Source organism: Arthrobacter sp. TJ-58 (genome assembly GCF_058269295.1).
Map to the genome: position 1 here is coordinate 626,464 of NZ_JBZCNM010000001.1, position 230,686 is coordinate 857,149.

The 230,686-nt window shown below is 65.0% G+C and carries 192 protein-coding genes, 1 tRNA gene and 5 pseudogenes (2 of these 198 running past the window's edge); 77 read left to right on the plus strand and 121 right to left on the minus strand.

Going from position 1 to position 230,686, the window contains the following annotated elements:
- On the minus strand, positions 1 to 395 hold the 5' end (the start) of the coding sequence (gene aztB / locus AC4D2W_RS02920; RefSeq protein ID WP_490925411.1) for a zinc ABC transporter permease AztB. It extends 547 nt beyond the left edge of the window; 395 of the gene's 942 nt are visible here — the first part of the coding sequence; the start codon lies at positions 393 to 395; the stop codon falls past the left edge of the window.
- Positions 396 to 468: 73 nt separating this feature from the next.
- Here aztB and aztA point away from each other — a divergent pair, with 73 nt between their 5' ends.
- The 3 genes from aztA (at position 469) to AC4D2W_RS02935 (ending at position 3,414) form a co-directional block, all read left to right on the plus strand.
- Complete coding sequence (gene aztA / locus AC4D2W_RS02925) at positions 469 to 1,161, plus strand: zinc ABC transporter ATP-binding protein AztA (RefSeq protein ID WP_490925412.1); 693 nt, start codon at positions 469 to 471, stop codon at positions 1,159 to 1,161.
- 70 nt (positions 1,162 to 1,231) lie between these two features.
- Complete coding sequence (gene nhaA, locus AC4D2W_RS02930; protein ID WP_490925413.1) at positions 1,232 to 2,587, plus strand: Na+/H+ antiporter NhaA; 1,356 nt, start codon at positions 1,232 to 1,234, stop codon at positions 2,585 to 2,587.
- A 68-nt stretch (positions 2,588 to 2,655) separates the two neighbouring features.
- The gene (locus AC4D2W_RS02935; protein WP_490925414.1) at positions 2,656 to 3,414 is read left to right on the plus strand and encodes a glycosyltransferase family 2 protein; all 759 of its coding nucleotides are present in this window, start codon (positions 2,656 to 2,658) and stop codon (positions 3,412 to 3,414) included.
- Here AC4D2W_RS02935 and AC4D2W_RS02940 read toward each other — a convergent pair.
- Positions 3,374 to 4,318 carry an alpha/beta fold hydrolase gene (locus tag AC4D2W_RS02940; protein ID WP_490925415.1) on the minus strand — a complete coding sequence of 315 codons (945 nt, stop codon included), beginning with the start codon at positions 4,316 to 4,318 and terminating at the stop codon, positions 3,374 to 3,376. The two genes, AC4D2W_RS02935 and AC4D2W_RS02940, sit on opposite strands and share 41 nt — an antisense overlap.
- 139 nt (positions 4,319 to 4,457) lie before the next feature.
- Here AC4D2W_RS02940 and AC4D2W_RS02945 point away from each other — a divergent pair, with 139 nt between their 5' ends.
- A complete protein-coding gene (locus AC4D2W_RS02945) occupies positions 4,458 to 5,273 on the plus strand; it encodes a lysophospholipid acyltransferase family protein (RefSeq protein ID WP_490925416.1) in 816 nt (271 codons plus the stop codon).
- Positions 5,274 to 5,279: 6 nt separating this feature from the next.
- Here the strand turns inward: AC4D2W_RS02945 and AC4D2W_RS02950 are convergent, their stop codons facing one another.
- A complete protein-coding gene (locus AC4D2W_RS02950) occupies positions 5,280 to 6,122 on the minus strand; it encodes an alpha/beta fold hydrolase (RefSeq protein WP_490925417.1) in 843 nt (280 codons plus the stop codon).
- A gap of 193 nt (positions 6,123 to 6,315) precedes the next feature.
- Between AC4D2W_RS02950 and AC4D2W_RS02955 the strand changes: the two genes are divergently transcribed.
- Positions 6,316 to 6,909, plus strand: a complete 594-nt coding sequence (locus AC4D2W_RS02955; RefSeq protein WP_490925418.1) for an ATPase — start codon at positions 6,316 to 6,318, stop codon at positions 6,907 to 6,909.
- On the opposite strand, the gene AC4D2W_RS02960 is transcribed toward AC4D2W_RS02955, so the two are convergent.
- Entirely contained in the window at positions 6,863 to 8,491 is a 1,629-nt protein-coding gene (locus AC4D2W_RS02960; protein ID WP_490925419.1) for an SLC13 family permease, read from the minus strand. The genes AC4D2W_RS02955 and AC4D2W_RS02960 overlap by 47 nt on opposite strands.
- 179 nt (positions 8,492 to 8,670) lie before the next feature.
- Here AC4D2W_RS02960 and AC4D2W_RS02965 point away from each other — a divergent pair, with 179 nt between their 5' ends.
- Positions 8,671 to 9,630, plus strand: coding sequence for a LysR family transcriptional regulator (locus AC4D2W_RS02965; protein WP_490925420.1), 960 nt, complete (start codon positions 8,671 to 8,673; stop codon positions 9,628 to 9,630).
- 98 nt (positions 9,631 to 9,728) lie between these two features.
- Positions 9,729 to 10,838: a tartrate dehydrogenase gene (locus AC4D2W_RS02970; RefSeq protein ID WP_490925421.1), complete on the plus strand. Its 1,110-nt coding sequence runs from the start codon at positions 9,729 to 9,731 to the stop codon at positions 10,836 to 10,838.
- On the opposite strand, the gene AC4D2W_RS02975 is transcribed toward AC4D2W_RS02970, so the two are convergent.
- From AC4D2W_RS02975 to AC4D2W_RS02985, 3 genes are all read right to left on the minus strand, one after another.
- Complete coding sequence (locus AC4D2W_RS02975) at positions 10,792 to 11,505, minus strand: SDR family NAD(P)-dependent oxidoreductase (protein ID WP_490925422.1); 714 nt, start codon at positions 11,503 to 11,505, stop codon at positions 10,792 to 10,794. The genes AC4D2W_RS02970 and AC4D2W_RS02975 overlap by 47 nt on opposite strands.
- A gap of 74 nt (positions 11,506 to 11,579) precedes the next feature.
- Complete coding sequence (locus AC4D2W_RS02980) at positions 11,580 to 12,644, minus strand: tartrate dehydrogenase (RefSeq protein ID WP_490925423.1); 1,065 nt, start codon at positions 12,642 to 12,644, stop codon at positions 11,580 to 11,582.
- Positions 12,645 to 12,738: 94 nt separating this feature from the next.
- A complete protein-coding gene (locus tag AC4D2W_RS02985) occupies positions 12,739 to 13,533 on the minus strand; it encodes an SDR family oxidoreductase (protein WP_490925424.1) in 795 nt (264 codons plus the stop codon).
- Positions 13,534 to 13,635: 102 nt separating this feature from the next.
- Between AC4D2W_RS02985 and AC4D2W_RS02990 the strand changes: the two genes are divergently transcribed.
- Positions 13,636 to 14,499 (plus strand): helix-turn-helix transcriptional regulator, encoded by an 864-nt coding sequence (locus AC4D2W_RS02990; protein WP_490925425.1) that lies wholly within the window; start codon positions 13,636 to 13,638, stop codon positions 14,497 to 14,499.
- Here AC4D2W_RS02990 and AC4D2W_RS02995 read toward each other — a convergent pair.
- From AC4D2W_RS02995 to AC4D2W_RS03005, 3 genes are all read right to left on the minus strand, one after another.
- Complete coding sequence (locus AC4D2W_RS02995; RefSeq protein ID WP_490925426.1) at positions 14,441 to 15,172, minus strand: AAA family ATPase; 732 nt, start codon at positions 15,170 to 15,172, stop codon at positions 14,441 to 14,443. The two genes, AC4D2W_RS02990 and AC4D2W_RS02995, sit on opposite strands and share 59 nt — an antisense overlap.
- Positions 15,173 to 15,241: 69 nt before the next feature.
- Complete coding sequence (locus AC4D2W_RS03000; RefSeq protein WP_490925427.1) at positions 15,242 to 15,829, minus strand: hypothetical protein; 588 nt, start codon at positions 15,827 to 15,829, stop codon at positions 15,242 to 15,244.
- 13 nt (positions 15,830 to 15,842) lie between these two features.
- The gene (locus AC4D2W_RS03005; RefSeq protein WP_490925428.1) at positions 15,843 to 16,991 is read right to left on the minus strand and encodes a zinc-dependent alcohol dehydrogenase; all 1,149 of its coding nucleotides are present in this window, start codon (positions 16,989 to 16,991) and stop codon (positions 15,843 to 15,845) included.
- 198 nt (positions 16,992 to 17,189) lie between these two features.
- Between AC4D2W_RS03005 and AC4D2W_RS03010 the strand changes: the two genes are divergently transcribed.
- On the plus strand, positions 17,190 to 17,744 hold the full coding sequence (locus tag AC4D2W_RS03010) for a cysteine hydrolase family protein (RefSeq protein ID WP_490925429.1): 555 nt from the start codon (positions 17,190 to 17,192) through the stop codon (positions 17,742 to 17,744).
- A 140-nt stretch (positions 17,745 to 17,884) separates the two neighbouring features.
- On the opposite strand, the gene arfA is transcribed toward AC4D2W_RS03010, so the two are convergent.
- The 5 genes from arfA to AC4D2W_RS03035 all read right to left on the minus strand — a co-directional run bounded on the left by arfA (position 17,885) and on the right by AC4D2W_RS03035 (position 23,922).
- Entirely contained in the window at positions 17,885 to 19,423 is a 1,539-nt protein-coding gene (gene arfA / locus AC4D2W_RS03015) for an arabinosylfuranosidase ArfA (RefSeq protein WP_490925430.1), read from the minus strand.
- Between the two features lie 67 nt (positions 19,424 to 19,490).
- A complete protein-coding gene (locus tag AC4D2W_RS03020; protein WP_490925431.1) occupies positions 19,491 to 20,330 on the minus strand; it encodes a carbohydrate ABC transporter permease in 840 nt (279 codons plus the stop codon).
- 55 nt (positions 20,331 to 20,385) lie between these two features.
- A complete protein-coding gene (locus AC4D2W_RS03025; protein ID WP_490925432.1) occupies positions 20,386 to 21,330 on the minus strand; it encodes a carbohydrate ABC transporter permease in 945 nt (314 codons plus the stop codon).
- A gap of 48 nt (positions 21,331 to 21,378) precedes the next feature.
- Positions 21,379 to 22,713: an extracellular solute-binding protein gene (locus AC4D2W_RS03030; protein ID WP_490925433.1), complete on the minus strand. Its 1,335-nt coding sequence runs from the start codon at positions 22,711 to 22,713 to the stop codon at positions 21,379 to 21,381.
- A gap of 129 nt (positions 22,714 to 22,842) precedes the next feature.
- Positions 22,843 to 23,922 carry a LacI family DNA-binding transcriptional regulator gene (locus AC4D2W_RS03035; RefSeq protein WP_490925434.1) on the minus strand — a complete coding sequence of 360 codons (1,080 nt, stop codon included), beginning with the start codon at positions 23,920 to 23,922 and terminating at the stop codon, positions 22,843 to 22,845.
- A 228-nt stretch (positions 23,923 to 24,150) separates the two neighbouring features.
- Here AC4D2W_RS03035 and AC4D2W_RS03040 point away from each other — a divergent pair, with 228 nt between their 5' ends.
- Genes AC4D2W_RS03040 through AC4D2W_RS03070 form a run of 7 tightly spaced genes read left to right on the plus strand, consistent with a single transcriptional unit; the run spans position 24,151 to position 31,428 of the window.
- Positions 24,151 to 25,476: an ABC transporter substrate-binding protein gene (locus AC4D2W_RS03040; protein WP_490925435.1), complete on the plus strand. Its 1,326-nt coding sequence runs from the start codon at positions 24,151 to 24,153 to the stop codon at positions 25,474 to 25,476.
- Positions 25,473 to 26,420, plus strand: a complete 948-nt coding sequence (locus AC4D2W_RS03045; protein ID WP_490925436.1) for a carbohydrate ABC transporter permease — start codon at positions 25,473 to 25,475, stop codon at positions 26,418 to 26,420. Before AC4D2W_RS03040 ends, AC4D2W_RS03045 begins: the two co-directional genes overlap by 4 nt.
- Position 26,421: 1 nt before the next feature.
- The gene (locus AC4D2W_RS03050) at positions 26,422 to 27,315 is read left to right on the plus strand and encodes a carbohydrate ABC transporter permease (RefSeq protein ID WP_490925437.1); all 894 of its coding nucleotides are present in this window, start codon (positions 26,422 to 26,424) and stop codon (positions 27,313 to 27,315) included.
- 29 nt (positions 27,316 to 27,344) lie between these two features.
- On the plus strand, positions 27,345 to 28,589 hold the full coding sequence (locus AC4D2W_RS03055; protein WP_490925438.1) for a Gfo/Idh/MocA family protein: 1,245 nt from the start codon (positions 27,345 to 27,347) through the stop codon (positions 28,587 to 28,589).
- Positions 28,586 to 29,590: a sugar phosphate isomerase/epimerase family protein gene (locus tag AC4D2W_RS03060; protein WP_490925439.1), complete on the plus strand. Its 1,005-nt coding sequence runs from the start codon at positions 28,586 to 28,588 to the stop codon at positions 29,588 to 29,590. Before AC4D2W_RS03055 ends, AC4D2W_RS03060 begins: the two co-directional genes overlap by 4 nt.
- Before the next feature lie 12 nt (positions 29,591 to 29,602).
- Complete coding sequence (locus AC4D2W_RS03065; protein ID WP_490925440.1) at positions 29,603 to 30,301, plus strand: ThuA domain-containing protein; 699 nt, start codon at positions 29,603 to 29,605, stop codon at positions 30,299 to 30,301.
- Positions 30,302 to 30,339: 38 nt separating this feature from the next.
- Positions 30,340 to 31,428, plus strand: coding sequence for a Gfo/Idh/MocA family protein (locus AC4D2W_RS03070; RefSeq protein WP_490926004.1), 1,089 nt, complete (start codon positions 30,340 to 30,342; stop codon positions 31,426 to 31,428).
- Between the two features lie 144 nt (positions 31,429 to 31,572).
- On the opposite strand, the gene AC4D2W_RS03075 is transcribed toward AC4D2W_RS03070, so the two are convergent.
- From AC4D2W_RS03075 to AC4D2W_RS03095, 5 genes are all read right to left on the minus strand, one after another.
- Entirely contained in the window at positions 31,573 to 32,433 is an 861-nt protein-coding gene (locus AC4D2W_RS03075; RefSeq protein WP_490925441.1) for a DUF3626 domain-containing protein, read from the minus strand.
- A gap of 85 nt (positions 32,434 to 32,518) precedes the next feature.
- A complete protein-coding gene (locus tag AC4D2W_RS03080) occupies positions 32,519 to 34,558 on the minus strand; it encodes a beta-galactosidase (RefSeq protein WP_490925442.1) in 2,040 nt (679 codons plus the stop codon).
- Between the two features lie 141 nt (positions 34,559 to 34,699).
- Positions 34,700 to 36,049, minus strand: coding sequence for an ABC transporter substrate-binding protein (locus tag AC4D2W_RS03085; protein WP_490925443.1), 1,350 nt, complete (start codon positions 36,047 to 36,049; stop codon positions 34,700 to 34,702).
- A 36-nt stretch (positions 36,050 to 36,085) separates the two neighbouring features.
- On the minus strand, positions 36,086 to 37,018 hold the full coding sequence (locus AC4D2W_RS03090) for a carbohydrate ABC transporter permease (RefSeq protein ID WP_490925444.1): 933 nt from the start codon (positions 37,016 to 37,018) through the stop codon (positions 36,086 to 36,088).
- A 2-nt stretch (positions 37,019 to 37,020) separates the two neighbouring features.
- Complete coding sequence (locus AC4D2W_RS03095) at positions 37,021 to 37,947, minus strand: carbohydrate ABC transporter permease (protein WP_490925445.1); 927 nt, start codon at positions 37,945 to 37,947, stop codon at positions 37,021 to 37,023.
- A 145-nt stretch (positions 37,948 to 38,092) separates the two neighbouring features.
- Here AC4D2W_RS03095 and AC4D2W_RS03100 point away from each other — a divergent pair, with 145 nt between their 5' ends.
- Positions 38,093 to 39,148, plus strand: a complete 1,056-nt coding sequence (locus tag AC4D2W_RS03100; protein ID WP_490926005.1) for a LacI family DNA-binding transcriptional regulator — start codon at positions 38,093 to 38,095, stop codon at positions 39,146 to 39,148.
- Positions 39,149 to 39,215: 67 nt separating this feature from the next.
- Here the strand turns inward: AC4D2W_RS03100 and AC4D2W_RS03105 are convergent.
- Positions 39,216 to 40,234: pseudogene (locus AC4D2W_RS03105) on the minus strand (DNA glycosylase AlkZ-like family protein).
- A 78-nt stretch (positions 40,235 to 40,312) separates the two neighbouring features.
- Positions 40,313 to 41,410: a DUF8462 domain-containing protein gene (locus tag AC4D2W_RS03110; RefSeq protein WP_490925446.1), complete on the minus strand. Its 1,098-nt coding sequence runs from the start codon at positions 41,408 to 41,410 to the stop codon at positions 40,313 to 40,315.
- Positions 41,411 to 42,739: 1,329 nt separating this feature from the next.
- Between AC4D2W_RS03110 and AC4D2W_RS03115 the strand changes: the two genes are divergently transcribed.
- The gene (locus tag AC4D2W_RS03115) at positions 42,740 to 43,045 is read left to right on the plus strand and encodes a DUF4193 domain-containing protein (RefSeq protein ID WP_400929285.1); all 306 of its coding nucleotides are present in this window, start codon (positions 42,740 to 42,742) and stop codon (positions 43,043 to 43,045) included.
- A 79-nt stretch (positions 43,046 to 43,124) separates the two neighbouring features.
- Here AC4D2W_RS03115 and AC4D2W_RS03120 read toward each other — a convergent pair whose 3' ends face one another.
- Positions 43,125 to 43,688, minus strand: a complete 564-nt coding sequence (locus AC4D2W_RS03120; protein ID WP_490925447.1) for an SOUL family heme-binding protein — start codon at positions 43,686 to 43,688, stop codon at positions 43,125 to 43,127.
- A 117-nt stretch (positions 43,689 to 43,805) separates the two neighbouring features.
- On the opposite strand from AC4D2W_RS03120, the gene AC4D2W_RS03125 reads away from it, so the two are divergent.
- On the plus strand, positions 43,806 to 44,372 hold the full coding sequence (locus tag AC4D2W_RS03125) for a peptide deformylase (RefSeq protein ID WP_490926006.1): 567 nt from the start codon (positions 43,806 to 43,808) through the stop codon (positions 44,370 to 44,372).
- Here the strand turns inward: AC4D2W_RS03125 and AC4D2W_RS03130 are convergent.
- Positions 44,369 to 46,492: a S9 family peptidase gene (locus AC4D2W_RS03130; RefSeq protein WP_490925448.1), complete on the minus strand. Its 2,124-nt coding sequence runs from the start codon at positions 46,490 to 46,492 to the stop codon at positions 44,369 to 44,371. The two genes, AC4D2W_RS03125 and AC4D2W_RS03130, sit on opposite strands and share 4 nt — an antisense overlap.
- A gap of 62 nt (positions 46,493 to 46,554) precedes the next feature.
- Between AC4D2W_RS03130 and AC4D2W_RS03135 the strand changes: the two genes are divergently transcribed.
- From AC4D2W_RS03135 to AC4D2W_RS03150, 4 genes are all read left to right on the plus strand, one after another.
- A complete protein-coding gene (locus tag AC4D2W_RS03135) occupies positions 46,555 to 47,430 on the plus strand; it encodes a methyltransferase domain-containing protein (protein ID WP_490925449.1) in 876 nt (291 codons plus the stop codon).
- A 168-nt stretch (positions 47,431 to 47,598) separates the two neighbouring features.
- Positions 47,599 to 48,123 carry an NfeD family protein gene (locus AC4D2W_RS03140; RefSeq protein ID WP_490925450.1) on the plus strand — a complete coding sequence of 175 codons (525 nt, stop codon included), beginning with the start codon at positions 47,599 to 47,601 and terminating at the stop codon, positions 48,121 to 48,123.
- 121 nt (positions 48,124 to 48,244) lie between these two features.
- The gene (locus AC4D2W_RS03145; RefSeq protein ID WP_490925451.1) at positions 48,245 to 49,276 is read left to right on the plus strand and encodes an SPFH domain-containing protein; all 1,032 of its coding nucleotides are present in this window, start codon (positions 48,245 to 48,247) and stop codon (positions 49,274 to 49,276) included.
- 311 nt (positions 49,277 to 49,587) lie between these two features.
- On the plus strand, positions 49,588 to 49,941 hold the full coding sequence (locus AC4D2W_RS03150) for an RNA polymerase-binding protein RbpA (RefSeq protein ID WP_104054264.1): 354 nt from the start codon (positions 49,588 to 49,590) through the stop codon (positions 49,939 to 49,941).
- 123 nt (positions 49,942 to 50,064) lie between these two features.
- On the opposite strand, the gene AC4D2W_RS03155 is transcribed toward AC4D2W_RS03150, so the two are convergent.
- The 18 genes and pseudogenes from AC4D2W_RS03155 to AC4D2W_RS03240 form a co-directional block, all read right to left on the minus strand.
- On the minus strand, positions 50,065 to 50,793 hold the full coding sequence (locus AC4D2W_RS03155; RefSeq protein ID WP_490925452.1) for a polyprenol monophosphomannose synthase: 729 nt from the start codon (positions 50,791 to 50,793) through the stop codon (positions 50,065 to 50,067).
- A 418-nt stretch (positions 50,794 to 51,211) separates the two neighbouring features.
- Positions 51,212 to 52,855 (minus strand): amidohydrolase, encoded by a 1,644-nt coding sequence (locus tag AC4D2W_RS03160; RefSeq protein WP_490925453.1) that lies wholly within the window; start codon positions 52,853 to 52,855, stop codon positions 51,212 to 51,214.
- Positions 52,856 to 52,986: 131 nt separating this feature from the next.
- Positions 52,987 to 55,839, minus strand: coding sequence for a DEAD/DEAH box helicase (locus AC4D2W_RS03165; protein WP_490925454.1), 2,853 nt, complete (start codon positions 55,837 to 55,839; stop codon positions 52,987 to 52,989).
- 84 nt (positions 55,840 to 55,923) lie between these two features.
- Positions 55,924 to 56,751 carry a twin-arginine translocase subunit TatC gene (gene tatC, locus AC4D2W_RS03170; RefSeq protein ID WP_490925456.1) on the minus strand — a complete coding sequence of 276 codons (828 nt, stop codon included), beginning with the start codon at positions 56,749 to 56,751 and terminating at the stop codon, positions 55,924 to 55,926.
- 155 nt (positions 56,752 to 56,906) lie between these two features.
- Positions 56,907 to 57,101, minus strand: a pseudogene (tatA, locus tag AC4D2W_RS03175) (Sec-independent protein translocase subunit TatA); the annotation flags it as partial.
- A 32-nt stretch (positions 57,102 to 57,133) separates the two neighbouring features.
- Positions 57,134 to 57,472 carry a hypothetical protein gene (locus tag AC4D2W_RS03180; protein ID WP_490925457.1) on the minus strand — a complete coding sequence of 113 codons (339 nt, stop codon included), beginning with the start codon at positions 57,470 to 57,472 and terminating at the stop codon, positions 57,134 to 57,136.
- Between the two features lie 79 nt (positions 57,473 to 57,551).
- Positions 57,552 to 59,588, minus strand: a complete 2,037-nt coding sequence (locus AC4D2W_RS03185) for a helix-turn-helix transcriptional regulator (RefSeq protein WP_490925458.1) — start codon at positions 59,586 to 59,588, stop codon at positions 57,552 to 57,554.
- A gap of 156 nt (positions 59,589 to 59,744) precedes the next feature.
- The gene (locus AC4D2W_RS03190; RefSeq protein WP_400929249.1) at positions 59,745 to 60,140 is read right to left on the minus strand and encodes an FKBP-type peptidyl-prolyl cis-trans isomerase; all 396 of its coding nucleotides are present in this window, start codon (positions 60,138 to 60,140) and stop codon (positions 59,745 to 59,747) included.
- Positions 60,141 to 60,172: 32 nt separating this feature from the next.
- Positions 60,173 to 61,063, minus strand: coding sequence for an FKBP-type peptidyl-prolyl cis-trans isomerase (locus AC4D2W_RS03195; RefSeq protein ID WP_490925459.1), 891 nt, complete (start codon positions 61,061 to 61,063; stop codon positions 60,173 to 60,175).
- Positions 61,064 to 61,225: 162 nt separating this feature from the next.
- Positions 61,226 to 62,587, minus strand: a complete 1,362-nt coding sequence (gene pafA, locus AC4D2W_RS03200; RefSeq protein WP_490925460.1) for a Pup--protein ligase — start codon at positions 62,585 to 62,587, stop codon at positions 61,226 to 61,228.
- Positions 62,587 to 63,372, minus strand: a complete 786-nt coding sequence (prcA, locus tag AC4D2W_RS03205; protein WP_490925461.1) for a proteasome subunit alpha — start codon at positions 63,370 to 63,372, stop codon at positions 62,587 to 62,589. The genes pafA and prcA overlap by 1 nt, the downstream gene beginning before the upstream one ends.
- Before the next feature lie 2 nt (positions 63,373 to 63,374).
- Complete coding sequence (gene prcB / locus AC4D2W_RS03210; protein ID WP_490925462.1) at positions 63,375 to 64,199, minus strand: proteasome subunit beta; 825 nt, start codon at positions 64,197 to 64,199, stop codon at positions 63,375 to 63,377.
- Between the two features lie 3 nt (positions 64,200 to 64,202).
- Positions 64,203 to 64,406 (minus strand): ubiquitin-like protein Pup, encoded by a 204-nt coding sequence (locus AC4D2W_RS03215; protein ID WP_490925463.1) that lies wholly within the window; start codon positions 64,404 to 64,406, stop codon positions 64,203 to 64,205.
- A gap of 73 nt (positions 64,407 to 64,479) precedes the next feature.
- Positions 64,480 to 66,072 (minus strand): depupylase/deamidase Dop, encoded by a 1,593-nt coding sequence (dop, locus tag AC4D2W_RS03220; protein ID WP_490926007.1) that lies wholly within the window; start codon positions 66,070 to 66,072, stop codon positions 64,480 to 64,482.
- Between the two features lie 14 nt (positions 66,073 to 66,086).
- A pseudogene (gene arc / locus AC4D2W_RS03225) lies at positions 66,087 to 67,760 on the minus strand (proteasome ATPase); the annotation flags it as partial.
- A gap of 216 nt (positions 67,761 to 67,976) precedes the next feature.
- The gene (locus tag AC4D2W_RS03230) at positions 67,977 to 69,044 is read right to left on the minus strand and encodes a tRNA (adenine-N1)-methyltransferase (protein WP_490925464.1); all 1,068 of its coding nucleotides are present in this window, start codon (positions 69,042 to 69,044) and stop codon (positions 67,977 to 67,979) included.
- Positions 69,045 to 69,151: 107 nt separating this feature from the next.
- Positions 69,152 to 70,321 carry a site-2 protease family protein gene (locus AC4D2W_RS03235; RefSeq protein WP_490925465.1) on the minus strand — a complete coding sequence of 390 codons (1,170 nt, stop codon included), beginning with the start codon at positions 70,319 to 70,321 and terminating at the stop codon, positions 69,152 to 69,154.
- The gene (locus tag AC4D2W_RS03240) at positions 70,318 to 71,046 is read right to left on the minus strand and encodes an HAD family hydrolase (RefSeq protein WP_490925466.1); all 729 of its coding nucleotides are present in this window, start codon (positions 71,044 to 71,046) and stop codon (positions 70,318 to 70,320) included. The genes AC4D2W_RS03235 and AC4D2W_RS03240 overlap by 4 nt, the downstream gene beginning before the upstream one ends.
- A gap of 102 nt (positions 71,047 to 71,148) precedes the next feature.
- On the opposite strand from AC4D2W_RS03240, the gene AC4D2W_RS03245 reads away from it, so the two are divergent.
- On the plus strand, positions 71,149 to 72,027 hold the full coding sequence (locus AC4D2W_RS03245; protein WP_490925467.1) for a PAC2 family protein: 879 nt from the start codon (positions 71,149 to 71,151) through the stop codon (positions 72,025 to 72,027).
- On the opposite strand, the gene mshC is transcribed toward AC4D2W_RS03245, so the two are convergent.
- From mshC to AC4D2W_RS03260, 3 genes are all read right to left on the minus strand, one after another.
- Positions 72,024 to 73,301 carry a cysteine--1-D-myo-inosityl 2-amino-2-deoxy-alpha-D-glucopyranoside ligase gene (mshC, locus tag AC4D2W_RS03250; protein WP_490925468.1) on the minus strand — a complete coding sequence of 426 codons (1,278 nt, stop codon included), beginning with the start codon at positions 73,299 to 73,301 and terminating at the stop codon, positions 72,024 to 72,026. The two genes, AC4D2W_RS03245 and mshC, sit on opposite strands and share 4 nt — an antisense overlap.
- A 23-nt stretch (positions 73,302 to 73,324) precedes the next feature.
- Entirely contained in the window at positions 73,325 to 74,149 is an 825-nt protein-coding gene (locus AC4D2W_RS03255) for an undecaprenyl-diphosphate phosphatase (RefSeq protein ID WP_490925469.1), read from the minus strand.
- Between the two features lie 78 nt (positions 74,150 to 74,227).
- Positions 74,228 to 74,512, minus strand: coding sequence for a hypothetical protein (locus tag AC4D2W_RS03260; protein WP_490925470.1), 285 nt, complete (start codon positions 74,510 to 74,512; stop codon positions 74,228 to 74,230).
- Positions 74,513 to 74,553: 41 nt separating this feature from the next.
- On the opposite strand from AC4D2W_RS03260, the gene AC4D2W_RS03265 reads away from it, so the two are divergent.
- Complete coding sequence (locus tag AC4D2W_RS03265) at positions 74,554 to 74,787, plus strand: DUF5703 family protein (RefSeq protein ID WP_490925471.1); 234 nt, start codon at positions 74,554 to 74,556, stop codon at positions 74,785 to 74,787.
- Between the two features lie 54 nt (positions 74,788 to 74,841).
- On the opposite strand, the gene AC4D2W_RS03270 is transcribed toward AC4D2W_RS03265, so the two are convergent.
- Complete coding sequence (locus AC4D2W_RS03270; protein ID WP_490925472.1) at positions 74,842 to 76,002, minus strand: acyl-CoA dehydrogenase family protein; 1,161 nt, start codon at positions 76,000 to 76,002, stop codon at positions 74,842 to 74,844.
- Positions 76,003 to 76,037: 35 nt separating this feature from the next.
- Positions 76,038 to 77,357, minus strand: coding sequence for a M20/M25/M40 family metallo-hydrolase (locus AC4D2W_RS03275; protein WP_490925473.1), 1,320 nt, complete (start codon positions 77,355 to 77,357; stop codon positions 76,038 to 76,040).
- A 146-nt stretch (positions 77,358 to 77,503) separates the two neighbouring features.
- Between AC4D2W_RS03275 and AC4D2W_RS03280 the strand changes: the two genes are divergently transcribed.
- The 4 genes from AC4D2W_RS03280 to AC4D2W_RS03295 all read left to right on the plus strand — a co-directional run bounded on the left by AC4D2W_RS03280 (position 77,504) and on the right by AC4D2W_RS03295 (position 81,102).
- Positions 77,504 to 77,586, plus strand: a tRNA-Leu gene (locus AC4D2W_RS03280).
- 166 nt (positions 77,587 to 77,752) lie between these two features.
- Positions 77,753 to 79,084: a hemolysin family protein gene (locus AC4D2W_RS03285; RefSeq protein WP_490925474.1), complete on the plus strand. Its 1,332-nt coding sequence runs from the start codon at positions 77,753 to 77,755 to the stop codon at positions 79,082 to 79,084.
- A 167-nt stretch (positions 79,085 to 79,251) separates the two neighbouring features.
- Positions 79,252 to 80,658 carry an APC family permease gene (locus AC4D2W_RS03290; RefSeq protein ID WP_490925475.1) on the plus strand — a complete coding sequence of 469 codons (1,407 nt, stop codon included), beginning with the start codon at positions 79,252 to 79,254 and terminating at the stop codon, positions 80,656 to 80,658.
- A 39-nt stretch (positions 80,659 to 80,697) separates the two neighbouring features.
- Positions 80,698 to 81,102 carry a universal stress protein gene (locus AC4D2W_RS03295; protein ID WP_490925476.1) on the plus strand — a complete coding sequence of 135 codons (405 nt, stop codon included), beginning with the start codon at positions 80,698 to 80,700 and terminating at the stop codon, positions 81,100 to 81,102.
- 106 nt (positions 81,103 to 81,208) lie between these two features.
- Here AC4D2W_RS03295 and mmsB read toward each other — a convergent pair whose 3' ends face one another.
- The 7 genes from mmsB to AC4D2W_RS03330 form a co-directional block, all read right to left on the minus strand.
- Complete coding sequence (gene mmsB, locus AC4D2W_RS03300) at positions 81,209 to 82,390, minus strand: multiple monosaccharide ABC transporter permease (RefSeq protein ID WP_490926008.1); 1,182 nt, start codon at positions 82,388 to 82,390, stop codon at positions 81,209 to 81,211.
- 59 nt (positions 82,391 to 82,449) lie between these two features.
- On the minus strand, positions 82,450 to 83,991 hold the full coding sequence (mmsA, locus tag AC4D2W_RS03305; RefSeq protein ID WP_490926009.1) for a multiple monosaccharide ABC transporter ATP-binding protein: 1,542 nt from the start codon (positions 83,989 to 83,991) through the stop codon (positions 82,450 to 82,452).
- Between the two features lie 94 nt (positions 83,992 to 84,085).
- Positions 84,086 to 85,213: a multiple monosaccharide ABC transporter substrate-binding protein gene (chvE, locus tag AC4D2W_RS03310; protein WP_490925477.1), complete on the minus strand. Its 1,128-nt coding sequence runs from the start codon at positions 85,211 to 85,213 to the stop codon at positions 84,086 to 84,088.
- Positions 85,214 to 85,398: 185 nt separating this feature from the next.
- Positions 85,399 to 86,619 (minus strand): kynureninase, encoded by a 1,221-nt coding sequence (locus tag AC4D2W_RS03315; protein WP_490925478.1) that lies wholly within the window; start codon positions 86,617 to 86,619, stop codon positions 85,399 to 85,401.
- Between the two features lie 9 nt (positions 86,620 to 86,628).
- The gene (locus AC4D2W_RS03320; protein ID WP_490925479.1) at positions 86,629 to 87,534 is read right to left on the minus strand and encodes a MaoC/PaaZ C-terminal domain-containing protein; all 906 of its coding nucleotides are present in this window, start codon (positions 87,532 to 87,534) and stop codon (positions 86,629 to 86,631) included.
- On the minus strand, positions 87,531 to 88,871 hold the full coding sequence (locus AC4D2W_RS03325; protein ID WP_490925480.1) for a 3-oxoacyl-ACP reductase: 1,341 nt from the start codon (positions 88,869 to 88,871) through the stop codon (positions 87,531 to 87,533). The genes AC4D2W_RS03320 and AC4D2W_RS03325 overlap by 4 nt, the downstream gene beginning before the upstream one ends.
- A 2-nt stretch (positions 88,872 to 88,873) precedes the next feature.
- Positions 88,874 to 90,211, minus strand: coding sequence for an acetyl-CoA C-acetyltransferase (locus tag AC4D2W_RS03330; protein WP_490925481.1), 1,338 nt, complete (start codon positions 90,209 to 90,211; stop codon positions 88,874 to 88,876).
- A gap of 76 nt (positions 90,212 to 90,287) precedes the next feature.
- Between AC4D2W_RS03330 and AC4D2W_RS03335 the strand changes: the two genes are divergently transcribed.
- Positions 90,288 to 90,974, plus strand: a complete 687-nt coding sequence (locus tag AC4D2W_RS03335; protein ID WP_490925482.1) for a TetR/AcrR family transcriptional regulator — start codon at positions 90,288 to 90,290, stop codon at positions 90,972 to 90,974.
- A 103-nt stretch (positions 90,975 to 91,077) separates the two neighbouring features.
- Positions 91,078 to 93,171 carry an acyl-CoA dehydrogenase family protein gene (locus AC4D2W_RS03340; protein WP_490925483.1) on the plus strand — a complete coding sequence of 698 codons (2,094 nt, stop codon included), beginning with the start codon at positions 91,078 to 91,080 and terminating at the stop codon, positions 93,169 to 93,171.
- 109 nt (positions 93,172 to 93,280) lie between these two features.
- On the opposite strand, the gene glgA is transcribed toward AC4D2W_RS03340, so the two are convergent.
- Positions 93,281 to 94,486 (minus strand): glycogen synthase, encoded by a 1,206-nt coding sequence (gene glgA / locus AC4D2W_RS03345; RefSeq protein ID WP_490925484.1) that lies wholly within the window; start codon positions 94,484 to 94,486, stop codon positions 93,281 to 93,283.
- Between the two features lie 137 nt (positions 94,487 to 94,623).
- Here glgA and glgC point away from each other — a divergent pair.
- Together glgC and AC4D2W_RS03355 are read left to right on the plus strand one after the other, a co-directional pair.
- A pseudogene (gene glgC, locus AC4D2W_RS03350) lies at positions 94,624 to 95,880 on the plus strand (glucose-1-phosphate adenylyltransferase); the annotation flags it as partial.
- A gap of 178 nt (positions 95,881 to 96,058) precedes the next feature.
- Positions 96,059 to 97,498, plus strand: a complete 1,440-nt coding sequence (locus AC4D2W_RS03355) for an SDR family NAD(P)-dependent oxidoreductase (RefSeq protein WP_490925485.1) — start codon at positions 96,059 to 96,061, stop codon at positions 97,496 to 97,498.
- Positions 97,499 to 97,505: 7 nt separating this feature from the next.
- On the opposite strand, the gene AC4D2W_RS03360 is transcribed toward AC4D2W_RS03355, so the two are convergent.
- Positions 97,506 to 100,259, minus strand: coding sequence for a cation-translocating P-type ATPase (locus tag AC4D2W_RS03360; RefSeq protein WP_490925486.1), 2,754 nt, complete (start codon positions 100,257 to 100,259; stop codon positions 97,506 to 97,508).
- Between the two features lie 131 nt (positions 100,260 to 100,390).
- On the opposite strand from AC4D2W_RS03360, the gene AC4D2W_RS03365 reads away from it, so the two are divergent.
- Together AC4D2W_RS03365 and pepN are read left to right on the plus strand one after the other, a co-directional pair.
- Positions 100,391 to 101,434, plus strand: a complete 1,044-nt coding sequence (locus tag AC4D2W_RS03365) for a YeiH family protein (protein ID WP_490925487.1) — start codon at positions 100,391 to 100,393, stop codon at positions 101,432 to 101,434.
- A 34-nt stretch (positions 101,435 to 101,468) separates the two neighbouring features.
- Positions 101,469 to 104,075 (plus strand): aminopeptidase N, encoded by a 2,607-nt coding sequence (gene pepN, locus AC4D2W_RS03370; RefSeq protein WP_490925488.1) that lies wholly within the window; start codon positions 101,469 to 101,471, stop codon positions 104,073 to 104,075.
- Positions 104,076 to 104,167: 92 nt separating this feature from the next.
- On the opposite strand, the gene AC4D2W_RS03375 is transcribed toward pepN, so the two are convergent.
- The 10 genes from AC4D2W_RS03375 to AC4D2W_RS03420 form a co-directional block, all read right to left on the minus strand.
- Entirely contained in the window at positions 104,168 to 104,506 is a 339-nt protein-coding gene (locus tag AC4D2W_RS03375; protein ID WP_490925489.1) for a cupin domain-containing protein, read from the minus strand.
- A 33-nt stretch (positions 104,507 to 104,539) separates the two neighbouring features.
- Positions 104,540 to 105,610, minus strand: a complete 1,071-nt coding sequence (gene lplAB / locus AC4D2W_RS03380; RefSeq protein WP_490925490.1) for a lipoate-protein ligase LplAB — start codon at positions 105,608 to 105,610, stop codon at positions 104,540 to 104,542.
- A gap of 101 nt (positions 105,611 to 105,711) precedes the next feature.
- On the minus strand, positions 105,712 to 105,969 hold the full coding sequence (locus AC4D2W_RS03385) for a type B 50S ribosomal protein L31 (RefSeq protein ID WP_400929160.1): 258 nt from the start codon (positions 105,967 to 105,969) through the stop codon (positions 105,712 to 105,714).
- Positions 105,970 to 106,124: 155 nt separating this feature from the next.
- On the minus strand, positions 106,125 to 107,045 hold the full coding sequence (locus tag AC4D2W_RS03390) for a hypothetical protein (protein WP_490925491.1): 921 nt from the start codon (positions 107,043 to 107,045) through the stop codon (positions 106,125 to 106,127).
- Between the two features lie 105 nt (positions 107,046 to 107,150).
- Complete coding sequence (locus tag AC4D2W_RS03395) at positions 107,151 to 108,032, minus strand: hypothetical protein (protein ID WP_490925492.1); 882 nt, start codon at positions 108,030 to 108,032, stop codon at positions 107,151 to 107,153.
- Positions 108,029 to 108,652, minus strand: coding sequence for a S24/S26 family peptidase (locus tag AC4D2W_RS03400; protein WP_490925493.1), 624 nt, complete (start codon positions 108,650 to 108,652; stop codon positions 108,029 to 108,031). The genes AC4D2W_RS03395 and AC4D2W_RS03400 overlap by 4 nt, the downstream gene beginning before the upstream one ends.
- Positions 108,636 to 109,061 (minus strand): hypothetical protein, encoded by a 426-nt coding sequence (locus tag AC4D2W_RS03405; RefSeq protein WP_490925494.1) that lies wholly within the window; start codon positions 109,059 to 109,061, stop codon positions 108,636 to 108,638. The genes AC4D2W_RS03400 and AC4D2W_RS03405 overlap by 17 nt, the downstream gene beginning before the upstream one ends.
- Positions 109,062 to 109,283: 222 nt before the next feature.
- Positions 109,284 to 110,084, minus strand: coding sequence for a TrmH family RNA methyltransferase (locus AC4D2W_RS03410; RefSeq protein ID WP_490925495.1), 801 nt, complete (start codon positions 110,082 to 110,084; stop codon positions 109,284 to 109,286).
- Positions 110,085 to 110,927, minus strand: a complete 843-nt coding sequence (locus AC4D2W_RS03415) for a sulfite exporter TauE/SafE family protein (RefSeq protein ID WP_490925496.1) — start codon at positions 110,925 to 110,927, stop codon at positions 110,085 to 110,087.
- Positions 110,928 to 110,954: 27 nt separating this feature from the next.
- A complete protein-coding gene (locus AC4D2W_RS03420) occupies positions 110,955 to 111,740 on the minus strand; it encodes an ABC transporter ATP-binding protein (RefSeq protein ID WP_490925497.1) in 786 nt (261 codons plus the stop codon).
- Between the two features lie 74 nt (positions 111,741 to 111,814).
- On the opposite strand from AC4D2W_RS03420, the gene serB reads away from it, so the two are divergent.
- Positions 111,815 to 112,780 carry a phosphoserine phosphatase SerB gene (serB, locus tag AC4D2W_RS03425; protein WP_490925498.1) on the plus strand — a complete coding sequence of 322 codons (966 nt, stop codon included), beginning with the start codon at positions 111,815 to 111,817 and terminating at the stop codon, positions 112,778 to 112,780.
- A 16-nt stretch (positions 112,781 to 112,796) separates the two neighbouring features.
- Here serB and AC4D2W_RS03430 read toward each other — a convergent pair whose 3' ends face one another.
- Positions 112,797 to 113,564 (minus strand): SDR family oxidoreductase, encoded by a 768-nt coding sequence (locus tag AC4D2W_RS03430; protein WP_490925499.1) that lies wholly within the window; start codon positions 113,562 to 113,564, stop codon positions 112,797 to 112,799.
- A 165-nt stretch (positions 113,565 to 113,729) separates the two neighbouring features.
- Positions 113,730 to 114,458: a beta-ketoacyl-ACP reductase gene (locus AC4D2W_RS03435; RefSeq protein ID WP_490925500.1), complete on the minus strand. Its 729-nt coding sequence runs from the start codon at positions 114,456 to 114,458 to the stop codon at positions 113,730 to 113,732.
- Positions 114,459 to 114,570: 112 nt separating this feature from the next.
- Between AC4D2W_RS03435 and AC4D2W_RS03440 the strand changes: the two genes are divergently transcribed.
- From AC4D2W_RS03440 to AC4D2W_RS03450, 3 genes are read left to right on the plus strand one after another with little or no spacing between them, the layout of a single operon-like run.
- On the plus strand, positions 114,571 to 114,987 hold the full coding sequence (locus AC4D2W_RS03440) for a DUF3099 domain-containing protein (RefSeq protein ID WP_490925501.1): 417 nt from the start codon (positions 114,571 to 114,573) through the stop codon (positions 114,985 to 114,987).
- Positions 114,984 to 115,286, plus strand: a complete 303-nt coding sequence (locus tag AC4D2W_RS03445; protein ID WP_490925502.1) for a hypothetical protein — start codon at positions 114,984 to 114,986, stop codon at positions 115,284 to 115,286. Before AC4D2W_RS03440 ends, AC4D2W_RS03445 begins: the two co-directional genes overlap by 4 nt.
- The gene (locus AC4D2W_RS03450) at positions 115,287 to 116,168 is read left to right on the plus strand and encodes an SURF1 family cytochrome oxidase biogenesis protein (protein WP_490925503.1); all 882 of its coding nucleotides are present in this window, start codon (positions 115,287 to 115,289) and stop codon (positions 116,166 to 116,168) included.
- A gap of 69 nt (positions 116,169 to 116,237) precedes the next feature.
- On the opposite strand, the gene AC4D2W_RS03455 is transcribed toward AC4D2W_RS03450, so the two are convergent.
- The 4 genes from AC4D2W_RS03455 to AC4D2W_RS03470 form a co-directional block, all read right to left on the minus strand.
- Positions 116,238 to 117,860: a hypothetical protein gene (locus AC4D2W_RS03455; protein WP_490925504.1), complete on the minus strand. Its 1,623-nt coding sequence runs from the start codon at positions 117,858 to 117,860 to the stop codon at positions 116,238 to 116,240.
- Between the two features lie 245 nt (positions 117,861 to 118,105).
- A complete protein-coding gene (locus AC4D2W_RS03460; protein WP_490925505.1) occupies positions 118,106 to 118,855 on the minus strand; it encodes a YqjF family protein in 750 nt (249 codons plus the stop codon).
- Positions 118,856 to 118,909: 54 nt separating this feature from the next.
- Positions 118,910 to 120,079, minus strand: coding sequence for an ATP-binding protein (locus tag AC4D2W_RS03465; RefSeq protein WP_490925506.1), 1,170 nt, complete (start codon positions 120,077 to 120,079; stop codon positions 118,910 to 118,912).
- Positions 120,080 to 120,897: 818 nt separating this feature from the next.
- Positions 120,898 to 122,496: an ABC-F family ATP-binding cassette domain-containing protein gene (locus tag AC4D2W_RS03470; protein ID WP_490925507.1), complete on the minus strand. Its 1,599-nt coding sequence runs from the start codon at positions 122,494 to 122,496 to the stop codon at positions 120,898 to 120,900.
- Positions 122,497 to 122,726: 230 nt separating this feature from the next.
- On the opposite strand from AC4D2W_RS03470, the gene AC4D2W_RS03475 reads away from it, so the two are divergent.
- From AC4D2W_RS03475 to AC4D2W_RS03495, 5 genes are read left to right on the plus strand one after another with little or no spacing between them, the layout of a single operon-like run.
- Positions 122,727 to 123,347 (plus strand): biotin transporter BioY, encoded by a 621-nt coding sequence (locus AC4D2W_RS03475; protein WP_490925508.1) that lies wholly within the window; start codon positions 122,727 to 122,729, stop codon positions 123,345 to 123,347.
- Positions 123,347 to 124,123, plus strand: coding sequence for an energy-coupling factor ABC transporter ATP-binding protein (locus AC4D2W_RS03480; protein ID WP_490925509.1), 777 nt, complete (start codon positions 123,347 to 123,349; stop codon positions 124,121 to 124,123). Before AC4D2W_RS03475 ends, AC4D2W_RS03480 begins: the two co-directional genes overlap by 1 nt.
- 25 nt (positions 124,124 to 124,148) lie before the next feature.
- Positions 124,149 to 124,811 (plus strand): energy-coupling factor transporter transmembrane component T family protein, encoded by a 663-nt coding sequence (locus tag AC4D2W_RS03485; RefSeq protein ID WP_490925510.1) that lies wholly within the window; start codon positions 124,149 to 124,151, stop codon positions 124,809 to 124,811.
- A gap of 7 nt (positions 124,812 to 124,818) precedes the next feature.
- Positions 124,819 to 125,721 carry a KPN_02809 family neutral zinc metallopeptidase gene (gene ypfJ / locus AC4D2W_RS03490; RefSeq protein WP_490925511.1) on the plus strand — a complete coding sequence of 301 codons (903 nt, stop codon included), beginning with the start codon at positions 124,819 to 124,821 and terminating at the stop codon, positions 125,719 to 125,721.
- 42 nt (positions 125,722 to 125,763) lie between these two features.
- Positions 125,764 to 126,162: an ACT domain-containing protein gene (locus AC4D2W_RS03495; RefSeq protein WP_490925512.1), complete on the plus strand. Its 399-nt coding sequence runs from the start codon at positions 125,764 to 125,766 to the stop codon at positions 126,160 to 126,162.
- Here the strand turns inward: AC4D2W_RS03495 and AC4D2W_RS03500 are convergent, their stop codons facing one another.
- The 7 genes from AC4D2W_RS03500 to AC4D2W_RS03530 all read right to left on the minus strand — a co-directional run bounded on the left by AC4D2W_RS03500 (position 126,163) and on the right by AC4D2W_RS03530 (position 132,149).
- A complete protein-coding gene (locus AC4D2W_RS03500; RefSeq protein WP_490925513.1) occupies positions 126,163 to 126,771 on the minus strand; it encodes an HAD family hydrolase in 609 nt (202 codons plus the stop codon).
- Positions 126,768 to 127,169, minus strand: coding sequence for a nuclear transport factor 2 family protein (locus AC4D2W_RS03505; protein ID WP_490925514.1), 402 nt, complete (start codon positions 127,167 to 127,169; stop codon positions 126,768 to 126,770). Before AC4D2W_RS03505 ends, AC4D2W_RS03500 begins: the two co-directional genes overlap by 4 nt.
- Positions 127,170 to 127,286: 117 nt before the next feature.
- Positions 127,287 to 127,616, minus strand: a complete 330-nt coding sequence (locus tag AC4D2W_RS03510) for a metal-sulfur cluster assembly factor (RefSeq protein WP_400929099.1) — start codon at positions 127,614 to 127,616, stop codon at positions 127,287 to 127,289.
- 38 nt (positions 127,617 to 127,654) lie between these two features.
- Positions 127,655 to 128,452 (minus strand): Fe-S cluster assembly ATPase SufC, encoded by a 798-nt coding sequence (gene sufC, locus AC4D2W_RS03515; protein ID WP_227889847.1) that lies wholly within the window; start codon positions 128,450 to 128,452, stop codon positions 127,655 to 127,657.
- Positions 128,453 to 128,560: 108 nt separating this feature from the next.
- On the minus strand, positions 128,561 to 129,892 hold the full coding sequence (sufD, locus tag AC4D2W_RS03520) for a Fe-S cluster assembly protein SufD (protein ID WP_490925515.1): 1,332 nt from the start codon (positions 129,890 to 129,892) through the stop codon (positions 128,561 to 128,563).
- On the minus strand, positions 129,892 to 131,367 hold the full coding sequence (gene sufB / locus AC4D2W_RS03525) for a Fe-S cluster assembly protein SufB (RefSeq protein WP_104054204.1): 1,476 nt from the start codon (positions 131,365 to 131,367) through the stop codon (positions 129,892 to 129,894). The genes sufD and sufB overlap by 1 nt, the downstream gene beginning before the upstream one ends.
- Positions 131,367 to 132,149 carry a helix-turn-helix transcriptional regulator gene (locus tag AC4D2W_RS03530; protein WP_490925516.1) on the minus strand — a complete coding sequence of 261 codons (783 nt, stop codon included), beginning with the start codon at positions 132,147 to 132,149 and terminating at the stop codon, positions 131,367 to 131,369. Before AC4D2W_RS03530 ends, sufB begins: the two co-directional genes overlap by 1 nt.
- 116 nt (positions 132,150 to 132,265) lie before the next feature.
- Here AC4D2W_RS03530 and AC4D2W_RS03535 point away from each other — a divergent pair, with 116 nt between their 5' ends.
- The 3 genes from AC4D2W_RS03535 (at position 132,266) to AC4D2W_RS03545 (ending at position 134,963) form a co-directional block, all read left to right on the plus strand.
- Positions 132,266 to 133,225, plus strand: a complete 960-nt coding sequence (locus AC4D2W_RS03535) for an ABC transporter ATP-binding protein (protein WP_490925517.1) — start codon at positions 132,266 to 132,268, stop codon at positions 133,223 to 133,225.
- Positions 133,222 to 133,965 (plus strand): ABC transporter permease, encoded by a 744-nt coding sequence (locus tag AC4D2W_RS03540; RefSeq protein WP_490925518.1) that lies wholly within the window; start codon positions 133,222 to 133,224, stop codon positions 133,963 to 133,965. The genes AC4D2W_RS03535 and AC4D2W_RS03540 overlap by 4 nt, the downstream gene beginning before the upstream one ends.
- A gap of 71 nt (positions 133,966 to 134,036) precedes the next feature.
- Complete coding sequence (locus AC4D2W_RS03545; protein WP_490926010.1) at positions 134,037 to 134,963, plus strand: COX15/CtaA family protein; 927 nt, start codon at positions 134,037 to 134,039, stop codon at positions 134,961 to 134,963.
- Between the two features lie 559 nt (positions 134,964 to 135,522).
- On the opposite strand, the gene AC4D2W_RS03550 is transcribed toward AC4D2W_RS03545, so the two are convergent.
- Complete coding sequence (locus AC4D2W_RS03550; protein WP_490926011.1) at positions 135,523 to 136,419, minus strand: heme o synthase; 897 nt, start codon at positions 136,417 to 136,419, stop codon at positions 135,523 to 135,525.
- Positions 136,420 to 136,881: 462 nt separating this feature from the next.
- Here AC4D2W_RS03550 and tkt point away from each other — a divergent pair, with 462 nt between their 5' ends.
- From tkt to pgl, 6 genes are read left to right on the plus strand one after another with little or no spacing between them, the layout of a single operon-like run.
- Entirely contained in the window at positions 136,882 to 139,071 is a 2,190-nt protein-coding gene (tkt, locus tag AC4D2W_RS03555; RefSeq protein ID WP_490925519.1) for a transketolase, read from the plus strand.
- A 23-nt stretch (positions 139,072 to 139,094) separates the two neighbouring features.
- Positions 139,095 to 140,210, plus strand: coding sequence for a transaldolase (gene tal, locus AC4D2W_RS03560; RefSeq protein WP_490925520.1), 1,116 nt, complete (start codon positions 139,095 to 139,097; stop codon positions 140,208 to 140,210).
- A 4-nt stretch (positions 140,211 to 140,214) separates the two neighbouring features.
- Entirely contained in the window at positions 140,215 to 141,840 is a 1,626-nt protein-coding gene (locus tag AC4D2W_RS03565) for a phosphoglucose isomerase-related protein (RefSeq protein ID WP_490925521.1), read from the plus strand.
- Positions 141,841 to 143,385, plus strand: coding sequence for a glucose-6-phosphate dehydrogenase (gene zwf, locus AC4D2W_RS03570; RefSeq protein ID WP_490925522.1), 1,545 nt, complete (start codon positions 141,841 to 141,843; stop codon positions 143,383 to 143,385).
- Positions 143,382 to 144,317 carry a glucose-6-phosphate dehydrogenase assembly protein OpcA gene (locus AC4D2W_RS03575; RefSeq protein ID WP_490925523.1) on the plus strand — a complete coding sequence of 312 codons (936 nt, stop codon included), beginning with the start codon at positions 143,382 to 143,384 and terminating at the stop codon, positions 144,315 to 144,317. Before zwf ends, AC4D2W_RS03575 begins: the two co-directional genes overlap by 4 nt.
- Positions 144,314 to 145,135, plus strand: coding sequence for a 6-phosphogluconolactonase (gene pgl, locus AC4D2W_RS03580; RefSeq protein WP_490925524.1), 822 nt, complete (start codon positions 144,314 to 144,316; stop codon positions 145,133 to 145,135). The genes AC4D2W_RS03575 and pgl overlap by 4 nt, the downstream gene beginning before the upstream one ends.
- Positions 145,136 to 145,249: 114 nt before the next feature.
- Here the strand turns inward: pgl and secG are convergent, their stop codons facing one another.
- The 15 genes from secG to AC4D2W_RS03655 form a co-directional block, all read right to left on the minus strand.
- Positions 145,250 to 145,501, minus strand: a complete 252-nt coding sequence (secG, locus tag AC4D2W_RS03585) for a preprotein translocase subunit SecG (RefSeq protein ID WP_490925525.1) — start codon at positions 145,499 to 145,501, stop codon at positions 145,250 to 145,252.
- A 63-nt stretch (positions 145,502 to 145,564) separates the two neighbouring features.
- Positions 145,565 to 146,380 carry a triose-phosphate isomerase gene (gene tpiA / locus AC4D2W_RS03590; protein ID WP_490925526.1) on the minus strand — a complete coding sequence of 272 codons (816 nt, stop codon included), beginning with the start codon at positions 146,378 to 146,380 and terminating at the stop codon, positions 145,565 to 145,567.
- 116 nt (positions 146,381 to 146,496) lie between these two features.
- Positions 146,497 to 147,723 carry a phosphoglycerate kinase gene (locus AC4D2W_RS03595; protein ID WP_490925527.1) on the minus strand — a complete coding sequence of 409 codons (1,227 nt, stop codon included), beginning with the start codon at positions 147,721 to 147,723 and terminating at the stop codon, positions 146,497 to 146,499.
- 75 nt (positions 147,724 to 147,798) lie between these two features.
- Positions 147,799 to 148,803 carry a type I glyceraldehyde-3-phosphate dehydrogenase gene (gap, locus tag AC4D2W_RS03600; protein WP_490925528.1) on the minus strand — a complete coding sequence of 335 codons (1,005 nt, stop codon included), beginning with the start codon at positions 148,801 to 148,803 and terminating at the stop codon, positions 147,799 to 147,801.
- Between the two features lie 210 nt (positions 148,804 to 149,013).
- On the minus strand, positions 149,014 to 149,640 hold the full coding sequence (locus AC4D2W_RS03605; protein WP_490925529.1) for a superoxide dismutase: 627 nt from the start codon (positions 149,638 to 149,640) through the stop codon (positions 149,014 to 149,016).
- 106 nt (positions 149,641 to 149,746) lie between these two features.
- Positions 149,747 to 150,727 carry a DNA-binding protein WhiA gene (gene whiA, locus AC4D2W_RS03610; protein WP_400929052.1) on the minus strand — a complete coding sequence of 327 codons (981 nt, stop codon included), beginning with the start codon at positions 150,725 to 150,727 and terminating at the stop codon, positions 149,747 to 149,749.
- 10 nt (positions 150,728 to 150,737) lie between these two features.
- Positions 150,738 to 151,766, minus strand: coding sequence for a gluconeogenesis factor YvcK family protein (locus AC4D2W_RS03615; RefSeq protein WP_490925530.1), 1,029 nt, complete (start codon positions 151,764 to 151,766; stop codon positions 150,738 to 150,740).
- Complete coding sequence (rapZ, locus tag AC4D2W_RS03620; RefSeq protein ID WP_490925531.1) at positions 151,767 to 152,666, minus strand: RNase adapter RapZ; 900 nt, start codon at positions 152,664 to 152,666, stop codon at positions 151,767 to 151,769. It lies immediately after the preceding gene.
- 68 nt (positions 152,667 to 152,734) lie between these two features.
- Positions 152,735 to 154,741: an excinuclease ABC subunit UvrC gene (gene uvrC, locus AC4D2W_RS03625; protein WP_490925532.1), complete on the minus strand. Its 2,007-nt coding sequence runs from the start codon at positions 154,739 to 154,741 to the stop codon at positions 152,735 to 152,737.
- A gap of 84 nt (positions 154,742 to 154,825) precedes the next feature.
- Positions 154,826 to 155,494: a lysophospholipid acyltransferase family protein gene (locus AC4D2W_RS03630; protein ID WP_490925533.1), complete on the minus strand. Its 669-nt coding sequence runs from the start codon at positions 155,492 to 155,494 to the stop codon at positions 154,826 to 154,828.
- On the minus strand, positions 155,481 to 156,185 hold the full coding sequence (locus AC4D2W_RS03635) for an HAD hydrolase-like protein (RefSeq protein WP_490925534.1): 705 nt from the start codon (positions 156,183 to 156,185) through the stop codon (positions 155,481 to 155,483). Before AC4D2W_RS03635 ends, AC4D2W_RS03630 begins: the two co-directional genes overlap by 14 nt.
- Positions 156,186 to 156,275: 90 nt before the next feature.
- Entirely contained in the window at positions 156,276 to 159,173 is a 2,898-nt protein-coding gene (gene uvrA / locus AC4D2W_RS03640) for an excinuclease ABC subunit UvrA (RefSeq protein ID WP_490926012.1), read from the minus strand.
- Between the two features lie 75 nt (positions 159,174 to 159,248).
- A complete protein-coding gene (locus tag AC4D2W_RS03645) occupies positions 159,249 to 159,626 on the minus strand; it encodes a GntR family transcriptional regulator (protein WP_490925535.1) in 378 nt (125 codons plus the stop codon).
- A gap of 84 nt (positions 159,627 to 159,710) precedes the next feature.
- Positions 159,711 to 161,684 carry an ABC transporter ATP-binding protein gene (locus AC4D2W_RS03650; protein WP_490926013.1) on the minus strand — a complete coding sequence of 658 codons (1,974 nt, stop codon included), beginning with the start codon at positions 161,682 to 161,684 and terminating at the stop codon, positions 159,711 to 159,713.
- Positions 161,685 to 161,689: 5 nt separating this feature from the next.
- On the minus strand, positions 161,690 to 163,423 hold the full coding sequence (locus AC4D2W_RS03655; RefSeq protein ID WP_490925536.1) for an ABC transporter ATP-binding protein: 1,734 nt from the start codon (positions 163,421 to 163,423) through the stop codon (positions 161,690 to 161,692).
- 123 nt (positions 163,424 to 163,546) lie between these two features.
- On the opposite strand from AC4D2W_RS03655, the gene AC4D2W_RS03660 reads away from it, so the two are divergent.
- Together AC4D2W_RS03660 and AC4D2W_RS03665 are read left to right on the plus strand one after the other, a co-directional pair.
- On the plus strand, positions 163,547 to 164,185 hold the full coding sequence (locus tag AC4D2W_RS03660; protein WP_490925537.1) for an MBL fold metallo-hydrolase: 639 nt from the start codon (positions 163,547 to 163,549) through the stop codon (positions 164,183 to 164,185).
- A 91-nt stretch (positions 164,186 to 164,276) separates the two neighbouring features.
- Positions 164,277 to 165,662, plus strand: coding sequence for an APC family permease (locus AC4D2W_RS03665; RefSeq protein WP_490925538.1), 1,386 nt, complete (start codon positions 164,277 to 164,279; stop codon positions 165,660 to 165,662).
- On the opposite strand, the gene AC4D2W_RS03670 is transcribed toward AC4D2W_RS03665, so the two are convergent.
- Complete coding sequence (locus AC4D2W_RS03670) at positions 165,659 to 166,438, minus strand: trans-aconitate 2-methyltransferase (RefSeq protein ID WP_490925539.1); 780 nt, start codon at positions 166,436 to 166,438, stop codon at positions 165,659 to 165,661. The two genes, AC4D2W_RS03665 and AC4D2W_RS03670, sit on opposite strands and share 4 nt — an antisense overlap.
- A 60-nt stretch (positions 166,439 to 166,498) precedes the next feature.
- Between AC4D2W_RS03670 and AC4D2W_RS03675 the strand changes: the two genes are divergently transcribed.
- From AC4D2W_RS03675 to AC4D2W_RS03685, 3 genes are read left to right on the plus strand one after another with little or no spacing between them, the layout of a single operon-like run.
- Positions 166,499 to 169,039 carry a DEAD/DEAH box helicase gene (locus tag AC4D2W_RS03675; RefSeq protein ID WP_490925540.1) on the plus strand — a complete coding sequence of 847 codons (2,541 nt, stop codon included), beginning with the start codon at positions 166,499 to 166,501 and terminating at the stop codon, positions 169,037 to 169,039.
- 10 nt (positions 169,040 to 169,049) lie between these two features.
- A complete protein-coding gene (locus AC4D2W_RS03680; RefSeq protein WP_490925541.1) occupies positions 169,050 to 169,529 on the plus strand; it encodes a GNAT family N-acetyltransferase in 480 nt (159 codons plus the stop codon).
- Positions 169,526 to 170,851: an alpha/beta fold hydrolase gene (locus tag AC4D2W_RS03685; protein WP_490925542.1), complete on the plus strand. Its 1,326-nt coding sequence runs from the start codon at positions 169,526 to 169,528 to the stop codon at positions 170,849 to 170,851. The genes AC4D2W_RS03680 and AC4D2W_RS03685 overlap by 4 nt, the downstream gene beginning before the upstream one ends.
- Positions 170,852 to 171,188: 337 nt before the next feature.
- Here the strand turns inward: AC4D2W_RS03685 and AC4D2W_RS03690 are convergent.
- From AC4D2W_RS03690 to coaE, 3 genes and pseudogenes are all read right to left on the minus strand, one after another.
- Positions 171,189 to 172,184 (minus strand): annotated as a pseudogene (locus tag AC4D2W_RS03690) (TerC family protein); the annotation flags it as partial.
- A gap of 175 nt (positions 172,185 to 172,359) precedes the next feature.
- Positions 172,360 to 174,450 carry an excinuclease ABC subunit UvrB gene (gene uvrB, locus AC4D2W_RS03695; RefSeq protein WP_490925543.1) on the minus strand — a complete coding sequence of 697 codons (2,091 nt, stop codon included), beginning with the start codon at positions 174,448 to 174,450 and terminating at the stop codon, positions 172,360 to 172,362.
- Between the two features lie 51 nt (positions 174,451 to 174,501).
- Positions 174,502 to 175,116, minus strand: a complete 615-nt coding sequence (coaE, locus tag AC4D2W_RS03700) for a dephospho-CoA kinase (RefSeq protein WP_490925544.1) — start codon at positions 175,114 to 175,116, stop codon at positions 174,502 to 174,504.
- 69 nt (positions 175,117 to 175,185) lie between these two features.
- On the opposite strand from coaE, the gene AC4D2W_RS03705 reads away from it, so the two are divergent.
- Entirely contained in the window at positions 175,186 to 175,860 is a 675-nt protein-coding gene (locus AC4D2W_RS03705; RefSeq protein WP_490925545.1) for an IMPACT family protein, read from the plus strand.
- The gene (locus tag AC4D2W_RS03710; RefSeq protein ID WP_490925546.1) at positions 175,845 to 177,026 is read left to right on the plus strand and encodes a class I SAM-dependent methyltransferase; all 1,182 of its coding nucleotides are present in this window, start codon (positions 175,845 to 175,847) and stop codon (positions 177,024 to 177,026) included. Before AC4D2W_RS03705 ends, AC4D2W_RS03710 begins: the two co-directional genes overlap by 16 nt.
- Here the strand turns inward: AC4D2W_RS03710 and pulA are convergent.
- Entirely contained in the window at positions 177,023 to 183,262 is a 6,240-nt protein-coding gene (gene pulA, locus AC4D2W_RS03715) for a pullulanase-type alpha-1,6-glucosidase (RefSeq protein WP_490925547.1), read from the minus strand. The two genes, AC4D2W_RS03710 and pulA, sit on opposite strands and share 4 nt — an antisense overlap.
- 477 nt (positions 183,263 to 183,739) lie before the next feature.
- Between pulA and AC4D2W_RS03720 the strand changes: the two genes are divergently transcribed.
- The 6 genes from AC4D2W_RS03720 to AC4D2W_RS03745 all read left to right on the plus strand — a co-directional run bounded on the left by AC4D2W_RS03720 (position 183,740) and on the right by AC4D2W_RS03745 (position 190,618).
- Positions 183,740 to 184,999, plus strand: coding sequence for an ABC transporter substrate-binding protein (locus tag AC4D2W_RS03720; RefSeq protein ID WP_490926014.1), 1,260 nt, complete (start codon positions 183,740 to 183,742; stop codon positions 184,997 to 184,999).
- 63 nt (positions 185,000 to 185,062) lie between these two features.
- A complete protein-coding gene (locus tag AC4D2W_RS03725) occupies positions 185,063 to 186,046 on the plus strand; it encodes a carbohydrate ABC transporter permease (RefSeq protein ID WP_490925548.1) in 984 nt (327 codons plus the stop codon).
- Positions 186,043 to 186,960, plus strand: a complete 918-nt coding sequence (locus AC4D2W_RS03730; protein WP_490925549.1) for a carbohydrate ABC transporter permease — start codon at positions 186,043 to 186,045, stop codon at positions 186,958 to 186,960. Before AC4D2W_RS03725 ends, AC4D2W_RS03730 begins: the two co-directional genes overlap by 4 nt.
- Complete coding sequence (locus AC4D2W_RS03735) at positions 186,960 to 188,417, plus strand: GH1 family beta-glucosidase (protein WP_490925550.1); 1,458 nt, start codon at positions 186,960 to 186,962, stop codon at positions 188,415 to 188,417. The genes AC4D2W_RS03730 and AC4D2W_RS03735 overlap by 1 nt, the downstream gene beginning before the upstream one ends.
- A 123-nt stretch (positions 188,418 to 188,540) precedes the next feature.
- Positions 188,541 to 189,515: a LacI family DNA-binding transcriptional regulator gene (locus tag AC4D2W_RS03740; protein WP_490926015.1), complete on the plus strand. Its 975-nt coding sequence runs from the start codon at positions 188,541 to 188,543 to the stop codon at positions 189,513 to 189,515.
- A 14-nt stretch (positions 189,516 to 189,529) separates the two neighbouring features.
- On the plus strand, positions 189,530 to 190,618 hold the full coding sequence (locus AC4D2W_RS03745) for a Gfo/Idh/MocA family protein (protein WP_490925551.1): 1,089 nt from the start codon (positions 189,530 to 189,532) through the stop codon (positions 190,616 to 190,618).
- Positions 190,619 to 190,745: 127 nt separating this feature from the next.
- Here the strand turns inward: AC4D2W_RS03745 and rpsA are convergent, their stop codons facing one another.
- From rpsA to polA, 3 genes are all read right to left on the minus strand, one after another.
- On the minus strand, positions 190,746 to 192,218 hold the full coding sequence (gene rpsA, locus AC4D2W_RS03750) for a 30S ribosomal protein S1 (RefSeq protein WP_400928981.1): 1,473 nt from the start codon (positions 192,216 to 192,218) through the stop codon (positions 190,746 to 190,748).
- 219 nt (positions 192,219 to 192,437) lie between these two features.
- Positions 192,438 to 193,724, minus strand: a complete 1,287-nt coding sequence (locus AC4D2W_RS03755) for a GNAT family N-acetyltransferase (RefSeq protein WP_490925552.1) — start codon at positions 193,722 to 193,724, stop codon at positions 192,438 to 192,440.
- Positions 193,725 to 193,753: 29 nt separating this feature from the next.
- The gene (polA, locus tag AC4D2W_RS03760) at positions 193,754 to 196,387 is read right to left on the minus strand and encodes a DNA polymerase I (protein ID WP_490926016.1); all 2,634 of its coding nucleotides are present in this window, start codon (positions 196,385 to 196,387) and stop codon (positions 193,754 to 193,756) included.
- A 178-nt stretch (positions 196,388 to 196,565) separates the two neighbouring features.
- Between polA and AC4D2W_RS03765 the strand changes: the two genes are divergently transcribed.
- The gene (locus tag AC4D2W_RS03765; protein ID WP_490925553.1) at positions 196,566 to 197,054 is read left to right on the plus strand and encodes a PaaI family thioesterase; all 489 of its coding nucleotides are present in this window, start codon (positions 196,566 to 196,568) and stop codon (positions 197,052 to 197,054) included.
- A gap of 124 nt (positions 197,055 to 197,178) precedes the next feature.
- Here AC4D2W_RS03765 and AC4D2W_RS03770 read toward each other — a convergent pair whose 3' ends face one another.
- Complete coding sequence (locus tag AC4D2W_RS03770; protein ID WP_490925554.1) at positions 197,179 to 198,348, minus strand: HNH endonuclease; 1,170 nt, start codon at positions 198,346 to 198,348, stop codon at positions 197,179 to 197,181.
- Positions 198,349 to 199,030: 682 nt separating this feature from the next.
- Complete coding sequence (locus AC4D2W_RS03775; protein WP_490925555.1) at positions 199,031 to 199,561, minus strand: dihydrofolate reductase family protein; 531 nt, start codon at positions 199,559 to 199,561, stop codon at positions 199,031 to 199,033.
- 132 nt (positions 199,562 to 199,693) lie between these two features.
- Between AC4D2W_RS03775 and AC4D2W_RS03780 the strand changes: the two genes are divergently transcribed.
- On the plus strand, positions 199,694 to 200,782 hold the full coding sequence (locus AC4D2W_RS03780) for an alkene reductase (protein ID WP_490925556.1): 1,089 nt from the start codon (positions 199,694 to 199,696) through the stop codon (positions 200,780 to 200,782).
- A 94-nt stretch (positions 200,783 to 200,876) separates the two neighbouring features.
- Here AC4D2W_RS03780 and AC4D2W_RS03785 read toward each other — a convergent pair whose 3' ends face one another.
- The 4 genes from AC4D2W_RS03785 to AC4D2W_RS03800 form a co-directional block, all read right to left on the minus strand.
- Positions 200,877 to 201,119 carry a hypothetical protein gene (locus tag AC4D2W_RS03785; RefSeq protein ID WP_400928958.1) on the minus strand — a complete coding sequence of 81 codons (243 nt, stop codon included), beginning with the start codon at positions 201,117 to 201,119 and terminating at the stop codon, positions 200,877 to 200,879.
- Positions 201,116 to 202,339, minus strand: coding sequence for an inorganic phosphate transporter (locus tag AC4D2W_RS03790; protein WP_490926017.1), 1,224 nt, complete (start codon positions 202,337 to 202,339; stop codon positions 201,116 to 201,118). Before AC4D2W_RS03790 ends, AC4D2W_RS03785 begins: the two co-directional genes overlap by 4 nt.
- A 248-nt stretch (positions 202,340 to 202,587) precedes the next feature.
- Complete coding sequence (locus AC4D2W_RS03795; RefSeq protein ID WP_490925557.1) at positions 202,588 to 204,603, minus strand: MFS transporter; 2,016 nt, start codon at positions 204,601 to 204,603, stop codon at positions 202,588 to 202,590.
- 51 nt (positions 204,604 to 204,654) lie between these two features.
- Positions 204,655 to 205,065 carry an Hsp20/alpha crystallin family protein gene (locus AC4D2W_RS03800; protein ID WP_490925558.1) on the minus strand — a complete coding sequence of 137 codons (411 nt, stop codon included), beginning with the start codon at positions 205,063 to 205,065 and terminating at the stop codon, positions 204,655 to 204,657.
- Positions 205,066 to 205,373: 308 nt separating this feature from the next.
- Between AC4D2W_RS03800 and gad the strand changes: the two genes are divergently transcribed.
- Genes gad through glsA form a run of 3 tightly spaced genes read left to right on the plus strand, consistent with a single transcriptional unit; the run spans position 205,374 to position 209,488 of the window.
- Positions 205,374 to 206,756 carry a glutamate decarboxylase gene (gene gad, locus AC4D2W_RS03805; protein WP_490925559.1) on the plus strand — a complete coding sequence of 461 codons (1,383 nt, stop codon included), beginning with the start codon at positions 205,374 to 205,376 and terminating at the stop codon, positions 206,754 to 206,756.
- Positions 206,757 to 206,774: 18 nt separating this feature from the next.
- Positions 206,775 to 208,541 carry a glutamine/gamma-aminobutyrate antiporter GadC gene (gadC, locus tag AC4D2W_RS03810; protein ID WP_490925560.1) on the plus strand — a complete coding sequence of 589 codons (1,767 nt, stop codon included), beginning with the start codon at positions 206,775 to 206,777 and terminating at the stop codon, positions 208,539 to 208,541.
- Positions 208,538 to 209,488 carry a glutaminase A gene (gene glsA / locus AC4D2W_RS03815; protein WP_490925561.1) on the plus strand — a complete coding sequence of 317 codons (951 nt, stop codon included), beginning with the start codon at positions 208,538 to 208,540 and terminating at the stop codon, positions 209,486 to 209,488. Before gadC ends, glsA begins: the two co-directional genes overlap by 4 nt.
- A gap of 93 nt (positions 209,489 to 209,581) precedes the next feature.
- On the opposite strand, the gene AC4D2W_RS03820 is transcribed toward glsA, so the two are convergent.
- Positions 209,582 to 211,240: an ABC1 kinase family protein gene (locus AC4D2W_RS03820; protein WP_490925562.1), complete on the minus strand. Its 1,659-nt coding sequence runs from the start codon at positions 211,238 to 211,240 to the stop codon at positions 209,582 to 209,584.
- A 150-nt stretch (positions 211,241 to 211,390) separates the two neighbouring features.
- Here AC4D2W_RS03820 and AC4D2W_RS03825 point away from each other — a divergent pair, with 150 nt between their 5' ends.
- On the plus strand, positions 211,391 to 213,781 hold the full coding sequence (locus AC4D2W_RS03825; protein WP_490925563.1) for a glycoside hydrolase family 3 C-terminal domain-containing protein: 2,391 nt from the start codon (positions 211,391 to 211,393) through the stop codon (positions 213,779 to 213,781).
- Between the two features lie 13 nt (positions 213,782 to 213,794).
- Here AC4D2W_RS03825 and AC4D2W_RS03830 read toward each other — a convergent pair whose 3' ends face one another.
- Entirely contained in the window at positions 213,795 to 214,844 is a 1,050-nt protein-coding gene (locus AC4D2W_RS03830; protein ID WP_490925564.1) for an SDR family NAD(P)-dependent oxidoreductase, read from the minus strand.
- A gap of 212 nt (positions 214,845 to 215,056) precedes the next feature.
- Positions 215,057 to 215,491: an acyl-CoA thioesterase gene (locus tag AC4D2W_RS03835; protein ID WP_490925565.1), complete on the minus strand. Its 435-nt coding sequence runs from the start codon at positions 215,489 to 215,491 to the stop codon at positions 215,057 to 215,059.
- A 284-nt stretch (positions 215,492 to 215,775) separates the two neighbouring features.
- On the opposite strand from AC4D2W_RS03835, the gene AC4D2W_RS03840 reads away from it, so the two are divergent.
- Complete coding sequence (locus AC4D2W_RS03840; RefSeq protein ID WP_490925566.1) at positions 215,776 to 216,135, plus strand: VOC family protein; 360 nt, start codon at positions 215,776 to 215,778, stop codon at positions 216,133 to 216,135.
- Here AC4D2W_RS03840 and AC4D2W_RS03845 read toward each other — a convergent pair.
- From AC4D2W_RS03845 to AC4D2W_RS03865, 5 genes are all read right to left on the minus strand, one after another.
- A complete protein-coding gene (locus AC4D2W_RS03845; protein WP_490925567.1) occupies positions 216,132 to 217,934 on the minus strand; it encodes a DUF4389 domain-containing protein in 1,803 nt (600 codons plus the stop codon). The two genes, AC4D2W_RS03840 and AC4D2W_RS03845, sit on opposite strands and share 4 nt — an antisense overlap.
- A gap of 88 nt (positions 217,935 to 218,022) precedes the next feature.
- Positions 218,023 to 219,423, minus strand: coding sequence for a dihydrolipoyl dehydrogenase (gene lpdA / locus AC4D2W_RS03850; protein ID WP_490925568.1), 1,401 nt, complete (start codon positions 219,421 to 219,423; stop codon positions 218,023 to 218,025).
- 98 nt (positions 219,424 to 219,521) lie between these two features.
- Complete coding sequence (locus AC4D2W_RS03855; protein ID WP_490925569.1) at positions 219,522 to 221,039, minus strand: carboxylesterase/lipase family protein; 1,518 nt, start codon at positions 221,037 to 221,039, stop codon at positions 219,522 to 219,524.
- A 130-nt stretch (positions 221,040 to 221,169) separates the two neighbouring features.
- Entirely contained in the window at positions 221,170 to 221,391 is a 222-nt protein-coding gene (locus AC4D2W_RS03860; protein ID WP_490925570.1) for a hypothetical protein, read from the minus strand.
- A 202-nt stretch (positions 221,392 to 221,593) separates the two neighbouring features.
- On the minus strand, positions 221,594 to 223,231 hold the full coding sequence (locus tag AC4D2W_RS03865) for an ABC-F family ATP-binding cassette domain-containing protein (protein ID WP_490925571.1): 1,638 nt from the start codon (positions 223,229 to 223,231) through the stop codon (positions 221,594 to 221,596).
- A 104-nt stretch (positions 223,232 to 223,335) separates the two neighbouring features.
- Here AC4D2W_RS03865 and AC4D2W_RS03870 point away from each other — a divergent pair, with 104 nt between their 5' ends.
- From AC4D2W_RS03870 to AC4D2W_RS03880, 3 genes are all read left to right on the plus strand, one after another.
- The gene (locus AC4D2W_RS03870; RefSeq protein ID WP_490925572.1) at positions 223,336 to 224,229 is read left to right on the plus strand and encodes an arginase family protein; all 894 of its coding nucleotides are present in this window, start codon (positions 223,336 to 223,338) and stop codon (positions 224,227 to 224,229) included.
- 156 nt (positions 224,230 to 224,385) lie between these two features.
- Positions 224,386 to 225,051, plus strand: coding sequence for an SDR family oxidoreductase (locus AC4D2W_RS03875; RefSeq protein WP_490925573.1), 666 nt, complete (start codon positions 224,386 to 224,388; stop codon positions 225,049 to 225,051).
- The gene (locus AC4D2W_RS03880; RefSeq protein ID WP_490925574.1) at positions 225,048 to 225,359 is read left to right on the plus strand and encodes a putative quinol monooxygenase; all 312 of its coding nucleotides are present in this window, start codon (positions 225,048 to 225,050) and stop codon (positions 225,357 to 225,359) included. Before AC4D2W_RS03875 ends, AC4D2W_RS03880 begins: the two co-directional genes overlap by 4 nt.
- Before the next feature lie 152 nt (positions 225,360 to 225,511).
- Here the strand turns inward: AC4D2W_RS03880 and AC4D2W_RS03885 are convergent, their stop codons facing one another.
- Positions 225,512 to 226,243, minus strand: a complete 732-nt coding sequence (locus AC4D2W_RS03885) for a class I SAM-dependent methyltransferase (RefSeq protein WP_490925576.1) — start codon at positions 226,241 to 226,243, stop codon at positions 225,512 to 225,514.
- Positions 226,244 to 226,427: 184 nt separating this feature from the next.
- Here AC4D2W_RS03885 and AC4D2W_RS03890 point away from each other — a divergent pair, with 184 nt between their 5' ends.
- The gene (locus tag AC4D2W_RS03890) at positions 226,428 to 226,982 is read left to right on the plus strand and encodes a hypothetical protein (RefSeq protein ID WP_490925577.1); all 555 of its coding nucleotides are present in this window, start codon (positions 226,428 to 226,430) and stop codon (positions 226,980 to 226,982) included.
- A 45-nt stretch (positions 226,983 to 227,027) separates the two neighbouring features.
- Here AC4D2W_RS03890 and AC4D2W_RS03895 read toward each other — a convergent pair whose 3' ends face one another.
- The 3 genes from AC4D2W_RS03895 to AC4D2W_RS03905 form a co-directional block, all read right to left on the minus strand.
- On the minus strand, positions 227,028 to 228,446 hold the full coding sequence (locus tag AC4D2W_RS03895; RefSeq protein WP_490925578.1) for a cryptochrome/photolyase family protein: 1,419 nt from the start codon (positions 228,444 to 228,446) through the stop codon (positions 227,028 to 227,030).
- 62 nt (positions 228,447 to 228,508) lie between these two features.
- Positions 228,509 to 229,048, minus strand: coding sequence for a MarR family winged helix-turn-helix transcriptional regulator (locus AC4D2W_RS03900; protein ID WP_490925579.1), 540 nt, complete (start codon positions 229,046 to 229,048; stop codon positions 228,509 to 228,511).
- A protein-coding gene (locus AC4D2W_RS03905; RefSeq protein ID WP_490925580.1) for an AMP-binding protein crosses the window boundary here: on the minus strand, positions 229,045 to 230,686 show its 3' portion. The gene runs 86 nt beyond the window's last position; only the last 1,642 of its 1,728 coding nucleotides appear in the window; its start codon lies beyond the right edge, outside the window; it ends in the stop codon at positions 229,045 to 229,047. The genes AC4D2W_RS03900 and AC4D2W_RS03905 overlap by 4 nt, the downstream gene beginning before the upstream one ends.

Here is a 230,686-nt window from a genome sequence, read left to right on the forward strand (position 1 = left end):
GGCCGGACGGCGAGGATGTCGCCAAAGAGGATGCCGGTCAGATCCACTGCAAAGGATCCCGAGCGGGAAATGATGATGACCCCCAAGGCGAGCATGCCGGCAAAGAGCATCCCGATGGCCGTGTCCTGGGACATGCGTCCGCTGCGGGCAGCCGCACTCATGCCGGCAGCCATCAGCGCGGCGCTGGCTGCCGCTCCGAGCAGCGGATTGACCCCCAGAAGCGTTGCCGCAGCAACACCCGGCAGCATCCCGTGCGACATGGCATCACCCAGGAATGCCATCCCCCGCAGCACAATCCAGGTGCCTGCCACGGCACAAAGCACCGCCGCCAGCACACCGGCAAGCAGCGCCCGTTGGACAAAAACCACCGCAAACGGTTCAAGCAACCAAGTCATCACGAGAGAAACCCTACAATAGATAATGAGAATCAATCGCAATAAGACTTTTTACGCAAACCTGAGGAGATGCATGCGGGCCTTCACCGTTCAATCAGTGGCCTTCGGATACCGGGGCCGGGCAGTGTTCACGGATCTGTCCCTGGCTGTTCCCCGAGGCGCACTGACCGCCCTGGTCGGCGGCAACGGGACCGGCAAATCGACTCTGCTGTCCCTGTTGGCGGGAGTACACAAGCCCCATGCCGGCCGGGTGCAGGCACATATCCCCGGCCGGGCGGCGCTCGTGGTGCAACGCTCGGCGGTGCCCGATGCCTTTCCCATCACCGTGCACGGCGCCGTGGGCATGGGGCGGTGGGCACACTCCGGACTCCTCGGCAGAACGACGGCGAAGGATCGGCGGGCAGTGGAGGAGGCCATGGAACGAATGGGCATCCGGGAGTTGGCGGATCGTCCGCTCGGGGAACTCTCCGGCGGCCAGCGTCAGCGTGCGCTGGTGGCACAGGGCCTGGCGCAGGACTCCGCGGTGCTGCTGCTCGACGAACCTGATGCCGGGCTGGACCAGTCGGCGCTGCGGCTGATTGACGAGGTGCTGCGGGCTGAAGTGCGCAGGGGAGTCACGGTCCTGCAGTCCACTCACGACGTCGCCCGGGCTTCCACGGCCGACTGCTGCATCCGTCTGGCCGGCGGGAGGGCCGCCGTCGAAACGGCTGATATTGCAGTTCCCGGCAGCCGCAGCGGATTGGAGCACACTCCCCATTTCCCGTAGGGTGGAACGAAGGTGCGCCGGGAAGTCTGGTCGGCAATAACATTGTCGACCGCATTTTCAGGAGATTCCCGTGCAGCCCAATAATTCCCCGAAGGCGGCAGCTGAAGGCGGACGCCTGTTCAGCCGCGGCAGCTACAGCGAAAAACTTCGCATCAGCGAAATCCTGCGCAAGGAAACCGTTGGCGGCATGCTGCTGGTGGCGGCAGCGCTCCTCGCCATCATCTGGGCCAACTCGCCGCTTTCGGACAGCTACTTCGCGCTGCGGGACTTCGAAATCGGCTACGAACCCTGGCACCTGCAGCTGAGCCTGGGGGCGTGGGCTGCGGACGGACTCCTCGCCGTGTTCTTCTTCCTGGTGGGACTGGAGCTTAAACGCGAATTCGTCGCAGGGGACCTGCGCAACATCAGCAAGGCGATCGTGCCGGTGGCTGCCGCCGTCGGCGGTGTGGCGGTTCCGGCCGCCATCTACGCGGTCATCAATCTCGGCAGTCCCGAAAGCCTCACCGGCTGGGCGGTCCCCACAGCCACGGACATCGCCTTCGCCGTAGCCGTCCTGGCCATTATCGGCTCTCACCTGCCTTCGGCGCTGCGGATATTCCTGCTGACCCTGGCTGTGGTGGATGACCTGCTGGCCATCACCATCATCGCTGTCTTCTACACCGATGAACTCAAGATCACCCCGCTGCTCCTGGCCGTTGCCGGCCTTGCCCTCTACACCTTCCTGGCACAGAAGTACCGCCGCTTCTTCGGACTGAAAGCAACCGCCGCCTGGTTCATCCTGCTGCCCATCGGCGTCGTCGTTTGGGCCCTGGTGCATTCCTCCGGCATCCACGCGACCGTTGCCGGCGTTCTGCTGGGCTTCGCCGTTCCCGTCATCCGCAGCCAGGCCAGCGGCGGACCCGAAGCCGGTCCCGGCCTTTCTGAAATCTTCGAGCACCGGTTCCGCCCCATCTCGGCCGGATTCGCGGTACCGGTCTTTGCGTTCTTCTCCGCCGGAGTGGCCGTGGGCGGCTGGGACGGCTTTATGTCCTCGCTGACGGACCCCATCTCCCTGGGCATCATTGCCGGCCTGGTGCTGGGCAAGCCGATCGGCATCCTGGGCACCACCTGGCTGCTGACAAAACTGACCAAGGCCCGGCTGGACACGTCCTTCAAGTGGATTGATCTGCTCGGCGTGGCAGTGCTCGCCGGCATCGGCTTCACCGTGTCCCTGCTGGTGGCGGACCTCAGCTTCGGCTCCGGCACCATTGCCAATGACCACGCCAAGGTGGGGATCCTCACCGCCTCCGTTGTGGCCGCACTACTGGCCTCCCTGGTCCTGATGCCGCGCAACCGCCATTACCGCGCCGTCGAAGCCGAAGAGAACACCGACGACGACGGCGACGGCATCCCCGATGTCTATCAGCAGGGCCACGGGACTAAATAGGGCGGGACCGCAGCCGCGGCGGCACGGAGCATTTCCGCCGCGGCCGCAGGCCGCTACAGTCTGACACCATGCCTACAATCTCGGTGGTTATCCCGTCCCGGAACGATGCACCGATGCTGTCGGCCTGTTTGGCTGCCGTTCAACGGCAGACCCGGCAGCCGGAGGAGATTGTGGTGGTGGACAACGGCAGCACGGACGGGACGGACGCCGTCTGCGCCGCGGCGGGGGTGCGGCGGGTGCCCCTGGACGTCCCGGGAATCGCCGGGGCGACGGCTGCCGGGTTCGACGCCGCCGCCGGGGACATCCTGGCCAGGCTGGATGCAGACTCGGTTCCGCCGCCGGACTGGCTGGAACGGGTGGAAAAGATCCTCGCAGCGCAGGGGCCCATGACTGCGGTTACCGGCCCCGGGGATTTTTACGGCGGCAACCGCCTCACGAGGTGGATTGGGCGAACCATTTACATTGGCGGCTACATCCGCGTCGTCGGCCTGCTCCTGGGCCACCCGCCCCTGTTTGGATCCAACTTTGCCCTGTCCGCGCCCATGTGGAAGCAGCTTCGCGAGCGCGTCCACCGCGACCTGCCCCAGGTCCATGATGATCTGGATTTGAGTTACCAGATTCGCCCCTGGATGTCCGTGCTGTATGACCCGACCCTGCGCGTGGGGGTCTCCGCCCGGCCGTTTGATGACTGGAGCGGGCTGCGCCGCCGGCTGGTCATGGCCTGGCAGACCTTCGACCTGGATTTTCGGGCGGAGCCGCCGCTGGCCCGCCGTCGTGCCCGCGCCTCTAGCGGGCCGACTCGTAGAGCGCCAGGAGATCACGGCTGAGCTGGTGCGGCGCGTCCTCGCACGGCCCGTGTCCGGTTCCGTAGACGGCAAAACCGGCACCGATGGCCTGGGCAAAGGCATAGTGCTGATACAGCGGCCACACATCCGCCCGGCCCACGGCCACCAGCTTCGGCTGCGGAGCGGCAGCCAGGGTTTGCCGCAGATCCGGTGAGCGCTTCATCAGCGACACGATGTCCTGAAGTGAATCCTTGCGGGTGTAGTCGAAGCGGTGGCGGATGAACTCCATGCGTGCGGCCGGCACCCCCACAAAGTTCCGTCGAATGCCCCACACAATGAGCCCGGCATGCATCTTGTCATTGACCAGCGGACTGAACCTGCCCACCCGGCTTACGGTGCGGAAACTCTGGCCGGGAACCGGGGGACAGCTGAGCAGGCACAGCGAACGGAAGAGGTCGGGGCGGCACTGCAGGGCAATCTGCGCCACAATCCCGGCAAAGGAGTAGCCCAGGACATGCGCTGCGCCGGAAAGGGACTCGAGGACAGCCAGGAGGTCTTTCACGAACAGGTCGTAGCTGTAATGACTCTGCGGCGGGCTCAGATGCTCCGGCCCGGCGGAGGACGACTCATACTGCCCGGCCAGGTCATAGCTGAGGACGTAATACCCCGCGTCCGCCAGCAACGGCATCATCAGCGCAAAGTCCTCCTTAGACCCCATCGCCCCGGGGACCAAAAGAACGGGCGGATCGGTCTCAGCCCCCATGGTCCGCATGGCCAGTGAGCCGCTGGGCGCCTGGAACGAGCGGGAAACCGAGCCAGCCGGAGGAGTAGCCCAATCGACCTCTCCCAGCCGGGCATCGAGGCGCTGGGCTTCGTCGAGGAAAACCGGGTACGCGCGCAGAGGGTTCCGTCCTCCGCGCACGCGTGTCAGGTTTCGCCAGGCCATACGCCACGATAACCGTGCGTGCCGCCCGGATGGCAGACACGGGCCGCCGAAAGGCAGCCGTCACCTGCTATCCACCGGTTCCACGGAGCGGACACCGACCGGATAGAATCATTGTCCTGTCCGGATTACCGACGAGGAGATGACGTTGAAGTTTTCCCCCAACAAGTACGTCTACCGCAGCATTGTCCTGACCGGAGTCCTGTCCTTCAAAGCCCTGCGGATTCCCGTTATTCCCTCTGGTCTGGAGAATCTTCCCACCGATGAAGAAATCCGCGGCCTGACGCGCACCGCCGTGCCCGGCAAAGGAGCGGTCGTGGCCATCACCCACTTCGGCTATCTGGACTTTGCCTTCGCCGAGTACCTGGTGTGGAGGAAGCTCAGGGCGCACATGCGCTTTCTGGTCACCAAGAAGGCAGCCCGCAAGCCGTTCGTCAAGGCTGTCTGCGAGATGTGCGAGCACATCGTCGTTGACCGGTCCGACGGCGCCGCCGCGTACGCCGAGTCCGTGGAAGCCCTGCGCCGCGGCGAATACCTGGCGGTGCTGCCCGAAGCCGGTGTCAGCCGCAGCTTCAGCGTCCGCAAACTCAAGACCGGTGCCGTTCGCATGGCAGCCGAAGCGGGAGTGCCGATCATTCCGGTCTCCGTGTGGGGCAGCCACCGCATGCTCACCCGCGGGGGCCACGGCCTGAGCCTGAAGTCCGTGTGGAAGAACCCGGTCCGTATCCATGTCAGCCCCATGATGCGCGTTGCCCCGGACGCCTCGGTGACCGAGGAAACCGAGATGCTGCAGAAAACCCTGCAGGCCGGCATGGACCACTGCATCGACACTTATCCGGTGAAGCCCGAACCCGGGGCCTGGTGGATGCCCGTCAGCCGCGGCGGGAGCGCCATGACGATTGAAGAGCAGGTCATCCTGGACGAACAGGACCGCGAAAAGTACAAGATCACCGGATAACAGGGCTCAGCTGTTCAGGAAGTCCAGCAGTGCGGCGTTGACGTCATCGGCGTGCGTCCACAGCAAACCGTGCGGGGCGCCCTCCACCTCAAGGTAGCGGGCGTCCGGCAACGCCGCGGAGAACGGCCGGCCGGTCGCATCGATGGGCAGGATATTGTCCTCCGTACCGTGCAGGATCATTACCGGAAGCCCTGATTCCCGGACCTTGGCGACGTCGTCGCGGAAATCGGTGAGCCAGGACGGCACGACGGCGTAGGCGGCCCGCGGAGCACTTCCCGCGGCCACGTTCCAGCTGCCCCGGACAGCCTCCTCGCTGATGCGGGTACCCAGGTTCTCCGAAAGGTTGTAGAAGTCCGAGAAGAAATTGTCGAACCAGGCAAAGCGGTCGTCCTGTGCAGCCGTGGCGATGCCTTCAAAGACCTCCGCCGGCACCCCGGTCGGATTGTCATCGGTCTGCAGCAGGAACGGTTCCAGCGAGGACAGAAAGGCCAGGCCGCTGATCCGGTCGGTTCCGTGCCGGCCAACATAGCGGGCGAGCTCACCCGTTCCCATGGAAAAGCCCACGAGCACCACGTCCTGCAGGTCCAGTTCGTTGATGATGGCGGCAAGATCATCGGCAAAAGTGTCATAGTCGTAGCCGGTGTTCGGCTGGCTTGACCGCCCGAAGCCGCGGCGGTCGTAAGTGATCACCCGGTAGCCGCCGCCCAGCAGGGCCCGGGTCTGCCGTTCCCAGGAATCGCCGTCCAGCGGGTATCCGTGGATCAGCAGCACGGGCTGGCCGGACCCCTGGTCCTGGTAGTACAGGTTGATGTCGCCGGTGTTTTCGGTCCCTACAGTGACATGGGGCATGACGGTTCCTTTCAAGGCTGACGTGTGAAAAAAGTCTTTCTCGCTGAACCGCTCCTCCGCAAGAGAAATGCCGGGCACCGTCGCCCGGAAACGCAGAACAGGAGTACCGGGATGCCTGCGGACAAAGTGAGTTCCTCTGCTGCGGCAGCTGCCCGGCAAACGGTCTGCCGCTGCTGCTGATAGCTTGGACGCCATGTCCCTGCAGACGGAATCCGAGGTCCTTTTCATTGGCGGACGGTCGGGCGTGGGCAAGAGTGCCGCCGCCCTGGAACTGCATGCGCTGCTCACCCGCCACGAGATCCGGCACGCCGTCATTGAAGGGGACAACCTCGACCTGGCGTATCCGGCGCCCTGGAAAGAGCCCTCCCCGTGGCCGCAGGGACTGGCCGCCGTGAACCTGGCCGCCATGTGGCGCAATTACCGGGCCCTCGGCTACCGGCGCCTGATTTACACCAACACCGTGGCCGTGCGCGAAACGGCTGAACTCTCAGCGGCCATGGGGGACAGCCCCCGTATTCACGCGGTACTCCTGCGCGCCTCCGACGGGTGCACAGACGAACGGCTGGGCTCCCGCGAATCCGGCAGCACGCTGCAGGACCACGTGTCGAGAAGCAGGGACGCTGCAGCGGCCCTGGACCGGGACACACCCGGCTGGGTGCACCGGATCGACACCGACAACTCAAGTGCCGCCGTCGTCGCGGCCCGCCTGCTGGACCTCACCGGCTGGGCGGAACAGGGAGCTAACCGCCGATCCCGACGACGGCGATCATCACCGGCACGATCGTGACGATCAGGACGGCTCCCAGAATGTCGAAGAACAGCCCGGTCCGGATCATCCGGGTGATGGGCACGGCTCCCGTTCCGTAAACGATGGCGTTCTGCGGTGTGGAGACCGGCAGCATGAACCCGAAGGACGCGGCAAAGGTGGCGGCCAGCGCCGGAACAAAGGGATCGACGCCGATGGCTTGGCACAGGGGGATGACAATGGGCACGATCACCGCGGCGGAGGCGGTGTTGGACGTGGTTTCGGAGATCAGGATGGCCAGGATCGCGGAGAAGGCCGTAATGGCCACAATGTTGGTGATGTTCAGGTTCTCCGAGGCCCCCTGGCCGATGGTTTCGGCCAGGCCGGTTTCGGCAAGCAGTGCACCGAAGATGATTCCGGTGCCGAAGAGCAGAATGGTTCCCCAGTCGATCTTCGCTGCATCTGCCCAGGTCAGCGTGGCCTGCCGCTGCTTCCAGTCCACCGGCAGGATGAACAGCAGCGACGCGCCGATCACGGCAACGATTCCCTCATCCAGACGGTCGTCCAGAAAAATGTACGCTTCTGACTCGGTGCCTCCGATCAGGCTTGCGACGGCGGGGGCCAGCCACAGGGTCACCGTCACGCCGAAGGCGATCAGCGTGTTGACCTCCGCCCGGGACATCTTTCCCTGCGCCGCGCGCTGTTCGCGCACATACTCCTCCACGCCCTCCAGCCGGCGGATCTCGGGCCGGTTCAGCAGCAGCATGACCAGTGCCAGCACCACGAACATGGCCAGGCAGACGGGCGCAGCGATGGCCATCCACTGGGCAAAGGAAATCCGCACCCCGGTGGCCTCTTCAATGAGCCCCCGCCCGATCAGGTTCGGCGGCGAGCCAACCGGAGTGAGCAGCCCGCCTACGCTGGCTCCGTAGGCGAGCATCAGCAGCAGGGCTGCACCGATGCGCAGCCGCAGCGGATCGAAGTCCGCTTTCACCGTGCCGCGGGTCTGCATCAGCTGGGCAATCACCACCAGTACGCCCAGGGCGGTGGGCATCAGCATGGCCACCGTGGCGGTGTTGGAGACAAAGGCGGAGAGCAGGCAGGTGATCACGCCGAAGGCAATCACCACCCGGTACGTGGACTTGCCGACGCCGGGAGCGGACAGCACGGCAAAGGCCAGGCGCTGGGCGATCCCATGTTTGAGCATGGCCTGCGCCAGGATGAAAGCGCCAATAAACGTGAAGATGGTGGTGGATCCGAAGGGTGCCAGGACTGCACTGGCCGGAGCCACTCCCAGCACCACAACCGCCGCGACTCCAATCAGCCCGCCAATGGGGATGGGCACCGGTTCGCAGATCCACAGGACAATGACGCCCAGCAGAACCGCGGCCAGCAAATGCTGCTGCGATTCCAAATTCAGCGGCAGCAGGGCAAAAACAACGGCGACGACGGGGGCGAGGAACAGTCCGATGGTTTGCCTGGTGCGTTCAAACTTCTCCTCCCGCGGAGAGAGTGTCTGTTCGCTCAGGCTGCGGAAGGTGGTCCCGCCCAGGAGCGCTGCACGCACATCCGTGCGCTGCGGAGCCCCGGAATCTTCGGTTGGAGCCGGCTGCTGTGTGTACACGTCGGAGTCCTTCCTCGTTGAATTGCGTTCACTATGGCCCAGTCCCTTGTGCTTCGTCCAAAACCTGTTGTCTACTTCCCCATAGGCGAAACCAATGGGACGGGGCCAATGCACGGAGCCAGTGCATTGCGGCGGCATCCGCGCCCGGGATCCGTTCACCCGAATGCAAGGGAGCTTTCGTGGACGTCAGGCACCTGAAGTACTTCCTGGCCGTAGTGGACCATCAGGGGTTCACACGGGCAGCAGAGCGGCTGCTCATCGCCCAGCCTTCCCTGTCGCAGACCATCAAAAGCCTGGAACGGGATTTGGGGGTTCCGCTCTTTCACCGGGTGGGGCGCAACGTCGTGCTCAGCGAGGCAGGCCGCGAACTGGTGGGCCCGGCGCGCGTCGTCGTCCGCGACCTCGACGCCGCCCGCTCGGCCATCGACGAGCTTAAGGGCATGCGCCGGGGACGACTGGACGTCATCGCCATGCCCTCGCCCGGGATTGAACCGCTGACCTCGATCATTGCGGCTTATGCACGCACCCATCCCACGGTCACCGTCAACGTTGAGGCGGCCTTCACCCGCGATGACGTAGTAGCGGCGGTCCGCGACGGAAGTTCCGAGATTGGGCTGCTCGGTTCGGACCGGCCCTTCCGGGCGGCGGACATCGATGTGCTGCCGCTGGACCGGCAGCCGCTGATTCTGGTGCTCAATCCGCATGCCGTCCTCCCCAAAGGCAAAAGCGCAGCGTTGGGCAAGAACAAGGACGACGACGGCGACGGCGACGACTGCAACGGCAGACCGGTGCTGGCGTGGGAGGACCTCTCCGGTCAGCGGATGGTGGTCTCACAACGCGGATCCCTGATGCGGTGCGCGGTCGATGAGGCGGTGGTGAACGGCGTTGACCTGGAAATCGCCGTTGAAGTGGCGCACCGGACCTCGGTCCTCCCGCTGGTCCTGGCCGGTCTGGGGCACGCCGTCCTGCCGTCGTCGTGGGCTCCGCTGGCCCGGCAGGCGGGACTGCGGACAGCCGCCCTTGAACCGGCCGTGTACCTGTACGTCTCCGCCCTCAGCCGCACATCCGACCTGACCCCGGCCGCTCGGGCCTTCCTCGCCGTCGCCGCGGGGCCCGAGGCCGCTGCCGTCCCCGGATAGAGAACACCTATTGATCGGATGCGGATTCGGTCTTTGACGCCGCTGCCCCGGGCCGCTCTAGTGGAGGGGACAATCGACCCTGAAGGCGGGAGCAGGAGATGGCCGGGCAAAGGATCTACCGGATTGCGGCTATTCCGGCCGACGGCGTGGGGAAGGAAGTGATTGCCGCCGGCAGGCGCGTGCTGGACGCGCTCGCCGAGCAGTCCGCAGCAGGAAGGGACGAGCCGCACTTCGGGTTTGAGTGGACAGACTTCCCCTGGGGATCCGAATACTATGCGCAGCACGGAGTCATGATGGACCCGGACGGGCTCCAGCGGCTGCGGAACTTCGACGCGATCTACTTCGGGGCCGTGGGCTGGGAGAACGTTCCGGACCATGTGAGCCTGTGGGGGCTCCGGCTGAACATCACGCAGAACTTCGACCAATGGGCCAACGTGCGCCCGGTGACGTTCCTGCCCGGCATCGAGTCGCCGCTGCGCAAGGCGGACCGGATGCCGCTGAACTGGGTGGTGGTCCGGGAGAACAGCGAAGGCGAGTACGCCGGGCTGGGGGGACGCAATCTCTCCGGTCGGGGCCCGGGCAATGAAGTGGCGGTGCAGACGGCACTGTTTACGGAGAAGGGCTGCGAGCGCATCATCAGTTTCGCCTTTGACCTGGCCCGTACCCGAACGGTGCGCAGGGTCTCCAGTGTGACCAAGTCCAATGCCCAGCAGTACGGCTCAGTACTCTGGGACGACGTGTTTCACCGGGTGGCCGCGGAATATCCGGACGTTCAGTCGGAGAGCGTCCTGGTGGATGCCATGAGCGCCAAGTTTGTCCTGCATCCGGAGGACTTGTCCGTGGTGGTGGCATCGAACCTGTTTGCTGACATCCTCTCCGACCTGGGCTCGGCGCTCGCGGGCAGCTTGGGTCTGGCGGCAAGCGCGAACCTCAATCCGGAGCGGCGCTTTCCCTCCATGTTCGAACCGGTCCACGGCTCCGCCCCGGACATCGCCGGCCGCGGCATCTGCAACCCGGTTGGCGCCATTCTGAGCGGAGCGCTGATGCTGGAACATCTGGGCCTGCCCGCTGCCGCGCGCCGGCTGGCGAGCGCGGTGGAAGCCGTCACGGCGGCCGGCTGCACCACGGCGGACGTGGGCGGAACGGCAGATACGGAAGAGGTCACTGCCGCCGTCGTTGAGGCGCTGAAGTTCTTTCCCGGGCAGTGATGTTTTCCAGGACAGTGAGCGGGCCGGACGAGTCCCGGCGGGCAGCAGCCCACAGGGCGTCGGCCACATCGGCCGGCTCATGGGCCGCTCCGCTGCCGATCGGACCCACCACGGCCAGCTGCGCGACCCGGATGCCGGCGGGCTTCAGCGCTTCGTGAAGGAGGGCAACATAGGTCGTCTCAGCCGTTGTCCCCACTGCGCTGGCCGCACGGTCGGGGTGCGGGCGGAGGGCTCCGCTGCCCGTGGTGAACAACAGGCTTCCCGTTCCGCGGGCGATCATCCCCGGCGCCAGCTCGGCGACCGCCGCTGCCGCGCCGCCCACACTGAGTGACAGGGAGGACATCAGGTCCCCGGGGCCGGTTTCAAGCACCGGCCTGATCAGCCCCACCGCCGGCAGGGGACTGTAGCAGAGCACATCGGCAGGACCGAGGCGGCTGACCAGCTCGCGAACGGCGGTCCTGAGCTCGTCAGGCTGCTGTGCATCGGCTGCCATCCAGTCCGAGGACACACCTTCGGAGCGGAGCGTGGAGGATAGTTCTGCCAGATGCTGTGCTGACCGGGATATCAGCCCCACGCGGGCCCCGTCCCGTGAAAAACGGCGGGCTACGGCGAGTCCCACACCGCTGCCTGCGCCCACAATAATGATTGATCCCGGTGATTTGCTCATGGCTCCACCCTGACGTGCAGGCGGGCTGTGTGAAAAGTGCCGCGCCGGGCTTCAGACCCAATAAGCCTGCGGGACTAGCCGATCCGGCTGAGGATTTCCCGGGTGAATTCCTCGGTTCCGGCAGTGCCGCCCAGGTCCCGGGTCCGTACCGGGGATTCAGCAAGCACACCGAAGACTGCTTCGAGCACCTCAGCTCCGGCCTCCGCGTGGCCCAGGTGATCCAGCATCATGGACGCGGACCAGATGGCACCCAGGGGATTGGCCACCCCCTGGCCGTAGATGTCCGGGGCTGAGCCGTGGACAGGCTCAAACATGGAGGGGTACTCCCGCTCCGGGTTGAGGTTGGCCGAGGGAGCAATGCCGATGCTGCCGGCAATGGCTGCGGCCAGGTCGCTGAGAATGTCCCCGAAGAGGTTCGATCCCACGATGACATCGAAGCGGGAGGGGTTCAGCACCGCCTTTGCGGCCAGGGCGTCGATGTGTTCCTGGTTCCACTGCACCCCGGGATAATCCGCCGCCCGTTCCTGCAGCAGCTCGTCCCAGAAGGGCATGGTGTGGATGATGCCGTTGGATTTGGTGGCTGAAGTCAGGATGCCCCTGCGCTGTCCGGCCAGGTCAAAGGCATAGTCCAAAATCCGGGTGACACCGCGGCGGGTGAAGATTGATTCCTGAATGGCCATTTCGGAGGGCAGTCCGCGGTTCATGCGCCCGCCGATCTCCGAATACTCGCCCTCACTGTTTTCGCGCACCACAACAAAGTCCACACCCGGTTCGGTCAGCTCCGCGCGCAGGGGGCTGGGAACACCGTCCAGGACCCGGATGGGGCGCAGATTTACGTACTGCCGGAACTCCCTGCGGATGGGAATCAGCAGCCCCCACAGACTCACATGGTCCGGCACTCCGGGCCAGCCGACCGCGCCGAGCAGGATGGAATCGTGTCCGCGGATCTGGTCCAGCCCGTCCTCGGGCATCATGGCGCCCTTCTCCAGATACCGCTGGCAGGACCAGTCAAATTCGTCATAGGTCAGTTCAATGCCGTGCCGGGGCGCGACGGCGTCGAGCACGGCACGGGCGGGCGGCAGCACCTCGTGGCCAATGCCGTCGCCGGGGATGAGGGCTATGCGGTAGCGGTCAGTCATGGGCCCCATCACATCGGGAACGCGCCTGTGTTGTCAAAAGTGGCCGCTGTTGTCGCAAGTGGTCGGACGACGACGGCGCGTTCCCGGTGCGGTGTCAGCGCTGGGCAGCGGGGCGGATGATGATTTCGTTGACGTCTACGTTTGGCGGCTGGGTGACGGCAAAGAAAACCGCGCTGGCAACAGCGTCCGGAGAGATCTGCGCCGCCCGGTAACCGATCATCAGATCCGCGGCGTACGGATCGGTGATGTGCTCCGCGAGCTCGGATTCCACAACGCCGGGGGAAACGGTGGTCACCCGGATCGAGGGGTCCGACTCCAGCCGGAGACCCTCGGTCAGTGCCCGGGCGGCGTACTTGGTCGCTGAATAGACAGCGGAGGTGGGAGAAACTTCGTGTGCTCCGACTGACGCAATCGTGACGACGTGGCCCGATCCCTGTTCGCGGAAGTGCGGCAGCACAGCGGCGATCCCGTTGTAGAGCCCGCGCACGTTGACATCGAACATCCGGTCCCATTCATCGACCAGCAGCGAGTCCAGACGCGAGAGCAGCATGACGCCGGCGTTCCCAACGAGGATATCAAGACGCCCGTGCCGGGCGGTGATGTCGGCGGCCAGCGCCGCGAACGCCTGCCTGTCCGTAACATCCAGCGGCAGGGCCTCGGCGGAGAGGCCATCTTCGGTGAGTTCGGCGGCGATGGCCTCCAAACGGTCCTTGCGACGTCCGGTAAGGATGACGGTGTGCCCTTCGGCGGCGAGGCGCCGTGCAATAGCCTCGCCGATCCCGCTGCTCGCCCCGGTGACGAGGGTTATTTTCCGCGTCCCCCGATCATCGGAGCCCGCTGAGGCCTTGGTCTTCTGACGGTTTGCGCTGTTCTCGTAATTAGCAGTCATGACCGCCACTCTCCCCGGTACCGCCGGGACACGTGAAGGACGCACTGACCCTAGGAGCAGCGCACCCTGCCTGGCCGGACCGGAGGCACCTATAGTGAACGCGTGTCAAACTATCCGCTCGGTGAGTTTCTCAGGGCCCGCCGTGCCCTGCTGCGCCCGGAGGCGCTTGGCTTCGCCTCCTCCGGCCGACGCCGGGTGCCCGGGCTGCGGCGCGAAGAGGTTGCCACGATGGCGGCCCTGAGCATCGATTACTACACCCGGCTGGAACAGGGACGTGAACGTCACCCGTCCGTCCAGGTCCTTGAGACGCTCGGCACCGCCCTCCGGCTGGACGACGACGCACGCCGGCACCTCTACCGGCTTGCCGGCCTGATCCCCGGACCGGCATACGGCGCCACGGAAAGGGTGAACCCGGAACTGCTGAGCCTGATGGACATGTGGCCCAACAACCCTGCGGTCGTCCTGGGCAAAGCCTACGACGTACTTGCCGGCAACCGGCTTGCCTACGCTCTTTTCGACGGGTTCCAGCACGGCCCCAACCTGATACTGAAACTCTTCCTCGATCCCGGTTCACGCACGTTCTATCCGGCCTGGCAGCAGGTAGCCGCCAACACCGTTGCCGGTTTCCGCATCCTCCACGGCACGGCACCGGATGATCCGCGCGTCACCGAGGTACTGGAGACGCTCCTGAACGGCAGTGATGAGTTCACCGCCCTCTGGGAACGCCATGATGCCCGGGAAAAGCGATTGGAAAGCAAACGGTTCCGGCACCCCGAGGTTGGGGAGCTCACCCTCCACATGCATGCTTTCGAGGTGAAGGCGGCACCCGGCCAGGAGCTCATCGTCTACCGTGCGGAAGCCGGTTCCAGCAGCGCCGATGCCCTGGCCCTGCTCGGCGCCCTCGCTGCTAGTCCAGAAGGTGCCGCAGATAGCGGCGGGGCTCGTTCAGGTAGGACTTCCAGTTAGTGACCAGATCCAGTTCGTCCCATTCCCGGCGCGAAATTCCGTGCTCGCCGGTTTCATAAATGGCGGCACCGGGCAGGGAGGCCAGTACTGGGGAGTGCGTGGCGCACAGGATCTGGGAGCCGTTGGCCACCAGATCGTTGAGCACTCCCATCATCGCCAGAGTCGAACTGAAAGACAGTGCCGCCTCGGGTTCGTCCAGGCAGTAAAAGCCCGGACTCTGCAGGTAGGTTTCGGCAACAGCCAGAAAGGACTCCCCGTGGCTCATGGTGTGGAAGTCGTGGCCGCCGGCAAGCTGGTCCTGAAAGGTGTAGAAACCGTGCATGGTTTCCGCCCGCAGGAAGAACCCCCATTTGGGGGCGCCGGGCTGGCGCACCAGCGTAAGCCAGTTGCTCAGCGGGGATTCGGTTTTCTGCGTGGAGTGCGCCGAATGGACACTCCCGCCCTCCGGACCCAGCCCGTAGGCTGCCGCGACCGCCTCCACCAGGGTGGATTTTCCGCTGCCGTTCTCGCCGACCAGGAAGGTCACGCCCGGAGGAAGGACCAGTCCCCGGGTCAGGACGGCGGCGACGGCAGGGATGGTGGCCGGCCAGCGGTCGGCCGCAATGTCCGCACCCTCTTGCGCCTGGATTTCCCGGATCAGCCGGGAATCGTTTAGGCCGCGCGTTTCATGCATGCTCTCCATTGTGGCAGGGCGTACCACCCGGGCCGCCCTGCTCCCTGCCCGGCGTGCCGAGGTGCAGGATCAGTGTTTGGCCGCCCGGACCAGCGCCCGCACACCGACGACGGCGGCCGCACCGCCCAGGATCCACGGGCCGGCCGCGGTAAGCGGGGCCAGCGCCTGCTCCTTGAGGTCGGCCCTGTTCCTGCCGAACCGGGAGGACAGTCCGTGCCGGGTGAACTCACTGAGCACGCCTGACTCGGTCACCGGATTGTCCGGGCGAAGAGTCAAGAAAGAGCGCAGATGGCTCCCGCCTGCATCCACCCGGTCGGCGGCAATCAGGATGAGCCAGTGCGCCGCGCGGGCTTCGCCGTACCGGTAGGCATACCGGCGGATAGCTCCGGAGACGCCCTTCAGCGGAGCGGAGGTTCCGAAAACGGGAGTGAGGAACTCGTGCTCAATCGAGCGTTCCCTCGGCTGCTTCTCGGGTTGGCGTTCCGGAAAGTTCCAGCGGGCGCCGGTTTCCAGGTCCGTGCGTTCCTTGGGCACCGAGGGGCGGTTCCGGGGATCCATATCCGCGCCCCAGCCCGGAATGCGCGCCCGCAGCTCCTCATTGGAGAATTTCCGTTTGGATGCGGCGGCAACGTAGGGCGTGCTTGGTGTTTCCGTCATGGTTTCCTCGCCTTCAAGACGCGCTGGGAATGATGAGCGGCTTGATGCAGTCATCAAGCTTCGCCGAGAACATGTGGTAGCCCTCCGCAATGTGCTCCAGCGGGATGCGGTGGGTGATGATGTCACTGGGTTTGAGGTAACCGTTGCGGATGTGTTCGAACAGCCGCGGCCACTGCCGCTTGGCCGGGCACTGGTTCATGCGCAGTGTCAGCCCCTTGTTGAGGGCATCGCCAAATTTCACGGCGCTGAAGATGGGACCGTAGGCTCCAACCACGGACACGGTGCCGGCCTTCCGGACCGAATCAATAGCCCAGTTCAGGGCCACCGGAGATCCGCCCTGCAGCTTCAGCTGGGAGGCACTGACGTTCTGGAGGAAGCTGCCGTCCGCCTCCGCTCCCGCAGCGTCAATCACCACATCCGCGCCGAGGTAATCGGTGGTTTTTTTCATCTCCACCACAATGTCCCCGTACTCGGAGAAGTTGAAGGTCTCGGCGTGGGCAAAGGTGCGGGCCTTTTCGAGCCGGTAGTCCAGGTGGTCGATGACGATGACCCGGCCGGCGCCCATCAGCCAGGAGGAAGCGGCCGCGAAGAGTCCCACCGGTCCGGCGCCGAACACGATGACGGTGTCCCCTTCCGTGATGTCTCCCAGCTGCGCGCCGAAGTAACCCGTGGCGAGGGCGTCAGTGAGCAGCACGGCGTCCTCCTCATCCAGCCAGTCTGGAATGATGCTGGGCCCGACGTCGGCGAACGGGACGCGGACAAACTCCGCCTGGCCGCCGTCGTACCCGCCGCAGGTGTGGGAGTAGCCGTAGATGCCGCCCACCGCCGTCGCATTGGGGTTGACGTTGTGACAGTTGGAGTAGAGCCCGCGGGCGCAGAAGTAGCAGGAACCGCAGTAGATGTTGAAGGGGACCATGACCCGGTCTCCCGCCTTGAGGTTCTGCACGGAGGGCCCCACCTCGTGGACCACGCCCACAAATTCGTGGCCGAAGGTGGTGCCCACCCGGGTGTCGGGCATCATTCCGTGGTAAAGGTGCAGGTCAGATCCGCAAATAGCTGCGGCGGTCACCCGAACGATTGCGTCGTTGGGGTGCTCAATGACCGGGATGTCTTTTTCCTCAACACGGACCTTGTACGGCCCGCGGTATGTCATGGACCGCATCCGTCACTCCTTTTAGCAAGCATGCTGATGGATTACTTACCCTGCCTCCTGCCTTTGGCGCCGTCAAGAGTGAAAGTGCGGGCAGGGTGCGGGCAGGGGACCGTCCGGATACGGTTCGAACGGACGTTCCCCTATCGGATCCGGCACGGGCGGGCAGTACGCTGTGGGCACGGCCATCCAAACCTCAGGAGAGCAACCATGAGCACACTGCCTGATCGGCCCCGCACTGCCTTGATGATTATTGACATGCAAAAGGGGGTGGTGGCGGAGGCACACGAACGGGATGCGGTGATAGCCAACATCAGCGCCCTGCTGGACGGCGCGAGGTCTGCAGCGGTCCCCGTGGTGTGGATCCAGCATCACGACGACGACCTCCCGGAGGGCAGCAGAGAGTGGGAGTACATCCCCGAGCTCGCGCGTCTGGACCCGGAGCCACTGGTGCACAAGGCGTACGGTGATGCCTTTGAGGGGACCGACCTGGAAAGCGTCCTGGCCGATGCGGGAATCGGGCGGCTTGTTGTTGCCGGTGCGCAAACAGATGCATGCATCCGCTCGACCATCCACGGGGCTTTTGCCCGCGGATATGACGTCACCCTGGTGGGGGACGCCCACACGACGGATGACATGACCCAGTGGGGTGCACCTGCTCCGGAGGCGGTTATTGCCCACACAAACCTGTACTGGCAGTTCCAGACGGCCCCCGGGCGCACGGCAAGCGTCGTGGAAACGTCGGCGGTTGATTTCTCCGTTTAGGGCTCCTTAAGTGCCTCAGCAGTTATCCGCCGGTTCGGCTTCCCTGGCGGTCCTGCCGCTGTTCCGGAGCGCCGGCGCTCGCCGTCCCGTGGGTTGAGGGCCCGTATCCCGGAACGGGCCCCCAACCGCAGCGAAGGCTCCTAGCCCTTGCTGACCTCCACCTCAATCACGGCCCAGGACAGCGCAGGCAGTGACAGGCGGAGCTCGCTGCCAGCAGCCTTAACGTCCTGGAGCGGGGTCAGGCCCACCTGCTCGCCGTCGGCCTGGGAATTGATGGCAAACCGGTCCTTGCCGGCAGGAACCTGCAGGACCTCGGCGCGGAGGATGCGTCCGGCCTCGAAGCCTCCCAGCCCAATCTCCACATCCGCGGACTCTTCCAGGCCGCGGTTGGCGAGGAAGAGCGCCACTTTGCCGTTCTCCTCATCCCAGGTGGCGCTGACGTCCACCAGGTCGGCGCCGCCGAAGCGGGTGGTTTCATACTTGTCTGAATCCACCGCCGTGCGCAGGATCTGGCCCCGGGCCAGGGCGGCCATGCGTGCAAACGGGTGGAAAATGGTCTGCCGCCAGGCCGGACCGTTTTCTTCGGCCATGATCGGCGCAATCACGTTCACAAGCTGCGCCTGGTTGGCGATGGTGACGCGGTCACCGTGCCGCAGCAGCGAGTTCAGCAGCGTACCGACGACGACGGCGTCCGTCACGTTGTACTTGTCCTCGATGACGCGGGGGTGCTCGCGCCAGCCCGCCCGGGCCACCGCTTCGGGCTGGTCCTCGGTGGTCAGGCCCCGCTGGTACCAGACGTTCCATTCGTCGAAGGAAAGGTTGATGAACTTCTTGTGCTTGCCCCGCGCCCGCACGGCGTCGGCCGTGGCAACCACTGACTCAATGAAGTAGTCCATGTCCACGGCGCTGGCGAGGAAACTCTCGGCGTCGCCTTCTTCTTCCTGGTAGTAGGCGTGCAGGGAGACGTAGTCCACCTCGTCATAGGCGTGGCCCAGAACGGTCTGCTCCCAGGCTCCGAAGGTGGGCATGCCGGAACCGGAGCTGCCGCAGGCCACCAGTTCCAGGTCCGGATCCACGTAGCGCATGGCCCGGCCGGCTTCCTGGGCCAGCCTGCCGTATTCATCCGCCGTCTTGTGGCCGGTTTGCCACGGCCCGTCCAGCTCGTTGCCCAGGCACCAGAGCTTGATGTTGAACGGATCCTTGTGTCCGTTTTTGGCCCGCAGGTCGGAAAGGTAGGTGCCGCCGGGGTGGTTGGCGTATTCCACCAGTTCACGGGCGGCATCGACTCCGCGGGTGCCCAGGTTGATGGCCTCCATGATTTCGACGCCGGCCTTGCGGGACCAGTCAACAAATTCATGCAGGCCAAAGGCGTTGGTCTCCACCGTGTGCCAGGCTCCGTCCAGGCGGACAGGGCGCTGGTCCACCGGACCCACGCCGTCTTCCCAGTTGTAGCCGGAAACAAAGTTGCCCCCGGGGTAGCGGACCACGGTGGCGCCGAGTTCCTGGACCAGTTTCAGGACATCACGGCGGTATCCCTGCTCGTCGGCTTCCGGATGGCCCGGTTCGTAAATGCCGGTGTAGACGCATCGGCCCATGTGCTCCACGAAGGAGCCGAACAGGCGGCGGGGTACCTCGCCTATGGTGAAGTTGCGGTCAATGCTGATCCTGGCGCGGGACATATGTTTTCTGCTCCTTGATTGTTGGTGCTGTGGAGATCCGGGTGTTGGGTAAATCGGGGTGGGACGGTCAGGTGCCGGCAAGGCCGGTGGTGGAAATGCCTTTGATGATCTGCCGCTGGAAGAAGAGGAACACGATGATCAGCGGCAGGGCAGCGAGCAGGGCCGAGGCCATGTTTTGCGCATATTGGATGCCGTAGGCACTCTTGATGGTCTGCAGCCCCACGGGAAGGGTCAGCAGCGAGGATTCATTCGTGGCGATGAAAGGCCACAGGAAGTTGTTCCAGGCTCCGATGAACACGAAAATGGCCACGGCGGCCAGAATGGGCCGCGACAGGGGAAGCACTATCTGCAGGAAAACCCGCATGCGTCCGGCGCCGTCCATGATGGCTGCTTCCTCCAGTTCCCGCGGAATCTGGTCAAAGAACTTCTTGAGGACAAAAACCATGGCCGGAGCTATGACCTGGGGAAGAATGACGGCCCAGTAGGTGTCAATCAAATGCATGGAGAGCATCTGGTAAAACAGCGGAATGATCAGCACCGGCGGTGGAACCACAATGGAGGCGATGATGACCGCCATGAGAATTTGCTTGCCCTTGAAATCGATCCGGGAGAGGGCGTAGGCGCACAGTGCGGAGATCACCAGGGTAATGACGGTGATGACGGTGGAGGTGAAGAGCGAATTCCACGTCCAGAGCGGAATATTGCCGGCGCTGAGCACTTTGGAGAATGCATCGAGGGTAAAACCCGTGTGGGGAAACCAGGTCAGCGGAGTGGCGGCGGCCTCCGTCTCGGACTTGAATGCGGTGACCGCAGCCCACGCGTAGGGGATCAGCCAGATGACTGCCAGGACCGAAACGATGACGGTGGCGATAATCCGTGCCGGCGTAGTCCGCTTGCGGTTCTGCATGGGAGCAGGCTTTTTTGGTGCGGACGGAGCTCGGGTGAGTGCCGGTGCTGCCATGTCAGACGCTCCTTCGGCGGGTGATGAAGAACTGTCCAAATGACACCAGGACAATGAGGGCAAAGAACACATAGGAGATTGCTGCGGAGTAGCCGAGCCGGTAACCCGTGAATCCGGATTCGAAAATGTACTGCACGATCGTTCTGGTGGTCCCGGCCGGGCCGCCGGCGGTCATCTGGTAAACCTGGTCGAAAATCTTCAGTGAGGCCAGTATCTGCAGGATGACAATGAGCACCGTGGTGGGACCAAGCTGGGGCAGGGTAATGGAAAAGAACTGACGCCATCCGCCGGCGCCGTCCAAGGCTGCCGCCTCATAGTGCTGCTGCGGAATATTCTGCATGGCGGCCAGATAGAGCAGGAAGTTGAATCCCACTGTCCACCACACGGTGGCAATAACGATTGCCCACATGGCGATGTTGGGGTCATTCAGCCAGGCAACCGGCGGAATTCCCACCTTGGAAAGAATGTCATTGATCAGGCCCAGCTGCGGGTTGTACATCCACGAGAAGAAGAGGGAAACAACGGTGGAGGCCAGCAGATAGGGGGAGAAGAAGGAAAGCCGCCACAGCCACTGTGCAGGCAGGCCCATGTTGACCAGTGCTGCCAGTGCCAGGGCGATAATCACCAGCGGCACGGTGCTGATGACGGTGAAGTACAGGGTGTTTCCGAGCGAATGCCACATGTCGGGATCACCGAACGCTTCGGTGTAGTTGGCCAGGCCCAGCAGTTCGTCATTCGCGCCGGTCAGCGATTTACCGGTAAAGCTCATGTAGAACCCGTAAACGAGGGGCCCGATCAGGAATGCCAGGAAGAACACCAGGAAGGGTGCGCTGAACGCCCAGCCGGCAAGGTTGTTGCTCCGTGTGCGGCGCAGCGGATTGGCAGGTGGGGGCGAGGATGCCGGCGCGCGTCTGTCGGCACCCTCGGGAGCGGTTGTGATACTCATGAAGGACTCCTTTGTCGCTTTCACTGCAGTGCGGATTGCCGGTCAGGCTCAGACGGGGTTGGGCTTGGCCAGGAGGATATTCAGCCGTTCCACAAAGGAGTCCCAGCCCGCTGCCGGCTGGTCACGGCCAAGGAAAACGTTCTGGACGCTGTTCGCGAAGAACGTCTGGAAGTCCGACCCCGAACCGGAGAAATAGGCCCGGGGGTCGTAGTTGATGATTTCGGCTGCAGCAGCGTAGTTGGCCTGGGGAGCCAGGGCGGCGTATTCCGGGGAGGCGACCACGGGCTGGTAGGACGGAATGTGCCCCGCCTCCGCCCAGGCCAGGGACCCCTTGAGGATGTCGGCCACAAATTTGTAGGAGTCCCGGCGGAGTGCGTCGTCAAGGTTCGCCTGGTGCGGCAGGACGAAGGCGTGCGAGTCCGCATATGCCGCCGGAGTGCCGAACAGAGTGGGAATGGGGGCGGCCCCCAGCGGTACTTTCGCCGTCTTCATGGTGGGCAGCTCCCAGACTCCGCTGAAGAGCATGCCGGATTCGCCGCTGGCAAATTCGGCAATGGCCGTTCCAATATCCCCGCTGCTGGTGGTGATGGTGTCATCCAGCAGGGACCGGATGAACTCGAGGCTGGAGATGGCCACATCCCGGTCCACCACGGCTGTCTCGCCCTGGTTCAGGATCATCTCCGCCCCGTGCTGGCGGTAGAAGGTGTAAAACAGGCGCCACATCTGGGCCCCGTCGCCGAGGAAGCCGTAGGACAAGCCGTGCTTGCCCGTGACCTTCTGCATTTCCAGGGCAACGTCGCGGAACTGGTCCGGCGAGTTAATCGGGATCAGGAGCTCATCCGCCCCCAGAACCCCCGCTTTGGAGGCGACGTCGGTGTTGTACATCATGATGAAGGGGTGGGAATCGAGGGCGATGCTGTAGAGCTTCCCGTCTATCCGGCTGTTCTCCCAGATGCGGGGCGCGAAGTCGGCTTCGGTGACGCCGTTTTCTGCCAGCAGGTCCAGATCCCATTCATCCAGAAGACCGCCGGGAGCATAGCCCACAACCCGGCTGGCGTGCATGATGGCCAGTTCCGGCGGCCTGCCGCCGGCCGAGGCCATGGCGAGCTTGGTGTAGTAGGGCGCTCCCCATGCCAGCACGGTGGGGGTGGCATGGAAATTCGTGTTCTTGGCATTTGCGGCGTCGATCATGCCCTGCATCTTGATGCCGTCGCCGCCGGACAGCAGGTGCCAGAAGCGCAGAGTTTGCGCCGCCGAGGCGGCCGGTCCTTCACAGCCGGCCAGGGAGCCGGCGGTCAGCAGGCCTCCCATTACTGCCCCCGCACCCAGAAGGACCTGGCGCCGGTCAAAAACCGGACCGCCCGATTGCTGTGTTGTTTTCACTCGCCACTCCCTTGTGAACGGTGGTTGCTGCTGCAGTCATCGGGCCCGCTGCAGATGCAGCCGGCCCGATCTGCCCCGAGCCTAGAACCCGGAGGGCCTCAGGGCAAGGAAAACTGTTAGCGCTAACGTTTATTTCTTTCCGGCCTTCTCTGTTGACGTCGGCGCCGGATCGGCATCAGGCAGCGGGGGAGCGGTGGAATTCCGGACCACCAGCGTGGTGGCAAGTTCCACGTGCAGAGACTCCAGTTCCTCTCCGTTGGCCAGGCGGAGGACACTGCGCAGGGCCGTACGGCCCATTTCGTGCAGCGGCTGGCTGACCGAGGTCAACCGCGGCACGGATTGCTCCGTAAGTTCAGTTCCGTCAAAGCCCACGACGCTCAGGTCTTCCGGAACACGTATGCCGCGGCGGCGGGCTTCATCCAGAACTCCCAGCGCGGTGAGGTCACTCGCGGCAAAGATGGCGGTGGGCGGGTTGTCGAGCGACAGCAGCGCGGCCGCACCGCGTACTCCGGATTCGCGGTTGAAATTGCCGCTGACAATGTAGCCGTCCGGGACATCAATCCCATGCGCCCGCAGCGCTGCGAGATACCCGTGAAGCCGAGCCATGCTGCACTCTGCGGCGTCGGGCCCGCCCACAAAGGCGATCCGACGGTGTCCCAGTTCAACCAGGTGCTCGACGGCGGCCTTGCCCCCGGCCCAGTTGGTGGCCCCGATACTGATGAAACCGGACGGCGGGGGATTCAGCGGATCGATCACCACCACCGGAATATTACGCCGGGCAAAGGCCTCCAGCTGCTCGCTCGTGATCTCGGAGGTTACCAGGATGAGTCCCGTGCGCCCCGAATCGGCCAGCCGGGAAGACCATTCCAGATGGTTGGTGCTCTTGAGCTTTCCCGGAGTGACCGTACTGAGCACCACTTCAACGTTTTCGGCGGCCGCAAGCGTGGTGATCCCCATCAGGATGGCAAGGGAATAGGACGTGTTGAGCCCGTCGAAGACCAGGTCCACCATGGCCGGGGCGCTGCTGCGGATCCGCCGCTGGACGGGTGATTCGTAGTCCAGCCGGGTCAATGCCGCCCGTACGCGTTTCCGGGTCGGCTCAGCAACGTCATCGCGCCCGTTGATGACCTTGGAAACAGTAGGAACGGACACCCCGGCCAGCTCTGCGACGCTGGCAAGCGTCGTCTTGGCAGTTTGAGCCCGGTTCAAGGCAACGCTCCTTTGCGAAAGTTTTCGGTCGTTGAAGTCTGGCGGATACCCGCATCTGCGTCAACACGCGCCACACGGGCGGCGAAAAATGTTCTTGACGAGTGATGCATATCACAGTAGCTTTCATGGCAGTACAGCAGGTGTTGCGAAAAGTTTCGATACTCCCGGCCCGGGCTGGGACAACAATCCGCCGCCGCAGCGACGCGGCTCTTTTCAATGGAGATAAGAATGGAACAGAAGCTCACGTCACGCAGGTCTTTCCTGTCGCTGGCCGCCCTGGTGCCCATCGCCGCCTACGGCCTGACGGCCTGCGGCTCTTCGGGGCCCGGCGGCACCTCCGCCGGGGGAGCCAGCATCTGGGCCCTTAGCGGGCAGCCCAATGAGGGCATCCGGCAAAAGACAATTGACGTGTTCAACAGCGCCAATCCGGACGAGAAAATCAACGTCACGTTCTTCCAGAACGACGCTTACAAGACCAAGATCAAGACAGCCATCGGCGCCGGCCAGGCACCCACCATCATCGCGGGCTGGGGCGGTGGAACGATGCGCGCGTACGCCGACGCCGGGCAGATCGAGGACCTTACCCCCTGGTTCGAGGAGAATCCGGACGTCAAGGACCGCCTGCTGGACTCCACGTTCGGCGCGGCCACGGTTGACGGCAAGATCTATGCCCTTCCCACCCAGACCGTTACGCCGATTATCTTCTACTACAACAAGGAACTGTTCGAGCAGGCCGGAGCAGAACCGCCCCAGACCTGGGACGATCTCATGGCCCTGACCAAAACGTTCAACGACATGGGCGTTGCTCCGCTGTCCCTGGGCGGACAGTCGCGCTGGACCTCCATGATGTGGCTCGAGTACCTCTACGACCGAGTGGGAGGTCCGGAAGTCTTCACCGCTATCTACAACGGTGAGGCGGACGCTTGGTCGGACCCCGCAGCTATCAAGGCCAACACCATGATCCAGGACCTGGTCAAGGCCAACGGGTTCATCAAGGGCTTCACCTCCATCACCGCTGACAGCAATGCCGACCAGGCACTGCTGTACACCAACAAGGCTGCCATGATGCTGCACGGCGGCTGGACCTACGGAGGCATGAAGAACGACGGCGCGGGCTTCGTTGAGGGCGGCAAGCTCGGCTGGGTCAACTTCCCCTCTGTCGCGGGAGGTGCCGGTGATCCGGCCAATACCGTGGGTAACCCCGGCGGCTACGAGTACATCTCCTCCAAGGCCAGCGACGCCGAAAAGGAAACGGCCAAGAAGTACTTCAAGGATGGACTGCTGACCGACGAAGAGGTCGATGCCTACATCAAGTCCGGATCGGTGCCGGTCGTCAAGGGCATCGAAGACAAGCTGCAGGAGTCCGAGGACAGGGAATTCCTAAGCTTCGTCTACGAGCTGACGAAGAATGCCCCGAACTTCCAGCAGTCCTGGGACCAGGCCCTGAGTCCCACCGCCGCCGAAGCGCTCCTGAGCAACATTGACCAGCTGTTCCTGCTGTCCATCACTCCCGAAGAGTTCGCGAACAACATGAATGCGACGCTGGGCAAATGATCGCCGCTGTACCGCCCGCGGCGCTGCCCGCCGCGGGCCGCACGGACAAGGGACCGGGGGAAGGGCCCAGCCGCGGAAAGACCGGCAGCCTGTGGTGGCTGGTCGTTCCGGCATTGTTTTTCTTTCTGGTCTTCGCCGTCGTTCCGCTGATCGGTGTTTTTGTGCTCAGCTTTGCGAACTGGGACGGGATTGGCGGCATCACCCTGGCCGGGGTCGGGAACTGGCTGTCCGTCCTGGGCGACCCCGTGATGCACAATGCCCTCCGGCTGACCTTCCTCATCATGATCGTCTCCTGGCTGGTGCAGACACCGATCAGCCTCCTGCTGGGAGTTTTCACCGCCGGAAGCCAGCGCTACCGGGCACTCCTGGCAGTCCTGTACTTCCTGCCGCTGCTGCTCTCCTCAGCTGCCATAGCCATTGCCTTCAAGGCGCTGCTGGATCCGAACTTCGGCCTGGCCGAAGGCCTGAACATGCCGGCCCTCGCCCAGGACTGGCTCGGCCATCCGCAGCTGGTCCTCCTGGTGGTCATCTTCGTGATTGCATGGCAGTTTGTTCCGTTCCACACGCTGATCTACCAAGGCGGCGTGCGCCAGATCCCCAAGTCCCTCTACGAGGCCGCGGAAATCGACGGGGCGGGCAAAGTAAAGCAGTTCTTCCACATCACCCTTCCGCAGCTGAAATACACCATCATCACGTCCTCCACCCTGATGGTGGTGGGATCCCTGACCTACTTTGACCTCATTTTCGTGCTGACGGCGGGAGGCCCCGGCAATTCAACCCGAATCCTGGCACTGGATATGTACCTCACGGGTTTCCGTGCCAACCTCATGGGACCGGCCAGCGTCCTTGCCGTGATCCTGGTGGTTATCGGGCTGGGTCTGGCGCTTGCCCTGCAGCGGCTGGGCGGCAAGGGCTCCAGCGGCAGCCAACTGGAAGGTCTCTGACATGACGGCAACAGCCACCAAACGGCCGAAATCTCCCGCACCTCCGGCTGCGTCCTCATCTGCACGCCGCGGGCTGCGCTGGAGCAAGCTGAACTACGCCGGCGGTCTCTCCGGCTGGATCTGGCTGGCGATCATCATCATTCCCGTGTACTACGTGGTGATTACCAGCCTGAAGACATCAGCCGGCTACTACTCGCAGAACCCGCTTGCCGTACCCTCCTCTCCAACCCTGGAGAACTACCGGATGGTGCTGGAGGCGGACTTCGCCAAGTACTTCCTGAACAGCACAATTATCACGCTGGGCACCGTTATTCCGGCAGTGGCCATCTCCTTCATGGCGTCCTTCGCCATCGTGCGCGGCAACAGCAGGTTCCTCAGATTCTCGAACGGATTGTTCCTGCTGGGCCTGGCCATTCCACTGCAGGCAACCATCATTCCGGTCTATCTGATGATTATCCGGCTCCAGCTGTATGACACCCTTTTGGCCCTGATTCTGCCCTCCATCGCTTTTTCCATTCCGTTGACGGTGCTGATCCTTTCGAACTTCATTCGGGACGTGCCAAATGAACTGTTTGAGTCAATGCGCCTTGACGGCTGCAGCGAGTGGCAGACCATGTGGCGGCTGGCCCTGCCGCTGACCAAACCGGCCATTGTGACGGTGGGTATCTACAACGCACTGGGAGTCTGGAACGGATTCCTGCTGCCGCTCATCCTGACGCAGAGTCCTGACCTGCGTGTCCTTCCGCTGGCCCTCTGGAGCTTCCAGGGGGAATACAGCGTGAATATTCCGGCGGTCCTGGCCTCCGTGGTCCTGACCACGCTGCCGATCCTGGTGCTGTACATCGTGGGCCGTCGCCAGCTGCTGAGCGGCTTGACCGCGGGCTTCAGCAAATAGCGTTAGCACTTGAAATGAAAGGGAACTACATGCCTCAGGCAGAAACTGCTCCGCTTCGAATCGGAATGGTGGGCTACGCCTTTATGGGCGCTGCGCATTCGCATGCGTGGCGCAGCGCCCCCCGTTTTTTTGACCTTCCCCTCAGGCCCGAGCTCACCGCCGTTGCCGGCCGGAATGCTTCGGCCGTTGAGGCAGCAGCCGGGCAAATGGGCTGGTCCTCGACGGAAACGGACTGGAAAGCGCTGGTGGAACGGGAAGACATCGATCTGATCGACATTTGCTCACCCGGAAATACCCACGCCGAGATTGCCATTGCAGCACTGCGCGCCGGCAAACATGTCCTGTGTGAAAAGCCCCTGGCCAACTCGGTGGAGGAAGCAGAGGAAATGGCGGCCGCGGCCTCCGAAGCTGCACGCCGCGGAGTCTTTGCCATGTGCGGTTATTCGTACCGCCGCACGCCTGCTTTGGCGCTGGCCAAGCGAATGGTCGACGACGGCAGGCTGGGGAAGATCCGTCAGGTCCGGGCCCAGTACCTGCAGGACTGGCTGTCGGACGAAAATGCACCCCTGACCTGGCGGCTGGACCGGACACTGTCAGGCTCCGGCGCCCTGGGCGACATCGGCGCCCACATTATTGATGCCGCCCAGTTTGTCACCGGCCAGCAGATCACCGGTGTTTCGGCGCTGCTGGAGACCTTTACCAGCCGACGCCCTGTGGGGGGGGATTTCGTGGGACTCGGCGGCCACGGCGCCGCCGGGGAAGACCAGCCCATGGGTGACGTCACGGTGGATGATGCCGCAATCTTTACCGCGCGGTTCGACGGCGGACCGATCGGCGTCTTTGAAGCCACCCGGGCCGCCCTCGGCCGCAAGAATGCCATGCGCCTCGAAGTGAACGGGTCCCTGGGCTCGCTGTCCTTCGACTTTGAGGACATGAATTTCCTGCAGTTCTACGATTCCACCGACCGCAGCGGTGAGCAGGGCTTCCACCGCATCATGGTCACGGAACCGGAGCACCCCTATGTGGGGAACTGGTGGCCTACCGGCCACGGACTGGGCTACGAGCACGGTTTCACGCATCAGGTGGTGGACCTGGTGACGTCCCTCGCCGCCGGAACCCAGCCCACGCCGTCGTTCGCCGACGCCCTGCAGGTACAGCGCGTGCTCGCGGCCGTCGAGGAAAGCGCGGCTGACGAAAGCCGCTGGACGGCGGTGGATGCCCAGCCGCAGCCCGCCGCTGCCGCCCCGAAAACTACAGCAGAGGAAATCCGATGACCCGCCCCATCACACTGTTCACCGGCCAGTGGGCCGATCTTCCGTTCGAGGAGGTGGCCCGGCTCGCAGGAGAGTGGGGCTTTGACGGCCTTGAAATCGCCTGCTGGGGCGATCACCTGGACGTTTGGCGGGCTGTGGAGGATGACGAGTACCTCCAGGACCGGCTGGACATCCTCAAGCGGAACAACCTGTCGGTTTATGCCATTTCCAACCATCTCAACGGACAGGCTGTCTGCGACGACCCCATCGACGAGCGCCACCAGGGCATTGTTTCCGCGCGCGTCTGGGGCGACGGCGATCCTGAGGGCGTGCGCACCCGCGCGGCCGAAGAACTGAAGATGACCGCCCGGGCTGCGGCCCGGCTGGGGGTGAAGACGGTGACCGGGTTCACCGGCTCTTCCATCTGGAAGACCGTGGCCATGTTTCCGCCCGTTCCCGATTCCATGATCGAGCGGGGCTACCAGGACTTCGCAGACCGGTGGAATCCCATCATCGACGTCTTCGATGAAGTGGGCGTCCGGTTCGCACTGGAGGTCCATCCGTCTGAAATTGCCTACGACTACTGGACCGCACACCGGACCCTGGAAGCGATCGGTCACCGCGAGGGCTTCGGCCTGAATTTCGACCCTTCCCACTTCATCTGGCAGGACCTCGATCCCGCGGCCTTCCTCTACGATTTCCGCGAGCGCATCTACCACGTGCACGTCAAGGAATCGGTCAAGCAGCTGGATGGCCGCAATGGCCGGCTCGGCTCACACCTGCAGTGGGGCGATCCGCGCCGCGGCTGGGACTTTGTGACCGCCGGCCACGGAGATGTGCCGTGGGAGCGCATCTTCCGGATGCTGAACGCCATCGGCTATAACGGACCCACCAGCGTGGAATGGGAAGACGCCGGAATGGACCGTATGGTCGGCGGGCCGGGTGCCCTGGCGCTGGTGAAATCCCTGGCCCAGATCACCCCGCCCGCAGCCGCCTTCGACTCAGCTTTTGCTACCAAGTAAAGGAACTACCCTATGAGCACCACACGTCAGGCCCTCGTTGTCCGGGGCGGCTGGGACGGGCATCAGCCGGTCGAAGCCACAGACCTCTTCCTACCCCACTTGAGGGACAACGGGTTCGAGATCCGGGTGGAGGAATCGCCGAAGATCTATGCCGACGCCGAGTACATGGCCACCGTTGACCTGATCGTCCAGTGCAACACCATGAACACCATTGAAAAAGAGGAGTTCGAGGGGCTGCGGGCGGCCATTGACGCCGGTACCGGAATGGCCGGCTGGCACGGCGGAATCGCCGACTCCTACCGGAACAACTCCGACTACCTGCACCTGATCGGCGGCCAGTTCGCCTGCCACCCGGGCAAGCACCCGGATGAGAGGGTGGGGGACGCCTCCGACAACTTCATCGACTACACGGTTCAGATGCTGCCGGCAGCGGCAGACCATCCCATTACTGCCGGGCTGGCGGACTTTGATTTGCGCACCGAACAGTACTGGGTCCTCACCGACGACTACATCGATGTGCTGGCCACCACCACGCTTCCGGCGCGGGAATGGGATTCCTGGCACCGCCCCGTCACCTGCCCGGCTGTCTGGACGCGGCAGTGGGGTGCGGGCAAGATCTTTGTGGCCACGCCCGGCCACTCGGTTCAGATCCTGCAGGACCAGAACGTAAAGACTCTCATTGAAAGGGGCATGCTGTGGGCGAGCCGCTGAATTCAGAATCGGGCGGTGCCGCCCCACTGCGGATCGGCATGGTGGGCTGCGGCAACATTAGCGCGGCCTATCTCGAAACATTTCCGCGGCTCGACGCCGTGGCCCTCACCGCAGTGTCGGACTTGGATATGGACCGGGCCCGTGCCGTTGCCGCCGAGTACCCCGGGGTCCGTGCCCTGACCGTGGATGAACTGCTGTCCGACGACGCCGTGGACCTGGTCCTGAACCTCACCATCCCCGCCGCCCATGCAGAGGTTGCCCTGAAGGCGATTGCTGCCGGCAAGCACGTGTACGGCGAGAAGCCGCTGGCTGCCAGCACCGCTGAAGGACAGTCGATGCTGGAAGCGGCCGCGGCTGCCGGCGTCATCCTGGGCTCGGCGCCGGATACCGTGCTCGGCACCGGCACGCAGACGGCACGAAAGGCAATTGATGACGGGCTGATCGGAAAGCCCATCTCCGCCACGGCCACCATGGTCACGCCGGGCCATGAGCGGTGGCATCCGAACCCCGATTTCTACTACGTCCCGGGTGGCGGCCCCCTGCTGGATATGGGCCCCTACTATGTTTCCGCCCTGGTCACACTGCTGGGACCCGTTGCCTCTGTTATCGGTGCGGCCAGCAGCACCCGGGATACCCGGATCATCGGGTCGGGCCTGCGCGCGGGGGAAGAAATTCCGGTCAGTACTCCCACTCACGTCACCGGGGTCCTGGTCCACGCTTCCGGTGTCCTCTCCACCCTGGTGATGAGCTTTGATGCCGTGGCCACACGGTCGTCCAACATCGAAATTCATGGGGAGACGGGTTCGCTGGCAGTTCCCGACCCCAACCGCTTTGACGGGGAGGTTCATGTGCGGCGCCTCGACGCCGATGACTGGGAGCTTCTGCCGGTATCAGCGGGGTACCAGGGCGCCTCACGGGGGATAGGCCTGCAGGATTTGGCCCTCACTCCGGCAGGGGAACTGCCGCGGGCCAGCGGCGAACTGGGGTTCCACGTGCTGGAAGTCATGCAGGCGGTGCTGGCCTCCGCGGAGTCCGGCGGCGCGGTGCCGATTCGCAGTACGTGTGAACGTCCGGCCGCGGTTGCCCTGTCCCGGCCTCAGGGCGCAGAGGCAGGCAGCCTGATCTAGATTCAGGTCTAAATCGAACGTGTGTTCGAATAGATATTTCCCTTGAAGATCCCCCGGGCGCTGCTACCCGGGGGATCTTCTTGTAAGGGGATCTTCAGGCCCGGGGGCGTCTGTTCACAAGAGCCCCAACCGCAGGGGTCAGCGTCAGGCTCCTGTGCCGCTCCAGTCGTAGCCAAACCGTGCCACACAGTGCCAGAGCTGCTTGAGTGTTTGCCGGTCATACCGCTGTTCCTGCACGGCGATGCCGATAACCCGGGGGTCCAGCCGCCCATCTTCAGCAATATCCTGCCCTGCCGCCACAACGCCGGGGCTCCGATAATCGGGGTACCGGGCCAGGTCCGCCGCAGTGAGGCGGAATCCGGGGTGCCACTCCAGGGGGCACGGGAGGGCACGGGCAGCCGTTTCGACGTCGGTGCCGCGGTAGGAAGGGTCAAGGACCAGCGCTGCAATGTCGCTTTCGATCCTTAGGGGGCCGTGAATGTGCGCTTCCACATGGTCATCCAGTATGTCCAGACCGGCAGCGGGTGCGTGTTTCAGCGCCAGGTCCACCAGGGGCATGTGCTCGGCCGTGCCAAAGTGCTCCGGCTCCGTGCTGCTGTCCGGATAGCAGAACGTCACGCGGGGAAGCTCCGTGCGGCGAAGCCGGAAGTGGGAGGAGCCAAACCGCACGGAACCGCCGACGGGGAGACGGCGGTAGTTCAGCGAACCGTACTTGGGGCGCTCAGCTGCCGGGGCGCCGTCGTACACCCCGCCGAACATCCGCTGCTCCCAGCGCCAGCGCTCGCCGCCCGGCCAGGCCGTGAGGCCCCCGTTGCCGGTTCCGGTTTCAAACTGCGAGCGGTAGACGGAATCCGTGACCAGATGCGCCAGCAGTGTGGTGCCGGAGACGGGGGAGTCGGGATGGAAGTGCACCGTGACGTCAAGGGACGGATCCAGGGGCGGACCCGCTGTCCCGGTGCTGACGTAGTCGACCGCCTGAGCCCACAGGGGAGCACTGTCATCCATAGCGCACACCCTACTTACTCGGTGCCGATGCCGGGGAGGCTTACTCCCCGGCATCGGCAGGGCGCTCGCGGATGGGAGGGAGTTCCTAGGCGGCGCTGCGTACCTTTCTCGTGAGCACTGATACCGACCGCGGAGCCAGCTTGGATTCCCAGCCCGGCAGGGGATCGCCGTCGACGCCGGTAACGTCCACCGCCGCGTCGGTGCGGTTGATGAGGAAAACGTAGTCGGCGTCCCCGTTGGTTCGCACTACCAGTTCGACGGCGCCGCGCAGCTCCGCAGGCAGCTCACTGACCACCCCGGCGCTCGCCGCGAGAACAGCGAGGATCGGTTCGAGCCCGGCCGCACCGAGGCGTGCGCCCACATAGGCTGCGCTTCCGGTGCCGACGGTGCGGCGCGTGACTGCGGCATCGCCGGAGTGCTCCCCGCTGGTGTATCGGGCGAGGATTTCGATGTCGCCGGCGGACGGATGCACGCGGTCGGCCCAGAGCGCGGCTGTGGTCCCGTTGTCCAGCTGAACCGTCTCGCCGTCCTGCAGCGGGCCAAACTCATCGATCCGCACGCCCAGCAGATCTGCAAGGGCTCCGGGATAGCCGCCGAGCCAGATGTGGTCATTCTCGTCCGTGATGCCGCTGAAGTACCCGGTGACGAGGTGCCCCCCGCCGTGGACATATTCCTCGAGGCGGGCTTTCAGGCCCGCCGGAACAGCGTGCAGGACGGGTGCAACAACGAGCCCGTACCCGTCCAGTTCAGCGGCGGAGGGAACCACGTCAACCCGGAGGCCCAGGGCCAGGAACGCCGAGTACCAGTCAAGGGCCTCCTGCTTGTAGCGCAGACGGTCCGAGGGATGGGAATCCTGTTCTGAGGCCCACCACGAGTTCCAGTCGAAGAGGATGGCTGCCGGTGCCTGGCCGCGGCGCGAACCCACAACGCCGGACAGGGACTCCAGCTCCCGGCCCAGGCTGACCACGCTGCGGAAGATGGGGCTGTCCTCGCCGGCGTGCGGAACCATGGCCGAATGGAATTTCTCGGCGCCGGCCTTGGACTGCCGCCATTGGAAGAAGCAGACGGCGTCCGCCCCGTGGGCAACATGGGTGAGTGAGTCGCGGCGCAGCGCTCCGGGCTTTTTGGGGGTGTTGATCGGCTGCCAGTTCACGGCGCTGGTGGAGTGCTCCATCAGGAACCAGGGTTTGCCGCCGGCGATGTTGCCGGTGAGATTCGCCGAGAAGGACAGCTCGTCCACCGCCTGCGGACCGGGAACGAAGTAGTGGTCATTGGCGATGAAGTCCACCTCCGGAGCCCAGTCCGCGTAGTCCATTCCCTTGGTTTCACCCATCACCATGAAGTTCGTGGTGACGGGAATGTCGGGAGTGATGACGTTGAGGATGTCGCGCTCTTCCCGCAGGTACTGCTTGAGCGCATCCGAGGAGAACCGCTTGAAATCCAGCTGCTGGGTGGGGTTCGGATGTGAAGCGGCCTGTCGGGGAGGCAGGATCTGTTCAAAGTCCGTGTAACGCTGGGACCAGAAGTCCGTGCCCCAGGCGTCGTTGAGGACATCGATGCTGCCGTAGCGGTCCGTGAGCCAGACGCGGAACGCGCGGGCGGCGTCGTCGGAATAGTCGTAGATGTTGTGGCAGCCAAGTTCATTGGATATGTGCCAGGCACAGACTGCCGGGTGGTCCTTGTAGCGCTCGGCCATGGCGGTCACGAGTTTCAGCGCGTGCTCCCGGAAGACCGGGCTGGTGGGACGCCAGTGCTGCCGGGCGCCGGGTGACAGGATCCCGCCGTCGGCGGTGACGGGCAGGATTTCCGGGTGCTCGGTGGCCAGCCACGGCGGCGGGGAGGCGGTGGCGGTGGCCAGGTCCACGGCAATGCCGTTTTCGTGAAGGAGGTTGATGACTTCGTCCAGCCAGGCAAAGTCCCAGGTATCTCTGGCGGGCTGCAGCCGGGCCCAGGAGAAGATCGCCAGTGACACCACGTTGACGCCGGCCTCGCGCATGAGCCGCACGTCCTCGTCCCAGGTCTCCCGCGGCCACTGTTCCGGGTTGTAGTCGGCGCCGTACGCCATGCGCCGGCGGTGGGGATCGGTGGGCCAGCGCAGCCAGCGGTGGGTGGTGGGTGTTGGCACGGTAGAGCTCCTTGGGATGTTGGGGATGCGGGGTGTGGGGGTGTGCTTGCGTCCAATGGCAGACGCCGGGATGCAGGTCCGGGCCGGCCGGGGACACGAAGCCCCGGCCGGCCCGGATCCGGTGATGCGTTGGTTCGTGGCTTACTCCGAGACGGTGAAGCCCTGCTCGTTGCCGTACTTGATGCTGGCGTCCTGCCAGTCCTTCAGTCCGTCCTTGAGCGTGGTGTCGGAGACGTAGGCCTGTCCGGCGGTGTCGTTGTAAATGCCGTTGGCGTAGGCCTGGAAGGGCAGGTAGGACCAGCCTTCCGGGACGTTCTTGGCAGATTCCGCAAAGACTTCATTGGCCTTCTGGCCGCCGAAGTACTCGAACTCGTCGGACAGGAACTCCTCTGATTCCAGGGTGGCTGCAGTGGCCGGGAACGCACCGTTGTCCACACGGGTCTGGACGCCGTCGCCCACGTTGGCGTACTCGAGGAAGGCGTACGCCAGGGCGCCCTTCTCACTGGCTGACGTGATGCTCAGGGCGCTGCCGCCGTTTTCGGCGCTTGCTGTTTCTCCCTCTTCCCACTGGGGCAGGGGAGCAACCCGCCATTTGCCGGCTGTGGCCGCAACACCGGAGGAGAAGGTTGCCGGCATCCAGGCGCCGGTCGCAAGGGTGGCGATGGTGCCGTTTCCGAGTCCCTGGTACCACTCGTCACCCCAGGAGGTGATGGGTGCCAGGAGATCTTCGTCCAGGAGCTGCTGCCAGGTTTCGGTGAACTTGGTGGAGCCCTCGTCGGAGAAATTGACGGTGACGTCTGTCCCGTCGACCTTGTAGGGCTGGCCGCCCGCCTGCCAGATGAGGCTGGTGGCAAGACCCGCGTCTCCGGTGTCATTGGCGATGTACACACTGGGATCTGCCTTGTGCAGGGCCCGGGCGGCGTCGACGTACTCATCCCAGGTGGTGGGAACCTCCACACCGTACTTGTCGAAGATTTCCTTGTTGTAGTACAGGGCCATGGGCCCGGAGTCCATGGGAAGGCCGTAGATGCCTCCGTTGGCCTGGACCGAGTTCCAGGGGCCCGGGTTGTAGGTGTCCTGCAGGTCTGCGGCACCGTAGCCGCTGAGGTCCCTGACGGAATCTGCCAGTGCAAACTGGGGGAGGGAGAAGTACTCCAGCTGCGCGATGTCAGGAACTCCCGAACCGGCCGCGATGGCGTTCTGCAGTGCCACGTAATGGTCATTGCCGGTGCCGGCGTTCACGAGATTCACGTTGACGTTCGGGTGTTCCGCTTCGAAGCCCTCGACAACCTCGTCGAGGGTGGGTTCCCAGGACCAGATGGTGATGTCTCCGCCCTCCTCGAGGGCAGCCTGGACGTCGTCGGCGCTGACCTCTTCAGCTGCAGTGCCGGTGTTGCCGCTGTCTCCGCCGCCGCAGGCTGTGAGGGCGAGGGCAGCGGTAAGGGCAACTGCGGAGCCGCGCAGCACTGCCAGGGAGATTTTGCTCTTCATGGTTTTCCTTTTCACGTCATTGTTTCCGGAAGGGTTTTATTCTTTGACGGCGCCGGCGCTGAGGCCGGACTGCCAGTAGCGCTGCAGCAGCAGGAACGCTGCTATCAGCGGAAGGATGGTGAGGAGCGAACCGGTGATGACGAGGTTGAAGATCGCCTCGCCGCCGGCTGTGGAGGCCTGGCCGTTCCAGGCATTCAGGCCCAGGGTCAGCGGATACCAGTCGGGGTTCTTGAGCATGATCAGCGGCAGGAAGTAGTTGTTCCAGGTGGCCACCATGGTGAACAGCAGCACCGTGACGATGCCCGGCCCCAGCAGCGGCAGGCAGATCTGGAAGAAGGTGCGGAACTCTCCTGCCCCGTCCATGCGCGCCGATTCCAGCAGTTCGGTGGGGATGGCCTCGGTGGCGAATGTCCACATCAGGTACAGGCCGAAGGGCGAGATGAGCGACGGGATGATGACTGCCCACGGGGTGTTGGTGAGGCCGATCTCGCTGAACATCAGGAAGGTCGGGACGGCCAGGGCGGTGCCGGGTACGGCGACGGCGCCGATAATGACGGCGAAGACGGCCTTCTTTCCGGGGAAGTTGAACTTCGCGAGGGCATATCCGCCTAGGACGGCGAGGAAGGTGGCCCCGCCCGCGCCCAGGACCACGTAAAGCACGGTGTTGAGCAGCCAGCGGACGAAGATGCCGTCGTCGTAGGTGAGGGTGTCGGCAACGTTGCTGAACAGGGCAAAATCACCGCTGAACCACAGGCCGAATGAGCTGAAGAGATCGGCCTGGGTCTTGGAGGAGTTGATGACCAGCCAAAGCAGCGGGACAAGGCTGTAAATAAGGACAATGCCGGTGAGGACGGTCAGCAGCACATTCCGCTTGGGATTGTCCACGCCGCGGCGCTTGCTCTTCATGCGGATATTGGCGCTCCGGGATTTCTGGTTCCGGGCTCGGGCGGGGTCGACGGCGACGCTCATGGTCAGCTTTCCTTCCGCATTCCGCGCAGCTGTACTGCGTAGGCGATGACCATGGTGATGACGCCCATGATGATGGCCACGGTGGCGGAGTAGTTGTACTGCTGGCCGGAGAAGCTCAGCGAGTAGGCGTAGAGGTTCGGAGTGAAATAGGTGGAGATTGAGTTAGGTGCCAGGCTCTGCAGGATGCTTGGCTCGTTGAAGAGCTGGAAGCTTCCGATGACCGAGAAGATGGTGGCCACCACCAGTGCTCCGCGGATGGCGGGAACTTTGATGGCGGTGATGAGCCGGAACTGGCTGGCGCCGTCGATTTCCGCGGCCTCATAGATCGATTTCGGAATCACGCTGAGGGCGGAGTAAAAGATCAGCATGTTGTAACCGATGAATTCCCACGTGACGATGTTCCCGATGGAGGCAAGGATGAGGTCGGGGGAGAGTGGGTTCGGCAGGTTGATGCCCAGGGCACTGTTGATATTGCCGACCAGCCCGAACCGGGTGCCGTACATGAAGCCCCACATCAGGCTGGCGACCACGGCGGGAACTGCGTACGGCAGGAAAATGGAGATCCGGAAGAAGGACTTGCCGTAGAGCCTGCCGCTGTCCAGCGCCAAAGCCACCAGGAGTGCGATGAGCAGCATGACCGGCACCTGCACGGCCAGGAACAGCGTCACCCGCAGCAGCGCAGACCAGAACTGTGAATCCTGCAGGGCCTGGCTGTAGTTGGCCAGGCCGACAAACCTGTTGCCGCCCACGAGCTGGTTGCGGAAGAAACTGAGCCAGATCGAGTAGGCGATCGGCGCCATGAAGACAATCGCGAAGACAGCCATGAAGGGCCCGATGAAAAGCCAGCCGGACCAGGACCGCTTCCGGGTGCGTCTGGCGGGCATCGGCTGCGTGCCGAGCAAGGCGGGTGGAGGTGACGCCGTCGTCATGGTGGTTCCTCTGTGAACTGATACCGGCCTAAGCCGCACGGGTAAGTAGTCATGCAAATGTTTACGTAAACATTTTGATTGTTAGGATAATCACATGCCTCCTCCCTCCAGTCAACACGTCGCCCGAGAGAGTCGGCCTGTGTCCATGCGGGACGTTGCCCGACTGGCTGGGGTATCGGCGCAGACGGTGTCCCGCGTGTCGAACGGCAGTCCCGGTGTGGTGGAAGCTACCCGCGAGCAGGTGATCGCCGCCATGCGCGAGCTGGGTTACCGGCCCAACAGCGCCGCGCGCGCTCTGAAGCGGGGGAGTTTCCGGACCATCGGAGTCATCCTTTTTACGCTGGCCACCACCGGCAACGTCCGTACCCTCGAAGCCATCGCGGCCCGGGCTGCGGAAGAGGACTATGCCATCACGCTGATCCCCGTAGCTGCACCAACCCAGGCCGGAGTGCAGGGGGCTTTCTCACGGTTGAATGAGCTGGCGGTGGATGCGGTCATCGTCATCATGGAAGTCCACCTGCTCGATTACTCAACCGTTGCCCTGCCGGCGGGAACACACGCCGTCGTGGTCGATTCCGAGGCCAGCGAGGGTTACAGCGTGATCGACACGGATCAGGCCGACGGCACCCGGAAGGCCGTGGAGCATCTGCTGGATCTGGGGCACTCCACGGTGTGGCACGTCGCCGGACCCTCTGTTTCCTTCGCTTCCGAGCGGCGCGTGAGCGCCTGGCGCACAACATTGGCCGCGCGGGGCTGCGAGGAACCTCCGCTGCTGCGGGGGGACTGGTCCGCGGACTCAGGATATGAGGCCGGGCTGTCCCTTGCTTCGTCCGGCTGCACCGCGGTGTTTGTCGCCAACGACCAGATGGCGCTGGGCGTGCTGCGGGCATTTCAGGAAAAGGGAATCCGGGTGCCGCAGGACGTGAGCATTGTGGGGTTCGACGATATTCCGGACAGCAGTTCCTTCAGCCCGCCTCTCACCACCGTGCACCAGGACTTTGCGGAACTGGGGCGGCGGTGCGTCGACAAGGTGCTGAAGCAGATGAGGGAAAACTCTACGCAGCCCGGCTGCGACCTGGTGCCCACACGGCTGGTGGTGCGCAGCAGCACCGCCGAAGCTCCAAAGCAGCGTGCGCTAAAAGCACCTGCCGGCCACCGTCATCAGGCAGGACAAGGCGAGTACCGCCGCCCGTCGGAATAGGCGGATGAATCCGGGCAGGGCGTTTTTGTCCCCTGCGGAAAGAGAAGAATTCATGTGGGCGAGATTTTCATAATTCCAGCAAGGAGCAAGAGTAATTCGCCGCTCCCGTAACTGCCGCGGCACGGGCGCACTCCTCGAACAATTCGGCGTCGTCCATGACGGGTCTGTCCGGAAACAACGTCACCGTAAGCTTCCTGCTCTTTACGGCCCAGGTGCCGGCTACCTCACCGCGGGCCAGGACCGGATTCGCGCCTCGAGACAGCAGTGCCCGCCGGCCCGGCGGAACAATCAGCGGATCGGCTGTTCCGGAACCGAGGATCCACGGGTCGGCCGCCGAGACGAGCCGGATGCCCGGCGTCGTTTCAACTTTTGTGAGTGCATGAAGACTGTCGACCTCACCGGCAAGCATCCACATGTCCCGGCCGTCAACCGAGACAGCGCACATCTTGTCCCCGAGATCCCCAAGCCAGCGATCGAGGGCACGCCGGCCGGCGCTCAGTCCGGCCGCCACGTGGTAGTGAACGAGGTCCGCCGTGGTTGGTCCGTAGCTGCCCCGAAGCACACGTCACCTTGCCACATCAGCGGTTTTAGCAGCGTGTCCGTCTTGTCCACCAGAGCTGCTGCGGCCTGACGGTATCGAGGTTCACGGCCGGCCACCTCACTGAGCTCATGCCTGGTCAGAGGCTGGTCAGCCACGGCGTCGCGCACGAGCTGCCGGAACGCGGGCCAATCCCCTGGAGCGAGCCCATATGCCGCCTGCCAGCTTCGCCGCTCCCATTGCCTGCTCGACGCGCGCAGCGTCAGGTACAGGGATGCGCTGTCCGGTGTCATGAGGTGCACGGCTCCGCGAAACGCATAGGCCTTTACTAACCGGCCGTCTTTGACTGCACCTTCCAGCGCTCCCTTATGGACCGGACTACATCGCGCCGCGACTGCCAGCTCCGGTGCGGTCACCGGCCACGCCGATACGGCACCTTCCCGGCCAACCACATCCTCAATCGGGGCAGTCACACGTGCATCAAGCCAGTGCCGGCCCAGCCGCCACCTCCGCGCCTGCTGAGCAGTGATGTTCACGCGACCCATCATGACAGTACGTCCCGTCGAGCCAATTCCACCCGGCACGGTTACCGGGTGAACCACCGATCTTTTGCAGCCTTACCGGGTTCAGCGTCCGGGGCGGGTGCGAAGGTATTGCCGCAGGCCGGGGATCGCGAAGTCAACTTTGCCGTGGCCGGCGGACTGTATGAGCCCAGCCGCCAGGAGCCTGGAACGGTAATTAGCGACGAGATTTGTACGGGCCCCGATGCGCCGGCCTATTTCGCCGGCCACGGAGGGGCCGTCGTCTTCGGCCATGGCAGAAAGGAAATCCAGATCTTTGGGGGAGGCGGCGGCAAGCGCCGCTTCGATGACGGTACGCGCATTGCGGCGGTGTGCCGCCTCGATGGCTCGGTCAACGGCTTCCGGGCCGAGTTCGCCCTGGCTGTTTTCGGCCTCACGCCAGAGGAAGTAGCCCACCAGCTGAATGAGGAAGGGATATCCGCCGGTGGCTTCGGCTGCCCGGTGCACGAGGCCGGGGGAGACCCGGAAGCCTGCAGCGGAAAAGGTGGCCGCAAAGGACTCATCCACTTCCCGGATGGCGGCCGCGTGGAGATCAATTTTGTCCGCCCGTCGGAGGAAGGTGGCTACTCCCTCGTTCAGCAGGTCGGAAACCGCCGCGGGCAATCCTGCGAAGACCAACCCGATGGGAAGGCGGTCCTGGATGAAGTGCTGAACGCTGGCGGCCAGCTGGGCGAGTTCACTGCGGTCCGCGGCATGGATCTCATCCACTGTAATGATGAGCCCGTTGCCTCGTTCATCCAGGAGCCTGAGCAGTTCCTCGCCCAGTGTCCGCCATGCCACTTGGCGTTCCGGCGGCAGCTGCGTGGTGATGCTGAAGCCGGCGGCAGCGATGGCCGTGATGCGGCGGTTGACCGGACCTGACCCCAGCTCCTCGGCGATGCCTCGCATGGATTCTCCGATACGGCCCATGAAGCCTGCCGTGGCGGTTTCGGAAATGACCGCCCAGCCCTTTTCCCGGGCTATGTCGTGGGCGGCACCGAGCATGACCGTTTTGCCGATTCCGCGTGCCCCGGTGAAGATGGTCAGCAATCCGGGAGCTCCGGATCCGAGGCGAAGCCCGTACTCGAACTCATCGAGCACGCCTGCCCGGCCCAGGATTTGCGGGGGAGTTGCACCGGCTGACGGGCGGAAGGGGTTCTCCATCACGGGCTCCTGTGAGTGCTTGTGTATCTTGTGAGTTTCCAGCTCCGGTCTCGTGTGAGTCTATGTGAGTTTGGTGAGTTTGCCTATCAACGTCATGGTGCAGGGGAGAACCCACCGTTCCGGCGGAGAATGCTGCCCGACGCAGCAATAACCCTCATGCCCGCGCATTCCCGGCCACCCCTGTCGCGGCGGCAAACTCCGCCTGAGCCTCGGTCGATCATCCGGCACTGGCCGGCGGCTCGCCGCAGCCCGTAAGCCCGCAGCCGGTGGCCAGCAGCTGGGACCGCCGCAGCAATGCGTGCAACTCAAGGCAGTCCACGCCCACGGGTCCAACAACATCAGCGGAACGCATAGGAGCATATGCTTCCCGGCCAACTCCTTCTCCCTGATGAAGCCGCCGCTCACCTGGATGCCGGGAACGGATGGACGACGAGGGCGACAACGCTGCGGTGACGAAGTTGCGGTGACGACATGGCGGTGACGACGTAGCCTCCGGACCTGGCTGACAGGGTCCTGAACGGCGCGGGGGACCCCTTCCTCAAGGCTAGTTGACATAATGTAGATTATCGGCGTTTACATAGAGGCGCCCGAGAGGGGTTCACAGGCTAAATCCCACCAGTTGCCAATGTGCGTCAATCCCCTGTTTTTCAGCCGTCACCAAGCTCCTGCACCCAACCTTCCGGCAAAGTCCCGCCCGGTGATCTTCGGGCAACCCGGGCCCGGCAGCTGATGCCCCGCTCCAAATGCTCACCTAGGTCACCGAATTCCGGGGAGATCCCCTTCTCCGTCCCGTGTCAAGATGAGTTGACATAACGTCCCCCAGTGCGTGCGCGGGCGAATCTCGACAACCACCCTGTGTTGACATAATGTGCTGCCCCGTATTCCACGCCCCCGGCGAATCCAGCCAGCTTGTCATAACGCCCGGCCCCGAAGTACTCGACCACGGCAGCTTGTCATAACGCCCGGCCCCGAAGAACTCGACCACGGCAGCTTGTCATAACGCCCGGCCCCGAAGAACTCGACCACGGCAGCTTGTCATAACGCCCGGGCACCGCCGGCCGGGCTCGGCCAGCTTGTCATAACGCTCACCGGCAGTGAACCGCAGCCACAGCCGCCTGACATAACTGGCGCGTACCGGTCCCCTGACGATCCTCCACTGCTCCCCAGACCAAAAAGCCGAAAACGACTAAAAAATAGGACGTCGATCACTTCCCCCAGAGCTGATCAGGGCCTAAGATTTGCACTTGCGCCTCCAGTTGGGAAAAAAGGGGTCCCCGGCTATATGATCTACGCTCAACCCCCCAAAATTTCAGGAGATAAGCACTTCACATGGCTACTGATTATGATGCTCCCCGCGTCAAGGAAGAAGACCGCCCCAGCGACTCCCTCGAGGGCCTGAAGGCCCAGCAGCGCGGCGGCGCAATGACGGCTGTTCGGGACGTCGCTGACGAAACGGACGCCATTGACGGTTTCGAACTTCCCGGTGCCGATCTGTCCGGCGAAGAGCTGCTCATCAAGGTTGTGCCGGCTCAGGCTGACGAGTTCACCTGCATGTCCTGCTTCCTGGTGCGCCACCGTTCGCAGATCGCCAAGGAAAAGAACGGCGACAAGTACTGCATGGACTGCGAGGGCTAATTCCCCCGCTCTCCCCCGGTTTTGGGTGTCCACGGCATGTCCGTGGCACCCAAACCGGTTATTTTTTTGCCCTTTTCAGCTATTCCACCGTCTGGATGACCTCATTGCGGCGCAGAAACCACGGCGTGTAAGGCGGATCAAACCGAGCGAACCGGGGCAGGCCCAGTACCGTGAAACCGGCGGCCTCCGCCGCCTCGCCCAGCGCCCCGGCGTGATCCAGATAGTTCTTCGCCGTCCAGCGCCCTGAAAAAGAAGCCGCAGCCGCCCTGCTTTCCGGCACCGCCACAATGGAGACGGCGGGATCCTGGGGATCCGGTGCCGTCTCGGCGGAAAATGCTTCAGGGAGCACAAAGGCTACGGTGAAGACGTCTGCGGAACCCTCAGGCTGCAGCAGCACCGGCGCCGTCATGGGGATCTGCTGTGAAAACCGGACCTCCGCCTGATCGGCTGACACGTCCTGGAGAGCCGGCCCGCCCCGCCTGTTGTTGCCGCTGATGTAGCCGAACAGGTAGCGGAAGGCAGTATTTCCCGCCGACTCGAAATCCGAATGGACAGTCACCTGGGCCACCACGTGGGCAGGATAGTTCCGCAGCTCAAATCCGGGAAGAACTGCCAGCACCTCGTACGGCTGTTGCTCTGTCATGACGGCAGAGCCTAACGCCCCGACGCGGGCAGGAGAAGCAGTGGCAACTATGATGGGGCCGTGCCTTCAGAAACTGCTTACATCCGTGATCTGGTCCTTCCACTGCTGGAAGCGGACATGCCGCCGATCGTTCAATTGGGCCACCCCGCCCTTCGACAGCCCGCGCTCCCCTACAACGGGCAGCTGGACGACGGCGAACTGGCTGCCTTCATTGCACTGATGCGCCGGGTCATGCATGCAGCCCCGGGTGTTGGCCTGGCAGCTCCGCAGCTGGGCGTTCCGCTGCGGCTCGCCGTACTGGAGGACCATTTCGAAGATCCCGACCTGACGGACATTCGGGAACGCTATCCACTGCAGTTCTTCGCCGCCATCAACCCCGAGTACCGGCCCGCCGGCCCCGAGATGGTGGAGTTCTTCGAGGGCTGCCTTTCCTTCAACGGATACCAGGGTGTGGTCCCGCGGTTCCGTTCCGTGACGCTGCAGTACACCGACGCCGATGGAGCCTCACAGCAGCGCGACTTCGAAGGCTGGCAGGCAAGAATCGTGCAGCACGAAACGGACCACCTCAACGGCACCGTCTATGTGGATAAGGTCCTCACCCGGTCCCTGTGCAGCAACAGCGAATACCTGCGCCGCTGGGCCTCGCCGTCCATCGACGAGGCCCAGCGGGGCCTGGGCTTCTAGGCGCCTGCCGCGGCCTCACGCTCTCCCGGGTTGGCCGGCGTGGGCAGCCATGTGGCCCACCACTGCAGGATGTGCTCGAAGCGCTGGCGCCGGTGCCAGGGCGTTCCGGCCCGGGACAGCTCATGGTTTTCGCCCGGGAACAGCAGCATTTCAGTGGAAACCCCGCGCTGCTTCAACGCCGTGTAGTAGCGCTGTGCCTGTTCCACCGGGCAGCGCAGGTCCTCTTCGGAATGCACCACCAGGGTGGGGGTTCGCACGTCGCCCACCCGTGCCATGGGACTCTGCGCCAGCACCTTGTCCGGGTCCTGCCCGGTGTACGCGGCACTGAAGAACCAGCCGATGTCCGCTGATCCAATGAAGGACAGGGGATCAAGGAAGCCGCGCTCCACGATGGCGGCTGTAAACCTGTGATCGTTGGCGATGGTCCACGCGCTCAGGTAGCCGCCGTAGGAACCGCCCATCACGCCCAGGCGTTCGCCGTCGAGTTCCGGATGAGTGCTCAGCACCCCTTCGAGGAAGGACAGGACGTCGTCAAGGTCCTTGGTTCCCATGGCCTCCTTGATGGCGCGGCCGTGCTCCTGGCCGTATCCCGCCGAACCCCGGGGATTGCACTGCACCACGGCATAGCCGGCTGCAGTGTAGGCCTGCGCCTCATCGAAGTAGGCACAGTCGAACTGCGCAAAAGGTCCGCCGTGGATATTGAGCAGCACGGGATGCGGACCGGGCCCCTCAGGCAGGAACACCCATCCGTGCACGGGGTAGCCGTCACGCGACGGATGGATCTCCTCGGTGCCCGGTGTGGGCGCCGCCTGACGCCGAAGTGCCGCCGAAAAGTCCGTCAGCGCACGCATCCCGCCGGCCTCTACCAGCGCCGCGTCACCCATGGTTCCGGCGTCCGCATAGCTGACGACGACGGCGCCCGCGGCCGCCGCTGCAGCCTGCACCACGCGCGGCCCGGAGACCAGGACCTCACTGTCGCCCGCCGCATCGATCTTCAGCAGTTCGACTGTGCCGCGGGTACGGTTGAACACCAGAACCGTGGAGTTTCCGGCCGGAACAATGCCGCCCTCCGCCAAATCAATAGTGTCCGGATCGGTCAGCCGCCGGGGCGGCGCCGAAGCATCCGAGGGCAGAACGTACAGCGAGGTGCTGCGGGCCACGAAATCGGTACCTGACCCGGAAAGTTCAGATGCCAGGAAAAACAGCCATTCGCCGTCGTCACTGGGAGTCGGCAGATCGGCGCCCAGCAGCGAGCCGGTCAGGGGCTCCATGTTCGTCAGGCGCTCGGGTTCTCCTCCGGAAAGGTCCAGGGAGTAGAGATCGGAGACGAGGTCCTCATCCGCCCGCTCATGAAGGGAAGCGGTGAACAGAATGCGCTTTCCGTCGGCTGAAAACACGGGGGCGGAGGCATCGGCGTCGGCGGAGGTGAGCTGCCGGGCCGGGGGAAAGGCGCCGGCCCCGGTTTCGGCTGCGCTGCCTGCGGTTTCGCCGGCATTCTGATCCGCGGCACTGCTCAGGGCTTCCTTGGCCCGGCCCACCGGCTCAATCCACGGTTCAGCATCAAGGGCAGGCAGATCCAGCAGGAAGGCCTGCACCCGCTTGTCTGCGGTGTAGCCGGCACCGTTGGCGCGGTATTTGTAGCTGCTGATGAGGCGGGGGTCCTCGGCGCCGGCACCAACGCCGTCGACGGTTCCGTACCGTCCCGGCGCGGGAACGCGGGAGGTGAACACTATCTGGGCGGAGTTCGGGGAGAAACGGAACCAGCCAACCCCCATTGTGGAGTCGGTGAGCTGGGCCGGTTCGCCGCCCGCGGCGGGAACCGCGAAGAGCTGCGGTTTCTGGCCGGGCAGGGACCGCACAAAGGCGAGGACTTCGCCGTCGGGCGAGAATCGCGGCCGGGTGTCGGAGAATCCCCGCGTGATCCGCCGCGGGCCGCCGCTGCCGGCGGAACCGTTGCCGGAGGGGTCGCTGCTTCCGGACAGCGGGATGGACCAGAGCTGGCCAACGTAGGCATCGGCCGCGAAATCGGGCCGCGTCACGGACACCACCGCACGGGTGCCGTCCGGATGGATAGTAGGTTCAGAAACGGAATTCAGGAGATCCAAGTCACATGGTTTCACCCGCCCGAGCCTACTACTGCTGTGGTTCCCGCCCGTCTCAGCGGCGCGCCTAAGATGGAATGATGCCCTCCGTTCCCCTGTCCCTGCTGCTGTGCCCTGTCTGCCGCGAGCCGTTCTCGGCTCCCGGAATCCCGCCGGGAACCCCCACCGGCGAAGCTGCCCCGACGGCCAGCCTCGTTTGCCCGCGGGGGCACCGGTTCGACGCCGCGCGCCAGGGCTACTTCAACCTGCTCACGGGCAGCGGCACCAAATTTGCTGCCGACACCGCTGAAATGGTGCAGGCCCGCGTGGACTTCCTCGCCGCCGGGCATTACCGCCGCATGGCCGATGACCTGGCCGGTCTGGTGGCGTCGGCGGTTCCCGACGCGCGGATGATGCTCGACGCCGGAGCCGGGACCGGCTACTACCTTGGCGTGGTCAGCAACGCGCTGCCCGCCGCGGATGCGGTGGCCCTGGATATCTCCAAGTTTGCCCTGCGGCGTGCCGCCCGGGCGCTGCCTGCAGCGCACTGCCTGGTGTGGGATGTTTGGCGTCCGCTCCCGGTGGCCGACGGCGCCGTCGATGCAGTGCTCAATGTCTTCGCCCCGCGCAACGTCCCGGAATTCCGCCGCGTACTGCGCCCCGGCGGAGTCCTGGCCGTAGTAACGCCGCAGCCCGGACACCTGCAGGAAATCCGGGGGCTGGCCGGCATGCTGGACATCGGCGCTGAAAAGGAAAACCGCGTAGCCGTCGCGGTCCAGGCGCATTTCCGGCCGGCAGAAACCCGGCACTGCGAATACGTCATGGACCTGCGCTCCGCCGACATCCGCAACGTGGCGCTGATGGGTCCGTCCGCACGGCATCTGGACCGCAACTTGCTTCAGGAGAACCTGGCCGGGCTGCCGGATACCATCCCGGTGACCGCCTCCTTCACTCTTCAGCTTTTTCGCGCCGCCTGAGCGCCGCAGGCGCGGACACTATGACACCGGACACGGAAAGCGGCACCCAAACGTTATAGCTATCACCGGTGTCGCCGGACTAAACCGGACCCGTTTGAGGCAGAATGGGCAGCACCGCCCGTACACCAACCGCCGCGGACCAGCCCCGGCGGAGCTGAAGGGAGCGACATGCAGGAAGTAAACCAATGGCTGCTTGACTACGGCTGGGCCGTTTGGCTGGTGCTTTTCCTGGCGCTGGCCGCCATCGAAACACTGACGCTGGACCTTTTCTTTGCCATGCTGTCCGTCGGTGCCCTGGGCGCCATGCTGGCGGCAATCCTGGGAGCACCGGTATTCCTCCAGGTGGTGGTTTTCTGCATCGTGTCGCTGCTGATGATCTTCCTGGTCCGTCCGGTTGCCATGAAGCATCTGGAACGCGGACCGCGGGACCAGCGCTCCAACATTGACCGGCTGATCGGCGCATCCGCCGTGGCCATGGAAGCCGTTTCCGGTTCCGCCGGAACCGTCAAGATCGGCGGCGACATTTGGACAGCGCGGACAGCGGACGGCTCCAGCCTCACGGCCGGCGCACCCGTGCTGGTGACGCGGATTGACGGGGCCACCGCCGTCGTCCTGCCCGCTCCCGCCGGCGCCCACTCCGCGGAGGCCGGCGCAGAAGGGGAATCTTCCGAAGAACCCGGCTCTCAGCGGTAGGGTGCGGCGGGCACTGAACTTTACCGGCGCGGCGGATTCCCGCAGCGCCGCCCGGCGGCAGATGCCACCGGACACAGAAAGGCAGGCCCGGAACGGGCCGGCCAAACCTTGAAGGGGGAATATGAGTTCCGGAACAACGGGCCTCGTCATCATTCTGGCTGTCCTGATAATTTTTGTCCTGGTCATCCTGGTGAAATCGGTCAAGATCATTCCGCAGGCACGCGCGGGCGTCGTCGAACGCCTGGGCAAGTACCAGCGGACCCTGAACCCGGGCCTGACCATCCTGATTCCGTTTGTGGACCGGCTGCTGCCGCTGCTGGATCTCCGCGAGCAGGTAGTTTCCTTCCCGCCGCAGCAGGTTATTACCGAGGACAGCCTGGTGGTCTCGATCGATACGGTCGTGTACTTCCAGGTCACCGATCCGCGCGCCGCCACCTATGAAATCGCCAACTACATCCACGCGGTTGAGCAGTTGACCACCACAACGCTGCGCAACGTCGTCGGCGGACTGAACCTCGAAGAAGCACTCACCTCGCGTGACCGCATCAACGGCCAGCTGCGCGGTGTGCTCGATGATGCCACCGGCCGCTGGGGCATCCGTGTTTCCCGCGTTGAGCTCAAGGCCATCGAGCCGCCCCTGTCCATCCAGGATTCCATGGAAAAGCAGATGCGTGCCGAACGTGAGCGCCGCGCCACCATCCTCACCGCTGAAGGTACCAAGCAGGCGCAGATCCTGAACGCCGAAGGCCGCCGGCAGGCAGCCATCCTGGCAGCCGAGGGTGATGCCAAAGCTGACATCCTCCGGGCCGACGGCGAATCCCAGGCCATTGCCAAGGTGTTCGAGGCCATCCACAAGGGCAACCCCGACCAGAAGCTGCTGGCCTACCAGTATCTGCAGACCCTGCCCAAGCTGGCTGAGGGCACCTCGAACAAGCTCTGGATCATTCCGAGCGAGCTTGGCGAAGCACTCAAGGGTGTGGGCAGTGCACTGGGGAACTTTGTTCCCGATGCCCTCTCCCCCAACGGCACTGCCAACGGTACCTCCCCTGCCGCGTCGGGCAAGGCGTCGGTGCCCGCTGCGGACGGTGCTGCGGCAGCGGCTTCGGCACCTGCCTCCCCGACCCTCGCAGGCTCCCCCGACGCAGCCCTCTAAGGGCCCGCTTCGGGTCATGGTAACCGCGGCTCCGGGCCGCGGTTACCATGACCGGCTGCCGCCCGGTATAATTGGTTGTTTGCCGGGGTCTGTCCCCAGGCGCCCGCCTGCTGAACGCAGCTCCGTGCCGGAACATTCGGCGCCGACGCCGCGTTGAAGACTGTGGGGCGCTTGCCGGACGGAACCGTTAATCGGATGCGGACTGCGTGTCCGGTCGGGTGGCACAAACTTTAGGGTACCGGGGCCGAACGGTACCAACCAGCACTACAGACGGGTCCTCCGGGATCCTTCGGACTGAAGAGGGAGAAAAGATGAGCGATCGCAGCCTGCGGGGTATGCGCCTTGGCGCGCAGAGCATGGAGACTGAGTCCGGCGTTGAGCCGGCTCCCCGCCAGCGGGTGGAATACCGCTGCGAGGACGGCGAACGGGTATTCGTGACGTTCGCTGCCGAGGCCGATGTTCCTCCGGTATGGGTATCCAAGACCGGCAAGGAAGCGCTCCTGGTCGACGGCGAGAAGCCGGACACCAGCAACGACAAGCCGGTCCGTACCCACTGGGACATGCTGCTGGAGCGACGCAGCATCGAGGAACTGGAGACGATCCTCCAGGATCGCCTGACCATCCTGCGTGAGCGCCGCGGAGAGCGCACTTCAGCCTCGAAGTAGCAGGATCGGAAAACAGCAGTCCGGGTCTTCGCGCCCGAACAGCACATTAAAGGGAGGGCGGCTGCCGTACGGCAGCCGCCCTCCCTTTGGTGTATCCGGGCCCAAGGTGTCCGGGCCGGGTCTTTAGCTCCGGTGGGTCAGCTTGTTCCAGCGGGCGCCCAGGCCCCACTTCGTCACGTTGGCGATGGCTTCGAAGACAATGTTCCCGCTCATCTTGGAAGCACCAAATTCCCGCTCAACAAAGGTGATCGGCACCTCCTGGATGCGCAGGCCCATACGGGCAACGCGGAACGTCATGTCCACCTGGAATCCGTAGCCCACCGATTCAACGGCGCTGAGGTCCAGCGCTTCCAGGGTGCTGCGCCGGAAAGCCCGGAACCCTGCGGTGATGTCACGGACTCCGATGCCCAGCATGAGGCGCGAGTAGGTGCTTCCTCCGCGGGAGAGGATCTTGCGGTGCAGGGGCCAGTTGACCACGGAGCCGCCCGTGACCCAGCGGGAGCCGATGACCAGATCGGCACCCTTCTCCGCAGCTTCCAGCAGCAGCGGCAGCTGCTCGGGCTTATGGGATCCGTCTGCGTCCATTTCCACGAGGATGTCGTAGCCGCGTTCCAGGCCCCAGCGGAAACCGGCAATGTAGGCCGCTCCGAGTCCTTCTTTTCCCCTGCGGTGCAGCACATGAACTTGGGGGTCCTTGGCGGCGATCTCGTCTGCATAGGCACCGGTGCCGTCCGGGCTGTTATCGTCCGCGATCAGCACGTCCGAATCCGGTACCGCCAGCCGCAGCCGCTGGAGCGTTTTGGGGAGGGATTCGATTTCGTTGTAAGTCGGGATGATGGTCAGGACGCGCACGCAGGTTGCCTTTCATTGGGGACAGGCTGCGTGGAACGCAGCCAGTGGGGGTGTTACCCCAACACGACTTCCCAGTATATGGGAGCCGGCTGCCGCCCCGTGCAGCGCCCGATGCCATGCCGGTCACACCCCGGTCACATCCCCGGGCGCTTCCGGGCACACATCGGGGCGGGTCCCTTCGCCTTCGGGCCAGAACCGGCTTCCGCCGGAACTGTTTTCTACTGACGATGGGACCCGCCCCTAGTGTGCACATGTCAAGCAGTGCGGGATTTATCCGGCCGCGGAAAGCCCGGATTTTGACGGGCTGCTCCGCGATTCCCCTAGCCTACGTGCTGTCTCTGCTGTGTCAACAAGCCTCTGACTAGGACGTTTGTGCGTCAGTGCAGGTCAGGCGGGGCTGAAGACCGGCATAGCGCCGTTAAAAACCTACTGATCGGTAGAGTTCGGTTCCGTTGTGGACCGTCAGCAGGCAGCGCGGCTGATGGGCGGTGTCCAGCGCGGGGAGCAGCGGAGTGCCGGCCCGCGGATCGGTGCTCCAGGCCGCACCCTTGGCATCCGGCGTCTGCACCATGAGTTCCTCGACTTCCCACACCGCATACGACGCCGGCGCCCCGGGTGCCAGCTGGCCCAGCATGAAGTTCCCCGAGCCGGCGGCCCGCCATCCCGCCCGGGTGTGGCCAATGAAGGCCGCACGGGCGGAAATGCGCTCCTCGGGGTTGGAGAGCGAGACCGCGGCCCGCACGGCGGACCAGGGATCCAGCGGCAGAACGGGAGAATCGGACCCCATGGCCACCATGACTCCGGCGGAAAGCAGGGATGCCAGACGGTTCATCGAGCGGCTCCGTTCACCCAGCCGCTGCTCGTAGAGTTCACCGGTTCCGCCCCAGGCGGCATCGAACCCCGGCTGCATGCTGGCGATCGCGCCGTAACGCACCAGCTCGGCGATCGCGGCGTCGTCGGCCATCTCGACATGTTCCAGCCGGTGGTGGGAGGCACGGATTCGGTCCTCGCCCACGGCTTCGGCGGCGAGCCGGAGGCCCGCCAGGACGGTATCCAGGCCGCCGTCGCCGATCACGTGGAAACCGCCCTGAAGTCCGGCGCGGGTGGCCAGCTCCAGATGCCGTCCGGCCTGCTCGGCGGTCAGGTACAGGGTTCCGGACGTTTCCGGGGCATCCGCGTAGGGTGCCCTGAGGGCGGCCGTCCGGGCACCGATGGACCCGTCCATGTTCAGGTCTCCGGCCAGCCCGCGCAGGCGGCCCTCAAACGGCGCCGTGATTTCTTCCAGTTCGGCCTCCGTCTGGGCGAGCTGCCCCCAGTAGGGAAGCACCTCCGGCAGCGGGTCCGAGCCCAGGGAGCCTTCCAAGCCCATCAGCTGGCGAAGATCCTCGACCGGGGAGATGTGTGGCGCGGCCATTTCGGTTACCGCGATGATGCCCTGCCCGGCTGCGTGCTTCAGGGCGGCCTGCTGGTAGCGGGAGCGCTGGGCCAGGTCCAGGGACCGGGATGCCGTCCGCGCAACGGTGTGCGCGGCCCGGACCACAAAGCCGTTGTCCCAGCCGTCGTATTCTGCCAGCTTCAGCCCGGCGGCTAGGGTTCCGGAGACGACGGCGCAGTGCACGTCGGTCCGTGCCAGGTAGACCGGACGGGATCCCGACGCCGCATCCAGCTCGGCAGCCGTCGGCACCCTGCGCTCCGGCCAGGAGGACTCGTCCCATCCGTAACCGGCAATCAGGCCTTCTGTGCCCGCTGCGGCCTTGGCCACCAGGTCCAGAAGTTCGGCGAGGGAGGATGCACCGGTCAGATCCAGGGAGGACAGTGCAGCGCCGGTTTCCGTAATATGGGCATGCGAGTCCACAAACCCGGGCGTGATGAGCGCGCCCTGCAGGTCAACGACGGTCATCCGGTTATCCTGCAGCGACGTGGCTGCATGTTCGGAGCCAACCCACGCGATGGTGTCCCCGTCCACCAGCATTGCCGTGGCAAACGGATCAGCCGCGCTGTACACGGATCCGTTGCGGTAAAGCGTCAGCTTGGAGCTGCTCGGAGCGGGGTTGGCGTTCAAGGACTCACCTGTTTTCTGTAGTGCTGTTGGGTCGTGCTGTTCAATGGTGCAGGCCGGCGGGAAGCACGGGCATGCGGGGTTTGCCGGCCGCGCAGGCCCGCGGGTCAAGGGTGTTCGGGGTGCCGCGGTTACTAGCCGACGGCGGAATAGGCAACGACGCCGCGGCGGATCAGGCCGATGGCCTCGATGCACCGCCGGCGCAGACCCCCGGGCAGGTCGGGAACCTTGGCCAGCTGGTCCAGGAGGTCGATGACCTGCTTGGTCCAGCGGACAAAGTCCCCGGCCGCCAATTCGGTGCCGTTCAGCGCCAGTTGAAGGTGCTTGCCCTTCGCCCACTTGTACATGGGCCAGACCAGGCCCAGCTCGGGCTCGCCGGTCTGCGGGAGCCGTTCAGACTCTTCAAGGTCGGTGAGCTCGGACCACTGCCGGATGATGATGTCCATGGCCACTTCAAGGGACACGCTGGGCAGCTTTGGCCGCACGCCGCGCTCTTCGCGTTTGGCCTGGTACACCAGGGCGGTGGCCAGCGCTGCCAGTTCAGCGGCGTCGACGTCGTTAAAGGCTCCCTTTTGCAGCGACAGGGCGGTCAGGAGGTCCTTTTCACCGTAAATGCGGCGCAGCTTCTGACCCGTTGGAGTTACCACCACCCGGCCGTCCTCGTCCGGCGCCACATAACCGTAGCGGCCCAGAACGTCGCACACCCGGTCGAAGGTCTTGGCAATGGTGTTGGTGCGGCCGCGGATCTGCGCCGCCAGATTATCCGTCTCCCGGCGCAGTTTCCACCAGCGCTCGGCCCAGCGTGCATGGTTTTCGCGGTCACTGCAGCCGTGGCAGGGATGGGCCCGCATCTTCCGGCGCAGCTCCGCAATCGCCTGTTCCTGGCGGTTGCTGCCGCCCACGTGCAGGTCCCCGCCGCGGGCCGCGGACTTGCGCGGAGGGCGGTGGTCATGCAGGGCGTTCCGGACGGAGGAGGCCAGATCACGCCGGTCCTTCGCCGCCCGGGAATTAAAGGACTTGGGAACGCGGATATGCGAGACCATCTCCACCGGGCCGTCCAGTTCAGCGGCGGTGATGCGGCGGATCTGCTTGTCTTCGGTCAGCACCGTGGTGCGGGCCTCCCGGCCTGGCTGGGCTTCCTGCGGCAGCACCACGGCGTAGCCGGAATTCCGCCCCCCGGGGATAAGGATCACGTCTCCCTGCACCAGTCCGTCCAGAGAGGAGGCGACGGCGGAGCGGCGGTCCCGTGCGTGGGTCTTGGAGGCCTGTGCTTCCAGGTCCGACAGCTGGCGCCGCAGCGCGGCATACTCGGTGAAGTCGCCCAGATGGCAGGTCATGGCCTTTTCATACCCGGCCAAGGACTCCTCCCTGGACCGGACCTGCTTCGCCAGTCCCACCACCGAGCGGTCCGCCTGGAACTGGGCAAAGGACGACTCCAGGATTTCGCGCGACCGCTCGCGGCCAAACTGGGCCATCAGGTTGATGCTCATGTTGTACGTGGGACGGAAGCTGGAGTTCAGCGGATAGGTCCGGCGGGAGGCCAGGCCGGCAACGGCGGCGGGGTCTGTGCCGGGCTGCCAGAGGACCACTGCATGGCCTTCGACGTCGATGCCGCGGCGTCCGGCACGGCCGGTGAGCTGGGTGTACTCCCCCGCGGTGATGTCCACGTGGGCTTCTCCGTTGAACTTGTCCAGCTTTTCCAGCACCACGGTGCGGGCCGGCATGTTGATGCCAAGGGCCAGGGTTTCGGTGGCGAAGACGGCCCGGACCAGGCCGGCGGTGAACAGCCGTTCCACCACTTCCTTGAAGGTGGGCAGCATGCCGGCATGGTGGGCGGCAAACCCGCGGATCAGCCCCTCGCGCCAGGTCCAGAAGCCAAGCACTTCCAGGTCATCTTCGGGAATGTCCTGGCTGGCTTCGTCCACAATGCGGGCAATGGCCGTGCGTTCGGACTCGCTGGTGAGCCACAGCCCCGAGTCCACGCACTGGCGCACGGCTCCCTCGCAGCCGTTACGGGAGAAGATGAAGGTGATGGCCGGCAGCAGGCCGCGCTTGTCCAGCTGGGCAATGACGGCCGGACGCGATGCCTTGGGGATCCGGCTGATGGGCGGTCCCGAGGGCCCGCGGCGCGAAGTGTCGCGCCGGCTGCTGTGCGAGGATCCGCGGGAGCCGCCCCAATGACCGCCGTGGCCGCGCTGGTTGATCCGGGATTCGGCCCGGGCGAGCTCGAGCAGTTCGGGATTCACCCGGTAGCGTTCCTGGACGCCGGCCGGCTGCGCCGGTTCCGCCGCTTCGTCGAAGGACACGTCGGACTCGAAAAGGTCCATGATGTCGCGGCCCACCATGACGTGCTGCCAAAGCGGCACGGGCCGGTGTTCGGACACTACGACGTCGGTGTCGCCGCGCACCGTATCCAGCCAGGCTCCGAACTCCTCCGCGTTGGAAACGGTGGCACTGAGGGAGACCAGCTGCACGTCGGAGCGCAGGTGGATGATGACTTCTTCCCAGACGGCTCCGCGGAACCGGTCGGCCAGGTAGTGCACCTCGTCCATCACCACGTACCCCAGGTCATCCAGGGTGGAGGAGTTGGAGTACAGCATGTTGCGCAGGACTTCGGTGGTCATGACGACGACGTCCGCGTCCGGGTTGATGCTCGTGTCACCGGTGAGCAGCCCCACCCGGTCCGAGCCGTAGGAGGCCGAAAGCTCAAGGTACTTCTGGTTGCTCAGCGCTTTGATGGGGGTGGTGTAGAACGCCTTGAGGCCGCGTTCCAGGGCCATGTAGACGGCGAACTCCCCCACCACCGTCTTGCCGGCACCGGTGGGGGCAGCCACGAGGACGCCTCTGCCGGCCTCAACCGAACGGCAGGCCTCGGATTGGAAGGGATCAAGGTCAAAGCCCAGTTGCTGCTCAAAGACGGCCAGATGGGTCTTGGAGTGCTCGGCACGTTCTTTCGCGGCCAGGTACCGCTCCGACGGGGAAGTCATATTCCCAGCCTAGACTCTGCGGGGCCCCGGACGCGCCTTTGAAGGTGCTGCTCCGCCTTGGGCTGAACCGGGGCCCCGGAAGTGTTACAGGTTTTCCAGCGGTGTGGCCGTATTGGCACTCTCGTCGATTTCGGCTTCGCGCTCAGCCCGCCGGCGGGCGCGGCGCTTGTCATTGAGGAGACAGATCCCCACGGCTACGCCGAACAGCAGCAGCAGCGGGGCGGCCATGTAGAACATGCTCAGGGCGTCACCGCCGGGGGCGGCCATGGCAGCGAAAACGCAGATCAGGAAGAGCGTGATCCGCCAGTACTTGACGATGAGCTTGCCCGGAAGGATCCCTGTCATGTTCAGGCCCACCAGAACCACCGGGATCAGGAAGGCAATGCCAAAGGCGAGCATGAGACGAAGCACAAAGGCCAGGTAGACGCTGGCGGTGATGACGTTGGCGCTGCCCTCGGGCGTGAAGCCCGTGAGGACCTTAATGGCGCTGGGCAGCAGGATCCAGGCCAGCGCGACGCCGCCCAGGAACAGTGGTACGGAGGCCGCCAGGAAACCCAGGGCGATGCGGCGTTCCTTCGTCTTCAGTCCGGGGGTAATGAAGGCCCACAGCTGGTAAAGCCATACCGGGCAGGACACCAGGAGCCCAATGAAGATGGAGACTTGGATCATTTGGTCGAAGGGTGTTGCCACACCTTCGAAGTTGATGGTGGCCAGCCGGCCGTCCTCGTTGCCGACATCGGTAACCGGGCGGGTCAGCGCGGCAAAAACAGGCGTGTACAGAAAGAAGCCCGCCACGGTGCCAAGCAGCATGGCGATGCCGGCCTTGAAGAGGCGGTTGCGCGCTTCTTTCAGGTGTTCCTTAAGGGCCATCCGCCCTTCAGGGTTGGATTTGCGCCCTTGGGTCAGCGCCACGGCCGTTACAGGCTGGTGGGCGGGTTACCCGCGGGGCGCTGATCCGTGCCGGGAGCGGCTGCATGGCCGGGTGCTGCCGGCGGAACCGGAACGGTGGGCGGAACGGAGGCGGTGGGGGGAACCGGGGCGGACGGAGTGCCGGCTGCGGGCGGAGTGTTGACGATTCGTCCTTCCACCGGCTCTTCGGCAGAAGCTGCCGGCTTGTTCTCGTCCTGCATCTGGCGGACCTCGGACTTGAAGATGCGCAGCGACTGTCCCACGCTGCGGGCCAGCCCGGGTAGCTTGGGTGCGCCAAAGAGCAGGAGGGCCAGAATGACCAGAATTGCGATTTGCCAGCCTTGAATATTCATGCCGGTGTCCTTTCGTTTGCAGACATTGTATGTCAGAGATCTGGGAAGTCCCGCAGGGCGCGGGGCTGGTTATTCGACAGGCGCCGGCTCACCCGGCGCTCTCTGCGCCGGAGCTTTCGGGCTTCTTTGCCTTCTTCGTAGCGGGCCCTCACGAGGATGGGGTCCTCGAAAATCCCCAGCTCCCGGTCCGGCGTGGCCGCGAGCGGTGCCGCCGCTACCGGCACGGAAACAGCCAGCGCCGATACAGCGCTCTCAGCTTCACGCAGTGTACTCATGAACTTGCGGAAAATCCGCCAGCCAATCAGGGCGTAGAACGCCGCGGCGGCGACAACAAGCGCCGCCCATATCAAAATCCAGGACCACCAAGGCATAGTTCAAGCATAGTGCCGGGGACGCCTTGGACCGGCATCGCAGCGCCCGCGGGCGGAGCAGGCACCCCCTCGCCGGAAATCAGCGGTCGGTCTGCCCGGCAGGATAGTTTGCCAGGGCCTCCCGCAGCCACGTCTGCGTTTCGCGCCGCAGCTCCTGCGGCTCGGCGACGGCCGCGCCGCCGCCCTGCCGCGCAATGAAGCCGGGAATCCAGCGCGTATTTCCCACGCGCAGTTCCACGGCGCTGCGTCCGCGCGGCAGATCAGCGCGGCGGACGGCGTCGTATGCTCCTTCCACCCAGCTGGCAGAGGGCTCAAGGATGAGCGTAACCAGGAGATCTTCATCTCCGGGGCGGAACAGGCCGGAAGGGAAGGCGGCATCGGGATCGGGGCCCTGCCACGAAGCGGGTCCGGAATCTGTGACGCCGTGGATCCGGTCCACCCGGAAGTTGCGCACCCCCTCGGAACGATGGCACCAGGCTTCCAGGTACCAGAGGTCGTTCACGGAAAAGATCCGGCGCGGATCCACCGTGCGGTCCGTTATTTCGTCGCGGCTCGGCACGAGGTACCGGAGGCTCAGCTGGCGGCGGCCGGCGATGGCACGCTGCAGCGTGTCCAGGACGCCGGCGGCGGCCGTGGGTTCCGCCAGTCTGGCGGCGACGGCGGTGCCCACCCGCCCCGCCTCCCCTGCCGCTTCGCTGAGCTTCTCCAGGGCGCTGGCCAGTGCCGGAGCAGTGCCCACGCCGGGGAGGGATGACAGGGTTTCCAGTCCCACAATCAGAGCCGCTGCCTCATCCATGCCCAGCCGCACCGGTTCGGAGAGGTCCTCGGCGTTATCGATGAAGATTTGGCCGTTTTCAAAATTCACGTCCATCAGGCCGTTGGGGTAGTGCCGCGGACCGCTCACGAAGAGCAGGTTCAGGTCATCGGCCAGCTGGGCGGGAGTCACCCCGAAGCGGCGGGCCGTCTGTTCAAGATCTGCTCCCTGGTTCCCCAGCACATACGGCACCAGGTCCAGCAGGCGGGTCAGGTGGCTCTGGGCAGCGGTGGAGCTGGCGGCAGGGGCGGGTCCGCGCGGAACGAGGGTGAATGCGGGCACCGGTTTGTCCTGTGCCGCCAGGGCCAGCCGGAGCAGGTCGGCGACGGCGGCGCGGAATTCGGGCGGGTGAACGGCCTCGGCACGGGAGCCCATTGCGGCTGTGTCCGCAGCAAGCGCGTCCAGATCCGGAACCGTGAGCGTTAATTCCTCCCAGCCAGGCTGCCCGGACGGTACCGGCGCTGCGTCGGCGCGCAGCCGCAGTTCCGCTGCCGCGCCTTCCCGCACGCGGACCACGGCCGTTACCGGGGCGAAGACCCGGTCCAGGGAGGCGAGGGAGGCATCAATGGTGAAGCCGGCGGGCACGTCGTAGCTGCCCTCGTCCAGGCTGACGGGTGTGGTCATGCGGGAGAGCCGGAAGAACCTCTCCGCGCCGCGGTCCGCATCCCATCCGACGACATACCAGTGGCCAAACCTGCTGCCCATCCCCCAAGGCTGCAGATGGCGCACCGTACTGCGCCGCCGTCGGGCCGGTTTTCCCGGGCCTGTTTCTTTAGCCGTTGAACGGCCTGCCGGACGGTAGCCAAAAGAGATGGGCGTACGGGTGGTGGTGGCTTTCCAGACCGTCTCAAAGTTGGGGTCATTGGTCCGGATCCGCGGCTGCAGCGCACTGGAGGCGGCGTCTTCGGCAGCCACGCCGCGTGCCTGCAGTTTGCGCAGAGCCCGCGCAGCGGCGGATCCGAGGGAGGCCTGCTCCCACATGCTGGCGGCCAGCGCCAGGACGGCGGACTCCTCCGGCGTAAACCGGACACCCGGCAGCCGGTACTGATCCGCCCGGATCCGGTAACGGCGGACCGTATTGTCCTGGTCGTAGAGGGTTTCCTCGCTGTAGGACTCCACCGGAATGCCCTGTTCCCGCAGGAAGGCCTTGTCCCGGTCAAAGAGCTTTTCCCGGGCAGCGGTCGACGGCGCCTCGCCGTAGAGCTCAATTTCTTCAAAGAGTTCGTGCTTCGTGAAACCCCTGCGGGTGGACAGCAGCGCGATCACGAGATTCAGGAGGCGTTCGGTTCTGTTGGCGGGCACGGAAGCCAATCTACCGCGCCTCGGAGGTACAAAACGGCCGAGGCGGAAGCCCTTTCTTTCCCGGAACACTAAAACGGGGCGCCGGAAGAAGCACAAAAAGGCGGGCCGTTCAGCTGCTGTGCAGCTGAACGGCCCGCCTTCTGCCGCGGATCCGGGTTAGCGGACGCCCAGCAGATCAACTACGAAGATGAGGGACTCACCGGGGGCAACAGCGGAACCTGCACCGCGGTCGCCGTATGCCATGTGAGCGGGGATCTCCAGCCGGCGGCGGCCGCCGACCTTCATGCCCAGCAGGCCCTGGTCCCAGCCCTGGATGACCTGGCCCACTCCGACTTTGAAGTCCAGCGGGGTGCCGCGGTTCCAGGATGCGTCAAACTCTTCACCCGTGGAGAAGGCAACTCCGACGTAGTGCGTGGAAACGGTGTCCCCGGCCTTGGCCTCGCGTCCGTCACCCACCACGATGTCTTCAATCAGGAGATCAGTGGGGGCCTCGTGATCCGGAAAGTCGATCTCCGGCTTCTGGCGGTCATATTCGCGCTTACCAAATGACATGGTTCTCCTAAATCAGTGGACTTTGTGCAATCTTACTTTGCGTCAAGAATGTCGACGACAAATACGAGCGTCTCGTTCTGCAGCTCATGTCCTTCAGTGGTGCCGTAAGCGGTTGCCGGCGGGGCAACAATCAGCACCTGGGAACCGACGGTCTTGCCCGCCAGTCCGTCAGTCCACGCAGGGATGACCTGGTCCAGTCCGAAGGAAGCGGCGGTGCCGCGGCTCCAGCTGGAGTCGAAGGTGGTTCCGTCAGACCACTTAACGCCCTCATACTGCACCGTGACGCTGTCATCGGCCTCGACGACCTTTCCGTCGCCCTTCTTGAGGTCCTGAACCACCAGTTCAGTGGGGGCCTCCGTCTTCGGAACGGTGATGGTCGGCTTGCCGTCGTCATCCAGCGTCACCGAGGGGGAACCTTCAACGGGGGCAACGTCGGAGCCCCAAGCGCGGGTGGGAACGTCCCGCACATCCGTGACGGTGAAGACAATGAACTGTCCGGCAGTGCCGGCTTCTTCATTGGCGGGAACGTAGAAGGCGAAGTCGGACCCTACGGGTGCACCCAGCAGGGCGCTGTACATCTGTTCGTTGCTCTGCTTGAGGGTGTCATCAACAACGAGGTCTTCGCCCTGCTCGGCGGTGTACGTCTCCTGGACGGTGTCGCCCTTTTCCGGGTCCACTGCAGCGAGGCGGATGGAGGCGGTCTGGCCCTCGGCCACTTCTTCGCCGTCGCCGTCGTTGATTCGCTCCAGGGTGGGCTCATCCGCTGTCAGCGGCTTGTCGAACTCAATGGTGGGGGCAGTTCCTTCCTCACCGCGTTCGATCTTGACCGAGGACAAAGGTCCGTTGTTGTCGTTGTCGGCGTCGCTGGAGCAGGCCGACAGGAAGACCAGGGCGGACAAACTTATGGCTAGTACTTTTCGCACACTACTTCTTTCAGTGGTGGACAGTCGGGTCCGCGCTATCCACCGGCGGAGCCGTCTAGGGCGCGGACGTTCCATACCAGCGTAGCGTTTCTGCCTGTGTGCCGCCTTAGCGCAGTTCAGGGCGCAGAAAGCCCGGGAACCGCCGGACCGCCGGCCATACCGCTAAAGGGTTGCCAAAAGGGCTTCGACCCGCTCATCCACTGCAGCAAAGGGATCCTTGCACAGGACCGTCTGCTGGGCGCGGTCATTGAGTTTCAGGTGCACCCAGTCCACAGTGAAGTCGCGGTTGGCGGCCTTGGCGCGGCGGACAAAATCTCCCCTGAGCTTGGCCCGTGTGCTCTGCGGCGGAACATCCACGGCCTCTTTGATGTCACTGTCCTCCACCAGCCGGGCCGTTTCTCCGCGGGACTGAAGCAGATAGAACAGTCCCCGGCGGCGGGAAATGTCGTGATAGGTCAAATCCAGCTGCGCCAGGCGCGGAGACGCCATGGCCAGTGAGTTCCTCTCCGCGTAGCGGTCCACCAGTTTCTTCTTGATGGCCCAGTCAATCTCGGTGTCGATGCCCGAGGTGTCTTGGGACTCAATCGCGGTGAGTGTGCGCTCCCAAAGGTCCAGCACCCGCGGAACGTGGCGGTTGTGGGCCCCGTTCGCGGAGACAAAGGCCTTGACCCGGTCCAGGTACACGCCCTGCAGCTCAAGTGCGGTCATGGTGGAGCCGTTGGCCAGCTTCAGCGGCATGGATCCGGTGAGGTCGTGGGAGATCTCACGGATGCTCCGGATGGGATTCTCCAGCCGCAGATCCCTGAGGATGGCTCCCGCTTCAATGACGCGGAGCATCAGGTCCACGGAGCCGACCTTGAGCATGGTGGTGGTCTCGGACATGTTGGAGTCACCGGCGATGACGTGCAGCCGGCGGTAGTGTTCGGCGTCGGCATGCGGCTCGTCGCGGGTGTTGATGATGGGACGCGAACGCGTGGTGGCGGAGGAGACGCCTTCCCAGATGTGGTCCGCGCGCTGGGAGAAGGCGTACAGGGATCCGGACTGGGTCTTCAGCACCTTGCCCGCGCCAACCAGCAGCTGCCGGGTCACGAGGAACGGAATGAGGATGTCCGCCAGGCGGGAGAATTCCAGTCGACGCGGAATGAGGTAGTTTTCGTGGCTCCCGTAGGAGTTGCCTGCCGAGTCGGTGTTGTTCTTGAACAGGTAGACGCTGCCGTTGAAGCCCTCCGCCCGCAGCCGGTCCTCCGCCTCGTCGATGAGGTCGTCCAGGATCAGTTCGCCGGCCCGGTCATGGGCCACCAGCTGGGCCAGGTCGTCGCATTCCGCCGTGGCGTACTCCGGATGGGAACCGACGTCGAGGTAGAGACGTGAACCGTTGGTCAGGAAAACGTTGGAAGAGCGCCCCCAGCTGACAACCTTGCGGAACAGGTAACGGGCCACTTCCTCGGGCGAAAGCGGCCGTGAATCGGGACCGGAGTAGGCAATTCCAAATTCTGTCTCGATACCGAAGATCCTGCGGTCCATCAGTCTCCCTCCGGGCTGGACAGCAAACGGTCCAGCTCCACCGTGTTGATTCGTCGGAACGCGCGCACCGTGCCGCGGGAAGACAGCGGGCTGCGGTCCAGGACTGCCACTTCAAGCAGTCCGGCTCCCAGCCGCTCCGGTTCCTCCCGGACGGTATCGCCGGCATTGCCGTAACCGTTGGAACCGCTGGAGCCGTTGGCACCTGCAGGGGTGCTGCGGGTGGCGGAGAGTGCGGCAACCGCCGTGCGGATGGCGTCGGGGAATCCGGTGTCCTGGTTCCAGGTCCGGGCCAGGGCTTCGTTGACCACGTCGGCTTGGCCTCCCATCACAACGTAATTGCTTTCATCGGCGATTGAACCGTCAAAAGTGAGCCGGTACAGGTGGTCGCCGTAGGGTTCTGCACCCACCTCGGCCACTGCCAGTTCCACCTCAAAGGGTTTTCCTTCGGTGGTAAACACCGAACCGAGGCTCTGCGCATAGACGCTGGCCAGTCCCCGGGCCGAGACGTCTTCGCGCGAGTATGAATATCCGCGGACATCGGCGTACCGGACTCCGGCCTGGCGCAGGCTCTCGAATTCGTTGTACTTCCCCACCGCCGCGAAGCCAATCCGGTCATAGATCTCGCCGAGCTTGTGCAGCGACGGCGAGGGGTTTTCCGCTACCAGCGCGATTCCCTCACGGCAGGTGAGCACCACCACGGAACGTCCGCGCGCTATGCCTTTCCGGGCGAAGTCCGCCCGGTCCTTCATGAGCTGTTCGGGAGATACGTAGAACTGCTGCGTCATAATCAGCCCTCCAGTCCGGCAGCGGAACGGCGGCTAACCAGTTCCTGGGCGAAGGTCTGCAGTTCTCGTTCCGGGATTTCGCGGTTGCCGGCACTGTTGACCACGTAGACCACCGGCCACAGCTGCCGCACCATGTCCGGTCCCCCGGTGGCGGAGTCGTCGTCGGCTGCGTCATAGAGCGCCTCCACGGCGACGGCCACTGCCTGTTCCTCGTCCAGGCCCGGCGTCCAGAGCTTCTTGAGCGCTCCGCGGGCAAATACGGATCCGGACCCGACGCTGTGGTGTTCGTATTCCTCGTAGCGGCCTCCGGTCACGTCATAGGAGAAAAGACGGCCGATGTGGCGTTCGGTGTCATACCCGGCAAAGAGCGGCACCACGGCCAGTCCCTGCAGGGCGAGCGGCAGGTTGGAACGCACCATTGCTGCAAGCCGGTTGGACTTGCCGTCCAGGCTCATGGGCGTTCCCTCGATCTTGTCGTAATGCTCCAGCTCCACCTGGAACAGCCGGATCATGTCCAGGGCCAGTCCGGCGGTGCCGGCGATGCCCACCACGGAATACCTGTCCGCCGGGAACACCTTCTTGATATGGCGGCTGGCAATCATGTTGCCCATGGTTGCCCGCCTGTCTCCGGCCATGAGGACGCCGCCCGCGTAGGTGAGGGCAACAATGGTGGTGGCCTGCGGGGCCGCGGCGGAGGCGGATCCCGCCGGAGCGGTCCCCAAGTGCCGGGCTGAGGGGAGAAGGCCGGGGTGGTAGCGGGCAAGATGATCGCTGAAGGACGGCGGAGCCGCCCCGTTAACCGCTGATGCGGGATCCCAATGGACCATCCGTTACTGTCCGCCCTTTTGGATGAATCCCCGGACAAATTCTTCGGCGTTGTTTTCCAGGACGCCGTCAATTTCATCCAGGAGGTCGTCCACGCCCTCCGTCTGGGCAGAGGCGCCGGCACCGGCATCGCTTTCGGGCGGAGGCGTCTGCTCCAGCTCCTCTTCTTCCTTGCGGGCTCCGGTATTGCTGCGGTCCTGGGTTGCCATGATGTCTGCCTTCCTTGGCCGGCGTTCGGCCCTGTGACGGGTCCTGACAGGTTGTGATCCGAACTGGTAGTGCCTATGGTGCCACGCTATGTTCGGGACCGGACAGGAGTCGAGTGACAAAGTCTTCTGCATCTTCGGATACAGCGAATAACTCTTCGGTCAGTGCCCGGGTTCCCTTCAGCGGCTCACGGGTGGGAATCCGCTGCAGGCGGCGGCGTGAGGGCAGTTCAAAGATGATCGAATCCCAGCTCGCCCCCACCACCTGGTGGGGGAAGCGGCTGACGCACTTGCCGCGGAAGTAGGCGCGGGTGTCGTCCGGAGGTTCGGTGACGGCCCGTGCTATCTGGGCGTCAGTCAAAATCCGCTCCATTTGGCCCCGTGCCGCCAGCCGGTAATAAAGCCCCTTCTCGGGGCGCATATCCGAATACTGCAGGTCCACCAGGTGAAGCCGGGCGTCGGACCAGGACAGGGAATCACGCTCCCGGTACGCCTGCATCAGCTTCAGCTTGGCAACCCAGTCCACGGAGGCGGCCGCTTCCAGCGGGTCGCGTTTGAGGGTCCCCACCAGGGAGGTCCAGCGGGTGAGGATGTCCTCTGTTTCCGCATCCGATCCCCGGCTCCGGCAGTGTTTCGCGGCGGCTTCCAGATAGATTTCCTGCAGGTCCAGCCCGGAGACCCTGCGGCCGTCCTTCAGTTCCACCAGCTGCTGCAGGCTCGGGTCGTGGCTGATGGCCTGCAGCGAACCCACGGGATCCCGCAGTTCCACCTCGGGGGCCGTCCCCTCCTCGATCATGGACAGCACAATGGAGGTGGTGCCCATCTTCAGCAGGGCCGACACCTCGCTGAGGTTTGCGTCCCCGATGATGACGTGCAGCCTGCGGTATTTTTCCGCCACTGCGTGGGGCTCGTCGCGCGTGTTGACGATGGGACGGCGGATGGTTGTCTCCAGCCCCACCTCAGCTTCAAAGAAGTCGGCACGCTGGCTCAGCTGGTAGCCCTGGCGCTGATTGTTGGTTCCGATCCCCACCCGCCCGGAGCCCACAATGACCTGCCGGCTGACGAAAAACGGAACCAGGCCCCGGACCAGGTCAGTGAACGGGACGCTGCGGGGCACCAGGTAATTCTCGTGGGATCCGTAGGAGGAACCCTTGCTGTCGGTGTTGTTCTTGTAGAGGTTTACCGGGGAAAAGCCCGGTGCCGCAGCAATGTGCCGGATGGCTGCCAGTACGACGGCGTCCCCGGCTTTGTCCCACAGCACGGCATCGCGCGGCGTGGTGACTTCCGGGGATGAGTACTCGGGATGGGCGTGGTCCACGTAGAGCCGGGCGCCGTTGGCAAGCACCATGTTCATCAGCACCGGATTGTCCGTGGTCTCTTCGCCGTAGAGGGCAGCAGGTCCTCCCCCCTCCATGGCGATCTGTTCCGCATCCAGCACCGGCGGCGCGTCCGTCAGCTGGGTCGGATCGGCTGCCGTGCGCGGCACGGCGAAGCCCCGGGCGTCATTCAGCGGGGCTTCGTCCGTGTAATCCCACCGGGTGCCGCCGAAGTTGCCCAGGCCGCTTCTCCTCGAGGCGGCATAGGCATTGACGATTTGGCTGGACAGGACGGTTGCGTTGGCTGCGGGCAGGCCGGGCGCGAGGACTCCGTATTCGGTCTCCGTGCCCATGACACGGCGCACGCTCACAGATACTGCCCGGGGTTGGCGGCTGTTTCGATGGTGCGTCCGGGTTCCTGTCCGGCTTTGCCCTGGACGATGGTGCGGATGTAGGTGATGCGCTCGCCTTTCTTGCCGGAAATGCGTGCCCAGTCATCCGGGTTGGTGGTGTTGGGCATGTCCTCGTGCTCGCGGAATTCATCCACCACCGCACGCATCAGGTGGTCAATGCGCAGGCCCCGCTGCTGCAGGGTGAGCAAATCCTTGATGGCGTACTTTTTGGCCCGGTCCACCACGTTCTGGATGACGGCGCCGGAGTTGAAGTCCTTGAAATAGAGCATCTCCGTGTCACCGTTGGCGTAGGTGACCTCCAGATACTCGTTGGACTTGTCCTCGGCGTACATCTTCTCGACCGTCCGGCGGATCATTTCCCGCACCGTCGTGTGCGGGTCGTAGCCGTTTTCGGCGAGGTCGTCCCGGTGCAGGGGCAGGTCGGGGGTGAGGTACTTGGCGAAGATCTCCGCCGCGCCCTCGGCATCCGGGCGCAGGATCTTGATTTTCACGTCCAGCCTGCCCGGGCGCAGGATTGCCGGGTCAATCATGTCCTCACGGTTGGAAGCACCGATGACAATGACGTTTTCCAGCTTTTCGACGCCGTCGATCTCGGAAAGCAGCTGCGGAACAATCGTGGTTTCCACGTCGGAGGAGATGCCCGTGCCGCGGGTGCGGAAGAGGGAATCCATCTCGTCGAAGAACACCACCACGGGGCTGCCGCCCGATGCCTTCTCCCGGGCGCGGGCGAAGATCAGACGGATGTGCCGCTCCGTCTCCCCCACATACTTGTCCAGCAGCTCGGGGCCTTTGATGTTCAGGAAGTAGCTGCGCGTGCCGAGGGAACCGGTCTGCTCCATGACGCGGGCCGCCAGCGAGTGGGCCACGGCCTTGGCGATGAGCGTCTTGCCGCAGCCGGGAGGGCCGTACAGCAGGATTCCCTTGGGCGCCTTGAGCCCGTGTTCCCGGTACAGGTCCGGGTGCAGGAAGGGCAGTTCCACAGCGTCCCGGATCTGCTCGATCTGGGGGCCGAGGCCGCCGATGTCGGAGTATGCGATGTCCGGAACTTCCTCGAGGACGAGGTTTTCCACTTCGCTGCGCGGAATCTTTTCCAGCGCGTAGCCAATGCGCGTGTCCACGGTGAGCGCGTCGCCCACCCGGACCTTCTCCGATTCCAGCGGACCGTTGAGCCGGACCACGCGCTCGTCGTCGGCCCGTCCGATGACCAGGCAGCGGTCGCTGCCCAGGAGCTCCTTGACAGTGAACAGTTCGCCGCTGCGCTCGAAACCGAGTGAGGCAACGGCCACCAGCGACTCGTTCAGGAGCACTTCCTGGCCCGCGACAATCTCCTGCATGTCCAGCAGCGGGCTGACGGAAACCCGCAGCTTCCGGCCGGACTGGATAATGTCCAGGCTGTCCTGGACCGCTGCCGTTGTTGTCCTGCCCCGGCTGGCCGGAACCCGGTGGTTCACGGAGATCACGGTGGCGAAGCTGAACGGCGTGGCGCCCTCTTTGTCGAGGGCGTCTTTCAGGCGGATGATCTCCGCCTTCGCCGTCTCCAGCATCGCCACCAGCCGGGCGTTGTTGTGGGTCAGTGCCGCCAGCTGCCGGTCCACGTTCCGCAGCTTGTCACGCAGCACGCTTACCTGGGGGGAATCCGCCCCCGGGGCAGTGGAGTCACGGAAGTATCCGCGCGTCTCCTCGGCCCCGGAATTGGAGGTGTTCTCTGCTTCAGACATGGTTGCGACCACCTTCACGTTGCGCAGGGTCTCTAGGTTTGACGATAACCCAGTGACACAGGCAACACACCGGTTGCAACCTCTTGTCTTTACCGGGCCGGCAAAGATTCACCAACCCGATTGCGGCTAGGGGTTTTCCGGCGTAACGTCCCGGTCCGCGTTGTACTTTTCAGCGTTTTCCAATGCCCCGCGCTGAACCTTGGAACTGGCGTCGCGGGCGGCCCGGCGGAGCTTGTGGGCGGACACTTCGCGCTCCCCCACAGCTGCCGGCGTCCAGGCGTTGAGGTCCTCTTCGCTGAAGTTTGTCTTGGATGCGCGGCGCTTGGGAACCAGTCCGGTGGCGCCTTCGGCCAGGCGCCGAGCGGTCAGGAGGAATCCAGTGTGGGCCACCATGCGGTGGTCCGGGCGCACGGCCAGGCCCTCGAGGTGCCAGCCGCGGACCATGGATTCCCAGCCGTCCGGCTCCGTAAAGCGGCCGTCGGCACGGATGGCTTCAGCAGTACGGGAGAGCTGGGTGACGGTGGCTACGTAGGAAATCCACACGCCTCCCGGTGCCAGAACAGTGGCGACGGCGTCGGTGCACTCCCAGGGGGCGAGCATGTCCAGGACCACCCGGTCCACGCTGCCGGGCTCTTCGGTGCGGACCACTTCTTCCTGGAAGTCTCCGATGCTGATGTTCCAAGCGGGGTGCGGACCGCCAAAGAAAGTCTCTACGTTGCCGCGGGCAATGTCAGCGAATTCTTCGCGGCGCTCAAAGGAATGCAGGGAGCCCTGATCTCCGACGGCACGCAGCAGCGAGATGCTCAGCGCGCCCGAGCCGACGCCGGCTTCGACCACGCGGGCGCCGGGGTAGATGTCCGCCATAGTGACAATCTGGCCGGCGTCCTTCGGGTAGACGACGGCCGCACCGCGGGGCATGGACAGCACAAAATCGGACAGCAGGGGACGGAGCACCTGATACTGCTGGCCCGTGGTGTTGGAGACGATCGTGCCCTCGGGCATGCCGATAATCGTGTCATGGGGCAGGAATCCGCGGTGGGTGTGGAAGGCGCCCCCCTCGGTCAGGGTGATGGTGCTGTGCCGGCCCTTTTCGTCGGTGAGCTGAACGCGCTCCCCCGGGCGCAGCGGCCCTCGGCGGTGTTCGGCTCCGTGGGGGGCGGGAGCTGCAGTCTGGCCCGGAGTCTCCGAGTTCATGGGTATTCCTTTGGATCGTGTGGTGCTGGTCTGAGTGGATGAAGCCGGCGCCCCGGACTGCGGTGTCTGCGGCGCGTGGGGAAAATCAGGGGAAAATCAGGGGCGGGTCACGGAGCGGCCGGCCGGCGCCGGGCCGGCTTGGCGGAGATGGCGTTCAGGACAGCATCCCGGGTCAGGATCCCCACCACGGCGCCGTTGCGGTCAATCACGGCGTACTCACTGCCCTGAAGTTTAGCGAGATACTCCACCAATTCTGAACCTGCAGCTTCGGCCGGGACGTAGGCTCCGGGCGCCAGCGCACGGGCGGCGGCGTCCACTGCGGTGGTATCGGCAAGGTGGTCCGGAACCAGCGCCAGGGCGCCCGAGTCCGCTATTGCCCACGGCTGGCCCGTGGGTGCGGTGATGACGAGGGCTGCGTCCGCATGCGTCCCCACCTGCTCCCGGGCGCGGGACACCGGTGAGCCGGAGGGGACGGAGACTGCCGGCCGCATGAGGGTACCGGCCTTGACCTCCGGGAGCCGGAGGCGGACGCGGGCGTTTTGGATGCTCGCCCCGGCCCCCATCCACAGGAATCCGGAGATCACAGCGGTGAGCAGCACCGTCTGCAGGTCAGGGGAACCTCCCCTGAGGTACGGGGGCACCAGGACGGCCGCTGCGAGGCCGACGGCGATGATGCGTCCGGCGTATCCGGCGGCTACGGTGCCCCGGTCCTGGGAGCCGGTGGCTTTCCAGACGGCGGATTCCACGATCCTGCCGCCGTCAAGCGGCAGCCCGGGCAGGATGTTGAAGATTGCCACCAACAGGTTGGCCCAGACGAAAATTTCCGCCAGCAGTGTTGCCACCGGGCTCAGCGGCAGCGCGGTCAGGAAGAGCCAGCCCGCTCCGGCGAGCACGAAGTTTGCCGCCGGTCCGGCCAGGGCCACCAGCAGGGAACGGCCCGGAGTGGATTGGACGTTGCCGAACTGCGTGTGTCCGCCCCAGAGCGTCAGCACGATTTTTGCCGTGGGCCAGCGGTACGCCCTGGCCAGCAGGGCGTGGGCCAGTTCGTGGACCAGAACGGAGACCAGGAGCAGGAGAGCGTAGCCCAGGGCGACGCCGTAGGCACCTGCACCGAGGTAAGGAAAGCTGCGGCGTACCAGCGGCCCGAAAACCACAATAATGAAGGCCGCAATGATGAACCATGAGTACGCCAGGTAGATGGGTACTCCGGCGATCCGTCCCAGGGGAATCCCGTCACGGGCCGGTGCCGGTGCCCCGGCGCCCGGGCCACCACTCAACGGGAGGCTCCGGCCGTCGCGCCGGAAACCAGGGACGCCAGATCTGCCGCGGTCCGTCCGCCCAGGGTGTCCCACTCATGCCGGCCGTCATCCGGAGGCAGCGGGAGGAAGTGCGGAACGCCGAGGGTAACCAGCCCGGCGGCCCGGGCCGACGTGACTCCGGGCAGGGAGTCCTCAATGGCAACCACACGGTCCTTCGACAGATCCGGAACCAGCCCGGAGAGCCGGTCGAAGGCCAGCTCGTAGGGTTCGGGGTGGGGCTTGCCCCGGCTGACCATGTCCCCGGTCACAACAAAGGAGAACGTTCCGGCGGGAAGCTGGCTGCAGACTTCGTTCGCGAGGATCGGTTCGGACATGGTGACCATGACGCAGGGAATGCCCTGTGCCTTGAGTTCGGACAGCAGTTCGCGGGCACCGGGCCGCCAGGGAACCTGTTTCCTGACCTTCACTGTTACTTCCCCGATGAGGCGGTCAATAATTTCCCGCACAGTCAGGGGTACGCCTGCATTCTGCAGCAGGCCGGCACCAAAGGTCAGCGCCTGGCCCACCATGGCCTCTGCATCCGAATCGGTCCAGGAACCCCCGTAGCTGTGGACCAGGTCCTTCTCCGCCTGGATCCAATAGGGTTCCGTGTCAACGATGGTTCCGTCCATATCCCACAGGACGGCTTGGAGCGGGCCGGATGCGGAAGAGAGCTGCAGGGCATTGGGGACAGAAGAAGACATGCCTCTCAGTCTACTGGGCGGCGGCGGCCGGGTTTGTTTTGCTCTTGGCGTAGGTCTCGGCGCAGTCCTGACAACGCCGCGTGCTGGACATAGGGTGAGGAGGTGAGCAATACCGACGAAACCCCGCCCGTGGGCCTCCAGGATTATTTTGGCGGCTCAACAGAGCGCACGACTGTCATGCTGGCGGCCTTTGAAGGCTGGAACGACGCCGGTGAGGCTGCCAGCGATGCCGTTAAATTCCTGGATATGTTTTGGGAAAGCGAAAAAATCGCCAGCCTCAACGCCGACGAGTATTACGATTTCCAGTTCACCCGACCCGTCATTGAGCGGCTGGCCACCGGTGAAAAAAGGATCAAGTGGCCCACCACCCGGATCTCCCGGGCGGAGGTCCCCAACAGTAATCTGGACGTGATCTTCGTGTCCGGAGTGGAACCGTCCTATAAGTGGCGTGCCTACACCGCGGAGCTGATTGCGCTGGCCAAGGAGCTGGACGTGGACTGCATAGTCCTGGCCGGCGCCCTGCTTGCGGATGTTCCGCACACCCGTCCCATTCCCGTGACGGTTACCTGCGAGGACAGTGACCTGCGCGAGGAACTCAGGGTGGAGTCCTCAACCTATGAGGGGCCGATCGGGATTGTGGGTGTGCTCGCCGAAATGGCCAGCCTGGCCGATATTCCTTCGGTCTCCCTGTGGGCAGCCGTGCCGCACTACGTGGGGCACTCCCCTTCACCCAAAGCACAGCTTTCCCTGCTCCACCGGATTGAGGAGCTGCTGCAGGCTCCGCTGGACACCGCGCTGCTCACCGAGGAAGCCGATGCATGGGAGCGCGGCGTGGATGAGCTGGCCACTGAAGATCCGGAGATCGCCGCTTACGTGCGCCAGCTTGAAGAGGCCAAGGACACAGCGGAACTGCCCGAGGCCAGCGGCGAATCAATTGCCCGTGAGTTTGAGCGTTATTTGAAACGCCGCCGGCGCGACTAAAGCCTGATGCCCAGCAGGGCGTCCACTGCGGCCGCAGCCAGGTCGCCGCCGTCGGCATCCTTGCCCGGCTGTTCGGTCGCCGAGAGTGCCCAGGCATCAGCGGCGGCCAGGGCGGCCGGTGCGTCGAGGTCATCGGCCAGCGCGGTCCGAACGGCAGCGAGCAGCTGCTCGGCCTGTGCCCGGCCCGTCAGGGGAAGTGCCCGGCGCCAGCGCGCGAGGCGCTCCTCGGCGGCGGTGAGCTGCTCGGCAGTCCAGAACCAGTCGGTGCGGTAGTGGTGGCTGAGCAGGGCGGCTCGGATTGCTGCGGGATCGGTGCCGCGGCTGCGCAGTTCCGACACGAGGACAAGGTTGCCCAGGGACTTGCTCATCTTCTCCCCGTCCAGGCCCACCATGCCGGCGTGGGCATAGTGCCGGGCCAGCGGGCTTCCGGAGCAGGCGTAGGCGTGCCCGGCGCTCATTTCGTGGTGGGGGAAGACGAGGTCGGAACCACCGGCCTGCACGGTGAAGGGTGCGGGCAGGAAGCGCTGGGCAATCACCGAACATTCGATATGCCATCCCGGCCGGCCTGCCCCCAGCGAAGCGCCGTCCCAGAAAGGCTCGCCGGTGCGCTGCACGCGCCACAGCAGCGGGTCCAGGGCGTTGCGCTTGCCCGGGCGCCGGGGGTCGCCGCCGCGTTCGGCGAAGACGGGAAGCATCTGGTCGGCGGTCAGGCCGGAGACGCTGCCCAGCCGCCATGCGCGGGGGTCCTCCGGGTCCAGCCGGGAGGCGGCATCCACGGAGAAGTAGACGTCGCCGTCGGGTTCTGTGCCCTGGCCGGGGACGCGGTACGCGAGCCCGCGGCGCAGCAGATCCTCCACCACGGGAACGATCCACTCGATGGCTTCCACGGCGCCGACGTAGTGGTCCGGAGCGAGAACGTTGAGGGCTTCCATGTCATCGCGGAAAAGCTGGGTCTGCTCCAGAGCCAGTTCCCGCCAGTCCAGTCCCCGGGCATTGGCACGTTCGAGCAGCGGATCATCGATGTCCGTCACGTTCTGTACATAGCGGACGGTGTTGCTGGAATCCCGCCACTGACGGTTCAGCAGGTCAAAGGCCACGTAGGTGGACGCATGGCCCATGTGCGTGGCGTCGTACGGGGTGATGCCGCAGACATAAAGGCTCGCCTCACCGCCGGGACGAACCGGAACGGTGCTCTGCAGCGCCGTGTCGAAGAGGACCAATTCCGGAGATTCTCCGGGCAGGACGGGCAGGGGGGAGTTTTTCCACGCAATCACAGGTTCAACTCTACTTTCCGTTCCTAGGCTTCCAGCACGCCCATGCCCAGCAGCACGTAAATCACGACGCCGAGAAGAATGCGGTACCAGACAAACAGGCTGTAGCTGCGGCTGGAGACGTACCGCAGGAACCATCCGATGATGATGAATCCCACAATGAAGGCAACCAGGGTGGCCCCGGCAGTCTCCAGGCCGCCGTAAACCATCGGCTCGTCCAATGACTTCACCAGCTGGAACAAGCCGCTGCCGAAGACGGCGGGGATGGCCAGCAGGAAGGCGTAGCGGGCCGCGGCCTCACGGGTGTACCCCATGAACAGGCCGGCGGTGATCGTTCCGCCGGAGCGGCTGACACCGGGGATCAGCGCCAGGGCCTGGGCGAAGCCGTACAGGATGCCGTGCTTGTAGGTGAGCTGGTCCAAGCTGCGCTGCTGCTTGCCGACCCTGTCCGCGACAGCGAGGATGATGCCGAAGACGATCAGCATGGTCGCCACGATCCAGAGGCTGCGCAGCGTGCTCTCAATCTGGTCCTGGAAGAGCAGGCCGAGAATGACGATCGGCAGGGTGCCGATTATGATCAGCCAGCCCATGCGGGCATCCGGATCATTGCGCGGAATCCGTCCGGCCAGGGACGCAAACCACGCCTTGACGATTCGGACTATGTCCTTCCAGAAATAGACGGCCACGGCCGTTTCGGTGCCGAGCTGCGTTATGGCGGTAAAGGCCGCTCCCGGGTCCTGGGCACCGGGCAGCAGCTCACCGACAATACGCAGATGGGCGCTGGAGGAGATAGGGAGAAATTCGGTCAGGCCCTGAATAAGGCCGAGGAAAAGTGCTTCAAACCAATTCACAAGGAAATACTCTAGGCCACGGGCCGGGACTCACCGTGCACCGCCGCAGGGGCGGAGGCAGGGAATCAGCGTCTGCAGTTACTGCCCGGGCTGCACTTCGGAGGAGCGCTCCCCTGCGCCCTGTGCCGGTTCCTCGAACCCGTCGTCAAACTCGTCGTCGTCGTCTTCGTAGATCTCCAGCGGCGTGACCTCGCCGTAGGCGTCGTACAGGACCTCTTCATAGACCTCAAAGGCATCCGCGACGGCCAGATAGGCCGCTTCCACCACCGGATCCTTGTCCCCGCGGCGTTGCGCCGCCGCCGTCAGGTGCTCTTCGAGTGCGGCCATCAGGGATTGGAGCGCCACGTGCGGATCTATGCTCATGCCCTAGACGTTAGCGGTAAAGTGAGCAAAATTGGAGGGACATGCGCGAACAAATTCTTCGGCCGGGGATACGCCGGCCAGACGAAAACACCCGGGACTACGAGTACCTGGTGGTGTCCGTGAACCCCGGAGATCCGGTCTCCGAGGCCCGCAGGATCATCAGGGAACATGCTGAATACGGAAAATGGGAGCTGCACCGCAGCCGTCTCTACCGCGGCGGCGCCCGCCGCTTCTGGCTGCGCAGGCGGATCATGCGGGTACACCGCACCGTCTAGCCAGCCGGGCGGACCCGGCCGGCCCGAGCCGGCTGGCCTAGCCGTCCTGCTCTGTCAGCCGTCCTGCTCTGTCAGCGGCCCCAGCCACGCATTGGCCACCGAAGCGTGCACCGAGTCTTCGCTGGACGGATGGAACATTCCGGCGAGGACATCGCGGTACAGGCGCTCCAGCTCCGCCCCCTTTGAGTAGCTTCTGCCCCCTGCCACGCGGACCGCGGTTTCCACCACTGAACGCGCGGTTTCGGTGGTCCGGTACTTCAGCGAGGACAGCCGGGGGAACCACAGGTTTCCGTGGTCAGCACCCTCTTCCAGGTCACGCGCCATCGCTTCGAGCTGGGGATGGATCCCGTCCATCCGGATAGCCGCATCCGCCACCTTCCACCGGATGTTGGGATCCTGGGCTCCGCCGCTGCCGGCCGCCGTCGTGCGCTGCTGCGCCGCCTCCACCGCGAGTTCGACGGCGCGGTCCCCTATTCCGGTGTACACGGCCGAGAGCAGGGTTTCGAAGAGTGCGAAGATGCCGAACACAAAGGCGTCGCTGTGCGGCCCCACCGGAGTGCTGCGGACCAGTTGGGCGGGCTCAAGGACCGCATGGTCCAGGACCGTGGTGCAGGACTGGCTGGCCCGCATGCCCATGGTGTTCCAGTCATCCCTGACGGTGATGCCTGCGGTTCCGCGCGGGGCGAAGCCGAAGACCAGGCGCGGCTCGTCCGGCACGGAGTCGTCGCGGCCGAAGATCCCCAGCCGGGTCCACGCCGGCGAGAGGCTCGTGAAGATCTTGGTTCCCGTGAAGGCGTAGGAGCCGTTCCCCTGCGGCTGCGCCGCGGTGTGGGAATCAAAGAGGACGGCGGGATTGCCCGGCTCTGAAATTCCGAAGGCATACAGCTCGCCGCCGGCTGCATCGTTGAGGATGAAGTCCAGGCTGTGATCCCCGCGCAGTGCCAGCAGGTGGGCCACCCCGCACCACACCTGGTGCATGTTGATGGCCAGTGCGGTGGCGGGGGCGGCGGTTGCCAGCAGGCGCTGGCTTTGGACCACCTGCGGGATGGTGAAGCCGGCACCGCCGGCATCCGCCGGGGTGAACAGCGCCAGATAGCCGGCGCTGCGCAGGTCCTCAAGATCTTCGGCAAAGAACCTGTTGTCCCGGTCGTAGCCGGCCGCCCGGCTGCGCAGGCGCTCCAGCAGGTCGGGGGTGAGGACATCGGAAACATTCATGCGCAGTGCCTTTCCGGACTGGGGATGTTGGTGGCTCAGTAACCGGTCAGCAGTCTGGAGAGGACCCGGGTTCCGAACTTCAGGGAATCCACCGGCACACGCTCATCCACGCCGTGGAACATGCCGGTGAAGTCCAGGTCCTCGGGAAGCCGCAGCGGTGCAAAGCCGTATCCGGTGATGCCCAGGCGGCTCAGGGACTTGTTGTCGGTGCCGCCGGAGAGCGTGTACGGCAGGACCGGGGCACCGGGGTCCTCGGCCTGCAGTGCACCGATCATGGAATCCACGAGGTTGCCCTTGAAGGGAACCTCCAGGGACACGTCCTTGTGCTCGTAGCTGACGTCGATGCCCGGCCCGGCCAGGTTCTTAATGATGGCCAGGACCTGCTCTTCCTGCCCCGGAAGAGTCCGGACGTCAATCAGCGCCTCGGCGGTGCCGGGGATGACGTTGTGCTTGTAGCCGGCCTTGAGCACCGAGGGATTGGAGGTGTTCTGCAGGGTGGCGCCCACAAAACGGGCCACCGTGCCCAGTTCCGCCAGCAGCCGCTCGGGGTTCTGCGGATCAAACTCCACGCCGGTGAGCTCCGTGACGCCGTCCAGGAACGCACGGGTGGTGTCGGTGAGTTCAATGGGCCACGGGTATTCGCCGATGGTGGCGACTGCGCGGGCCAGCCGGGTGACGGCGTTGTCGGTGTTGATCTGTGAGCCGTGGCCGGCGCGGCCGTGGGCCGCGAGGCGCAGCCAGGAGATGCCCTTTTCAGCGGTCTGCAGCAGGTATGTGCGTTTTCCGCCGATGGTGGCGGAGAATCCGCCCACCTCCGAGATGGCCTCCGCGGCGCCGTCGAACAGGTCACGGCGGTTCTCCACCGCCCAGCTTGCACCATAATCGCCGCCGGCCTCCTCATCGGCAAAGAAAGCAAAGATGAGGTCCCGGCGGGGTTTGGTGCCCGAGCGGGCCATGTCCCGCATGACCGACAGGATCATGGCGTCCATGTCCTTCATGTCCACGGCGCCGCGCCCCCAAATCAGGCCGTCGCGTTCTTCGCCGCTGAACGGATCAACGGACCAGTCCTGCTTCTGGGCAGGGACCACGTCCAGATGGCCGTGGACCACGAGGGCGGGCAGGGAGGAATCGCTGCCTTCCATCCGTGTTACCACCGACGCACGGCCCGGGGCGGACTCGAAGAGGTCCGCCTGCAGGCCGGCTTCCTCGATCAGTCCTGCCGTGTACTCCGCAGCTGCCCGCTCCCCCGGGCCGGAGCCGTCCCCGAAGTTGGAGGTGTCAAAGCGGATGAGCTCCTGGCAGATCCGGGTGACTTCATCTTCGGCAGTTACCGCGCGGGCAGTGGAATCCGACATGTTTCTCCTTCGAAGTTATTGCTGACAGCCTAGCCACCGGAGGCCTGACCAGCGCCGATTTACGGTTGCGGCCAAAACCGTGTTAGAGTTTTTCCCGTTGCTTCCGCAGCTTTTGAACGACTGAAGAGCTTGCGGGAAACACCCAAGCGCGGGTGGCGGAATGGCAGACGCGCTAGCTTGAGGTGCTAGTCCTCTAACGAGGGTGGGGGTTCAAGTCCCCCTCCGCGCACAATGAAACCCCGGAATCCATTGGATTCCGGGGTTTTTTGTTGTCCCGGCCGCCGGCGCGGAAGGCAATCGCTATATGTGACTTTTATTACAGCAAATCCTGCCGCCTCCTTCTCCCTGCCTCCCCGTCTCTGTCAGAGCAGACGCTGCGCCGGTACCCTCGGCCTATGGACGGCGGAACGCTCTTCAATGTGTTGCTCGTAGTGTTCTTTGTTTTGCTGGGCGGAGTGTTCGCCGGGACGGAAATGGCCCTGGTTTCACTGCGGGAGAGTCAGATCAGTTCCATTGAGGCGTCCGGCACCGGCGGAGCCAAGATTGCGGCCCTGGCCCGAAACCCCAACCTTTTCCTTTCATCCATTCAAATAGGGGTGACGCTTTCGGGGTTTTTTTCCGCCGCGTACGGCGCCTCCGCACTGGCGCCCGCAGCGGCTCCCCTGCTGCGCGGCCTTGGCCTGTCCGCAGCCGCCGCTGATGCGACGGCGTTTATCCTCCTGACCCTTGCTGTGGCCTACCTTTCCCTTGTTTTGGGCGAGCTGGTGCCCAAGCGGCTGGCCATGCAGAACGCCGAACGCTTCACCCGCCTCCTCGCGCCTCCGCTGAACGCCTTCGCCGTCGTCATGCGACCGGTGATCAAGCTGCTGTCCGTCTCCACGGATGCGGTAGTGCGGCTGCTGGGCGGAGACCCGTCGGTCAAAACGCCGCCGGTGACTTCACAGGAGCTCTGGGACATGGTCGCGGCAAGTCCGGTCCTGGCCGAAGACAGCCGCCGGATCCTTTCCGATGTCTTCGGCGCGGGCAGCCGCCTGCTGCAGGAGGTGATGCGCCCCCGTCCGGAGGTACAGTTCCTCGCTGCGGACCTGACCGTGGAACAGGCCCGGGCAGCCGTGCACCTGCTGCCGTACTCCCGGTATCCGGTGATCGGAGACTCCCCCGACGACGTCGTCGGCTTCGTCCATGTCCGGGACCTGCTGCGGGAGCGGGATGACGACGGCGGCCGCGGCGGCCGGGCGCGCACGCTCGGCGACATTGCCCGCCCCATCCTCTTTCTTCCGGGCACGGCTGCGGTGGTTCCCTCGCTGTCCCGCATGCGCAGGGACGGCAGCCACATTGCGGTGGTTGCCGATGAATACGGCGGAACGGACGGCATAGTCACTTTGGAGGACCTGGTGGAGGAACTTGTCGGAGAGATTTACGACGAGTACGACATCTCCAGGGACCCCGAAGACCGGCACCGCCGGGTGAGCGGAGATCTGGTCATTGACGGGGCACTGATCCTGCAGGAGTTTGCGCGGTTGACCGGCATTGACCTTCCGGAAGGACAATACGAAACTGTGGGCGGCTACATTATGGAAAGGCTGGGCCGGATTGCCCGGCCCGGGGATATTGTCCAGGCTCCGGGATGCCGGCTGGAGGTACTCACCCTTCAGCGCCGCCGCATTGTTTCGGTACGGGTAATACGCGGAACCGAAGAACCGCATGGAACCGAGGAACAGCACTGAGCCGGCCGAGGACGTTGGCGGCGCCCGCAGGACCGTCAAACCCGCAGATCCCGTAACATTGATTTGCCGTTGGGCAGAGAAGACAATACCGGGCACGGAGCGGAACCATTGTTCAGGGAACCCGGACCATGCCGCCTTTGTGGATACCAGAAAGCAGGAAAGCCGCCATGAGCGAGACGAAGACCAGCTCGGAAGAGCCAGAACTCAAGCGGGTGATGGGGACCAAGCTCCTGTTGCTTTTCATTGTCGGCGACATTCTGGGAACCGGCGTCTATGCGCTGACCGGTCAGGTGGCCGGCGAGATAGGCGGCGCCGCCTGGGCACCCATCCTCCTGGCGTTCGTCGTCGCCACCATCACTGCCCTGTCCTACTTGGAATTGGTCACGAAGTTTCCGCAGGCGGCCGGCGCCGCGCTTTATGCCCATAAGGCGTTTGGAATCCACTTCGTCACCTTCCTTGTGACCTTTGCCGTGCTGTGTTCGGGCATTACGTCCGCGTCAACGGCTGCCAAGTTCCTCGCCGAGAACTTCATTGTCGGGTTCGACCTGGAGTGGGGCCAGACCGGAGTTACCTGGGTGGCTGTGATCTTCATGCTCATCCTCGCCCTGATCAATCTTCGCGGCGTGGGGGAAAGCATCAAGTTCAATGTGGTGCTGACGATTATCGAGCTCACCGGTCTTTTGATCGTTATCCTGATCGGTTTCTGGGCCATGGGCCAGGGGAACGTTGATTTCTCCCGCGTGATGGTCTTTGAGACGGAGGGCAGCAAGAGTATCTTCCTGGCGCTGACCGCAACCACGTCCCTGGCATTCTTTTCCATGGTTGGATTCGAAGATTCCGTCAATATGGCGGAGGAGACACGGGATCCGGCAAAGATTTTCCCCAAGGTCATGCTGACGGGGCTGAGCATCACACTGGTCGTGTACCTGCTGGTCTCAATCGCCGCCGTAGCCATTGTCCCGGTGGGCCAGCTGTCCGAAAGTGCCACACCGCTGCTGGAGGTTGTCCGCGCCGGTGCGCCCAACCTCCCTGTGGATGTCATCTATCCGTTCCTCTCGATCTTTGCCGTGGCCAACACGGCGCTCATCAACATGCTGATGGCCAGCCGCCTTCTCTATGGCATGGCAAAGCAGGATGTGCTCCCCCGCTCCCTGTCCAAGGTGCTTCCCGGCCGCCGCACGCCGTGGGCCTCCATTCTGTTCACCACCGTGATTGCACTGGGACTGATTACTCTCGTCACCAACTTCATGGGCAAGGAAACCGTCACGGCGCTTGGCGGCACCACTGCCCTGCTGCTGCTGGCCGTGTTTACCGTGGTGAACATTGCCTGCCTGGTCCTCCGCCGCACTCCGCACGAGGGCAAGTACTTCCGGTCGCCCGGATTCCTTCCCTATGTTGGCGTGTTCAGCTGTGCTTTCCTCCTGGGACCCTGGGCGCAGGACCCGATCGAATACCAGATTGCCGGCCTGCTCCTGGTCCTCGGCCTGCTGCTGTGGGCCCTCACCTGGTTCTGGAACCGCGCCGTCCGTGCCAAGCGGACCCGGTTCTCGGATGCTGAAGAACTCCGGGGCTAGTCCCTTCCTCCCGTTTCCCTTTCCCATGTCAGGAGCATCATGAGCATCGTCGTCGGTTTTCTGCCCACCCCGGAGGGCAGCGCCGCCCTGTCGGCCGCACGCCGGGAGGCAGCAGTACTGTCCACTTCACTTGTAATCGTCAATGTGGCCGCCACGCACCACGGGCTGCACCACCAGGAGCAGGAGGAGGCAAACAACGCCGCCCTGCAGGCCCTTGAACTGGAGCTGCAGGCATCCGGAACGGATTACCGGCTGGTCCACCCCGAGGGTGACTACGATCCCGCTGAGGAGATCCTCACCGCCTCGCAGGACCCGCAGGTCCAGCTGATTGTCCTCGGACTGCGCCGCCGCACCCCCGTGGGCAAAATGCTCCTGGGCAGCACCGCGCAGCGGGTGCTGCTGCAGGCAGACTGCCCGGTCCTGGCAGTGAAGGCCAACTCCTAGCTTTCGCCTCACCGCGCGGACTTTGTGCCGCCGGCACAGTAAATGCCTGTGGCCGGCACCCGAATCATCGGGTGCCGGCCACAGGCATGTCAGGGGCGAGCCGCGCTTACGTAATGGAAGTGGATCCGCGGCGCTTGTTGAAGACGTCGAAGGCGACGGCCGCCAGAAGCACCATGCCCTTGATGAGCTGCTGGTACTCGGTACCAACACCCATGATCGACATGCCGTTGTTCAGGATGCCGATGATCAGACCGCCGATAATGGCACCGGTGACTCGGCCGATACCGCCGGTGACAGCCGCACCGCCGATGAAGACGGCGGCGATGGCATCCAGTTCAAACCCGTCGCCGGCCTTGGGGCTGGCAAGGTTCAGCTGCGCGGTGAAGACCAGGCCGGCCAGTGCGGCGAGCACACCCATGTTGATGAAGACGGTGAACGTGGTCCGCTTGGTGTTGATGCCGGAGAGCTCAGCGGCGTGCAGGTTACCGCCCATGGCGTAGATGTGCCGGCCCCATACGCTGCGGTTCATGACCGCAGAGTAGCCGACCGTCAGCAGGCCCAGGATGACAAGCACAATGGGCATTCCGCGGTAGCTGGCCAGCAGGTAGGTGATGTACAGGACCAGTGCGGCGGTGAGGACCAGCTTGGCTGCGAACCAGGGCATCGGCTCATCGACCAGCTGGTGGCGCCGGCGGATCATCCGCTGGCGGATGCCCGAGCCCACCAATGCGGCGGCCGAGAGGACGCCGATGATGACGGTCAGCGGTTCCAGGAAGCTTGTTCCGCCGCCCAGGTCGGGCAGGAATCCACTGCCCAGGTCACGGAACTGGTCGGGGAAGGGCGAGATCTGCTTGTTCTGCAGGACTATCTGCGTCAGTCCGCGGAAGGTCAGCATGCCGGCCAGCGTCACAATAAACGCCGGAATGCCGAAATACGCGACCCAGAAGCCCTGCCAGGCACCCACGACGGCTCCGAGAACCAGGCACAGGACCGCTGCCAGCCACCAGGGCAGGCCCCACTGGGTAATCATGACGCCGGCGGCGGCACCGGTGAAAGCGACCACCGAGCCGACGGAGAGATCAATGTGCCCGGCAATAATGACGAGCACCATGCCCACCGCGAGGATCAGGATGTAGCTGTTCTGGATGATCAGGTTGGATACGTTGATCGGGGCCAGGGTGATCCCGTTGGTGGTGATCTGGAAGAAGATGATGATCGCGATGAGCGCGATGAACAGCCCCACCTGGCGAAGCTGCCCGGTCAGGTAGTTCAGGGCCGAGCCCAGCATCCCTTGCGGGCGGTTCGAGGGGGGCGCGCCCGTGGACGATCCCTGATCAGTGAGAGTGCTCATTGGCTTTCCTTGTCTGTCGCGGAGGCAGGAGTCCTGGCGTCGCGGGTCATGTACTGCATGAGGTATTCGGCGCTCGCCTTTTCGCGCGGGACATCGGCAGTGATGCGTCCCTCGGCGAGGGTGTAGATGCGATCGCAGATTCCCAGCAGTTCCGGCAGTTCCGAGGAAATGACGATGACGGCCTTACCCTGGTCTGCCAGCTCGTTGATGATGGTGTAAATCTCGTACTTGGCGCCTACGTCAATGCCGCGCGTGGGTTCATCGAGGATCAGGACATCCGGATTGGTGTGGATCCATTTGGACAGCACCACCTTTTGCTGGTTTCCGCCGGAGAGCTTCCCGGTCAGCGCGGCCACTGAAGGTGCCTTGATGTTCATGCTGCTGCGGTACTTCTCCGCTGTCAGATGCTCCCGGTAGGGGTCCACCCAGCCGCGGACGGACAGCTTGCCGAGTCCGGACATTGAAATGTTGCGCTTGATGTCCTCAATGAGGTTCAGCCCGTACCGCTTGCGGTCCTCCGTGGCATAGGCCAATCCGTGCTGGATGGCCTGGCCCACGTTGTTCATGGTGACTTCGCGGCCGTTCTTGTACACCCGTCCGCTGATGTTGTGGCCGTAGCTGTGGCCAAAGACGCTCATGGCCAGCTCGGTGCGGCCGGCGCCCATCAGCCCTGCGATGCCAACGATCTCCCCGGCCCGGACATAGAGATTGGCCTCTGAGACGACCCGGCGGGAACGGTCCAGCGGGTGGTGCACGGTCCAGTCCTCAATGCGAAGGACTTCCTCGCCTACGACGGAGGTGTGCTCGGGGTACCTGCTGTCCAGGTCCCGGCCCACCATGCCGCGGATGATGCGCTCTTCGGACACGTCGTCAGCGTGCATGTCGAGCGTTTCAATCGTGCGGCCGTCCCGGATGATGGTGACGGCGTCGGCGATGGCTTTGATCTCGTTGAGCTTGTGGCTGATGATGATGCAGGTGATGCCGTCCCGGCGCAGGTCCTTGATCAGGCCCAGCAGGTGCTCGGAATCCTCGTCATTCAGCGCGGCGGTGGGCTCATCCAGAATCAGGAGCTTAACCCGCTTGGAGAGGGCCTTGGCGATCTCCACCAGCTGCTGCTTGCCCACTCCGATGTCCTGGATCCGGGTGGCGGGGTTCTCGGAAAGACCCACCCGTTCCAGGAGCTTGGCGGCTTCCAGGTTGGTGCGGTGCCAGTCGATGAAACCGCCCCTGGACTGCTCGTTGCCCAGGTAGATGTTCTCCGCGATGGATAGGAAAGGGCTCAGCGCCAGTTCCTGGTGAATGATCACCACGCCGGCCGCTTCGGAGTCCTTGATGTCCCGGTATTCCTGCAGCTCACCCTCCAGCAGGATTTCGCCCTCGTAGGTCCCTGCGGGGTAGACCCCGGAGAGCACCTTCATCAGCGTTGATTTGCCGGCTCCGTTTTCACCGCAGATGGCATGTACATGCCCCTGCCGCACGTCCAGCGAGACATCCTGAAGCGCCTTGACCCCGGGGAATGTCTTGGTGATTCCCCGCATGGAAAGAATATTTTCGTTCACGTTCGTGTCCTTGCCGGCGGGGTTCCGGGGCAGCAGCACTGGCTGCCGCCCCGGAACACCGCGGTGGTCGGAATTACTTCAGGTCTGAGGCTTCGTAGTAGCCGCTTTCGACGAGGACTTCCTCGTAGTTGTCCTTGGTGACGACTACCGGATCCAGCAGGTAGGTCGGAACAATCTTGACCTTGTTGTCATAGGTTTCCGTGTCGTTGACCTCGGGATCTTTGTCATTGAGGATGTCATCGACCATGGCAACGGCCTGCTCGCCGAGCTTGCGGGTGTCCTTGAAGATGGTGGAGTACTGCTGGCTGTCCATGATCGACTTCACCGAGGCTGCTTCGGCATCCTGGCCGGTGATGACGGGCAGGGCATCCGCCGCGTAGCCGGATCCGGTCAGGGCCGAAATGATGCCCAGCGAGATGCCGTCGTACGGGGACAGCACGCCGTCAACTTTTTCGCCGCCGGAGTAGGTGCTGGCAATGAGGTTCTGCATGCGCTTCTGGGCGGTGGCAGGATCCCAGCGCAGGGTCGCAATCTGGGTGAATTCGGTCTGGCCGCTCTTGACCACCAGGGTGCCCTTGTCGATGTAGGGCTTCAGGGTGTCCATGGCGCCGTCGTAGAAGAAGTTGGCGTTGTTGTCATCGGGGCTGCCGGCGAACAGTTCAATGTTCTTCGGCTCCGCTGCGCCGTTGTCCTTGCCCTCGGCGTCGAGGATTCCCAGGCCGGTCAGCAGCGAGGTGGCCTGCTGGACGCCCACGGTGTAGTTGTCGAACGTGGTGTAGTAGTCCACGTTTTCGTTGCCCGTGATCAGGCGGTCGTAGGCGATGACCTTGATGCCTGCGGCAGCTGCGTTGTCGAGCTGGTCGCTGAGTGCGGTGCCGTCGATGGCAGCAACCACCAGGACCTTGGCGCCCTTGGTGATCATGTTGGAGACCTGCTGCACCTGGGTGGGGATGTCGTCGTCGGCGTATTCCAGCGTCGTTTCATAGCCGAGGTCTTCGAGCGAAGCCTTGATGGCGTCGCCGTCCTTGATCCAGCGTTCGGAAGTCTTGGTGGGCATGGCGATGCCCACGAGGGATCCGGCGTTGTCGCCGGATTCGTCGGAGCCGGCATCAGCGCCGCCACGGCCGGAACCGCCGCAGCCTGCTACTGAGACGGCGAGGATTCCTGCCGTCAGGCTGAGGAGGAGTTTACGGATTTTCACGAGGGAGCCCTTTCGATGGACGTCTCTGTCTAACGGGGAGTTGCCGGATCTTCGAAGCGGCAATAGCTTCTCTCTGCGGACCCATCTGGCCGAATGAGAAGTGGATCACAAATGTGTGTGAGCGCTAACATTATGGCTCCCGGCGGGGCACCATTGTCAATTTGGGCCCCCGGGGGGCGGAAAACCTAGCTCCGGAGCTGCACCAGTATGGCGTCGATCCCCTTGAACGTTTCTTCAAACGACGTGGACAGCGGAGAAAGACCCAGCCGGATTCCCGAGGGATTGCGGTAATCGGGAATGATGCCCTGCTCCCACAGGGCCGCCGTGACCGCCCTGAAGGACGGGTGGTCAATGGTGATGTGGCTGCCGCGCCGGGCCGGGTCCCTCGGAGAGGCAACGACGACGCCGTACGGCGCCAGCAGGGCGTCCACGGCAGTGAGCGCGTACTCCGTCAGAGCCACCGATTTTGCCCGCACGGCATCGATTCCCGCCTCGGCGATCAGGGTAATCATGTCCTGCATGGGCAGCATGCCCAGCACCGGAGGGGTGCCGGAGACCACCCGGCGGATGCCGGCGGCCGGAGTATAGCCCTGTGCCATGCCAAACGGGTCCGCACTGCCGAGCCAGCCCTGAATGGGCTGGGCGAACTCCTGTTGGTGCCGGGATGCCACATAGGCCCACGCCGGAGCGCCCGGACCGCCATTGAGGTATTTGTAGCTGCAGCCCACGGCGTAGTCCACGTTCCAGGCATCCAGCTGCGCGGGGACCGCCCCCGCCGAATGGCACAGGTCCCACAGGACCAGCCCGCCGGCGGCGTGGACCACCCTTGTCACGGCTTCCGCGTCCGCAAGATACCCGGAACGGTAAGCGACGTGGCTGAAGACCGCCAAGGCCGTCTGGGGCCCCACGGCGTCGGCTACCACCTCAGCCGTGACACCGCCGTCGTACTCCGTAGGAACCCAGCGCAGGGTGAGCCCGCACTCCTGCGCTATGCCTTCCATGACATACCGGTCCGTGGGGAAGTTGTCCGCGTCCAGGACAATCTCCGTCCGCCCCGGCCGTGCGGCAACGGCGGCGCGGGCGAGCTTGTAGAGCAGGACAGTGGTGGAGTCGGCCACGGTGCACTGGCCCGCCGCGGCGCCCAGTGCTGCAGCACCCAGTGCATCGCCGATGCGCTGGGGCAGGTCCAGCCAGGATTCGTCCCAGCCGCGGATGAGGCGGCTGCCCCACTGCTCCCGGACAAATCCCTGAAGGTGTTCCGCAGTGGCCCGCAGCGGCCGCCCCAGCGAGTTGCCGTCCAGGTAGGACAACACGCCGTCGGCTTCCAGGAAAAGGTCCTGGAAGGCGGCCAGTGGATCCGCTGCATCCAGGTCCTTGGCGGCAACGAGCAGCTCCGGTTCAGTCATGAGGGCACACTAGCAGGCCAGAGGCTGCACCGTACCGGCAAAGTGCCGGCGGCGGGAACGGCCGTTCCACCCCACGAAGGTGGAGCCGGCATACCCGTCCGGCGTCTCCGTATCCGAAATCGACAGGGAGACCGTTGCCGGGAGGAACACCGGGGAGTCAAAGTCGATGGTCCACTCGTACGGCTCCGGGCGGCTCGCCACAATGTCCCCCACCACCCGCGAGGCCAGATACATGCCGTGGGCCAGCGACTTCTTCATTCCCAACGCCTTTGCCGAAAGGCGGCTGAGGTGGATCGGGTTGAAATCACCGGAGACAGCCGCATAGCTGCGTCCGGCGTCCGCACCGAGCCGCCATTGGGCCGTGGGCTGGGGCGGAACAAAGTCCGGCCGGGCCGCGTTCGTATTCGGACGGTCGAACCGGGGCAGGAACACGCCCTTGGCCAGGTAGGTGGACCGGCCGTGCCACACGACTTCCCCGGAGGTCGCGGACTCGACCTCGGCGATCAGGTCCACCTGTGTCCCGGTGCGGTGTCCCCTCAGGTTTTCCGCCCAGGCGGTGACCGTGAGCGGCTCGGTGTAATGGATCGGCCGCAGGTGCCGGACGCTGTTGCTGAGATGGACCATGCCCAGCAGCGGCAGCGGGAAGTCCTCCCGGGCCATCAGGCTCATGGCCACCGGGAACGCGAAGGTGTGCACATAGCCTGACGGCAGGTAGTCGGAGGCGCTGTGCAGAACCAGGCGCTGGAAGTCCGCGAGCCGCTCCAGCTCCACGCGTGCACTCCGGACGGTGTGCCGGTCGTCGGGAAGCGTCTGCGGAGCGGCGGACGAGGACAGCCGCGCCCTGGCAGCGGAGCCCACCGCGCCGACGTAGAGCTTTCCCAGGGCCGGGATCTCGCTGAGCTCGGTGTCGGTCATGCGCCCACCATGTTCTGGCCGCAGACCCGGACAACCTGGCCGTTGACTCCGGCAGCGGCATCCGATGCCAGGAAGGCAATGGTTTCCGCCACGTCGATCGGCAGGCCGCCCTGCTGCAGGCTGCTCAGGCGGCGGGCTACCTGCCGGGTAAGGACCGGGATGGCCGCGGTCATGTCCGTCTCGATGAAACCGGGCGCGACGGCGTTGATGGATCCTCCGCGGGGGGCCAGCAGCGGCGCCGTAGCCCGCACCATGCCGATCACGCCGCCCTTGGAGGCGGCGTAATTGGTCTGGCCGCGGTTGCCGGCAATGCCGCTGGTGGACGCCAGCGACACAATGCGGCCGGCCTGGCTGAAGGTGTCCGAAGCCAGCAGGGTGCGGTTCATCTTCAGCTGTGAGGCAATGTTCACGGCAATGACCGACTGCCAGCGGGATTCATCCATGTTGGCCAGCAGCTTGTCGCGCGTGATGCCGGCGTTGTGGATGACAATGTCCAGGCGTCCGTAGCGCTCGGCGGCGTGGGCCAGAATGCGCTCGCCGGCGTCGTCGCGGGTGATGTCCACCTGCAGTGCGGTGCCGGAGATGTCGTTGGCAACCTTGGCCAGCTGCTCCCCGGCGGCCGGGACGTCCACCACAATGACCCTGGCACCGTCGCGGTGCAGGGTGCGGGCAATTGCCGCACCGATGCCGCGCGCTGCGCCGGTTACGACGGCGACCTTGCCGGCCAGCGGGGCATTCCAATCCGCGGGCAGCGTGCCGGCGTCTGAACCGACGGTGATGAACTGGCCGCTGACGTAGGCGCTGCGGCCGGACAGCAGGAACCGCAGGGCTGCTGCGGTGCCGGGGGCCGAGGCGGGCACCCCGTTGGCCAGCACGATGCCGTTGGCGGTGGCACCGCCGCGCAGCTCATGGGCAATGGAGCGCAGCAGTCCGTCAACGCCCTGGCGGGCGGCGGCGGCCTCGGGCTCCTGGGCCTCGGAGGCGGGACGGGACACGGTGACCACGCGTCCGCCGGCGGCCAGGTCGCGCAGTGCCGCGCCGGCAGCCAGGGTTGCGTCGCCCAGGTCTTCGGGGGCAGCTGCGGTGTCCAGCACCAGCAGGATTGCTCCCAGCTTTTCCTTGGGCGTGGCATGGCGGCGCACGTCCAGGTTCCAGCCCAGCACCAGCTGCGCGAGCTCATCGGCTGCCTCGCCCTTGCCCAGGACCAGAACCGGTCCGGGGACCAGCGGCTTGCTGGGGTCGAAGCGGCGCAGGACGCTCGGGCGGGGAAGCCCCAGCTTTTTGGCCAGTTCCTTGGTGATGCCGTTGTTAACGAGGTTCAAGTAGGTATCAGTCATGATCAGCGTGCCTCCAGGATCGCTACGAGGCCCTGGCCGCCGGCGGCACAAATGGAAATCAGGCCGCGTCCGGAGCCCTTCTCATGCAGCATCTTGGCCAGCGAGGCGACAATGCGTCCGCCGGTGGCTGCGAACGGGTGGCCGGCCGCCAGCGAAGAACCGTTGACGTTGAGCTTGCTGCGGTCCACCGTTCCCAGCGGTCCTTCCAGGCCCAGCCGCGTGCGGCAGAACTCGTCGTCCTCCCAGGCAGCCAGGGTGGAGAGCACGGTGCCGGCGAAGGCTTCGTGGATCTCAAAGAAGTCAAAGTCGTCAAGGGTGAGGCCGTTGCGGGCCAGCAGGCGGGGCACCGCGAAGGCCGGGGCCATCAGCAGGCCGTCCTTACCGTGCACAAAGTCCACGGCGCCGGCCTCGGCGTCAACAATGTTGGCCAGCATGGGCAGGTCGTGCTCCCGGGCGAAGTCCTCGGAACCCAGCAGGACCACGGACGCGCCGTCGGTCAGCGGGGTGGAGTTTCCGGCGGTCATGGTGGCTTCATCGCCCAGGCTGCGTCCGAAGGCGGGCTTCAGCTTGGCCAGCTTCTCCATGGACGTGTCCGGACGCAGGTTGGCGTCCTTGGCCAGGCCGCGGTACGGCGTCACGAGGTCATCGAAGAACCCCCGGTCATAGGCGGCGGCCATGTTGCGGTGGCTGTTGAAAGCCAGCTCATCCTGGGCTTCGCGGGTGATCTTCCACTGAGCGGTGGTCAGGGCCTGGTGCTCGCCCATGGACAATCCGGTGCGCGGTTCGCCGGTGGACGGCGCATCCGGGGACAGGTCCTTGGGGCGGATCTTGGCCACAGCGGCCAGCTTCTGCTTGGCGGTCTTGGCGCGGGACAGATCCAGCAGGGCGCGGCGCAGGCCCTCACTGACGGCGATGGGCGCATCGGAGGCGGAGTCCGCTCCCCCGGCAATCGCGGAGTCCAGCTGGCCCAGCTTGATCTTGTTGGCCAGGCTGATGACCGTTTCCAGGCCGGTGGCGCAGGCCTGCTGAACGTCGTAGGCGGGGGTTTCCGGCGACAGCGCCGAACCCAGCACCGCTTCGCGGGTCAGATTGAAGTCACGGGAGTGCTTCAGGACAGCGCCGCCGGCCACTTCGCCGATGCGTTCGCCCTGCAGGCCGAACCGGGCCACAAGTCCGTCAAGGGCTGCGGTGAGCATGTCCTGGTTGGAGCTGTAGGTGTACTTGCCGCCGGAACGGGCAAAGGGAATGCGGTTGCCGCCAATGACGACTGCTTTGCGGACTGCGGGTGTTGCGGTGTTGCCGCCGGTGGCGGCGGGCTCGGCCTTGGGCTGGACAGCCATGGTGTTGTCTCCTAGGAAGATGCTGCAAGTGTGAGGGGAGTTACTGCAACCCAGCGTACCTGATACGCTGAGTATCGTGAACACTGCCGTAGAGGATCCTTCCGCCCCCGCGCCGTCCGACGGGCGTTCCCTGAGATGGGAGACGCACCGGGCCGAGCGCCGTCGCGCCTTGATCAAAGCCGCACGGCGGGCGGTCCATTCCCTGGGCGCCGGAGCCTCCATGGAGGAAATTGCGGCAGCGTCGGGGACGTCTAAGTCCGTCTACTACCGTTACTTCGGCGATAAGGCCGGCCTGCAGCAGGCAATGGGCGAAGTGGTCCTGTCCCAGATGCAGGACAAGATCCTGGCCGCCGGCCGCACTGCGGAATCACCCCGGGCAGGCCTGCAGGCCATGGTGTCCGCGTATCTCCAGATGGCCCAGACATCCCCCAACGTGTACGGCTTTGTCACCGGCCTGCCCGCCGGGGAGGCGCCGGGGACCACGGAACCGGGGTTCGCCAAGAGCCTCTCCTCGTTCTTCGAATCCATCGCGGCCATGATGGAGCGCGCCCTGCGCGCCTATCTGGACAGCGGTTCAGCCGCACCCAAGTTCGGCGTCGCAGCAGGATTCTGGCCGACGGCGGCACTGGGCATGGTCCGCGCCGCCGGAGAGCGCTGGCTGGCCACAGAACCGGGACCGGACAAACCCACTGAGGAGGAGATGACCAGGCAGCTCACCGCCTGGCTCTTTGACGGCATCGGTTACGAGCAGGAGCCTGCGTGAACCGGCTGCCGCTCCCACCACAGCTTTCCTTCCGCCCTCCAGGGGCACCGGGCGCCATCGCCCTTAGCATTCACAGGCACAACAACAACAAGAAGGACACGCAATGACGCAAACAGTCTCCAAGCCGGAACGCCAGATCCCCGCCGCTGCCGTGCGCGACGATGACAACGCCGTCGTCGACGTGGACGCCCTGAGCCGGCTGCTGCTGGGCAAATGGGCGGACATCCGCGTGCAGGCGCGCGCGCTCGCAGGACGCGAGGAGCTGCACACGCCGGCAGGCCTCTCCCACACCGAGCACCGCGAACGGGTCATGACCCAGCTGAAGGTGCTCGCGGACTCCGGGGCCGTGCACCGTGCTTTCCCCGTATCCGTCGGCGGCGAGGACAACCACGGCGGCAACGTTGCCGGCTTCGGCGAACTGGTGGTGGCAGACCCGTCGCTGCAGATCAAGGCCGGCGTGCAGTGGGGCCTGTTCGGCGGCGCCGTCATGCACCTGGGCACCAAGGAACACCATGAAAAGTGGCTGCCCGGCATCATGAGCCTGGAAATCCCCGGCTGCTTCGCCATGACCGAAACCGGACACGGTTCCGATGTGGCCAGCATTGCCACCACCGCCGAATACGACGCCGGCACCGAAGAATTCATTATCAACACTCCCTTCCGCGCCGCTTGGAAGGATTACATCGGCAACGCCGCAGTCCACGGCAAGGCTGCAGTGGTCTTCGCCCATCTGATCACCAAGGGCGTGGACCACGGAGTGCACGCGTTCTACGTTGAACTGCGGGACGACAACGGCTTCCTGCCCGGCATCGGCGGCGAGGACGACGGCGTCAAGGGCGGACTGAACGGCATCGACAACGGCCGGCTGCATTTCTCCAACGTCCGTGTTCCGCGCACCAACCTGCTCAACCGCTACGGCAATGTGGAGGCCGACGGCACGTACACCTCGCCGATCGAAAGCCCGGGCCGCCGCTTCTTCACCATGATCGGCACCCTGGTTCAGGGCCGCGTTTCCCTGGACGGCGCGGCAGTGGCCGCCAGCAAGCTGGCCCTGAAGACGGCCGTCCAGTACGCCACCGAACGCCGCCAGTTCAACGGTGCCTCGGACATTGTCGAAGAAGTCCTGATGGACTACCAGCAGCACCAGCGCCGGCTCCTGCCGCGCCTGGCCACCACGTACGCGGCCGCCTTTGCGCACGAGGAACTGCTGCATAAGTTCGACGACGTCTTCTCCGGCGCGCATGACACTGACGAAGACCGCCAGGACCTGGAAACCCTGGCCGCCGGTTTGAAGTCGCTGTCCACCTGGCATGCCCTGGACACGCTGCAGGAAGCGCGCGAGGCCACCGGCGGCGCCGGCTTCCTGGCCGAAAACCGACTGACATCCCTGCGCGCGGACCTGGACGTCTACGCCACGTTCGAGGGCGACAACACCGTCCTGCTCCAGCTAGTCGCCAAGCGGCTGCTCGCTGACTACGCCAAGGAATTCGTGGGAGCCGACTTCGGCGTCCTGGCCCGGTACGCCGTGGGCCAGGCCACCGGCCGGACGGTGCACCGCACCGGACTGCGGCAGATGGTCCAGGCGTTCGCTGACACGGGCTCGGAAAAGAAGTCCGCTATTGCCTTGCGCGATCCCAAGACGCAGCACGACCTGCTGACGGACCGGGTGGGCACCATGGTGGCCGAAGTTGCCGGCGCCCTGCGCGGGGCCCGCAAGCTGCCCAAGGAAAAGGGAGCGGCCGTCTTCAACGACAACCAGCATGCCCTGATCGAAGCTGCGCGTGCCCACGCCGAACTGCTGCAGTGGGAGGCGTTCACGAGGGCTCTGGACACCATCGAGGATGAAGGCACCCGCCAGGTGATGACCTGGATGCGCGATCTGTTCGGGCTGTGCCTGATCGAAAAGAACCTGTCCTGGTACCTGATGCACGGACGCCTCTCCACCCAGCGCGCGCGCACCCTCGGCCCGTACATCAACCGGCTGCTCGCCAAGATCCGCCCGCACGCCCTGGATCTGGTGGATGCTTTTGGCTACGGCCCCGAGCACCTGCGCGCCGCAGTTGCGTCCGGAGCAGAGAAGAAGCGCCAGGACGAAGCCATGGACTACCAGCGCATGCTGCGCGCCAGCGGGGCCGCTCCCGTGGACGAGAAGATCCTGATCCAGCGGAAGAAGCAGGCCGCCAAGTCCAAGCGGTGAACAACAGCGGGCAGCTGAGCTGACCTGCACTGCGGATACAAAAAGGTCCGGACTGCAATGTGCAGTCCGGACCTTTTTGCGTTGGTGACGCTCCGGTGCCTGGAGGCCGCTAGTTGGCGGCCGGCAGCACCGAACGGTAGACCTCAAGGGTGGCCTGGGCGATGGATGCCCACGAGAAGTGCTCAGTGGCGCGGCGCCGGCCTTCTTCGCCCATCCGGCGGGCCCGTTCCGGATCCGCAACCACTTCGGTCAGGGCAGCGGCGAAATCACGGACAAAGGTTTCAGGGTCCAGCGGGGTGCCGGTTCCGTCAGTGACCTGGTCGATCGGCACCAGCAGTCCGGTGACTCCGGGATCCACCACCTCCGGAATGCCGCCCGTTGCGGAGGCCACGACGGCGGTTCCGCAGGCCATGGCCTCCAGGTTGACGATGCCGAGCGGTTCGTAAATGGAGGGGCAGGCAAACACGGTGGCAGAGCTGAGCACCTTGATGAGCTCGGCACGCGGGAGCATCCGCTCGATGACGACGATGCCGCTTCGCTTTTCCCGGAGATCCTCAATCAAAACAGCTGTTTCCGCTGCCAGCTCGGGAGTGTCAGCAGCACCCAGGCACAGCACAAGCTGCACTTCAGGAGGCAGCAGCGCCGCTGCGCGCAGCAGGTACGGCAGGCCCTTCTGGCGCGTGTTGCGTCCCACAAACACCACGCTGGGGCGGGCGGGATCGATTCCCAGTGCCTCGATTCCCTCCGGGTCCGTGTCCGGCTGCCACAGGTCAACGTCGATGCCGTTGTGGACCACCCGCACCTTGGCGGGGTCCACCTCCGGATAGCTGCGCAGGATGTCCTGGCGCATGCCCTCGGAGACCGCAATGATGGCGGCGGCGGCGTCGTACGCAGTTTTCTCCACCCAGGAGGACAGCGCATAGCCACCGCCCAGCTGCTCCGCTTTCCAGGGCCGCAGGGGCTCCAGGCTGTGGGCGCTGAGGACATGGGGAATCCCGTACAGCAGCGAGCCCAGATGGCCGGCCATATTGGCGTACCAGGTGTGGGAGTGGACCAGGTCCGCCCCCTCCAGGCCCTGCAGTATTTCCAGATCGGTTCCCAGCGTCTGCACGGCCGGGTTGGCAGCATCAAGCTCCGCCGGGACGCTGTATGCCTTCACCGAGGCACCGTGGTAATCAGCCTCCCGGGGAGCACCAAAACAGTGGACCTGAAGGTCCACGTACTCGGCCAGCACACGGCTCAGCTCGGCAACATGGACGCCTGCTCCGCCATAGATTTCGGGCGGGAATTCCTTGGACACAATATCTACTCGCACTAAACCAACGTAGTGCACCGGCGCCGCAGTGATCTAGTCTGAAGAACAGCAGACTTATTTAACGTGCTTGACAGCGTCGTCGAATATGTCGAAAGAACACCAGATAGACATGAAGCTACAAGCATGGGAAGTACAAAATGGCGCCAAAGAAGGTCCTGGCCGTTGTCCTGGCAGGCGGGGAAGGCAAACGCCTGATGCCCCTGACAGCGGACCGTGCAAAACCCGCCGTTCCGTTCGCGGGACGGTACCGTCTCATCGACTTCGCCTTATCCAACCTGGTGAACTCGGGATACCTGCAGATTGTGGTTTTGACTCAGTACAAATCCCACAGCCTGGACCGCCACATCTCTGAAACGTGGCGGATGTCCACCCAGCTGCAGAATTACGTGGCATCAGTGCCGGCCCAGCAGCGCATGGGCAAGAGCTGGTTCCTGGGCAGCGCAAACGCGATCTACCAGTCCATGAACCTCATTGACGATGCCCGGCCTGACATTGTGGTGGTGATCGGAGCAGACCACGTCTACCGGATGGACTTCTCCCAGATGGTGGAGGCGCACATCGCGTCCGGAGCATCGGTCAGCGTTGCCGCGGTCCGGCAGCCGCTGCACCTGGCCGATCAATTCGGTGTCATCGAAACGGATCCGGAAAACCCCGGACGCATTGGTGCATTCATCGAAAAACCCGCCACCACGCCAGGGCTCCCGGATGATCCGAACATGTTCCTGGCCTCCATGGGTAATTACGTTTTCAACACCGACGCACTGGTGGAAGCATTGAATGTGGATGCGGAACGGCTTATCACCAAGCACGACATGGGCGGAGACATCATTCCGTACTTTGTGGAGCGCAACGATGCCGCGGTCTATGACTTTTCCCACAACGTCATTCCCGGGGCCACCGGCAGCGACCACCAGTACTGGCGCGACGTCGGTACCCTCGACTCGTACTATGACGCCACGATGGACCTGATTTCCCCGCTGCCGGCGTTCAACCTGTACAACCTCCAGTGGCCCATCTACACGCGCCAGAGCATTTCCCCGCCGGCAAAGTTTGTCCGCAGTGCTGCGGATCAGGCCGGTACCGCGTTTGACTCGATCGTCTCCAACGGCGTCGTGATTTCCGGCGGCACCGTGACCCGGTCGGTAGTGGCGCCGGATGTGTATGTGGACGCCGGCGCGGAGGTCACCGATTCCGTGCTGATGGACGGCATCCATGTGGGTGCGGGCGCTGTGGTCCGCCGGGCGATCATCGACAAGAACGTACAGATTCCGCCGGGAGCCACCATCGGTGTGGACCGTGACCTCGACCTGGCACGGGGCTTTACCGTGACGCCCTCGGGCCTGACTGTACTGAGCAAGGGCCAGAAGGTCACCCTTCCGGAACCCGAAGCCGCGCCCGCCTAGGCAGGCGCAAGCTCCTGTGCAGGCCGCCGTTCGCAGCGGCCTGTGATCTTCGACCGCCGCGGCGCCCGCAATACGGGGCGCCGCGGTGTTTCGTTGTAAGGTCGGATGGCACCAAAATTGCCTTCGCCGTGTCCACCGCCGGCGCCGATTCACAGCAGAAACGATTTTCATGAGCACCCCCGACCTGAGCCCCGAAGACCTTGCCGCCTGCCTGCGGGTCCTGTCCTCCATCCACGTCCTGGACGAGGAAGATCCGGACTACGTTGCCGTCCGGCGGGCCACCGCCAAGATGTTCAAGTCCGTGAAGAAGCACAAGAAGAATGAGAAGCGCAGCGCCGTCGCCGAGGCGGACCGCGCCGTCGTGGCTCTGACGGCCACCGGCGCCTCCGACCGCATCGACGACGAAACCCGCGGTGCGCAGCTGCGGACCTCGGCCCACGGCCACTCGGCCGGCACGCTGCTCAAGCCGCGCAACTGCTACATCTGCAAGCAGCCCTACACCGTGGTGGACGCCTTCTACCACCAGCTGTGCCCGGAGTGCGCGGCCTTCAGCCACGCCAAGCGCGATGCCCGGACGGACCTCACCGGCAAACGCGCACTGCTGACCGGCGGCCGCGCCAAAATCGGCATGTACATTGCCCTGCGGCTGCTGCGCGACGGCGCGCACACCACCATCACCACCCGTTTCCCCAAGGACGCGGCCCGGCGCTTTGCCGCCATGGAGGACTCCGCGGACTGGCTGCACCGGCTGAAGATTGTGGGCATCGACCTGCGTGACCCGGCCCAGGTCATTTCCCTCACTGAATCAGTGGCCGCCGCCGGGCCCCTGGACATCCTGATCAACAACGCCGCCCAGACCGTGCGCCGGACCTCCAACGCCTACCAGCCGTTGGTGGACGCCGAACTCGAGGCACTGCCGGCGTCCGCCGCCATGCCGGAGCTGGTCACCTTCGGCCACACCTACAACGCCCACCCGACGGCGCTGGCCAGCTCGATCGCCGAGCACCCGGTGCTGGCCGGCGACGCGGTCACCTCCCTGGCCCTGACCGCCGGTTCCTCCTCGCTGGAGAAGCTGAACGCGGGCACCGCCATCGATGCCGGCGGGCTGGTGCCGGACACCGCTCCGATCAACAGCTGGACTCAGGTGGTGGACCAGGTGGAGCCCCTGGAAATGCTCGAAGTGCAGCTGTGCAACGTCACCGCGCCGTTCCTGCTGGTCAACCGGCTGCGTCCGGCCATGGCGGCCTCTTCGGCCCGCCGGAAGTACATCGTGAACGTCTCCGCCATGGAAGGGCAGTTCAGCCGCCGGTACAAGGGCCCGGGCCATCCGCACACCAACATGGCCAAGGCCTCGCTGAACATGCTCACCCGCACCAGCGCCGGGGAAATGCTGGAAACGGACGGAATCCTGATGACTGCCGTGGACACTGGCTGGATCACCGACGAGCGTCCGCACCCCACCAAGGTGCGCCTGGCCGAGGAGGGCTTCCATGCTCCCCTGGACCTGGTGGACGGTGCTGCCCGCGTGTATGACCCGATTGTCATGGGCGAAGCAGGAGAGGACCAGTACGGGGTCTTCCTGAAGGACTACAAGCCCTCTCCCTGGTAAGCCGACACTAAGCCGGAAGGGTCTCCCGATCGCGGAAACGGGAGACCGCCTTGCGGATCTCCGACACCCACAGCACGGTTGAACCCACACCCAGGGCCAGGAACCACTGCCCCGAGGTGAGGTCCGTGGTGTCAAAGAGTCCCTGCAGCGCCCCCAGCTGCACCACCAGGACCTGCAGGACGACGACGGCGGCCAGCGACACCCAGATGGCCCGGTTGGTGAACGTCTGCCAGGCGAAGACACTGCCGTTCGCCGAGCGCACATTGAGCAGGTTGAACGCCTGGTAGAACACGAACGTGGTGAAGGCCAGCGTGGTGGCGAACAGCGGATCCCCGGCGCTTCCGGGATACATCTGCGGTGCCAGGTACAGAACGGTGCAGGTTCCTGCGGCCATCACCACTCCCATGGTCAGGATCTGCATAATGCGCCGACCGGTCAGCAGCGGTTCCCGGGCCGGCCGCGGACGCTGTTTCATCAGGTCCGGATCCGCCGGGTCCACGCCAAGGGCCAGGGCGGGCGGACCGTCCATGATGATATTGACCCAGAGGATCTGCAGGGCTGTGAAGGGCGCTCCCCCGGCCAGCGAAAAGGCAGCGGCCGCCAGGAAAATCAGGACGAAACCCCACGCCGTGGTGAGCTGGAACCGGACAAACTTGATGATGTTGGCGTAGATCCCCCGGCCTTCCTGGACCGCGTCGACGATGGTGGCGAAGTTGTCGTCCGTCAGGATCATCTTCGCCGCGCCCTTGGAGACGTCGGTGCCGGTGATTCCCATGGCAATGCCGATATCCGCGCGTTTCAGCGCCGGGGCGTCATTGACGCCGTCGCCGGTCATGGCAACCACCGCGCCGTCGGCCTGCAGCGCACGCACCATCCGGATCTTATGTTCGGGCGAGACCCGGGCCAGCACCCCGTAGCCGGGGGCGCGCCGCTGCAGCTCTTCGTCATCGAGGTTCTCCAGAGCCGCGCCGGACACGGCTTCCCCGCCGATTCCCAGATCCCGCGCGATGGCCGAGGCGGTGATGAGATGGTCCCCGGTGATCATGTGCACGCTGATCCCCGCTTCGCGGGCGCGGGCAATCGCCTCTGCCGCCTCGCTGCGGGGAGGATCCATGATGCCCACCACGGCGTAGATGGTCAGGCCCGCCACGCTGTCCCGCAGCTCGTCCGGGTCTGCCGGCAGCGGTTCCTCCACCGGGCGGCCCGCCACGGCCATGGTGCGCAGCCCGCGCTCGGCGAACGCGGTGACTTCGCCGCTGATGCGCTGGCGGTCCTGGGAAGTCAGCGGCCGGCGGCCCTCGGCGGTGGCGATGAACTGCGACCGCTCCAGGAGCACTCCGGGCGCCCCCTTGGCATAGCAGAACACTTCGTTTGCGGGTCCCGGGCCCTGCCGCGATTCCTCGTCGGCCGGGCGCCGGTTGAACGTGGCCATGAACTTGTAGTCCGAGTCAAAGGGCACCTCCGCGATGCGCGGATGCGACGCGCGGGCACCCTCGGCGTCGATGCCGCCCTTCTCCGCAAGGACCACCAGTGCCCCCTCGGTGGGATCGCCGGTGAGTACGCCGTCGCGCACCGAGGCATCGTTGCACAGCGCGAAGCCCAGGAAGGCCACCGACAGTGCCGGCGCCGGCCGCCCGTCGGCGCTGAGTACCGCGCCCTCCGTGGAGTAGCCGGAGCCCGAGACCCGAAAGACCCGGCCGGAGGCGGTGTAGAGACGCCGCACGGTCATTTCGTTCAGGGTCAGCGTGCCGGTTTTGTCGGTGCAGATCTGGGAGGTGCTGCCCAGCGTTTCCACGGCGGACAGCTGTTTGATGATGGCACCGCGCGCGGCCAGCCGGGAGGCTCCCATCGCCAGGGTGAACGCGACGACGGCGGTCAGCCCCTCCGGGATGGTGGCCACCGCCAGGGAGACGGCGGTGAGGAACAGGTCCTCCCAGCTGTCACCACGCAGCAGGCCCAGGATAAACACCACGGCCACGACAATCAGCGCCACATAGGTGAGCAGCCGGGCCAGCTGGTCGATGCTGCGCTGCAGCGTGGTCTTTTCCTCCGCAGTGGAGCCGAGCAGATGGGCGATCCGGCCGATCTGGGTGTCCATGCCGGTACCGGTGACCAGCAGGACGGCCCTCCCCCGGCTGACGTCGGTGTCCATGTACAGCATGTTCGTGCGGTCCGCCACCGGCAGTTCCGGGTCGGTTAGTGCGCCCGTTGTCTTGTTGACCGGCTGGGATTCCCCGGTCAGGGCGGCTTCGGCCACCTGCAGCCGGACTGCTTCCAGGAGCCGGCCGTCAGCGGGGACTGTATCCCCGGCCTCCAGGAGGACCACGTCCCCCGGCACCACCTCGGTGCGCGGAACATCCACGGAGGCGCCGTTGCGCCGGACGGTCGCTACGGACACCGCGCTGCTGCGCAGGGCCTCCAGGCTGTTCTCCGCCCGCTGTTCCTGGACGTAGTTCAGGGTCGTGTTCAGCGCGATCACCACCAGGATAACCAGCGGGGTTTCCCACTCGCGGGAGACGACGGCGCTGATCACGGCTGCCGCAATCAGTACCAGGATCAGCCGGTCCGACAGGAGCCGGAGAATTTTCTGCCAGCCCGGAATCTTCCGGCCGGCATCCAGCTCATTCGGTCCGTACCGCGCCAGACGCTGCCGGACCTGATCCGCACTGAGGCCCTCGGCCGGCGAGACATCCATTTGTGCTGCGGCCTGTACGGGGGAACGGGTCCAGGGGTACTCCGGGATCTGCAGCTGGTCAGCCATGTGGTGCCTCTAAAAACTAGGGGGTGTTCCTCACTGTAACAAAGGCCACACGCGCGCAAATCCCTCGGCTGCGGTACACGGCTCCAGCGGCGCTGTTTGGCCGGCATCCTCTTCTGCGGCAGGGTGGAACCGTGAACACCACTTCTTCTCCCGCACGCCGCGCGTCAACGCTTCCCGGGCTGTTGATTGCCGCTGCGGCGGTCATCCCTGCGTATCTGCTGCATCTCGTCCTCCCCGGGCTGCCGGTCCTGACCGCGGCGGTGATCCTGGGGCTCCTGGCAGCCAACCTGCCGGGGATCTCCACAGCGGTATCCGGGCCATTGAAGCCGGGACTGTCCCTCACCGCCCGGAAACTGATGCGTTTGGGGATTGTCCTGCTGGGATTGAAGGTCTCACTGGTGGATATTGCCGGGCTGGGGTGGGGAGCCCTGCTTTTGATCGTGGCGCTGGTGGGAACAGCCTTCGCGGGCACCTATGCGATCTGCCGGGCCTTTCGCCTGCCCGGTGAGGAACCGCTGCTTATTGCCTCGGGGTTTTCCATCTGCGGGGTGTCGGCCATCGGAGCGATGGCCGCTGCCCGCCGGGTCCGGCAGGAAGACACGGTGGTGCCCATAGCGCTGGTCACGCTGTGCGGCACGCTGGCCATAGGCGTGCTCCCGCTGCTGGACTCCCTGCTGCGCCTTCCCGGGGAGACCTTCGGAATATGGACCGGAGCCTCCGTGCATGACGTTGGACAAGTGGTGGCTACAGCCCAGACCGCCGGTACGGCAGCGCTCGCGGCCGCCGTCGTCGTCAAGCTGGCGCGCGTGGTCCTGCTGGCCCCCATGACTGCGGCAGCGGGAGTAATGGGACGCCGCCAGGCCGCAGTCGGCGGGAACGCGGCCCTCGGCGGGGACGGGACGCCGGGGAAGCGTCCACCCCTGGTTCCCCTGTTTGTAGCCGGCTTCCTGGCCCTGATCCTGGTGCGCACCGCCGGGGTTCTGCCGGCCGGGGTGCTGGAGGCGGCAGCCCTGGCGCAGGAAATCCTCTTTGCCGCAGCCCTGTTTGCACTGGGTGCTGCGGTGCGCTTCCGCGCCCTTTTTGCCTCGGGGATCCGGGCGCTTTCAGCGGCGCTGGTGTCCTGGTTCCTGATCGGAGCCCTGGGCCTCGGTCTGGCCCTGCTGCTCGCCCCGTAACCCGCGTCCCCGGGGAAAGTGATTCAATGAACATGTGTCGAACCAGAATCTGCGCCGTGTTGAAGCCGCCGCCCGCTCTGCCCTTATATCCGTTGACGCCTACGATGTTGATCTTGACCTAAGCAACGCCGAGGATCCCTCGGCCACCGGTTTCCGTTCCCGCAGCACCATTGCCTTCACCTGCACCGAGGCCGGAGCGGAGACCTTCCTGGACTTCATCCACGGCGGCGTGGCCAAGGTGGTCCTGAACGGCCGCACGCTCCCCCTGGACACCGCCGTCGACGGCGCCCGCATCCACCTGACGGACCTGGACTACGTCAATGTGGTCACAGTGGACGGGACCGCCCTGTACAGCCGCAGCGGCGAGGGCATGCACCGGTTCACTGATCCGGCGGATTCCCGCACCTACCTCTACACCCAGTACGAACCGGCCGATGCCCGGCGGGTGTTCGCCAACTTTGAGCAGCCGGACCTCAAGGCCGCCTTCACATTCCATGTCACCGCACCCTCGGACTGGGAAGTTGCCTCCAACGGCGCGGAAACCAACCGCACCGTGCTCGACGACGGCGTCAGCCGCTGGGACTTTGCCCCCACACAGCGCATCTCCACCTACATCACCTCTGTGCTGGCCGGACCGTACTTCAAGGCCGAGGACGCCTGGTCCGCCGCCCTGCCGGACGGCACCGTCCTGGACATTCCCCTGGGCGCTTACTGCCGCTCCTCGCTCGCTGAGCATTTTGATCCGCAGAACATCTTCGAGATCACCAAACAGGGACTGGACTACTTCAACGAGCTGTTTGCCTACCCCTACCCGTTCGGCAAGTACGATCAGGCCTTTGTGCCCGAATACAACCTCGGCGCCATGGAGAACCCCGGCCTGGTGACCTTCACCGAGGCTTACGTGTTCCGTTCCAAGGCCACCGAGGCGCAGTACGAGGCGCGGGCCAACACCATCCTGCACGAGATGGCGCACATGTGGTTCGGCGACCTGGTGACCATGAAGTGGTGGGATGACCTGTGGCTGAAGGAGTCCTTCGCGGATTACATGGGCGCCCTGGCCGTGGATCAGGCCACCGCTTTCACTAATTCCTGGGTCAGCTTCGCCAACCGGCGCAAGGCCTGGGCCTACACCCAGGACCAGCTGCCCACCACGCATCCGATCGTGGCTGACATTACCGATTTGGAAGCGGCCAAGCAGAATTTCGACGGCATCACCTACGCCAAGGGCGCCTCCGTGCTCAAGCAGCTGGTGGCCTACGTGGGCTTTGATGCCTTTATTGATGCGGCGCGGGGCTACTTCCGTGACCATGCCTACGGCAACACCACCCTTGCGGACCTGCTCAGCGCCCTCAGTGAGGCCTCGGGCCGGGACATGGGCGCCTGGTCGCGGCTGTGGCTGCAGACAGCGGGCGTTCCGACGCTGACCACCGAGGTGGAAACGGACGACGACGGCGTCATCACCTCGGTCACGATCGTCCAGAACGCCCCCGATCCCGTCAGCGGGGAACAGGTTCCCCGCCCGCACCGACTGCGGGTCGGACTGTACAACCCGGACGCCGCGGGTGCGCTGGTCCGCACCGGCAGTGTGGAAATCGACGTCGCCGGTCCCCGCACCACGGTCCCTGAGCTCACGGGCATGAAGCGCCCTGCCGTGCTTCTGCTCAACGACGAGGACCTGACCTACGCCAAAATCCGTTTCGACTCTGATTCGCTGCAGGCCCTGATGCAGAACCTGGGCCGGATTCCCGATCCGCTGGCCCGGGCGGTGTGCTTCTCCGCGCTGTGGAACGGTGTCCGGGACGGCATTATCAGCGCCCGCGACTACATCCGGCTCATTGTGCACGCCGCTCCGGCCGAGACTGGTGCCGGCGTACTGCAGGTCCTGCTGGACAACTCCCGGTTTGCCGTGGAGCGGTACACCCCCGCGGAGGACCGTGCCGACCTGCGCGAAGTCCTGTACTCACTGGTGATTGACCAGCTTCAGCAGGCGGAACCCGGAAGCGACCGCCAGCTGATCTGGGCACGGAACGCCGCCGCCCTGGGCCAGCACAGCACCTCCCATGCCGAGCTCCTGCGCGGTCTCCTGCAGGGAACCGCCACTATTCCGGGCCTCACCGTGGACTCCGACCTGCGCTGGTCGCTCTGGCAGGCGCTGGCAGCCACGGGCAACGCCACCCGCGGCGAACTGGAGGCCGAACTGGCGCAGGATCCCACCGCCTCGGGACGGGTGGGCTTCACTACGGCCGCCGCAGCGTTCCCCGAGCTGGCCGTCAAGGCGGCTGCCTGGCAGGATGCGGTGCATTCGGATGAACTGTCCAACCAGCTGCTCTCCGCAACCATTGAAGGCATCACGATCGGCAGCACGGACCTGCTGTCCGTCTTCCAGGCCGACTACTTTGCGTCCCTGACCCTGGTCTGGAGCTCACGCAGCATTGGGCAGGCCAGCCGTGTGGTGACGGGACTCTTCCCCGGTGCACAGGACCTGCCCAAACACATGGTTGCCGCGGACCATCCGGTCCTGGTTGCCAGCATGGACTGGCTCGAAGCCAATCCGCAGGCCCCCGCTGCCCTGCGCCGGATCATCCTGGAGCAGCAGGACCAGCTGCTGCGGGCACTGCGGGTGCAGGCTGCCGGCAGGTAGGTTCTGAAGACGGCGGGGGTTCCCGGGGCATCAATGCCCCGGGAACCCCCGTCAGGTGCCCTGAGGCCCGCTGGACCGCTGTCCTGCGGGCCTCAGGGGTGGTTCCGCTTGGCTACCGTCAGCAGGACCGCGGAATCTTCCACAGCCTCCACCGAGTGCCGGGCCTGCGGCACAATCAGCAGGTCACCCGCGGAACCTTCCCATGTATGCGCCTCCGCTACCAGCCGGACCCGGCCCTTGAGGACATAGACGGTGGCTTCTCCCGGATTCTCATGTTCATCCAAAATGAATCCGGCATTCAGGGCGATCACCGTCTGCCGGAGAACGTGCTCGTGGCCGCCGTAGACCGTCTGGGCGCTGCGGCCGCTCGAGGCTTCGCCGGCGATCTGCAGCTGGGTCCGCACCAATGCGGTCAGAGACTTTTTTTCCATGCTCGGCAGTCTATGGCAGGAGGACTCAGATCCCTAGGGAACCCGGTTCAGCCATTCAGCGGTGCCGAACTTGTCCGCCACCTTCGCTTCTGCCATGGCGAGTTCCTCATCCGTAAGGCCGGCCTCCACGGCACCGTAGCGCGCCGCGAAGGTCTCCATCATGGTCCGGATGATCTCTTCCCGCGTGAGACCGGTCTGGCGGCGCAGCGGATCCACCCGCTTCTTGGCGCTGGTGGTGCCCTTGTCGGAGAGCTTCTCCTTGCCGATCCGCAGGACTTCAAGCATCTTGTCAGCGTCAATGTCGTAGGACATCGTCACGTGGTGCAGCATGCCGCCGTTGCTGAAGCGCTTCTGGGCCGCTCCGCCAATTTTGCCCTGATCAGTCGCGATGTCGTTGAGCGGCTGGTACCAGGCCTTAATGCCCAGTTTTTCCAGCGATTCCATCACCCAGGCGTCGAGGAAGGGATAGGACTCGGCAAAGCTCAGGCCGTCCACCAGGGACTGCGGAACATAGATCGAGTACGTGATGGCGTTGCCGTGCTCCATGAACATGGCTCCGCCGCCGCTGATGCGCCGGACCACCGTCACCCCGTGCTTCTGCGCGCCCTGGGGATCCACTTCGTTGCGCAGCGACTGGAAACTGCCGATCACCACTGACGGTGTTTCCCATTCCCAGAACCGCAGGGTGGGGTTGCGTTTGCCGGCACCGACTTCTTCAGCCAGCACTTCGTCCATGGCCACGTGCATGGCCGTTGAGAGGGGTGTGGGGCCGATGATCTCCCACTTGTGATCCGTCCAGCCGGTCGCCTTGGCCAGGGCCCGGCGGACGGCGGTGGCTATGGCCTCCGGCGAGAAACCGAAAAGGACGGCATCGGAGGGCAGGTTGGCCCGCACCGCCGCGGCGATGTCGGCTCCCGCCGTCTCTGCCGGGAGTCCTTCCAGGGCCGCGTTGATGTCGGCGAGGGCGTCATCGGGCTCCAGGAAGAAATCTCCGCTGAGCGAGACATCCGCCAGTTTCCCGCCGCGGACGTCCAGGTCCACCACTACGAGTTTTCCGCCGACCACCTTGAACTCTCCGTGCAGGCGGCTACCGTCCTGTTGCATGATGCTCCTTCAACTTCCTTCTGCGCATATAAAAAGGCCCGCTCGGAAAATACCGGGCGGGCCTTCTTAGTCTAGAACCTGCAATGTTCGTTACAAACGAATTACTTCTTGGAACCGAAGCCCTTGAAGCGGGCGTTGAAGCGCTCGACACGGCCGGCGGAGTCCATGATGCGCTGCTTGCCCGTGTAGAACGGGTGCGACGCGGAGGAGATTTCCACCTCGATGAGGGGGTAGGTGTTGCCGTCTTCCCACTCAATCGTCTTGGCGGAAGTTGCCGTGGAGTTGGTCAGGAACGAGGTGTCGGACGCGAGATCGCGGAAGACAACCGGGCCGTACTTCGGGTGGATATCAGACTTCAATGTATTACCTTCTTTTGGTGCCTGGATTTTGCCAGGCACTGGTGGTTGAAAGCTTGGAATGTCCCCGTTCTGCGCAGCGAAGCGCATCTGCGGGGATCACCAATTCAGCATACCGCAAACCGGGCAGCAGGTTAAAGCCGGGGACGGCCGCAGCGTCAGGATCCCCAGCCGGTGTTGTCAGCGGTGATGCTGGACGTGATTCCGCGGGTCTGTGCGGAAAGCTCAAACCGGACCGGCCGGTAGAAGTCGTCCAGCCACAGGGTCACGGAGGTGGGCATCATGTCCCCCGCTTCGGCGTCCGCCGGCCGGTGGCCGCTGATCTTGGTCCGCGCCGCCCCGTCCAGGACTGCGCCGTAGTCCACGGTCAGGGAGTCGGAATTCTGAAGCAGTTCCGCCACGCGGTCCGGATTGGCGGTCAGCTCCGCAGCCCGGGACAGCACTGCGGCGTACTCCTCTTCGGGTGTTCCGGATGTATTGGCGCTGACCCTGCCGCCCCCGGTGTCCACGCTGCTGCCGCCTGCTCCCGCCGTAATTTTCAGCCCTGGGTCGCGGTCCTCAAGGCTGAGGGAGAACTCGGGAGCAGTGGTGAACCGCATCGTATGGGTTCCCTGCGGAATCCAGCTCGACGCCGTGGTCAGCGTTTGTGTTGCCCCGCCGCCGGCGATCATCGCCGCACGCAGGCAATCCCCCGCTTCGGCTGCCGGAAAAGATGCAGTATCCCGGCGCAGCAGGAACTGGCAGGCGTCCTGGACCGGCTGGGGCATCCCCTCCTGGTTCCCGGTAACGCCAACCTTCAGCGGCTCGGGGGTGGGCGTGGGCGTGGGTACCGGCGCCGGCAAGGGAGCCGGAAGCGCAGGAGCCGAAGCTTGGCGTACCGGTATGGAAGGTACGGGCGCCGGTGACGCGGAAGCCAGCTGCCGTGCTGCACTCTGTTCCGCCGTGGGCCCACAGGCCACCAGTGCCAGGCCGAGCGAGGCTGCCAGCAGGAGGGCCGGCGGGAGAGAACGGAACGGCAGGCCTGCGGCGGTCCGGCGGGGGCCCGCCGGACCGAGGTCATGGGAGTGTTCGGACTTCATGCTGAACCCTTCATGCTGACGCCCCGGGTCTGTGAACACCGCTCAGTGTTCCACCATCGCCGGCAAAGGGTAAGCCCATGGGGCGGGTTCGCTGCCGATCCGGCCTCAGGAGCAGTTGAAGAGATTGCCGCCTGTGGCCGGCCCGGACGAGGCCTTGCCCTGCAGCCATACCGTGACGGTTTTGTCGCCTCCCACGTACTTGGTGTTCACATCCGCCTGCCCCCGCACCTCCAGCATCGGCATTGCCGAGCAGGACCATCCCGGGGCCAGCGTGACGCCGTTGTGGCTGTCCACCACGTTGGCGGCCAGCTTGAGGTCGGGGTGTTCCATGTTGATCGTGAGCTGCCATTCGACGTCTTCGGACTCCGACGGGCTGGTCACGGTGGCGTAGAAGTTGTAGTTGTCCGGCTGCGGGTAGCCCCACACGTCGATCCGCACATCCGTGACGTCACAGGTTTTGGTACCGGTCGGGTCGTTCAGGACGGTGCAGCTCACCAGCGGCTCCGTCGCCGGATCCTCTGCCGGCGGAGTGTAGGTCCAGTCCGTGGGCACGCCCCACGTTCCGATCGTGACGGCGGCGCCGTCGACGTCGGCCGGCTTGTATCCGGGCACGGCCACGGTAGCTGACCCTGTGGTGCCTGCGGCCAGCGATATGGTCCCCGACGTCACCGCTTCGCCGCCCTCTCCGAACAGCGTCAGAGCCAGTTCACGCCCTCCGCATGCAGTTCCCAGACCGGCCAGCTCCACTGTGCTCGACTCCACTGTGCTCGACTCGCCTGAGCTGACCGCCCCGGCGGTCGCGGACACGGCCCGGGTGCAGCGGTCGGCAACGGAGGCGCTGCTGATGCTCCCCGGGGCGAGGGGAAGCTGCGCGGCTGCGGCCGGATTCAGGGTGAAGGCCAGCAGCAGCACGAGCACCATGAGGCTGGCGGCCAGGGCCAGCGGTGCCCGCCGCGATGACTTCGTCGCCGGACTCTGAACGCTCACTGCGGCACTCCTTCCATTTCGCGGGCTGATGCCGGCGCGTCACCGGACACTGTCCCGGGATCCGTGCCGGCGGAATCCTCAGGGTCCTCGGTCCGTGGCCACAGATAGATCGCCGCGGCAAGGAGCAGCAGCGAACCCCAGATGAAGGGGTTCCCGAGGCCGTACACGATGCTGCCCAGGCCCGGGAGGTGGACGGCGGCGATCCCGACGACATCCGCGTTGTCCGGGTTCCACGGGTCGAGGAAATCGTTGTTGTCGCCCTGCAGCACCCACCCCTGGGCTCCGTCTCCGCCAACGATCCGGTGGATCACCCGCCCACCGTCAGTGTCCGGCGGCGTGTAGACGACGACGTCGCCAACGGCCGGCTCGCCGCAGCGTGACCACACCAGGTCACCCGTGGAGTAGGTGGGCTCCATCGAGTTCCCCGAGACGATCGTCATGGTGCTGCAGCCGCCGAGCAATGACGGCCAGAAGAGATACGCCATGCCCGCAACGAGGGCCGCCAGGACCAAGCCGGCAAACACCGAACGCAGCCGGCGCGCACGGGGCGCGCCGGCTGTCGTGGGGCTGCTTGAGGCAGGCGCTGCCGGGGCAGCGCTGCGGTTAGGAGTGGATGACAATGGCAACGTTGCTGACGTCCTCGGCGGAAACATCCTTCAGCGGCACCGTGATCGAGGTACCGGAGACGGTCCCGGTGGCCTCGGTGCCGAGAACGGAACCGGCATCGTCCGTCAGGGTTACCTTGTAATTCTGTCCATTGCAGGCAGCGGCAATGGAGTCCAGGTTGAGGCTGGTCGCCTTGTACCCGGCGTCGGTGCCCGATACGAAACTGCTGTCGAAGCTGACGCCGATTGGCGTGCCCTCGGGCTGGCAGCTGGCAATGACTGTTGCGCCGGCGCCCAGGCTGCCGGTGCCGAGGTTAAGCTGGGCGGCTGCGGCGATGGACAGGCCCGCGACACCCACGGCGCCGAGGGCGAGAGCTGCGGTCTTGCGACGCTTGGCAGAAGTGCGGGAAGTGTTAGAAGTCATGGTTTTTCCTCCACGTACGAGGCGTCCCCAGGAACGCTTACACTAACTACGACTACGCCGGCACGGCCGACAGGGCCGCCCGGAATTCAGAACCGGGCGGAGGGCCACGGCAGGGGCTTTCGCCCGCTGGTGCGGCGTTTTTTGACGAAAAATTTTATACGACAAACTGCCCGGAACATGCAAGTCCGGATCCGGCTGCCGGGCTGCCGGGCCGGAGCCGGACTACCGCGTCACGTAGAAGACCAGGGCCGCCGTTGCGGCGACGTTGAGGGAGTCCACTCCCCCGGCCATCGGAATCCGCACCACATGGTCCGACGCCGCCAGCGTCGCGGGCTGCAGGCCGTGCCCCTCGGTGCCCAGGATGAACGCCGTCTTTTCATGCTTCGCTGAGGTGAACTCGTCCAAGGTGACGGCGTCCTCGGAGAGCGCGAGCGAGGCCACCGTGAACCCCTGCTTCCGCAGTTCCCCGATCCCTTCCGGCCAGTCCGCCAACCGCACCCACGGGACCTGGAAAACGGTGCCCATGCTGACCCGGATCGCCCGGCGGTACAGCGGATCGGCGCAGCGCGGGCTGACCAGGACTGCGTCCACGCCCAGGGCGGCGGCGGAGCGGAAGATCGCTCCGATGTTGGTGTGGTCAACGATGTCCTCCAGAACCGCGATCCGCCGGGCCGAGGCCAGCAGCGGCGCCAACTCCAGCGGAGCGGGCCGTTCCATCGCTGCCAGCGCCCCGCGGTGCAGGTGGAAGCCGGTGATCTCCTCGAGGATCTCCGCGGTTCCCACATACGCGGGGGTTTCGGGATAGCGGTCCAGCAGGTCCTGCAGGTCGGGGATCCACTTTTCGGCCAGGAAGAAGGACCGCGGCCGGTGCCCGGCATCCAGGGCGCGGCGCAGCACCTTCGAAGACTCGGCAATGTACATGCCCTCTTCGGGCTCGCGGCGGCGGCGCAGGGCGGTGTCGGTCAGGTTGGTGTAGTCGGCGACGCGCGGGTCGGCGGCGGTGCGAAGGTACTGGAGGGTCACTTAGAACACCATATTCCACAGGGCCACCAGTCCCAGCAGCACAATCACTGTGCGCAGGACCACCGGGGAGAGCCGTCGGCCGACGGCGGCGCCCAGGAATCCACCGATCAGGGAACCGGCCGCAATAAGCCCGACCACCGGCCAGATGATCCGGTCGAAGGCGAAAACGAGGTAGGAAACGGCGGCAACAATGTTCACTCCCAGCACCAGGATGTTTTTCATTGCGTTGGCGTTGTGGATGGTGCCCCGCAGGAACACTCCCAGGATGCCCACCAGCAGGATTCCCTGTGCTGCCACAAAGTACCCGCCGTAAACGCCGGCGAGATAAATCAGGATGACCAGAATCACAACCTGGCGCCGGGGCAGCTTGGCGGGGACAAGGTCGACGGCGGTGGCCTGCGCTCCCGGGACGCGCGCCGATGCGTCAGCCGTCGAGGCCCGAGCCGCTGCGGCATCGGCGCAGCGCCGGACCCAGGACTGCAGTTTCGGCTGGAAAATGACGAACAGCAGCGCCACCACAATCAGGTAGGGCGCCACGGTGCCGAAGACGCTCTCCGGCAGGTGCAGCAACAGCGCAGCACCTGTGACGCCGCCCAGGACGGAGGCGGGTAAAAGCAATAAGAGAGTGGACTTCAGCCCCGCGAGTTCCCGGCGGTAGCCCCACGACCCGGCAATATTGCCGGCGATGAGTCCCATCGCGTTGGAAATGGTGGCTGCCACCGGTGCGAAGCCCAGGGCAACCAGCACCGGAAACGTGACCAGTGTTCCGGACCCGACCACTGCGTTGATCGTCCCCGCCCACAGGCCGGCGAAAAAGACAATGGCGTCCTGAACAAGGTCCACTTGATCGAGAAGGTGCGGGCCGTGCGGTTAGCGGCGGGCGGTGGCGGACCAGCGGCCGCCGTCGTGCTGCACCTTCAGCGGCAGGTCAAAAGCCGTGCTGAGGTTCTCCTCGGTGAAGACGTCTTCTACGGGTCCGGAGGCCACCACGCCGCCCTCGCGCAGCAGCAGGGCGTGGGTGAAGCCCGGGGGAACCTCTTCGAGATGGTGGGTGACCAGAACCATGGCAGGCGCTTCCTCGTCGCGGGCCAGCTCGGACAGGCGGGCCACCAGGTCCTCGCGGCCTGCAAGGTCCAGGCCTGCAGCCGGCTCGTCCAGGAGCAGCAGCTCCGGGTCCGTCATCAGGGCGCGGGCAATCTGCACGCGCTTGCGTTCGCCCTCGCTCAGGGAGGAGAACGTGCGGTTCATGAAAGTGGACATGCCCCAGTCGTGCAGGAGGCGGAAAGCGCGGCGCTCGTCAAGCTTCTCGTACTTTTCCCGCCACCGGCCCGTCATGCCGTAGGAGGCGGTGAGCACCACGTTCAGGACGGTTTCATGTTCCGGGATCTGATTGGCCAGGGCTGCGGAGGCCAGGCCGATCCTCGGGCGAAGCTCAAAGACATCAACCGTTCCGAGGACTTCCTCAAGGATTCCGGCTACGCCGCGGGTGGGGTGCATGCGGCCGCCTGCGATCTGCAGCAGAGTGGTTTTTCCGGCGCCGTTGGGGCCCATGATGACCCAGCGCTCCCCCTCCTTGACCTGCCAGTCAACTGCATCCAACAGGGTCTTGCCGCCGCGAACGACACTTACGGCAGCAAATTCAAGAACATCACTCATAGCACTAGACATTAGGCTAAAGAAAGGGCCGATGGCTAAACGCGGCCCGCTCCGCCTCCAGAAACGGATACGCAATGCCCGATTCCAAACGCCCCGACGATCTCGCCCGGCTCAAGGACATTGCGTCCTCGCTGTCCTCCGGCAGGCCGGACTGCGCAGTGGTCAGCTACGGGCGGGAACTCCCGGACGCCTATCTCGCGGCTGTCCAGCAGGCAGTGAGTGCGGCGGGCGGGCGGATTACGGAACTTGAGAACGCCGAGGGAGACGGTTACACCGTCACCAAGCTGATGGTGGAGTACGACGGCGGCCTCCGGACGCTGCGCCTGGCCGTCGCTGCGGCCGCGGCCGCCCCGGGCGACGCAGCGGAGGGAGCCGCCACCGCCGTCGTTCCCTCGACGCTCCTGGAACCGGCGCGGAAGCTGCTGGTCATGGATGTGGACTCCACCCTGATTAAGCAGGAAGTCATAGAGCTGCTGGCTGCCCACGCCGGACGGGAAGCAGAGGTGGCAGCAGTCACGGAAGCAGCCATGCGCGGCGAACTGGACTTCACGCAGAGCCTGCACCAGCGGGTCAAGGCACTGGCGGGGCTGCCGGAATCGGTCATCGCGGAAGTAGGCAGCCGCATCGAGCTCTCGGACGGCGCCGAATCCCTGGTGAAGGTCTTCCTGTCCGCCGGCCACGCGGTGGCCGTGGTCTCGGGCGGATTCAGCCAGGTCCTTGATCCCCTGGCTGCCCGGCTGCAGCTGACCCATGCAAAGGCGAACCTGCTGGGCATCAGGGACGGCGTGCTGACCGGCACCGTGGACGGCCCCGTGGTGGACCGCGCCGTCAAGGCCCGGTCCCTGCGCGAGTGGGCCGCCGGACTGGGCATCGCGGAGCAGCACACCATTGCCGTGGGTGACGGCGCCAATGATCTGGACATGCTGGCGGCGGCCGCACTGGGCGTGGCGTTCAACGCCAAACCGGCAGTGCAGGCCGCCGCGGATGCCGTGCTGAACCTGCCCCGGCTGGACGTGGTGCAGCACTTTGTGAAGCTGTAGGCGCTGGTTCCGGGCCCTAGTTCTGGGCGGACGCGTGGCCGGCAGCGCCCAGGTAGTCCGCTCCGCCCACGTATTCAGTGTGGCCGGAGGGGACATCCGCCGTTGCCATCCGGGCCACCTCGGCGCCGAATTCCTGCACCGAGTAGAGCTTCCCGGCTTCAACGCGGCGTGCCTCGATGGCGCCGGGGTTGGCACGGTCCAGGAGCGTGGCAGTAACGGTGCCCTCGATCATGTCACCGGAGACCACCACCAGTGTGATGCCCTTTTCCTCGAGCTGCGGAAGCAGATCCCGGAGCGCGTCTTCGCCGGCACGCTTGCTGCGGGCCACCGGCTCGTATTCGGGCATGGTGGGAACGCTGGCAATGAAGTGGGCCTGGTGGCTGGTGACAAAAACCACACGGGATCCCGCCGGCATCACCTCAAGGGCCGCAGTAAGCATGTTGACCTGCGCATCGCGGTTCAGCTTCAGCGCGTAGTCCTCCTCCACGCCGGTCTCCATGCCGCCGGAGGCGTTGAGGACCAGTACGTCCAGGCCGCCGAAGTTCTCCACTGCGGCGGAAACCAGAGCTGCGGGGCCAACCGGTGAGGTCAGGTCCGCACCCACGGCGACAGCCCGACCGCCGTCGTTCTCAATACCAGTGACCACCTTGTTGGCGCGCGGCGCCTTCTGCCGGTAGTTGACCACCACGCCGGCTCCTTCGGCGGCCAGGTACTTGGCCACTTCAGCGCCGATGCCGCGCGATGATCCGGTAACAATGGCGGCTTTGCCGTCCAACAGGCCCATGGGTGCTCCTTTGTGAGAGTTCTTGTGGAAAAGGTCCAAATTTCTATCCAACTTCCCCCATCCTGCCAGCCCCGGACGTTTCGTGAAGTGGTGGAATCCTCCAAGGATTCCCCCGGGGGCCTTGGCGCAGGGGAATGCCCGGGCCTCGCGGCGGGACGGCTGCGGCTAGTGGCCCATGCCCAGTCCGCCGTCAACAGGAATGACCGCGCCGGAGATGTAGGCAGCCTCGGGTCCGGCGATCCAGCGCACCACGGCGGCAACTTCTTCGGGCTCGGCGAAGCGGTTGGCCGGGATGGAGGAGAGATAGTTCTTCTGGGTGTCTTCGGGCAGTTCCTTGGTCATGTCCGTGTTGATGAATCCCGGTGCCACCACATTTGCGGTGATGTTCCGGGATCCCAGCTCACGGGTCAGCGACCGGGCAATTCCAATGAGCCCGGACTTGGACGCTGCGTAGTTGATCTGGCCGGGAGAACCGTACAGGCCCACCACGGAAGAGATCAGGACAACCCGTCCGCGGCGCAGCTTGATCATTCCCTTGGAGGCCCGCTTGATGACGCGGAAGGCTCCGGTGAGGTTGGTGTCCACGACGTCAGTGAAGTCGTCCTCGCTCATCCGCAGCAGCAGCGTGTCGCGGGTGATCCCGGCGTTGGCCACCAGCACCTCCACCGGCCCGTGCTCAGCTTCGACCTCGGTAAACGCGGCATCCACGGAAGCCATATCGGTGACGTCGGCCTTCACGCCGAGCATGCCCTCAGGCACCTCCCCGCTGCGGTAGGTGATGGCAACCTTGTCGCCGTTTTCAACGAACGCCTGGGCAATTGCCAGGCCGATTCCACGGTTTCCGCCGGTAACCAGGACGCTGCGGCCGGTGGACGGCTGGAGGTTGTTCTGCACAAATTTTCCTTCGCTGAGAGTGGGGGTGAACGGATTCGATCCTAGCCGGGCCGGATCCGACTTCACCATCACAGGTTCCGGTGCGACAATGGAGACTCTGTTTGGGAGAGTGATGAACAAGGAATCCAGCCGCGGTGTCCCGATCCCCCGGATCACCGACGCCCGCACGGCGCACACCGATGAGATGCGCGCACGCATGATTAAGTATTCGGTGTCCATGGGCATCCGCATTGTCTGCCTCGGCCTGCTGTTCGTTGTGCACGGATGGCTGCTCTGGGTGGTGATTGCCGGCGCCGTCGTCCTTCCGTACTTCGCCGTGATCATTGCCAACGCCGGTTCCGATACCCGGAACATGACGGCGTCGGAATCCCTGATCGACTCCCTTCCGGCCGCCGCCATTGAGGCACCCCGGGCGCCGGAGCCGGGCGAGACCCGCGAATCCCCGGAAACTGCACTGCTGCACGGTGAGATCATTAATGACGATCCCGCTGACGACGGCCACGACGATAAGGCACCACCTCACGCATGAATCTTCTTGACCAACTGGCCCGGACCACCGGTGCTCCCCGGCCCGGCGCGGAACCGGCTGGCCCGCAGTCCGGCGAACCGGCCGTATGCTCCCGCAAGGGCTGCCGCCTGACCGCTTCCTGGCAGCTGCTGTGGAACAATCCGCGCATCCACACCCCGGAGCGCCGCAAAATTTGGCTTGCGTGCGATGAGCACCGCGCCTGGCTGCAGGATTACTTGGAAACACGGGACCTCTGGAAGCAGACGCTCCCCCTCTCAGGTTCTCCAGCCGCTGCGGATACCGAAAGCGGGACTGCCTAGATGTACCGGTTCCTCCTTTCCGGCCGCTGGCTGGGCTGGTTTGCCCTTGTCTGCCTGCTCTCCGTTGTTTGCTGTTCCCTGGGTATGTGGCAGATGGACCGCAGGAATGCGGTCCGTGACGATATTGGCAACGTTGTCCTCAATTACGACGCCGCTCCGGTCGCCTTCGAGGACGCGGCCGGCCTCTTCGAGGACTACAACCCCGGGAAGGAATGGCTGCCGGTTTCGATGACCGGCGTCTACGACACCGAGAACCAGCGCATTGTCCGCAACCGCCCCCTCAACGGACGTGCCGGGTACGAAGTTGTGGTGCCGCTGAAACTCTCCGACGGAACCGCCGTGGTGATCAACCGGGGCTGGCTGCCGATCGGCAATGACGAAGCCGGCAAGCCCGACGCCGTTCCCGCCGCCCCGTCCGGCGAGGTCACCGTCGTCGCGCGCATCAAGCCTGCTGAACCCGAAGTGCGGCGCGGAGCTCCCGAGGGCCAGCTGGCGTCCATCGACCTGGCCCAGTACCAGGATGAGGTGGGGTACGAGCTTCAGCAGGCGGCCTACGGCCTCATGGCCAGCGAGGATCCCCGTCCCGCGGTGGTTCCGGAAGCGGCTCCCAAGCCGTCAGTGGACGAGGGTCCCCATCTGTCCTATGCCATGCAGTGGTTCGCGTTCGGCATCATGCTGTTTGTGGGTCTGGGCTACGCCGCCCGCCAGGAGGCGCTGAACCTCCGCTACGGCGATGAGGACGACTGGGAGGACGATGAGGACGATGAGGACGAAATAATCTCCGCCTATCCGGGCCCGAGCCGTCCCCGCCGCCCGCGCAAGCAGCGCGGCAGCACCCAGGAGGACGAAGAGGACGCTCTGCTGGACGCCCAGGGCTACTAGCTCCGGGGTACTAGCTCCGGGGTACTAGCTCCGGGCATCGGGGAGGCGGCGCACCGCCTCCCCCGGGGGTTACTGGTAAGAGATAAACCAGGGCTTGGGATCGATCTGTGTGAAGGTCTGCTCCGGAGTCAGCATGGGAGTGTCTTCGTCATAGAAGTTTTTCCACCCGGGCCAGATTTCCGGCTGCAGGCCGTTGCGCATCACGCTCCACGTTTCCTGCTTCTGCCCCGGCGTTCCGTGTCCGTCTGCGTGCAGGCTCACGGCCAGCTCACTGTGGCTGACATTGAGCTGGTCCCGGTTGCGGATCATGGACAGATTGAACTGGTGCAGCATGAAGACCTTCTGCGGCAGGACGTTGTCCCGCGTCAGGCCGGCGAGCCACTCTGAGACCTCGTTGACCTCCGCGGCGTCCACCGAACCGATTTGTTCCAGATGGTGCTGCCCCGGTGCGAGACGCCACTCCGAGTCCAGGGCCAGCCCCACATGCGGGTACTTCAGCAGCTGCTCGTAGCGGACCGCCTGATCCAGGAACGTGCTCAGCCCCGGCTGCAGGTCAAGCACCACATAGACGCCGGCATCCTGCGCAGCCTCAATCCAGGGGAGCAGATCTTCCGGTGCTGTTTCCTCGGAATAGTCGCCGTCGGCACCGGGGCCTGCACTGGCGACTGTGGTGATGATCTCCAGGGCAGGAACCACCGGTTCCGTGCTGTAGGGCTGGTACTGCGCCGCCGTTTCCTTGGCGAGCTGGATGGACTCGGCCATACCCTGTTCGCCGAGGACGCCGAGGCTTCCCCCGCTGGGATGGCCGTACAGTGCCACCATGCGCCGGCCCGGGAAAACCGTCTGTCCGCCGCCGGGCAGCTCCGGAGCGTTCAGGGCAACCCCTGCCTGTGCCTCGAAGAACTCATCCCCGCCAAAAGCATTTCCGGCGGCATAGATTCCGCCTGCGCGGTGACTGCGCAGAATCCGGATCACGTCGGAGTCAGCCCGGGGATCCGCGGTTTCCACCATCTTCACCTCGGCGCCGGCGGCGCGTGCCGTAGCAACCACCGCGGCCGACGCCGGGTCCTCAGTCGCCAGGACGACGGCGTCGGTCCGATCCTCGTCCACCTGGAATTCAGGGAGCCGGTCCGCAGCGGACGGTGTGTCCGCCTGTGATGTTTCCGCGTCCGATGGTGCAGCGTCCGATGCTGCCTCGCCTGTTGCTGCCGCTTCCGTGCTCGCCGCGGCGGCTTCCGGAACCGGAACGGACAGCGTGGTACCGCGGTCCATGGCGGCGATCTGCGCAATCAGCGGGCCGGCTGCGGCGGGCGCCGTGTCCAGATTCAGCACGGACCGGAACCCGTCGGCGTCGGCGGGGCCTGGCACCTGCGTCCGCTCCCCCACTGATGCCGACCAATCCCCGGCGGGCGCACCGTAAAGCACCACGGACTGTGCCCCCAGCCGGTCCAGCTCGTCCAAGACGCGCTGTTCCGTGCCGGGGTCGAGCACGAGCAGCGGGATGCCCAGCCCGGCGGCTGCCGCTGCGGCTTGGCCGGAAGCGTCTGAGCGGCCGTCCGGCGCCGCCAGTACCACTGCTGCGGGACTGGACGCGAAGAACGCACTGCTGGCAGCCAGCGACGCTGCGCCGGCTCCCCCGTCAAAAACATCGATGACACCGCCGGCCTCCAACAAACTGACCGCAGGAACCACCGGAGCTTCCGCCTCCTGAGGAGTTGACGGTTCCGAACACCCGGTGAGGATCAGCCCCAGCGACAGGGCGCCTGCTGCCAGGCAGCGGGAAAACGAAGGGGAAAATACGGAAGAAATAACGGTGACGTCCTTTTGTAGTGGGCAACGCGTGGTGGGGGGATACGGGGAAGGGAGCAGCCGGGGCCGCCTCCGGGCAGTCATGGTCGCTCCAAGCGGTCCAGCCTACCGAGACAGTGGGCCGCCCATCAAAAGAGGACGCGGGGACGGCCAAAGATGGAACGTACCCCGGGTGAAAAGTGAACGGTTTCCGGCGGCCCGCTGACAAGCAATCCGGCCGATGCGAGCAGTCCGTCATCCAGCGAGGTGAGCCTGGCCGGATAAAGCGCCCACGGGCGGTGGGAAACCGGAACGAATACTGTCCGCCCCGCGACCTTGGCATGCGCACCAAAGCGTGCGGTGAGCTCCTGCGACAAATCGTCGCTGGCCTGCTGGCCAAAATCCGGTTCCACTGTGAAGGCTGACTGTGCCTGCCCGCGGAAGCGCTCGACGTCGTACCCGTACGTGCCAGCCCTGCTGTCTCCAATCTCGCCGGCCAGCGGACGGCAACGTGACCAGATATAGGGCACCCCCAGGCTGCGGGCAGCCAGCACCGCGGGCAGGCGGGATGCGTCCAGCGAGAGAAAAAGGACACCGCGTGAACCGTCCGCACCGCGGGTGTAGAGGCGGACGTTGACCTCGGTGAAGTCCCCCAGCCAAGGCACCCGCATACGCCCGCCGATTTTTGTCCCGTGGAGGCGGAATCCGATCAGGCCCACCCAGGTCGAACCCCCAAACACGTCGGGTTCAACATGCGGCGGAAGGAAACGCCGCACGGCGGATTCCGGGACGCGCCAGTGAAGGAAGACCGCATCCGACCAAAACATCGTCACCAGCACCGGAGGCGGGACCTTGGGACCGGCCGGCCAGGGGTCGGGGTGACGCCGGGAGGAAACCATGCCCACAAGGTACCGAAAGCACGTGCCTGAGTCACCCCGGCCCCGGCAACATGCCTAGGCAGTGATCCTGTGCACGTAGTCCGCCATCCCGGGCACGGTGAAGGACACCTGTCCCAGTTCCGGGGCATAGATGATGCCCTTGCGGATCAGGGAACCGCGGGTCATGGTCATGGACGTCATCTTCTTGCCGGCCCGGGCAGCCAGCGTGGCTGTGCTCGATCCCCCAGGGCCGTCGATGGCCATGAGCCGCAGAAACTCCCGCTCCGCCTTGGTGGCTCGGCGCCATCTCAGTGGAAAGAATCCCTGATCCAGCTGCGCCCGCCCAATTTCGACGGCGATCCGGGCGTCATCGGCCGTGATCCGCTTCTCCGGGGCAGACTCCCAGGCAGCAGAGCCGTACTCCTGCAGGAAGTACGGATAACCGCCGGCAGCGTTCAGCAGCAGGTCCAGCGCCTCAGGGTCGTAGGAGACGCCCTGCTCCAGGGCAGGGGCAACCAGGGCAGAGGCTGAATCCTCGCGGTCCAGTGCGCCCACGCTCCGGTAGGTGAACAGTCCTTCGGCATACCGCTGGGATGCGGTTAGGACAGCCGGGAGGTTCGGCAGTCCCGCCGCCACCAGATAGAAAGGCCAGTCCCGCTGCCCGGCCTGGTGCTGGGCGCCCAGCAGCGCAGCGAGCAGCCCCGCATCCAGATTCTGGAGTTCATCCACCACCAGGATCAGCGCCGAACCACGTTCGGCCAGCGCGACGGCGGTGTCCTCCACCGTCTCTTCAAGGTCCACGGCGAAGGCACCGGAGTCTCCGCGGCCATGCCGCTCCCCCACCCCCACATCAATCCCGCTGACCTGCAGACCTGCCGCAAACGAGGCGATGGTTCCCAGGGCCGCGGCAAGGGCCGGAGTGTTTCCGCGGGAGTTGGCCTTGCGGCCGGCCTGCAGCAACCCGCGGGCCAGCTTGGCCCGCACAGCCTTGGGTCCGCCGTCAGCATCCCTGCCCTCCAAGGAGACCACCAGGAAGCCGGCGTTCTCCGCGCGTCGCCGGAAGTCATTGAGCAGCACGGTCTTTCCTACTCCGTGCAACCCGTGCAGCACTATCCCCCGGTCCGTGCGTCCGGCGGCAGCCCGCGAAATCAAAAGGTCAAAATCATTTGTCAGGGCTGATCTGCCGGCCAGCGCGTAAGGGCTGCGTCCGGCACCTGGTGAGTAGGGATTCGTGGCACTGTGCATGCCACCCATCTTAGCTGTATATCCGGAATATTTTATATTTATATATTCAAACTTATACAAAATGTTTGGTTGGCCGCTCTTGCCGATAGGCTCGTCCGGCGTTTCCGGTCCGGGTCCGGCAGTGGACCGCGGAGGCCGGCGGACACCGCGGCTGGCCCCTGCGGCGATGATCGCCGCCGTCAGGGGCGAGCCCCGGAGGGCTTGGACTTCCGCAGCCATCGACAGGGCACCAAGCGGAGGCACAGCCGCCTTCTCTTGCCCTCACCCGTCCTCCCCCGTCCTCCCCCGCGGATCCCCACCGACTCACCGACGAATGGCGCTCCCCCGCCCTGGAGGTGGCCCGGCATGGCACCCCCCGTCTTGAGCGGGCACTCCCCCGCCTAAAGCTGTTTTGTTCAGAGCAAACGATGCGCATAGGTATATGGCTGCAGAGCCGGATACTGTTCCGGAGCGCATATCGGAAAAACTGGATGTAAGTGTATAAACATGGATACGTGAAAGGGGGACCGGGCTAATCCAGTGACGTCTCGTGGCACCGGAGTATGCGCAAACGGCCGGAGCGATCCAGCGCTTCCCCGGACGTATCCTTCGGATACTGCTCCCCCGCCGGAACTCGGTACGGTTAGTGTCCGGCCCCACCCGTGGCCACCACAGACTGGCTTCTACAGACTCCTGGCTTCCACCGATTCCAGCCGCCACAAGCTCCCGGAGCAGGCACAAAGCAAAGGCCCCCATGCGCCGTGCGCATGAGGGCCTTCTCCAGATCACATCATCTGTGCAGTATCCGCTTCCGCTGCAGTCGCGGAGACCGGGTGGCTCTAGGCCAGGGTGACCAGGTCCAGGTAACCCTCGTTCCAGTGGTCTTCGTCGCCGTCGGGCAGCAGGACGACGCGCTCCGGATTCAACGCCGCTACGGCACCTTCATCGTGGCTGACCATCACCACTGCGCCCTCGTAGCTGCTCAGGGCGCCCAGAATCTCCGCACGGGAGGCGGGGTCCAGGTTATTGGTGGGCTCGTCGAGGAGCAGCACATTGGCGGAGGACGCCACGATGGTGGCCAGGGCCAGGCGGGTCTTCTCACCGCCGGAGAGAACTCCGGCCTTCTTCTCGACGTCGTCACCGCTGAACATGAAGGAGCCCAGGACGCTGCGAACTTCGGCATCATCCATGTCAGGAGCGGAGGAACGCATGTTCTCCAAGACGGTGCGGTCCGTGTCCAGGGTTTCGTGCTCCTGGGCGTAGTAACCCACCTTCAGTCCGTGTCCGGGAATGATCTTGCCGGTGTCCGGGGTGTCCACGCCGGCCAGCATCCGCAGCAGGGTGGTCTTTCCAGCACCGTTCAGGCCCAGGATGACCACCTTGGAACCGCGGTCGATGGCAAGGTCCACGTCGGTGAAGATTTCCAGCGAGCCGTAGCTCTTGCTGAGACCCTCGGCCATCATGGGAGTCTTGCCGCAGGGGGCCGGGGTCGGGAAACGCAGGGCGGCAACGCGGTCGGTGGCGCGGACTGCGTCAAGGCCGCCAAGGAGGCGGTCCACGCGCTTGAGCATGCTCTGTGCCGCGGAGGCACCCGAGGCGCGGGCCTTCATCTTGTTGGCCTGGGCCAGCAGTACGCCGGCCTTCTTCTCGGTGTTGGCACGCTCGCGCTTGCGGGCCCGCTCATCGGTCTCGCGCTGGATCTTGTAGCGCTTCCAGTCCATGTTGTAGATGTCGATGGTGGCCCGGTTGGCATCCAGGGAGAAAACCTTGTTGACGGTGGCTTCGAGCAGCTCGGTATCGTGGCTGATCACGATCAGGCCGCCGGTGTGGTTCTTCAGGAATTCGCGCAGCCAGGCGATCGAGTCGGCGTCAAGGTGGTTGGTGGGCTCATCGAGGAGCATGGTTTCGGCATCCGAATACAGGATCCGGGCCAGCTCAACGCGGCGGCGCTGACCACCGGAAAGGGTGCTCAGGGGCTGGTTCAGCAGGCGGTCCGGCAGAGCCAGGTTCGCGGTGATGGTTGCGGCTTCGGATTCTGCTGCGTAACCGCCGGCGGACAGGAACTCTGCCTCCAGGCGGTCGTAGCGGTTCATGGCCTTCTGCGAGATCTTCGGGTCCTCGCTGGCCATCTCGTCCTGGCACTTCTTCAGCTGCGCAGAAACCTTGTCCAGGCCGCGTGCGGAGAGGATCCGGTCCCGTCCCAGCTGCTCCATGTCCGGTGTCCGGGGATCCTGCGGCAGGTAACCGATCTCACCGACGCGCTTCACGTGTCCGGCGGCAGGCAGGGCCTCCCCTGCCAGAACCTTGGTCAGGGTGGTTTTGCCCGCACCGTTGCGGCCTACCAGCCCAATTTTGTCGCCTTTGTCAACACGGAATGAAACCGCTTCCATGAGCAATCGTGCGCCGGCACGGAGCTCGAGATTAGATACGGAAATCACTCAGTGGACCTTTCGAGGGGGTTAGGGGATAGTGCTTGAACTGCAATGGCAGCCTTTCAAGTCTACCGTTGATCGAGGATTTGTAGAAAACCTCCAAAGGAATTAGGGGCCAGCGCCGCTAGTGTCAACAGGGATGGCCGCCGAATCCCGCGCCGTAATGAGGGCATCGCTTCCCGGCGTGTAGCGGCGGAACCTCATCTACTTGTGGAAGTCCTACGAAATGAGACCCGATGAACACTTCGCCCGCTTCCGCTGCGGCGCCTGCCGGCCGACGGAACCCCGTGCGCGGCCGCTGGACGGCTGCGGATCTTTCCCTGATTGCCGTGTTTGCGGCGCTGGTGGCTTCCTTCTCACTGCTCCCTGGAGTGCCGCTGGGATCAGGGGTCCCCATAACGCTCCAGACCCTGGCAGTCATGCTGGCCGGCATCATCCTGGGACCAACCCGCGGAGCAGCAGCCGTTGCGCTCTTCCTCGCGGCCGGACTGGCGGGGCTGCCTGTCTTCAGCGGCTTCACCGGTGGCCTCGGCGTGCTGGCCGCTCCGTCGGCCGGGTATCTTCTCGCCTTTGTTCCCGCAGCCTTTGCTGTAGGCCTGCTGTCCCGGCTGGCTCTTCGGCGCAGCCGCCGGGCACGCTTTGCCCTCCTGTTCGCCTCCGCCATGGCGGCAAGCTTCATCTTTGTGCACCCGATGGGCATCGCCGGGCTGATGCTCAATGCCAAGCTCGACTTCTCCGCAGCTCTGACGGCCGACATCGCCTTTTGGCCCGGAGACGTCCTGAAAAACCTGCTCGCATCAGCCGTGGGCGTGAGCGTCTTCACGGCTTTCCCCCGCCTCGCAGGCACAGGCCGGTAATGGTGCACATCCGCCTGCAGGACGTTTCCGTGCTGCGCTCCCCCGAGGCGGCGCCCCCGCCCGGCCACGGAGCCTCCTCCCGCGGCAGCACCCCGGAACCGATCCTGCACCCCGTGACTCTGACCTTGAAGGAGCCGCGGATCGCCGTGGTGGGAGCCAACGGATCCGGCAAATCAACGCTGCTGAAGCTGCTCAACGGTCTGTTGGCACCGGATACCGGGACGGTAACCGTTGACGGCCTGGATACCGTGCGCCACGGCAGCCGCGTCCGGCGCCGGGTGGGTTTCGTCTTCACCGACCCCCTCTCCCAGCTGGTCATGCCCACGGGGCGCGACGACGTCGAACTCTCGCTGCGCTCGACCATCCGCAGCCGGCCCGAACGCCGGGCAGCTGCCGAGGCCCGGTTGGACGCCCTGGGCCTGCTCCATCTTGCCGACCGCAGCATCTACGACCTGTCCGGCGGTGAGCGGCAGCTGATGGCCCTGGCCTCGGTGCTGGCCGTTGAACCCGATGTCCTCGTAGCCGATGAACCAAGCACCCTGCTGGACCTGCGCAACACGGCGGCGCTCCGGCGGACCTTCGCCGAATTGCCGCAGCAGATCATTTACACCACCCATGACCTGGACTTCGCCGCCGATGCCTCGCGCATCCTCGTGGTGGACGGCGGCCGCATCGTGTTCGACGGCGCCCCCGAGGCAGCGCTGAGCGCTTACCGCACACTGGCGCTGAGGTTCGACGGCGGTCCGGTGCACCGGTCCCACGGGAACCGCCCGTGAGGAACCGGCTCGTGAGGAGGTGGCGATGAGGGGGTCCGCGCACCTGCTCGGCGCCTATCGGCCGGGGCACTCCCCCGTCCACCGGGCGCCGCTGGGACTGAAGGCTGCCGCCGTCGTCGTGCTGTCCCTGGCCGTCCTGGCCCTGCGCTCCCTGCCCGTCCTCGGCGGATGCCTGATCCTGGTGGTGCTTGCGTACGCCGCGGCGCGCCTGCTCTCCGAATCCTGGCGCCCCCTGAAGCTGATGTGGCCCGTCCTGCTCCTGCTGGGTGCTTTCCAGGTTTGGTCCAACGGGCCGGCCGCCGCGGTGCTCGTGATCGGCAACATTGTTCTCTGCGTTGCCGCAGCCCGGCTTTTGACGCTCACCACGCCTGTGCAGGAGCTGTTGGACGGGCTGGTGATCTTGGCGGTGCCGTTCCGGTTCCTTGGGGCGGATCCGGAACGGTTTGGGTTGACCCTTGCCCTGATGATGCGCAGTATCCCGTTCCTGCTCGGCTCGGCGCAGGATGTGCGGCACTCTGCCATGGCGCGGGGCCTGGAACGCAATCCCCGGGCACTTACCGTTCCGGTGGTGATCCGGGCAGTTGCCTACGCACAGCAAACCGGCGAAGCCCTGGCGGCCCGCGGCATCGGAGAGGCCTCGGGCGGCGCGGAACCGCCCGAACAGAAGCACACTGACCGTCGGGGATAATTGGGGCATGAGTTTTAACGAAAATGCACGCCTGGATTCCTCCCGCGTCAGTGACCGGCGGGGTAAAGGCAAAGGTATCGCCGTGGGCGGCGGGCTCGGCGGCGGACTGATCCTCATCCTGTCGCTGATCTTCGGATCGGATGTGGTGGACGGCCTTGGCCTGAGCGACGGCGGGAACCCCGCCGGAACCGGTTCGGGCTACTCGGAGAGCATCTCCGGCTGCCTGGACGGCGCTGATGCGAATGAGCGCCTGGACTGCCGGATTGTTGGCACCGCTGAAAGCCTGGACAGCTTCTGGGAGCCGGCACTGGCCGCAGAGGGGCTGACCTACACGGAACCGGGTGTTGCACTCTTCAGCGGACGCACCGACACCGGCTGTGGAGCGGCCACCAGTGCGGTGGGCCCCTTCTACTGCCCCGCGGACGAGCAGACGTACTACGACACGGCGTTCTTTGACGAGCTGGTGGCCCAGTACGGTGCCTCCGGCGGCCCGCTCGCCCAGGAATATGTGGTGGCCCATGAATTCGGCCACCATATCCAGAACCTCACCGGTGTGCTCGGCGCCTCGGCCTCCGATCCCCAGGGAGCCGATTCGGCTGCGGTCCGCACCGAACTCCAGGCGGACTGCTATGCCGGTCTTTGGGCGGGCAATGCCGCCTCCGTCCCGGCTCCCGGCAGCACCGAGCCCTTCATGGCGGAGCTGACGGCGGCGGATGTGAAGGATGCCCTGTCCGCAGCGTCTGCCATAGGCGATGACCGGATCCAGTCCATGGCCACCGGCCAGGTCAATCCTGAAAGCTGGACCCACGGCTCCGGCGACCAGCGGCAGGCCTGGTTCATGCAGGGCTACGACGGCGGCAGCATCAGCGGCTGCGACACCTTCAGCTCTGCGGACCTGGACAACCCCTAGCCCGAGAAAGCCTTCGGCTTTGCGACCGGAAGATGGCCAGCTGTGAAAGAACTGCGTTTGCGTCAATTGCCGGACCGCTATGTGATGGTCCAGCTGGATGCGCGGGAGGAGCTGCCGTCATGGTCCACGGGCATCGTCAGCTTCTCTTCCATCACCCGAACGCGAAGCGAACTCTCCCTCATCGTGCCCCGGCAGGCCGTCCCCGCGGAGGTCAAAGTCGACGGCGAGTGGGACTGCCTGGGCATTGACCAGCAGTTTTCCCTGGATATCCCCGGGATTGCCGCCTCAGTGGCGTCGCCGCTGGCAGCCGCCGGCCTCAGCGTATTCGTAGTGGCAACGGTGGACACCGACTACTTTTTGGTACGGGATGCTGCGGCTGCAGCTGCCGCTCTGCGGGCAGCCGGCCACAGCGTCACGCTGCTGGTCGATAAGCCGTCCTAGTCATTTCGCCAGCTCCCGTTCCAGATCCGTTTCCGGGCCGAAATGCACCGTGTGCAAACCCAGGGACCGGGCTGCCTCAATGTTTGGCAGGTTGTCGTCTATGAAAACGGCGTCCCCGGGCGCAGCAGCCAACTCGTTCAGGACGTGTTCAAATATGCGGGCGTCCGGCTTGATCATGCCCAGCTGTCCGCTGAAGAACATCCTGGCGAAGTACGCGGCCCAGGGAGCGTCCCGGACATAGCGCTCCGACATCCCGACCGGCATATTGGAGAGCAGCGCCAGCCGGGCGCCTTCACGCTCAAGGGTTTCCAGGATCTGCATAGTCTTCGGGTTCAGGTGCGACCACTGGGCGGCGTCCAGGTCCTCCAAGACCCGGACCTTTTCTGCATCCACGGAGGACCGTCCCAGCACCCGGGCCCAGTATTCGGCGGGCGTGGAGATTCCGGCGTCAAAATCCTCCCGGTGCCTCCAGTAAGGACTCGACGCCGGTGCCAGCTGCAACCCGGTTTCCCGCTCCAGTGCAGCCCAGTCGGCCGGCTTTGGTTCCGTGGAAACAACTTTGCCGTAGTCGAACAGATACCAGATTCCTGAACGGGACAGCACAGTCACTGCTGCGCTGCCGGCTCGCCGACGTTGACCTCGGTGAAGTCCCGGCAGAGCACCCAGCCCGAACCCTCTCTCCGCCAGGATTCCATCAGCAGGGCACGCGCGCTGACGCGTCCGCAGGTTTGGTAGGTCATCTCGTAACAGACCACCGCCTCGTCCGACCCCCGCAGGGCCACCGTCCGGGAGCCGGCATGCACGGTGCTTCCGCGCATGCCGGTGACGGCTTCCCGGAAACCCTGCCGGGCCGCCGGTCCGTCGAAGGGCTCGGCCGCGGCTGCCTCCTGCCCCAGCCAGCCGTGATAGTCCGGAGCCAGGAACGCCTCAATGGGGGCGCTGTCTCCGGCGGCCATGGCGTTGTTCCAGGCGGCCAGGTAGTCATCGTGAAAGTGGAGATCTTCCATGGGTGAGACGGTAACACCGGGCCTGCCTGCCGGGGCACAGAAAAGCACCCGACACGCAGGCAGGGCCGCTCCCCCGTTGCCGGGGAAGCGGCCCTGCCTGCGTTTATGCATACTGCCCTAGATATTGAAGCCCAGCGCGCGCATCTGGTCGCGGCCGTCGTCAGTGATCTTTTCCGGACCCCACGGCGGCATCCAGACCCAGCTCAGCCGCCAGTCGTCCACAATGCCGTCCAGTGCCTGTCCAACCTGCTCCTCGATGACATCGGTGAGCGGGCAGGCCGCGGTGGTCAGCGTCATGTCGATCAGCAGCGCGCCGTCTTCGGCGTACCGCAGCCCGTAGAGCAGGCCGAGGTCAACCACGTTCACGCCCAGTTCGGGGTCGATGACGTCCTTCAAGGCCTCTTCAACGTCCTCGAGGGACGTCTGGGCCAGGTTGGGCTCACTCATCATCTGCTCCTGTGCAGTTGTATCGGTCAGGGTGGTGCCTAGGCCTTCAGGGCGTTGGCGGTTGCGGTGGCTGCCGTGGCGTTGGCACCGGTGAAGCGGTCGTAGCCTTCTTCTTCCAGGCGGTCGGCCAGCTCGGGGCCGCCCTGCTCGGCGATCCGGCCGTCAACGAACACGTGTACGAAGTCCGGCTTGATGTAGCGCAGGATGCGAGTGTAGTGCGTGATGAGCAGGGTGCCCATTTCGCCCTTGGAGTGCTCGCGGTTGACGCCTTCGGAGACAACCTTCAGCGCGTCAACGTCCAGGCCGGAGTCGGTCTCGTCCAGGATGGCGAACTTCGGGCGGAAGAGCTCCAGCTGGAGGATCTCCACGCGCTTCTTCTCGCCGCCGGAGAAGCCCTCGTTGACGTTGCGCGAGGCAAAGTCGGCGTCGATGCGCAGCTGGCTCATGGCCGCCTTGACGTCCTTGGTCCAGTGGCGCAGGGAGGGGGCTTCGCCGTCGAGCGCAGTCTTGGCGGTGCGCAGGAAGTTGGTCATGGTGACACCGGGAACCTCCACCGGGTACTGCATGGCCAGGAACAGGCCGGCGCGGGCGCGCTGGTCGACGCTCATCGACAGGACGTCTTCGCCGTCGAGGGTGATGGAGCCGCTGTCCACGATGTAGCGGGGGTGCCCGGCGATGGTGGAAGCCAGGGTGGACTTGCCGGAACCGTTGGGGCCCATGATGGCGTGCGTCTCACCGGTGTTGATGGTCAGGCTGACGCCCTTCAGGATCTGCTTTTTGACGTCCTGCTCGGTCAAAATGCTGACGTGAAGATCCTTGATCTCAAGAGTAGACATACGAGTTACGCTTTCTCCTTTGCACGCTCTGGTGCGTATTTAAGCTTCAAAAAGTGTGGGTGGAGCACCGGTTCCCCGGAAACCGGTCCGGCCTCCGGGGAACCGGTACTAGCTCTCGACTGCTGCGAGCTCGCGCTCGACGGCCTCGGTGAGCCGCTCTTCCAGTGCCGGAACCTTGATCTGCTGGATGATCTCGTTGAGGAACCCGCGGACCACCAGGCGGCGGGCAACATCCTCGGGGATGCCGCGGGCCATCAGATAGAACAGGTGCTCGTCGTCGAACCGGCCGGTGGCGCTGGCATGGCCGGCGCCTTCGATCAGTCCGGTTTCGATTTCCAGGTTCGGCACGGAGTCGGCGCGGCCGCCGTCGGTGAGCAGCAGGTTGCGGTTGACCTCGTACGTGTCAGTGCCTTCTGCCTCCTTGCGGATCAGGACGTCACCAACCCAGACGGTGTGCGCGTCGCGGCCCTGCAGGGCGCCCTTGTACATGACACGGGACTTGCAGTTGGGCACGGCGTGGTCCACGAACAGGCGCTGTTCCAGGTGCTGTCCGGCGTCTGCGTAGTACAGGCCGAACATCTGGACGTCGCCGCCGGTGGCGGTGAAGCGGGACGACGGCGTGATGCGCACCAGGTCTCCGCCGAGGCTGACAACCACGTGCTTGAACTTCGCGTCGCGGCCGATCTTGGCGTACTGCGCGGTGGCATGCACGGCGTCGTCGTCCCAGTCCTGGACCGACACGACGGTGAGTTCGGCACCGTCTTCGAGGACGATTTCGACGTTCTGGGCCAGCGTGGCCGAGCCCTTGTGGTCCAGGACCACCACTGCCTTGGAGAACTTCTCCGCGGTGATCACGATGTGCTGTGCGGCGGGATCCTTGCCGGCACCGGTCATGGTCAGCGTGACGCTGCCGTCCACCACGGTTTCAGCCGGGATGGTGACAACGGTGGCTTCGGTGAAGGCTTCCCAGGCGGCTGCTGCGACCAGGTCCTCGGGGATGCCGGCCGAACCGATGCGGGCATCGGTCCGGGCTACGTTCTCCACCACGACGCCGTCGGGGGCCACCACGGCCACCTCCGGTGAAGTGCCGGTGAGCTCGGCGGTGTGCAGGCCGCGCAGGCGCTTGAGCGGGGTGAACCGCCAATCTTCTTCGCGTCCGGTCAGTTTGCCGAAGTCGCCGCGGTTGTAGGAGGTCAGGCGGCCGGCGCGTGAGCTGTCCGGAATTCCTGCCCCTGCACCGTGGCTGTGGGACTTGTTGCTGTCGCCGCCCAGAACCGAGGATGAATCGTTGAGCGGGGAGAGGTTCTCTCCCTCTTCAGTGAATCCGTCAATCCGGACGCGGCTGTCCCCTGAGGGCGCGCCAATCCGGGCTTTGACTTCCTCTACTGCATTACTGACCTTTTCGGTCACGTTTTCGACGACGTCGTTAAGCTTCGACATTAACCGACGGCTCCTTCCATCTGGAGTTCGATGAGGCGGTTGAGTTCAAGGGCGTATTCCATCGGCAGTTCACGCGCAATCGGCTCAATGAAGCCGCGCACGATCATGGCCATTGCCTCGTCCTCGGGAAGGCCGCGGGACATGAGGTAGAACAGCTGCTCCTCGCTGACGCGGGAAACAGTGGCTTCGTGGCCCATGGTGACGTCATCTTCGCGGATGTCCACGTACGGATACGTGTCCGAGCGGGAGATGGTGTCCACCAGAAGGGCGTCGCAGCGCACGGTGTTGGCCGAGTGCTTGGCGCCTTCGCGGACCTGGACCAGGCCGCGGTACGCAGCACGGCCGCCGCCGCGGGCTACGGACTTGGAGATGATGGAGCTCTTGGTGTTCGGGGCAATGTGGACCATTTTGGATCCGGTGTCCTGGTGCTGGCCTTCGCCGGCGAAGGCGATGGACAGGGTCTCGCCCTTGGCGTGCTCGCCGACCAGGTAGACAGCCGGGTACTTCATGGTGACCTTGGATCCGATGTTGCCGTCGATCCATTCCATGGTGGCGCCTTCGTGTGCAATGGCGCGCTTGGTCACCAGGTTGTACACGTTGTTGGACCAGTTCTGGATGGTCGTGTAGCGGACGCGGGCGCCCTTCTTCACGATGATTTCGACGACGGCGGAGTGCAGCGAGTCCGAGGTGTAGATCGGTGCGGTGCAGCCCTCGATGTAGTGGACGTAGGAATCCTCGTCCGCAATGATCAGGGTGCGCTCGAACTGGCCCATGTTCTCCGTGTTGATGCGGAAGTAGGCCTGCAGCGGGATCTCCACGTGGACGCCCTTGGGGACGTACACGAAGGAGCCGCCGGACCACACGGCAGTGTTCAGCGAACCGAACTTGTTGTCGCCGACCGGAATGACCGTGCCGAAGTACTCCTGGAACATCTCCGGGTGTTCCTTCAGCGCGGTGTCAGTGTCCAGGAAGATGACTCCCTGGCGTTCCAGGTCCTCGCGGAGCTGGTGGTAGACAACCTCGGACTCGTACTGAGCCGCGACGCCGGACACCAGGCGGCCGCGCTCGGCCTCCGGGATGCCGAGCTTCTCATACGTGTTGCGGATGTCCTCGGGGAGATCTTCCCAGGTGTTGGCCTGCTTCTCCGTGGAGCGCACAAAGTACTTGATGTTGTCGAAGTCGATGCCGGAGAGGTCTGCACCCCAGGTAGGCATGGGCTTGCGGTCGAAGTACTTCAGCCCCTTGAGGCGAAGGTCCAGCATCCACTGGGGTTCGTTCTTTTTCGCCGAGATGTCCCGGACGACTTCCTCGCTGAGCCCGCGGCGGGCGTTGGAGCCCGCTACGTCGGAGTCGGCCCATCCGTATTCGTAGGTACCGATGCCCTCGAGTTCAGGGTTCTTCTCCAGGATGTCTGAGATCACAGAATCCGGCACCGCGGCGGGCGCCGTTGACTTCTGGGTTGCTTGATCCGTCATCACGGCCTTTCTTGCTGATGAATGGATGTGGACTGATGGGTTTCGGCAGGCACGGTGACGTGCGCCTCGTTCCTGGTGCGGCCCACTGGTATGTGGGTCGTACAAACATGCCCTCCCCGCGAAAGCGTGGACAGTCGACGGACGTCCACGTCCAGCAGGCGGGCAAAAACTTCGGTTTCCTTGTCGCAGAAGACCGTGTAGGCACTGGCAAGCCCCTGAATGGGGCAGTGTCCCTGGCACAGCTGCACGCTGAGCAGCGTGCTGGGCTGCTTAGCCGTGCCGATCATGGTGGTTGAGCCAACAAAGCCGTCCTTGGTCAGCTCAGCCGCCAGCGCCTCCGCCTTGTCCTGGACGGCCGGACCCGCGGCCTCGACCGCCGGGCGGTAGCGCTCTTCCATCCGGTCAAAGCGGTCCGCGGCGAAGCGTTCAATGGCCTCCGGACCCGCTGCGAGGCCGAGCTGACGCAGTGCCTCGGTGGCGATGTCCAGATAGTCATTACCCAGATACGCCTGGCCCTGCTTGCTCAGGACGTAGCGGCGGGCGGGCCGTCCGGCACCGGAGGCCGGGTTGCTCACCCGCTTGACTTCGATCAGTCCTTTGGCGGAAAGCGCATCGAGGTGCCGGCGGACGGCTGCGGGAGTAAACCCCAGCTGTTCACCGAGTTCTGCCGCACTGACCGGCCCCTGCTCAAGCACCGCGCCCAGGACGCGGTCCCGGGTACGTTCCTCCGCTTCGCGGGCTGCTGCCGGTTTGGCCACGGCCTTCGGCTCAGAGTTACTCATGGAATACACAACACAAGCATGACCTAATCTGTTCCCGCACGCCACTAAGGTCAGGCTTCCCACTGCCGAAGGGGGTCCGGCGCGGGTGCATCCTGCTGTACTACCTAACGTAGAATATGACGGTGCCTAACGATGAACCCTGCCTGACTATTAAGGGCCTGATAAAGGACTGCGGTCCGGTAGCCGGTCTCGACGGCAAAATGATCCGAGTTCTGGCCGGTGTGGATTTTTCCGCCCGCCGCGGCGCGGTTACTGCCCTGCTGGGAGCCAATGGTGCCGGCAAGACCACCACGCTGGAGTGCGCCCAGGGCCTGCAACCCATCAACGGCGGCGAAGTGTTGCTGCTGGGGCAGAACCCCTACGGAGCCGGAGCCGAGCTGCGCAGCCGGGTGGGCGTCATGCTCCAAGACGGCGGCCTGCCGCCGTCGGCACGCCCCGTTCCGCTGCTGCGCCACATTGCCTCCATGTATGCGGACCCCCGCCCCGTGGACGAGCTGGTGGCCCGGCTCGGCATCGGCAGCTTCGCGAACACCAACATCCGCCGGCTCTCCGGCGGCCAGAAACAGCGCCTGGCCATGGCGGCCGCCCTTGTCGGCCGTCCGGAAGTCCTTTTCCTGGATGAACCCAGCGCCGGGCTGGACCCGCAGTCCCGGCACATAGTCTTTGACCTGATCTCCGAGCTGCGCGCCGACGGACTGGGGATCATCCTGACCACCCATTTGATGGACGACGCGCAAAAGCTCGCGGACTACGTGTACATCATCGACGCCGGCAAGACCGTGGCGCAGGGCACGGTGGCCGAGCTGACGGCCCAGACCGGCGAGCTCGCCGAGCAGCGGCTGCTGACTTTCGACGCCGTCCCCGGACTGGACCTCGCCGCCGTCGGGCTCTCCCATCTGGGCCTGACGGAATCCGCAGCCGGGCACTACACCCTGCGCGGGCCGATCTCACCCGCTGACATTGCCGCACTTTCCGCGTGGTGGGCACGGCTGGACATCCTTCCCTCCTCGCTCCATATGGCCTCGAGAACCCTCGAAGACGTCTTCCTTGACCTGTCCGGAAGGGAAATCCGATGAGCGCCCCCGCTTCCCTGCCCTCACGCATCCTGAATCAGGGACGCTACGAGGCTGTCACCATGCTCCGCAACGGAGAGCAGCTGATCCTGGCCGTCTTCCTGCCCCTGATGGCACTGGTTGCACTGTCGGTAACGCCCATCCTGGACGGCTACGGCACATCACGCGTGAATATGGCCACCCCGGGGATTCTGGCGCTCTGCGCCATGTCCACCGCCTTCACCGGGCAGGGGATCGCCACGGGCTTCGACCGCCGCTACGGCGTCCTGCGCTTCCTGTCCACCACGCCGCTGGGTAAGGCCGGGCTCATTGCCGGCAAGGGGATCGCCGTCGTCGCCGTCCTGGCCATCCAGGTGGTGGTGGTGAGCATTGTTGCCGCGTTCCTGGGCTGGGAGCCGTCCTGGTCCGGAATTCCGCTGGCACTGCTCTCCCTGCTGATCGGAGCCGCGGCCTTTACCGCCCTGGGCCTGCTCGTAGCCGGAACAGCCCGACCCGAGGCAACCCTCGCCGTCACCAACCTTGCATGGATCCTGCTGGCAGCCGTCGGCGGTATCATCATCCCGGCCGGAAACCTGCCCGGGACCATGCAGCCCTTCGTGGAGATCCTGCCGTCGGCCGCCCTGGGTGAAGCCATGCGTTCGGCACTGATCGAGTCCGCGTTCAACATTCCCGCCACGCTGATCCTGCTGGCGTGGACAATCCTGGGCGGCCTTGCCGCTGTCCGCTGGTTCAAATGGAGCTAAATCCCGTGTCACCTACCTCCCCCGGCCCCGCCGCCTCGACTGCCGCGGACTCCTCCCCCGCCGTGAGCAAGATGGTGCGCACCTTCGCGGTCGCCTCGCTGGCGGCCAACATCGCCATCGTCGTCACCGGCGGCGCCGTGCGCCTGACCGCCTCCGGACTCGGCTGCCCCGAGTGGCCCCTGTGTACCCCGGATTCGCTGACCACGACGGCGGAAATGGGCATCCACGGGATCATCGAGTTCGGCAACCGGACCCTGACCTTCGTCCTGGCCGCCATCGCATTTGCCATGGTGTTCAGCATCTGGAAGATCCGGGCGGAGCGCCGCGACCTGTTCAGGCTCTCCATTGCCCTGCTCGCCGGCATCCCGGCGCAGGCCGTACTCGGCGGCATCACCGTATGGACCGGCCTGAACCCCTGGATTGTGGGCGGACACTTCATTGTTTCGATGGTCCTCATTGTGCTGGCCACCGTGCTGGTGAACCGGGCCTGGCTGTCCCCGCAGCAGCTGGCTTCCGTCAACGGTCCGCTGGCTCCGCGCACGCTGCGTCCACTGCTGGGTGCGCTCGGTGTCCTGTCCGTACTCTCCGTTCTGCTCGGCGTCATCGTTACCGGCTCCGGCCCGCACGCCGGTGACCACGGAGCGGCGCGCAACGGGCTGGACCCGGACCTGGTGACCCGCCTGCACGTGGTGCCGGTGTATCTGCTGGTCTTCACCCTGATCGTTTCTCTCTACCTGGTCTACCGGCATTCCGCCGTCGACACCCGGATGCGGAATGCGCTGCTGCTGCTGACCGCCGTCGTGCTGCTTCAGGCCGTCATCGGCTACACGCAGCACTTCATGCACCTGCCGGTGGTGCTGGTGGGCCTGCACATGCTGGGCGCTTCACTGCTCACCGCCGCCGCCGCCCATGTGCTCTTCACCGGACTTGCCCGTCAGGTTCCGGGCAAGGACCCGGTTGCAGCTCCGGTCGGGACCGGCGCCGCCCGCCGCCGCTGAGGCTCAAGAGCCGAAGCAACGATCAACCCGTCATGGGCCGGATTCCTTCGAATCCGGCCCATTGTGCTGTCCGGGGCACCCACGGGGAAGGTGCTTGGTCCGGATGCGCATTTGAGTGTTGAGGTCAGGCACAAAAATCCGTTCGAGAGTCGACATCGTGCCGGAATAGGCGTCCTGAAACGGCATCAATTCGTCACTCGGTGGGCTGGGACCGGACAGGCGGCCCCGGGGCACGGCGCGAGAGAGAGGTTCGTGGGGCACGGCCTGGGACAGAGGTTCGGGGGCAGACACCCCCGGGCAGGTGCATGGTCCGGCTGCGCATTCGAGTGTTGAGGTCAGGCGACAAAACCCGGTCGAGAGTCGACATCAAGCCGGTATGGGCGTCCGGAAACGGCAGTAACCCGCCAGTCGGCGGGGAAACAAACAGCCGGGAAACAAGAAAAGGGCCGGAGGAAATCTCCGGTCCTTCCTTTGGTTTAGCAGTTCTCTTTGGTTCAGCAGTTCGCTTGAGGTCAGCAGTTCGCCAGTCGACTAGCCCCTGCCGCCAGTTGAAAAGCCCTTACAACAGCGCGGAACCGACAAACGGATCCACGGCCAGTGCCAGGAACAGGATGGTCAGGTAGCTGATGGAGCCGTGGAAGACCTTCATGGCCGTCTTGTCGGTGAGGTTCTCGCCCTGGGCCCGGCTGTGCAGGCGGTGGGTCTCCACCAGGAACCAGACGCCGGACAGCGCGGCCGCCAGAGTGTAGACCCAGCCGGCCCCGCCCACGGGGATCAGCAGCAGTGAGCATGCCACGGTGGCGTAGGCGTAGAGGACAACCTGGACCGAAACGAGCTTGGCCCCGGCGACGGCACCGAGCATCGGCACGGAGGCGTTGCGGTAGTCCTCGCCGTACTTCATGGACAGCGGCCAGTAGTGCGGGGGCGTCCACAGGAAGATGATCATGAAGAGGATGATCGCGGGCCATTCAACCTTGTTGGTGACGGCGGCCCAGGCAATCAGGACCGGCATGCAGCCGGCTGCGCCGCCCCAGACGATGTTCTGGGTGGTGCGGCGCTTGAGGATCAGCGTGTAGAAGACCACGTACAGCAGGATGGCGCCCACGCCCAGGAGGCCGGTGAGCGGATTGGCGCCAAACCAGAGCAGGGCAATGGAAATGATGCCCAGCACCCAGGCGAATACGAGGGCCTCGCGGGGAGAAACTTCGCCGGTGACCAGCGGACGGTTCTTGGTCCGCTGCATCAGCTTGTCCATGTCGCGGTCAATGTAGCAGTTGAAGGCGCCGGCACTTCCAGCCGCCAGCGCTCCGCCGACCATGGTGAACACTACGAGCCACAGGCCGGGAAGGCCGCGCTCCGCAAAGATCATGGTGGGCAGGGTCGTCACCAGCAGCAGTTCAATAACCCTGGGCTTGGTGAGCGCCAGATAGGCCCGGAGCTTACGGCCTGCCGTCATCTTGCCGGTATGCACCGGAAGGTTGGCGGGGGCTTGCTGCGTTGTCACGGGGCGATCACATCATCCAATCTGGGCCGAAAAGTCCACCATCATCATAGCCTCTATCGGCTGTAGAAAACGAAGCCCTGCACAGCCGCATCCCCGGGGACCCTGAACACCGCCTGCGCGTCCGGTTCCTGGCGCGGACAGTCCCGGTTCAGGAAACGATACGCCCAATGACCTTGCTCACGGGATAAGGTTGGATCGGACCCGTCCTCCGGCTGCAATATTGGCGGCGGAGCGCACCATCCGGGACCGTGCAGGACAAAGAATTTGCCAGCTCCCGGTAAGGATTCTCCTCATCGGGGTGTTGTTGTGGTTAATGAACCGGTTTGAACTGGGGAAACCAGTGCAACCGAGAGTCTCCGGCGCTAGTCGCGCCGGTCATCTGTAGTAGAGAGGGGCCCGGTAAACGTGCCACATATGGAAGAGCAAGAACTGATCTGGACAGACCTGGACCGCAAGGCAGTGGACACCGTCCGTGTTCTGGCTGCGGACGCCGTCGAGAAGGTTGGCAACGGACATCCCGGCACCGCGATGAGCCTGGCACCGGCCGCTTATCTGCTGTTCCAGAAGATGATGCGCCATGATCCGTCGGATCCGCAGTGGACCGGAAGGGACCGGTTTGTCCTCTCCCCCGGGCACACCTCCCTGACGCTGTACATCCAGCTCTTCCTCTCCGGTTACGGACTGGAACTCGAAGACCTTGAATCACTGCGCACGTGGGGTTCCAAGACTCCGGGCCACCCGGAGTACCGCCACACCGACGGCGTCGAAATCACCACCGGCCCGCTCGGCCAGGGCCTGGCCTCCTCCGTGGGCTTCGCCTTCGCCCAGCGCCGCATGCGCGGCCTGCTGGACGCCGACGCACCGCAGGGCGAGAGCCCGTTCGATCACACCATCTGGGTCATCGCGTCCGACGGCGACCTCCAGGAAGGCGTCACCAGCGAGGCTTCCTCGCTGGCCGGCCACCAGGAGCTGGGCAATCTCGTGGTCATTTACGACGAGAACCACATCTCCATCGAAGATGACACGGACATCGCCTTCACCGAAGACGTCCTGAAGCGCTACGAAGCCTACGGCTGGCACACCCAGCGCGTGGACTGGACCAAGACCGGCGAATACGTCGAGGACGTTCACGAGCTGTACAACGCGCTGATGGCAGCCAAGGCCGAAACCAGCAAGCCGTCCATCATTTCGCTGCGCACCATCATCGGCTGGCCCGCGCCGAACAAGAAGAACACCGGCAAGATCCACGGTTCAGCGCTGGGCAAGGACGAACTTGCCGCGCTGAAGGAAGTTATGGGCTTTGACCCGGCGAAGACCTTCGACGTGGATCCCGAAGTCCTGGAGCACGCCCGCAAGGTGGTTTCCCGCGGTGCCGAAGCGCACAGCGAGTGGAACAAGGGCTTTGACGCGTGGAAGGAAGCAAACGCCGACGGCGCGGCCCTCCTGGAGCGCATCAGCAACGGCACCCTTCCCGAAGGCTGGGAAAAGTCGCTGCCCGAGTTCGAGGCAGGCAAGGAAATGTCCACCCGCGCCGCTTCCGGCAAGGTGCTCTCCGCCATCGGCCCCGTACTGCCCGAACTGTGGGGCGGATCGGCGGACCTCGCCGAGTCCAACAACACCACCATCGAGGGCTCCCCGTCCTTTATCCCGGCCGGCAAGCAGACCAACGCCTGGTCCGGAAACCCGTACGGCCGCGTGCTGCACTTCGGTATCCGTGAACACGCCGCGGCGTCGATCGTCAACGGCATCACGATGCACAGCAACACCCGCGCCTTCTCCGGTACGTTCCTGATCTTCAGCGACTACCAGCGTCCGGCCATCCGGCTTGGTGCCCTGATGGGCGTTCCCTCCATCTACGTGTGGACCCACGACTCCATCGGGCTGGGCGAAGACGGCCCCACCCACCAGCCGGTGGAGCAGCTCGCCTCGCTGCGTGCGATTCCGGGCCTGGACGTTGTCCGTCCCGGCGACGCCAACGAGGTTGCCGTGGCCTGGAAGACCATCCTGGAAAACACGGAAAACCCGGCCGGCATCGTGCTGACCCGCCAGAACATTCCCACCTATGAGCGCGGCGACGGCGGCGCCACCGCTGAGTCCTTCGGCTCTGCCGAGGGCGTGTCCCGCGGCGGTTACGTCCTGGCCGAAGCGGTCCGCGACGGCTCCGTTGTTACCCCGGACGTCATCCTGATCGGCACCGGTTCAGAGGTCCAGCTGGCCGTCGAGGCCCGTGAAGCCCTCGCAGCCGAGGGAATCGCGGCCCGCGTGGTTTCCATGCCCAGCATCGAGTGGTTCAACAAGCAGGATGCGCAGTACCGCGAGTCGGTTATTCCCAAGGACATTAAGGCCCGCGTTTCGGTGGAAGCCGGAATTGCCCAGGGCTGGCGTGAACTCGTGGGAGACGCCGGACGCAGCGTGTCCCTTGAGCACTTCGGTGCCTCCGCGGACTACAAGACCCTCTACCGCGAGTTCGGCATCACCGCCGACGCCGTCGCCCAGGCCGCACGCGATTCGCTCGCGGCAGCGAACGGCACGGACACCCCGCCGTCGGGCACCACTGCCGCTCCGTCGGGCGAGCAGTCCACCGAAACAGGCGACCAGAAGTAATTCCAGCAACAAGGAGACAATTTATGACTTCCACACCCACCGCACGGCTTTCCGAAGCCGGCGTATCCATCTGGCTGGACGACCTGTCCCGCGAACGCATCGTGTCGGGATCCCTCAAGGACCTGATCGAGAACAAGAACGTCGTTGGCGTCACCACGAACCCGAGCATCTTCGCCGCAGCCCTGGCCAACGGCGAGTCCTATGCCGCCCAGGTGCAGCAGCTCGCCCGCTCCGGCGCCGACGTGGACAAGGCCGTCTTCGAAATCACCACCGATGACGTTCTCCAGGCCTGCGATGTCTTCGCACCCGTGGCTGAAGCCACGCACGGCGTGGACGGCCGCGTGTCCATCGAGGTTGACCCGCGCCTCTCGCGCGACACCGAGGGCACCATCAAGGAAGCCAAGGAGCTGTTCGACAAGGTTGGCCGCTACAACGTGCTGATCAAGATCCCGGCCACCCGGGAAGGCCTGCCGGCCATCACTGCCACGCTGGCCGCGGGCATCAGCGTCAACGTCACCCTGATCTTCTCGCTTGAGCGCTACCGCGAGGTCATCAATGCCTACATGGCCGGCATTGAACAGGCTCGGGAAAACGGACATGACCTGTCCAAGATCCACTCTGTTGCCTCCTTCTTTGTGTCCCGCGTGGATGCAGAGATCGACAAGCGCCTGGACGGCATTGGCAGCGACGAGGCCAAGGCACTGAAGGGCAAGGCCGGCCTGGCCAACGCCCGCCTGGCGTACCAGGTCTTCGAGGAGCAGTTCGCCACCGAGCGCTGGCAGGTCCTGGCAGCAGCCGGAGCAAACGCCCAGCGCCCGCTCTGGGCCTCCACCGGCGTGAAGGACCCGGCCCTGCCGGACACCCTCTACGTCACGGGCCTGGTGGCACCGCACACGGTGAACACCATGCCGGAGAAGACCCTGAACGCCACGGCGGACCACGGAGAGGTCACCGGCGACACCGTCACCGGCACCTACGAGGAGTCCAGTGCCGTCCTGGATTCGCTGGACGGTCTCGGCATCTCCTACACCGACGTGGTGGAGCAGCTCGAAACTGAAGGCCTGGACAAGTTTGTGGTCAGCTGGGGAGAACTCCTCGAGACCGTGAACACCGCACTGGAAACCGCAAAAGAGGCATAAAACAATGACCACACTGTCCTTCGAAGCAGCCGGAGCTGCGCTGGCCGCCGTCGAAAAGAACGTTCCCGTACTGGTTCGTGACGACGTCGCCGCCCGCCTCCTCGCCCAGGACCCCACACTGTGGGGACCCGACGCAGAGGCGGAGGCTTCCATCCGGCTCGGATGGCTGGATCCTTCACAGGCCTCCCGGCCGCTCGTTGGACAGATCCGCGGGCTTCGGGAAGAACTGGCCGCCGAGGGAGTGACCCGCGTGGTCCTCGCCGGCATGGGCGGTTCTTCCCTGGCCCCGGAGGTCATCACCCGCACGGCAGGCGTGGACCTGACGGTCCTGGATTCCACGGACCCCGACGTCGTCCGCGCCGCCCTGGCAACCGGGCTGGAGGAGACCGTCATTGTGGTTTCCTCCAAGTCCGGCTCCACTGTGGAAACCGATTCCCAGCGCCGCGTCTTTGAACAGGCCTTTACCGACGCCGGGATTGACGCCAAGTCCCGCATCGTCGTCGTCACCGATCCGGGTTCGCCCCTGGACGGTGCCGCCCGCGAAGCCGGTTACCGCGCCGTCTTCAATGCCGACCCGAACGTTGGCGGCCGTTATTCCGCCCTTACCGCTTTTGGGCTGGTTCCCTCCGGCCTGGCCGGCGCTGACATTGAAGCCCTGCTGGACGACGCCGAAGATGCCCTGGAAATCCTCAGCGACAACGCTGCGGACAACATCGGCCTGCAGCTCGGTGCCGCCCTGGGCGGTACCGACCCGCTGCGCAACAAGGTTGTCATTGTGGACGAAGGCTCCGGACTGGTCGGCTTCCCCGATTGGGCCGAGCAGCTCATCGCCGAGTCCACCGGCAAGCTCGGCACCGGACTGCTGCCCGTCGTCGTCGAACCCGGCGCCCCCGAACTCACCTCCGGTGCAGCGGACGTACTGACCGCACGCCTCGTAGCGGTGGACTCCGAGGCCGCTCCCGAGGGCGATCAGGTGGTGGTGGCAGGCACCCTGGGCGGTTCCATGATGCTTTGGGAAATTGCCACCGCCGTGGCCGGCCGCCTGCTGGCCATCAATCCTTTCGACCAGCCGGACGTGGAAGCGGCCAAGAAGGCCGCGCGCGGCATGCTGGACGCACGTCCGGAACCCACCGATCCGTCCTTCACCGACGGCTCGGTGGAGGTCCGCGGGCCGTCCGAAATGCTGGAGAACGTTGATACCCTGGCCGGAGCGCTGGCGGCCCTCACGGAACAGCTTGGATCCGAGGGCTACCTGAGCATTCAGGCGTACCTGGACCGGGACCGTCAGGCAGGGCTCGCCGGCATCCGTCCGGAGCTGGCCGCGGCCACCGGCCGTCCGGTCACCTTCGGCTGGGGACCGCGCTTCCTGCACTCCACCGGACAGTTCCACAAGGGCGGCCCCGCCCAGGGCGTCTACCTTCAGATCACCGGTGTTCCGCAGCAGGACCAGGACGTCCCCGGCCGCCCCTTCTCCTTCGGTGAACTGATCACCGCGCAGGCAGCCGGTGACGCCTCCGTCCTGGCGGACCAGGGCCGGCCCGTGCTGCGCCTGAACCTGCTGAACCGGGAACAGGGCGTCCGGGAGCTCGAAGCCGCCGTCCGGAGCCTCGCTGAAGGCGGTCGCGCATAAATGGCGCCTGATGAGAAGGCGCTGCCGGCCAACCCGCTGCGGGACCCGCGTGACCGCAGGCTCTCCCGCATCGCCGGGCCGTCCTCCCTGGTGATCTTTGGCGTCACCGGGGACCTTGCGCGGAAGAAGCTCATTCCCGCCGTCTATGACCTCGCCAACCGCGGCCTGCTGCCGCCCAGCTTCTCGCTGGTGGGTTTTGGCCGCCGGCCGTGGAGCAAAGAGGAATTCGCCGCCCAGGTCAAGGAATCGGTCCAGGCCCACGCCCGCACGGATTTCAACGAAAACGTCTGGAAGCAGCTTGCCGAGGGGATCCGGTTTGTGGAAGGCGGCTTCGACAGCGACGAAGCATTCGCCCACCTCAAGGAGACCCTTGAGGAGCTGGACACCGAACGCGGCACCCGCGGCAACCATGCGTTCTATCTGTCCGTTCCGCCGAAGTCCTTTGAACAGGTCTGCCAGCAGCTCTCCAAGCATGGCCTGGCCACGCCGTCGGAGGGCAAGTGGCGCCGGGTGGTCATTGAAAAGCCCTTCGGCCACGACCTGCAGTCCGCCCGCGAGCTCAACGACGTGGTGGAGTCCGTGTTCCCCGCGGATTCCGTATTCCGCATTGACCATTACCTCGGCAAGGAGACAGTCCAGAACATCCTGGCGCTGCGCTTTGCCAACCAGCTCTTTGAACCGATCTGGAATGCCAACTATGTTGACCACGTCCAGATCACCATGGCCGAGGACATCGGCATCGGCGGCCGCGCCGGATACTACGACGGCGTGGGTGCTGCCCGCGACGTCATCCAGAACCACCTCCTGCAGCTTTTGGCGCTGACGGCAATGGAGGAGCCCATCTCCTTCAACGCCGATGACCTGCGTGCTGAAAAGGAAAAGGTCCTGGCCGCGGTCCGGCTGCCGAAAGACCTGTCCAGGCACTCCGCCCGCGGACAGTACACCGGCGGCTGGCAGGGCGGGGAAAAGGTCACGGGCTTCCTGGAGGAAGAGGGCTTCAACCCGGACTCCACCACGGAAACGTTTGCCGCGATCCGCCTGGATATCAATACGCGGCGCTGGGCCGGGGTCCCGTTCTATCTGCGGGCCGGAAAGCGGCTGGGACGGCGGGTCACTGAGATCGCCGTCGTCTTCAAGCGCGCACCGAACCTGCTCTTCCGGGACCACAATGACCACGACTTCGGCCAGAACGCCGTGGTCATCCGCGTGCAGCCCGATGAAGGCGCCACCATCCGCTTCGGCTCCAAGGTTCCGGGCACCCAGATGGAGGTCCGGGACGTGTCCATGGACTTCGGCTACGGACACTCCTTCACGGAATCCAGCCCCGAGGCCTATGAACGGCTGATCCTGGACGTGCTGCTGGGAGAGCCTCCGCTGTTCCCCCGGCATCAGGAAGTCGAACTGTCCTGGAAGATCGTGGACCCGTTCGAAGAGTACTGGGCATCCCTGGACAGACAGCCGGATCCCTACGCCCCCGGCAGCTGGGGTCCCGACTCCGCCGATGAACTGCTTGCCCAAGACGGAAGGACCTGGAGAAGGCCGTGATTGTAGAACTGCCGGACACAACAACGTCCAAGGTGTCCAAGGAAATCGTGGCCATGCGGGAAAAGGGCGGCGTGGTCACCCTGGGCCGTGTGCTGACCCTCGTCGTGGACACCCAGCCCGGTTTCGTCGAGGAAGCCATTGCAGCAGCCAATGAGGCGAGCCGGGAACACCCCTGCCGGATCATTGTCCTCGCCAACGGTTCACCGGAGGATGACACGCGGCTCGACGCCGAAATCCGCGTGGGCGGCGACGCCGGAGCTTCCGAAGTGGTGGTCCTCTACGGGCACGGCGAACTCGCCGGGGAAAGCGTGTCGCTCGTCTCGGCACTGCTGCTGCCGGATGCCCCCATAGTTGTCTGGTGGCCCCACGGGGTGCCGGAAAACCCCGCACACACTCCCCTTGGCTGTATTGCCCACCGGCGGATCACCGACGCCGCCACCGAAGATGATCCCAAGAAGGCCCTGCTGTCCCTGGGCAGCGACTATGCCGACGGTGACACCGACCTGAGCTGGACCCGCCTGACCAATTGGCGGATCCAGCTGGCGGCCGTACTGGAGGGCGCCGACTCCGAGCCTGTCCGTGCCGTGACGGTGGCCGGAGCCTCAGACTCGGCCAGCACCTTCCTGCTTGCCGCCTGGCTCCACCACGCCCTGAAGGTTCCGGTGACCCTGGTCGAGGATGAACCGGGCACGGGGATCCGGGAAGTGATTTTTGAACGGGACGGCGGCAACGTGGAGCTGCACCGGCCGGACCAGGTCACGGCGCATCTGACCCAGCCCGGCCAGCCGGAGCAGCAGATTGCCCTGCCGCGCCGCAACCTGCGCGATTGCCTGGCCGAGGAACTGCGCCGCCTGGACCCGGACGAAGTGTACGGCGAAGTGCTGACTCAAGGACTGGCATCGTGCCTGTCGCAGAAAGGGGTAAACGCATGAGGCATTCTCCCAACGGAGTGAGCATCCATCCGGATGTCTCTGCCCTGACTGCAGCCACCGCCGCCCGGCTCATCACCAAGTTGGTGGACGTGCAGAGCCGCCGCGGAACCGCAACAGTAGTGCTCACCGGAGGAACCGTGGGGATTGCCGTGCTCGACGCCGTTGCCACCGCCCCGGCGCGGGTTGCCGTTGACTGGTCCCGCGTCAATTTCTGGTGGGGCGATGAGCGGTTCCTGCCTGCCGCAGACGCCGACCGCAACGCCGTCCAGGCCGCTGAGGCGCTGTTGACGCGGCTGCCCGTCAATCCCGACAGGATTCATCCGGTGCCCGCGTCCGACGAGGTTGCCACGGTTGCGGACGCTGCGGCCGGCTACACGCTGGCGCTGGCCGAGGCCGCCGCTGCAGAGGAACTTGCGCCGGGTTTCACGCCCGTCGATCCCCGGCTCCCCCGATTCGATGTGCTCCTGCTCGGGGTGGGTCCCGATGCCCACATCGCGTCCCTGTTCCCTGAAATGGCCGGTGTCCGCACCGAAGGCCAAACCGTGGTGGCCGTCACCAATGCACCCAAGCCGCCGCCCGAGCGCGTGTCCCTGTCCATGGAAGCCATCAACACCGCCGAAGAGGTCTGGCTGACCGTTGCCGGCGAAGACAAGGCTGCCGCGGTGGGCCTGGCCCTGGCCGGAGCGGGCTCTGTCCAGGTTCCCGCCGCCGGAGCCCGGGGACGCACCAAGACCCGCTGGCTCATCGACCAGGCCGCTGCTTCCCAGCTTCCCGATCGTCTGCTGGACCCGGAGGGCACCGGCCCGTCCAACGACTAGGAACCGACAGACCGGGAACACAAAGAGGCCCCGGGATCCTTGCGGATCTCCGGGGCCTTGATGTTTAAGCCGGCAGACTCGTCTGCGTCTGCTTTCCTTCGGTGCAGCCGGAAATCAGGCCTCGCCGGAGAACCGCTGGATCAGGCCCAGGGCAATGATGACCAGGCCCCAGGACAGTCCGAGGACCACGGTGAAGCGGTTCAGGTTGCGCTCGGCAACTCCGGATGAACCCATGCTGCTGGTCATGCCGCCGCCGAACATGTCCGACATGCCGCCGCCGCGTCCCTTGTGGAGCAGAATCAGCATGGTCAGCAGCAGGCTGGTGATGGCAAGAAGAACCAACAGGATAATCTTCAGAATTTCCACTTACGGCCTTTCAGGGGTGACTCACGGACCGGAGACTCTGCTGCGGTGCAGGTCAGCTGCAAATCAGTCGGTCACCAGATGATGTTCAAACCTGACAATATTAGCAAATTCGGTGACATCCAAACTGGCGCCTCCCACGAGCACGCCGTCGACGTCGCCTTCCTTCAAAATGCTTGCTGCGTTCTGCGCCTTGACGGAGCCGCCGTAGAGCAGGCGGGTCTTGGCGGCCACGGAGCCGTCGTACAGGTTCGCGATTTCGCTGCGGATGGCCTCGCACATTTCCTGGGCGTCCTCGGGGCCGGCAACCTCTCCGGTGCCGATGGCCCAAATGGGCTCGTAGGCGATGACCAGGGCTGAGACCTGCTCTGCGTCCAGGCCGGCGAGGTCGTTGCGGACCTGCTCCAGGGTGTGCGCCACGTGCTGGCCGGACTTGCGGATTTCCAGTCCTTCGCCCACGCAGAGAACGGGGACCAGGTCATTGCGGTAGGCAGCCTTGAGCTTTTCATTCAGCAGCTCGTCGCTTTCACCGTGCACGGTGCGCCGCTCACTGTGGCCCACGAGGACGTACTTGCAGCCCAGCTTGGAGAGGAACTGGCCGGAGATGTCTCCGGTGTAGGCACCTGAATCCTTCGGCGAAAGGTCCTGTGCGCCGTATTCGAGGTCAAGCTTGTCGCCCTTGATCAGCGTCTGCACGCTGCGCAGGTCGGTGAAGGGCGGGAAGATTGCAACCTCCACGCGCTTGTAGTCATGCTGCGCGTCCTTGAGGGTCCAGGCAAGCTTCTGCAAAAGGGTGATGCCCTGGACATGGTCCATGTTCATCTTCCAGTTGCCCGCAATCAGCGGTGTCCGATCAAACTTGCCGTTGGTCGAGGTAGTCATCATCGCTCCGGTTTCATAATGGGGTTTGTGTTCAATAGTGCTTTGTCCGGGCGGAAAAGAGCGGACATGGAAGTGCGGACCCGCCGCCCAAACGGCAACGGGTCCGCACTTCGGTGTTACTGGTCCAGGACAGTCAGTCCCGGAAGTTTCTTGCCTTCGAGGTATTCCAGGGACGCGCCGCCGCCGGTGGAAATGTGCCCGAAGTCGCTGTCGCTGAAGCCAAGCTTCCGAACGGCGGCAGCGGAGTCGCCGCCGCCAACCACGGAAAAGCCGTGCGAGTCCTTCAGCGCCTGGGCAATGGTGCGGGTGCCGTTGGCGAACGCATCAAACTCGAACACGCCCATCGGGCCGTTCCAGAAGATGGTCTTGCCCGAGCGGATTTTCTCGGCGAAGGCGGCCGCCGAATCCGGGCCAATGTCCAGGCCGATGCCGGAGGCGCCGAAACGGCTGTTCTCCATGGCATCGGCGGGGACCACCTCGGAGTCAGCATCAGCGGCGAACTTGTCGGCCACCGCGATGTCGGTGGGCAGCACGAATTCGCAGCCCACTTCCTTCGCCCGGCTGAGGTAACCCTTGACGTTCTCGATCTGGTCGGCTTCGAGCAGTGAAGCGCCCACGTTGTATCCCTGGGCGGCCAGGAAGGTGAACACCATGCCGCCGCCCACCAGCAGGTAGTCGGCCCGGTCCATCAGGTTCTCGATGACGGCCAGCTTGTCCGACACCTTGGAGCCGCCCAGCACCACCACGTAGGGCTGCTCCGGCTTTTCGGTGAGCCGCTTGAGCACCTCGACCTCGGTGTGCACCAGGTCGCCCTCGTACGCGGGGAGGATCTCGGCGATGTCATATACGCTGGCGTGCTTGCGGTGCACGGCGCCGAAAGCGTCATCCACATAGGCGCCATTGTCCCCGGTGAGTCCGGCCAGGTCCCGTGCAAGGCTCAGGCGTTCGTCGTCGTTCTTGGAGGTCTCGCGCGGGTCGAACCGGATGTTCTGCAGCACCAGGACGGAGCCGGCGGCAAGCGAGGCCGCCAGCTCATGCGCGCTGTCCCCGACGACGTCGGCGGCGAACTCCACCGCGAACGGTGCGAGCTCATCCAGCCGGTCAGCGGCGGGCTGCAGCGAGTACTTCTCGTCCGGGGTGCCCTTGGGCCGTCCCAGGTGCGCCATGACGATCACCTTGGCGCCGTGCTCCACCAGTTTCTGAATGGTCGGGATTGACGCACGGATACGCCCGTCGTCGGCCACCTTGCCGTTGTCCAACGGCACATTCAGGTCCGAGCGGACCAGCACATACCGACCATCGACACCGTCAACGATCAGTTCCTCAAGAGTTTTGACTGTCATGTCTACCTTTACGTCCCTTGCGGGCATTGGGGGGCTTGGGGGTATTTATTGCGGCTGCAGTACCGGCAGGCGGTCCTACAGCTTGGAGCCAACCAGCGCGGTCAGATCGACCAGGCGGCAGGAATAGCCCCACTCGTTGTCGTACCAGCCGACTACCTTGACCTCGTTGCCCATGACGCGGGTCAGCCCCGAGTCGAAAATGCACGACGCCGGATCCGTCACGATGTCCGAGGACACCAGCGGCTCGTCGGTGTAGCGGAGGATGCCGTTCAGCGGTCCGTCCGAGGCCGTCTTGTAGACCTCGTTGATTTCCTCGACGCTGGCTTCGCGGCCCACGGTGACGGTGAGGTCGGTGACCGAGCCGGTGGGCACGGGCACGCGCAGGGCAAAGCCGTCCAGCTTCCCGTCCAGTTCCGGCAGCACCAGGCCGATGGCCTTGGCGGCGCCGGTGGAGGTCGGCACAATGTTCAGGGCTGCGGCACGGGCACGGCGGAGGTCGCGGTGCGGGCCGTCCTGAAGGTTCTGGTCTGCTGTGTAGGCGTGGACCGTGGTCATCAGGCCGCGTTCAATGCCGAAAGCCTGGTGCAGGACCATGGCCAGCGGGCCCAGGCAGTTGGTGGTGCAGGAGGCATTGGACACGATGTTGTCGGTGGCCGGATTATATTCGCTGTCATTGACGCCCATCACGATGGTCCGGTCCGCACCCTTGCCCGGGGCGGAGATCAGGACCTTCTTGGCACCGGCGTCGAGGTGCTTCTTGGCGTCCTCCGCCTTGGTGAAGAACCCGGTGGATTCAATGACCACGTCAACGCCGAGGTCCTTCCAGGGCAGGTTCGAGGGATCGCGTTCGGCGAGGACCTTGATGTTCTTTCCGCCAACCACCAGGTCGCCGTTGCGTACTTCCACATCGACGCCGATCCGGCCGGTGACGGAGTCGTACTTCAGGAGGTGGGCAAGAGTTTCGGGGCTGGTGAGGTCATTGACTGCGACGATTTCCAGGTCTGCGTTCCGCTCCAGTGCTGCGCGGAAGTAGTTGCGTCCGATGCGTCCGAAGCCGTTGATACCAACACGAGTAGTCACTTTTCTGTCTCCTTGATTGCAGGTGTACCGAAGAAGCGTGACCTTGTACGTGCGCAGGCCACTGGTCTGGCTGGAGAAGCTGCCAGAGGTTCCCGCCGGGCACTGCGGCGGGGCGGGAACCCTCGGACTCATCCTACGCGCCGGGCCTCTCCGGCGAACCGGTAAGGCCGCAGAAACGCAGGCCGAAGACCTGATTTACGCAGACCTGATTTACGCGGGCAGGACCAGGCTGTGCGCGCCGTTGCGGGCTGCGTCGAACCGGGTGGCTACATCTGCCCAGTTGACGATGTTCCAGAAGGCCTTGACGTAGTCGGCCTTCACGTTGACGTAGTCCAGGTAGAAGGCGTGCTCCCACATGTCCAGCATCAGCAGCGGGATGGTGCCCACGGGAACGTTGCCCTGCTGATCAAAGAGCTGTTCAATGACGAGGTTCTTGCCGAGGGGCTCGTAGGCGAGCAGCGCCCAGCCGGAGCCCTGCAGCGAAGTTGCCGCCGCGGTGAACTGGCCGCGGAAGGCATCGAAGGAGCCAAAGAAATCATCAATGGCTGCTGCGAGCTCGCCGACCGGCTTGTCGCCGCCCTCAGGGGAAAGGTTGTTCCAGAAGATGCTGTGGTTGACGTGGCCGCCTACGTGGAAGGCCAGGTCCTTGGAGAGCTTCGGGATGGTGGCGAAGTCGCCCTTTTCGCGTGCTTCGGCCATCTGGGCCAGAGCCGTGTTTGCGCCGGCAACGTACGTGGCGTGGTGCTTGTCGTGGTGCAGCTCCATGATGCGGGCGGAGATGTTCGGCTCAAGCGCGGCGTAGTCGTAGGGCAGTTCCGGCAGTGTGTATTCGTTCACAAAATCCTCCAGTAAAAAGTCGGATCGGTTATCCGGACGGCGTTTCCACCCGGAAACTTAGGTGCAGCCCAAAGGCAGCATGCTTAGTCCATCTTATGCTTCAACGCTACTCGTCAAGCATCTCAGGAGTCACATTGGCCTCAGTGCCGGGGATGCCCAGCTCAGCCGCACGCTTGTCCGCCATGGCCAGCAGGCGGCGGATGCGCCCGGCAATGGCATCTTTGGTCATGGGCGGCTCGGCGAGGTGCCCCAGTTCGTCCAGGGACGCCTGCTTATGGGCCACGCGAAGCTCGCCGGCATAGCGGAGGTGCTCCGGAACGTCCTCACCGAGGATGTCCAGGGCGCGGTCCACCCGTGCTCCGGCGGCAACCGCCGCCTGGGCGGAGCGGCGCAGGTTGGCGTCATCGAAGTTCGCCAGCCGGTTTGCCGTGGCGCGGACTTCCTTGCGCATCCGGCGCTCTTCCCAGACCATCAGGGCGTCGTGGGCTCCCATCCGGGTGAGCAGGGCGGCGATGGTGTCCCCGTCGCGGATGACAACGCGGTCGATCCCCCGCACTTCGCGTGCCTTGGCGGCAATGCCGATCCGGCGGGCAGCGCCGACCAGTGCCAGGGCCGCTTCCGATCCGGGGCAGGTGACCTCAAGCGAGGACGAACGGCCCGGCTCGGTCAGGGAGCCGTGGGCCAGGAATGCCCCGCGCCACACCGCTTCTGCGTCTGCGGCGGAACCGTTGACCACCACGGAGGGCAGCCCCCGGACCGGGCGTCCGCGGGCATCCAGGAGCCCGGTCTGGCGTGCCAGTGATTCGCCGTCCTTCACAACGCGCACCACGTACCGGTTGCCGCGGCGCAGTCCGCCGCCGGAGACGACGATGATCTCGGACGCGTGTCCGTACACTTCGGCGATGGCGGCGCGCAGCCGCCGGGCCGTGGAGGCCAGGTCAACTTCAGCTTCAATGACTATGCGTCCGGAGATGATGTGCAGTCCTCCGGCAAAGCGCAGCAAGGCTGATACTTCCGCTTTGCGGACTGAGGACTTTTTCACGTCGAGCCGTGAAAGTTCCTCTTTTACTGCTGCGGTCAACGCCACAAATACACTCCTAATTTTCCCCAAAGATGTCGTGGTAGGCCGTAGCCAGGCGCAGCGGATCATGGATCGGGCGCCCGGTCGCTGCCCCCACCTTACCGAAGACGGCCCTGCCGCCCATTCCGGCGACGGCGTCGCTGAAGGCCGAGGGGTCCTCAATGACGGCGGGATCAGCCAGGACGGCGTCCACCTTGAGGTCGGGGGCATACCGCCGGATCTGCGCCAGATGGTCCACGGCGGACATGCCGGCCGTTTCCTTGGTCTCGTTGCTGAGGTTCATGGTCAGGCACACCTTGGCATTGGTCCGGCACAGGGCGCTGCGCAGGTCCGGCAGCATCAGGTGCGGAATGACCGAGGTGTACCAGGAACCCGGGCCCAGGATGATCCAGTCCGCGCGCTCAATGGCGGCCAGCGCCTCGGGGCAGGCCGGGGCGTCGGCGGGTTCCAGGCGCACTTCGCTGACCTTCCCGGAGGTTCCGGCTGCCGCCAGGCGGGCCTGTCCGGTGACCAGTTCCAGGTGCTCGCCGTTTTCGGTGCGGCGCAGCACGTCACCTTCGATGGTCAGCGGCTGGGTGGACATGGGCAGGACCTGGCCGCGGGCGCCGAGCAGCGCGCCCGCCCACTGCAGGCCGGCCACCGGGTCCCCCAGCAGCTCCCACAGGGTCACGATGAGCAGGTTGCCCAGGGCATGGTTGTCCAGCGAGCCGGTAACGCCGGGCCGGGACTGGAAGCGGTGCTGCATGACGTCCCGCCAGGTGCGTCCCCAGTCGGTGTCATCGCACAGGGCGGCCAGGGCCATGCGCAAATCTCCTGGCGGCAGCACGTCCAACTCGTCGCGCAGGCGGCCGGAGGAGCCGCCGTCGTCGGCCACTGTGACAACGGCAGTCAGGTCCGTGGTCAGCAGGCGAAGGGCCGAGAGCGAGGCGGAGAGGCCGTGGCCGCCGCCGAGGGCGACGACGGCGAGGGCGCCGTCGGAGCTGCCCGTGCCCCGGTCCGCCCCGTTCTGGGGCAGCACCGGCAGGGAGCCGGTCAGAAAGCTCATCTACTCGCGCCCGAGGTCGCGGTGGTGGGCGCTGACGGTGACGTGCGGCAGCTGGGCCAGGCGCTTGGCCAGCTCCTCCGTCACGGCCACCGAGCGGTGCTTGCCGCCGGTGCAGCCGACGGCGATGGTGGCGTAGTGTTTGTTCTCGCGGCGGTAACCGTCAATGACCGGCTCCAGGGCGTCCACGTAACGGTCCAGGAAGTCCCGTGTGCCCTTGGCCCCCAGGACGTATTCCCGGACATCGGTGTCCAGGCCGGTGTGGGGGCGCAGCTGCGGTACCCAGTGGGGGTTGGGAATGAAGCGGACGTCCGCCACATAGTTGGCGTCAACGGGCAGCCCGTACTTAAAGCCGAAGCTCATCACGTTCAGCCGCAGCACAATGGGACCGGATTCGGTGAAGAGCTCGGTGATGGTGGTGGCCAGGGCATGGACGTTGAGCTTGGAGGTATCCACGACGACGTCGGAAGCCTCGCGCAGCTCCTTCAGTACGTCCCGCTCGGCGGCGATCCCGTCAAGGATGCTGCCGTCCTCCTGCAGCGGATGGGGGCGGCGTCCCTGCTCGAAGCGGCGGACCAGGGTGTCATCTTCCGCATCGAGGAACAGGAGGCGGTAGGTGACGCCGGCAGCGCGGAGCCCGCTCAGGGCTTCCCGGATGTCCTGGAACAGCTCCTTGCTGCGGACATCAACCACCACGGCAAGCTTGGGAATCGACTGCGGCATCCGCGAAACCAGTTCGGTCAGGGTCCCGAGCATCAGCGGCGGGAGGTTCTCCACCACGTACCAGCCGTGATCCTCCAACGCGTTGGCGGCCGTGCTGCGTCCGGCGCCGGACATGCCGGTGACCACCAGCAGCTCCGACTCGGCGGGCTTGACCGGGGTCAGCGCGTCCTGTTCATTCATTTCGGTTGTCCTGTCCTTACTGGTTTCGTCCGGCCGGTGCCGGGGAATAGGCCGGTTACCCAGCCTAGCTAAGTTTCCAGGATTTCGCCGGTGGTCATGTTGACGGCCGGCGCAACCGATTCCGAAGACTTCGATGCGAGCTGCGCATGCACCGACGCGGCAAGTGCCGGGCCGATTCCGGGAACGCGCTGCAGATCCTGCACGGAGGCAGCCCGAAGTTTCTTGACCGACCCGAATTCCTTGAGCAGGGCAGTGCGCTTGGCCGGACCCAGCCCGGAAATCTCGTCCAGCAGCGAGGCCGTCATGGACTTGGCGCGCTTTTGCCGGTGGAAGGTAATGGCAAAGCGGTGCGCTTCGTCGCGGATGCGCTGGAGCAGGAACAGGGCTTCGGAGGCGCGCGGCAGGATGACCGGGAAGTCGCTGTCCGGCAGCCAGACCTCCTCGAGCCGCTTGGCCAGGCCCACCACGTAGATGTCCGTGATGCCCAGGTCCGCCAGGGCGCGGGAGGCCGCGGCCACCTGGGGCTGGCCGCCGTCGACCACCACCAGGTTGGGCGGATAGGCGAACTTGGTCCGCGGCGCGGCGGTGAGCGTGTTGGTCAGGGGCTGGACATCGGTGTCGGTGCGTTCGTCCGGCAGCCCGGCCGGCTGGTCGGGGTCCGCGGCGGGATCCGCATTCTCGGCGAGGTAGTTGCGGAACCGGCGGGAGATGACGTCGTACATGGCCGAGGTGTCATCCCGGGCCGCCTCACCGGTGATGGAGAACTTGCGGTAGTCCGACTTCTTGGGCAACCCGTCCTCGGCCACCACCATGGAGGCCACCACGTTGGTGCCGGAGACGTGCGAGATGTCGTAGCATTCGATGCGCAGCAGGGCCACGGGAAGGTCCAGCGCTTCCTGCAGTTCCTGCAGCGCGGCGGACCGCGTAGTGATGTCGCCGGCCCGGCGGCTCTTGTGCAGGCGCAGGGCGTCCGATGCGTTGCGGGCCACCGTCTCCATCAGGGCCTTCTTGTCCCCGCGCATGGGCACGCGGATATCCACCCGGCTTCCCCGCAGGCCGTGCAGCCATTCCGCGAGTTCCTCGGCGTTGGGCGGCAGGACGGGCACCAGGACCTGGCGCGGAATGCTGTCCCCGGCGGCGGACTCCCCGTAGACCTGCTGGATCAGGTGTTCCACCAAATCCGCGGTGTCGTTGTCTTCGACCTTTTCCACCACCCATCCGCGCTGGCCGCGGATGCGCCCGCCCCGCACATGGAAGACCTGGGCGGAGGCTTCCAGCTCGTCCTCTTCCAAAGCGAAGATGTCCGCATCGGTGTCTTCGCTGAGCACCACGTTGTTGCGTTCAAAGACCTTCCGCAGGGCGGAGATGTCATCACGGAGCCGGGCCGCGGTCTCGTAGTCCAGCTCGGCTACGGCGGCCTGCATTTCCTTTTCCAGGCTGGAGATGAAGCGCTTGCCCTCGCCGGACATGAAGTCGCACAGCTCGGCGGCCAGCTGCCGGTGGTCTTCGGGACTGATGCGTCCCACGCAGGGTGCCGAACACTTGTCGATGTACCCGAGCAGGCAGGGCCGCCCGGTGCGTTCGGCGCGCTTGAAGACACCGGAACTGCAGGTGCGCACGGGAAAGACCCGCAGCAGGGTGTCCAGCGTTTCCCTGATGGCCTTGGCGGGGTAGAAGGGCCCGAAGTAGCGGGTGTCCTTCCGCCGGTCTCCGCGCATGACCTGTGCGCGCGGGTACTTCTCCCCCATGGTGACGGCGAGGTAGGGGTAGGACTTGTCGTCCCGGAACATGATGTTGAACCGGGGGTTGAATTCCTTGATCCAGGTGTACTCAAGCTGCAGGGCTTCAAGCTCTGTCCCCACGACAGTCCACTCGACGCTGGCGGCGGTGTGGACCATGGCCCGGGTCTTGGGCAGAAGCCCGGCAGGGTTTGCGAAGTAGGAGTTTAGGCGGGAACGGAGGTTCTTCGCCTTGCCCACGTAGATCACCCGGCGGTGCTCATCACGGAAACGGTATACACCGGGTGCGGTGGGGATTTCCCCTGTTTTCGGCCGGTAAGTTGCTGGATCTGCCACTGTTCCATCCTACGGTTGCCGCGGCAGCGGTCTTGGACCCGGAGGGGCGCTTTTCGCGCCGCGCTGAACTCGTCGAACGCGGGCCTAGCCTTCGGCTTTGTTCTGGTTGTAGCTGCCGGCGCGTTCCTGCCCGGACAACTCGGCAATGGCGTCCATGACCCGGTCCGTGGCCTGCCGGCGGGCGGGCAGGGCGTGGTCCGGGCCGGTTTTGGAGAAGTACAGCGGCCGGCCCACCTTCATGGTGAAGTGCTGGGGCTTGATCCACTTTTTGCCCGCCGGCTGCAGGTTTTCGGTACCGATCAGACCCACGGGCACCACGGGTGCGCCGGAGGTCAGGGCCAGCCAGCCAACGCCGGTCCGTCCGCGGTACAGCAGGCCGTCCCGTGACCTGGTTCCCTCCGGATAGATGCCTATGCCGCTGCCCTGCTCCAGCCGGTCCAGCAGCGTCTTCAGCGCAGCAACGGACGCGGCCTGCTGGCCGCGCTCCACGGGAATGGAGCCCACACCCTCAAAGAAGGTGCGCATGGCGGCGCCCTTGACTCCGGTGCCCGTGAAATATTCGGCCTTGGCGAAGAAGGCCACCGGGCGGGGCATCAGTGCCTGAGTCAGGACGCTGTCCAGGAAGGACAGGTGGTTTGCCGCAACAATGAACGCCCCGGTTGCCGGAACATTTTCCAGGCCGATGACGGTGGGCCGGCAAAGCGAGGCAATCAGGCCGCGGGTGGATGCGCGGGTGAGGTCATAGACGCCCATGTGCGCCGGTCCTCTCCTGCGCCCGGAAGCGCTCCAGTTCCGCCAGCAGTTCTTCCGCTGTGTGCACGACGGCGGAAGCACCGGCCGCTTCCAGCTCGCCGTCCGCTGCGAAGCCCCAGGTAACGCCGATGCAGTCCAGGGCGTTGTCCGCTGCGCCCTCAACGTCGTGCCGGCGGTCCCCCACCATGACGGCGCGGGAAAAGCTGCCTGCATGGCGCCCGAGGGCAGCGCCGATAATGGTCTTCTTGCCGTTCAGTGCGGCGGCAGCCTGCTCATCGGCGGGTGAGCCGTGAACGGAATCAAACAGGTCAATAAGGTCCTGGACACGGAGCAGTTCCGCGGCCAGCGGTTCGGGCTTTTGGGTGGCTACGGCCAGCACGGCGCCCTCTGCACGAAGCTGTTCGAGGCCCTGCCGGATCCCCGGATAGGGGCGGCTCTGTGCCATTCCGGCGGCCCGGTAGCCCTCACGGTATCTGGCGATGACCTCGGGCACGCGGTCTTCGGGAACACCGGCAATGTCTTTCAGGGAGGTCACCAGTGCCGGGCCGACCATGCGCTGCAGGTCTGCCTCGGCGGGAACGGGCAGGCCGCACGCTGCCAGGGCTGCACTGATGCCGCCGGTGATGCTGCCTGCCGGATCCACGAGGGTTCCGTCCAGGTCGAAGAGCACTAAGAGCCGGGATTCTTTCACCGGGACAGTTTCCCACACGTTTCCCCGGGTACGGAAAAAGGTATTCCCCGAGGGGAATACCTTTTTCCGTGTCATACCGGTCAGCCGCGCCTAGACCGGCTGATTCTGCTTGGCGAACATTTCCGCCAGGAAGTGCCCGGTGTAGCTGACGTCGGACTTGGCCACCTTCTCCGGAGTTCCGGTGGCGATCACCTGTCCGCCGCCGTTTCCGCCCTCCGGACCCATGTCGATGATCCAGTCGGCGCTCTTGATGACATCCAGGTTGTGCTCGATGGTGATCACAGTGTTGCCTTTGTCCACCAGGCCCTGGAGGACCAGGAGCAGCTTCCGGACATCCTCGAAGTGCAGGCCGGTGGTGGGTTCATCCAGGACGTACACGCTGCGGCCGTTGGAACGCTTCTGCAGTTCCGCTGCCAGCTTCACGCGCTGAGCCTCGCCGCCGGAGAGCGTGGTGGCGGGCTGGCCCAGCCGGACGTAGCCAAGGCCGACGTCGACGAGCGTGTTCAGGTGGCGCGAGATCGGCGAGAACGCGGCGAAGAACTCCGCAGCCTCCTCAATGGACATGGCCAGGACCTCGGCAATGTTCTTGCCCTTGTAGTTCACCTCGAGGGTTTCGCGGTTGAAGCGTCCGCCGTGGCAGACCTCGCAGGGAACGTAGACATCCGGCAGGAAGTTCATTTCGATCTTCAGGGTGCCGTCACCGTGGCAGGCCTCGCAGCGTCCGCCCTTCACATTGAAGGAGAACCGGCCGGGGAGGTAGCCGCGGACCTTGGACTCCGTGGTCTCCGCGAAGAGCTTCCGGATGTGGTCCCAGACGCCGGTATACGTGGCCGGGTTGGACCGCGGAGTGCGCCCGATCGGGCTCTGGTCCACGTGGATGACCTTGTCCAGGTTCTCCAGGCCGTCGATGCGCAGGTGCCGTCCCGCCACATGCTTGGCACCGTTGAGCTTGGCGGCCAGCGTCTTGTAGAGGATGTCGTTGATCAGCGTGGACTTGCCGGAGCCGCTGACGCCGGTCACTGCGGTAAAGACGCCCAGCGGAATGGTGACGTCGATGTTGCGCAGGTTGTTTTCCCGGGCGCCAACAATCTTCAGCTGGCGGGTCTTGTCCACCTTGCGCCGCTTGGCGGGGATCTCGATTTTCCGGCGTCCGGAGAGGTAGTCACCGGTCAGGGAGCGCTTGTTCTGCAGCAGTCCTTCCAGGGACCCGGAATGGACTACTTCACCGCCGCGCTCACCGGCGCCCGGTCCAATGTCGACCACCCAGTCGGCCTCATAGATGGTGTCTTCATCGTGCTCCACCACAATCAGGGTGTTGCCGAGGTTCCGCAGCCGGGTCAGGGTTTCGATCAGGCGCCGGTTGTCCTTCTGGTGCAGGCCGATGGACGGCTCGTCCAGGACGTACAGCACACCCACGAGGCCGGAACCGATCTGGGTGGCCAGGCGGATGCGCTGGGCTTCACCGCCGGAGAGCGTGGCGGCGGGCCGGTCCAGACTCAGGTACTCCAGTCCGACGTCGAGCAGGAAGGTCAGGCGGGCCAGGATTTCCTTCAGGACCTGGTCGCCGATCTTTGCCTCGCGCACCGTCAGCTCGAGCCCGCGGAAGAATTCAGCAGCCTCGCGCAGGGGAAGCGCGCCCGCCTCGGCGATGTTGCGGCCGTTGATGAGCACTGACAGGGATGCCGGGTTCAACCGGGCTCCCCCGCACTCGGGGCAGGGGATTTCCCGCATGTATTCCTCATACCGGTCCCGGGCGCTGTCCGATTCGGTTTCAAGGTGCTTGCGGTGGATGTACTGGATGACCCCTTCAAAGCCGGTGCTGTACTTGCGCTCCCGGCCGAAGCGGTTCTTGTACTGGACCACTACCTTGTGGTCCTTGCCGTTGAGGATGGCTTCCCGGGCCTTGGCCGGAAGTTTCTTCCACGGTACGTCCATGGAGAAGCCCAGTTCCTTGGCCAGGCCGGCCAGCAGCCGGTTCCAGTACTCCAGGGTGGCATTGCCCAGCGCCCACGGAGCCACGGCGCCGGCGGCCAGGCTCAGGTTCGGGTTGGGAATGACCAGTTCCTCGTCCACCTCCAGGCGGCTGCCGATGCCGGTGCAGACCGGGCAGGCGCCGAAGGGGTTGTTGAAGGAGAAGGACCGGGGCTCAATTTCGTCAATGGCCAGCGGGTGCTCATTGGGGCACGCCAGATGTTCGGAGAAAGCGCGGATCCGGTCCTCGCTCTTTTCATCCACGTCTACGAAGTCGGCCAGGACGCGGCCCTCGGCCAAACCAAGCGCGGTTTCCACCGAGTCGGTCAGGCGCTGCCGAATACCGTCCTTGGCGACCAGCCGGTCCACCACCACTTCGATGGTGTGCTTGTACTGCTTGCCCAGCTTGGGCGGATCGGAGAGCTGGATCTGCTCGCCGTCAACCTTGGCGCGGGAGTAGCCCTTGGCGGCCAGCTCCTTGAAGAGGTCCACGAACTCGCCCTTGCGGCCGCGCACCACGGGAGCCAGGATCTGGAACCGGGTGCCTTCTTCGAGCTCCAGCAGCTGGTCGACGATCTGCTGCGGGGTCTGGCGGGACACGGGCTCGCCGCAGACGGGGCAGAACGGGGTGCCCACGCGTGCCCAGAGCAGGCGCATGTAGTCGTAGATTTCGGTGATGGTCCCCACCGTGGAGCGCGGGTTCTTGGAGGTGGACTTCTGGTCGATGGAGACCGCCGGGGAAAGTCCTTCGATGAAGTCGACGTCCGGCTTGTCCACCTGCCCCAGGAACATGCGGGCGTAGGAGGACAGGGATTCCACGTAGCGCCGCTGTCCCTCGGCAAAGATGGTGTCGAAGGCCAGGGAGGACTTTCCTGAGCCGGAAAGACCGGTAAAGACAATCATCGCGTCACGCGGCAGATCAAGGTCCACGTTGCGCAGGTTGTGCTCCCGGGCGCCCTTGACGATCAGGCGGGAAAGATCATTGCCGCTGTGCGGCTCATTGGCACTGTCGGCCATCAAAGAGGTAGCTGTAGACACATTTTCCACTGTAGTTCACCGTTTGGTTCGAAGATGTATTCGACACCGCAGTGTTCACCGCAGGCGAAGAGCCGTCTCGACGTAGGTCAGGGCTTCCTTCGGATCCAGGCCGTTGGCCCGGACGGAGTCGGCAAAAACCCGGGCCGCTTCCGCCACCCGCCGTTTGCCGTTGTCTCCTGCTGCAGCAATCACGGTGCCCGCCCGCGAGCGCGTTGTCACCACTTCGGCCTGTTCCAGTTCGCGGTAGGCCCGCGCCACGGTATTGACCGCGAGTCCCATCCGGGCGGCGAGCGCGCGTACCGGCGGCAGCCGGGTTCCGACGGCGAGGCGCCCTTCATTGGCGGCATCCAGGATCTGGACGCGCAGCTGCTCGAAGGGAGGTACCGAGCTGGCGGCGTCGATGCGGACCCAGGACAGGACGTCGTCACTCATGGGACCGCCTTCAGGTTGGAGGAATTCGGAAATTTGCACTGTTTCCAGTTTGCCATGCCGGAACCGGCAGCGCCGCGAGGCAGGTCACAGCGGGGTGCCGGCCTCCCCCGCCGTCTCCTCCTCAACCGCGGGTTCGGCGAACTGGGAACGGTACAGCTCGGCATAGAAGCCCTCCAGGCCCAGCAGCGTGTCGTGGGTTCCCTGTTCCACGATCTCCCCGTGACGCACCACCAGGATGACGTCCGCATCCCGGATGGTGGACAACCGGTGGGCAATCACAAAGCTGGTCCGGGCTTCCCGCAGGGCGCTCATGGCCAGCCGGATGGAGATTTCGGTGCGGGTGTCCACCGAGCTCGTTGCCTCGTCCAGGACCAGGATGGAAGGATCCGCCAGCCAGGCCCGGGCGATGGTGATGAGCTGGCGCTGTCCCTGGCTCAGCGATCCGCCGTCGTATCCCAGCACCGTGTCATAGCCTTCGGGCAGCGAGCGCACAAAGTGGTCCACATGGGTGGCACGGGCAGCCGCAACAATCTGCTCTTCCGTGGCTTCCGGTGCTCCGTACGCCAGGTTCTCCCGGATGGTCCCCTCGAACAGCCAGGCATCCTGGAGCACCATGCCGATCAGGCGGCGGACGTCGTCGCGCCGCATCCGGGCAATGTCGGTTCCGTCGATGGTGATCCTGCCGGCATCCACGTCATAGAAACGCATCAGCAGGTTGACCAGGGTGGTCTTGCCCGCCCCCGTGGGACCGACAATCGCGACGGTCTGTCCGGGCTCCGCCGTGAAGGACAGGTCCTTGATCAGCGGTGCTTCCGGCGAATAGCTGAAGTCCACGTGGTCAAAGGCCACCCGCCCCTGCACATTGGTGATGGTGAGCGGATCCGCCGGGTCCCGGTCCTGTTCCCGGTCATCGAGCAATTCGAACACACGTTCGGCTGAAGCAACGCCTGACTGCAGCATGTTGATCAGCGAGCCGATCTGCCCCAGCGGCTGGGAGAACTGCCGGCTGTACTGGATAAAGGCCTGCACTCCCCCGATGGAAAGGCGTCCGTTCGCCACCAGGATCCCGCCCACCACGGCCACCGCCACATAGTTCAGATTGGAGATGAACTGCATGGTGGGCATGATGATGCCGGAAACGAACTGGGCCCGGAAAGATGAGCGGTACAGGGTTTCATTGGCCGGCCGGAAGCCTTCCACCACGCGTTCCTGCTGCCCGAAGGCCTTGACCACGTCCTGCGCGCTGAACATTTCCTCGATGTAGCCGTTGACTTCCCCCGTGGATTTCCACTGCTGCATGAACTGCACCTGCGAGCGCCGGGCAATGAGCACGGTGACGACGGCGGAAACCGGCACCGTAATAACGGCAATCAGCGCCAGCAGCGGAGAGAGCCACAGCATCATGCCCAGCACCCCCACGATCGTGAGGGCGGAGGTGATGATCTGGGTCAGCGTCTGGGAGAGGGTCTGTGCCAGATTGTCGATGTCATTGGTGACGCGGCTCAGCACATCCCCCCGGGATTCACGCTGAAAATGGGACATCGGCAGGCGGAAGAGCTTCGCGTCCACCTGCCGGCGCAGCCGGTACATGGCGTTCTGCACCACCCGTGCGGTGACCCGTGCCTGCAGCCACCCGAAGAAGAACGCCGCCACATAGATCGCGAGCACCCCCAGCACCAGGACCGCGAGCCGGCCGAAGTCCATGCCGGCTCCCGGTACCACGTCCATGGCGGCCAGCATGTCCGCCAGCTGGTCCTGCCCGGAGGAGCGCAGGGCCTGCACCTGGTCCGCCTTGCTGATCCCCGGCTGCAGCCGTGAGCTGATGACTCCGTTGAAGATCACGTTGGTTGCTTCCCCCAGGATGCGGGGAGCGGTGACGGCGAGCGCCACGGAAACGACGGCGGCCACCATGACCAGCGCCGCCCGCATCCGGTCCGGGCGCATCAGCGACAGGATGCGCCGGACACTGGAGCGGAAGTTCAGCGGCTTCGCGGCGGGCACACGTCCGCCGGGGCCGTGTCCCGCAGCGGCCGGTCCCGGCCGTGGTCCGCCGCGCATCCCGCTCACTGCACTTCCTCCGCCGTGAGCTGGGATTCAACGATCTCCCGGTAGGTGGGCGAGGAAGACAGCAGCTCCTCGTGGGTTCCCTGTCCGGCTACCCGCCCTTCCTCCAGCACCACAATCCGGGAAGCATCGGCAATGGTGTTCACGCGCTGGGCCACAATCAGCACCGTGGAGGACCGGGTGCGCTGTTTCAGGGCTGCCCGCAGCCTGGCATCCGTGGCGAAGTCCAGGGCGGAGAAGCTGTCATCGAAGAGGTAGATCGAGGGGCGGACCACCAGCGCCCGGGCAATGGCGAGCCGCTGCCGCTGCCCTCCGGAGAAGTTTCCCCCGCCCTGCTCCACACGGTGTTCCAGCGCCCCCTCGGATTCGCGGACAAAATCCGCTGCCTGGGCAATCTCCAATGCTTCCCAGATTTCCGCGTCGGTGGCATCGGGCTTGCCGAAGCGGAGGTTGGAAGCGATGGTCCCGGCAAACAGATAGGCCTTCTGCGGCACCAGGCCGATGCCGCTGCGCAGGGAGTGGAGGGTAACGGCCTCAATGTCCTGCCCGTCAATGGAAATTCCTCCGGACGTGGCATCGAGCAGCCGCGGCACCAGGTTGAGCAGGGTGGACTTGCCCGCCCCCGTGGATCCGATGATCGCCGTGGTTTCCCCTGACTGCGCCGTGAAGCTCACGCCGTGAAGCACGGGGGCCTCCGCCCCGGGATAGGTGTAGCCCACATTGTCGAAGGCCACCGTCCCGCCGTCGTACACCAGCGGAACCGCATCCTCACTGTCATGCACGGTGCTCTCGGTATCCAGGACCTCATAGATCCGCTCCGCGCAGACGGCGGCACGCGGCAGCATCATGATCATGAACATGGACATCATGACGGCCATCAGAATCTGCATGATGTAGGCGATGAACGCCGTAAGCGCTCCGATCTGCATCTGCCCGGCATCGATCCGGTAGGCGCCGAACCAGACCACCGCCACGGAAGCAAGGTTGGCCACGAGCATGGCTGCCGGAAACAGCAGCGCCATGTACTGCGCGGTCCGCAGCTGTGTGCCGGTGAGCTCGGAGTTGGCGGCGTCGAAGCGGGCTTCCTCCGTACGCTCACGCACAAAGGCCCGGATGACCGCCACCCCCATGATCTGCTCGCGGAGCACCGAATTGACCCGGTCGATCTGCTTCTGCGCCCGACGGAACAGCGGGATCAGGCGGCGCAGCACCAGGCCGATCACCACGAACAGCACCGGAAGGATGAGCAGGAGGATGCCGGAGAGCGGCACGTCCTGGTTCAGGGCCAGCAGCACCCCGCCCACGCCCATGATCGGCGCCGACACCATCACGGTAAAGGTCATCAGCAGGGCCATCTGCACCTGCTGGACATCATTGGTGGTCCGCGTAATCAGGGACGGGGCACCAAAGACACCCACCTCCCGGGAGGAGAAGGACTCCACCCGGGTAAACAGGTCGTCCCTGATGTTCCGGCCCACGCTCATGGCCACGCGGGCAGCGAAAAACGTGGCGGCCACCGCACACACGACCTGGCCGGCAGTGATGGCCAGCATCCAGCCGCCCAGATTCAGGATCACCCCGGTGTCCGCTGTCACTACGCCGCGGTCAATGATGTCCGCGTTCAGGGTGGGAAGAAACAGCGTCGCAGCGGTTTGCAGGAACTGCAGAATGACGACGGCGGCAACGGCGCCTTTATAGGGGGCCAGATTCTGCCGGACAAGCCTTAGGAGCACGCTTCCTCCAGGACCGGCCGGATCCCACGCCCGGCACCATCTGAACGTACGCCCGGCACCCCGGGCAGGCAAGACCCCCGGGCGGGGGGTCCGCACCTGCGAGCGCCGAACTAGACTGGCGCCATGTTTGATTTGAAGAATGTGACCATCCGCAGCCGGTCCGTGAGCAGCATGGACAACAACGTCTACGTCATCACCGCAAAAGACACCGGGGAACAGGTCCTCATCGACGCCGCCGACGACTTTCCTGCGATCCGGGAGCTGCTCGCCGAAGCGGCCGCCGACGCTTCGGTCCCCGCACGCGTCGCACTGATTATCACCACGCACAGCCACTGGGACCATGTCCGGGCGCTCGCCGAAGCAGTGCAGGCCACAGGTGCCCGCACGGCTGCAGGCAGCGAGGATATGCCGGACATCGAGGTCCCCACTGATGTGCCGCTGGAGCACGGCGACGTCGGACGTTTCGAAGGGTTTGAACTCGAAGCCATCAAGCTCCGCGGCCACACCCCCGGCTCCGTGGCCCTGCTGTACCGGGACCCCAACGGTCCGGCGCACCTGTTCACGGGGGATTCGCTCTTTCCCGGCGGACTGGGTAACACGCAGCAGGATCCTGAGCGGTTCGCGTCCCTCTACCGGGACACTGTCGAACGTGTGTTCGAATACCTGCCGGATGACACCATCGTCCATCCCGGCCACGGCGCCGGAACCACTCTGGGCGCCGAGCGCCCGCACCTGCAGGAATGGAAGGAACGCGGCTGGTAGAGCCGCATTCCGGCCCGCTTTCGTTGACCCGCTTCCGCCGCGGGACTTAGGCTCCAACAGGATCAGCCGAAACGGATGAGAGCGGGCACTCGTGGCCAATTCAGCGTCGTCGCCCGCAAGTGCCTCCCAGCCGAAAGCACAGATCGGACTCACCTCCTGCGTGGCCTTCGGCGTGGGCACCACGGTGGGCGGCGGCGTCTTCACCCTCTCCGGAACAGCCATCAATATCGCCGGGTCCGGCGCCGTCCTGAGCTACATTATTGCCGGCATTGTGATGGCGCTGTGCGCTGTGTCCTTCATTGTGGTATCCACCCGGGCCAAGGACGGGGAATCCGGTTACGGGCCCGTCGGGGACATCCTCAGCCCCTTCTGGCGGTTCGTGGTCATGTGGGCGTTCTATCTCAACGGAGCCACGATCATCGCGTACCTCGTGGATTCCTTCGGCGAGTACCTTGGCAAGTACTTCCTTCCCGCCATCGGCACCCTGACCCTGGCACTGCTGGCCACCGTCGTCGTGACGGCACTGAACCTGGGCCCAACGGCACTGGTGGCCAAGGCCGAAACGTGGATTGTGGGAATCAAGCTGGCCCTCCTGATCCTTTTTGCCCTCTGGGGCATCACTGAACTGAAACCGGCGGAAGTGGAACGTCCGCTGCCGGAGGGCACCGGCGGGATCTTCTCCGCGGCCGCGCTGCTGTTCACCGCGTACACCGGCTTCAACGTCATCACGAACATGGCAGGATCCGTCAAGAATCCGCGCAGGACGGTGCCGCGTGCCATCCTGCTGACCCTGCTGGTATCCGGTGTCATTTATCTGGGCACGGTGCTCGCAATGACGGCCAGCGGCATCACCGTTTTCTCGGCAACCGGCGTTTCCCAGGCCGCGGAAATTGTCATGGGTTCCTGGGGCGGCCCGCTCGTGGCCTTTGCCGCCTGTCTGTCCACCCTGTCCGGTGCCAACGCCAACGTGCTCGGTGCCTCCGAAATCATGCTGCGGATGGTGGCCCGCGGTGATGTCCCCCCGGCCCTGGGTCGGCACACGCGCAACGGCCACCCCTATGTGAGCGTGCTGCTGCTGGCCGTGATCACGGTGATCCTGGTGTTCCTCAATGACACGACCTTTGTGGTTTCCATCGCCAACGTTGCCGCCATCCTGGCGATGATCATTGTCAGTGTGGCCGCCGCAGTGCTGGGCTTCCGCAAATGGCCCGGAGAAGGCGCCAGGCTGCCGCTGGGCCCGGTGATTCCAATCCTCGCCGTCCTGGCCGCAGCCAGCCAGCTGCCCTCCCTCGCCCCTGCCGCCCTGATGACCGGCTTCGCGCTGACCGGCCTCGGCGCGGCCCTCTATCTGGCCCGGCACTACCAGGGCGGCGGCGCCGGAGACCGTGCCCATGCCAATGAACAGATAGACAACCTCAGCACCCCGCTGATGAAGGCCGCCCGGACCAGGAGGGCCGGCCGCGCAGGAGGTTCCTAGCCGTTCTTCCGGGCCACCATGAAAATGCGGCGGAACGGGAACACGGTGCCCCACGGACGCTGCGGATAGGCGCCGCGCAGCAGGGCTGCATATTCGGTTTCAAACCGGCCGAAGTCCTCGGGGCTGAGCGCGGCGATGACCGGCCGCAGCGCCGTTCCGCGCACCCATTCCAGCACCGGGTCCTCCCCGTGCAGGATCTGCGAATAGCTGGTCTCCCATACGTCTGCCGCAAATCCTGCCTCGGTCAGCAGGCCCAGGTAGTCTTCCGGCTCATCCACTGCGTCCGCATGGCGCAGTACGCCGTCCAGCTTGTCCGCCCAGGCGGCGCTCGCGGCCAGCTCCCGCATCAGGGCATGGGAAGGGGCCGAGAAGTTTCCCGGCACCTGAACGGCCAGCCAGGCACCGGCGTCGAGCTGTTTGGCCCAGCGGAGCATCAGATCCTGATGACCCGGAACCCACTGCAGCGCGGCGTTGGAAACCACCACATCCGTTCCCGGGCCGGGCTCCCAGTCCTCGATTCCCGCCCGGACAAATTCCAGATTCGGGGGAGCGCCCTCCAGGGCTCTTGCTTCCGCCACCATCTCGGCGGAGGAATCGACGCCGGTCACCTGCGCCTCCGGCCAGCGGGCGGCGAGCGCCGCGGTCAGGGTGCCGGGGCCGCAGCCCAGGTCGACGACGCGGCGCGGAGCATCGGCTGCAATGCGGGCGGTGAGGTCGAAGAAGGGCCGGTCTCGGTGCGAGGAGAACTGTGTGTATTTCCGGGGATCCCATGTCATGCCGCCGAGCCTACCCTCCCGTCGGCAACCGGCGGCCGCGCCCGATACTCTGGTAGTGACATGAAACTTCTTGAACAGCTGCCCTCAGGTCCCTCCGCCACCGCCACCATCGACCCCGATGAGACCTACACGTCCTTCCTGGAATGGGTCGAGAGCCGGGGCATGTCGCTGTATCCGGCGCAGGACGAAGCGGTGATGGAGCTGGTGACCGGCAACAACGTCATCCTGGCCACCCCCACCGGGTCCGGTAAGTCCATGGTGGCCATTGCCGCGCACTTCTATGCGATGGCGCAGGATGAGCGCAGCTATTACACGGCTCCCATCAAGGCCCTGGTCTCGGAGAAGTTCTTCGCCCTCTGCGAAATCTTCGGTGCCGAGAACGTGGGCATGGTCACCGGTGACTCCTCGGTGAACAAGGACGCCCCGATCATCTGCTGCACCGCGGAAATCCTGGCCAATATTGCCCTGCGCGAGGGTCCCGACGCGGACCTGGGCACCGTCATCATGGACGAGTTCCACTTCTATTCCGATCCGCAGCGCGGCTGGGCCTGGCAGGTTCCGCTGCTGGAGCTGCCGCAGGCCCAGTTCCTACTGATGTCCGCCACCCTGGGCGACATGACCCGGATCGCCAATGAACTGAGCGAGCTCACCAACCGGGACACCGTTACCGTGTCCTCCGTGTCACGGCCGATCCCCCTGCACTACTACTACGTGGAAACCCCGGTCCAGGAGTCCCTCGAGGAACTGCTGGCCACCAAGCAGGTGCCGGTCTACGTGGTGCACTTCTCCCAGATCGAAGCCATTGACCGCGCCCAGGCGCTGATGAGCATCAACGTCTGCACCCGCGAGGAGAAGGATAAGATCGCCGAGCTGATTGCCGGCTTCCGCTTTGCCCCCGGCTTCGGCAAGACCTTGAACCGGCTGGTGAGGCACGGCATCGGCGTCCACCACGCCGGCATGCTGCCCAAGTACCGCCGCCTGGTGGAACAGCTGGCGCAGGCCGGCCTGCTGAAGGTCATCTGCGGCACCGACACCCTGGGCGTGGGCATCAACGTGCCCATCCGCACCGTGCTGATCACCGCCCTGTCCAAGTACGACGGCACCCGCACCCGGCCCCTGAAGGTCCGCGAATTCCACCAGATCGCCGGCCGCGCCGGACGTGCCGGTTATGACACCGCCGGCACCGTCGTCGTGCAGGCGCCGGAGCACGTGATCGAAAACGTGAAGGCCATGGCCAAGGCGCACGCCAAATTCGGCGATGACCAGAAGAAACTCCGCCAGGTAGTGAAGAAGAAGCCGCAGGCCGGCTTTGTGTCCTGGGGCAAGCCCACCTTCGAGAAGCTGGTCGACGGCACCCCTGAACCGCTGACCTCCAGCTTCAACATCACCCACTCCATGCTGCTGAACCTGCTGGAGCGCCCGGGGGATCCCTTCGCCGCGGCCAAGAAGCTGCTCACGCACAACCATGAGACCCGGTCCTCGCAGCTGGCGCTGATGAAGAAGGCCCTGAGCATCTACCGGGAGCTGAAGACCGCCGGCATTGTGGAGGTCCTGCCGGAGCCCGACCCCGACGGCCGCACCGTCCGCCTGAAGGTGCACCTGCAGCCGAACTTCGCCCTGAACCAGCCGCTGTCCCCGTTTGCGATGGCCTCCTTGGAGATCCTGGACCCGGACAGCCCCTCCTACGCCCTGGACGTGGTGTCCGTGATCGAGGCAATCATGGAGAAACCGCGCCAGGTCCTCTCCGCCCAGGAGAAGAAGGCCCGCGGCGAGGCCATCGCCGCCATGAAGTCCCAGGGCATCGAATACGACGAGCGGATGGCCCTGCTCGAAGAGGTCACCTATCCGCAGCCGCTGGCCGAGCTGCTGGAGCAGTCCTTCGAGGTGTACCGCTCCGGCGCCCCGTGGCTGGGCGAGTTTGAGCTGAGCCCGAAGTCGATTGTGCGCGACATGTACGAACGCGCCATGAGCTTCGGCGAGTATGTGCAGTTCTACTCCCTGGCCCGCTCCGAAGGCGTGCTGCTGCGCTACCTCTCGGACACCTACAAGGCCCTGCTGCACACCGTGCCGCCGGAGCGGCTGCGCGAAGACCTGGAAGACATCATCGAGTGGCTCGGCGAACTGGTCCGCCAGACCGACTCCTCGCTGCTGGACGAATGGGAGGAGCTCGCCAACGGGATCAATCCCGAGGCCGGCGCCGAACCGGTCCTGCCGCCGGTTCCGGATAAGCTCACCGCCAATGTCCGCGCGTTCCGCGTCATGGTCCGCAACGAGATGTTCCAGCGGGTGAAGCTCTTCGCGGATGAGGATGACCGCGCCCTGGGCGAGCTCGACGGCGGTTCCGGCTGGGATGCCGACCGCTGGGCGGACGTGCTGGACGCGTACTTCGAAGAGCACGAGGACATTGACGACGGCCCCGACGGACGCGGCCCGAACCTGCTGATCATCAAGGAACTGCCCGGCAAATGGGAAGTCCGGCAGATCTTCAAGGACCCGGCCAACCACCTGGACTGGGGGATCACGGCCGAGGTGGATCTGGCGGCCTCGGATGAGGCAGGCTCCCCCGTCATCAAGGTCATTGCGGCGGGCCGGCTGGACTAGGCTGGGGGGCATGCAGATTCGCCCCGCCCGCCCGGAAGATGTCCCGGTCATCCTTGAGCTCATCCATGACCTGGCGATCTATGAAAAAGAGCCGCACGCCGTCAAGAACACCGTTCAGGCGCTGGAGCAGAACCTCTTCGGAGAGAACCCTGCCATCTTTGCCCACGTGGCAGTGGATTCCGGAGCAGTGCAGGGCTTTGCCCTCTGGTTCCTGAACTACTCCACCTGGGAGGGCGTGCACGGCATCTATCTGGAGGACCTGTATGTCCGGCCCGAGGCGCGGGGCAAGGGCTGCGGCAAGGCGCTGCTGCGCACCCTGGCCGAAATCGCCGTCGAGCGCGGCTACGCGCGGGTGGAATGGTGCGTGCTGAACTGGAATGAACCCTCCATCCGTTTCTACAAGAGCCTCGGCGCGGTGCCGCAGGATGAGTGGACCACGTTCCGGCTCACCGGCGAGGCCCTGACCGCGTTTGGCGGTGCTGCCGCATGAACGTTCCGCACACCACCTCCGCTCCGTACGACGTCCGCGGCATGCGCGTCACGGACCACCGCTTCACCGTGCCGCTGGACCATTCGGCGCCTGACGGCGAAACCATCACCGTCTTTGCCCGAGAATATTCGGACGCTGAACTGCCGCAGGCCGAAACGGAACAGCTGCCCTGGCTGCTGTACCTGCAGGGCGGCCCCGGCGGAAAAGGCTCCCGGCTGCTGTCCTTCGGCGGTTGGACCAAGGCTGCCTCCCGGCACTTCCGCATCCTGATGCTGGACCAGCGGGGCACCGGCCTTTCCGCCCCCGCGAACCGGCAGACCCTTGCCCTGCGCGGCGACGCCGCCGCCCAGGCGGACTATCTGACCCATTTCCGGGCAGACTCGATCGTGGCCGACGCAGAACTCATCCGTGAGGCCCTGGGTTCGGAGCCTTGGACGACCTATGGCCAGAGCTACGGCGGCTTCTGCACGCTGACCTATCTGTCCTTTGCTCCGCACGGATTGCGCGAATCCCTGATTACCGGCGGCCTCGCCCCGCTGACCGGGCCGGCCGACCGGGTCTACCGGGCGACTTTCTCCCGTGTGGCAGCGCGCAACGCGGAATACTTCGCGAAGTATCCGCAGGACCGGGACCTCACTACCCGGATCGCCCGGCATCTGGAGAACGTTCCGGAGTACCTGCCCTCCGGCGAGCGGCTCACCGTCCGGCGCTTCCAGATGGTTGGCTCCTTCCTGGGCGGCAACACCCGCATCGACGGCCTGCACCTGCTGCTCCAGGAGGCCTTTGTTCCAACGCCCGGCGGCGACCGGCTCTCGGATACGTTCCTGGAGGCCGTCCACGGGCTCGTCAGCCGTGCCGCGAACCCGCTTTATGCCCTGGTTCACGAGTCCATCTACGGGCAGGGGGAGGCGACCCGCTGGGCGGCCGAGCGCGTGCTGGCCGAATATCCGCAGTTCCGGCCCGAGGCGGAAGAGCCCCTGTACACGGGCGAGATGGTCTATCCCTGGTACTTCGATGAAGATCCGGCGCTGGTACCGCTGAAGGAAACGGCTGACCTGCTGGCTGCAAAGGACGACTGGCCGGCGCTCTACGATCCGGAGCAGCTGTCCCTCAACACCGTTCCCGTTGCCGCCGCTGTCTACACGGATGACATTTACGTGGACCGCGGCCTGTCGCTGGAAACAGCGGCAGCGGTCCGGGGCCTTCAGGTCTGGGAAAGCGCCGATTTCCACCATGACGGCATCGCCGACGACGGCGAAGGTATCTTTAACCGGCTTCTGGGCATGGTGCGGGCTGAGCCGGATCCGGACTCCGCCGCCTGACATTTGCCCGGATCCCAAAACGAACGCCGCCCTTCCCACAGGGAAGAGCGGCGCTCGGCTGCCGGTGCGCTGCTGCGCCGGCTTGTTGTACCGGGTGTTACTACTTTTCGGTCTGGTCCGCAGAGGCGTCCCGGGCGGTGCCCGGACGGCCGGAACGGGGGTCGGTGGCGCGGAAGTGCGCACGGGCCTCGTCCGTGATCTCGGGCAGGTCGACGTCGTCACGGTCCTGGGCCGCAGTGGTGGCCGCGCTGTAGGTTTCGCTGACCTTTTCGTAGGCTTCCACGCGTTCTTCGTGCGGGGCGTCCTCTCCGAGGTTCCGGTAAACCTTCAGGGCGTTCTCCAGCGAGGCAACAGCCTGGACTGCCTTGGCCTTGGGGCTGAGCAGCGAGGCGACGGTGGCGACGATGATGGTGCCCAGGATGACAGCCAGGGAAACAAACGTGGGGATTTCCGGAGCCCAGCCAACGTGCTCGCCGCCGTTGATGAACGGCAGCTCATTCACGTGCAGTGCGTGCAGGATCAGCTTCACGCCAATGAAGGCCAGGATGACGGACAGGCCGTGCTTGAGGTAGATCAGGCGGTCCATCAGGCCACCCAGCAGGAAGTAGAGCTGGCGCAGGCCCATGAGCGCGAAGATGTTGGCGGTGAAGACAATGAAGGCGCTCTGGGTCAGGCCGAAGATGGCCGGAATGGAGTCAACGGCGAACATCAGATCGGTGACACCGATGGTGATGAAGACGATCAGCATGGGGGTGAAGACCTTCTTGCCGTCCAACGTCGTGCGGATCTTGCCCTGGTCAAACTTGTCGGTCATCGGCAGGACGTTGCGCAGCTTGCCGATCAGCTTGTTGTCACTGCCTTCGTCTTCATCCTCGCCGTTGTCCGTGGCCTGCTTGTACGCAGTCCACAGCAGGAACGCACCGAAGATGAAGAAGACCCAGCTGAAGTTCTCAATGATTGCGGCACCCAGGATGATGAAGATGCCGCGCAGGATGAGCGCAATGATAATGCCGAACATCAGCACTTCCTGCTGGTACTTACGAGGTACCGAGAAGCGGGCCATGATGATGATGAAGACAAAGAGGTTGTCCACGCTGAGGCTGTATTCAGTGACCCAGCCGGCAACAAACTGGCTGCCGTACTCCGGGCCGGTGAAAACAAACATGGCACCGGCGAAGACCAGCGCAAGCCCGATGTAGAAGGCGACCCACAGGCCGGCCTCCTTCATTGACGGCTCGTGGGGGCGCTTGACGACAAGCAGCAGGTCGAAAAGCAGGACGGCTCCGAGGGCGACAAAGGTGCCGACCTCGAAGACAACGGGTAACTCGGGCATGGGGATAAACCTTTCGGGCACGGCCAGAGGCGCAGGTCTCTCCGGCAGCCGTGGAGATCATCTCACACGGGTGCCCGCTGCACCCGGCGGGACGACGTCGCCCTGCGTGCTGACGGGTGCAGCGACAAAGGATACTCCCCTACGCTGCCTAGAAGTCTATCGCAGCACCGGCGGCTTACGCGTGCCCCGCGTTCTGCATCTGCCGCAGTTCCTTCTTCAAATCGCCCACTTCGTCGCGGAGCCGTGCCGCCAGTTCAAACTGCAGTTCCGCTGCCGCAGCGTGCATCTGCTCCGTCATCGAAGCGATCAGTCCGGCCAGGTCCTCCGCGGGAGCGGCGGCCAGGCCGTCCTTGCGGACGCCGCCCTTGCCCTTGCCCGTGGTCTTGCGGTTCTTCTTTTCGGCCGCCTCGGCCAGCAGGGCCCTGGTATCGGCGTCCTCCCGGGCCAGCGAGTCGGTGATGTCCGCAATTTTCTTCCGCAGCGGCTGCGGATCCACTCCGTGGTCCAGGTTGTATTTCACCTGGATGGCACGGCGGCGGTTGGTTTCATCGATGGCCTTGGCCATGGAGTCGGTGATCCGATCGGCGTACATGTGCACTTCGCCGGAGACGTTGCGGGCGGCACGGCCGATGGTCTGGATCAGCGAGGTGGACGAGCGCAGGAAGCCTTCCTTGTCCGCGTCGAGAATGGACACCAGTGACACCTCGGGAAGGTCCAAACCTTCACGGAGCAGGTTGATGCCCACGAGCACGTCGAAGGTGCCCATCCGCAGTTCGCGGAGCAGCTCGACGCGGCGCAGGGTGTCGACGTCGGAGTGCAGGTATTCCACCTTGACCCCGTGTTCCATCAGGTAGCCCGTCAGGTCCTCCGCCATGCGCTTGGTCAGCGTGGTGACCAGCACGCGCTCGTTCCGCTCGGTCCGGGTGCGGATCTCGCCCAGCAGGTCATCGATCTGGCCCTTGCTCGGCTTGACGATTACCTGCGGGTCCACCAGCCCGGTGGGACGGATGATCTGCTCCACGAAACCGTCGGACTTGGACAGCTCGTACTTGCCCGGCGTCGCGGACATGTACACGGTCTGGCCGATGCGTTCCAGGAACTCATCCCATTTCAGCGGCCGGTTGTCCATGGCCGAAGGCAGCCGGAAGCCGTGGTCCACCAGGGTCCGCTTGCGGGACATGTCCCCCTCGTACATGGCGCCGATCTGGGGAATCGTCACGTGGGACTCATCCACCACCAGCAGGAAGTCATCGGGGAAGTAGTCCAGCAGGCAGTGCGGGGCGGTGCCCGGCCCGCGGCCGTCAATGTGCCGGGAGTAGTTCTCGATGCCGTTGCAGAAGCCCATCTGCTGCATCATTTCCAGGTCATAAGTGGTGCGCATCCGCAGCCGCTGGGCTTCCACCAGCTTGTTCTGCGACTCCAGCTCGGCCAGCCGCACCTGCAGCTCGTCCTCGATCTGGCGGATGGCACGGTGCATGCGGTCTTCACCGGCTACATAGTGCGACGCCGGGAAGACGTACATTTCCGTTTCCTCGCGGATCACGTCCCCCGTGAGCGGATGCAGGGTGTAAATGTTCTCGATCTCATCGCCGAAGAACTCAATCCGCAGCGCGTTTTCCTCGTACATGGGGATGATCTCGACGGTGTCGCCGCGGACGCGGAAAGTGCCGCGGTGGAAGTCCATGTCGTTGCGGGCGTACTGCATGTTCACGAACCGGCGCAGCAGATCGTCACGGTTCATCTGCTGGCCCTTGCGCAGGGTGACCATGGCCTCGATGTATTCTTCGGGGGTTCCCAGACCGTAGATGCAGGACACAGTGGCCACCACAATGACGTCGCGGCGGGTCAGCAGCGCGTTGGTGGCGGAGTGGCGCAGCCGTTCGACTTCCTCGTTGATGGAGGAGTCCTTCTCAATGAAGGTGTCCGTCTGCGGCACGTACGCTTCGGGCTGGTAGTAGTCGTAGTAGGAGACGAAGTACTCCACCGCGTTGTTGGGCAGCAGTTCACGGAACTCGTTGGCCAGCTGCGCGGCCAGCGTCTTGTTCTGGACCATGACGAGCGTGGGCCGCTGGACCTGCTCCACCAGCCAGGCCGCCGTCGCACTCTTACCGGTACCGGTGGCACCGAGAAGGACCACGTCCTTTTCGCCGGCCTTGATGCGTTCGGCGAGTTCTTTAATGGCGGTGGGCTGGTCACCCGCCGGTGAATAATCGCTGATGACTTCGAAGGGGGCAACGACTCTCTTGATGTCCTGCGCAAGACTCATGATTAAAAGCTACTCCGCACTGCGGTCAGGTCCGGTCCTCAGCGCTGGCGGTTAGCTGAGGGCTGAACCCCGGTTCAGCGGAACCAGCCGGGTTTCCCACAGCCGGCGCACGGCGGCCGCCAGCTCCTCGGGGGTGCCGGTGTTGCGCAGGACGACGTCGGCTGCCGCGGCACGCTGCTCGGCCGTCGCCTGGGCGGCGATCCGGGCCCGCGCGGCGTCGGGCTCCATGCCGCGGTCGCGGACCATCCGGTCCAGCCGCACATCCTCGGGCGCCTCGACCACCAGGACGAAATCAAAGCTCGACGCCTGGCCGGTTTCCACCAGCAGGGGAATGTCCTGCACCAAAATGGCGTCCGCGGGTGCTTGCGCTGCCAGCTGCGCCGCACGGGCCCGCACCAGCGGATGAATGATGCCGTTGAGCACCTTCCGGCGGTCCTCGTCCCCGAAGATCACCGCCGCCAGTGCCGGACGGTCCAGGGAACCGTCCGGAGCCAGGATCCCGGGACCGAAGGCGTCGACGACGGCGGCAAGCCCGTCAGTGCCGGGTGCCACCACTTCGCGGGCCAGGGCATCGGCGTCGATAAGCACCGCGCCGCAGTCCACCAGGGTCCGGGCCGCCACGGATTTTCCGGCGGCGATCCCGCCGGTGAGTCCAACTTTGAGCATGCTGCCCAGCCTACCGCCGCCGGGAACCCACCAACGTCAGGCGCCCCCGCCGGCCACTAGACTGGAGGGGTGAGTGACATCGACGCGGCGGCGGGGCGCTACACCACCCTTGCCGGGGAACACCGCACGGAACTCGAGATCCGCCGCTCACGCTTCATTACGGTGCTGCGGCGCACCGAAACCGAAGAACAGGCCCGCGCGCTGGTCGCCGATCTGCGGCGCGAGTTCCACGATGCCCGGCACCACTGCAGCGCCTTTGTGCTGGGCCCCGGACGTGAAGTGCAGCGTTCCAGCGACGACGGCGAACCCTCCGGCACAGCCGGCATCCCCATGCTGGAAGCCCTGACCAAACGGGAAACCTTTAACGGCGCCACCGACCTCAGCGACATCACCGCTGTGACCGTCCGCTATTTCGGCGGCATCCTGCTGGGCGCCGGCGGGCTGGTGCGCGCCTACTCGGAATCCGTGTCCACGGCCCTGTCCACTGCTCCCCTGATCCGCCGCCGACGGATGCAGCTCTACTCCATACCGGCAGGCCACGCCGAAGCCGGCCGGCTGGAAAATGACCTCCGCACCGCCGGCATCAGCGTCACCGGCACGGAATACGGCCCGGCCGGGGCGACCATTACGGTGGCGCTGCCGGACACTCCCGGCAGCGCCGGCACCTTCCGCGACCGCCTGGCCGCTTTCACCGCAGGCGGCAGCACCCCCGAACCGCTGAAAACAGAATGGATCGACCTTTGACGCACTCCCCCGACCGGATTTCCCCGGACGCACCGGACTTTTCCTTTGAGTCCCTGAGCCGCCGGCCGGACGTTGAGGCAGAGAACCTGCAGGCCCATGACGCTGCCGACCGGCTGCTGCTGGACACCGCGGCGGAACGGCTGCGCGAAGATCCTGCCGGCGTCGTCGTGGTGGGAGATTCCTATGGTGCGCTGACCCTCGGCGCTGCCGCGCTGCACGGCGTCCGGGACCTGCGGGTACATCAGGATCCGTACTCGGGCGAGCTGGCCCTGGAACGCAACGCCCGTGCCGCCGGACTGGCGGGGACCTACCGGTCGCTGCCGCTGGACGCGGAACTGCTGGCAGGGGCACATACCGTGCTGCTGCGCCTGCCGCGCTCGCTGGACGCCCTCGAGGAAATTGCCGCGCTGATCGCCGCGCACGCCGGCCCTGACGTGGTGGTGTACGCCGGCGGACGGCTCAAGCACATGACCACAGCCATGAATGACGTCCTGGCGCGCTGGTTCGGCTCGGTTCAGGCCGGGCTGGCACGGCAGAAATCCCGGGTGCTGACCGTCTCCGGGCCGCTGCCCGCCGCGGCCCGCCCGGCCAACCGTTTTCCGCTGGCCCAGCAGCACGACGTCGGACTGGCGGTGCCGCTTCAGCTGCGGGCCCACGGTGCGGCCTTTGCCGGAGCAGCACTGGATATTGGCACCCGGTTCCTGCTGCCGCACCTTGCCGGAGCCCGGCAGGCGCACACCGCGGTGGACCTGGGCTGCGGAACCGGAGCCATTGCCGCGTATCTGGCACTGGCCCGTCCGTCCCTGCAGGTCACCGCCACCGATCAGTCAGCGGCCGCCGTCGCGTCCGCAACGGAGACCATGACCGCCAACGGCGTTGCGGACCGGGTGCAGGTTCGCCGCGGCGATGCCCTGGCCGGGCACCCGGACCGTTCCGCGGAGCTGATCGTGCTGAACCCGCCGTTCCATATCGGCGCCAGCGTGCACGCCGGAATAGCCCTGAAACTCTTCGCCGACGCCGGGCGGGTGCTGGCACCGGGCGGCGAGCTGTGGACCGTGTGGAACAGCCACCTGACCTACAAGTCCGCCTTGGCCCGGCTGGTGGGACCCACCCGTGAAGTGGCCCGCAATCCCAAATTCACGGTGACCGTCAGCACCCGCCGCTAAGCCCTCCTCACCAGCCTCCACACCCGCGGCAGCACCAGAACGGCACCGACGGCGAGCAGTGACAGCCCGAGCAGCCAGACCAGCCAGAGGTTGGCACCCGTGTCCGCCAGCGGACCGACCACCTGCAGCGGGGCCCGCGCCTCCTCCGAGGACCCCAGCCCGCTGACGCGGACGGCATGCGATCCGAGTTCAGTGTCAGCGGGAATGGTTACCTGCACCGTGACAGAGCCGTCCGCATCCGCTGCCTGTGCGGCCAGCAGCTTCGGGGTGGACTCGAGCCAGACCTGCACTGTTTCCCCGGCGTCGAAGCCGGTGCCGGTGACCGTGATGGTGTCGCCGGGCCGGACGGTTCCCGCGCTCAGCGTCACCGAGGCGTCCGGGTCGGCGGGATCGGTCGGGTCCGGGTTACCGGGGTCGCCCGGATTACCCGGGCCACCCGGATTCCCGGGATCCCCGGGCGCGTCGCTCTGAGGATCCAGGAGCACCGCAACACTGCGGCCGGGGACACTCACCGTGCCGGTGTCCGGCTGCCAGCTGCTCTGCTTCACCACGGGATCCGTTCCGTCCTGCTGCACCTGGGAAAGCGCATAGTCGCGGCCGGCCAGTTCCGGGATCGCCTGTACGGCAGCCGACGGCGCCGCATTGAAGACCACCAGAGCGCCGTCGAGGGCAGGATCGGCATCCGGCCCCGCGAGGTCATCGATGCTCATCACAATGAGGCCGGCGGTTGCCCCCGGCCCGCTGCCGGGAAAGGTCACCTTCTGTTCAATGAGATCGGCAGAGCCGAGCCGCAGCAGGTCAACGTCTGTCCGCAGGCGCAGCAGATCCAATGCTCCGGCCTCAGCCGAGGCGATGTCCGATTCAGCCGGAGCCAGTGCCGGATCCGCCAGCAGCGGAGCCATGAGAGGCCACTTTTCCTCGTTGTCCGCCGCGGGCGGCAGGCCGGAGCCGAACGTTGATTCGGAGCCGGTCCAGTCAATGCGGTTGAACCAGTCGCCCGAGTTGTAGCTGTTGCGGTCCAGCGATTTGGACCGCAGCAGCTCGGTTCCCGCGTGCCAGAACGACGGCGACTGCGAGAGCGTCACCGTGGCCAGCGACAGGGTGTTCATCCGCACCCGGTCCGCCATCGGCGTCGTCGTCGGCAGTTTCAACACTCCCAGGTCGTACAGCGTCTCGTTGTCGTGGGCGTCCACATAGTTGATGGTCTCCTGCGGCTCATCGGAGTATCCGGCCGCCTGGCCGTTGTAGTCGATCGCGTCCCCGCGCTTCACGCTTCCGTCCGCCGTCTCGAAGGAATAGCCTTTCAGGTTGCCGGCCAGGCCAAGCTTCACGAGGTCGGTCTGCTTCGCCAGAGCCGCGGCTGCGGCCTCGGGTGTGCCGTTGATCGCGTCCCCGTTCGGGTCGGTGGCCAGCCCGGTGCCGTAACCCTGCGCATAGGTCGATCCCGCATCGACGGGGCTGCCGCCGTGCACGGCATCGCGCAGCCGGTCGTTGAAGGTTCCAACGCCGGTTCCCGCGAGATTTCCCTGCGTAGCTTGCTCAAACAAGGCGTTGTCGGCGACTTCGCCGAAGTTCCAGCCCTCCCCGTACAGGTACACAGCCTTTCCGTCGACGCCGTCCTCAGCGAAGGTCAGCTCGTCCAGGGCCGCGCGGACGGCAAGCATGTTGGCCTTGGAGTGATGACCCATCAGGTCAAAGCGGAAGCCGTCAACCTTGTAGGCCTTGGCCCAGAGCACCACGGAGTCCACCATCAGCTTTTCGGCTGCTGAGTGTTCAGTGGCGACATTCTGGCAGCAGCTGGAGGTCTCCACATTTCCGGCCGCGTTCAGGCGCTGGTAGTAGCCGGGCACCACCCGGTCAAGCACACTCTTGGCCCCCTGGCCGGACTCGGCCGTGTGGTTGAACACCTCATCGAGCACCACCTGCAAACCGGTGGCATGCAGTGCCCCCACCATTTCCCGGAACTCGGAAACCCTCGCACCGCCTTCCGGGTCAACGGCATAGGACCCTTCCGGCACCGAGTAGTGCAACGGATCGTAGCCCCAGTTGAAGGCATCGGTGTCGGCGGCGGCAGCAACGCAGGCCTGCTGCTCGGAGGAGGCCGGTCCGTAGCCGGCGAGGTCGCAGTCCGGCTCCCGGCGGGCCTGCGGATCCTCGTTGATGGAGGCGATGTCGAAGGTGGGCAGCAGGTGCACCGTGTTGATGCCGGCCTCCGCCAGCTGGCGCAGCTGCCGGGTTCCCGCACTGTCGCGGGTAAATGCGCGGTAGGTTCCGCGCTCTTCGGCCGGAACCTCCGGATCCCCCGCCGAGAAGTCACGCACATGCAGTTCGTAGATGGAACGGTCGGCGGGCTTGTCGATGACCGGCGCCTCAGTGTCCTCCCAGAGCTGCGGCTTCCAGCGGTCCGCGTCCAGGTTGACCGCAACCGAGCGTTCCGAGTTGCGGGTGAGACCCACGGAATACGGATCGGTTACCGAGTTGGTTTCGACGGCGCCGGTTGCCGGGGCGTAGACGCGCACCGACCAGCGGTACTCCGCTCCTTCGGAAATGGCCGGATCGGTCACCGACCACGTTCCGTCGGTGCCGTTCCATGCAGCGGGCAGCACTTTCGGTGCCCCCGGTTCGCCGCCGGGGAAGACCTCCAGGGACACGTCCTGTGCGGTGGGCGCCCAGAGGCGCAGAGTGGGAACGTCATTGCGCCAGCTCACCCCGAGCGTCGCGGAGCCCAGATTGGCTGCGTAGAGGTCGTCCAGCACGCCGGGGATCTGCACCCCGGTCAGGGCCTCCAATTCGGTCCCGCTCGACTGAGATACCTGCAGCTGCTCGCTCAGGAAGCCCTGCACCGCAGCGCGGTCCAGGCCCTCCGGGTGCAGCGCCACGTAGCTGGCAAGCGCCGGAAAGGCTGCCAACTGATCAGCCGAGAGCCCGGCCGGGTCGTAGGTCAGGTCCACACTCTCGCCGCCGGATATCCCGGATTCCGCTGCATCATCAGGTTCAATGTCGGCGTCTGCGGAGTGGTGCAGGCTCCAGCTGGCTGTCGCCGGGTCCGTTTCCCCCAGCAGGGAGACTGGCCAGGCGATCGTGTCTGCACTGACCCAGTGGGCACGCAGCTCACCGGTGCCGGCAACCGGCGGGTCAGCGAGCACAATCTCGAGTTCATGGGTGGCCAGCGTGTAGCGGAAGGTGACGAGCTTTCCCTGCGCTGCCGTGAAGGCATAGTTGGCGCCGCCCGGAACACCGCCGACGCCGTAATTCTCGTCCCATGAAAGACCGTGTGCCGGTTTGACCTCGTAGCTGCCTGCGGGGATCCGGTCGCTCGACCACTCGTAGACGCCGTCGCCGTCGCCGTCCTGCAGCCAGCTCGCCAGGCAATCCGGCTGCCAGTCACTCGGACAGCCGATCTCGCTCTGGAAACTCCCGGGGGCCGTGATCACCGGACCCTGTGCAGTGTTCTGGACCTGGTGGGTGGCGGGGTCAAAATAGAACGTAACCGGACCGCCGGGCGCGGTGTAGGCAATGTTGGGACCGTCCGCGGCCCCGTTGGCCCCGTAGCTGAGGTCCCAGGAACCGTTGATGGCGACTTTGTATTCGTAATCCCCGGCCGGCATGTCAAAGGTGCCCGTGTAGATTCCGTCGGCGCGCTTGGTGAGTTTTGCCGCTTCGCAGGCGGGCGTCCAGTCTCCGGCGCAGCCCATCTCGCTGTTGTGGCTGCCCGGAACGGTGACCAGGTTCAGTTCCTGCTCGGGCGGGTCCACGACGACGGTGGTGACTGCGTTGCCCACCGAAGCATAGGTGGAGGCCGCCGCGTGCCGGCCGGCGGCGTCGGTCGTCACTGCACGGTACTCGATCAGGGTGCCGGCCGGCAGCGCGTCGACGTCGTGGAAGACGCGGGGCGCGGTTGTCTCGGCCGTGCCGAGATCGGTCCACTCGGTGCCGCCAACCTCCCGCCAGGCGAAGCTGGTCTGCTGCCAGGTGCTGTCAGGAATGTCGGCTTCCACGGCGCTGGCACCGCTGAGGCCGGCACCGGCGGTCGGGGCGCTGACGGTGATGGCTTCCGGGGCCGCGGGGGCCGCCACGGCTGTGCCGGCTTTGAACACCACCGATCCCAGGGCCGGTACGGTGACGGACACGACGCCGTCGGCATCCGATGCCAGGGCAGCTTCCGTTCCGTACAGCGGTGCGAAGGCTGCCTGCTTGGTCAGCGTTGGAACATTGACCGTTTTGGCCTCCGCTGAGTTATTCACTGCCACGAGGTATTCCGTCTTTTCCGCCTGGTCCACGCGGGAGAAGGCGTAAACACCGGGACCGTCGTCGGCGTACCGCTCGATCTGGGCTCCCGAGGAGAGCGCCGGGTGCGCCTCGCGGAGGGCTGCGAGTCCGGCAATGTGCGTATAAAGCGGGGCAGCGGTGTCAAAGCGGTCATTGGATCCCAGCTGCTCGCCGGTGATGAGCAACTGGTCGGTGTACTCGCTCACCCGGCTGCCAAACATCGACTGGCGCGCGGCGCGGTCATTGCCCTGGCCGGCCCCGGCGAAGCCCTGTTCGTCACCGTAGTAGACCACCGGCTGGCCGCGGGTGAGGAACATGAGTTCGTGGGCCAGTTCATCACGCTGCAGGGCATCGTCGGTGTTTTGCAGGAAATAGCCGACGCGGCCCATGTCGTGGTTGCCCAGGAAGGTCGGCAGCGCAGTCGCTGAGCTGTGCGGAGTGGTGTAGTAATCGTCACCCGCGAACAGATTGGAAAGGCCCCGTGCCGAATTGCCGGAGGCGTAACCCACTGCCTGCGACTGGAAGGTGAAATCAAGCACTGAATTCATATCGGTGCTGCGCACATAAGGCGAGGTTTTCTTGGGATCGGCGTCATAAACCTCGCCAAACATAAAGAAATCCGGCTTGCCGACCGAGGCGGCATAGTCCTTAACCCGGGTGGTCCACTTTTCCCAGAATTCGAAATTCACGTGTTTGACCGTGTCAATGCGGAATCCGTCGATGCCGCGGTCAATCCACTGGTTATAGACGTCGGCAAAACCGTCCACCACCGAAGGGTCTTCAGTCATCAGGTCATCGAGGCCGGAGAAATCTCCAAACGTGGTGGACTCGCCTTCAAAGGTCGAGTCGCCGCGGTTGTGGTAGATGGCGGGGTCATTGAGCCAGCCGGGAACCTTGACGTCCTTTTCGGCGTCCGCAACCTCCGGGACGTAGGGGAAGCTCGTCGCCCGGTCCAGCTCCGGGAAGTTGTCCGTTCCCGCGTAGTCGGCCGGATCAAATGCCGTTCCACCGGCATCCTTGTACGGCGCAGTTTCCTGGTCGATGTAGGAATACTGCCCGCCCTGATAGGAAATCACATCCGCGGTGTGGTTGGTGATGATGTCGAAGTACACCTTCATGCCCTTGGCATGCGCCTCGTCAATGAGGGCTTCCAGTTCTGCGTTGGTTCCAAGGTGCGGGTCGATCTGCGTAAAGTCGGTGATCCAGTAACCGTGGTAGCCGGCTGAGGCATCCGCCCCGGAACCCTGCACGGGCTTGTTCTTGAAGCTCGGCGTCAGCCAGATGGCCGTAGTGCCGAGGTTCTGGATGTAGTCCAGCTGTGAGCGGAGACCGGCAAGATCGCCGCCGTTGTAGAAGCCGGTGTTGGTGGGGTCGTAGCCGGTGGCGAGACGGTCACCGGCCAGGCCGCCGGTGTCGTTGGACGGATCGGCGTTGTCAAAACGGTCGGTCATCGCAAAGTAGAAGACATTGTCCGCACCGGCCTGGCGCACCGGCGGGGCCACCAGGGCGTCGTCATCGGCCGAGTAAGCCTCCCGCAGGTCCAGCGGCGTGAGGCCGGCCCGGTGCGTGGTGTCGTCGAAGACGAAGCGGATGCGGGAGTCCCCGGCAATCGAGAGCGGAATGTTGTCTGCTCCGCCGTCCAGCCCGTAAGCCTCGTCCCAGCCGTCATTCACTGCGACCTTGTACTCGTAACTCCCGGCGGGCAGGGTGAACTCCGCTGCATAAACGCCGGGGACGTCGGTGGGTGCCAGCTCAGTCTCGCCGCACTCGGGGGCCCAGTCCGCGTCGCAGCCAAGTTCGGACTGGAGGCTGCCCGTAAGCGCAAAAGTGCGCGGGTCTTCGGCGGTTGCAGAGCTTACCGGCACCGCCATCAGCCCGGCCGCGGCAAGCACGCCAATAAGTCCCCGTGCTGTCCCCCGTGTTGTCCCCCGGGCGACCCAGCCGCGCGTACGTGTACCCCTAGTCATCATTGACTCCCGTTTTTGGACGCGGCACAGTGCCATCGACATTGCGAGGAACACTAACAACGCAGTGGCTCGCGTGTAAACGCTTTCAGATGATTTTTTCTTACCGGCGCCTGTTGAGGAGCCCTGGCCCGCAGCTGCACTTTCCCGATTATCCGTTTTATGCAAACGCTTGCTGCGACGCAGCAGAGATCCGCCGGCATTCTGAGAGAGCGCTCTCTTGACAGTGATCGTTATCACTCCTAGGGTGAGGTCCAAGTCAAGAGAGCGCTCTCTGGAAATCTTTGAATTCCTCCTGGGCGCATGGCTCCATTCGAAGTCTCCATCCCTTCCCGCTTCCGTCGATTACGCCTGTCCGCCTCCAAAGGACACGGTCCGCCTGCTTCGGGAATTGTTTTTGCACTACCCACACACAAAGGAGTGACAGTGAAGAATTTCAGACATCCGGCAGCAGCCGTTGCGGGCGCCGCAATCGTGGCCATGCTGGCAGTTGGCTGCGGCAGCGGTGACACCGAAGCGGCAAGCGAGGACAACCCCATTGAGCTGAGCGTTACCACCTTCGGAACCTTCGGCTATGACGATCTGTACGCCGAGTACATGGAAGCCAATCCCGGCATCGAGATCAAGCCGACCAACATCGACACCGGTGGCAACGCCCGCACGGATCTGTTCACCAAGCTTGGAGCCGGTTCCGGCGTCAGTGACGTGGTAGCCATCGAAGAGGGCTGGCTCGGCGCAATCATGGAGGTGTCCGACAAGTTCGTGGACCTCAATGAGTACGGCGCAGCCGACATCAAGGACAACTGGGTCGACTGGAAGTATGAGCAGGGCACCGACGCCGACGGCCGCGTCATTGGCTACGGCACCGACATTGGCCCGCAGGGCCTGTGCTACAACGGAAAGCTGTTCGAGGCCGCCGGCCTTCCGAGCGACCGCGCAGCAGTTGCCGAACTCTTCGGCGGGGATGACGCCAGCTGGGACAAGTACTTCGAACTGGGCCGCGCCTACCACGAAAAGACCGGCAAGGCCTGGTATGACCAGTCAGGATTCGTCTGGAACTCCATGGTCAACCAGATGGAGGAAGGCTATTACACCGCCGACGGCGAGCTGAACATTGACGGTAACGACGCCATGAAGAAGCAGTTCACCCAGCTGGCCGATGCCACCTCCGACGGCCTGTCCGGCAACCAGACGGAATGGGACTGGGGCAAGGGCCAGGCCTTCCTGGACGGCTCATTCGCCACGTTCGTCTGCCCGGGATGGATGCTCGGCACCATTCAGGGATCGATCGAATCCGCAGGCGGCGGAACTGACAGCGGCTGGGACTTCGCCGATGTCTTCCCCGGCGGTGCGTCAAACTGGGGCGGAGCCTTCCTCTCGGTTCCCGAAACCTCCAAGCACCCCGAAGAAGCAGCCAAGCTCGCAGCATGGCTGACCGATCCGGAGCAGCAGGTCAAGCAGAGCACTGCAGCCAACAACTTCCCCAGCACCGTAAAGGCGCAGGAGGAACTCGCGGCGGCTGCCACCCCGAACGAGTACTTCAATGACGCACCCACCGGGTCCATTCTCGCTTCCCGCGCCGAAGGCGTAGTTGCCCAGTTCAAGGGCCCGGACGACTCCGTCATCCAGGAAAACGTCTTTGGTCCGGCACTGGACATGCTGGACAACGGCAGCGGCGACACCGACCAGGCCTGGGCCGAAGCGCTCAAGCTCCTCAACGAGCTGGTTGTCAACAACTAGCAACACCGGCTGCGGGGCCTCCGGCTACCACCGGAGGCCCCCCTATGGAGTGCGAGAAACCCCATGACCACCACACTGTCCCGTCCGCAGACGCACAACGCGGCCAAGCCGAAGCCCACCTTCCGGCAGCGCCTCAGCTTCTGGGACCTCAAGGCCTCCCCCTACCTGTACATCTCCCCCTTCTTCATCGTCTTTGCCGTCGTGGGGCTGTTCCCGCTCCTTTACACGTTCTACGTTTCGCTGCACGAGTGGCACCTTCTCAAGGGCCAGGGCGAATTTGTGGGACTGGCGAACTTCACCGGCGTGCTGAGTGACCGGTTCTTCTGGAACTCGCTGTTCAACACCTTCAGCATCTTCCTGCTCTCCGCCATCCCCCAGCTGGCAGTGGCCCTGTTCCTCGCCGCCGTCCTGGACCAGAATCTCCGCGCCAAAACCTTCTGGCGGATGAGTGTCCTGCTGCCCTACGTCGTCACTCCGGTGGCGGTCGCCCTGATCTTCACCAACATGTTCGATGAGCAGTACGGACTCATCAACACCATGCTGGGCAATCTGGGGATTGATCCGGTGCTCTGGAAGACGGACACCCTGCCCAGCCACTTGGCCCTGGCCACCATGGTCAACTGGCGGTGGACCGGCTACAACGCCCTGATCCTGCTGGCAGCCATGCAGGCAGTTCCCCGCGATATTTACGAATCCGCGGCGATCGACGGCGCCGGCCCCTTCCGGCGTTTCTTCAGCATCACGCTGCCGAGCATCCGCCCCACCATGATTTTTGTCGTCATCACCTCCACCATCGGCGGCCTGCAGATCTTTGCCGAGCCGCGGCTCTTCGATTCCGTGACGGCCGGCGGCAGCCAGCGCCAGTTCCAAACCACCGTTCTCTACCTCTGGGAGATGGCTTTCCAGCGGCAAAACTTTGGCCGGGCCTCCGCCATCGCCTGGATCCTTTTCCTGATCATCGTGCTGGTGGGCATAGTCAACTTCCTGATCTCCAAGAAAATCGCCACGGCGGACAGTAAGCCCCGCCGGGTTAGGAGCAAGCGATGAGCGTCCTTCAAAAGGCCGGTGCCGTACCCGGTACCGGAATTGATTCCGGCTCGGGCAAACCGGCACGTCCCGGATGGCGCCGGCAGTTGTTCGGCAGCACCCGGGGACCCGGCTTCCTCACCTACGGCATCCTCCTGGCCTTCCTGATCGGATCGGCGTATCCGCTGTGGTGGTCGACTGTCGTGGGTTCCCGGGGCAACGAGGCCCTCGGCTCGGACTGGCCCCCGCTGTGGCCCGGCGGAAACTTCTGGCACAACGTCGGCGAAGTCATGAATACGGTGCCGTTCTGGAAGGCGCTGGGCAACAGCCTGCTGATTTCCGGAACCATCACTGTGTCCGTCGTCGTGTTCTCCACCCTCGCCGGTTACGCCTTCGCCAAACTCAAGTTCCGCGGCCGCGGAGTCCTGATGGTCTCCGTTATTGCCACCATGGCCATTCCCACCCAACTCGGCATCATTCCGCTGTTCATGGTGATGCAGGAACTGGGCTGGACCGGCAAGGTCGGCGCCGTCATCGTGCCGAGCCTGGTCACGGCGTTCGGGGTGTTCTTCATGCGCCAGTACCTGGTGGACGTCATCCCGGATGAACTGATTGAGTCCGCCCGCATGGACGGAGCCAACATGATCCGCACGTTCTTCCACGTGGCACTGCCGGCCGCCAAGCCGGCCATGGCCATCCTGTCGCTGTTCACCTTCATGATGGCGTGGACCGACTTTATGTGGCCGCTGCTGGTCCTGGGCCCCGACAATCCCACGCTGCAGACCGCACTCAGCCAGCTGCAGTCGGCTCGGTACGTGGATTACTCCATCGTGCTGACCGGTGCCGTGCTGGCCACCATCCCCCTGCTGATCCTCTTTGTGGCAGCAGGCAAACAACTTATATCCGGAATTATGCAGGGAGCAGTGAAGGGCTAATGAACAACGAAAACCCCCAGTGGAACAACTGGCCGGACGGCTTCATCTGGGGATCGGCAACAGCTGCAGCCCAGGTTGAAGGCGCCGCCTGGGAAGACGGCAAGCAGGACTCCATTTGGGATGCCTTTGCCCGCACACCGGGAAACACGCTGAACGGGGACACTCCCGAAACGGCCGTGGACCACTATCACCGCATGCCCGCGGACGTCGCCCTGATGAAGGAACTGGGGCTGGACTCCTACCGGTTCTCCACCAGCTGGGCCCGCGTCCGTCCCGGCGGCGGACCCGTCAATGCCAAGGGGCTGGACTTCTACTCCCGCCTCGTGGACGAGCTCCTCGAAGCCGGCATCCTGCCCTGGCTCACGCTCTACCACTGGGATCTGCCGCAGGCCCTGGAGGAAGCCGGCGGATGGGCGAACAGGGACACCGCGTACCGGTTCGCCGAGTACGCGAATGACGTCTACACGGCGCTCGGCGACCGGGTACAGCACTGGACCACTTTCAACGAGCCCTTCTGCTCCTCGCTGCTGGGTTATGCCTCCGGCGTGCATGCCCCGGGCCGGCACGAACCCCGCGCTGCTGTTGCCGCCGTCCACCACCAGCACCTTGCCCACGGCCTTGCCGTGACGCAGCTGCGTGACCGCGGTGCGCAGCAGCTGGGCATCACCCTGAACCTGAGCAACTCCATCCCCCGGGATCCTTCCGATCCCGTAGACCTGGAGGCCGCCCGGCTCTTTGACTCCCTGCAGAACCGGATCTTCCTTGATCCCATCCTGCTGGGTGCCTATTCGCAGGACACGCTGCAGGACCTGGAACAGTTTGGCCTGGGCGACGTCATTGAGGACGGAGACTTGGGCATCATCGGGGCCCCGATCGACTTCCTGGGTGTCAACCATTACCACGATGACCTCATCAGCGGCCATCCTGACACCACCGGGGCCGACGGCCACTCGGGCGGATCAGGGCGCCCGGCGGTCTCACCGTGGATCGGTGCGGAGCACATCACGTTCCCGAGCCGCGGACTGCCGCGCACCGCGATGGACTGGGAGGTCAATCCGGACGGCCTGCGCAAGCTGCTGGTCCGCCTGGGCGAGGAGTATCCCATGTTGCCTCCGCTGTACGTCACCGAAAACGGCGCAGCCTACGACGACGTCGTCAGCGCCGACGGAAGCGTGCCCGACCCCGAGCGCACGCAGTTCATCCTGGACCACATTGCGGCGGTGGGCCGGGCGATTGAAGCGGGTGCAGATGTCCGCGGCTACTTTGTCTGGTCGCTGCTGGATAACTTCGAGTGGTCCTGGGGCTACAGCCGGCGCTTCGGCATTGTCCGCGTCGACTATGACACGCAGGCACGGACGGTCAAGGACAGCGGCCATGCCTACAGCCGCCATATTGCGGCCAGCCGGGCTGCCGGGCGTGCTGTCCAGGGCGGCGAGCCCGTGGCTCCCGTCGTGTGAGTACCCGTAACATGGGAACCCAGCCGCGACCCCGGCTCCACGGTGCAGGGAGAGATATCGGTGCAGGGAGAAATACCATTGAGTGCTGACTCCAGCCAGGCCAGGCCCGCCCCCACACTGGAAATGGTGGCGGCCCTGGCCGGAGTTTCCCGTGCCACGGTCTCACGCGTGGTGAACGGTGCCCCGTCCGTTGACCCGGACCTGGTCCACTCCGTGGAAAAGGCCGTCCGCACGCTGAACTACGTCCCGAACCGCGCGGCCAGAACCCTGGCCAGCCGGCGGACCTACACCGTGACGCTGCTGGTGCCCGAGTCCACGTCCAAAGTTTTCGCCGACCCGTTTTTCGCCACGGTGGTGGAAGGCGTCGCCCGGTACCTGAACACCACCGAGTACATGCTGAACATGGTCACTTCCTCCGAAGCAAATCCGGAGAAGACCCGGCGGTATCTGCTGGGCGGCAACGTGGACGGCGTCCTCGTCGTCTCCCACCACACCGGTGATAATTCCTGGGCGCGGCTGGACGGCTCCCTGCCGCTGGTCTTTGCCGGCCGTCCGCTCGTGAATGCCGATGACAGCTACTTCGTGGAAGTGGACAACGAGGAGGGCGCGGCTGCCGCCACGGCCCGGCTGGTGGAAACCGGACGGCGCCACATTGCCACCATCGCCGGACCGCAGGACATGCCTCCCGGCGTCGACCGCCTGGCCGGCTGGCGGTCAACGCTCCGAAAGGCCGGCCTGGATGATGCCCTGGTGGAAACCGGCGACTTCACCGTCACCTCCGGTGCGGCGGCCATGCGGCGGCTGCTGGACCGGGAGAAGCCGCTGGACGGTATCTTTGTGGCCAATGACCAGATGGCAGCCGGCGCCTACTCCGTCATCAAGGAACGAGGACTGCGCATTCCCGAGGACATCGCCGTCGTCGGCTTTGATGACGACTACTACGCCACCAGCCTGAGCCCGGCCCTGACCACCATCCACCACCCCATTGCGGCGCTTGGTGAGAAAATGGCCGAGCTCCTGGTGGAGCTGATCGAAGGGCGGCCCGCTGAACGCGTTCACCGCCTGCCCACATCCCTTGTTGTCCGAGAATCCGCATAGGAGCTGACTCTTCCATGACCCTTAGCACTGCCCCCCGGCGCATTGTCCGCCCACCCTGCGCCGAAGAAGGCGCGCCCTCTCCCCTAGCCGCAACCGGCGCTCCGCTGAACTGGGCCGTGGTGGCCACCGGCGGCATCGCCGGCACCGTCACCGCAGACATCGCACTTCTCGAAGACGCGGTCCTGTATGCGGTTTCCTCGCGCAGCGGCGCCAAGGCCGCCGATTTCGCTGAACGGTTCGGTTTTGAAACCTCGTATTCCGACTCCGACGGCGGCCCCTCCGGCTTTGAGGCGATGTTCTCCGACCCCGCTGTCGACGTCGTGTACATTGCCACCCCGCACGCCCAGCACTATGCCGTGGCCAAGAGCGCGCTTGAGCACGGCAAGCACGTCCTCTGCGAAAAGCCGTTCACGGTCAACGCGGCAGAAGCAGCAGAACTGGTTCAGCTGGCCCGGGAACGGAACCTGTTCCTGATGGAAGCTCTGTGGACGCGTTTCCTGCCCAGCACCAACCGGGCCTGGGACATCCTCGCCTCCGGTGAACTCGGAACCCCCTCCTGGGTCCAGGCGGACCTTGGCTTCCCCGCCCCCGAGGATCCCTCCTCCCGGATGTGGGACCCCGCCGCCGGCGGCGGGGCACTGCTGGATCTGTCCGTCTACACCCTGACCTGGGCCCTTGGCGCCCTGGGTTACCCGGACAGCATTGACGCCTCCGGCATCCTCAACAAGGACGGTGTGGACATCCAGAACGCCCTGACGCTGCGTTACGACGACGGCCGCCACGCCCAGCTCACCTCCTCCCTCGCAGCCTCGGGTCCGGGCGCAGCCACGATTGCCTGCAGCAACGGCTGGCTGAGGACCGGCGGCGGGAACATCCCGAACCCGCGCGAACTGCACGTCCACGGCCCCAACGGAGCACGCGTGGAGACCTTCGAGCACGCCGGTGCCGGCTACACCTACCAGCTGCGCGAGGTGACGCGCTGCATCCAGGAGGGCCTGACGGAAAGCCCCACCATGCCGCTGGAGGACACACTGCGCACCATGGAGCTGCTCGACGGCGTCCGGGCCCAGCTGGGTCTGAGCTACGCCAACGACGCGCGCTAAAGCGCTGCGCACCGCAACCGGAGAAATGCGTTCCAACGCAAAGCGGGCCCCCACCGAAGTGGGGGCCCGCTTTTTTGGAGCTCATACCGACCGGTTAATTCAACCGGTCAGTTAGCACACCGGGAAATTAGTTGCCCGTGAGCTTCTCGCGCAGAGCGGCGAGTGCTTCGTCGGAAGCCAGCGTGCCGGCACCCGTCTCAGCAACGGCCGGCTCGGAGGAGTAGCTCGTGGTGCCGGATTCGGAAGACTCCGAAGCAGCTGCGATGTCCTCGGAAGCGTGCTGTGCAACCTGCTTCTTGTGGGCTTCCCAACGGGCCTGGGCGTCAGCGTACTGCTGCTCCCAAGCGGCGCGCTGGGTCTCGTAGCCTTCGAGCCATTCGTTGGACTCGGGGTCGAAGCCCTCCGGGTACTTGTAGTTGCCGGCTTCGTCGTACTCTGCGGCCATGCCGTACAGAGCCGGGTCGAACTCGGTGCCTTCGGGGTCTACGCCCTCGTTGGCCTGCTTCAGCGACAGGCTGATGCGGCGACGCTCGAGGTCGATGTCGATGACCTTGACGAACAGCTCGTCTCCAACGGAAACAACCTGCTCGGCCAGCTCTACGTGGCGGACTGCCAGCTCGGAGATGTGGACCAGGCCTTCGATGCCGTCTTCGACGCGAACGAACGCACCGAACGGAACCAGCTTGGTGACCTTACCCGGCACAACCTGGCCCAGGGCGTGGGTGCGGGCGAAGGTCTGCCACGGATCTTCCTGCGTAGCCTTCAGCGACAGGGAGACACGCTCGCGGTCGAGGTCAACTTCCAGAACCTCAACGGTGACTTCCTGGCCAACTTCAACGACCTCGGAGGGGTGGTCGATGTGCTTCCAGGACAGCTCGGAAACGTGGACGAGACCGTCTACGCCGCCAAGGTCCACGAATGCACCGAAGTTGACGATGGAGGAAACAACGCCCGGACGAACCTGGCCCTTTTCCAGCTTGTTGAGGAACGTGGAGCGAACCTCGGACTGCGTCTGCTCGAGCCATGCACGGCGGGACAGAACAACGTTGTTGCGATTCTTGTCCAGTTCGATGATCTTGGCTTCGATCTGCTGGCCGATGTACGGAGCCAGGTCGCGGACACGACGCATCTCGACGAGGGAGGCCGGCAGGAAGCCGCGCAGGCCGATGTCCAGGATGAGACCACCCTTGACAACCTCGATGACGGTACCGGTAACGACGCCGTCTTCTTCCTTGACCTTCTCGATGTCGCCCCAGGCGCGCTCGTACTGTGCGCGCTTCTTGGAGAGAATCAGGCGGCCTTCTTTGTCTTCCTTGGTGAGGACCAAAGCTTCAACCTGATCGCCAACGGAGACAACGTCTCCGGGATCAACGTCGTGCTTGATGGAAAGCTCACGGGAAGGGATGACACCCTCGGTCTTGTAACCGATGTCGAGCAGGACCTCGTCGCGGTCAACCTTGACGACGGTACCTTCGACGAGATCTCCGTCGTTGAAGTACTTGATGGTTGCGTCAATGGCGGCGAGGAAGTCCTCGGCAGTACCGATGTCGTTGATAGCGACCTGCGGGGTACTGGACTTCTCGGTGGTGGTGATGGTCATGTAGTTGGGACTCCGATGTGGAAGTTGTTTTGTATTCCGGATGCGCTCCCACCGAACTCGGAGCAGCCGTTCAGGCCTGCCTCAAGACAGTGCTTGTTTGTCCGGAGATGGACAGAATTGGTAACTTACTGCGCAATTACGCGCCAGATCAGTCTAGCCGCAGCTTGCAACTCAGGTCAAAGCACCCAGAGTACTTTCAGGAAAGTAGTTCTGTATCGGCTAGAAATGAGTGCTGCAGTAGGGTGCCGGACCTGCTGTGAAGAGTGCATCAGTGATGTCCAACGCAGCACAGCTGCCGCGTATTCCGCCCGCTGCAGCCAGGGTGGAGGCGCTGACTCCGCCCAGATACAGGGACCCCAGGGCGGCAATGTCAATGTCGATGGCCTCTGCGCCTGCGGGAAGGGCCTCTCCCTCCGCCGGGCGGACAATGCCGGTTCCGCCGTGTGCGTCCAACTGCCACACTCCGTCGGCCAGCCCCAGCGGATCCCGGACGGTCAGGACAAGGGTGCCGGCCCCGGAGTAGTGCCGGGCCTCAAGGGCAGCCTTGGGATCCAGAATGCGAAGCCACAGCACATCCTCCACCGACGTAACGGAGTAGCGGCGGCGGTCGGCCAGCATCCACGGAAGCGGATCGGCTACCGGTGCCACGTCGAAGGTCACCAGGTTCACCAGGTCCAGCGAGCCCAGGTAACGCCACAGTTCCCGGTAGGCCCCGTCTGTGGCGGCTACCAGGTCGGTCACCTTGACCGTGTGCGGTTCGGTGCGCCAGCCCAGGGATTTATAGGCGGCGTAGCCGTCGGGAACACCGTCCTCTGTGTAGTGGATGACCGCACGAAGGGCCTTGTCCGGTTCAAAGGAGTCCTCGCTCCAGACTCCGGCGGCCCGGAGCCAGTAACGGTGCTGGCGGCCCAGCGCACCAAGAGTGCTCTTCAAGTGAGCCCGGTAGATCTCCGGCGCCAGGGACTCCAGCTTGGCGCTGTCCGCCACCGCGACGCTGCCGGTCGCAGACGCCGGAAAGTCCAGGCTGCCGCGGGTATCAACGGCCACCTCCGCAGTGGACGTGGCCGCACCAAATCCGAAGCGTCCGTAGATGGTGGCTTCCGATGCCGTCAATGCCGCCAGCGCCAGACCGGTTTCCTTGGCGCGGGCAAGGTCCGCCTCGATCATCCTGCGCAGGATTCCGCGGCGGCGGTGGGTGGACCGCACCGTTACCGCAGTGACCAGATGCGCCGGCAGCAGCCGGCCGCCGCCGACGTTCAGGTCATTCACCATCGTCGCGTAGGTGGCTACCGGAATCGACGGATCCCACGCATGTTCCGGAGCGCCGTCGTCATAAACGGCCGTCAGGATGCGGCCGTCCCTCCGGCACGAATCTACCTGCGCACTGTGGTGTTTCGGGTCTCCCTGGGGTTCGTGGAATCCGAGGTCCACCGCTGCGAACCAGTTGGCGGTCCGGGCATCCCCGGGTGAAAATGACTCCAGCCGAAGCCCGGTTTCCGTCTGCATGATCCCCCTGTTGGTTTAGTGGCGCGGGTCTAGTGCCCGGCCTCGTGCCAGCTGACGCCCACGCCCACGGATACGTCCAGCGGAACGGACAGGTCCGCCGCCGAGCCCATCTGTTCGCGGACCAGCTTCTCCACCGCATCCCGTTCCCCGGGGGCGACTTCGAGCACCAGTTCATCATGGACCTGCAGCAGCATGCGGGATTTCAGGCCCTGTGCCTTGATTTCCGTGTCAACGCCCAGCATGGCCTTTTTGATGATGTCCGCGGCTGAGCCCTGGATGGGGGCATTCAAGGCGGCACGTTCAGCCATTTCGCGCAGCTGCCGGTTGTCGCTGGAAAGGTCAGGCAGATACCGCCTGCGGCCTTCGATGGTGGAGGTGAAGCCGTCCTTCCGGGCCTGCTCGACGACGCCGCGCAGGTAATCGCGCACCGCACCGAAGCGGCTGAAGTAGTCGCGCATCAGGGTGCGTGCCTCATCCACCGGAATGGCCAGCTGCTTGGACAGGCCAAAGGAGCTCAATCCGTAGACCAGGCCGTAGGACATGGCCTTGACCTTGGAGCGCATGGCGCTGGTGACTTCTTCCGGCGGAACCCCGAAGATGTGCGAGCCGACAAACCGGTGCAGGTCCTCCCCCGCCCGGAACGCAGCAATCAGCCCCTCATCGCCGGAGAGGTGCGCCATGATCCGCATTTCCACCTGGGAGTAGTCAGCGGTCAGCAGGGTCTCATACCCTTCACCCACGGTGAACACTTCCCGGATGCGCCGGCCTTCTTCGGACCGGATGGGAATGTTCTGCAGGTTCGGGTTGGTGGAGGACAGGCGTCCGGTGGCTGCCGCCGTCTGGACGTACGTGGTGTGCACGCGGCCGTCGTCGGACACTGCTTTGCGCAGGCCTTCAACAGTCTGGCGCAGCTTGGTCGCGTCCCGGTACGCCATCAGATTGGCCAGGAACGGATGTCCGCCGGTCTTGATGATCAGGTCCGAGAGGGCGTCGGCGTCCGTGGAGTAGCCGGTCTTGATTTTCTTGGTCTTGGGCAGGCCGAGTTCGTCAAAGAGCACCACCTGCAGCTGCTTGGGCGAGCCGAGGTTGATTTCCTTGCCGATGATGCTGAACGCTTCGCTGCTGGCCTGGGCGATGGTGGCGCTGAAATCGTCCAGCAGCCGGTCCAGCTTTTCGGTGGACACCGCGATGCCGGCCAGTTCCATTTCGGCCAGGACCTCGGACAGCGGCAGTTCCAATCCGCCCAGGAGCTGGTTGGCGCCGCGGTCCACCAGCTGTCCCGCGAAGTGCTCGCTCAGCTGCAGTGCCGCGAAAGCCTGCATCACCGCCGGCGACGCGACGTCTTCTTCTTCGAGCTGCAGCTGGAGCTGGTTGGATCCGGGAGCGGACGGAGTCAGGGACATCCGCAGGTGGTGCTGGCTCAGGTCCGCGAGATCGTAGCTGCGGCGGTCCGGCTGAATGAGGTAACCGGAAATGGCAGTGTCATCAACTTCACCGGCCAAGTGCAGGCCGCGCGCCGCCAGGGCCTTATAGGCTTCCTTGAAATCATGGACGACCTTCGGCGCATCCAGGTCCGCCAGCCAGGCCGCGAGCACCTGCTCGGTGTCGGCGTCGATCTCGGTCAGCGGAACATACGCCGCCGCCGAGGCGGTCACCAGAGCCAGCCCGACGACGTCGCGCCCTGCCGCCGCACCTTCCGTCACCAGCTGCACCGCAGTCTTGGCTTGGTTGGTGGAGTCAATCCAGTTGGTCAGGGCTGCGGCGTCGGTGATGGTGACGTGCTCCGGCGGCAGGAGTTCGTGCCCGGTGGACGCGGTTTCCTCTTCGCCGTAGACGTCGAACAGACGCTTGCGCAGCGCGTTGAACTGCAGGGCGTCAAAGAGCTCTTCAATGGCTTCACGGTCGGGGCGCCGGGCAGCCATGGCGTCCAGATCAACCGGCAGGTCAAGGTCCCGCAGCAGGCGGTTCAGGCGGCGGTTGCGCTTAACATCCTCGATGTTGGCGCGGAGGGAGTCCCCCACCTTGCCCTTAATGTTGTCCAGGTTCTCGAGGATGCCCTCAAGTCCGCCGTACTGCTTGATCCATTTGGCAGCGGTTTTGGGGCCCACGCCGGGCACACCCGGCAGGTTGTCCGCGGATTCGCCCACCAGGGCGGCAAGGTCCGAGTACTTGTCCGGCGGGACCAGATACTTCGCCTCAACCGCTGCGGCGTCCATGCGCGGCAGGTCGGACACGCCCTTCTTGGGATAGAAGACGGTGACCCGGTCATCCACGAGCTGGAAGGCATCCCGGTCGCCCGATACGACCATGACGTCCCACTTCCGGGCCGAGGCTTTTTCGGCCAGCGTGGCCAGAATGTCATCCGCCTCAAAGCCGTCCATGGAGATGGTGGGGATGCGCATGGCTTCCATCACCTTGATGATGAGGTCGATCTGGCCGTGGAACTCCTCGGGCGTCTTGTTGCGTCCGCCCTTGTACTCCGAGTACTCCTCCGACCGGAAGGTGGGGGTGTCAAGGTCAAAGGCCACCGCGACGTGGGTGGGCTTCTCCTCCTTGATGAGGTTGATGAGCATGGAGGTGAACCCGTAAACGGCATTGGTGTGCTGCCCGGTGTCCGTGGAGAAGTTTTCCGCCGGCAGGGCATAGAAGGCACGGAAGGCCATTGAGTGGCCGTCGATCACCAGCAGCCGGCTGTGTCCTCCTGCTGAAACGGTTCCCAGCGCCTCGGGGGCGGCTGCGGAGACAGGCTCAGCGGTCTCGTCAACAACGGTTCCGGCAGGGGTTTCTGCTTGAATATCGGCCAGTTTGGTAGATTCACTCACAGATGTAAGCCTAGTTGGCATGAGCGACATTTTCACGCCGGGCACCGGCGCCTCCTCCGAGGCAGCCCGCGACTACACCGACGAATTGAACGAAGCCGGAATCCCGCCGGAGATGCACGGCTGGCTCAGTGCACACGGGGTTGGCCCGCTGGTGGTGAAGATGGGCATTCGTTTCTCGGAAATGAGTGCGGAACGGCTGGTGGCCACGATGCCCGTGGCCGGAAATGAGCAGGTGGCAGGCATTCTGCACGGCGGCGCACATCTGGTGCTCGCGGAAACCCTGGGTTCGTTTGGTGCGGCTATTCACGCGGGGCCGGGCCGGCAGGCACTGGGCATTGAGATCGGAGCCACCCATCACCGCGCCGCGCCATCGGGAATTGTCACCGGCACCGCAACGGCCATCCACTTGGGCGGCACACTGGTGACGCACGAGGTGGTCATGACCGACGAACAGGGCCGACGGCTCAGCACCGCCCGCATCACCAACATGATCCGCGACGAGCGCTAGGCCCCGGTTCCGGCGCGGTCTCGAGGCACGCAGTCCTGGGGCACGCGGTCACGAGGCACGCAGTCCTGAGGCATTCGGTCCTGACGCGTGGAGTGGTGACATGCGTAGGCCCGAGGGATACAGATCAGGCAGCACGCGGGCGAGCGCCCGGAGGAGCAGGCGCCTCCGACCTGTAGCGGTGGCCCGTGGGTGTGACTGTTTCTACGGTATGGCGTCCATCCGACGGAATGCCGTCAGCTCCGGCTATCCCGTCCTGTGCCACCACTGTTGAGCTACTCCACCCGGGTGCTTCTTTGGCCTGGTTGCAGGCTTCGCACAGTCCCTGCACGTTATCGGCGTTGGTTGGTCCGCCCCTGCTGTGGGGCTGTATATGGTCAAAGTGCCTCAGCGGTGCCCCGCACCACGGCATCCGGCAGGTTTGGTCCCTCGCTGCGATAAACCGTGCCATACCTGCAGGCACCAGCCGGGCCTTCGAATCCATGGCCACCAGCTGCCCGGTTGAGGGCGCTGTGTAGAGCCGCCGCAGCCAGACTTCTGCTGCCTTCTCCTGCTTACCGTCGACATTCTTCCCAAAAGACCCTGCGCTCCGGCGGACCAGATCCCGTGCAAACTGTGCCGGAACAACCCCGTAACCGGCGAGCGCGGCCGGCTCCGACGATGTTGCCAGCAATGAACCCTCGGTCATGATCAGCTGAACTTCAACACGCACGGCCCCAGCCTCGGAGCGTCCCGTAATGCGCTCCACCAGCGTGTCAGCCATGATCTGCCCGCGCCCCCGCGCATCGCCTGCGGCGCGGAGACGGTCCGCCTCCTGGGCTAGGGTTGCGTAGACCTCCACTCCCTGGGCCACTGGAAGCAGGCCGGTGAGGTACGTCATGGTGTCCGGTGCCGGACGGCAGGACACGAACCGTTCTGAAACAGCTTTCGCCGCACGGTTTACCACGGAAGCCGGGTCCATCCCGTAGGCCAGGGCTTTCACCCGTGCGATCAGCTGCCGGTCCCCCAGGGTTTGCAGCTCTGCCGGATTGCCGGCCACCAACTGATCGATCCGCAACCGGTCCTCCAATGCCAGACATGCGGTTTCCCGCACCAGGATTGTGGCCCGCCATTCACTGATGATGCCTGCAGTCAGAGCACGCAGCGTATGCGGCATTTCCTGCGTCAGGATCCGCGCCAACCCAAGCAGCCGGGTCCCCCGGTGCGGGGATTCGCGCCGCGCGAACCCGATCTGCGCCCCAACACCCTTTCCCAGTTGATCTCTTTCCACTCCGGCCGCCGCTTGATGCTGTCGCATGGCAGTGTCGAAAGCCGCGGCAGCTCGAGCCTGAGCAGCAGATGCGGCAGCCTTGAGCTCCTCCAAGGCTCGAATCTGATCAATCAGTGCCGCCGGTGCCGTTTTAGCGCCCATTGCCGCGGGGGCAACTCCAGCTTCCAGTCCCGCGGGGGCAGTTTTAGCGCCTGTTGCCGCGGGGGCAGTGCTAGCGCCCGTTGTGCTAGCGCCCGTTGCCGCAGAGGCAACAGCAGTTTCCAGTCCCGCGGGCTCAGTTGCACGTGCAGAAACGAATTCTCCGGCCTCTCCAGTTCGACGGGCTTCATCCCTTGAGTCCTCCTGGAGGGGAGCCACAAGGGCCAGTTCCTCCAACCATGCTCGGATGGGTAAGCAACCCGGCTCGAAGGAAAGCGGAGCAAGGCTGGCGGCAGGCGGCGCAAGCGGAGGAGGCGAGGCGGGCGTTCCTCCGGCTCGCTTCTCACTGTCACCGATCCGCTGACGTTCGAACATATTTACTATTTTAGGCCGCAGAGACTTATAAATGGCTGCAACTCCCCTGGCGGAGTTACTGGAGAATTACGCATATTTCTTGGTGGTCCGGGGTCGCTTCCCCTGTTCCAAACAGCACCGCATAAACCGTCGATCCAAAGAGTGTCGAAAGCGTCGGTGCAGGGCTTCAGCGCAGAGAGCGTCGTTCCAGAGGGAGTCAGCCTTGAAAGCGATAGTGCAGCCGTACCACTCCCTGACCCAGGGACCGTCCCTCAATCAGGGAGGCATTGCTCGTCGCTTTGCGAACAGGCAGCACGGGCCGTCCGCTGCCCAGGGCAACCGGAAGAACCATCAGCACCATTTCATCCACCAGCCCGGAATCCATGAACTGGGCGGCAAGATTCCTGCCGCCGCACAGCAGGATGCCCTGCTTTCCAGCGTCCAATTGAATGTCGTCATGAAACTCAGCAACCTCGCCCCGGACAAAAGTGATATCCGCTCCCGGAAGTCCCTCAAACTCCTGATGGGTAAATACCCACGCGGGAAGAGTTCCGTAAGGCCACGAATTCGGCGACCTTACAAAGGAGCGGTAGGTTTCAGCCCCCATCGCCACCGCCCCAAAACCAGCGGCGACACCACCAGCCTCAGCACCCGCCCCGCTGAACTCCCTCAACAGCTCCCCCGAATGCTGCGCGTCGGCAATAAACCCGTCCAACGACGCAGCAACGAAATAGACAGTCCCGGCCATGCCGCCCATGCTAGCCCGACCTATGTGTTGCGCCCCACGGAATACCTCGGCCGGTCTGCCGGTTGGCCCCAATAGACAGACATCAGCGCCGCACCGGAACCGGTCCGCGGCGCGCTCTACAGAAAGACTCCTGTGAATCTCTTTTCTCCGTTGACCCTCGGCAGCATTGAACTGCCCAACCGCCTGATCATGGCACCGTTGACCCGCACCCGCAGCGGCCGCGACGGCGTGCCCACGGCGCTGATGGCGGAGCATTACAGCCAGCGGGCCTCACTGGGCCTCATTGTGAGTGAGGGAACGTACCCGTCCTTCGCCGGTCAGGGTTTCACCGGCCAGCCCGGACTGGTCACTGACGAGCAGATTGCCGGCTGGAAGAACGTCACTGACGCCGTACACGCAGCCGGCGGGCGGATTGTCGCCCAGGTGATGCACGCCGGCCGGGTCACCCATCCCGGAACCAACGGCGGCCGCGAGGTGGTGGCGCCCAGCGCCATCGCGATCGACGGCGTGACCCGCACCTATGAGGGCAAGCAGCCCTTCCCGGTTCCCCATGCCCTCACCACGGCCGAGTTGCCCGGCATCATTGAAGAGTTCGTTGCCGGTTCCCGCGCGGCCATGAAGGCCGGTTTCGACGGCGTGGAACTCCACGGCGCCAACGGTTACCTGCTGCATGAGTTCCTGGCCGCCGGGGCCAACCAGCGGACCGACACTTACGGCGGTTCGCCCGAGAACCGCGCACGGTTTGTCATTGAGGTTTACCGTGCAGTGGCTGAAGCCATCGGTGCGGACCGCACGGGCATCCGCATCTCCCCGGAGCACAACGTCCAGGGCGCACTGGAAACCAACCCGGCAGAAACCCTGGCTACGTACACCGCTCTGGTAAACGGAATCGCCCCGCTGAAGCCGGCGTTCCTCAGCATCCTGCACAAGGACCCCTCGGACATCCTTGTCCAGGAACTGCGCCGCAGCTTTGGCGGCCCGGTTCTGCTGAACTCGGGCTTCGGCGTCATCACGACCCGTGAAGAAGCCATGGGCATGATGGCAGACGAACTCTGCGACGGCGTCGTTGTTGGCCGCCCTGCCATCGCCAATCCGGATTTGGTGCGCCGCTGGCAGGAAGACCTGCCGCTGAACACCCCGGACCCCGCTACGTTCTACTCCGACGGCTCCAATTCCGCTGCCGGCTACACGGACTACCCGGCATACGCTGAGGCCTCCTAGGGATCCCGCGCGGGGGCTGCAGTCCCCACGCAAAAGCCCGGCGCCGGCAACCACGAAAGTGGCTGCCGGCGCCGGGCTTTTGCATGTCCCGCTGCTAGCCGTGCAGGGCGGGAACAATCAGGTAGATGCCAAAGAGGACGCACGCGGCGCAGACAGTGAAGCAGGCGTAGGCGCCGAACTTCACGAGACCGAGCCGGCCGCGGGCCGCGGGCCCCGGCTGGGGATCACAGGCCACGGCGTAAAGTCGCACACCGGTTGAATACAGGCCGACGACGACGAGCGCGGAGACCAGGGTGACCAAAGCCACCACGAGGTAGGCGAGCCAGTTGATGCTCATTTTGCTGATTCCTTGACCTTGGTGCGAGCTGATGCGGAGCTCTTGGAACGGGACTTGCGCTTCTTGATGCGTACGGCAGCGCCGGCGTTGTCGATGTTGCTGACGGCGTTGTCATGGCCCACCTTGTTGCGGCGGGACCAGAGGAAGATGAAGGCAATGATGGCCACGCCGAGGATCGCGTCAATGGTGACTCCGACCATTCCCGTGCTGGCCAATGCCGCAGCCGCAGCACCCATCACGGCGGCGGCGGGCAGGGTCAGCAGCCAGCCGCCGGCGATCCGGCGCGCGGTTCCCCAGCGGACTTCGGCACCCTTGCGGCCGAGGCCGGAACCGATCACGGAGCCCGAAGCCACCTGCGTCGTGGAAAGGGCCATGCCCAGGTGCGTCGAGGCCAGGATGGCAGCAGCCGTGCTGGTTTCAGCAGCAAAACCCTGGGCCGGCTTGACGTCAGTCAGGCCGGTGCCCATGGTGCGGATGATGCGCCAGCCGCCGGCGTAGGTGCCGGCCGCAATAGCTACGGCACAGGAAGCAACCACCCAGAAGGCCGGGCCGGTGCCGGCTTCCTGGAAGCTGCCGGAAATCAACACCAGAGTGATGACACCCATGGTCTTCTGCGCGTCGTTGGTTCCGTGTGCAAGAGCCACCAGGGAAGAAGAGAAGATCTGCGCGTAGCGGAAGCCGCCGCGCTTGCGGGGCAGCTTGTCCCCGGAATCCGGATCATGCCTGCGGGTAATGGAATAGGCAAGTTTCGTGGCCAGATAGGCCACGGACAGCGCGATTGCCGGGGCGATGAACGCCGGCAGGATCACCTTGGACATCAGCACTGAGTAGTCAACGGAGCCGAAGCCGGCGCCAACAATGGCGGCGCCGATCAGTCCGCCGAAGAGTGCGTGCGAGGAGCTGGACGGAAGTCCCAGCAGCCAGGTAATAAGGTTCCAGATCACGGCGCCCAGCAGGCCGGCGAAAATCATCACCGGCGTGATCTGGATGCCTCCGTCCCCTTCCCTGATGATTCCGCCGGAAATGGTCTTTGCAACCTCAGTGGAGAGGAAAGCTCCCACCAGGTTAAGTACCGCAGCCAGGGCTACGGCGGTCTTCGGCTTGATTGCACCTGTTGCAATAGGAGTTGCCATTGCATTGGCTGTGTCGTGAAAGCCGTTGGTGAAGTCGAAGAATAATGCGAGCGCGATCACCAGCGCCACCATGAGGGTGAAATCCACCACGTACCCTAACTAAAAGACTGAAGGAAAAGGAGTCTGTCTAACCGGCAATGTAAAACATCGGTGCTGCGGCGGGGAACAAGCCCTCACGCCGGGCCCAACCGGGACCATAGACACTTTACGCCTGGTCGATCTTATGCCTTGACTCAAGCCCTGAGCAAAGACAGGAGTGTGGGCTTTCTCTCCTCCTGCGCCTGCAGTAATACCGCTAAGCGCAGGTGCCCGGCTGATAACCGCCGAAACTTTTCCTATATGCGCAGGCCCGTGGTGGGGGCGCCGCCGCCGAGCTCGACGTCAATAACGGTGTTGGGCGCCGGGAGGGTGACGCGCCGTGTGTGGGTCGTCACGCCGTCGGGCTCCACGACGGTGAGTACGTACGTGCCGGACAGGGGCAGCGGGAGCTCATAGTTGCCGCTGGTGTCCGACACGGCGGACACCGTCTTTTGGCTGGATACCTGGACAAGGATCACCAGCGCCCCGGAAACCGGACGGCGGCCGTGGGTGACCGTGCCTGTCAGGACCAGACGGGCGGCAAAGCGGACGTCGTGGCTGCGGGGCACGCCGGGAAATGCGAGGGTTTCGGCCACCGGCCGCCACTGGCGCTGCGTGGCCACCAGAACGTAGCGTCCGTCCCCCGGAAGTACGACGGCGTAGCGGCCGCCGTCGTCGGCTCGGTCCCAGTCCACCGGGTTACCGTGCCGGTCCATGACGGTCACCACGCCTCCCGGGACCGGGGTGCTGCCGTCGTCGGCCAGCATAGTTCCCTTGACCATGATCTCCTGCCTGGCATCCACCGAATCCGGCTGCTGCTGTCCAGGTTCCGCGTGCAGTTGCGGGTGGGTGGCCTCCCGGCGCGGGGACTTGGGAATGAAGCAGGAAATGCCGGTTGCTATCAGGGCGGCAGCGCACGCCATCGCAAAGATGCCGCGGAAAGCGTCCACACTGGGAAAGACTTCTCCGCCCACGCGAATGGTGATGGATGCCAGAAGTGTTGCGACGGCGGCGCTGCAGGTTGAGGTTCCCACGGACCGCAGGAGGGTGTTCACGCCGTTGGCCGCGGCCGTGTCGGTCAGGGGGACGTTGCTCATGATCAGCGTCGGCATGGCTGACATTGCCACGGCAGTTCCAATGGAAACGATCACCGCACCAATAATGATGCCGGTGACCGTGTGCACCAGCATCACGCGCGACATGTAACCCAATGCCATGATGGAGCAGCCAACCACCATGGTGACCTTCGCGCCGAACGTATTCGTTACGCGGGCGGACAGGGGTGCAGCTGCCACCATCGCCAGACCAGCGGGAATCATGGTCAGCCCGGCCACCAGGACGCTGAGGCCGAAGCCGTAGCCGGTTTCCTTGGACAGCTGCAGCTGCTGCGTGGTCACCAGCATGTTGGCGTACATGGAGAACCCCACCAGGACGGTGGCAGCGTTGGTCAGCAGCACCGGGCGGCGCGCAGACGTGCGCAGGTCCACCAGCGGCTCGCCCTGCCGCAGCTCCAGGGGAAACCACAGCGCCAGGAGCACCGCCGCGGCGGCAAAGAGTCCCAGGATCGAATCGCTGGTCCACCCCCACACGCCGCCTTTGCTGATTGCCAGCAGCAGCGCCGTCATGGCCGCGGAGAGCACAACAGCCCCCGCGTAGTCGAATTTGCCCGGCGTGCGCACCTGGGACTCGGGAACAAAAATCACGACGGCGACAACCAGGACCAGGGCAATGACGCCGACAACCCAGAAGGTTGCCTCCCAGCCCAGCTGTTGATAAATCAACCCGGAAAGGGGCAGCCCGAGCGCGCTGCCGATGCCGAAACTGGCGCTCATCAGTGACACGGCGCCGGCGATTTTGCGCTGCGGCAGCGCGTCCCGCAGGATGCTGATGCCCACCGGAATCACCGCCCCGGAGAATCCCTGGAGACCGCGTCCCACAAGGGCCCAGACAAACGTTCCGCCGATGGAGGCCGTAAAGGCGCCGACCACCATCATGGACATCGCGATCAGCAGCATCCGCTTTTTGCCGAACATATCCGCCAGCCGGGAGACGATGGGAGTAGCGACGGCCGCGGTGAGCAGGGTAACCGTGACCATCCAGGAGACGTCGTCACTCGTGACGCCGAAGATCCGGGGATACTCCGGCAGGAGGGGAACCACCGCCGTTTTTTCCAGGGACACCACGATGCCGCCGCATCCCAAGGTGGCAATGACCACCCAGTCCGGAAATCTGCGGCGTTGGGCTGTGCGGGTCTCCGGTGCTGGGTTGCTCATTGGGTCCTTCCGGCCGGAGCGGTGACCAGTGCGGTTTCGCCTGGCTGCCGGCTAACCCCGCGAAATGGGCACCTTCGTGGAGGAGGAGCCTGCCTCCGGCACGGGAACCCGGATTTCCAGGACTCCGTCATTGTAGGAAGCAGTAACGTTGTCCTGGCTGGAGCCGGCAGGCAGCGGGATGTCGCGGGTAAAGGAGCCGTACCGGAATTCGCTGCGGTAACCGAACTTGTCCTTGTGCTCGGACTCTTCGCGGCGCTCGCCCTTGATGCGAAGCACGCCGTCACTGACGGACACGTCCAGGTCCTTGTCCGGATCAATGTTCGGCAGCTCGGCCTTCACCACCATGGTGGCGCCGTCGCGGTATTCCTCCACGGGGAAGGCCGGCACTTCCCAGTCGCCTTCAAAGAATTTGCGGACGGGTTCTGGCAGTTCGAACCGGTCACGCCGTGCAAGTCCAGCCATGAATGTCTCCTCGAAGAAGGTCCCGGCGGTCTCCCGGCTGAACCGGGAAGCCGGGCTCTGGGGCTCGGTTTGGTGGTTCACACAGTACGCGGGCCACTCCTCGAGCCTCAACGGTTCGGCCCCTTTCGGACACCGAAAAAGGGCAGCCAAAGATGCTTTCCACTCCGCAACTGTGCGGCGGCGGTCCAGCCTAGTCACCCATTTTTGCCGCGCGTATAGTTTTGGATGCGCGCCCGCTTGAGGATCTCATGACCGCCGTTCACTACGGCCCGGTGTCAGCGCGACACCGCCGATGAAAGGTCGCAAATATGCCGCAGCAACGGGACAAAAATACCCTCACCGTCAATCCCCTCTTCGCCCGGCCGGGCGAAGAGACAGTGGCACTCAAAACCAAGCTTGCCGACGGGCAGATGATGCCGGAAACGGCTTATCAGATTGTCCATGACGAAGCCATGCTGGACGGAAACGCCCGCTTGAATCTGGCGACATTTGTCAGCACATGGATGGATGAGCACGCCAACAAGCTGTACGCCGAAACGTATGACAAGAACATGATCGATAAGGACGAGTACCCGCAGACTGCCCAGATCGAGCAGAACTGCTGGAAGATCCTCGCGGATCTGTGGCACTCCCCTGATCCGGAAGGGGCTATCGGGACGTCGACGGTGGGTTCCTCGGAGGCCTGCATGCTCGGCGGCCTGGCACTGAAACGCCTGTGGCAGAACGCTCGCAGGGCAGACGGAAAACCCACGGACAAACCGAACCTGATCATGAGTTCGGCCGTCCAGGTCTGCTGGGAAAAGTTCTGCAACTATTTCGACGTCGAAGCACGGCTGGTTCCCATCAGCGAAGAACACAAGTGTCTGGACGGCTTTGAGCTGGAGAAATACGTCGATGAAAACACCATCGGCGTGGTGGCCATCATGGGGGTCACCTATACGGGCATGTACGAGCCGGTGAAGCAGATCGCAGCGAAGCTGGATGAGATCCATGCTTCCACCGGACTTGATATCAACATCCATGTGGACGGCGCCTCAGGCGGCATGATCGCCCCGTTCATCCAGCCGGACCTGGAATGGGACTTCAAGATTGAGCGGGTGCACTCCATCAGCACATCCGGCCACAAGTACGGGCTCGTGTACCCGGGGCTCGGCTGGGTGGTCTGGCGCGAACGCCAGTGGCTGCCGGAAGACCTCATCTTCTACGTGAGCTACCTCGGCGGCGATATGCCCACCTTTGCACTGAACTTCTCCCGGCCCGGCGCCCAGGTTGTCCTGCAGTTTTACCTGTTCCTGCGGCTGGGCCGCGAGGGGTATGCCAAGGTCCAGCAGGCCTGCCAGGACGTGGCCGTTTATCTCTCCTCAGGAATCGCGGAAATCGGCCCGTTTGAGCTGTGGAACGACGGCACCGACATACCGGTGTTCGCCTGGCGGCTTAAAGAAGGCCATACGGACAAATGGACACTGTACGACCTGGCCGAACGGCTGCGCACAAAGGGGTGGCTGGTACCCGCTTATCCCATGCCGAGCAACTTGGAAAACCTCACGGTGGAGCGAATCGTGGTCCGCAACGGTCTGAGCATGGATCTGGCAGACAACCTTCTGGAGGATATCCGGAAGCAGACCGAGTACCTCGATCATCTTGAGTCGCCGATGCCGCAGGAGTCGGCACAGCCCGGCTTCCACCACTAACCTGAGGAGGTGAGTGGAATGACCGATTCCACTGCATCGAGCGGTTCCGCAGCCGCGGGCAGTCCGGGCGCACCCGGCCCAAAGGTACCTGCGCCGGGTCAGGCATCAAGAGCGAAATCCAAGCAGACCGCCACCATCACCATTGGAGCCCTGGCGGTCATGAACATCGTGGCCGTGGTCAGCCTTCGAGGTTTGCCTTCAGAGGCCGAATACGGATTGAGTTCCATCTTCTACTACGTGTTCGCCGCCCTTGTGTTCCTGGTGCCGGTCTCCCTGGTGGCCGCAGAGTTGGCCACCGGATGGCCGGAGACCGGCGGCGTCTTCCGCTGGGTTGGTGAGGCCTTCGGGCCGCGCTGGGCCTTCTTGGCCATGTTTATGCTCTTCATTGAAGTCACCATCTGGTTCCCCACCGTCCTGACCTTTGGCGCGGTTTCACTGGCTTATACCGGCGACAACCAGAATCTGGATGCGCAACTGGCAGGCAATAAAATCTTTGTCCTGGCCGTGGTGCTGGTGGTGTACTGGCTCGCCACCTTCATTGCTTTCCGCGGAGCAGCAGCCTTCTCCAAGGTGAGCCAGTGGGGCGGGATCATCGGCACCATTATTCCGGCGATCGTTCTCATCATTCTCGGGTTCTCCTATTACTTCGCCGGAAATACCCCGCAGATCCAGATGGGTTGGGGTGAGCTCCTTCCTGATTTCTCCAACTTCTCCAACGTCGTGCTGGCAGCGAGCATCTTCCTGTTCTATGCCGGCATGGAGATGAACGCCATTCACGTCAAGGAGGTCAAGAATCCTACGCGCGATTATCCGATTGCAGTCCTGATTGCGGCGGCCGGAACGGTCATTATCTTTGTCCTGGGCACGCTCGCCATTGCGTTTGTGGTCCCCCAGGCCGATATCAACCTGACCCAGAGTCTTCTGACCTCCTACAACGACATGTTCGAATGGGCCGGTATCGGATGGGCCGGACCGATTGTCGCCTTCATGCTCCTGATCGGTGTCTTGGCCGGCGTCGTCACGTGGGTGGCAGGCCCGTCAACCGGACTGCTCACGGTCGCAAGGGCAGGTTACCTGCCCCGCTTCTGGCAGCACACGAACAAGCATGGAATGGGTACCCACATCCTTTTCTTCCAGGCCTTTGCCGTGACCGGTCTGGGCATTATCTACGTGGTACTGCCGTCGGTGCAGGCCGCCTATCAAATCCTGAGCCAGCTGACTGTGATTCTCTACCTGATCATGTACATGCTGATGTTCGCCGGCGCCATTTACCTGAGGTTCAGCCAGCCGAACCGCCCACGGCCCTACCGGGTGCCGGGCGGAAACGTCGGGATGTGGCTCATTGGCGGCGTCGGATTCCTGGGTTCGCTGGTGGCCTTCGCCTTCAGTTTCATACCTCCCGACCAGATTGCCGTAGGTTCTCCCACGGTCTACGTGGGCATCCTGATTGGCGGGGCGGCAATCTTCGTCATCCTGCCGCTGGTAATTTACGCCCTGCGCAAGCCGCACTGGCGGGATCCCGCAAGCCGGTTTGAACCATTCACCTGGCAAATAGAGCACACCCATCCGGGAACGGTGTCCACATCCTCCGTTCCAACCGCGGTCCTCGTCGAGCAGGCCCTCGCCGGCACGTCCTCCGCGTCCGGCACGGAAGAAGCCGCATCCGGATCGGACGCAGCAGCAGAGGGCGACGCGTCTGCGCAGCCGGGCAGGACCACTGACACCGGCAAACCAGCCCCCAGGCCCCGACCCGGGCATGCGGCAGGCGGGAGCGCAGCCTTATGATGCCGGACAAATCAGCAATTGACCAAGCCGTCCAAACGGCGTACAGGGACCATGCCAAGGACACCGGCGGAGCCAATGCCAGCTACATTCCGTTCTTGGCGTCGGTGGATCCGGCCCTGTTTGGAGTCTGCGTGGTAACGGCCGACGGCGACGTGTTTGAGGCCGGCGACACCGGGTTTGAGTTTGCCCTGGAATCTATTTCCAAGGTGTTCTCCATGACCTTGGCGATGCAGGATGTGGGACTGCCGGAATTCCATGACAAGGTGGGCGCGGATCCAACCGGTGAACCGTTCAACTCAGTCATTGCGCTGACTCTGCATGATGACAAACCGCTGTCACCGCTGGTCAACGCCGGAGCCATGTCCACAGTGTCACTCATCCCGGCGAATTCCCCGGATGAGCGGTGGGAAAAAATCCTGGCTATGCAAAGCGCCTTTGCCGGAAGGAATATCCGTCTCAGCGATGCCGTCAACGATTCCGAGCAGTCCACCAACTTCCACAACCGTGCCATTGCCTGGCTGATGTATTCGGGCGGAACAATGTACTCGGATCCGATGGAAGCGTGTGAGGTGTACACCCGGCAGTGTTCCACTCTTGTGACTACCCGGGATCTGGCGACCATGGGAGCTACCATAGCCGCCAGAGGCCGGAATCCAATCACGGGCAAGCAGGTATTCGATTCCTCCCTGGTGCCGCCGATTCTGGCGGAAATGACCATGGAAGGCATGTATACCGCTTCCGGAGACTGGGCCTACAGAGTCGGCCTGCCGGGCAAGAGCGGAGTGGGCGGCGGCATCCTGGCGATCATGCCGGGAACACTTGCCATCGCTGCATTCTCGCCGCCGCTGGACCCGGTGGGCAACAGCGTGCGGGGTCAGAGGGCGACGGCACAAGTTGCTGCAGCGCTGAACCTGAACATTTACAACTCAACGGACTACGCACAGTAACTCCATGCCGGAAAGTCGGGGCCGGCAAGCCTTTCGCCGCCGGCCCCGGCTTTCGCTGAGCGTTTATAGGTTTTTCGGCAAATAGTTCCGGGCTTAGCCGCGTGTGCGCTGCTTACGCGCGGTCCAGGCCAGATAACCGCCCAGGGCACCGGTGGAGGCCAGGCCGGCAGTCATCAGCGGAGCCTGCCAGGACTTCCAGCGCTCAGTGTCCCCCAGGGCCAGTTCCCCCACTCCGCGGATGAAGGCCGCAGCGAATATGGCAGCGACCATGCGGTTGCCCACCTTCTCCAGCCGTACGACCAGCGGAGCGAGTTCTTCGGCCCGCAAGTGCACTTCGAAACCCTCGAAGTCCAGCGTATTCAGCACCCTGCGCACCTGATCCGGAAGCTCCGCGCCAAGCTCCAGCGTTTCCACACCGGCCTGGCCCAGCCGCCGGACAAAGGCCACCGGGTTCAGCTGCTCCATGGTCATTCGCTTGGCATAGGGTGCCAGCGTTTTACCCATGCTGAAATCCGGGTCCAGGACCTCGCCCATGCCCTCCGTCATGATCAGCATGCGCAGGAGCAGGGCCATCTCCCGCGGCAGCTGCAGGTGGTGGATGCGGATAATGCCCAGGGCTCCGCTGATGATGCGGCCCACGGGAGCGTCCCCCAGCGTCCGGCCCTGGTAGAGGCGGATCAGCTGCTGCAGATCCATGCGCAGACGGAACCGGTCCACCCGTCGGGCCGTCAGGCACATCCGGAGCAGAGCGGACGCCATTCTTTCCGGGTCGTTGCGGAGGATCGCCACAAAGAGTGCCGCCAGCTGGGACCGGAGCTTGTCATCCACCTCCCCCACCATGCCGAAATCGATGAGCCCGATCCGCCCGCCGGGTTCAACGAAAATGTTTCCCGGATGCGGGTCCGCGTGGAAAAAGCCGTCCTCGAAGACCATTTTCATCTCAGCATCGGCCGCTGCGGCTGCGAGCGCGCTGCGGTCGATTCCAGCGGCATCTATGGCGGCAGTGTCCGTCACTTTCAATCCGTACAGCCGCTGCTGGGTCAGGATCTTGGAGGTGCTGAACTTTGTGTACAGCACGGGTATCTGGACAACCGGGTCGTCTTGGAAATTGGCCGCAAAGCGGAGGGTGTTGCCGGCTTCCTGCGTGTAGTCCAACTCGCTCCGGAGAGTCTGCGCAAACTCGTCCATGAGGGCCTTCAGGTCATAGTCCCGGGCCGCCTCCCAGTGCTTCGCGGCATAGCCGGCGAGACTCTGCAGGATGTCCAGATCTTCGTTCACGTCATCCTCGACGCCGGGGCGGCGGATCTTCACCACGACGTCGGTGCCGTTCGGCAACCGCGCCGCATAAACCTGGCCGATGGAAGCGGTGGCAAGCGGATTCGTGTCAAAAGCAGCAAACCGGGTCAGCGCATCCGAGCCCAGCTCTGCCTCCAGGATGGGAAGGATCTGCTCCCACGGCACCGGCTCCGCGTTGTCCTGGAGCTTGGCGAGCTCCTGCTGGTACTTGGGCGGCAGCAAATCCTGACGCGTGGACAGCAGCTGCCCCAGCTTGATGAACGTGGGCCCCAGCTCTTCAAGTGCCCGGCGCAGGTATTCGGGGGTTGCGGCCCGCTGCTGGGGTCGGTCTCCGGACTGCGGCTTGCGCCGGAAAGGAATCCGGTTTTCGAGGCCCGTGGCAGCCACCAGATAGCCGAGTCCGTTGCGGTACAGGATTTCCGCCATCTGCCGGTAGCGGTCAAGGTGGGTTTTCACAGAGTGCTCCGTTCCGGCGGCAGTCCTTTGGCACGCTGCAGCCGTACCTGAACCCTACGGTTGACCACGGACGCTGGAACAGGGGTGGACACTCTTTCACGGGCCCGGACCGCGCCATAGACTCGGAGCCCACCGACAAGGGAGACACCCGTGGCTATTCCAGCCGTACCCCAGGACCTGACGCTGCAGGAAAAGATCATGCTGCTCTCCGGGGCAGGATTTTGGGAAACCGCTGCCCTGCCCCAACACGGGATTCGAGCCCTGGTCCTGTCCGACGGCCCGCACGGCGTCCGGCGTCCCTCCGGGAGCTCCACCCTGGGGCTCGGCGACTCGGTTCCCGCCACCTGCTTTCCCGCCGAATGCGCCACGGCCTGCTCCTGGGACCGTAGCCTGCTTGCGGAGCTGGGCACCGCCGTCGCCCGCGAGGCCCGCGCCCAGGGCGTGGACATCCTGCTGGGACCTGGCCTGAACATCAAGCGCACTCCCCTGTGCGGGCGGAACTTTGAATACTTTTCCGAAGATCCGCTGCTTGCCGGTGAACTGGGGGCGGCCTGGACCGCTGCGGTCCAGGCCGCAGGAGTTGGCACAAGCCCCAAACACTTCGCCGCCAACAACCAGGAAGCGGACCGGATGCGCGTAGACGCGAGGGTCGATGAGCGCACCCTGCATGAGATCTATCTGCGCGCCTTCGAAATTGTGGTCCGCACTGCCAAACCGTGGACCGTCATGGCCGCCTACAACAAGGTCAACGGGATGCACGCCGCAGAGAACCCCTATCTGCTCAGGTCCGTCCTGCGTGTTGCCTGGGGCTACGAGGGAGCGGTGATATCCGACTGGGGAGCGGTCACCAACCGGGTTGCCGCGCTCGCCGCCGGCCTGGATCTGGAAATGCCTGCCAGCGGCGGCATCGGTGCCGACGAACTGGCAGCAGGACTGGATGCCGGGACCATCACGGAGGCGCAGATTGATGCCTCGGTTTCCCGTCTGCTCGGTCTGGTGCACCGTGCCGCCGAGCAGATGGAGGAAAGCGGGCAGCCCCTGGAAAGTGGGCAGCTGCCGGAAGGCGGGAGTGAGGAACGCTTGGCGCGGGACGGCGACGGCGGGGCCCTCTATGCAGCCAGCCATGACCTGGCCCGGCGGGCAGCGGCCGCTTCCATGGTGCTGCTCAAGAACGACGGCGGGCTGCTTCCGCTGGCTGCCGGCGGCACGGTTGCCGTGATCGGTGAGCTGGCGCGCACGCCCCGCTATCAGGGCAGCGGTTCGTCCCGGGTGAACCCCGTGCATCTGGTCAGTCCCCTCGACGCGCTGCAGGAAGAGCTGCCCGAACTGCTCTTCGAGCCGGGCTACTCGCTGGCCGTACCCGACACGCCGGCCGGGGAGGCCTCAGCTTCCGGGCCCGAGGCGGTACCCGCGGACCTCGTGGAAACCGCGGCGGCGGCGGCTGCAGCCGCGGACACCGCCGTCGTCTTCCTCGGGCTGCCGGACGATGCGGAGTCCGAAGGATTCGACCGCACCACGCTGGACTTGCCCGACGCCCAGCTGGAACTGCTGGCCGCCGTCCTCGAGGCGAACCCGCGGACCGTCGTGGTGCTCTTTAACGGCGGGGTGGTGACCACGTCCTGGGCGGGTGCGGTGCCCGCCGTCCTTGAAGCGTGGCTGCCGGGCGAGGCGGGCGGCAGCGCCGTAGCCGACGTGCTGCTGGGCCGCGCGGATCCCGGCGGAAGGCTGGCCGAGACCATTCCCCACCGGCTGCAGGACACCGCAGCCTTCGGCAACTATCCCGGCGAGGGCGGCACCGTCCGCTACGGCGAGGGCCCGCTGGTGGGGTACCGCTGGTATGACACCCGCGGCATCGACGTCGCTTTCCCCTTTGGCCATGGTCTGTCCTACACCCGTTTCACATACTCGGATCTGCTGATCCGCAGCAGCGGAACCGGATCCGGGCAGTTCATCACTGTGGAAATGACCCTCGCCAACACCGGCAGCCGCAGCGGCGCCGAGGTGGTGCAGCTTTACGTCGGCGCGCCGGACGACGACGGCGCCCAGCAGCGGCCGCTGCATCCGCGCCGTGAACTGCGCGGGTTCGAAAAGCTCCGGCTGGAGCCGGGCGAATCCCGGCGGGTTGAATTCCGCCTGGGGATCCGGGACCTGTCCAGGTGGGATCCCGAAGCCCAGTCGTGGGTGGCGGACGCCGGCGAGTACCGCGTTGAAGTGGGTTCATCCTCCCGCGACATTCGCCTCGCAGGCGTTGCGGCGGTGGACGGCTCAGTGCCCGCCCCGGCGCTGACCACCGAGTCCTCCATCCAGGAATGGCTGGCGGACCCGGAAGCGGCGGCCCAATTGGTGGCCGCACTGTCCGGCGGAGCCGGAGGAGCTGACGGCGGAGCAGGAGGAGCTGCTTCAGCCGGACTGGCCGCCTCACTTGCCCTGGTGGGCAATATGCCGCTGCGGCGCATGGCACGCTTTCCCGGCTCTCCGGTGACCCCCGAACTCCTGCATCAGCTTCAGGACTGGCTGCGGGCCAGCCGCGGGGGACACTGATACGCAGCGGCCGCTAGGCCACACCCCAGCCTTCGTCCGCCGGCATGATCGCCCCGGTGACGTTGGCGGCGTCGTCGCTGAGCAGGTAGGTCATGGGAGAGGCAATTTGAGCCGACTCAATTTCGGGGGAAGTCAGCGTGGGTGAGGGCAGCGGCCCGGCGCCGCCGAGGGAACCGTAGTTGGACTCCAGGGCGGAGCGGGTGGGCCGGGGGATGACGGCGTTCACGCGGATGCCGCGCGGACTGTAGATGAACGCCGCACTGCGCGTCAGGCCGATCACCGCATGCTTGGACGCCGTGTACGCGGCTCCGGCAATGGAGCCGCGCAGGCCGGCCTGGGAGGAAACATTCACAATGGAGCCGGTGCCGCGGGAGAGCATCAGCGGAATCAGGGCGCGTGAGAGCCGGAAGGGTCCGTCCACGTTGATGCGGAAGACGCTCTCCCAGAGTTCGTCCTCGACTTCATGCAGGGCCACCATGTTGTCCGCGATTCCCGCCACAACTGCCAGCCCGTCCACGCGGCCCTGAGCCATGACGGCAATCCTGTTGACGTCGGACTGGTTGGAAATATCGGCAACCACTCCGGCGATGTCCAGATCCGGGGCGGTTTCGAGAAGCGCTTCCATCCGCAGCGTGCTGAGATCCACGGCAATCACGTGGCCGCCCTCGCGCGCGACGCGCAGCGCGGTGGCCCGGCCAATGCCCGACGCTGCACCGGACACCACCACCGTCTTACCGTCAAAACGGCCCTCCACCAGCGGCTCCACCCAGTCGTTCGGAGCCGGGGGCGGAGCTGAAGGGAAGAGATGGGCAGTGGCCGGCTGGACTGATTCATCCATAAGACGGTTGGCCGCCTCCACCATCAGGTCCAGATAATCCGTGGTCACCACACCGTTGCTCAGCGTTACCAGCGAGGAGAGCGGCAGCTTGCGGACGGCATACAGTGCCCGGGCGTCAGGGCTTCGGCGGGCCAGCAGATCGATCATGACCGTATGTCCGGCGGGATGGTCCAGCCAGTCCCCTATCAGGGAGTCAGTGGTCAGGGGCTGTACGGGATCCGGCATGCAGGCTCCGTTCCAGGCAACTGCGTCAGCTGCCCGGAACAGTTCCTGCGGGTGCGCCAGCGCAGCCGCACCTTATATCCAAGGGCTTTGCTGCTCTGTCGAGTATGGCACGGCGAACCGGACCCTGACTGCTTGGAGGGCCGGCCGGGAGGCCCGCTGTGCCAAATCCGCTGCGGCGCCGGTCAAGCCTTTTCAGGCACTGTTACCAGCTTTTAGGCATCGACTTCAATGGGAGCAATGTGCTCGGCGGGAAGCCGGTCCCGGTCATAGGTGATCTCGGTATAACCGTGCGGCATCGGGTGCCCGTGGGAGTCGAGGCTGACGAAAACGATCCGGTCGATCGTCAGGATGCTGCGGCGGGTGACCATGTTGCGCACTTCGGCGCGCATCGTCAGGGAGGTCCGGCCAAACTTTGTGGCGCGCAGTCCCATTTCGATCATGTCGCCCTGCTGGGCGGAGCTGACGAAGTTGATCTCCGACATCAGCTTGGTGACCACTCGGCCGTTGCCCATCTGCAGAATGGCATAAATTGTTGCTTCTTCATCGATCCATCGCAGAAGGCTGCCGCCGAACAGGGTTCCGTTAGCGTTGAGGTCTTCGGGACGGACCCACTTCCGGGTGTGGAAATTAATGTTTTCGAGGTCCATATTTCAAGATTACCGAGGCACAGGGGCCCTGAATGACGGCTGTGACGCACCTGACGGACCTCCGTCACATCTGCCGTTCGGGCATGAAAGGAGCGCCCCGGCCCCGCGCGTCCGGGCCCGGCCCGCGGTGAGGGAAAACACCTGCGGGTTTCCGGGCGGCGGCGGCAGCTCCGGGGTATTGGCCGGACGCTCTGCCCGGCAGGGTGTGTTAGGTTCAGCGTGCCGTGTGAGCCACTCTCACCGGACGGACACCACAGGCAGTTTTCCTTCAGCCGGGAGCCATCTTGACCAGCAAATTTGCTTCGCTTGCCCTTGACGCCGTTGATGTCCGCCGGCTGGCGGATTTTTGGACCCGGGCGCTGGATTACCGCATCGAGGAGGAGGGCGACGGCATCATCAGTCTTGCCCCCGTTGACGGCTACGGCCCGCCCATCGACATTGTGCCCGTACCGGAGCACAAATCGGTGAAGAACCGGCTGCACCTGGACCTGCGGGCGGACGGCTGCACGGGCGAGGAGGAAGTGCAGCGGCTGCTGGCTCTGGGCGCCGTCCGGGCTGACGTGGGCCAGGAACCCGATGTCACGTGGACCGTGCTGGCGGATCCCGAAGGCAACGAGTTCTGCATCCTCGGGACCTCCGCCTAGCCGGATCCTGGTCCCGGGCGGCCGAGTCCTGCGGCCTCGTCCCTGCGGTCCGCCGGGCCCTGGTCCAGGCGGAAGGGCGGATACTCGTCCCGCATCAGCGCGCCGTAGGCCAGCACGCGGTAGGACCACCGGTTCAGACCCATGATCAGGTCAAACAGATGGCGCGGATACCGGCCGCGGAACAACAGGATGACAGCGGCAATGAGGACCAGCAGCACCAGCAGGGACAGGCCCTGCCGGCTGACCACGGCCGGCGCCCCTTCCCATCCCTCATCCCACGCATCGGTCCACATCCCGCCCGGGACCATCCGGGACCATCCGCCGGTGTCGTCCTGGCTGCCCACGGGATAGAACCGGTTGACGACCACGGAGGCCTGGGTGAAGGCTGCGACCACCAGTGCCTGCGGAAGGACCAGCAGCCACCACTTCACCAGCACCAGCCAGCGGGAGAGCTCCCGGGGATAATCAACACTGAAATCCGCCGGGTAATCGGTGCGCTCCAAAGTGAACGGCGGATACCGGTCCGTCCCCAGCGCATGCGTGGCATAGAACGTCACCCGCCAGCTCCAGCGCACCACTCCCACATTGAATTCAAAAAGCCCCCGCGGATACCGCCCGGTGAAGAGGATGACGATCCCTGCAATCACGGTGGTGACGAAGAAGGCGATCCACAGGAAGAACAGCACAATGTAGTGCGGGATTGCCAGGAACCATTTGACCAGCCACATCCAGCGGGAAAGGTTGGGATCTATTTCGCCGTAGAGCCGCGCAGGATAGCGCGGACCGGCCAGTTCCGGGTCCCGCAGGCCGACGGCGGGGCCTCCTCCGTAAACTCCCGCGGCACCCGCGGCCGCAGCTGCCCCGGATGCCGGGCCGGCTCCGGCGGCGTGCGCACCGGCGGACCCTGCAGCGGAGCCGGCGGATTCTGCGGGCTCCGCAGCTGATCCGTACGGTCCGGGACGTCCGTACCGGTCCTGCATCTGGCCGTAAGTCTGAGGCGCTGCGGGCACCCCGGCGGGCTGCCCCGGTTGCCCTGGTTGCCCCGGATGCCCCGGATCACCGGTGTCCGCAGGACGGACGCCTCCGCCGCGGTGCCGAAGCCCGGAAGCCCCGGCAACCACCAGGGCAATCCCGGCAATGAGGAAGACGATGCTGGAGACCAGCAGGATCCACGTCAGCGGGCCAAGGAAATCAGCCCGCACCCCCGCCTGCAGGTCCGCGGCAACCGACCGGCTCCCGTCCGCGTTCATGATCACAACAGACCAGTCCCCGTCGTCCAGGTTCCATTCCAGAGACTGTTCACCGCTCCCGCTGGCGCTCTCTGCCCAGAAGTCCTGGCTGCCCGGAGGCGCGGGAGCCCTGGTGCCCTGGACCTCCAGGTAATCGACACGGAAAGGAGCGAGGGAAACGTCCTGCAGCTCGCTGCGCGGCACGTCCCGGAGGTAGCGGTCCACCTCGTCGCTTGGGCCGATACCGATGAACAGGTCCCGGCCCTGTACCGACTCGCCTTCCAGCTGCAGCGTTGCAACGGCGTCTTCCGCCCGCGCCCCGCCGTCCACGCTCACATCAGGCAGGGTCAACGCATACGAATCAACCTCATAGGTCTCTTCAGGAAGCGACAGGAAGCGGTCATCGCTTTGCCCGGCGTTGAACACCCCCGCAACAGCCGCGCCCGCCGCCAATCCCAAACCCATCAGGATCAGCAGGCTTCCGATGACGATCAGAACTACTTTGCCGGTTCTCAGCGTTTTGCCGCTCTCCGCGGTTTTGCCGGTTTGCGCGGTTTTGCCGGTTTGCACAGTGCAGACCTCCCCGGACCGCCCCCTACTGAAAAGGGTTCTCCGGGCCCGGGAGCCGTGTCAAGATTCCGGCTCCCGCCCGGCCCGGCTAGAAGTTGATCATGTGTCCGGTGAGGCCGTGGAACGCCTCCTGCAGTGCCTCGCTGAGCGTGGGGTGCGTATGTACGTTCCGTGCCAGCTCATAGGCGGTCAGGTCCCATTTCTGGGCCAGGGTCAGTTCGGGCAGCAGCTCGGAAACATCCGGCCCGATCAGGTGGCCGCCAAGAAGTTCCAGGTGTTCCTTGTCCGCCACCAGCTTCACGAACCCCACCGGTTCGCCCAGTCCGTGGGCCTTGCCGTTGGCCGTGAACGGGAACGTGCTCACCACCACGTCATGGCCAGCGTCGCGGGCCTGCTGCTCGGTCAGCCCAAAGCTGGCCACCTGCGGCTGGCAGAACGTGGCCCGGGGCATCATCCGGTAGTCCCCCAGGGGCATGGTTTCGGCCTTGCCGATGGTCTCGGCGGCCACTACGCCCATGGCTTCGGCCACGTGGGCCAGCTGCAGCTTGGCCGTTACGTCGCCGATAGCGTAGATGTGCGGGACATTGGTGCGCATGAACTCGTCAATGGCAATTGCCCCGCGGTCAGTGAGCTGAACGCCGGTCTTTTCCAGGCCGTATCCTTCGGTGCGCGGCGCAAAGCCGATGGACATCATCACCCGGTCCGATTCGATGGAACCGTCTTTGCCGTTCTTGTCCTTATAGGTCACGGTCACCGAGGAGCCGTTGTCCGTCACCGTCTCCACCTTCGTGGAGGTCATGATGGGGATGCCCAGTTTCTTGTACTGTTTGGCGATCTCCTTGGAGACGTCCGCGTCCTCATTGGGCAGGGCCCGGTCCAGGAATTCGATAATGGTCACGTCCACGCCGTAGCTGCGGTGCACATACGCGAATTCCATGCCGATGGCACCGGCACCCACAATCACGATCTTCTTCGGCAGATCCCGGTCCATGATCTGGGCCTCATACGTCACGACATTCTCGGAGAGTTCGACACCCGGCAGCAGGCGCACATAAGTCCCCGTGGCAATGATGGCGTTGTCGAAGGTGATGCTTTCACTGCCGCCCTTCGAGAGCGACACTTCAAGGGTGTGGTCATCAGTGAACACCCCGTGGCCGTCATACTCGGTGATTTTGTTTTTCTTCATCAGGAAGTGGACGCCCTTGACCCTGCCGTCGGCGACCTGCCGGCTGCGGTCGAATGCGGCGCCGAAATCAAACGAAACGTCTCCGCTCATGCCGAAGGTTTTCGCCTGGTTGGTGAAAATCTGGGCGAGCTCGGCGTTGCGCAGCAACGCTTTGGAAGGAATGCAGCCCACGTTCAGGCACACACCGCCCCAGTACTTCTCCTCCACCACTGCCACGCTCAAACCGAGCTGGGCCGCCCGAATAGCCGCCACGTAGCCGCCCGGTCCGGCTCCCAGAATCACGACGTCGTAATGTTCACTCATGCTGGCCAACTCTCCTTTTGCACGCTGCTTTATGCACCGCGTAGGGGCAAGACTTCCATAGCTGGGTTAACACTCCCACAGCCTGTCTGTGGACTCCATCACAAATAGCCCCGGTATCCCGCCCAGGCGCGGCGCCGCTCCGGGAACGGGTCCAGCTCGATCCGGTCCTCGACGTCGAAAATCCGGGTCCGACGCTCCACCGGTTCGTAGCGCGGCCAGTCAGGACCCGGGCACCCGGTTTTCGCCAGGCTCAGCAGGGTCCCCTGGAAACGCGCCGAGAGTTCCTTCAGGGCCGCTGCCCCGCCGAGCAGGGACAGGGCCCGCGTAATGGGCTCGCGGGTCTCACCGAACATCACGGGAACATCCATGGCGTGGGTCGCTCCGAAACCGAGCAGGTTCATCATCGGAGTGGCGAAGTCATACCGGTAGGACCAGGTGGGTGCCACCAGAGAATGGGATTCGGCCACCACGGTGGAGGGGTACCAGAACACGAGGTCGCCGCTGATTTCCACCGACTGTTCCCGGGACGGATACCCGGGATAAGCGGCAAGCACCCGGGACTGGGCCTGGGGGTCGGTGCCGGCAAACATCTTTTCAATCCGGTCCGGGGTGGAAGGGAGGATGTCCACAATCCGGGCGAACAGCGCTCCCTCCCGGGCCATGGTGCCCAAAACCAGCGGCACCGGAGCCGAGTTCCCCTTCATGAACGTGTCGAAGGGGTGCTCGGGCAGGAAGTCGCCGTCGATCACCGGCGAGACACTCAGCGAACCCGGCTTCGCGGCCGGTCCAATCTTGGACGTCAGCTCGCTGGTGGCACGCACCAGCGCGGAGGCCGGAAGGGTGGACAGGGCGTCAGCGGCATCGGACAGCGGCACCTTGAGGATCGCCAGCAGATCCCGCGCCCAGGACGCATGGAGCTCGCGGGAGTAGGCACTGGACGGGGCGGCACTCTGGGCATAGGCCTGATGGAAGAGCCCCCTGGCGGCCGGGATGCACATCAGCGATGTCACGGAGATCCCTCCGGCGGACTCTCCGAAAATGGTCACATTCTCCGGATCCCCGCCGAACGCTTCGATGTTGTCCCGGACCCATTCCAGGGCAGCCACCTGATCGCGGAGTCCCAGATTGGAGTCGAAGGTCCGGCCCGGGCCGGAAAAGGAACTGAAATCCATGAACCCCAGGGCTCCGATCCGGTAATTCAGGGAAACGTAAACCGCTTCCCCGGCCCGGACCAGATTGGAGCCCCGGTAGGTCTTCACAGTGGAAGACCCGGAACTGAACGCGCCGCCGTAGAAGTACACCAGGACGGGGAGCCGGTCGAACTCGGGTTCGAGGGGCGCGGAGATATTCAGCGTGAGGCAATCCTCATCCATGGGAGCCCGCCGCCTGGACCCGGTCAGGGACGGGTTGCGGGACTGCGGCGGTGCGGCGCCAAAGGCGGATCCGTCCAGCACCCCGCTCCAGCGGTCCGGCGGCTGCGGCGAACGCAGCCTCAGATCCCCCACCGGCGGCGCAGCAAAGGGAATGCCCCGCCACGTGCGCACGCCGTCTGCCACGGTTCCCCGGACCAGCCCGTTTGCCGTGGGAATCAGCAGGGATGTCACGTTTGTGGTCATGAGCTGCTCCATTCCTGGAAGGAGTCAGGTGCGACCTTTTACGTTAGACCTGCCTCCTGCCCGCCTCCTAGGGGCGGGCGCCACCCCGGCCGCTGCCCGCCCCTAAAAGCCGATCAGCGACAGCTGCGCGCTAAGCAGCGAAGGCCAGCTCACCCACACGGACCCCGGCCGGCTGCCGCCCGCCGGCGGCAAGACGCTGCAGGCGGCGGTGCACCAGGATCTCCTTCAGGCACAGCAGGGCCACGGCAGCCACATTGAGGGCGGCCTTGGTGCCGGTTGACCAGTCAGTTGTCACGCACAGGACCCAGACACTCAGCAGGACGGGCACGTCCATGACGCGCAGGCCCTTCACCGGTCAGTCCTTCCAAGCAGTTGCTGCAGTGAAGCCATGATAACTATTCCCCCCAAAAAGACTGAGACTAAAGACCGAGACTAAAAACCGAAACTATGCAATTGCGCCACATCTAATGCGTCGCATTTAATGGGGGCCTTTGAGACATAAAGCGTGTGTAATTTTTACCACATCCCGGCAGCCGACGGTACTCAGGACATCCTCACTGAATAGTGACGGATCCCCCGTCCACATTCCAGCGGGCATCCAGACGGACGTTTTCCAGCATCCGCCGGTCATGCGAGACGAGCAGCAGGGCGCCTTCATAGCTTTCCAGCGCCTCCTCCAACTGCTCGATGGCCGGCAGGTCAAGGTGGTTGGTGGGCTCATCCAGCACCAGCAGGTTTACTCCCCGGGCCTGCAGCAGCGCCAGTGATGCCCGGGTGCGCTCGCCCGGGGACAGGGACTCCACGCGGCTGGTCACCTGATCGGCCTTGAGCCCGAATTTGGCCAGCAGGGTACGCACCTCGGCACTGTTCATTTCCGGAACAGCCGCCTCAAAAGCGTCTCCCAGCGCCAGGGCGTGATCCAGCTGTCCGCGGGCCTGGTCGATTTCCCCCACGGCCACCGAGGATCCCAGAGACGCGCTGCCTTCGCTGGGCTCCAGGCGTCCGAGCAAAAGCGCCAGCAGCGTGGATTTGCCGGCACCGTTGGGCCCGGTGATGCCAATCCGCTCGCCGGCATTGACCTGCACGGAGACCGGACCAAGCGTGAACGACCCGCGCTGCGCCACGGCGGAATTCAGGGTGGCGACGACGGAACTGGAGCGGGGTGCGGATCCGATGGTGAACTGCAGCTGCCATTCCTTGCGCGGTTCTTCCACTTCATCCAGGCGGGCAATCCGGGATTCCATCTGCCGCACTTTCTGCGCCTGCTTTTCGGAGGATTCCATTGATGCCCGGCGCCGGATCTTGTCATTGTCCGGGGATTTCTTCATGGCATTGCGGACGCCCTGCGAGCTCCATTCACGCGTGGTGCGGGCACGCGAGACCAGGTCCGCCTTCTTGTCGGCAAATTCCTCGTAGGCTTCGCGGGCGTGCCGGCGCGAAACGTCGCGCTCCTCCAGGAAAGCGTCATAGCCGCCGTCATACACGGCCACCTTGTTTTGTGCCAGATCAAGCTCCACCACGGTGGTCACGCAACGGGCGAGGAATTCGCGGTCATGGGATACGAGGACGACGCCGCCGCGCAGGCCCTGCACAAATTCCTCCAGCCGGGCCAGACCGGCCAGGTCCAGGTCATTGGTGGGCTCGTCCAGGAGCACAATGTCGAAACGGCTCAGCAGCAGGGCCGCCAGGGCCACGCGGGCAGCCTGCCCGCCGGAGAGCGACGTCATCAGCGCCTGAGCGCCTACATCCAGTCCCAGCTCGGCAAGGACCGCCGGGATCCGGTCCTCCAGGTCGGCGGCGCCGCTGGCCAGCCAATGGTCCAGCGCGACGGCGTAGGCGTCGTCGGCCCCCTTGGCTCCGGACCCGAGTCCCTCCGCCGTGGCCTCCATGGCTTCGGTGGCTGCGGCCGCACCGGTGCGGCGTGCAATGTATCCGGCCACGGTTTCGCCCTCGATGCGTTCGTGTTCCTGCGGCAGCCACCCGATGAAAGCGTCGGCGGGGGCCGTGGACACGGTGCCGGCGAGCGGTTCGGCGGCACCGGCGAGCAGGCGGAGGAGGGTCGATTTTCCGGCGCCGTTGGAGCCCACCACGCCCACGACGTCGCCCGGCGCGACCGTCAGGTTGAGATGGGAGAACAGGGTGCGGTGGGCGTAGCCGCCGGAGAGGTCCCGGGCTACGAGTGTTGCAGTCATGCTTCCATCCTATTTTGTTTGCGCCTGCGGGTTTTTCGGCTCCCGGCAGGCCGCCGGGTTCCCCTGCCCTTATCCGGGCCGGCCCTGCGGCGTAAATTGGGGCCATGACCCAGAGCTCCCCCACCGGTCCCGGCGCCTTGCGCCTGATCTTTCCGCAATGGCAGGGCGCTTCCGGGCCCTCGACCCACCAGCTGCATCCGGGGGTGGACGCGCACGACACCCAGCTTTCGTTCAATCTCGGCCCGGCCCTGCTGGAACTGATGTCCCCGGACCATGACGGCCCCACCGCGTACGTGCCCGTGAGCACCGACACGAGCGACGAAGCGCTGGCCACGGTGGACGGCATTTACGCCCGGGATGCCGTGATGCGCCAGCTGACCGACGCACTGGACATCCTGCGGGAGGCCGCACCCGAGTCCGTAGTTACCTTCGGCGGTGAATGTTCGGTGAGCGTGGCACCCTTCAGCCACCTCGCCTCCGTCTACGGCGAGGACCTTGCGGTGCTCTGGATTGATCCCCACCCCGACACCGGTGTCCCCGGGGATTCCTACACCGGGTTCCATTCCATGGCCCTGGCCACCCTTGCGGGAGAGGGCGACGCCGGAATCATCGCCGCGCTTCCGGCACTGATTCCGCCGGCGAAAATCCTGCAGGTCGGGCTGCGGCAGTGGGACGCCGAAGGCATAGCCGTCAAGGAACGGCTCGGCATCAAGAGCGTGGGCATCACGGAGACTTCCGAGGACAGCCGCAGGATTATGGACTGGATTGCCGGCACCGGTGCGACGCAGCTGGCGGTCCACATCGATCTGGATGTCCTGGACCGGCGCGACTTCACCAATTCCCCCGGCAGCAACCCTGACGGCATGCGGATTGCCGACCTGGTGCGGCTGGTGGCCGATGTGTCCACCGTGGCCAACATCGCCGGACTCACCCTGACCGAACATATCCCGGTGGAGCTGATGCGGCTGGGCGGCCTGCTGCGGGATCTGCCGATCTAAACAGGCCCGGCCACATCGAACCCAACGTCCCGCGGCACTTTATTCCCGATGCGCCCGTAAAACTCGGCTGCTTAGCCATTAGCGGAACGGGTAGGTGCTTAAACCGTAAGCGTGCTTATGGTGGCTGGGACACTGATCCCCACGAAAGGACTCACCATGTCACGCATTGCCATCATCGGAGGCCACGGCAAAGTCGCCCTCCACCTGGCCAAGGACCTCACGGCCAACGGCCACCAGGTCACGTCACTGTTCCGCAACCCGGACCACACCTCCGACGTCGAAGCCACGGGTGCCGCCGCCGTCGTCGCCGACGTCGAAAACCTCTCCACCGAAGAAATCGCGCAGAAGCTTGCCGGCCAGGACGCTGTTGTCTGGTCCGCCGGTGCCGGCGGGGGAACCGCCGAACGCACCTACGCGGTGGACCGCGACGCCGCCATCCGCTCCATGGACGCGGCCAAGGCGGCAGGTGTCCCGCGGTATGTGATGGTGTCCTACTTTGGCGCGGGCCCCAACCACGGTGTCCCCAAGGACGACGGCTTCTTCGCGTATGCCGAAGCCAAGGCCGCAGCCGATGAATACCTGCGCAGCAGCGGACTGGACTGGACCATTCTCGGTCCCAGCGCGCTGACCATGGATCCGGGCACCGGGAAGATCGAAACCGGCCCCGGCATCGAAGGCACCCAGGTGTCCCGTGAAGACGTGGCCCTTGTTGCCGCCGCCGTGCTGGACCGTCCCGCCACAATCGGGCAGACTATCGAATTGAATAACGGATCGGTTCCCGTTGACGCCGCCCTTGATGCTTTGAAGGAGCAGAACTCATGAGTCTTGTTGTAGTAGCCACCATGGTGCCCAAGCCTGAGTTCCGGGACGACGTCATTTCCGTGCTGGAAGAGTCGATCGCCCGCGTGCACGCCGAGGATGCCGGCTGCGAGGTGTACAGCCTCAACGAGGGACGCGACCGCCTGGTCATGATCGAAAAGTGGGCCAGCCCCGAAGATCTGCAGGCCCACTCGGCGAGCCCCGCGTTCAAGGTCCTGACCGCTGCCCTCGACGGCAAGCTCTCCGGCGAAATGGACGTTCAGGTGCTCCAGCCCCACCCCGCCGGCAGCCCCGGTCAGGGACAGGTCTAGCAGCTGGTCTAGCAGGACAGGTCCAGCAGCACAGGCTTAGGCCGGCAGTTTCCGCCGGCCGCCGGACAAGGTCCGTGCCCGTTGTTCTCCCTCAGGGGATGCAACCGGCACGGACCTTGTCCGTTAAGCGGATGCGACGCCGGGCCGGACCGTCAGCTTCGCAGGACGACGTTCCTGGGCTCATGGTCCAGGGCAGCCGGCGCGTCGATGATCCGGAAGCCGGCCTCCTCCGCCAGAGCGGTGAAACCGTCCACATCAATCCAGTGAAGCAGCCAGTTCCGTTTGAGCTGCTGAAGCATGCCGTTGCTTTCGCGTTCGTAGCGAAGGGCGGTGATCTGCGTGCGGGCACTTTCGTCGCGTTCCACATTGACTACGCGGCAGGCGATCCACCCGTTGGCCGTTTCCTGCCGCGTCACACTGCCGGTGTCGTCGGCCGAAGCGGGCTCCGGAACAAAAAGCGGAACGACGGCAGTGCCGTTGGGAAGGAGGGCACGTTTTATGCTGTGCAGGGTCTGGCGCATCGCGTCGTCGGTGGGCAGGAGATTAAAGGTGGGCCCCGCCAGAAAGACCGTTGCATACTGACGTGACGGATTCATTGACTCCATCGGCGCCACCCATGCGCTCACGTCGAGGTTGCGGGTTTCCGCCCGCTGGTGAAGCCTGGCGATCATGTCGGGGGATGAGTCCAGGCCGTCAACGTCGATTCCGCTCTCCCTCAGATCCAGCAGGGGGTCACCGTCGCCGCAGCCCAACTCGAGGGCCGGTTCACCGTACTGCGCAATGAGGTCCCGGTATTGCAGGGGATCGAAGCTGGCGGACTTGAGCGGTTTGTAGAGATCGGCGACGAGCCCGGTGTAGAAGGATGCAGCTGACGTACCGGCCATGTGTGTTGCTCCCTGAGAGGCACAAACAGAATTGCGTGTCATTATGCCCCAGATCACCCGCTGTGCCGAGCACCGGCCGTCCGCCGGCATGGCTGTGATTAACGCCTCCTGTCAGTGCACACCCGGATACCTAAAATGGAAGAAGCACCGTACAGCCCGGATTCGATATGAAAGTTAGGAGCCATTGGACCTCACCACCACACTGCGCCGCATCGACTACGGCGAGCCTTCAGCGAACGGCGCAGCAACCTACATCCTGCACACGGCCGCAGGAGTCTTCCGCACCCAGCCGGACAATATCCGGCCCCGCTCCCTCGCCCTCGCAGTGCCTGTCAGTTCCAATCTTCCCGCCCGGCCCCGCCTCACACTGGTCCTCAACGATGAACAGAGCGTGGTCGACTGGCGGCCTGCCGCTGAAGTGGAGCAGCCGCCGAGCGAAGTCTCGCTGCACGGGGTGGAGTGGGACGGGCATTTCGGCCTGGCCGCGGACTACTACGACACTGCCGCCGCTGCCGCTGCCGCGCCGGACACCCGCTGGGCAGTCGTCCGCGGCGGCCCCGACCGCCGCTTCGTGCTTGGCCCCACCGCCGACTACGCCGAAGCCTTCCGCGCGGCCGTCAATCACAACCTTTCCGACGACTACCGCGCTGATACCTTCGATGACCGGTACATAGTGATTCAAGCCGCCCTCGCCGAGTGGGCCTGCTACGCCGCTGAAGGCCCGCGCGCTGACAGCTGAGTTCCGCTGCACCTGCTCCCCTGGCTGAGCATCCTGCGCAGCCAGTCAGCGAATGCTCTCGTATGCCTCCAGAGCGTTCCGGCGGGACTCCTTCAAATCCACGAGCGGCTCGGGATAGGCGGGAGTCAAGGCGTCCGGCACCCAGCGGGAGACGTACTCACCGTCGGGATCAAAGCGCTTCGCCTGCGTCTGGGGATTGAAGATCCGGAAGAAGGGTGCTGCGTCCGCGCCTGAGCCGGCGACCCATTGCCAGTTGGCGGGATTGCTCGCCGGGTCTGCGTCCACCAGTGTCTCCCAGAACCATTCCTCGCCCACCCGCCAATGGATGCCCAGGTTCTTGATCAGGAAGCTGGCGACCACCATCCGCACCCGGTTATGCATCCAGCCCATGCTCCACAGCTGTCGCTGGCCGGCGTCGACCAGTGGAATCCCTGTTCTTCCGGCCTTCCACGCATCCAGTGCGGCCAGGTCCTCCGGCCGGGATTCCGACGGCGGCTGCGCACCCTTCCCGCGCAGGATCGCCGGGGTCTGCGGTCCGGCGCCTTCCGGATGTTCCCAGGGGAACCCGTCGAAGGCAGGCCGCAGGTTCTTCATGGCCAGATCCGGGTTGTGAAAGAGCTGGTGCCAGCAGAACTCACGCCAGCCGATTTCGGTGCCGAACACATCCGGCCCGGGCCCGTTCCCGCGGACGCGGGACAGCGCGTGCCAGACCTGGAACGGACTCACATGCCCCCATCGCAGGTACGGGGAGAGCCGACTGGTTCCGGGCTTCGCCGGGCGGTCGCGGCCGTCGTCGTAATTCTGCACCGGGCCCGCCAGGAAGTCGCCAAGGGCGGACAACCCGGCTTCCTCGCCCGGGGTCCAGGCTTCCGCCAACCCTGCGGACCAGTCCGGATGCAGCGGCAGCAGGTTCCAGCCCGCCAGGTCCTCTCCGGCGGGGATACCGGCCGGCGGGGCGGCGGCCTTGTCCGGAGCCGAAAGGGGCGCCCGGAAGTCCATTGCGGAGACCGTGCGCCAGAACGGAGTGAAGACGCGGTACGGTCCGCCGCCGCCGGTACGCACGGTCCAGGGTTCGTGCAGCAGCGAAGCCTGGAAGCTCTCCGCGTGCACATCCGCGGCCGCGGCCCATGCCTTGACCGCGGTGTCCACCTCCCGCTCCGGCCCGCCGTAGCGCCGGTTCCAGAAGATCCGCTCGGCGCCCGCTTCCTGCACGAACGCGGGAACGACGTCGCCCGCCGGCCCCCGCTGCAGTACCAGCGGAATGCCCAGGGCCTCAAGGTCGTGCCGCAGGGTCTTCAACGCGTGGTGCAGCCACCACTTTGCGGCGGACCCCAGCGGCCGGATGCCCGGTGATTGCTCATCCAGAACATACAGGGCCACCGCGCCGCCTTCGGAGGCCGCGGCCAGGAGGGCGGGATTGTCAGCTGTGCGCAGGTCGTCGCGGAGCCAGACGATGGAGACCACGGGCAGGTCCTTTCCTTGGATACCACGACCCTACCCGCAGCCCTGGCCGGATTGCTGCGCCCTCAGATCCGGACGCCTTCGCCTGCAGATTCATCGAAATCTCCGGCCCGGCGCCGGAAGCGGGTCAGGATGTCCGTCAACTCGGTGAGGTCCTGCTGCCCGAACCCCGGCCGGGAAAACACTTCCGCGTTCAGGGCGGACGCGGCCAGGGGCACCAGTTCCCTGCCGGCAGGCGTGATTTCCACCAGGACCGTCCGCCCGTCGGAAGGATGCGGGCGCCGCTCGGCCAGTCCAGCCTGTTCCAGCCGGTCCACGGTGTTGGTGACCGACGTCGGATGCACCTGGAGCCGGGCCCCCGCCTTGGCCATGGGCAGGGCACCGCTGGCGGTAAAGCTCAGCAGGGCCAGCAGTTCGAACCGGGAAAAGGTCAATCCAAACGGCTTGAGAACGGTTTCCACCCGGGTGAACAGGATCTGCGAGGTCCGCATCACGGCAGTCACCGCAGCCATCCCGTCCGCGGCGTCCTCCCATCCGTGTTCCTCCCAGTGCCGCCGGGCCTGCCCGATCGGATCCTGCGCCAGGGGCTTGGCCGTCGCGGTCACCCCCGCAGCTCCGGAAACTCGTCGTCCCGGAATTCGACGCCGGACCGGACGGCACCGCCGTCGTTCTCCAGTGCCCGCAGCTGGACCCGGCGGATCTTCCCGGACATCGTCTTGGGCAGCTCGTGGAACTCCAGCCGGCGCACCCGCAGATAGGGGGCCAAATGTTCACGGGCATACGCCAGGATCGACAGGGCTGTCTCCCGGTTGGGCTCCCATCCGTCGGCCAGGGCCACATAGGCTTTGGGCACTGCCAGCCGAAGCTCATCGGGGGCGGGAACGACGGCGGCCTCCGCCACTGCCGGATGTTCGATCAGGACGCTCTCCAGCTCAAAGGGGCTGATCTTGTAGTCGGAGGCTTTGAACACGTCATCGGTGCGCCCGATATAGGTGATGTATCCCCCGGCATTCCGGGCGGCCATGTCCCCGGTGTGGAAGTAGCCGTCCTTCATGGCCGCTTCGGTGCGTTCCGGATCCCCCCGGTATCCGGTCATCAGGTTCAGCGGCACCGCGGAGAGGTCCAGGCAGATTTCCCCTTCCTCTCCCGGAAGTCCGGTGGCCGGGTCGATCAGAACCACCGGAACGCCCGGCAGCGGACGTCCCATGGATCCCGGATGCAGGTCGGCCCCGGGAGTGTTCCCCACCAGCGCCGTGGTTTCGGTTTGCCCGAACCCGTCACGGATGGACAGCCCCCACGCATCCTGCACTTTGGAAATCACCTCGGGGTTCAGCGGCTCACCGGCGCCGATCAATTCGCGCAGGTGTTCCGGGCGCTCCCCCAGGCTGGACTGGATCATCATCCGCCAGACAGTCGGCGGTGCACACAGGCTCGTGACTGAGGCCCGGTGCATCTGCTCCAGCAGCGCCTCGGGACGGAAGCGGGCGTAGTTGTAAATGAAGACCGTGGCTTCGGCGTTCCACGGCGCAAAGAAGCTGCTCCAGGCATGCTTGGCCCAGCCCGGTGAGCTGATATTCAGGTGGATGTCTCCGGGCTGCAGTCCCAGGAAGTACATCGTGGACAGGTGGCCCACGGGGTAGGACACCTGCGTGTGTTCCACCAGTTTGGGCCGGCTGGTGGTTCCCGACGTGAAATAGAACAGCAGGGGATCAGCTGCGGCCGTCACGGTCTGCAGCGGGACCGGGTCGGCAGCATAGGCCTGGCGGTAGTCCAGCCAGCCCTGCTCCCGCAGGCGCTCCGCACCTCCGTCGAAGGCTCCCCCTCCCACCAGGACCTTTCCGTAGTCCCCGGGGACGCCGTCGAACTTTGCAGCGTCCCCGGCGTTGGCGATAACCCAGCGCGCTCCCCCGCGGAGAATCCGGTCCGCGAGGTCGGCGCTGCCGGCGGCGGAGGCGGTGGGCATGATGACGGCGCCAAGCTTCATGGCCGCCAGCATGCTCTCCCACAGTTCCACCTGGTTGCCGAGCATCAGCATCACGGGATCCCCGCGCTGCACGCCGGACGCCGAAAGCCACGCAGCCACCTGGTCGGACCGGCGGACCATGTCATCGAAGCTGTATTTCTGCTCCGATCCGTCCTCTTCCACGATCCACAGTGCGCAGGCTGAGTTGCCGCGGGCCATGGCATCAAACCAGTCCACCGCCCAGTTGAATGATCCCTCCAGCCGCGGCCAGGCGAAGGTT

Excerpts from the sequence above, each read along its gene's own strand:
- AC4D2W_RS03295 (WP_490925476.1), top strand. The coding sequence starts at position 80,698 with ATGAGCATCGTCGTCGGTTTTCTGCCCACCCCGGAGGGCAGCGCCGCC.
- AC4D2W_RS03000 (WP_490925427.1), bottom strand. The coding sequence starts at position 15,829 with ATGACGGAAACACCAAGCACGCCCTACGTTGCCGCCGCATCCAAACGG.
- AC4D2W_RS03285 (WP_490925474.1), top strand. The coding sequence starts at position 77,753 with ATGGACGGCGGAACGCTCTTCAATGTGTTGCTCGTAGTGTTCTTTGTT.
- AC4D2W_RS03120 (WP_490925447.1), bottom strand. The coding sequence starts at position 43,688 with ATGACAGAGCAACAGCCGTACGAGGTGCTGGCAGTTCTTCCCGGATTT.
- zwf (WP_490925522.1), top strand. The coding sequence starts at position 141,841 with ATGGCGCCTGATGAGAAGGCGCTGCCGGCCAACCCGCTGCGGGACCCG.
- AC4D2W_RS03870 (WP_490925572.1), top strand. The coding sequence starts at position 223,336 with ATGACCCAGAGCTCCCCCACCGGTCCCGGCGCCTTGCGCCTGATCTTT.
- AC4D2W_RS03085 (WP_490925443.1), bottom strand. The coding sequence starts at position 36,049 with ATGAAGAGCAAAATCTCCCTGGCAGTGCTGCGCGGCTCCGCAGTTGCC.
- AC4D2W_RS03440 (WP_490925501.1), top strand. The coding sequence starts at position 114,571 with ATGAACAAGGAATCCAGCCGCGGTGTCCCGATCCCCCGGATCACCGAC.
- AC4D2W_RS03460 (WP_490925505.1), bottom strand. The coding sequence starts at position 118,855 with ATGGTTTCCTCCCGGCGTCACCCCGACCCCTGGCCGGCCGGTCCCAAG.
- AC4D2W_RS03320 (WP_490925479.1), bottom strand. The coding sequence starts at position 87,534 with ATGACCGACACCGAGCTCAGCGAGATCCCGGCCCTGGGAAAGCTCTAC.
- AC4D2W_RS03660 (WP_490925537.1), top strand. The coding sequence starts at position 163,547 with ATGTTTGATTTGAAGAATGTGACCATCCGCAGCCGGTCCGTGAGCAGC.
- AC4D2W_RS03010 (WP_490925429.1), top strand. The coding sequence starts at position 17,190 with ATGAGCACACTGCCTGATCGGCCCCGCACTGCCTTGATGATTATTGAC.
- AC4D2W_RS03135 (WP_490925449.1), top strand. The coding sequence starts at position 46,555 with ATGCCCTCCGTTCCCCTGTCCCTGCTGCTGTGCCCTGTCTGCCGCGAG.
- AC4D2W_RS03165 (WP_490925454.1), bottom strand. The coding sequence starts at position 55,839 with ATGACTTCCCCGTCGGAGCGGTACCTGGCCGCGAAAGAACGTGCCGAG.
- AC4D2W_RS03670 (WP_490925539.1), bottom strand. The coding sequence starts at position 166,438 with ATGACATGGGATCCCCGGAAATACACACAGTTCTCCTCGCACCGAGAC.
- AC4D2W_RS03795 (WP_490925557.1), bottom strand. The coding sequence starts at position 204,603 with ATGAGCAACCCAGCACCGGAGACCCGCACAGCCCAACGCCGCAGATTT.
- AC4D2W_RS03095 (WP_490925445.1), bottom strand. The coding sequence starts at position 37,947 with ATGACGACGGCGTCACCTCCACCCGCCTTGCTCGGCACGCAGCCGATG.
- AC4D2W_RS03535 (WP_490925517.1), top strand. The coding sequence starts at position 132,266 with ATGACGGTGCCTAACGATGAACCCTGCCTGACTATTAAGGGCCTGATA.
- AC4D2W_RS03360 (WP_490925486.1), bottom strand. The coding sequence starts at position 100,259 with ATGGCTGACCAGCTGCAGATCCCGGAGTACCCCTGGACCCGTTCCCCC.
- AC4D2W_RS03260 (WP_490925470.1), bottom strand. The coding sequence starts at position 74,512 with ATGAGCATAGATCCGCACGTGGCGCTCCAATCCCTGATGGCCGCACTC.
- AC4D2W_RS03070 (WP_490926004.1), top strand. The coding sequence starts at position 30,340 with ATGGTGGGCTGCGGCAACATTAGCGCGGCCTATCTCGAAACATTTCCG.
- AC4D2W_RS03565 (WP_490925521.1), top strand. The coding sequence starts at position 140,215 with ATGACCACACTGTCCTTCGAAGCAGCCGGAGCTGCGCTGGCCGCCGTC.
- AC4D2W_RS03330 (WP_490925481.1), bottom strand. The coding sequence starts at position 90,211 with ATGGCTGTCCAGCCCAAGGCCGAGCCCGCCGCCACCGGCGGCAACACC.
- gadC (WP_490925560.1), top strand. The coding sequence starts at position 206,775 with ATGACCGATTCCACTGCATCGAGCGGTTCCGCAGCCGCGGGCAGTCCG.
- rapZ (WP_490925531.1), bottom strand. The coding sequence starts at position 152,666 with ATGAATGAACAGGACGCGCTGACCCCGGTCAAGCCCGCCGAGTCGGAG.
- AC4D2W_RS03275 (WP_490925473.1), bottom strand. The coding sequence starts at position 77,357 with ATGTCGGATTCCACTGCCCGCGCGGTAACTGCCGAAGATGAAGTCACC.
- AC4D2W_RS03075 (WP_490925441.1), bottom strand. The coding sequence starts at position 32,433 with ATGGATGACAGTGCTCCCCTGTGGGCTCAGGCGGTCGACTACGTCAGC.
- lpdA (WP_490925568.1), bottom strand. The coding sequence starts at position 219,423 with ATGAGTGAACATTACGACGTCGTGATTCTGGGAGCCGGACCGGGCGGC.
- AC4D2W_RS03475 (WP_490925508.1), top strand. The coding sequence starts at position 122,727 with ATGAACACTTCGCCCGCTTCCGCTGCGGCGCCTGCCGGCCGACGGAAC.
- AC4D2W_RS02970 (WP_490925421.1), top strand. The coding sequence starts at position 9,729 with ATGGCCGGGCAAAGGATCTACCGGATTGCGGCTATTCCGGCCGACGGC.
- coaE (WP_490925544.1), bottom strand. The coding sequence starts at position 175,116 with ATGCTCAAAGTTGGACTCACCGGCGGGATCGCCGCCGGAAAATCCGTG.
- AC4D2W_RS03685 (WP_490925542.1), top strand. The coding sequence starts at position 169,526 with ATGAACGTTCCGCACACCACCTCCGCTCCGTACGACGTCCGCGGCATG.
- serB (WP_490925498.1), top strand. The coding sequence starts at position 111,815 with ATGCCCGATTCCAAACGCCCCGACGATCTCGCCCGGCTCAAGGACATT.
- AC4D2W_RS03390 (WP_490925491.1), bottom strand. The coding sequence starts at position 107,045 with ATGAAGTCCGAACACTCCCATGACCTCGGTCCGGCGGGCCCCCGCCGG.
- AC4D2W_RS03375 (WP_490925489.1), bottom strand. The coding sequence starts at position 104,506 with ATGGAAAAAAAGTCTCTGACCGCATTGGTGCGGACCCAGCTGCAGATC.
- AC4D2W_RS03875 (WP_490925573.1), top strand. The coding sequence starts at position 224,386 with ATGTCACGCATTGCCATCATCGGAGGCCACGGCAAAGTCGCCCTCCAC.
- lplAB (WP_490925490.1), bottom strand. The coding sequence starts at position 105,610 with ATGCAACAGGACGGTAGCCGCCTGCACGGAGAGTTCAAGGTGGTCGGC.
- AC4D2W_RS03735 (WP_490925550.1), top strand. The coding sequence starts at position 186,960 with ATGAACAACGAAAACCCCCAGTGGAACAACTGGCCGGACGGCTTCATC.
- AC4D2W_RS03405 (WP_490925494.1), bottom strand. The coding sequence starts at position 109,061 with ATGACTTCTAACACTTCCCGCACTTCTGCCAAGCGTCGCAAGACCGCA.
- AC4D2W_RS03115 (WP_400929285.1), top strand. The coding sequence starts at position 42,740 with ATGGCTACTGATTATGATGCTCCCCGCGTCAAGGAAGAAGACCGCCCC.
- arfA (WP_490925430.1), bottom strand. The coding sequence starts at position 19,423 with ATGTCCCGCGCCAGGATCAGCATTGACCGCAACTTCACCATAGGCGAG.
- AC4D2W_RS03630 (WP_490925533.1), bottom strand. The coding sequence starts at position 155,494 with ATGGGCGTCTATGACCTCACCCGCGCATCCACCCGCGGCCTGATTGCC.
- AC4D2W_RS03480 (WP_490925509.1), top strand. The coding sequence starts at position 123,347 with ATGGTGCACATCCGCCTGCAGGACGTTTCCGTGCTGCGCTCCCCCGAG.
- AC4D2W_RS03505 (WP_490925514.1), bottom strand. The coding sequence starts at position 127,169 with ATGGAAGATCTCCACTTTCACGATGACTACCTGGCCGCCTGGAACAAC.
- AC4D2W_RS02940 (WP_490925415.1), bottom strand. The coding sequence starts at position 4,318 with ATGGCCTGGCGAAACCTGACACGCGTGCGCGGAGGACGGAACCCTCTG.
- AC4D2W_RS03645 (WP_490925535.1), bottom strand. The coding sequence starts at position 159,626 with ATGAGTGACGACGTCCTGTCCTGGGTCCGCATCGACGCCGCCAGCTCG.
- AC4D2W_RS03180 (WP_490925457.1), bottom strand. The coding sequence starts at position 57,472 with ATGCCTTGGTGGTCCTGGATTTTGATATGGGCGGCGCTTGTTGTCGCC.
- AC4D2W_RS03740 (WP_490926015.1), top strand. The coding sequence starts at position 188,541 with ATGGTGGCGGCCCTGGCCGGAGTTTCCCGTGCCACGGTCTCACGCGTG.
- uvrB (WP_490925543.1), bottom strand. The coding sequence starts at position 174,450 with ATGAGTCTTGCGCAGGACATCAAGAGAGTCGTTGCCCCCTTCGAAGTC.
- AC4D2W_RS03240 (WP_490925466.1), bottom strand. The coding sequence starts at position 71,046 with ATGTCTTCTTCTGTCCCCAATGCCCTGCAGCTCTCTTCCGCATCCGGC.
- pulA (WP_490925547.1), bottom strand. The coding sequence starts at position 183,262 with ATGACTAGGGGTACACGTACGCGCGGCTGGGTCGCCCGGGGGACAACA.
- AC4D2W_RS02950 (WP_490925417.1), bottom strand. The coding sequence starts at position 6,122 with ATGCCCCATGTCACTGTAGGGACCGAAAACACCGGCGACATCAACCTG.
- AC4D2W_RS03215 (WP_490925463.1), bottom strand. The coding sequence starts at position 64,406 with ATGGCAACCCAGGACCGCAGCAATACCGGAGCCCGCAAGGAAGAAGAG.
- AC4D2W_RS03770 (WP_490925554.1), bottom strand. The coding sequence starts at position 198,348 with ATGCGACAGCATCAAGCGGCGGCCGGAGTGGAAAGAGATCAACTGGGA.
- prcA (WP_490925461.1), bottom strand. The coding sequence starts at position 63,372 with ATGACGCAGCAGTTCTACGTATCTCCCGAACAGCTCATGAAGGACCGG.
- AC4D2W_RS03745 (WP_490925551.1), top strand. The coding sequence starts at position 189,530 with ATGACCCTTAGCACTGCCCCCCGGCGCATTGTCCGCCCACCCTGCGCC.
- tal (WP_490925520.1), top strand. The coding sequence starts at position 139,095 with ATGACTTCCACACCCACCGCACGGCTTTCCGAAGCCGGCGTATCCATC.
- AC4D2W_RS03125 (WP_490926006.1), top strand. The coding sequence starts at position 43,806 with ATGCCGCCGATCGTTCAATTGGGCCACCCCGCCCTTCGACAGCCCGCG.
- AC4D2W_RS03110 (WP_490925446.1), bottom strand. The coding sequence starts at position 41,410 with ATGGAGAACCCCTTCCGCCCGTCAGCCGGTGCAACTCCCCCGCAAATC.
- AC4D2W_RS03005 (WP_490925428.1), bottom strand. The coding sequence starts at position 16,991 with ATGCGGTCCATGACATACCGCGGGCCGTACAAGGTCCGTGTTGAGGAA.
- sufC (WP_227889847.1), bottom strand. The coding sequence starts at position 128,452 with ATGTCTACTCTTGAGATCAAGGATCTTCACGTCAGCATTTTGACCGAG.
- AC4D2W_RS03060 (WP_490925439.1), top strand. The coding sequence starts at position 28,586 with ATGACCCGCCCCATCACACTGTTCACCGGCCAGTGGGCCGATCTTCCG.
- prcB (WP_490925462.1), bottom strand. The coding sequence starts at position 64,199 with ATGGTCCATTGGGATCCCGCATCAGCGGTTAACGGGGCGGCTCCGCCG.
- AC4D2W_RS03290 (WP_490925475.1), top strand. The coding sequence starts at position 79,252 with ATGAGCGAGACGAAGACCAGCTCGGAAGAGCCAGAACTCAAGCGGGTG.
- AC4D2W_RS02945 (WP_490925416.1), top strand. The coding sequence starts at position 4,458 with ATGACGTTGAAGTTTTCCCCCAACAAGTACGTCTACCGCAGCATTGTC.
- AC4D2W_RS02980 (WP_490925423.1), bottom strand. The coding sequence starts at position 12,644 with ATGACTGACCGCTACCGCATAGCCCTCATCCCCGGCGACGGCATTGGC.
- AC4D2W_RS03730 (WP_490925549.1), top strand. The coding sequence starts at position 186,043 with ATGAGCGTCCTTCAAAAGGCCGGTGCCGTACCCGGTACCGGAATTGAT.
- AC4D2W_RS03020 (WP_490925431.1), bottom strand. The coding sequence starts at position 20,330 with ATGCAGAACCGCAAGCGGACTACGCCGGCACGGATTATCGCCACCGTC.
- pgl (WP_490925524.1), top strand. The coding sequence starts at position 144,314 with ATGAGGCATTCTCCCAACGGAGTGAGCATCCATCCGGATGTCTCTGCC.
- AC4D2W_RS03340 (WP_490925483.1), top strand. The coding sequence starts at position 91,078 with ATGACGCAAACAGTCTCCAAGCCGGAACGCCAGATCCCCGCCGCTGCC.
- AC4D2W_RS03885 (WP_490925576.1), bottom strand. The coding sequence starts at position 226,243 with ATGGCCGGTACGTCAGCTGCATCCTTCTACACCGGGCTCGTCGCCGAT.
- AC4D2W_RS03675 (WP_490925540.1), top strand. The coding sequence starts at position 166,499 with ATGAAACTTCTTGAACAGCTGCCCTCAGGTCCCTCCGCCACCGCCACC.
- AC4D2W_RS02955 (WP_490925418.1), top strand. The coding sequence starts at position 6,316 with ATGTCCCTGCAGACGGAATCCGAGGTCCTTTTCATTGGCGGACGGTCG.
- AC4D2W_RS03865 (WP_490925571.1), bottom strand. The coding sequence starts at position 223,231 with ATGACTGCAACACTCGTAGCCCGGGACCTCTCCGGCGGCTACGCCCAC.
- AC4D2W_RS03755 (WP_490925552.1), bottom strand. The coding sequence starts at position 193,724 with ATGCAGACGGAAACCGGGCTTCGGCTGGAGTCATTTTCACCCGGGGAT.
- AC4D2W_RS03725 (WP_490925548.1), top strand. The coding sequence starts at position 185,063 with ATGACCACCACACTGTCCCGTCCGCAGACGCACAACGCGGCCAAGCCG.
- sufD (WP_490925515.1), bottom strand. The coding sequence starts at position 129,892 with ATGTCGAAGCTTAACGACGTCGTCGAAAACGTGACCGAAAAGGTCAGT.
- AC4D2W_RS03140 (WP_490925450.1), top strand. The coding sequence starts at position 47,599 with ATGCAGGAAGTAAACCAATGGCTGCTTGACTACGGCTGGGCCGTTTGG.
- AC4D2W_RS03800 (WP_490925558.1), bottom strand. The coding sequence starts at position 205,065 with ATGGCTGGACTTGCACGGCGTGACCGGTTCGAACTGCCAGAACCCGTC.
- AC4D2W_RS03230 (WP_490925464.1), bottom strand. The coding sequence starts at position 69,044 with ATGAACTCGGAGACTCCGGGCCAGACTGCAGCTCCCGCCCCCCACGGA.
- AC4D2W_RS03090 (WP_490925444.1), bottom strand. The coding sequence starts at position 37,018 with ATGAGCGTCGCCGTCGACCCCGCCCGAGCCCGGAACCAGAAATCCCGG.
- AC4D2W_RS03150 (WP_104054264.1), top strand. The coding sequence starts at position 49,588 with ATGAGCGATCGCAGCCTGCGGGGTATGCGCCTTGGCGCGCAGAGCATG.
- uvrA (WP_490926012.1), bottom strand. The coding sequence starts at position 159,173 with ATGGCCGACAGTGCCAATGAGCCGCACAGCGGCAATGATCTTTCCCGC.
- AC4D2W_RS03595 (WP_490925527.1), bottom strand. The coding sequence starts at position 147,723 with ATGACAGTCAAAACTCTTGAGGAACTGATCGTTGACGGTGTCGATGGT.
- AC4D2W_RS03680 (WP_490925541.1), top strand. The coding sequence starts at position 169,050 with ATGCAGATTCGCCCCGCCCGCCCGGAAGATGTCCCGGTCATCCTTGAG.
- glsA (WP_490925561.1), top strand. The coding sequence starts at position 208,538 with ATGATGCCGGACAAATCAGCAATTGACCAAGCCGTCCAAACGGCGTAC.
- AC4D2W_RS03720 (WP_490926014.1), top strand. The coding sequence starts at position 183,740 with ATGCTGGCAGTTGGCTGCGGCAGCGGTGACACCGAAGCGGCAAGCGAG.
- AC4D2W_RS02995 (WP_490925426.1), bottom strand. The coding sequence starts at position 15,172 with ATGCATGAAACGCGCGGCCTAAACGATTCCCGGCTGATCCGGGAAATC.
- AC4D2W_RS03355 (WP_490925485.1), top strand. The coding sequence starts at position 96,059 with ATGAGCACCCCCGACCTGAGCCCCGAAGACCTTGCCGCCTGCCTGCGG.
- AC4D2W_RS03650 (WP_490926013.1), bottom strand. The coding sequence starts at position 161,684 with ATGCGCGGCGGACCACGGCCGGGACCGGCCGCTGCGGGACACGGCCCC.
- AC4D2W_RS03830 (WP_490925564.1), bottom strand. The coding sequence starts at position 214,844 with ATGCCGGATCCCGTACAGCCCCTGACCACTGACTCCCTGATAGGGGAC.
- AC4D2W_RS03265 (WP_490925471.1), top strand. The coding sequence starts at position 74,554 with ATGCGCGAACAAATTCTTCGGCCGGGGATACGCCGGCCAGACGAAAAC.
- mmsA (WP_490926009.1), bottom strand. The coding sequence starts at position 83,991 with ATGCGGGGAATCACCAAGACATTCCCCGGGGTCAAGGCGCTTCAGGAT.
- AC4D2W_RS03025 (WP_490925432.1), bottom strand. The coding sequence starts at position 21,330 with ATGAGTATCACAACCGCTCCCGAGGGTGCCGACAGACGCGCGCCGGCA.
- dop (WP_490926007.1), bottom strand. The coding sequence starts at position 66,072 with ATGGGCACGGAGACCGAATACGGAGTCCTCGCGCCCGGCCTGCCCGCA.
- AC4D2W_RS03765 (WP_490925553.1), top strand. The coding sequence starts at position 196,566 with ATGAGCGACATTTTCACGCCGGGCACCGGCGCCTCCTCCGAGGCAGCC.
- AC4D2W_RS03545 (WP_490926010.1), top strand. The coding sequence starts at position 134,037 with ATGGTGCGCACCTTCGCGGTCGCCTCGCTGGCGGCCAACATCGCCATC.
- AC4D2W_RS03040 (WP_490925435.1), top strand. The coding sequence starts at position 24,151 with ATGGAACAGAAGCTCACGTCACGCAGGTCTTTCCTGTCGCTGGCCGCC.
- pafA (WP_490925460.1), bottom strand. The coding sequence starts at position 62,587 with ATGGACCGCAGGATCTTCGGTATCGAGACAGAATTTGGAATTGCCTAC.
- AC4D2W_RS02975 (WP_490925422.1), bottom strand. The coding sequence starts at position 11,505 with ATGAGCAAATCACCGGGATCAATCATTATTGTGGGCGCAGGCAGCGGT.
- AC4D2W_RS03430 (WP_490925499.1), bottom strand. The coding sequence starts at position 113,564 with ATGGGCCTGTTGGACGGCAAAGCCGCCATTGTTACCGGATCATCGCGC.
- sufB (WP_104054204.1), bottom strand. The coding sequence starts at position 131,367 with ATGACGGATCAAGCAACCCAGAAGTCAACGGCGCCCGCCGCGGTGCCG.
- ypfJ (WP_490925511.1), top strand. The coding sequence starts at position 124,819 with ATGAGTTTTAACGAAAATGCACGCCTGGATTCCTCCCGCGTCAGTGAC.
- AC4D2W_RS03855 (WP_490925569.1), bottom strand. The coding sequence starts at position 221,039 with ATGACCACAAACGTGACATCCCTGCTGATTCCCACGGCAAACGGGCTG.
- AC4D2W_RS02985 (WP_490925424.1), bottom strand. The coding sequence starts at position 13,533 with ATGACTGCTAATTACGAGAACAGCGCAAACCGTCAGAAGACCAAGGCC.
- AC4D2W_RS03615 (WP_490925530.1), bottom strand. The coding sequence starts at position 151,766 with ATGAGCTTTCTGACCGGCTCCCTGCCGGTGCTGCCCCAGAACGGGGCG.
- AC4D2W_RS03270 (WP_490925472.1), bottom strand. The coding sequence starts at position 76,002 with ATGAATGTTTCCGATGTCCTCACCCCCGACCTGCTGGAGCGCCTGCGC.
- AC4D2W_RS03100 (WP_490926005.1), top strand. The coding sequence starts at position 38,093 with ATGCGGGACGTTGCCCGACTGGCTGGGGTATCGGCGCAGACGGTGTCC.
- AC4D2W_RS03530 (WP_490925516.1), bottom strand. The coding sequence starts at position 132,149 with ATGAGTAACTCTGAGCCGAAGGCCGTGGCCAAACCGGCAGCAGCCCGC.
- AC4D2W_RS03785 (WP_400928958.1), bottom strand. The coding sequence starts at position 201,119 with ATGAGCATCAACTGGCTCGCCTACCTCGTGGTGGCTTTGGTCACCCTG.
- tkt (WP_490925519.1), top strand. The coding sequence starts at position 136,882 with ATGGAAGAGCAAGAACTGATCTGGACAGACCTGGACCGCAAGGCAGTG.
- AC4D2W_RS03325 (WP_490925480.1), bottom strand. The coding sequence starts at position 88,871 with ATGACTGATACCTACTTGAACCTCGTTAACAACGGCATCACCAAGGAA.
- AC4D2W_RS03540 (WP_490925518.1), top strand. The coding sequence starts at position 133,222 with ATGAGCGCCCCCGCTTCCCTGCCCTCACGCATCCTGAATCAGGGACGC.
- AC4D2W_RS03710 (WP_490925546.1), top strand. The coding sequence starts at position 175,845 with ATGGATCGACCTTTGACGCACTCCCCCGACCGGATTTCCCCGGACGCA.
- AC4D2W_RS03550 (WP_490926011.1), bottom strand. The coding sequence starts at position 136,419 with ATGACGGCAGGCCGTAAGCTCCGGGCCTATCTGGCGCTCACCAAGCCC.
- rpsA (WP_400928981.1), bottom strand. The coding sequence starts at position 192,218 with ATGACCATCACCACCACCGAGAAGTCCAGTACCCCGCAGGTCGCTATC.
- AC4D2W_RS02935 (WP_490925414.1), top strand. The coding sequence starts at position 2,656 with ATGCCTACAATCTCGGTGGTTATCCCGTCCCGGAACGATGCACCGATG.
- gad (WP_490925559.1), top strand. The coding sequence starts at position 205,374 with ATGCCGCAGCAACGGGACAAAAATACCCTCACCGTCAATCCCCTCTTC.
- AC4D2W_RS03065 (WP_490925440.1), top strand. The coding sequence starts at position 29,603 with ATGAGCACCACACGTCAGGCCCTCGTTGTCCGGGGCGGCTGGGACGGG.
- AC4D2W_RS03190 (WP_400929249.1), bottom strand. The coding sequence starts at position 60,140 with ATGTCATTTGGTAAGCGCGAATATGACCGCCAGAAGCCGGAGATCGAC.
- AC4D2W_RS03420 (WP_490925497.1), bottom strand. The coding sequence starts at position 111,740 with ATGAGTGATGTTCTTGAATTTGCTGCCGTAAGTGTCGTTCGCGGCGGC.
- AC4D2W_RS03445 (WP_490925502.1), top strand. The coding sequence starts at position 114,984 with ATGAATCTTCTTGACCAACTGGCCCGGACCACCGGTGCTCCCCGGCCC.
- AC4D2W_RS03055 (WP_490925438.1), top strand. The coding sequence starts at position 27,345 with ATGCCTCAGGCAGAAACTGCTCCGCTTCGAATCGGAATGGTGGGCTAC.
- AC4D2W_RS03510 (WP_400929099.1), bottom strand. The coding sequence starts at position 127,616 with ATGAGTGAGCCCAACCTGGCCCAGACGTCCCTCGAGGACGTTGAAGAG.
- polA (WP_490926016.1), bottom strand. The coding sequence starts at position 196,387 with ATGGCCTTCCGTGCCTTCTATGCCCTGCCGGCGGAAAACTTCTCCACG.
- AC4D2W_RS03465 (WP_490925506.1), bottom strand. The coding sequence starts at position 120,079 with ATGCACAGTGCCACGAATCCCTACTCACCAGGTGCCGGACGCAGCCCT.
- tpiA (WP_490925526.1), bottom strand. The coding sequence starts at position 146,380 with ATGACTACCTCGACCAACGGCAAGTTTGATCGGACACCGCTGATTGCG.
- AC4D2W_RS03880 (WP_490925574.1), top strand. The coding sequence starts at position 225,048 with ATGAGTCTTGTTGTAGTAGCCACCATGGTGCCCAAGCCTGAGTTCCGG.
- AC4D2W_RS03045 (WP_490925436.1), top strand. The coding sequence starts at position 25,473 with ATGATCGCCGCTGTACCGCCCGCGGCGCTGCCCGCCGCGGGCCGCACG.
- AC4D2W_RS03450 (WP_490925503.1), top strand. The coding sequence starts at position 115,287 with ATGTACCGGTTCCTCCTTTCCGGCCGCTGGCTGGGCTGGTTTGCCCTT.
- AC4D2W_RS03775 (WP_490925555.1), bottom strand. The coding sequence starts at position 199,561 with ATGGCCGGGACTGTCTATTTCGTTGCTGCGTCGTTGGACGGGTTTATT.
- AC4D2W_RS03485 (WP_490925510.1), top strand. The coding sequence starts at position 124,149 with ATGAGGGGGTCCGCGCACCTGCTCGGCGCCTATCGGCCGGGGCACTCC.
- AC4D2W_RS03835 (WP_490925565.1), bottom strand. The coding sequence starts at position 215,491 with ATGGACCTCGAAAACATTAATTTCCACACCCGGAAGTGGGTCCGTCCC.
- AC4D2W_RS03145 (WP_490925451.1), top strand. The coding sequence starts at position 48,245 with ATGAGTTCCGGAACAACGGGCCTCGTCATCATTCTGGCTGTCCTGATA.
- mmsB (WP_490926008.1), bottom strand. The coding sequence starts at position 82,390 with ATGCTGGGCTCGGCCCTGAACTACCTGACCGGGCAGCTTCGCCAGGTG.
- AC4D2W_RS03315 (WP_490925478.1), bottom strand. The coding sequence starts at position 86,619 with ATGACTGAACCGGAGCTGCTCGTTGCCGCCAAGGACCTGGATGCAGCG.
- aztA (WP_490925412.1), top strand. The coding sequence starts at position 469 with ATGCGGGCCTTCACCGTTCAATCAGTGGCCTTCGGATACCGGGGCCGG.
- AC4D2W_RS03050 (WP_490925437.1), top strand. The coding sequence starts at position 26,422 with ATGACGGCAACAGCCACCAAACGGCCGAAATCTCCCGCACCTCCGGCT.